Source organism: Nostocoides sp. HKS02, assembly GCF_009707485.1.
Lineage (GTDB): Bacteria > Actinomycetota > Actinomycetes > Actinomycetales > Dermatophilaceae > Pedococcus.
The window spans coordinates 1,252,660-1,482,690 of the sequence record NZ_CP046121.1 but is presented as its reverse complement, the minus strand read 5'-3'; the positions used below and the strand labels follow the sequence as shown (position 1 = coordinate 1,482,690).

Genomic DNA, 230,031 nt, shown 5'->3' with positions numbered 1-230,031 from the left:
TCGTGGTCGGCGAAGAAGTCGGCCAGCTGGCGCAGGAAGCGCTCGCGTGAGCGGTCTTCGACCAGCCCGGCGGCGCGGACGCGGTCACCCAGGCCGGCATGGAAGCGCACCGCCCGGTCGAGCTGGGAGCGGTCGAGGCCCTCCGCGTCCTGCGAGGTGCCCGCGGCCCAGCGCGCCAACAGCGGCAGCGGGTTGACGGGGTACGGCGGGTCGACGCGGCGCACCTCGTGGCCCGCGCCCTCGAGCAGCCGCACGGCTCGCACGACCGCTCGCACGTGCTCGAGCTGCGGACGCGCTCCGAGGATGGGCGCGCGCGTCGAGGCGGCGATGCGCAGCGGGAGGTCAGGTTCACGGACCTCGGCGAGACCGGGCTGGGCCGCCATCACCGAGAGCATCAGGGCGGCGTCGGCGACGGTCGTCGCGAGCGGTCCGTTCTCGGCCATGCCGTACCAGTCGTTCGGGCCGAGCTGGGCCGGCACGAGACCACTCCCGGGCTTGATGCCGACCAGACCGCAGCTCGCGGCGGGGATGCGGATCGAGCCCATCCCGTCGGCGGCGTGGGCCACCGGGACCATGCCCGACGACACCGCGGCGGCGGAACCACCGGACGAGCCACCGGGGGTGCGCGCGGGGGCCCATGGGTTGCGGGTGATGCCGAAGGCCGAGTCGGTCGCGCCGAACACGCACAGCTCAGGCACCCGGGTCGTGCCCACGACGACCGCTCCTGCCGCGCGCAGCCGGGCCACCACCGGGTGGTCGATCTGCTGTGGGCCGTCCGGGGTCGCGGTCGACCCGTTTCGCAGCGGCTCGCCCTCGACGGCCACGTTGTCCTTGACCGCGATCGGCACGCCGGCCAGGGGGAGTCGTGCGAGGTCGGACCGCTGCGCGAGCGCCTCGGCCTCCGCGAGAGCCCGCTCGCCGCGCACCACCTGGAAGGCCCCAAGTCGACCGTCTCGCTCCGAGATCCGCGCCAAGGCAGCCGCCACGACATCCGCAGCGGACATGGCGCCACTGCGGACTCCGGCAGCGATCTGCGTCGCGGACAGCGGAGCGCTCACGGCTACGACAGGACGGTGTAGGTCACGACGAGGTGGACCGAACCGAGGTCGTAGTCGTACTCGTTCATGGAGTTCACGCCCGGCTCGTTGGGCACGTAGATCGTGCCCTCGACCTCGTGACTGGAGCTGACCAGCCCGGTCGCCGAGACGGGGCCGAGCGTGCGCCACGCGTTGGTCGTCCCGGTGAGCAGCTCGGTCGTGAACTGGTACTCCTGAGTGCCCCACCGCGTGAAGCCGACGCCCAAGACCGAGGGCGCCAGCGAGTTGCCGTAGGCGTCCACCCGGAGGGAGGTGTAGCCGATCGCCGACGGCAGCGTGAACGAGTACACCGCGGCGGCGACCTGGCCACCGTTGGTGCTGGGGTCGCACACGTTGCTGAGCCACACGCCGTTGGGCGCGAAGTCGGACACCGTCGGGTCTGCGCCGGCACACGAGAGGTCGGTGCCGCCGGCCGAGGTGAACTGGGCTCCGGACCGGGTCAGGGTCGCCGTCTTCGTCAGCAGCCGCCTCGAGCTGGTCCACACCGAGTACCGCGCGCTGCCCCGACGGTTGCCCGCGGGGTCCTGGGCGGTGAGCGTCCAGTAGTACGTGCTGGCCGGCACGAGAGCGCCTGCGCTGTTGCGACCGTTCCAGGCGATCGACGTCCGGCCGGCCGGGAGGTTGGCCGAGAACGCCCGGACGAGCGCACCCGAGCTGGTCCGGACCGTCATCGTCACCGTGGCCCGCTCGCTCAAGGTCAACGACGGGGCGAAGGAGTCCCGGTAGTGGTCGGGGTAGGGGTAGAACCCGCTCCCGCTGCCGCTGATCGAGGACATCGTCGGAGCGATCTGGTCGACCACGACGGTGGCGAGGATGCTGCCCCAGAGGGTCATCGAGGGGGTGGCGCGGCTCGTGATGATCCCGAGCCGGTACGTGCCGCTGGGGGCCCGGGCGCCGGTGTTCAGGACCCCGTTCCAGGTCGCGCTGTGGGTGCCGGCGAGCTGCGTGCCCAGGGCCACGGGTCCCCGGACGACAGCGCCGGCGGCGTTGAACACAGCGAACCGAACGACCTCGGTGTCGGGGAGGATGTAGGTCGCCTTCGACGAGTCCAGCCGGCCATCCCCGTTGGGGCTGAACAGGTTCGGCCAGACGCTGGAGAAGCGCGGGTGCAGCGACAGCGCCCTGAACGTCACGGGGCTCGACACGGGGCCGTTGCAGCTACCGGTCGCGGAACAGCTCACGACGGTGAGCGTGTGGGTGCCGTCGCTCAGCGCGCTCATCGAGGACGCCAGGGTGTAGGGAGCGGCGTAGTCCAGGCCGCGCCGCACACCGTCGACGAGGAAGGCGACAGCGCCGCCGGGGGCGGAGGCGGTGAAGGTGGCGTTGCCGGTCAGCAGCTGCGAGGGGGTCGGGGAGGTGACCTGCGGCGCCTCGTTGGCCACCGTGACGCTGGCCTGGGCGACAGCGGTGTTGCACAGGGCGCCGAGGCTGCAGTCGTAGGCGGTGATCGTGTGCGGCCCGTTCGGGACGCCGTAGGTCGACCACGACACGCCGGCGGTGCCTCCGACCACCCGTTGGGGGAGGCTCCCGAGGGGACCGCCGTCGACGGCGAAGTTCAGCTCGGGGGCGGTCGAGGACGCCGACAGCGAGACAACACCCGCGACGGTGGCTCCGTCAGCAGGAGCGGTCAACGTGGGCACGCTGTCGGGCCGGAGCGCGTCCTGCGCGGCGCGGAAGTCGACCTGACCGGCGCCGAGGCCGAGTCCGGCATACCCGTGGGCCGAGCGCACGATCGCCGCGCGGACGTCTGCCGCGTTCACCGCTGGCCGCATCGACCACAACAGCGCGGCCTCGGCCGCGACGAGTGGGCTGGAGAACGACGTGCCGTCGGCGACGTCGTAGTTCGGCTGGAAGTCGATGGTGCCCGAGGTCGGCGTCGTGCTGTGGATGCCGGTGCCCGGGGCGCCGACGGTGACCCAGCTGCCGTACTCGGAGAAGGGGGCACGGTGCCCGGCGGCATCCGTGGCGCCCACGGCGACCACCTGCGGGTATGCCGCGGGGTAGCTCGGCGTGGTCGTCGCGTCGTTGCCGGCGGCGGCCACGACGAGGACACCCTTGCCCTGCGCGTACGCGACGGCGTCGCTCTCGAGCTGGGTGGGGGTGTCGCTGCCGAGGCTGAGGTTGATCACCTTGGCACCGTGGTCGGCTGCCCAGTCGATACCGGCGGCCTCGGCATCCGACCAGATCTGGCCGGTGGAGTCGGCGACCTTGACCGCCATGACGCTCGCACCCATGGCGGCGCCGGCCACGCCGATGCCGTTGTTGCCGGTCGCGGCGGCCACGCCGGCGACGAACGTCCCGTGCCCCACGGTGTCGGTGACATCTGTTCCGCTGTCCACGGCGTTGTAGGTGTCGCTGATGCGCCCGACGAGGTCTGGGTGCGACACGTCGACCCCACTGTCGACCACCGCGATCTTCACCGTTGCATCACCCTGGTGGACGTCCCATGCCGCGGGGGCCGAGATCGCGTCAAGGTAGGGCGCCGTCGTGGAGTAGTACTCGTCGTTGGGGACGAAGCTGAGCGTCTTGCGCACCACGACGTCGACTCGCGCCACGTCGGAGCGCTGCCTCAGCTGGGCGGCGATCTGGTCGGCCTGCCCTTGGGGGACGGCGATGGAGACCGTTCCGAGCTGCCGCAGCACCCGGCGCTGCTGCGCGCCCTGCGCCTTCGCCGCGCGGGCGACGTCGGCGAGCCTGGTCGACACGTTCGCACCGCCACGCACCTTGACCGCCAGCACGACCTTGCCCGACTCGCGCTGCACCGCGAGGGTGCGCAGCGCATGCGACGCCTTGGGGTCGGCCGAGGCGGGCTTCTTCGCAACGTTCGATCGCAGCTGCTCGAGGCGGGCCTGCTTGCCTCCGGTCGAGCTGTCGGCAGCGCCCGCCGCAACCGCGATGGACGCTGACGGGACGAGCAGCCCCAGGACGACGGCAGCACAGACCACCGAACGACGACGGACCAAGTGCATGGAACCCCCTCGACAGTCCGCCAGGCCTCACGGTGAGGGCCTGGGCGGAACGACTTCCCGCCGCACAGTCAGCGACGCGTACATGTTCTACCGCCTCAGACCCCCTATGGCCGGGATGTCACGAATTTCGGCCATTTCGGACGATGTGACCAGCCCGCGCAGGCCGGCGGTGCCCAGCGGCGGGGTGCTGGTCGCAGGCGCGAGCCGCGGGGTCTAGCCGCGGGGGAGCAGCGACGGGCGCACGACCCGCACCGAGAAGGCCGTCAGCCCGACTCTGAGCGAGGCCGTCCGGGCCAGGTGACGGCAGACGAGCATCGTCGCGACAGCCGGCACGGCGCCGGAGACGAACAACCCCATCCGTGCGCCGAGGTGCTCGGCCAGCAGCCCCACCACCGGACCGCCGAGCGCACCGCTACCGATGAAGACGAGCATGTAGAGCCCCACCACGCGACCACGCAGGTGGTCAGCAGCCGCCAGCTGGACGAGGGACTGCGCCGAGGTGAGGAAGGCGAGGTTGGCCGCCCCCACGGCAGCGAGCAGCAGGACGAACGCGGGCTGGTCGGGGGCCGCGGCGGCGAGCACGAGCGCCGTCGCGAGAGCCCAGGCCGCGAACCCGACCGTGCGCAACCGCAGTGGCCTGGTGCGCCGTGCGGTCGTCATCGCACCGACCAGCGCGCCCGTGGCCACGATGCCGTTGAGCACGCCCAGCCCGGTTGCGCCGGAGTGGAACTCGTTCTTGGCGAAGGCGGCGAGGGTCACCGGCAGGCTGATGGTGAAGAAGCCGAACGCCCCGACCATGACCACCGGCCACAGCACCGTAGGCGTGTGGAGCGCGTACGACAGCCCTTCGCGTATGCCGGGTGCAGCCGGCGCGGGCTCCTCGCCCGCGGCGACCGGCGCGACCGATGGCGTGACCCGGTCCGCGCCGCGCATCAGGAGGAGTGCCACGACCGGTCCGACGAACGTGATCGCGTTGACGGCGAAGGCATAGCCGGCTCCGACGGCGCCCATGAGAACGCCACCGACTACCGGCCCGACCATGGCGCCGAGCTGGAACGTGCACGAGACGAGGCTGATCGCGTTGGGCAGGTGGGCGTGGTCGACGACCTCGGACACGAAGGACTGCCGGACGGGATTGTCGACTGCTGTGACGACGCCGAGCACCAGAGCGAGTGCGAAGACGTGCCAGACCGCGACGTGACCAGACAGGGCAAGCCCGGCGAGGGTGGCTGCCGTGGCGGCCATCGACAGCTGCGTGGTCAGCAGGATGCGGCGCTTGGGGGAAGCGGTCGGCCAGCAGGCCGCCGTGCAGACCGAAGAGCAGGGTCGGCAGGAACTGGCAGGCCGTCACGGCGCCGACAGCCACCGGGCTGTCGGTGATGGTGAGAACGAGCCAGTCCTGCGCGACCCGTTGGATCCACCCGCCGGTGCCCGAGAGGAGCAGGCCGCTGAGCAGGAGCCGGAAGTTGCGGTTGGACAGTGCGGGGAAGTTGCGTGAAAGGACTGCGGTGGCAAGGGAGTCGGAGAGGGGGACTGAAGTGTCGGCGGGAAGGCCCATGTGTCGTCCTGGACGAGGTTCGGTGCGGTTCTGGTTGCGTACCGGTCCAGTCTGGGGGCTTCGCGGAGTGCACGCCCTATTGTTGGCGAGAATGAGTGGTATAAGTGTTATTGCGTTAGATGATGAGTGCCCGCCAGTAGTGTCGTCCGAGGAGCCCCGTCGTGTACGAACCCGAGCTGCTGCGCACGTTCCTTGCCGTCGCGCAGTCGCTCAGCTTCACCCGGGCGGCGCAGTCCCTCGGTCTCCGCCAACCCACGGTTAGCCAACACGTCCGGCGCCTGGAGGACGCGGTGGGGCGGCCCCTGTTCCTGCGCGACACGCGTCGCGTCGCGCTCACGTCGGACGGCGAGGCGATGGCCGGGTTCGCCCGCGACATCCTGGCCGCGCAGGAGCGAGCGGTCGGGTACTTCACCGGGTCGCACCTGGCCGGTCGGCTGCGTTTCGGGGTCACCGACGACCTCGCCCTGACCCCGTTGCCGCGCATCCTGCGCGACTTCCGTCAGCTCTACCCGCGGATCGACCTCGAGCTCGCCGTCCTGCAGAACGACAGCCTCCTGCGCCGGATCGAGTCCGGTCACCTGGACGTGGCATTCGTCAAGCGCAGTGCGGGCACCCCGACCCTCGCCAAGGGCCAGCTCGTTCGCCGCGACCAGCTCGTGTGGGTGGCCGTGGACAGCCTGCGGCTCGATCCTGAGCAGCCGGTTCCGCTCGTCGTCTACCAAGCACCGAGTCTCAGCCGCGCGGTCAGCGTCCAGGCCCTGGAGAAGCAGGGCAGGCGCAGCCGCATCACCTGCACCGTGCGCGGGGTCAACGGTGTCCTGGCGGCGGTCCGGGCCGGGCTCGGAATCACCGTCATGGCAAGGACCCTCATGCCGTCGGACCTCGTCGAGCTGCCGACGTCGAGCGGTCTACCGAAGCTCCCGCACCTGGACCTCGTGCTCCTGACCAACCGTCAGGCGCCGGCCGAGGCGGCCGCGGCGCTCACCTCGGCGATCCTCGCGAGCGGAGCACCGCTCAAGCCGGTCTCGCACGGCTGAACCGCGACCCCACGGCGTGCGTGCCACGCCGCGCCGCGCCACGTGGTCCTCAGCGGACGCCGAACAAGCCGGGTGGTGGCGCCCCACGGCACCGTGATGCGCTTGGCGGCAAGGAAGGCGCCGGTGCCCGTTCCCGGGAAGACGTAGTCCAGGTTCGCCGAGGTCCGCGCGATGAGGTCCGCGCGACCGTCGCCGGTGAGGTCGCCGGTGGAGAAGACCGTGTTGTAGGCCTGCCAACCCCCGGAGACGAGCTTGCCCGGCCGGTAACCGCTCGCCGTGCCCGTCGTGTTTCCGGTCCCGGCGTAGAGGTAGAGCGCGCCGGATGCGGTCCGGGCGAGCAGGTCGGGCCGCCCGTCGCCGGTGACGTCTCCTGGCGTGATCACCTGGGTGAGCAGCTGCCAACCGGTGGCGATCCGTCGGGGAGCCCCGAGGAAGCCGCCCGTGCCGTTACCCGCCAGCAGCCACAGCTCCCCGTTCGCCTTGCGGGCCAGGAGGTCTGGCTTCTTGTCACCGTTCATGTCGCCCGGGCCGAGGAGATCGATGTACCCCGTCAGGCCCTGCGCGATGAGGGTGCCAGCACCGAGGAAGCCGCCCTTGCCGTTGCCCTTGTACAGGTAGAGCTTGCCGGTGCCGGTCAGTGCGAGCACGTCGGACCACCGGTCGCCGTTCCAGTCGCCGGGGGAGACGACCTGGGTGAAACCGTTCCAGCCGGAGCTGATCTTGACCGGAGCGCCGACCGTCCCGACCGCGGTCGGGTAGTAGTACAGGTCGCCCGTGCCGGTGCGGCCCATGACGTCACCGCGCCCGTCGGCGTTGAACCCGGGGATCGGTGGCAGGGGTGCGCTGGGCACCTGGGTGTAGGGCAGGCCGGAAAGGGCCTTCCAGTCGTTCGCGGCGACGCGCCCGGTCTGGGTGAGCTTGGCCGCCTTCTGGAAGCTCGTCACAGCTGTGGCCGTCAGGGCGCCGAAGTCGCCGTCCGCGGGTCCGACGCTGTAGCCGCGGCGGTTCAGCTCCAGCTGCAGGTCGCGCACGGGCCAGCCCGTGGATCCCGATGCGAGCGTGAGCGAGCCGTAGGCGGCATACAGGTTGGCGGTCTGGACGGGGATCGGACCACTCGTCGTCGAGTAGGTCGCGTAGAGCGCGGCCTTCTGCCTGATGGTGTCCATGAGCGGATAGAGATACTTGCCCGGGCAGAGCGTGTAGGAGGTGTTCTGGTGGGCGTTGATGGCGGGGAGCGTGACGCTGACGCCCGCCGCGTACTTGGTGCCGGCTCCACCCTGTGAGGTCAGCCGAGCGGTGCCGAGCGGGTTGACGCCGTACTGGGAGAGCTTCCAGCCGGCGACCTTGGCCAGCGAGTCGACCATGGCGTCGGGCGCGGTGGTGGTCTCGTAGTTGCCCATCGCTGCGATTCCCATGGTGTCGGTGTTGAACCCCATGGCGTGGGCGCCGCGGACCGGCAGTGTGATGGAGCCCGCGCGCCCCTCGTAGACGCGTCCCCACTTGTCGACGAGGAAGTTGTAGGCGATGTCGGCCCACCCGAGCCCGAGCGTGTCGTAGGCGTAGATGCCGCGCACCTGGGCAGCGGCGGTGGCCTGGGTGTAGTCGTTCGTCCCCGCGGTGTGGTGGATCACGATCGACTTGATGGTCGTGCTCAGCGTCTCGGCGTGGCGCAGGCTCTCGTCGGCTCCCCCACTGGGCGCGGGTGATGATCGTGGGCTGCAGGGCCGCCGCGGAGGCCGAGCCCGCGGGAGTCGACGGGGTGAGGCTGTCGTCGGCGGGCGAGCTGCCCGGGTCGATGGTCGTCACCTTCAGGTCGGGCAGGCTCTGGCCGTCCGGGGTGTCCACGCGCACCTGGACGCTCGTGGCGCCGTCGGTGACGAGGGGAGTGGTGCCGACGCGGGCGTTGGTGGATTCGCCGGTGGTCGAGTCGGGCCCGTCGTCAGGGATCGCCAGCGTCTCCCATCCGCTCCAGCCGGCGGCCTCCTTGACCCGCATCCGTACGAGCACGTCAGTGGCCTTGACGCCGGCGCTGCGTGCCCAGGACACCCCCGCCACCGTGAAGCGCTTCTCAGGGCGCTCACCGGTGAGGACGGACACCTTCAAGGTCTTCGCGACTGCCGCGGTGGCCCGCTGTGCGCCGGCGTTCGGCGGCGCGACGGCGGCGGCGGCAGCCGCGGCACTCTGCGCGGCCGGGGTGGTGGCCGCCGAGACCGGGTCGATGCCCCCGATCCGGGAGCTCACGACCGACGGGGCGACCGGGCGGGGTTTGGCACTCGCCGCGAACGACACCGTGGGGAGCGCGACGAAGGCTGGCGTGAGGGCGATGGCGAGGGCAGCAGAGATCAGGCGCACGATGAGTCCGGAGGGTCAGCAGGGGTAGATGTGACGACAGTGAAGAATGGCATCCGTTGGGTGCGATGTCCTATCCGTGCGTCGTTTTATGACCGTTCGGACGACCTGCCTCCGGCGTGTCGCGTGGCACACGCCGGGTGTGATGCAGGGTGTGCCGCGCGGCGGCATGCACGGCGGGAGGCACAACCGACGTGAACCCGAGGTGAACACTGGGTGGTGCCCGTGACCTCGACAGGCCCCGTCGAGTTGTCCCCGGCATGGAGATCACCCGCAGACAGCTCATCGCAGGCACCGGTGTGGCGGTCGGGGCCTCGGCCCTCGGCGTGCCAGCGCTGTCAGCCGACGCCGCCACCGCCGTGTCCAGCACCGCCAGCAGGTCCAGCGCGGTCCTGCCCCCACCGCAGCAGTCCGGCATCGAGCACATCGTCGTGGTGATGATGGAGAACCGGTCGTTCGACCACTACCTCGGCTGGTTGCCCGGGGCCCGTGGCCGACAGGGCGGACTGAGCTACGTCGACCGGTACGGCGTGGCCCACCAGACCCACCACCTCGTCGACTACCAGGGTTGCGCACACCCGGACCCCGACCACTCGTTCGAGGGCGGGCGCGTGGAGTACAACGGGGGCAAGTGCGACGGCTGGCTCAAGGCGGGCGACAACGACACCTTCGCAATCGGCTACTACACCGACGCCGACCTCGCCTTCTACGGCAAGGCTGCTCGCGACTGGACCGTCTGCGACAACTACTTCTCCGCCATCCTCGCCGAGACCTACCCGAACCGGTTCTACCAGCACGCGGCCCAGACCGACCGCCTCCACAACTCGACGACCACGGCGACGATGCCGACGATCTGGGACCGCCTGAAGGACGCCGGCGTGTCCGGGACGTACTACTACTACGACACGCCCTTCACGGCGCTGTGGGGCCAGAAGTACCTGGACATCTCCAAGCCCTATTCGTCCTTCCTCGCCGACGCGGCCGCGGGCACCCTCCCGGCCGTCTCCTTCGTCGACCCCAAGTTCCTCGACGAGGGCACCGGTTCGAGCGCGGACGACCATCCCCACGCCGACATCCGGGCAGGTCAGTACTTCCTGAGCCAGGTGTACGACGCGGTCACCAGGGGACCGGGCTGGGAGTCGACCGCGCTGGTCATCAACTACGACGAGTGGGGCGGGTTCTTCGACCACGTGCCCCCGACGACGGCTCCCGACGCGCACCCGGAATGGGGCATGCGCGGGTTCCGCGTCCCCTGCCTGATGATCTCGCCGCGAGCGCGTCGGGGGTATGTCGCCCACGACGTCTACGACCACACCTCGGTGCTGAAGATGATCGAGTGGCGCTGGGGGCTCGCGCCGTTGACCCCGCGGGATGCCGCGGCCAACAACCTGGCCGAGGTCCTCGACTTCTCGACCGCCCCGCAGACCACGGTTCCGCAGTATGCCGTGGCGCCTTTCACCGGAACCCCCTGCGCACCAGGCAGTTTCACCGACTACTCCGACTGGCGGGCTCTCAAGGACCTCGCCGTGGCCAATGGATGGAGCCTCCCGTGAACGTTTCCCTTCGCACTCCTGGGTCGAGCCCCCGAGGGTCCCGTCGTCGCCGGGCACGGGGCGTCGCGCTGTCCGCGATGGCTCTGACGGCAGCGTTCGCCGCGACGGCTGGTCTGCTCGCTGGCGCCCAGCCGACGTCCGCCCAGCCCACGTCCGCCCAGCCGCGGGCAGCCCGCACCGTGAGCCGGCCGGCATACCTTCCGGCGACCAAGCACGTCTTCGTCATCAACCTCGAGAACAAGGGCTTCGACGAGACGTGGGGCCCGGCCTCCCAGGCGCCGTACCTGTCCACCACGCTGCGGGCGCAAGGAAACCTGTTGTCCCAGTACTACGGCACCGCCCACAACAGCCTGCCGAACTACATCGCGCAGATCAGTGGTCAGGGTCCCAACCCGCAGACGCAGGGTGACTGCCAGGCGTTCAGCAACTTCGCCGGCAGTGGCACCGCGAGCCCCGGCCAGGCAGTCGGTGACGGGTGCGTGTACCCCGCCTCGGTCCCGACGCTGCCCGGCCAGCTGGAGAAGGCCGGGCTCACCTGGCGCGGCTACATGGAGGACATGGGCTCCCCGTGCCGCCACCCCGCCCTGAACGCCCAGGACGACACCCAGAAGGCGCGGGTCGGGGACCAGTACGCGACCCGGCACAACCCCTTCATGTACTTCCACGCGATCATCGACTCCCCGACGTGTGCGGCGAACGACGTCGACCTGACCCAGCTGCACACCGACCTCGCCTCCGTCGGCACGACCCGCAACCTGACCTACATCACCCCGAACCTCTGCCACGACGGGCATGACTCGCCGTGCGTCGACGGCTCGGCCGGCGGTCTCGCCGCCGCGGACGCCTGGCTGCGCACCTATGCCCCTCTGATCACCAGCTCGCCAGCGTTCACCCGCGACGGTGTCCTCATCATCACCTTCGACGAGTCCGACGGCCCCCAGACCGACGCCACGGCCTGCTGCGGCGAGGGGCCCGGCCCCAACAGTCCGCTCCCGGGGATCAGCGGCCTGGGAGGTGGGCGCGTCGGCGCCCTCGTGATCTCGCCCTTCGTCCGGCCGGACACCTTCAGCAGCACGCCCTACAACCACTACTCGCTGCTGGCCAGCATCGAGGACCTGTTCGGGCTCGAGCACCTCGGCTACGCGTCGCAGGCCGGCCTCAACCGCTTTGGCCTGGACGTCTACAACAGGTAGGTCACCGAGACCAGGCGCGCGCCTCGAGTGGTTGCAGAGTGCTGGCCAGGGTCCCCAGGGCCCGGGCGGCAGTGAGCCGGTTCGCGAGGTCCCCGGCGCGCGCCGCGACCGCCACCGAGTGCGCGCGCTGTGCGCCCGCCTCGGTGACGGCCGATGAGGGCCTCACCCAAGGGTCGAGCCGAGCGCGCCCCTGCTGGAGGTCGGCCAGGCACCAAAGACAGAACAGGCGGCCATCGCGGCCAGCTCCGACCCGCTCACCGATCGCGAGCACCTCGCCGCAGTCGCAGCGCCCATCGCGCAGGAGGCCGACCAGGTGCGGCAGATCCCTGAGGGGCGGCCTGGCCGCGCTGGTCGCGCTGGTCGTGCCGATCGCTCTGGGCGGGCTGGTCCGGCTGGTCACGGAAACGAACGCTATGGGCCGGAACGCCCCGCCACCGGCCAACCGTCGTCGCGTGGCCTGTTCGACCGATGCAGGTTCGGGCGTGCGGACGAGGTGCGCCGGCCGCGCTCCTCACGCGGGGCGGGCCGGCGCAGGGGGGAGAGTCACCCCGAAGCCGGCCACCGCCAGCCTGAGCAACACCTGGCCCGGGGCGAGGAGATCGGCGATCCGAGCGGCGCTGAGCACCTCCAGCTCCGCCAGCCGCTCGGCATACGCCAGCGGGCCGATGCGGCGCGCGACCTGGAGCTCGCCGGTGTTGTGCCACACCTTCTGTCGGGCCTCGCGCAGGAACCTCCTCGAGCTGAGTCGGTTCAGGGGCTGGAGGAGGCGGTCGAGCACCGATCGGGGAGTCACCGATGCCAGCTCGCCGTCCTCGGCTGCCACCCGACCGGCCAACACCGCGTCGATCCGTTCGTGGTCGCGACGGCGTCGAGCGAGCAGGACCGGATCGTCGAACTCCGCGTCGGTGATGACGTCGAGCAGTGCTTGGGGCAGGTCGTAGTTAACGTGCGCGTTGATCCCCACGAGCACATGGCGCAACGCCGGCAGCTCCGGTGGGGCGTCGAACGCCAGCTGCCAAGGCCGCGGTACCTGGGGACTTGCCCCGAGGTGGAGGTCGAGCGCGGCGAGGTAACGACCCGCAAAGGCGACATCCCAGCGCTCGACCCAGACGGGGTCCTCGAAGGCGGCCGCCTCGACCGCCGCGCCCACCGCGGCGGTGGTTCGGCGGTAGGTCTGCAGAAACACCTGGTCGACGGCCCGATCGGGTGGAAGGACGGCGAGCCGCTGGTCCATCGCCGCCAGCACCGCCCCGATCGAGTCCACTGGCGACGCGTCAGGACCGGACACGGCAACTCCTCTTCACGCTGGTCCGTGCACGACTATTCTCGGACCACAGTCGAAAGGCAAGGTTCGCCCATGCCAGCTCGTCGTGGTCCGAGGACGTTCGACCCGGTTGCACTGGGGCGCGTCGAGACCGAGGCATGGGCGTCCTACTACCGGCACGAGTGGCTTCGGGCGCTGCGCGCGTTCCTCGGTATGGTCCGTGCAGGGTTCTCGCTCAACCCGGTGCTGACGGTCGTCGCCTCGTGGCACGTCCTGCGGGCCAACCAGGCCTGGGCACCGTTCCCCGACAACGACCCACAGGCCGCGCGCGCGGCCATGCGCCGGTTCTACGCGCTCGTCGCGCGGCACACGGACCTCGACCTCGATCCCGTTCGCGCCAGCGAGCTCGAAGTGGCGTGGTGGCACGCGCACCGAGCCCATCAGCACGACCCGTCGGTGCCGGCGTCAGACGTCGTGGGCGCCGTGGCCGACCTGTACAGCTACGTCTACACCGTGCCGGAGGAGCGGGTCGTCGATGCGGCAACCCTGCGCGTCCGGGCGATGGACCTGTCGGACGCCTGGGTTCGGGCCGGAGCAGATCGCGCCCACCCGCTGCTCGCGGAGGAACGACGGGTGCTCGTGGCCTCGTACGCCGCGCTCCTCGACGCGGTGTCGCGGGCGTCGGCATGACCGGGGATCGGCCCGTGGTGCGGGACGACCGGGTGCTGCGTTCCACCCGGCTGCTGTCGCTGTTCATCGCACCCTTTCTCCTGGTCGCGTTCGTCATCCTCTACGGCTTCCCCGGTGACACCCGCCGGCTGTGGGCGTGGCCGATCCGGCCCACGATGACGGCGATGGTGCTGGCCGCGGCATACCTCGGCGGGTGCTACTTCTTCGTCCGGGTCCTGACCGAACGGCGTTGGGCCGCAGTCAAGTTCGGGCTCGTGGCCGTCGTGGTGTTCTCCTCGTCGCTCGGGGTGGTCACCGTCGTCCACTGGGACCGGTTCACGCACGGGAGCCTCGCGTTCTGGCTCTGGGCCGGCCTGTACTTCACCGCGCCGTTCCTGGTCGCCGCCGCCTGGGTGGCCAACCGTCGGTATGCCGCGCCGGCGTCCGCCGACGAACCCCGGCTCGGAGCCGTGGCCACGTCGGTTGTCGCCGCGTTCGGGGTCCTCGCGCTGGTCACCGGGCTCACCATGGTGCTCGCGCCGTCCGTGGTGCTCCCGGTGTGGCCGTGGACGCTCACCGCGCTCACCTGCCGGGTGGTCGGGGCCGTCCTCTGTCTGGGGTGTGCCGGCCTCGGGGTGCTCGTCGACGCGCGGTGGACCGCGTTGCGGCTCATGGTGCAGGTCGAGGTCGTGATGGTCGTCCTGATCCTCGTGGCGGCGGCTCGCGCCCACGCGGAGTTCGACCCCGGCCGCGTCCTGACCTGGCTCATGCTGGTCGGCTTCGCGGGCCTGCTGGCGGGGGCGGGCGCCCTGTGGCTGGCTCACGAACGACGCTCGCACCGGGGCTGGGGATAACTTCGAAGGCTTGGCGGCCCGCTGGGCCACGATGCCAGGCATGAGCTACCACGACCTTCCCGAGGACATCCGCACCATCGCCCTCACCGACCCGCTCGTCCAGGCCGATGTCATCGACCTCATCCTCGGCCTCGAGGTCCGCCACGGAGGAGGGGTGGCGCTGATGGTGTGTGACAGCCTCGACCGAGGAATCCAGCCGGTCGTCGTCGACGACATTCCCGACACCGCCGACGTGAGCGGCTTTCGGGCCCTGCTCGACCTCCTGCTGCCGGTCGTGGGGGAGGCGGGCGGATCGGTGCTGATCGGGCGCGGGCGCCGCCGCAGCCTCGTCCCCACCGACCGCGACCGCGCCTGGCACCAGTGCGCGATCGAGGCGTGTCGGCGCCACCGCGTGCGCCTGCTCGGCTTCCACCTCGCGACGCCTCAGGGCGTCGAGGCGTTGCCGGACGTGGTCAGCGAGGCATCGTGACCCGGCGACTCAGTACTCGTGACTCGCGATCTCCTGGAGGCGGTCCCACTCCGCGTCGATGGTGAGCTCGCGGCCGATGTCGAGCATCGCCGCGCGGAACAGCGCGCCCGAGCTGATGAAAACCGGGTGCACGTGCCCGAACACCTCGAGGGTCACCGTGCCGTACAACCGCGCCCAGGCACGCTCGAACATCCAGATCATCCCCGGGGTCACCAACCCCGCGGCGCCCACCCCGGGCTCGATCTGGGAGCGCAGGGCTGCCAGCACTTCGGGGTCGAGGTCGGCGTCGTCTGGCACGGGGAACCGGTAGCGCTCCCACAGCCGGCCGAAGATCTCGCCGAAGAAGGCCCCGAACAGGTCGACTCCGGTCTCGCTGGGCAGGCACCCGTCCAGCGAGGTGATCGGCACCTGGGTGGATATGCCGGCGGAGTCGTCGCCGGACGTGCTGGTCGGGCCGGGTGACGCGGCCGAGGCGAAGACCAGCTGGAACTCCTCACGGTGCGTCATGGCCCAGCCGCGAAACGCCGCGGCCGAGGCGACGATCTGCGCGGCCGGGTCGTCGGGCGCCTGGGCGTCGCGCGCGAGCGTCATCGAGTCCACGACGTCCTCGAAGACCGACCGGGCGACCAGGGCCATCAGCTCGGCGTGGCTGTCGACGTACCGGTAGAGCGCCGGCGGGGTGAGGCCCATCGCCGTCGCGACCGCCCGGATCGACACGTCCTCGCCGTCCCGAAGCAAGCGACGAGACACCTCGACGATCTCGTCGTAGGTGGCTTGGCGCTGGCGTTCGCGCCGGGTGGGCGTGGCTGTCATGGCGCTCCTGTCGGGCTTGTCGGGCCGGCTTGTCTCAACGGCTTATCTCGCCGGCTTGTCTCAACGGTTCGTCCCACGAGTTAAGCATGAACCCTTGACAACTTAGTTTACATCCATCACGGTTATCGATGTAAACATTCGTGATTGAGCGTAGCGCGGCGAGGCTGGGTCGACGAGCGCACCGTGGAAGGGACGTGGTGGGCATGCACGCATGGGGAAGCTTCGTGGCGCGGCGGTCGTGGGCCGTGCTGGTGGCGGGCATCGTGGTCGTCCTGGCCGCGGCGGCATACGGCCTGGGGGTGTTCGGGCAGCTGTCCAACGGAGGGTTCGACGACCCGGCCACCGACTCGGCGAAGGAGCTCGCGCTCGAGCAGCACACCTTCCCGGGCCGCGACGCCGACCTCGTCGTCATCTACTCGAGCAGGACCTCGCGGGTGACCGACGCACCCTTCCGCTCGGCAGTCCAGAGCACGCTGGCGGCGCTGCCGAAGGCGGATGTCGCCCACGTCGTGTCGTACTACGACACCCCGGCGCCCAGCCTGGTCAGCAGCGACGGGCGCGCCACCCGGGTCGTCATCACCTTGGCCGGCGCCACCCAGAACGCCAAGAGCGACGACTGGGATGCCGTCAAGGACCACCTCGCCGCGCCGGGCGTGACGACGAACATCGGCGGGCGGTGGGCCGTCTTCGGCGACGTCAACACCCAGGTCGCCAAGGACATCTCGCGAGCGGAGTCCCTGTCGCTGCCCATCGTCTTCCTGCTGAGCCTGGTCATCTTCGGCAGCCTCGTGTCGGCGCTGATGCCCACCCTCGTCGGAGGGATCGCGGTGATGGGCGCCTTCGCGGTGGTGCGCCTCATCACCGGGGTGACCGAGGTGTCGGTCTTCTCCATCAACGTCATCACCCTGCTCGGCATGGGTCTGGCGATCGACTACGCGCTGTTCGTCGTCAGTCGCTTCCGAGAGGAGCTGGCCCACGAGCCCGATGCCTCCCGGGCCAGCGTCGACCGCGCGCTCGCCCGGACCATGGCCAGCGCCGGTCGCACCGTGCTCTTCTCCGGGCTGATCGTCGCGGCCTCCCTGGCGTCGCTGCTGCTCTTCCCGCAGAACTTCCTGCGCTCCATGGGCTACGGGGGGATGGCCGCGGTCCTGGTGGCGATGGCGGCGGCACTCACCGTGCTCCCGGCCGTCCTCGGCGTGCTGGGGCCGCGCATCGAGTTCGGCCGGATGCCGTGGCGCCGCGGGGCGCGGGCCCGCACCGCTGACGCGCGCATCCCGGACGCGCTCCACGGGACCGACCAGGAAGTCGTGCACGGGGCCTGGGCGCGCGTGGCGCACAGCGTCATGAGGCGACCCGTGGCCTATCTCGTGGCCATCGTGCTCACGTTGCTCGCCGTGGCCAGCCCGTTCGCCGGCGCGCGGTGGGGCAGCGTCGACGAGCGGGTGCTCCCCGCGAGCTCGCCCAGCCGCGTTGCCGCCGACCTACAGGCGCACCTGTTCGGCGGCGAGACGGCGTCGGCCCAGATCATGGTGCGCGGTGGCGACGACGCGGGTGTCCGGGCCTACGTCGGCCGGCTCGCCGCGCTCGAGGGCATGAGCTCGGTCAGCCCGGCCGCGACCTCGGGTGCGGGAACCGACCGGCTGACGCTCGTCGAGGCCACCTGGCGGGGCAACTCCCAGACTCCGGCGAGCCAGGACCTCCTGCGGCGCGTGCGGGCCGTGAACCCCGGCAGCGGCGCGACCGCGCTCGTCGGCGGCCCCACCGCCGATGCCGTCGACCTCATCAGCTCGATCGGCAGCCGCCTGCCGTGGATGGCCCTCACGGTGGCCGCGGTCATGCTCGTGCTGCTCTTCGTGGCGTTCGGTTCGGTGGTGCTGCCGCTCAAGGCGATCGTGATCAACGCCGTGTCGATCGGCGCCAGCTTCGGCGTGGTCACGTGGATCTTCCAGGAGGGCCACCTCGCGAACGTTCTCGGGTTCACGTCCCCGGGATACCTCGACGTCACCCAGCCCATCCTCATGCTCGCGATCCTCTTCGGGCTCTCCATGGACTACGAGGTGTTCCTGTTGAGTCGGGTCCGCGAGGAGTGGGACCGCACCGCGGACAACACGCGGTCGGTGGCCGTCGGCATCCAGCGCTCGGGTCGGATCATCACGAGCGCGGCACTCCTGCTCGCCGTGGTCATCGGTGGTTTCGCCACCAGCGGCATCGTCTTCCTCAAGATGATCGGCGTGGGCATGCTCGTCGCGGTGCTGCTCGACGCGACCGTCGTCCGGGCGCTGCTGGTGCCCGCGACGATGCGCCTGCTCGGCCGCGCCAACTGGTACGCGCCGGGGCCCCTGCGCCGGTGGTGGGAACGGCACGGCCACCGCGAGCAGTCGGCCGGTCCGGCACCGGCGTCCTCCTCGGCGTCAGGGCCTGGGTCGGGCACTGCGACAGCCCAGCCACCGAGCCTGCTGGGCACTCGCTGACCTCGTCGCTACCGACATCCTCCGTGGGCTCTCGAAGGCAAACGCGCTGGTCAGCGTCGCGCACCGGGTCCTGACAGGGCCGAACGGGGGAGGGACGCGGTGACCACGACGGCGATACTGGAAGGGTGCTGGGGACGGACTTTGCTCGCACCCTGCGCGCGGCGCAGGGTGGCGACAGCGCTGCCTTCCTGCGGCTGTGGCGGGACGGCAACGTGGTGGTCGTGCGCTACCTGAGGGTTGTCGGGGCGCCGGATCCGTATGCCGCCGCGCGCGACGGGTGGCTCACCGTGGTCCGCGGGTTGCGCACGTTCCGCGGTGACGAGACCGCGTGGCGGGTCTGGATCCTCGCGTGCGCTCGCCTGAGTGCCGGTGGACGCACGGCGCACCGCGGCTGGCCGGCGACCGCGCTGTCGACAGTGCCGGGGACGGCGCATGGGCGCACGCCGACCGGCGATGCACCGGGGACCGGCGAACCCGCCGACGACGTCGAACCGCTCGTCAACCGAGGGGTCAACGACACCATCGCCGCGATCAGCGAGCTGCCGCTGGGTCAGGGCGAGATCCTCATGCTCCGACTCGTCGGTGAGCTCCCGGTCGCCGCCGTGGCTGACGTCGTCGGCACGGACGTCGTCGCCGTGCACCGGTCGGAGGACAAGGCCATCGAACGTCTGGGCGCCGAGCGGGAGCTGATCGCCTGGTCCCTCGCGGCTCCGCCGCTCGCGCTCGAGCTGGGTGGGGAGCGGGCCGCCGTCAGCGCCTTCCGCAGCCTGCCCCGGCGCAGTCCACAGGCCGCTGGGACCACGCGCGTCATCGCCGTGGGCTCGGTACGCGGAACGGCCCCGCAGACCGCGCTCGGGCGCTCGCGCACTGCGCTGGTCGGCATCGCCGCCCTGTCGGCCACGATGATGTCGCTGGGTGGACTGAGCGCCGCCGCCTACATGGGTGCGTTGCCCGACAGCATCCAGCAGGTCATGCACCAGGTGATCGGGGCACCCGCCCCCGGGGCGACCACCCGGGGCGGATCCGTCGCCTCGGGCTCGCCCACGGGATCGCTGGCCACCACGAACGCGGCGGTCGGGCTGTGTCGGGCCTGGACGGCCGACCAGGCCAAGGGCGTCCCTCGCGCGAAGTCCGCGGCCTTCGGCAAGCTCGCCGACGCAGCCGGCGGATCGGCGATGGTCGACACCTACTGCCAGTTCGCCACCAAGGGACAGCCGTCGTCAGCGACTGCGATCCCGCACCCGGACCGCACCGTCCCGGGCTCGCCCACGCACCCGGTCAAGACCAAGACGTCCAAGCCGACCCGGGCCGCCACGGGGCGACCCAGCACCAAGCCCCCGCACAGCCCGAGCACCCGGACCAGCACCCGGAACGGTGGGCCCGGAACTGTCGGCAGCCCGGGCGGTCGAACCCCGACCCCGAAGGCCAAGGCTCCCGTGGCCACCTCGACCCTCAGCACGCCGAAGGCCGCCGCGGGCAAGGCCGCGGGCGCGGTCACGAGCAGGGCCACGAGCAGCGCGACCAGCAAGGCGACGAGCAAGGCCGCGGTGGGAAGCCAGGCCTCCGGCTCGTCCCGCGGTCGCTAGCCCGTGCGGTGTCCGGTGTCGCCGGTGCCGCTGGTGCCGCCCCAGGGTCGCCCTCGGCTCGCGCTCGCGTAGGCTTCCGGCCGTGCTCTACCCCCTGACCGCAGCGGTGTTCGTGCTGGCCGTGATCCTCACCGTGGTCGCGGGCTGGTATGCCGCGCGGAGCCGGCTCGTCGACGACCGCTTGCTGCTGGTCGCCGCGCTCCTCGAGGTAGGCCTGCTGGTCCAGCTCGTCGTGGCCATGGTTCACCTCGGCCGCGTCCCGGGCGACTCCGCCGAGCGGGCCACCTTCGCGGCATACGCGATCACGCTGCCGTTGGTGCCGCCGGCGGCGACGTTCCCTCGCGCTCAAGGAGAAGACCCGCTGGTCCATGGGCGTCGTCGCGGTCGGGGCCTTCGCGGCCGCGGTGATGACGGCGCGCCTGCACCAGATCTGGAGTGCCCGTGGCTGACGACGACACCGCGACGACGTCCACCCGCTCGGGCCCCGGGGTGGTGCTGGTCGCGCTCTACGGGTTGCTCGCCCTCGCCGCGACCGGACGCTCGATCCTGCAGATCACCGAGTACTTCGACCGGGCGCGGCTCGCGTACCTGCTGTCCGCGCTGGCTGCCGTGATCTACGTGGTGGCGACGGTCGCCCTGGCGCGCGGTGACCGCACCTCGTGGCGCGTCGCGCTCGTGGCCATCTCGACCGAGCTCGTCGGCGTCCTCACCGTCGGGCTCGCGTCATACCTCGCGCCCAGCGCGTTCCCCGACAAGACGGTGTGGTCGCACTTCGGTTCCGGCTACGGCTTCGTGCCGCTGGTGCTGCCGGTGCTGGGCCTGCTCTGGCTGCGCCGGGTGAACCAGCGCTCGGTCACACAGCTTCCAGGAGGAACACCGGGATCAGCCGGTCGGTCTTGACCTGGTAGTCGGCGTAGGGCGGGAACGCGGCGACGCAGCGCTCCCACCACTGCTCGCGCTCCTCGCCCGAGATCTCGCGGGCCCGGACGGTCCAGGTGCGCTCGCCGTCCTGGAGGTCGAGGACCGGGTTCTTGCGCACGTTCGCGTACCACTGGGGGTGCTCCGGAGCGCCACCCTTGCTCGCCACCGCGGCATACACCCCGTCGTGCTCGACCCGCATGAGCGGCACCTTGCGCACCTTGCCCGAGACGCCGAGCATCGTGAGGAGCACGACCTGTCGGTCCTGGACCGACACCGAGTGGGTCGTGCCAGTCGCCTCGATCTTCTCGACCTGGTCGCGGACCCAACCGCTGGTACTGGGAGCGTATTCGCCGGTAATCGTCATAAACACCCCAACACCGGCACCCGCGCAGATATGCCCCCGTCCGCGATGAGAGATGGGTATGCCGGATCGGACCGTCCGCGACGTAACCTGCCGACAGGTCATGAGTGCCAGCGCGAAGCCCCGGCTCGCTGGCCGGCAACCCTCCAACCGCGGTGGGGTGCCCCGGGTGAGGACCTGGCGACCGGTGCCGCACCCGCGGACCAGTCGCAAGCGCGGGCGGCTCACCACGTGTCCCCGCAGCCAGGCCGCCCGCCTCGGCGCGAGCGGTTCGACGACACGAGAGGTCACGACCATGAGCGACACCCCCAGCTGGTCCTTCGAGACCCGCCAGATCCATGTCGGACAGGAGCCGGACGCGGCCACCGGCGCGCGCGCCCTGCCGATCTACCAGACCACCTCCTACGCCTTCAGGGACACCGAGCACGCCGCGAACCTGTTTGCCCTCAAGGAGTTCGGCAACATCTACACCCGGATCATGAACCCGACGCAGGATGCCGTCGAGCAGCGCGTTGCCTCGCTCGAGGGCGGGGTCGGTGCCCTCCTCGTGGCGTCGGGTCAGGCTGCCGAGACGCTGGCGATCCTCAACATCGCCGAGGCGGGCGACCACCTCGTGGCCAGCCCGAGTCTCTATGGCGGCACCTTCAACCTGCTCAAGCACACCCTGCCGAAGTTCGGGATCGAGGTGACCTTCGTCGAGGACGCCAACGACCTTGCTTCGTGGCGGGCCGCGGTCCGGCCCAACACCAAGCTCTTCTTCGGGGAGACCATCTCGAACCCGAAGTCGGAGGTCCTCGACATCGAGGGGGTTGCGGCGGTGGCGCACGAGGCCGGCGTCCCGCTGGTTGTCGACAACACCATCGCCACGCCCTACCTCATCCGCCCGCTCGAGTGGGGCGCGGACGTCGTCGTCCACTCGGCGACGAAATACCTTGGTGGACATGGCACGTCGATCGCCGGGGTGATCGTCGACGGCGGCACCTTCGACTTCGCCGCCGACCCGGAGAAGTTCCCGAACTACAACACTCCGGAGGAGAGCTACCACGGGCTCGTGTTCGCGCGCGACCTCGGCGTGGGCAGCCCGCTCGGCGCCAACCTCGCGTTCATCCTCAAGGCGCGGGTGCAGCTGCTGCGCGACCTCGGGCCTGCGATCGCGCCGTTCAACGCGTTCCCTCATCGCACAGGGCATCGAGACCCTGAGCCTGCGGATCGAGCGGCACCTGGAGAACACGCACCAGGTGGCGGCCTACCTCCAGGGCCGTGAGGAGGTGGAGCGGGTCGTGTGGGCATCGCTGCCGGACCACGAGTCGTTCGCGAAGGCGCAGAAGTACACGCCGCGGGGCGCGGGAGCGGTGCTCGCGTTCGAGATCCGGGGGAGGGGTGCCGGCCGGTCGCCGGTTCGTCGAGGCGCTCACCCTGCACAGCCATGTGGCGAACATCGGCGACGTGCGGTCCCTCGCCATCCACCCCGCCTCCACCACCCACTCGCAGGGTCCGGACGCCGACCGCCTCGCCGCGGGTGTCACGCCCGGGCTGGTGCGTCTTGCGGTCGGCATCGAGCACATCGACGACATCCTCGCCGACCTCGACCAGGGCTTCACCGCCGCGAAGGGCGCCTGAGGGCAGCGCACCCCGGCGCACCCTGGCGCACCCCGGCGCACCCCGGCGCACCCCGGCGCGGCGAACGTATGCTGCGGGCATGTCCTCCGCCGGTTCCCCACAGCCCTCGGCTGCCCGGAACCGGCGCAGGCCGCCGCGCCGGGGACGGGGTGCGGCAGCCCCGGGGCGCGCACCGCGCCCGGTCATCGCGCTACCCGATCTGCGATACCCCGAGGAGCTTCCGGTCGTCGCCCGCAAGGACGACATCGCCGCAGCGATCCGGGACCACCAGGTGGTCATCGTCGCGGGGGAGACGGGCTCGGGAAAGACCACCCAGCTGCCGAAGATCTGCCTGGAGGTCGGCCGCGGTCGCGAGGGCCTGATCGGCCACACCCAGCCGCGCCGGATCGCCGCGCGGTCGGTCGCCGAGCGGATTGCCGAGGAGCTGCAGGTCGAGCTGGGCGGGGTCATCGGCTACCAGGTGCGGTTCGCCGACGAGTCGAGCGATCGCACCCTCGTCAAGGTGATGACCGACGGCATCCTGCTCGCCGAGATGCAGCGGGACCGGATGCTGCGCAAGTACGACACGATCATCATCGACGAGGCGCACGAGCGGTCGCTCAACATCGACTTCATCCTCGGCTACCTCAAACAGCTGCTGCCGCAACGCCCCGACCTCAAGGTCGTCATCACCTCGGCCACCATCGACCCGGAGCGGTTCGCCCGTCACTTCGCAGGCACCGATGGCACGCCCGCGCCGATCATCGAGGTCTCGGGCCGCACCTATCCCGTCGAGGTGCGCTACCGACCACTGGTCGACCCCGACCGTCCGGAGGGTCGAGGGAGCCCAGGCCGCAGGCGGGGAGGAACGCGACCAGGTGACCGGTGTCTGCGAGGCCGTCGAGGAGCTGTGGACCGAGCGCGGCGCCGACGGGTCAGGGCACGACATCCTGGTCTTCCTCTCCGGTGAGCGGGAGATCCGCGATACGGCCGAGGCGCTCCAGGCCCTGGACCTGCCGCAGACCGAGGTGCTGCCGCTGTACGCGCGGCTCTCCGCGGCCGAACAGCACCGCGTCTTCGGGCGGGCCACCGGGCGACGGATCATCCTGTCCACCAACGTCGCCGAGACGTCGCTGACGGTGCCGGGGATCCGCTACGTCGTCGACGCAGGCACTGCCCGGATCTCCCGCTACAGCCAGCGCACCAAGGTGCAGCGGCTGCCGATCGAGCCGGTCTCGCAGGCCAGCGCCAACCAGCGTGCGGGCCGCTGTGGTCGGCTCGCCGACGGCATCTGCATCAGGCTCTACTCCCAGGAGGACTTCGAGTCCCGACCGGAGTTCACCGAACCCGAGATCCAGCGCACGAGCCTGGCGTCGGTCATCCTCCAGATGACCGCACTCGGGCTCGGCGACGTCGGGGCCTTTCCGTTCGTCGACCCGCCGGACGCGCGTCAGGTGGCCGACGGCGTGCGGCTCCTGGAGGAGCTGGAGGCGTTCGACAGCGACCGCAGGCTCACGGCATACGGGAAGTCGCTGGCCAGGCTCCCGCTGGACCCACGCCTCGGGCGGATGCTCATCGAGGCGGGCCGGCTGGGCTGCACTCGCGAGGTGCTCGTCATCGTCGCCGCCCTGTCGATGCAGGATCCACGTGAGCGGCCGGCGGACAAGCAGACCCAGGCCGACCAGTCGCACGCACGGTTCCGCGACGAGCACTCCGACTTCATCTCGCTGCTCAACCTCTGGGCGTACCTCAAGGACCAGCAGAAGGCGCTGTCGCACAGCGCGTTTCGTCGAATGTGCCGCGCCGAGTACCTGCACTACCTGCGGGTGCGCGAATGGCAGGACCTGCACAGCCAGACGCGAAAGGCGTGCGAGCAGCTCGGGATCGACCCCAGGCAGAGCACCGCCGCCCCGGGTGAACCGCCGGTCGCGGACGTCGTCCACCAGGCCCTGCTCGCCGGCCTGCTGTCGCACATCGGGCTGCGCGACGAGGCCAAGCGGGACTACCTGGGCGCGCGCGGTGCGCGGTTCGGCATCTCGCCCGGGTCCACGCTGTTCCGGCGGCAGCCCACGTGGGTGATGTCGGCCGAGCTCGTCGAGACCACTCGGCTGTGGGCGCGCACCAACGCGCGCATCGACCCCGTCTGGGCCGAGCGACTCGCGTCGCACCTCGTCAAGCGCACCTACTCCGAGCCGCGCTGGTCGCGCAAGCAGGGGGCGGTCGTCGCCACCGAGCGCGTCACGCTCTATGGCGTGCCGCTCGTGGCCGCCCGCACCGTCCAGTACTCGCGGGTGAACCCGGAGGAGGCCCGCGACCTGTTCATCCGGCACGCGTTGGTCGAGGGTGACTGGGACACGCACCACGAGTTCTTCGCCGCGAACCAAGCTCTGCTGCAGCGGCTTTCGGAGCTTGAGGAGCGTGCGCGTCGGCGCGACATCCTCGTCGACGACGAGGACCTCATCGCGTTCTACGACGCGAGGATCCCGGCGGAGGTGGTGTCGCAGCGACATTTCGACCGGTGGTGGAAGGCCGCCCGTCGTGAGTCGCCCGGGCTGCTGACCTTCACCGAGGAGCTCTTGACCCGGGACAGCGCGCAGGACGTGTCCGCGACGGACTACCCCAAGGTCTGGCACCAGGGCGGGCTCGAGCTGCCGGTGACCTACCAGTTCGAGCCCGGAGCCGCGGCGGACGGTGTCACGGTGCACATCCCGGTTCAGGTGCTCAACCAGGTGACCGATGACGGGTTCGACTGGCAGGTGCCGGGGCTGCGCGAGGACCTCGCGACGGCGCTGTTGCGATCGCTGCCGAAGGCCACGCGGGTGCACTTCGTCCCGGCGCCCGACCACGCCGCACGAGCCCTGGCCGACGCCCAGCCCGGGGCTGGGCGCAAGCTCGCCGACGAGCTGGCCCGTGTCCTGCGGGCGCGCACCGGGGTCCAGGTGCCGCCGGACCAGTTCGGTGCCGACCGCGTCCCGGACCACCTGCGCATCACCTTCGCCGTCGAGGACGGCAGCGGCCAGGTCCTCGCCAGCGGCAAGGACCTCGGCTCACTGCAGGGCGCGCTCGCGGGACAGGTGCAACGCCGGATGTCGAGGGCCGGAGCATCGATCGAGCGAAAGGGGCTGCGGCAGTGGGACTTCGGCGTGCTGCCCGAGACCTTCGAGTCGCAGTCCGGCGGCCAGACTGTCCACGGCTTCCCGGCCCTGGTCGACCGGGGCGACTCGGTCGACCTCGTCGTCATGGCGGGGGAGCGCGAGGCGCACGCCGCGACGGCGCTGGGGGTTCGCAGGCTGCTGCTGCTCACGACCACCGCGCCGTGGAAACGCGTGCTCGCCCGCCTGACCAATGCCCAGAAGCTCGCGCTAGGGTCCAACCCGCACGGCTCGGTGCCGGCCCTGCTCGAGGACACCCTCGCGGCTGCCGTCGACTCCATCGTGGCCGAGCGGGCAGGTGGGGTGGTGCGGGATGCCCAGGCGTTCGAGGAGCTGCAGACGGCGGTGCGGACGCATGTCGCCACCCGAGTCCTCGCCGTGCTCGACGACGTCGAGCCGGTGCTGTCGGCGGCTCGCGAGGTGAGTGCCGCCCTGGACCGGCTGACGAGCCCCGCCGCGGCGCCGCTGGTGGCCGACGTGCGCGCCCAGCTGGAGAGCCTGGTGTATGCCGGCTTCGTCGCCGACACCGGCGCCGACCATCTCGTGCACCTGCGGCGCTACCTGCGCGCGATGCTCCAACGTCTCGACAAGGCCACCTCCTCACCGTCAGCCCTGGCTCGTGACGCGGTCAGCCAGGAGGTCGTCGACCGTGTCGAGATCGCCTATGCGGACCTGCTGGCCTCGCTGTCCCGGGTCGAGCGGCGATCGGCGTCCGTGCGAGCGGTCGGCTGGATGGTCGAGGAGCTGCGGGTGAGCCTGTTCGCGAACGGGCTCGGCACGGCATACCCGGTTTCGGAGAAGCGCATCCGCGCCGCGATCGCCGCCCTCACCTGACGACTTATTGCCCTGAATCCACCGTCCCGGCGCCCAAAGGGCGCCGTTCCAGTGGATTCAGGGCAATAAGTCGGAGGGACCGGGGGTGAGGCAGGGTCAGGCCAGGTGCACGTTCTCGTGGCCGTCGGTCGAGAGGGCCTCGTGCTTGACCGTGAGGAACAGGAACGTGATCAGCGAGCCGACCAGGATCATGCCTGCACCCACGAGGTAGGCGTGCGCCGAGCCGAAGGTCTGGGCCTGCAAGGCGATCTGGTGCTTGGCGCCCGGCAGCTGGGCAGGGGTGAGCCCGCCAGCAGCGACCTTGGCCTGGAGGGCTGCTCCGAGCTCGGCGCCGCGGTCCTTGGCCGCGTTGGCGAACACGGTGCTCAGTGTCGCCAGACCGAGGGCGCCGCCGACCTGCTGCATGGTGTTGAGCACGGCCGAGGCCACGCCCGAGTCCTCCTGCGCCACGCCGGCCACGGCGGTCAGCGTCATCGGGACGAAGGTCAGTCCCATGCCGAAGGCGAGGGTGACGACCCAACGGAGCAGCCCGGTGGCGTACGAGCTGTCGACGGTGAGTCGTGAGAAGCCGAACATGCCGACCGCCGCGAGGAAGGCGCCCGTGCCGGAGATCCAGCGCGGGTCGACGCGGGAGATGAGTGTCGACGCGATCTGGGCGGCGACGACGATGCCGACGCTGAAGGGGAGGAAGGCGAAGCCGGACTTCAGCGGCGAGTACCCCAGCACCTGCTGGATGTAGAAGCCGAGGAAGTAGAACATCGCGAACATCGCTGCGCCCACGATGAGCATGACGACGAACGAGGTGCCACGGGTGCGGTCGGCCAGGATGCGAATCGGCATGAGCGCGTGGGGAGAGCGGGCCTCCACCACGAGGGAAGGCGGCGAGCATGAGGACGCCGGCGGTCAGGGTCGTCACCGTGGTCGCGGACGTCCACGAGTGGCTCGCGGCGTTCGTGAGGCCGTAGACGAGGGAGACCAGGCCCGCCGACCCGAGGATGGCGCCGGGCACGTCGACGCGCCCCTGCCCGCGCTCGGACTCCTTGAGGAACCGGGGTGCCAGCACGGCGACGAGGATGCCGATCGGCACGTTGATGAACATCGTCCAGCGCCAGTTCACCTCGGTGAGGGCGCCTCCGAGGATCAGGCCCACGGCGGCGCCGGCGCCGGACATGGCGGCATACACGCCCATGGCGCGGTTGCGTGCGGGGCCGGCGGGGAAGGTCGTGGTGATCAGCGCGAGCGCGGTGGGGGAGGCCAGGGCCGCGCCGATCCCCTGCAGGGCGCGCGCCCCGAGCAGCATCCCCTCGCTCTGGGCCAGACCGCCGAGCAACGAGGCCCCGGCGAAGAGCAGGACACCGGTGAGGAAGACCTTGCGCCGACCGAAGAGGTCACCGAGTCGGCCTCCGAGCAGGAGCAGTCCGCCGAAGGCCAGCGTGTATGCCGTGACGACCCAGGAGAGGTTCTCCTGCGTGAAGCCCAGGTCGGTCATGATGTGCGGCATCGCGATGTTCACGATGGTGCCGTCCAGGACGACCATGAGCTGCGCCGCGCTGATGATGGTGAGGGCGATGCCCAGGCGCTGGGGGCGACCGCTCAGGGCGGGCGGCGCAGCTGGGGTCGAGACAGGCTCGACCACGGTGGGTGAAGACATGAGGGAGTCCTTCGCGGGTGCGGTGGCAGGTGAGAGTGACGTGCTGAGGTGCTGCTGCTGAGGTGCTGGTGGATCGGGATCAGCCGCGCGGCACCGTTGCGGCGCAGGCTGGGAGGACGACGCTGTCCACGAGGGTGACGAGGCGTTCTCGAGAGGGGTGGGAACCGGTCAACATCGCCTCGTGGATGCTGATGGCTGGCAGGAGGCTCCCCAGGAGCTGCAGGTCGGCATCGGGGCCGATCTCGCCGCGACGTTGGGCCGCCTCGAAGACGCGCCGAGAGATCGCCATCTTCGGGCCGATCAGTCGGTTCGTGATCGCGTTATGCAGTTCCGGGTCCCGGTGCAACGCGTTGAGGAGCGAGGCGAAGACCCCGATCAGGCGGTCATCGGACAGGCCCCCCTTGGCGCAGGCTTGGGCGATGAGGTCGCCCCGCAGGGACCCGGTGTCCGGGTACCGGTCGGCCTCGACGCCGAGCATGAGCTGCAGGGCGTCAACCACGAGGTCGACCTTGCCGGGCCAGCGGCGGTAGAGCGTCGCCTTGGAGGCCTTGGCGCTCGCCGCGACCGCGTCGAAGGTCAGGCGGTCGTACCCGAGCTCGACGAGCGACCCCAGTGCAGCCTCGAGGATCTCGCGTTCGCGCTCGCCCTCGACCCGGGGCCGGGTGCGTGCCGGCTCCACGGTGGGTGCCGGGGTTCGAGCGGGGGTCACGACATTCTCCTTGGATGGAACGAAACAGTTTCGTTTCATCGAACGATAGACGCATCGCGCCCCCATCGCAAACCCGAGGTGGAATCCCGTGACAGTCTTGGACGTTGCATCGGAGGAATGGCCGCAAGCCACGTCCTGACCACCGCTTTCCGACCGCTGGAGTCATCGTGCAGAACCCCGCTGAGCTCTACCACTTCGAGACCGACACCGACCCGCAAGAGCTGCGGGCGACGGTGATGCTCGTCGCCCTCGGCGGGTTCATGGACGCCGGGCACACGCAGCGGATCCTCACCGAGCACCTGCTGGCCACCGGGGAGTCGACCGTGGTCGCGTCGTTCGATGCCGACCAGCTGATCGACTACCGCAGCCGGCGCCCCCTCATGGTCTTCGACACCAACCGCTGGACCAGCTACGAGGACCCGTGCCTGGCGCTGCACCGGCTCGTCGACCGCGACGGTACCCCGTACTTCCTGCTGGCCGGTCCGGAACCCGACTTCCAGTGGGAGCGCATGTCCGAGGCGGTGCGCCAGCTCGTGAGCCTGCTCGGGGTCAACCTCGTGGTGAGCGCCCACGGCATCCCGATGGCGGTGCCGCACACGCGGCCTCTGGGCCTGACCGCGCACGCGACCGACCCCCGGCTGATCCCGGTGCAGGACAACCCGTTCGGTCGGGTCGAGGTGCCGGGCAGCCTGTCGTCACTACTCGAGCTGCGGCTCGGCGAGAGCGGTCACGACGCACTCGGGTTCGCGATCCACGTGCCGCACTACCTCGCTCAGGCCGAGTTCGCCGACGGGGCAGTGAGCGCGCTCAACGCGATCACTGCGGCCACCGGTCTCAACCTGCCCATCGACGACCTCGTGGCCCAGGCGGGACTCAACCGTGCCGAGATCGCTCGCGAGATCGAGGGCTCGGAGGAGGTCTCGCAGGTCATCGCCGCGCTCGAGCGCCAGTACGACACGTTCATCGAGGGTCGTCAGAAGCCGAGCCTGCTCGCCACCGACGTGAGCGAGCTGCCGTCGGCAGACGAGATCGGCGCTGAGTTCGAGCAGTTCCTGCGCGAGGTCAACGACGACGGCCAGTCCGGCGGCCCGACGAGCTGACCGCGCGTCGACCTCCCCGAGGTCCTGTCAGGCCGCGCCTCCAGACTCGGCGTCAGACCTTGGCGTGCTTGGCGCGGGCGAAGCTGTACAGCCCGTAGGCGGCGAAGCCCAGCGCCATCGCCGTGAGCAGCACGGGCCCGAACGGCTGGTTGCGCAACGAGCGCAACGCCCCGTCGAGGCCGGTGGCCTGCGCGGCTTGCTGGTGCAGGCCCGCGCCGGCGAAGAGGACGCCGACGATGACCAACGCGGCGCCTTTGGCGATGTAGCCGACGCGGCCGGCCCGGGTCGACCAGAGGCCCGGGTGGTCTTCCAGGTCCTGGAGGAACTTGCGCTTCCAGCCCTTGTGCACGTGGTAGATCCCGACGGCGATGATGGCCAGCCCGATGAGCACCACGAGAATGCGGCCGCCGGGCTCCTGGAGCAGCTTGGCGGTGAAGTCCACCGTCTGGGTCTTGCTGTTGGTCTGCTTGCCCCGGGCGAAGCTGAACGCGGACCAGGCGAGGGCGAGGTACACGACCGCCTTGCCGCCGGACTTGAGTCGGTGCGCCCAGAGGTCCTTGTCGGTGCCGGCTCGGGCCACGAGGGCGTCGGCCACCTGCCACAGCGCGAGGCCGAGGAACCCGACCACACCCACCCACAGCAGAAGCTTGCCCAGGCCGTTCTGCGCGAGCGAGCTCAGTGCCCCGCTCTGGTCGGCGTTCTTGCCACTGCTGCCGAACGCGACCTGCAGGGCGATCCACCCGATGAGCAGGTGGAGCAGGCCGCTCACGGCATAGCCCACGCGCGCGGCCGCCTCGAGCGCTGGGTGGTCTGAGGCCCGCGAGGCGGCTCGGGTGACGTCATGAGTGTTCACGTGCTCACCTAACCACGCGCGGTCAGTCCTTGGCGTCGGACCAGCGCTCGACGACGGACGCGTCGGCGACGAACCGCACCTGGGTGCTGCCGGTCCACCGGCGCGCGCTGTCGTCGAGCGCCACCATGAGGCGGCGGCGCACCTCGTGGGCGTGCTCGGCCGGCACGTGCACGAGCAGCTCGTCGTGCAGGCACAGCACGATCTGGGCGCCGAGGTCGCGCGTCGTGGCCCGCACCGTGGCGGCCCAGGCCTTGAACAGCTCGGCTGCCGAACCCTGGATCACCGCGTTGCGGGCGAACCGCCCGCGGGCCGCGTCGTATGCCGCGGTGCCCTCGACGGGCACGTCGGCCAGGATCGCGTCGAGGGGGATGAGCCGCCCACCGAAGGTGCGCAGGGGCTCGCGCCGCAGGCCCGCGGCATACGCCCGGTCGAGGTAGGCCATGGCGACGGGGTAGGCGCGCTCGAGCCCCTTGAGCGCCTCGCCCGCGGCACCGCTGCGCTGGCCGTACATCGCCGCCAGCACCGCGACCTTGGCGACGGAGCGCTCGACGCCGAGCCGACTCGCGACCGGGGCGTAGAGGTCGTCGGCCCGGGTGGCCGCCGCAAAGGTCTCGTCGCCCGACACCGCGGCCAGGACCCGTGGCTCGATCTGGCCGAGGTCGGCCCGCACGAAGAGGTGGCCCGGGTGGGCGGCCACCGCGGGGCGCAGCCCGGTGGGCAGGTTGTGCAGGCCGTTCTGCGCGGTCATCCGCCCGGCTGCGCCGTCGCAGGCGGTCCAGCCGCCGCGCAGCCGGTCGTCGGGGCCGACGTGGGCGTCGAGCCAGGGATAGCCGTACGTGGTCGCGATCCGCTCGGCCTTGCGCCACTCCAGCAATGCCTTCACGAGCGGGTGGGTGTCGCGGAAGGGCTCGAGCACCCACTTGCGGGTGTTGGGGACGACCACTCCGACCGAGGCCAGGAGATCCTTGACCTGCAACGGGTTTCGCAGGTCCGTGTGCTCGTGGCCGGGTGCGTGCCTGAGCACGAGGGCATCGCGCTGGGCGCGGGTCTCGCGGGCCTGCGCCTCGGTGTCGGGGCGAGGTCCGGCCCACTCGCCGATGAGCCTGGTGGCCACGGCGCGGTCGATGGGCAGACCGTCGCGGGTCAGCTCGACACAGAGGTACGCCGCCGCGGACTCGGAGTGGGCGGCGCCGACGCTGCGTGGGCTGACCTCGGCGAGGAGGGCCGACTGGCGTGCGGCGCAGTCGAGCGCCGCTTGGCCCCAGGCGACCAGTGAGGTGTCGTCGGGGCGCCACTGCGCGGCCCCGGCGTCGGGCCGCAGGTAGCCGTCGGACCGCACCACGGCGGTGTCCTGGGGTTCCATGGAGGAGAAGTCGAACAGGTCGCCGCGAGCCGGCACCGGGAGCCGGGTGCGGTCGAGCCCGTGGGCGGTCGCCCAGGCGGACTGGGGCGTCGCGTCCCAGCCACCGACGAGGAGCCGATGCGCCTCGGCGATGTCCCAGCACCGCGAGATCGGCAGCCTCGCCGCCACGAGCGGTGCCGCATCGACGGTGGCCGCCCACCACGCCCACCGCACCGGCCCCGCGCCGTCGAGCTCGGCGGCTCGGGCGGCGATCGCCTCGGCCGGACCGATGGCAGTGACGTCGGCACCCACGATCGCAGCGCGACCGTCGGGCGCGGTCACGAACGCGAGATCGGCAGCCATGGCCGGGCCATCCTGTCACCCACCCCCGACGGACCCTCGCGACGCCGTCGTGGCGCGGGTCAGATGTGGGCCTTGAGGGCCGTCTGCCGCTTGATCCGACTGAGCATCCCGACCATGCCCCGCAGCCGCAGGGGAGAGACGGCCTCCGCGAGTGAGAAGCGGTACGGCGCGTCATCGGGGACGGCGAGCACCTCGTCGACGGTGAGGCCGTCGAGCCCCTCCTTGAGGATGCCGGCGAACCCTCGGGTCGTCGGTGCCTCCGGCGGGGCCGAGAAGTACACGTGCACCTGGCGCGAGCCGGCGGCGGAGGGCCTTCCACCGTCCGCCGCGTCGTCCGCCACCTCGTCCGTCACGTCGTCCGCCACCTCGACGACGAGGAACAGCGGTGACTGGCACTCGTGCACCTGCTCCATCGACTCCAGCGAGCCGGCATACCGCTCGGGGAGGTCGGGGAGCCCCTCACTGAACTCCAGGAGCAGCTCGAGCCGTTGGGGCGCAGCGAGATCGGCGAAGTCGTCGGCGATCTCCTGGAGCGCCGGGGGGAGCGGGATCGGCGTGCTCACTTCTCCACCGGCACGCGCACGGCGTTGCCCCACTCCGTCCAGGACCCGTCGTAGTTGCGGACGTTCTCGAAGCCCAGCAGGTGGGTGAGGACGAACCAGGTGTGGGAGGAGCGCTCGCCGATGCGGCAGTACGCCACCGTCGCTTCGGCGGGGTCGAGCCCCTGCTCCTCCTGGTAGATCGCCTCGAGGTCGGCGCGCGACTTGAAGGTGCCGTCCTCGTTGGCGGCGCGCGCCCACGGCACCGATTTGGCGCCGGGGATGTGCCCACCACGCATCGCGCCCTCCTGCGGGTAGTCGGGCATGTGGAGCAGCTCACCGGAGAACTCTCCGGGCGACCGCACATCGACCAGGGGGCCGCCGAGATGGGCCAGGACGTCGTCCTTGAACGCCCGGATCGGCGCGTCGTCGCGCTCCACGACCGGGTATGCCGCGCCGCTCGCGGTGCCCAGCGCAGGCATGTCCTTGGTGAGCTCGCGACCCTCGGCGATCCACTTGGCGCGCCCGCCGTCGAGCAGCCGGACGTCCTCGTGGCCGAAGAGCGTCATGACCCAGAGGGCGTAGGCGGCCCACCAGTTGTTCTTGTCGCCGTAGATGACCACGGTGGTGTCACGGTCGATGCCACGCTCGGACATGACCTTGGCGAACTGCTCGCCGTCGACGTAGTCGCGCACGACCGGGTCGTTGAGGTCCTGGTGCCAGTCGAGCTTGAGCGCGCCAGGGATATGGCCGGTGTCGTAGAGCAGGACGTCCTCGTCGGACTCGAGCACGACGATCCGGTCGGCGGAGCTGGAGCCGACGGTGCCGGCGGCAAGCTGCTCGGCGAGCCAGTCGGTGCTGACCAGGCGCTCGGGGTGGGCGTACGCGGCGAAGGTGGACTCAGCATTCTCGGGCATGACCCAAGGCTAAACCTGCTGGTCAGAACCGCTCGTGGCAGGATGGCCCGACACCACCCCGACACTACCTAGGAGGGTCCGTGGGCTTTCTCGGACTGGGCAAGGACGACACCGACCAGGCCGCCGCGCAGGCCACCCCCGGCGGGTCGGCACTCGAGCGCGCCCGCGCGGACCAGGCCGACTCAGGTCTGTTCTCGGGGACGGTGACGGGGCTGGTCGAGAACCTCCTCGACGTCGGGATCGACGGCAAGGGCCCGTTCGACTCCGCCCAGAAGGTCGCCGACGTGAAGCGGGCCGAGAAGCCGGACGCCGAGGAGGCCGTCGACGCGGTGATCCGCACCCACCTGCGGCTCGCAGCCGCTGGTGGCTTCGTGACCGGGCTCGGCGGGTTCATCACGCTGCCGGTCGCCCTGCCCGTCAACGTGCTGGAGTTCTACGTCGTGGCGACCCGGATGGTCGCCGCTGTCGCCACACTGCGCGGCTACGACATCAAGCGGCCGGAGATCAGGTCGGCCGTACTCCTCACGCTGGTGGGAGCCGACGCCGACGACCTGCTCAAGAAGGCGGGTGTCATGGCGACCGGCAGGCTGTCCAACCTGGCGGCCCAGCGCCTGCCCGGTCCGGCGCTGATGGTGGTCAACAAGGCCGTGGGCTTCCGGTTGCTCGCGACCGCCGGCAAGAAGACGCTGACCCGGTTCGGCAAGGGCGTTCCGGTGATCGGTGGCGTGCTCGGGGCCGGACTGGACGGCTACCTGCTCAAGCGGATCGCCGACCACGCTCGTCACGAGTTCCCGCCGAAGGTCGCCGGCTTGTAACGGGGTGGGCGACCTTCGGGAATCACGGAGGCGACGGCGTCGTTGGAACCGTGTTCGGGCCACCCCACGGCGCCCGTGACAGCAAGGAGCAGGACCATGCCCCACCGTCGTTCCACCACCCGTCTGGGTGCCGTGCGCACCCTCGCCGCCGCCGTGCGTGCGGCCACCCGCCCGGGTTCGCCGTCCGTGGCGGACCGGGTCACCAGCCTCCCGCGCTTGGTCCGGGCCACGTTCAGCGGTGAGTATGCCGGCACCTCCCGCCGACGCCTCCTGCTCCTGCTGGGCGCCGTCGCCTACGTCATCTCGCCCGTGGACCTCATCCCCGAGGCGTTCCTGCCGCTCGTCGGCCTGGCCGACGACGCGGTGGTGCTGTCCTGGATCGCGGCGAGCGTGATCACCGAGACCGAGGCCTTCCTCGGCTGGGAGCGCGCATCCTCGGTCGCCCAGACGGTGCCAGGAGAGGTGGTCCGGTGACGGTGACGCCCCCTCGTCATTCGCGGGGCTGACGACCCCCGCGTCCACACCCGGTTCGACAGCTCCCGGTCGTCCACGGCTCAGCGGGCCGCGGCTCGTCCACCGGGGCGTGCCGGTCGAGGGTGGGCGGATGACAGCGATCCGGCTCCGCGGTCCGGGCGACGTGCTCGCCTCCATTCCCTACCAGCTCGGGTACCACCCGAGCGACAGTGTCGTGGTGCTCGGCCTGCACGACGGGGCGGTCGAGCTGGTGGAGCGGCTCGACCTGCCCGAGCCCGCTGGGGTGGTCGATGCGGCAGCAGCCCTCGTCGGCCCGCTCGTGCGTGAGCGGATCGAGGCCGTCCTGCTCGCGGGGTTCGAGTCGAGCGCGGAGCTGGCCGCCCCCATGCTCGATGCCCTGGTCGGCCCGTTGTGCGAGGCCGAGATCGCGGTGCTCGAGCGCCTGGTGGTCCGGGACGGCCGATGGTTCAGCCTCGACTGCACCCAAGGCTGTTGCCCACCCGAGGGTCAGCCCCTGCCCGAGCCTGCCAGCACCCCGGCGGTGGCCGACTTCGTCGGTCAGGGGGTGTCGCCGCTGCCGGACCGGGCGCAGGTTGCGGCAACGGTCCGCGCCGATCCGGCGGTCAGTGACCTCGTGGCCATCGAGCTGGCCAAGGACGAAGCGCCGGGCCGCCCGGCCGCCGCGCGCCGGATGGCGTGGCTCTCCCTGTGGGCAGTGGTCTGTCGGAGCGACCCCGACCGCTTCCTTCCCGAGGAGCTGTCCGCTCCCGACGTGGCCGAGCTCGTCCACAGCCTGCGGGACATCGAGCTGCGCGATGCCCTGATCGCCTGGCTGTGCCCCGGCTCGCTGCCCCTCGAGGCGCTGCCCGACGACCTGGTCGACGCGGTGGGCTCAGCGCTCTCGCCGCGGTCCCCGGCGAGCTCGGGGACCTTGGCCGCTGCGGCCGCCCGGGTGCTGCGTGGTCGACTCGAGTGGCTCGCCCGGGCGGTGCCCGACCCCGATGCGGCGCCCGTGTTGACCATGCTCGCCACCGTCGCCTGGCACCTCGGCGACGGCACGGTCGCGCGGGTGGCGCTCGACCGTGCGCTCGAGCACGCCCCTGACTACCGGCTGGCCCAGCTGATCGCGCGGTTGATCGACCTCGGCATCCGCCCAGGGGTGGCCGCGCGGTCGACGGCGACTCGGCGCGGCGTCACCGTCCAGTCTCCGGACGCCGCGAGATGACGACGGGGCTGGCTCGTATGATGCAGGTCAGGTCATGAGTTCCAGCGTCAAGCCCCGGCTCGCTGGGCGGCAACCCTCCTCGCGGTGGGGTGCCCCGGGTGATGACCGGGCCGAGCTGGGCACCGTGGATCCAGTCGGCAAGCGCGAAGGCCCCAGGAGTTCCGGACATGACCACCACCTCCCGTCCACCGACGACGTCGCACGCCTGGCGTGACGGCGACCCCGCGGGCAACCGGCAGTTCGTCGAGCTCGGTGCAGTGGAGCTCGAGCGCGGCGGGGTCCTGCCCGGGGTCCGGGTGGCGTACGAGAGCTGGGGGCAGCTCAATGCCGCTGGTGACAACGCGATTCTGGTCGAGCACGCGCTCACCGGTGACAGCCACGTGGTCGGCGAGGCCGGGCCCGGGCATCCGACCCCAGGGTGGTGGGACGGCCTGATCGGGCCCGGTCGACCGCTCGACACGACGCGGTTCTTCGTGGTTGCCGCCAACGTCCTCGGCGGGTGTCAGGGGACCACTGGCCCCGCCTCCGCGGCGCCCGACGGCGTGCCCTGGGGGAGCCGGTTCCCGTTCGTCACGGTGCGCGACCAGGTGCAGACCGAAGCGCTCCTGGCGGACGCCCTCGGCATCGCGCGTTGGCGCCTGGTGCTCGGCGGCTCGATGGGTGGCATGCGCGTCCTCGAGTGGGCGGTGACCCATCCCGAGCGGGTGGCGACGGCCATCGTGCTCGCCAGCACGGCATACGCCACCGCCGAGCAGATCGCCTGGTGCCAGGCCCAGCTGTTGGCGATCCGCTCCGACGCGCAGTTCCGTGGGGGCGACTACTACGACGCGCCGGCCGGGCCGGAGGCTGGTTTGGGCATCGCCCGACGCATCGCGCACATCACCTACCGCAGCGAGCTGGAGCTGCACGAGCGGTTCGGTCGCGCGCCGCAGGGCATCGAGGACCCCCTCGGCGGGCACGGTCGGTATGCCGTCGAGTCCTACCTCGATCACCACGCCGGCAAGCTGGGCGGCCGGTTCGACGCGAACTCCTACGTGGTCCTCACCGAGGCGATGAACTCGCACGACGTGGCCCGCGGGCGCGGCGGGATCGCGAGCGCGTTGGCCAAGGTCACCGCCGAGCTCGTGGTCGTGGCCGTCGACTCCGACCGGCTCTATCCGCCGCGGCTGTCCGACGAGATCGTGGCGGCCGTTCCCGGGGCGCAGCTGCACACCGTGCACTCCGTCTACGGGCACGACGGCTTCCTGATCGAGCTGGAGCAGGTCGGCGCGATCGTCGCCGGAGTGCTCGGCACACCTGCCTGACCTCGGCTTTTCCGGTAGCGTCAGGCTCGCGGCCGCCGCCGCACCGGTCGACGAACAAGGAGGTTCCCGTGGCCATCGTTGTGGGCTATGTCCCGACGAAGGAAGGGCGAGCTGCTCTGCGCCGTGCGGCAGACGAGGCGCTGCTGCGCAAGTCCAAGCTCATCGTCATCAACTCCCAGCGCGGGGGACGCGAGTTCGACGGTGACGAGGCGAACCGGTTCGAGGCCGAGCTGTCCCGGATCCAGAGCGAGCTCGACGAAGAGGGCCTCGAGCACGAGGTCCGTCAGCTGGTGCGCGGCAACGAGCCCGCCGAGGACCTCATCGCGGTCGCCGAGGAGGAGAACGCCGACTTCATCGTCATCGGGCTTCGTCGTCGTACCCCGGTCGGCAAGCTGATTCTCGGCAGCAACGCCCAGCGCATCCTGTTGGACGCCTCCTGCCCCGTCCTGGCTGTCAAGGCGGAGGGCTGAGTACCACGGCTCCGCACTCTGCATGGCCCCATCACCGCTGGCCTGCGGGGCTCATCGGCACGGGACCGGCGTCGAAACGGCAGCCGATGCGGGTTCTCGGGGCATCTCGTTTTACAATGTCTGTCACGAGGTCCCAAAGGGCGCCTCGCCCCACTGCCCTCGTGAATACTTCCGCCCCCGCTGGTGTTGTCATAGGCATCCCCTCCGCATGCCCATGACGGCATGTGCTGTGCCGCGAGTCCGCGACGAAAGGTCATCCGTGTCGCCCGTGTCAAAGAAGGCTGCGAGCCCCCAGGGGGCGGCCTCATCGTCGCTCCCGCAGGAGTTCAGCCACCCCGCCCTGCAGAAGCTGCTGAAGCAAGGCCGGACCAATGGTTCGGTCGACAGTGCCTCATTGAGGTCTGCGCTCGAGGGTGCCGAGGTCGCGCCCAAGCGGATGAAGGCAGTCCTGCGCTCGCTCGACGAGCAGGGCATCACGGTCACCCTCGACGCGGTCACGGCCACCCGCGCGGTCGCCGCCACGGCGACCCGCAAGACCGCGACCGCCTCGGCCAAGAAGGCTGCGCCGAAGACGGCGACCAAGGCCGCCGCCAAGCCTGCGGCCAAGGCGACGAGCGCAGCGGCAGCCAAGACCGCCACGGCCAGCCCGTCGGCGACGAAGACGGCCACGAAGACCGTCGCAAAGAAGGCCGCGACCACCAAGACCGCGGCCAGTGCCGCGGCTGGCGCGTCCGGTGGGGCCCCCGCCAAAAAGGCGACTGCCAAGGCCACCACCAAGAAGGCCGCCGCCTCCAGCGATGGCGCCAGCGCCGCCACCCCGGCTGAGGACGAGGCGGTCGAGACCGAGCCGGCTGACGTGGTCGAGGCCGAGCTCGAAGAGGTCGACGTCGAGAGCAGCGAGGCCGAGGACAAGAAGCCCGACGAGGACGAGGACGAGGGCTCCGGCTTCGTTCTGCGCGATGACGACGAGGAGGACGCCCCGGTCCAGCAGGTCGTCACCGCGGGCGCCACCGCCGACCCGGTCAAGGACTACCTCAAGCAGATCGGCAAGGTCGCCCTCCTCAATGCCGAGCAGGAGGTCGAGCTCGCCAAGCGGATCGAGGCCGGCCTGTTCGCCGAGGAGCGTCTCAACTCCGGCGACAAGATCGACATGAAGCTCAAGCGCGAGCTCTGGTGGATCGCCCAGGACGGCAAGAAGGCCAAGAACCACCTGCTCGAGGCCAACCTGCGCCTCGTCGTGTCACTGGCCAAGCGCTACACCGGTCGCGGCATGCTCTTCCTCGACCTCATCCAGGAGGGCAACCTCGGCCTGATCCGGGCGGTCGAGAAGTTCGACTACACCAAGGGCTACAAGTTCTCGACGTATGCCACGTGGTGGATCCGTCAGGCGATCACCCGGGCCATGGCCGACCAGGCCCGCACGATCCGCATCCCGGTGCACATGGTCGAGGTCATCAACAAGCTGGCCCGTGTGCAGCGCCAGATGCTCCAGGACCTTGGGCGCGAGCCCACCCCGGAGGAGCTCGCCAAGGAGCTCGACATGACCCCGGAGAAGGTCGTCGAGGTCCAGAAGTACGGTCGCGAGCCGATCTCCCTGCACACCCCGCTCGGCGAGGACGGCGACAGCGAGTTCGGCGACCTCATCGAGGACTCCGAGGCGGTCGTGCCGGCCGATGCCGTGAGCTTCACGCTCCTGCAGGAGCAGCTGCACTCCGTGCTCGACACGCTTTCCGAGCGAGAGGCCGGCGTCGTGTCCATGCGCTTCGGGCTCACCGACGGTCAGCCGAAGACGCTCGACGAGATCGGCAAGGTCTACGGCGTGACCCGCGAGCGGATCCGCCAGATCGAGTCCAAGACGATGAGCAAGCTGCGCCACCCGTCCCGCTCTCAGGTGCTGCGCGACTACCTCGACTGAGGTACCTCGTCCGAGGTACCTCGTCTGAGCTGATGTACCTCGTGCTGATGTACCTCGTCTGAGCGTCCTGGACTGCGGTCGCTCAGGCGCGGGACCTGGCCGTCCTCACCTGAGCGGTCGCGGCCTTGCCAGCCGCCTTGGCCTTGGCGGCCTTGGCCTTGGCCTTGGCGGCGGCGGCCTTCTGAGCGTGGGCACGAGCAGCCGCCAGGGTCTTCGCGGCGGGCTGAGCGGTCTTGGACCGGCCCTTGGCCAGCCCAGTGGTGTGCTTGAGATGTCGCTTTCCGGACGCGTGGGCGGTGCCGGTGCCGGCAACCACGCCGGATGGGGTGACGGTGCCCGGGCTCGGCGGCTTCGGGATCGAGGTCGGCGAACTGCCGCCGAGTGCGCTCGGCGTGGTCACTGGTGACCCCGACGGCGAGACGGTCAGCACGGCCGGCGCCACCACGAGCTGCGTCGAGGTTCCGAAGCCGATCGTCGCGGCGGAGACGACGACACCGTCACCACTGGGGGATGCGCTCACGGGCGTCGCGAGCCCGACCTGACCCTGCGAGCCCTGCTGGCCCGGCTGCCCCGACTGCCCCGACTGCCCCGACTGCCCGGTAGACGGTGGGGGCGTGGTCAGGGGGGTCGTTCCGGGACCGCCGGCAGATGGGGAGGGCACCCCGCCGGGGCGAATCGGGCCATGCGAGGCCACGACGGCGCCGTTGCCCCCGTCGCCGAAGAGGCCGTGGATGGCCGCGGGGATGACGCCGATCATGGCCGCGGCTGCCGCGACACCGCCCACGCCAAGGGTCCAGACAGCCGCGCCGACACCGACCCGAGCCCATCGGGGAGACATCGCGGCGATGGCACCTCCGGCCGGCACCACCGCGGCAGCCTGCGTAGGGGAGTGCCAGGTGAGCAGGTTGACGACCGTGGCCGTGCCCGCCGACGCGGCAGTGGCCAGCTCGGGGGCGGGATCGGCGACGGCCGATAGTGGCGACTGGGACTGTGCTGCGAACAGCGGCAAAATCGCGGGCAGGTCGTCCACCTCGGCGCTGCTGCCGCGTGCCTGCATCGCCGCGACGAGGCTCTCGAGCGGCATGGCGAGCCGGTCCTCGCCGGCTCGCACGAGCGCGAGCACGTCGGTCGGCTCGTGACCGGTGATCCGGGCGATCGAGTCCTTTCCGAGCCCGGCGGTCAAACCCATCGCGAGCACCTCGGCCACGGCCGGCTCACACGTCCGCAGAACGGCCACCGCAGCGTCGACCGGGTCATCGACCGGGTCGACGGCCGGGTCGTCGGCCGCGTCCGACCCGGGAGAGGTCGCGGTACGAGCAGCGCCGACGCTGCCCAGCGCTGGCGTGGCGTCGGCGCCCACGGCCGCCGACGCGAGCGCGCTCTGTCGCGCCGTGCTGACCGCGAGCTCGAGCCAGTCGTCGTCATCGTCGGCGACACAAACCGCCATGCGGTCGAGCAGCGTGGGCCAGGTCGAGCGGGCCAACGCGGCCGGATCGGCGTCGGAGACCACGCGCAGGTAGCGCACCAGGACCGGGTTGGTCAGGGCGTACAGGCAGGCGAAGCACTCCTCATCGCCACCTTGGGCGCCGAGGAGGAGTGTGGTCATTTCGCCCGGCACATCCCCTATTGTCACGCGGCGAGCGTACCTCTGCCTCCTCTGTTCGGGGGATGGTCCGAGGATTTGGGGGCCTGGTCATCGGCCCCCAACAGCGGGCTCGGCAGTCGGGGTCATGCCGTGAGGTACTCGCTGAGGGTGACGGTCCGCAGGCCGCGCTCGAGCAGGCGCGGCAGTCCGAGGGCATATCCCGGCCCCGTCTGGTGGGTCGGCCGGTTCAGGTGGCTGATGACGATCTCCCCACCCCTCGCCCTGTGCAGCGCCGTCGCCACCTGTGGCGCGGTGAATGTCGCGCCTCCGTCGCCGTTGACCGTGAAGCTGACCACCCGTTCGCCCAGCTCGCCCGCGATCCGGACGGCGACGTCATCGCAGCACGCGGTGCCCGAACGGAAGAACCGCGGTGGGTGGCCGAGCAGGCCGGTGAGGATCTCGTGGTTGCCGGCGACCTCGTCGTAGGCCTCCGCCACTGACCGGGTGCCCTTCTCGCCGTAGGCGGACCGCCCGGTCACCGACAGGGGCCGATGTCGGGTGCCGTGGTTGCCGATCTCGAAGAGGGGGTCGTGGGCCAGCTCATCCGCCACCGCGGGGTTCGCCGCGATCCACCGCGCGTTCAGGAAGAGCGTCGCCCGAGCCTCGTACCGGCGCAGCAGGCCGATGAGAGCCCGGTCGTAGCCGCAGCCCGCACTTCGCGGGGTGGGGCCGCCGCAGGCGTCGAAGGTCAGGGCCACGACCGGGTCCGAGGTCCCCAGGGACGTGATGGTGCCCGCCGCATCGGGTCCCCAGCTCGTCGGGACCATTCGGTCGTACGTGTGGATCACCTCGGCCCGCGTCAGTCCGGCCGTCGCGCGGGCTGTCAAAGGGGCCGTCAAGGGGGCACCCGATGCCATCCGCACCGGGCCGGCGTCGGTCGGGGCGGCCGCCGCGGTGACGCCGACGGGGTGAGGCGATGGTGCGGCGCAGGACGACACGAGCCCGGCCGTGACAGCGGCCCCCCACGTGAGCACGGAACGCCGGGTGACCTCGGACATGCAGTGAGTCTGCGGCCCCACGGGCCCCTTCGTGGTGGCCGCGCGGGGCAACGGCGCTCAGGAGTCCTTCAGGTTTCGACCGGGCCCCAAGCGACCGGGCCCGACGCGATCAGCGGCGGCTGTCGCTGCGCCAGCTGCTCAGGCGCTCCCACGGCATACGGATCACCCTGGCGAAGCGGTCCCGACGCTCCTGCCACTCGGTGAGGCCGTCGGTGGGCCACAGAGCCGCCCGCAACCGGTCCTTGCGGCGACGCACCCCCGACACCGCCTTCATCACCTCGTGGGTGTCGGCGCGGATGTCCGTGATCGTGGTGCCGGGCGGGGCGTACCGGGAGCGCTCGACGCCGTCGACGACGCGCTGCAGCGCCTGGGACTCCGCACCCTCGAGGTAGGCCTCGTGCCGGTAGTAGCGGCCGACCTGGCGCGGCGTGCTTCCCCGGGGCGGGACCACGCCGAGGTCGCCGATCCGCTCGACCATCGCCTGCCACTCGACCTCGACCCGGCTGGCTTCGTCGGTGGCGTGCCGGAGCCGGCGCCGGAGCCGGCTGCGCGCCGCGAGGGGTACCGCCAGCGCCCCGAGCAGGCCGACCAGGAGGGCGATGAGCAGCCCCGCCACTCCCGTTCCTGCCCACGGTCCGAGCCATCCGGCGAGTCCGCTCGCGCTGCTGCCGGTCGTGCTGTCCACGGTGCCCAGCTCGCCGCGGTTGCTCGGCCCCGTCGGCTTCGCGGTCGACCCGCCGCCGGCGGTCGCGGTGGACGACGGCGTCGGCGCGCCGGGGAGGGTCGGGGGCAGGGAGTAAGCCGGGGCGACGGTGCTCTGGCTGCTCGCCGGCGTCGGCTCGAACCGGAGCCAGCCCACACCCTCGAAGTAGAGCTCCGGCCACGCGTGCGCATCCGAGGCCCGGACGGTGTAGGTGCCCTGGCTGAGGGCGCCCGGCAGGAAGCCGATCGCCATGCGGGCTGGGATCCCGCTCTCGCGGGCCATCATCACCATGGCTGTGGCGAACTGCACGCAGTAGCCGACCTTGGTCTGCAGGAACAGCGAGATGGGGTCGGGGTGCTCGACCTGACCCTTGGCGTTGCGGAACGACTGCGGCAGCTTGAGGGAGTAGGCGAAGCCGCCATCGGTGCGCAGGTACCTCTGGATCGCCCGGGCCGCGTCGATGCGGGACGCCGACGCAGGGACGAGCTGGTCGACCAGGCGGCCCACCAGACGCTCGGAGGCGGGGTCGACCGCGAGGTCGCTCCCGGCTCGGGACTGCGGTGCGATCCGGGGCTGGTCGAGCGTGGCCTCGGACGGGTGCAGGGACAGGTAGCTGAAGGAGTAGGACGTCGCCGAGCGGGCCACCTCCACGACCGAGGTGGTGCGGTCCACGCCCCAGGCGACCCCATCGAGATCGGCGGCGACCAGCGGGGTCGGTGCCGCGACCTGCGGTGCCTCGATGCGGGAGTCCTCGACCGCGATGCGATAGGTCTCGCGGGGCACCGCCGGGTCGAGCTCGGGCGGCGGCGTCACGGTGGTGCGGCTGTCGAACCGGACTCGGGCGCGTTCGGGTGTCCAGGTGCCGTTGGCGTAGGTGGACAGGACACCCACGCGCAGCGGCGCCGTCGAGGCGGCATTCGAGGTGTACGACAGCACCGGCGCCTTCGACGGGTCGGCCAGGCTCTTGGCGAGGTCGAGCGTGGACGTCAGCCCGATCCGGCCGTCACTGAAACCCGTGGCATTCACCGACCGGCCGAGTCCGTCGATGAGGTAACGCGTGGGGAAGTGCGGGATGACCACTGGCAGTACGACGGCGGTGAGCAGGCCGGCCACGGCAAGGGTGCGGCCGACCGCGGCATACCCGTAGGTGCCGTCGGTGTCGTCGGAACGGCGACGGCCGGCCGTGCTGAGGGGCACCGTCGTGCTCCACCGGCGCAGTGACGCGACACCCTGTCTACCGAGCAGGAGCAGCCACACGCCGCCCGCCGCGAGAAAGTAGATGGGGTGGAGCGACTCGCCGCTGTTCGAGGCGGAGATGAGGAACGCCGTGAGCAGGGGGAGGCCTGCCATGGCGGGGGAGCGACGCATCACCGCGAGGTGGTCGACGAGGATGCCGGCGAGCCCGATGGCGAGCCCGACCCCGAGGATGATGCCTCGCGTCGTCGGCGCCGGGGCGGCAAAGTTCTGGATGGTCTCGCGCGCGTCGACGAGCAGGTTGTTGAACGCGAACACCAGGTCCATGGTGGGCAGCCCGTGCCACAGGTGACCGCGGCCGTGCATCCAGCTCGTCGCGAGCACGACGCCCACCGCCTGGGCCAGCGCCACGACCACGGCACTCCCGGTGACCAGTCGGGCCAGCATGCCGACCACGGCGACGACCGCGATGACGGCGATCGTCGGACGGATCCACGTCGACGGGGTGAACAGCGTGGTCAGCGGCCAGGCGACGACGGCAGTCGCGGCCGCCGCGAGGAGTGACTCGGGGACGCGGGCCCTGCTCACCGTGCACCCACCTCGAGGCCTGCCCTGCTGCCGCTGCCGGACAGGGCGGTCCAGACCGTGGCGAAGTCGTCGTGCGACCCCACGACGGTCACGCCCCACCCCGCGCCCCTCAGGACCGGCACGCAGGCGAGCTCGTCGGTATGCCGCGCGACCCGGCGGCGCGCCACGCTGAACCCGTCGGGGTCGAGGACCACGGCGAGCGCGGTGCCTCCGGGCTGGCGCAGCGACGCGACGCGGCGGGCCAGCTCCTCGTCGAGCTCGGTGACCAACGCCAGCACGAGGCCGCCCGAGGACGTCACCGGGTGGGCGGCCTGCAGGACGTCGGCGAACTGGTCGTCCGAGCCGGTCTCGGCCATGGCGAGGACGTCGAGCAGGGGGTCGAGCTCCATCGCCGTGGCGGCCCGGCTGTCGTCGGCGGTGTCGTCGCTCACGAGGTGCACGGCATACCCCTGCTCGAGCAGGTGCGCCGCCACGGACGCGCACGCGGTCACGGCCCACTCGAAGGAGCCGGAGCTGCCGGTGCCGTGGTGACCGCGGGCCCGGGAGTCCAGGACGATCGCGGCCCGGCGCCGTGCCGGGCGGTCCTCCTGGCGCACCATGAGCGCACCCGTCTTGGCGGTCGCCGGCCAGTGGATGCGCCGCAGGTCGTCACCATCGCGGTACGCCCGGATCGAGACGTCGTCCTCACCGTGCAGGGCGACCATGTGCGGGACGGCGCCCTCGGCTCCGACCCCGCTGCCCGGCGGACGGGCGCCGCCGAGCGGCAGGATGCGGGGCAGCACGAGTACGTCGCTGGTGCCCGAGATCGCCGCGACCCGGGTACTGAGGCCGAACGGGTCCCGCAGGCGCACGCCCAGCGGCCCGAGCCGGTGCCGGCCCCGCACGTGCGATCGCACGGTGTAGTGCACCTCCTGCCGGTCGCCGCGGCGCAGGCGGGGCACCACAAACCGAGGACGGTCGCCCAGGGCGTAGTCGAGCTGCTCCTCGGCCATGAGCAGGGGGCTTGCGGCCCCGCCGGCGTTCTCGATGCCCACGGTGACGACACAGGGTTCGTCGACCTGGACGCGCCCCGGGACGGCTGTGCGCTCCAGGGAGAAGCGCAGGTCGTGGCGGCGCATGAGCACTCCGCTGAGCAGGGGCAGGGCGACCAGGAGCACACCGATCCGGACGAGGTCGGTGAACCCCAGCCCGACCCCGCACAGCACCAGCGTGATGCCCGCGGCGACGAACGCCCGGCCGCGGGTGGTGAGGAGGTCGCGAAGCCTGCGCACGGTGCCCCTCAGCGGCGGCCGGAGGCCGGGACCGGGACCCGTCTCAGGAGGTCCTGCAGCACCTCGCCCGTGCTGCGCCTCGCCAGCTGGGTCTCGCCGGTGGGGATCATGCGGTGGGCCAGGACCGGCAGGACGATCGCCTGGACATCGTCCGGCAGGACGTGGTCGCGTCCCTCGAGGGCGGCGTGGGCGCGGGCAGCCCTGAGCATGTGGAGCGTCGCCCGCGGCGAGGCGCCGAGGCGCAGGGCGGTGCTCGCGCGGGTGGCGCCGGACAGGTCGACGACGTACTGCTTGATCGCGTCGCTGGTGAACACTGACCGGACCGCCCGGACCATGGCCGTGACCGTGGCCGCGTCGGTCACGGGGGAGAGGGTCTCGAGCGGGGACACCTGTCCGTGCGAGTCGAGCATCGCGACCTCGGCCCGCGCGGAGGGGTATCCGAGGGAGATGCGCGCCATGAACCGGTCGCGCTGGGCCTCGGGCAGGGGGTAGGTGCCCTCCATCTCGATGGGGTTCTGCGTGGCCATGACGATGAACGGCTTGGGCAGGTCGTAGGTCTGGCCGTCGACGGTGACCTGACCCTCCTCCATGGACTCCAACAGGGCGGACTGGGTCTTGGGCGAGGCCCGGTTGATCTCGTCACCCACGACGACGTTGGCGAAGATCGCGCCCGGCCGGAACTCGAAGTCGCGCACGTCCTGGTTGAACACGCTCACACCGGTGATGTCGCTCGGCAGCAGGTCGGGCGTGAACTGCACGCGCCGCACCGAGCAGTCGATCGAGCGCGCCAAGGTCTTGGCGAGCATCGTCTTGCCGACCCCTGGGACGTCCTCGAGGAGCAGGTGGCCCTCGGCGAGCAGCACGGTGATGGCGGTGTGGACGACGTCGGGCTTGCCCTCGATGACGGAGTTCATGGCGCGCGCGAGCCGCCCGGCGACCTCGGTGACCTGTCCGAGCGACGCGGGGGAGCCGGCCGGCAGCGACAGCAGGCTGTCCGCCTTGGACGGGGGTGTGACGCTGGGCCGCGGCGACCGCCGGGGATCCTGACGGTGGTCAGGGGTGAACTGGTCGTTCGAGAACTGGTCGTTCGAGAACTGGTCCTTCGTGAACTGGTCGCTGCCGAGCTGTTCGCCGGCCTCTTCGCCATGCCTTTCGTGCACCGGTTGTCCTTCCTTCGGCCCCGCGCGCTCAACCCGGGTCCCCGGTCCGGGGTGGGTGGGTGATTGATCTTCCCCCACTTCGCACCACCAGAACAGAGGAATGGCCGGGGTCGTGACCTGCCCGGGGATCCGGCCGGTGGCACCCGGGGCCCCCGGCCCGCGCCGGAGGCCCCGGTGGCGCGGCGTGAAGGCCCTCGGCGCGACCCGGCGGCGCTCGCGCCCCACTTTCCACCACGGCCATGACCTGCGACGACGACCAGTCCGGGCGCAGATATCTGCCGAAAGTGGTGTCATCGGGGATGACGGTGGAGTAAAGTGGGGAAAACCAGAGGGCCGTGGGGTCCGCAGGCAGTCGCAGGGGAGGTGGGCAGCGCATGTTTCTCGGTACGCACAGCCCCCGCCTCGACGACAAGGGCCGCCTGTTCCTGCCCGCCAAGTTCCGGGAGCGGATGGCCGACGGCCTGGTCGTGACCCGCGGCCAGGAGCGGTGCCTCTACGTCTTCCCGATCGACGAGTTCCTCTCGGTGACCAAGCAGATGCAGGCCGCGCCGACGACGAGCAAGGCCGTGCGCGACTTCACCCGTGTGTTCCTCTCCGGCGCCTCCGACGAGGTTCCCGACAAGCAGGGCCGCGTCACCATCCCGGCGAACCTCCGGGCGTATGCCGGACTGACCCGTGAGTGCACCGTGATCGGCGCCGGCTCGCGGGTGGAGGTCTGGGACACCGACGCGTGGAACGCCTACCTCGAGTCCACCGAACAGGGCTTCGCCGACCAGTCCGAGGAGGTCATCCCCGGGCTCCTCTGACGCTGCCCCTGCCGCCAGGCCTCCAGCTGCTTCGCATCCCGAGACGACTTCCCCCGTCCCGGGCGGCATCCCTGGAGCGGATGGAGACCTGACCGCAGGAGCGAGTCCCAGAGCGACGGACGACCAGCACCACCCCGCACGACCAGCACCACCCCGCACGACCAGCACCACCCCGCACCACCGAGCAGCAGGAGAGCAGCATGAGCGCACGAGGAATGGCCGCCGAGCGGCACATTCCGGTGTTGCGCGACCGCATCGTCGAGCTCCTCGCGCCAGCGCTCGAGGCTCCGGGCGCGGTCTACGTCGACGGCACGCTGGGGATGGGCGGTCACGCCGAAGCCATTCTCGAGCGGTGCCCGCAGGCCCGGCTCGTGGGCATCGACCGCGACCACGAAGCGTTGGCGCTCGCCACCGAGCGCCTCGCGCCGTATGCCGCCCGCACCAGCTTCGTGCACGCCGTCTACGACGAGGTCCCGCAGGTCCTCGCGGGGCTGGGCCTGGACCGGATGGATGCCGGGCTGTTCGACCTCGGGGTCTCCTCCCTGCAGCTGGACGAGGCCGCTCGCGGCTTCTCCTACAGCCAGGACGCGCCGCTCGACATGCGCATGGACCAGAGTGCCGGGCTCACCGCCGCCGAGGTGCTCAACACCTACGAGGCGGCCGAGCTCGAGCGCGTGCTGCGCGAGTACGGCGAGGAGCGGTTCGCCCGCAAGATCGCCGGTGCCATCATCCGCGAGCGCGCCGATGCGCCGTTCACGACGTCGGCCCGGCTCGTGGACCTGCTCAAGCGCGTGGTTCCTGGGGCGTCACAGAAGAGCGGTGGCCACCCCGGCAAACGCACCTTCCAGGCGCTGCGCATCGAGGTCAACGCCGAGCTGTCGGTGTGGGCCCGGGCCCTGCCACGCGCGATCGACGTCCTCGCCGTGGGCGGACGGGTCGCCGTCCTCTCCTACCACTCCCTCGAGGACCGCATCACCAAGCGGGCCTTCGCCGAGGGATCCCACAGCCGCGCCCCCGAGGGGCTCCCGGTGGAGCTGCCCGAACACGCGGCATACCTCCGGCTGCTCACCCGGGGCGCCGAGGAGGCCAGCCCGCAGGAGCAGGCCACCAACCCCCGATCCGCCTCGGTGCGCCTGCGGGCCGCCGAGCGCACCCGACTCACGCCATCCACGAAGGGACCGCACCGATGAGCCAGCAGACTGCGACGGCGAGGGTCGCATCTCGGGCCCCCCAGAGGCGCCAGGCGGCGCCGCCCCAGCCGCTGCGCGTCGTGCCGGCCGCGATGGGTCAGCCGGGCAACGGCGTGTTCGCCGCGATCTGCATGGTGATGATGGTCGCCGGGCTCGTGTCGCTGCTCATGCTCAACACCGCGATGGCCGAGGGCTCGTTCACGCTCAACCGGCTGCAGAAGACCTCCGGCGAGCTGGCCGACACCCAGGACGCGCTCACCCAGGCGATCGACGCCCAGCGGAGCCCGGCGAACCTCGCCTCGCGGGCCCGCCGGCTCGGCATGGTGCCGGCCGACTCGGCCGCGTTCCTGCGGCTGTCGGACGGCAAGATCCTCGGCGTGGCGTCGCCGGCGAAGCAGGCGCCCGCCTTTACCGTGGTGACGGCTCCGCAAGCGACGGCGAAGACGCCGAGCACCCAGGTCCACACGCCCGGCGTCGCGGCGGGCGCAGCCCAGGGCCCGACGACGACCGTCACCACGAAGGGGGACGTGACGACGACGACGATGGTGGTCACCAAGCCTGACGGCTCCGTCGTCACGACCGTCACCAGTGTCAACGCCCGGACCAAGACGACCACCAGTACGACGACCACGCGGACGACCGCCACACGCACGGCTCCCGGACCCGGCAAGACCCCGGCGCCCAGCCACAGCACCGCCACCCCGGCACACTGACCGACCCGCACTGACCGACCGCCCCGCCCCAGACACGAGGTACCCGTGACGCAGACCCGAGGCCCACGCCCCGGTGCGCAGCCGCCGCGCGCCGCGGGCGCGTCAGTGAAGGGTCGCACCGGCGCCCCACGCACCCGCGCTGCCGCTCCACCGAAGGCAGCAGCCGGCGGGCCTCGTCGCCCCACCACCCCGCGCCCCACCACCCCGCGCCCCACCACCCCGGGGCCCACCCGCGGCACCAGCCCGGGTCGAGCGCCGCGGCCCCCTCACGGCGGCCCTGCGGGGCGACCGCCCGGATCACCGCCGCGCGGACCCCGGGGGCGGCAGGTCCGCCTCGACGGCGCCAACCCCCGTCGCCGGATGCGCACCATGACGATCGTGGTGCTGTTCGTCTTCAGCATCTTCGCCGCCCAGCTCCTTCGCCTGCAGGGTTTCGACGCCTCGGCGGTCTCGGCCGACGCCCTGTCCCAGCGGACCGCGACGGTCGCGCTGCCGGCCCTGCGCGGGGCGATCCTCGACCGCAAGGGCACCGTGCTGGCCTCGAGCATCGAGCGTCGCACCGTGACGGTCGACCAGACCGCGGTGCCGTCCTACATCGCGACGGTGAACGGGGTGCGCACCAAGGTCGGTGTCGCGGGCGCGGCCAAGGCCCTCGCGCCCCTGCTCGGCATCCCCGCCGACCAGCTCGTCAAGGAGCTCACCGGTCCGGCGAAGTACCGCGTCCTGCAGAAGAACGTCACCCCGCTGAACTGGCGCAAGATCAACGAGCTGGGCATCAACGGCATCTACTCCGAGGCCACCTCGGACCGCACCTATCCGACCTCGACCGCTGCTGCCTCGCTGGTCGGCTTCCTGCGCGCGGACGGCTCACCCGGTGGTGGGCTCGAGGTGCTGATGGACAACACCCTGCGAGGCAAGTCCGGCATGACGGTCTACGAGCAGTCCCAGGACGGCCGGCCGATTCCCAACGCGAGGTCCGAGACCGTGGCACCGGTACCCGGCCGCGACGTCCGCCTGACGATCGACTCGGACCTGCAGTGGTTCGCCCAGAACGCCGTGGCGCAGAAGGTCATCGAGACCGGCGCGCTGTCGGGCACGGTCGTCGTCGAGCAGGTCAAGACCGGGCAGCTGCTGGCGGTCGCGTCCTACCCGACGTTCGACCCCAACCAGCCGGGCCAGGCCAGCGACAACTGGACCAACAAGGCCTTCAGTGATGTCTACGAGCCGGGTTCGACGGGCAAGGTGATGACCGCCTCCGCAGCCATCGAGGAGGGCGTCATCACGCCGTCGACGGTGGTCGAGGTGCCCAACCAGATCTACCGCGCTGACAACCGTCGCTTCAAGGACAGCCACGACCACCCGACCGAGTACCTCACCTTCGCCGGGGTCCTGGCCCAGTCGAGCAACATCGGGACGATCCTCGCGGGCGAGAAGGTCAAGCCCGAGACGATGTACAGCTACTTCCGCAAGTTCGGCCTCGGCCAGACCTCGGGCATGAACTTCCCGGGCGAGGGCCAGGGGCTGCTCGCCAACGTCAAGGACTGGAACGGCTCGCAGCGCTACACGATGCTGTTCGGCCAGGGGCTGTCGGTCAACGCGCTCCAGGCCGCCGGCGTCTTCCAGACCATCGCCAACAACGGCGTCCGCATGCCTCCTCGGATCGTGGCGGCCACCGGCGACGGCCACGGGGGGTTCACCGCGGCGCCGGCGCCCGCTCCGGTCGACGTCGTCTCGGCGTCCACCGCCAAGCAGGTCCGCGACATGCTCGAGGGCGTGGTGAGCAAGGACGGGACCGCACCCGAGGCCAAGATCCCGGGCTACCGCGTGGCGGGCAAGACCGGCACCGCGGACCGCTACGACGCGAAGGTCGGTGGGTACTCGGGCAAGACGGCGAGCTTCATCGGCTTCGCCCCTGCCGACGACCCCCAGATCGTCGTCGCCGTGACGCTCCAGCGGCCGGTCAAGGGGTACTTCGGTGGGGTGGTCGCGGCGCCGGTCTTCCGGGATGTCATGACCTATGCGCTGCAGGAGCTGCAGATCCCGCCGACCGGCACGACCGCACCGGTGGTGAAGCTCAAGGCGGACTCCGTCCCCTCGCCGACCGACCCCACGGTGGTCCGTGACCGGCAGTCGGTCGCATCCCGTCCCGGCGGCTGAGGGTAGTCTCGCGTTCCGTGTCTTCCCCCCGCCCTGCCCACCTCCGTGCGACCGATCTCGCCGCCGTGGCGACCCTCGTGGATGGGGTCCTCGAGGGCGAGCCGGTGCCCGTGAGCGGGGTGAGCCTCAGCTCCCAGGACATCGCGCCCGGCGACCTGTACGCCGCCCTCCCGGGCGCCAACGCCCACGGGGCGTCGTATGCCGCCGCGGCGGCACAGGCGGGTGCGGTGGCCGTGCTCACCGACGCCGCTGGCGCGCAGATCCTCGAGGAGGCCGTTCCCCACCTGCCGCGGGTAGTGGTCGCGGACCCCCGCTCGGTGGCCGGCACGGTGGCCTCGATGGTCTACGGCACCGCCGACCTGGACCTGACGATGTACGGCGTCACGGGTACGAACGGCAAGACGACGACGGCATACCTCATCAACTCGGCCCTGGAGGCCCTCCACCACACGACGGGCCTGATCGGCACGGTCGAGACGCGGATCGGGCAGGACCGGATCAAGAGCGTCCGCACGACGCCCGAGGCGCCCGTCCTGCACGCGCTGCTCGCCGTGATGGCCGAGCGCGGCGTCGACTCCTGTGTCATGGAGGTCTCCAGCCATGCGCTGAGCCAGCACCGGGTGGACGGGGTTCGCTACGACGTGGCGCTCTTCACCAACCTGTCCCAGGACCACCTGGACTTCCACGCCACGATGCGCGACTACTTCGAGGCGAAGGCGTCGCTGTTCACGCCGCAACGGTCCCGCCGGGGGATCGTCTGCGTGGACGACGACTGGGGCCAGGAGCTCGCACACACTGCCAGCGTTCCGGTGACCACCCTCAGCTCGGTGGCGGGCGTCGACGCCGACTGGCGGCTGGAGGCGGGTGACGAACCGGCCGACTTCACGCTCACCGGCCCGGACGCGACCCTGCGGCTCCGTTCGGCCCTTCCCGGCGACTTCAACCGGGTCAACACCGCGATGGCGGCCCTGGCGCTCATGGCCGCCGGCATCCCGGCCGCCGATGCGGAGCGAGCCCTCTGGCAGGACCCGCACGTGCCGGGCCGCATGGAGCGCGTCGAGGTTGACGCACCGGAAGGACTCGGGCTGCCCCTCGTCGTGGTCGACTACGCGCACACGCCGGATGCCGTGGGTGCCGCGCTGCGGGCACTGCGCCCGGTCACCCGTGGCCGGCTCGTCGTCGTGTTAGGTGCTGGCGGTGACCGCGACCGCGGCAAGCGGTTCGCCATGGGTCGCGCCGCAGCCGAGCAGGCCGACCTCGTGTTCGTCACCGATGACAACCCCCGGACCGAGGACCCCGCGGTGATACGCGCCGCCGTCCTCGAAGGGGCCACCGCGGCCGGCTCGGCTGCGGTGCTGCACGACGTGGCTGGTCGCCAGCAGGCGATCGCCGCCGGGGTGCGGGCGGCGTTCGAGGCAGGACCGGGCAGTGTCGTCGCCGTCGTGGGCAAAGGGCACGAGACCGGCCAGGAGATCGGCGGCACCGTGCACCCGTTCGATGACGTCGCCGAGGTGAAGTCGACCCTGCGCGAGCTGGTCACGGCCGCTGGAGGTCGCGCGTGATTCCCTTGTCGCTCAAGGAGATTGCCGCGATCGTCTCGGGGCGTCTCCATGGCATCGATGACGAGGCCGCCAGTCGACTGGTCATCGACGGGCCGGTGGTGACGGACTCTCGTGAGGCAGGTGCCGGTGGCCTGTACGTCGCGCGGGTGGGCGAGTCCCTGGACGGACACCAGTTCATCGACGCAGCGCGCGACCTCGGCGCCGTGGCCGCGATGACGACCCGCGACGTCGACGGCGTTCCGTGCGTCGTCGTCGACGACATCCAGGCGGGTCTCGCGACCCTCGCGCGCGCGGTCGTCGACCGCCACCCCGACCTGGTGGTGATCGGGATCACCGGGTCGTCGGGCAAGACCTCCACCAAGGACCTCCTCGCCACCGTGCTGTCCACAGCCGCGCCGACGGTGGCTCCGGTGGGATCGCTCAACTCCGAGGTCGGCGTCCCGCTCACCGTCTTCCGGGTGACGCCGCAGACCCGCTTCCTCGTCGTCGAGATGGGTGCCCGCGGAATCGGGCACATCGCGTACCTCGCCTCGATCGCCCCACCCTCGATCGGCATCGAGCTCAACGTCGGCACAGCGCACGTGGGGGAGTTCGGCTCCAGGGAGGCCATCGGCGTCGCCAAGGCAGAGCTCGTCGCCGCCCTGCCCGAGCAGGGTCTGGCGATCCTCAACGGCGACGACCCGGTCGTGCGGTCCATGGCGGCCCGCACCCGCGCGAGGGTGCAGCTGGTGGGCACCGGCGTCGAGGCCGACGTCCGGGCAACCGACATCGACCTCGACGCGGCGGGCCGACCGCGCTTCACCGTCCACACCCCTGCCGGGACGGCCTCGGTGTCGTTGCCCCTGCACGGCGAGCACCACGTCGGCAACGCCCTCGCGGTCATCGCGGCTGCGCTGGCGTGTGGGCTGCCGCTCGCCGACATCGTCGCCTCGCTCTCCACGGCGGTCCCGGTGTCCCGCTGGCGGATGGAGGTCACCGAGCGACCCGACGGTGTCACGGTGGTCAACGACGCCTACAACGCCAACCCCGACTCGATGCGCGCGGCCCTCAAGGCCCTGGTGGCGATGGGCCACGGCCGGCGTACGTGGGCCGTCCTCGGGTCGATGCTCGAGCTCGGCGAGGACTCCACGGCCGAGCACGACGCCGTCGGGCGGCTGGCCGTGCGGCTCAACATCTCGCGCCTCGTAGTGGTCGGTGAGATCGCCCGACCGATGGCCAGCGGCGCCCAGCACGAGGGGTCCTGGGGCGACGAAGCCGTGTGGGTGCCGGATGCCGATGCGGCGCAGCGGCTGCTGGAGCAAGAACTTCGTCCGGGGGACGTCGTGTTGTTCAAGTCCAGTCGGGACGCGGGACTACGGTGGCTCGGAGACAAGCTGGTCGACAGAGATGAGGGCACGACGTGAAGGCGGTGCTGCTGGCGGCCGTCATCTCCCTCGTGGGCGCGCTGTTCGGAACTCCCATGTTCATCAAGTTCCTCGTCCGACGCGGCTACGGCCAGTTCATCCGCGACGACGGACCGACCTCGCACCACACCAAGCGCGGCACGCCGACCATGGGCGGGGCGGTGATCATCGGCTCCAGCCTCGCGGCATACATCCTTGCCCACGCGCTCACGACGACCCGGCCCACGTGGAGCGGCATGCTCGTGCTGTTGCTCATGAGCGGCCTCGGACTGGTCGGCTTCCTCGACGACTACATCAAGATCACCAAGCAGCGCAGCCTCGGACTGCGCTCCGGCGAGAAGCTCGCCGGTCAGACGCTGGTCGCCGTGGTCTTCGCGATCCTCGCCCTGCAGTTCCCGAGTGCCAAGCACCGCACGCCCGCCTCGATGCACATCTCGTTCGTCCGCGACACCCCCGTGAACCTCGCGTTCGCGGGTGGGCTGATCGGACTGGTCCTGTTCGTGATCTGGGCCAACATCATGATCGCCGGCACGTCCAACGGCGTGAACCTCACCGACGGCCTCGACGGCCTCGCGACGGGTGCCTCGGTGATGGTCTTCGCGGCGTACGTGCTCATCGGCATCTGGCAGGGCAACCAGAACTGCCAGACGACGCCGGGCCTGAAGTGTTACGAGGTCAGGGACTCCAGGGACCTCGCGGTCGTCGCCGCCGCGGCGATGGGCGCGTGCTTCGGGTTCCTCTGGTGGAACGCCTCGCCGGCCAAGATCTTCATGGGTGACACGGGTTCCCTTGCCCTCGGCGGCGCGCTAGCGGGTCTGGCGATCACGACGCGCACCGAGCTGCTCGTCGTCATCCTGGGTGGCCTGTTCGTCACCATCACGTTGTCGGTCATCATCCAGGTCGGCTCGTTCAAGCTCACCGGTAAACGGGTGTTCCGGATGGCGCCGCTGCAGCACCACTTCGAGCTGCTCGGGTGGAACGAGGTCACGATCGTCATCAGGTTCTGGATCATCGCGGGGCTGTTCGTGGCCCTGGGGCTGGGCCTGTTCTACGCCGAGTGGGTTGTGGGAGCGCAATGAGTGGTGCACCGGGCAGCGGTTCGGTGGGTGGACGGCTCGACGGACTGACCAATGGCGCCGCGGACTGGAGCGACCTGCGGGTCGTCGTCGCCGGGCTCGGGGTGAGCGGCTTCGCGGCCGCTGACGCGCTGCACGAACGCGGTGCCCGCGTCATCGCTGTGGACGGTGCGGACCTGGCCACTGGCGGCGCACTGGCCGAGCGAGCGCGCATCCTCGACATCCTCGGGGTGGACGTCCGGGTCGGCCCGGAGCACGTCGGCAGTCTGCCAGCGGACGCGACCGCCGACCTCGTCGTCACCTCTCCGGGGTGGCGCCCCGACCAGCCGCTGCTCGTGGCTGCCGCGCAGGCCGGCATACCGGTCTGGGGCGAGGTCGAGCTCGCGTGGCGCATGCGCGCAGCGGTCGGGCCCGCGCCGTGGCTGACCATCACCGGCACCAACGGCAAGACCACCACCGTCACGATGCTCGCCTCGATGCTCCGCGCCGCGGGGCTGCGCGCCACCGCGGCAGGCAACGTCGGCACCCCGATCCTCGAGGCGGTCCTGCACCCCGAGCCCTATGACGTGATCGCCGTCGAGCTGTCGAGCTTCCAGCTGCACTGGTCGCAGTCGCTCGCGCCCTACGCGTCGGCCTGCCTCAACGTCGCTCCGGACCACCTGGACTGGCACGGTTCGGCAGAGGAGTACGCCCGGGCCAAGGGCAAGGTCTACGCCAACACGCGGGTCGCGTGCGTCTACAACGTCGAGGACCCGGCCACCGAGCGTCTCGTCATGGACGCCGAGGTCCAGGAGGGATGCCGCGCGGTCGGGTTCACCCTCGGCACGCCGGGGCTCTCGATGCTCGGGGTGGTCGACGACATCCTGGCCGACCGCGCGTTCGTCGAGCAGCGCCAGACCTCCGCGGCCGAGCTGGCCACCCTGGCCGACGTCCAGGGCTCACTCCCGACGCTCGCACCCCACCAGGTGGCGAACGCCCTGGCCGCCGCGGCGCTGGCCCGCGCGTACGGCGTACCACCGCTGGCGGTCCGCGACGGGTTGCGGGCCTTCGTGCCGGAGCCGCACCGCATCGCGGATGCCGGAGAGGTCGACGGCGTGCGCTACGTCGACGACTCCAAGGCCACCAACCCGCACGCGGCGGCCGCGTCGCTGGCCGCCTTCGAGCACGTCGTCTGGGTTGCCGGCGGCCTGCTCAAGGGCGCCGAGGTCGACGACCTGGTCCGCGACGCCGCCACCAGACTGCGCGGCGTCGTCCTCATCGGCGCCGACCGGGCGCAGATCGCCGACGCACTGGCCCGACACGCGCCGGATGTGCCGGTCGTGGACGTGTCCAGCACGGACACTGGAGCCATGGACCTCGTCGTCGCCCACGCGGCCCGGCTCGCCGAGCCCGGCGACGTCGTGCTGCTTGCGCCCGCGGCGGCCTCCATGGACATGTTTCCGAACTACGGTGCCCGGGGCGACGCCTTCGCCGAGGCGGTCGCTCGCCGCGCCGGGTCCTCCAGGGAGTAACGGTGAGCAGTACCACGGCCGCGTCGCCGACGGCGCGGACCTCGTCGCGCGCCGACGGCACGACCAAGGAGAGCGGGTCGGTCGGGGGCGTGCTGCGACGGCTCGACTCCCCGGTCACGAGCTACTACGTGTTGCTGTCGGTCACCGTGGTCCTGGTCGTCATCGGGCTGATCATGGTCCTGTCGGCGTCCTCGGTGATGTCGCTCATCCAGACCAACAACGCCACGCCGTACGTCTACTTCCAGAAGCAGCTGCAGTTCGCGCTGCTCGGCGGGGTCGCCATGGCCGTCGCCGCCCACGTGCCCGTCCGCCGGTGGAAGTCCATGTCGATGCTGATCCTCGGCGCGTCCATGGTCCTCCAGCTGCTCGTCTTCACCCCGCTCGGCGTGAGTGTCAACGGCAACCGCAACTGGCTGGCGGTCGGGCCGGTCACGATCCAGCCGTCGGAGTTCGCCAAGCTCGGCCTGGTGCTGGTCGGCGCCACCGTGCTGTCCGCGCGGCGTCGCCGGCTGGGCCAGCTGCGCCACGTCGTGGTGCCGTTCCTGTTCCCCATCACCCTGGGCGCCGTCGGCCTGGTGCTGGTCGGCAAGGACCTCGGCACCGTGATGATCCTGGGAGCCATCGTGGCCGCGGTGCTGTTCGGCTCGGGTGTCCCGGTGCGCTGGTTCGCCTGGGGTGGCGCCGCGTTCTCCGCCATGGCGGTCACGATGATCGTCACGAGCTCGAACCGACTCCAGCGCTTCGACGTCTGGCTCGGCAAGGACACCAACCCCTATGGCGCTGCGCGGCAGCCGATCCACGGCCGCTACGCCCTGGCCGACGGCAGCTGGTGGGGCGTCGGGCTCGGCGCGAGCCGCGAGAAGTGGCAGTGGCTGCCCGAGGCCCACAACGACTTCATCTTCGCGATCATCGGCGAAGAGCTCGGCCTGCCGGGCACGCTGGTGCTGCTCGGGTTGTTCTGCGCGCTGGCCCTGGTCTGCTACCGCATCGTCTCGCGCACCGACGACATGTTCATCAGGATCGCCACAGCGGGCGTCATGGCCTGGATCATCTTCCAGGCGGTCATCAACATCGGCGCCGTCGTCGGACTGCTGCCCGTGATCGGAGTGCCGCTGCCCCTCGTCTCCTATGGTGGCTCGTCGCTGACTACCACGATGCTGGCCCTGGGGATGCTGCTGTCCTTTGCCAGAGCCGAGCCGGGATGCTCCGAGATCCTCGCCGCCAAGCCGTCGGTGGTCCGGCGCTCGCTCGCGGTGCTCCCGTCCCGACCCAGGCTCCGGCGATGACGGGGCAGCGGCCCCGGTCGGTGCTGTTGGCCGGCGGGGGAACCGCCGGCCACGTCTCGCCCCTGTTGGCCCTGGCCGACTGCCTGCGTCGTCGTGACCCCGACATCGCCGTCGCCGCCCTCGGCACCCAGGCGGGGCTGGAGAGCCGGCTGGTTCCCGAGCGCGGCTACGAGCTGATCACCATCCCGAAGGTGCCGCTGCCCCGCAAGCCCTCCTCCGACCTGCTGCGGCTGCCCGGCAGCCTCCGCGCGGCGGTCGCTGCCGCTGAGCGCGCCATCGACTCATCGGGTGCCGAGGTCGTCGTGGGGTTCGGTGGCTACGTCTCGACGCCGGCCTACCTGGCCGCGCGACGCCGCCACGTCCCGATGGTCGTGCACGAGCAGAACGCTCGCGCGGGAGTGGCCAACCGGGTGGGTGCGCGGCTGACCCACCACGTGGCCACGACCTTTCCCAGCACCCGGTTGCCGCACGCGCGCCTGATCGGGATGCCGCTGCGCCACGAGATCGCCCGGCTCGACCGGGCCGCCAGCAGGAGCGCGGCGCTGCAGCACTTCGGCCTCGAGGACCACCGGCCCACCCTCCTCGTCACCGGTGGCTCGCTCGGGGCCCAACGGCTCAACTCCGCCTTCCAGTCGCGGGTCGCGGCGCTGCGCTCCGCCGGGGTGCAGGTGCTCCACCTCACCGGGGCGGGCAAGGCGTTCGAGGTCGAGCCCGCGCCGTCGGGAGCCGCGTACGTCGTCGCGGCCTACACCGACCGCATGGACCTCGCCTACGCGGTGGCCGACCTCGCGGTGGCGCGCGCCGGCGCCAACACCGTGTGCGAGCTGACCGCCGTCGGGCTGCCCGCCGTCTACGTTCCGCTCCCCATCGGCAACGGCGAGCAGCGGTTCAACGCCGCGGATGTCGTGGCCGCGGGTGGGGGACTGCTCGTCGAGGACACTGCACTCACCGGCGAGTGGATCGACGAGGCCCTGCTGCCGCTGCTCGCCGACGCCCCGCGCTTGGAGCGCATGGCCTCGTCCGCGGCCGGGGTGGGGGAGCGCGACGCGGATGAGAAACTGGCCGACATGGTGACTGCAGCCTTCGTGGAATCTGTTGCGGAGCAACGATGAACGGCGAGAACCCGCGCTTCGACTTCGCCGCCCCGGTGCCTCCGCTCGAGGAGCTCGGGGCGATCCACTTCATCGCCATCGGCGGTTCCGGGATGTCCGGCGTCGCGCGGATCATGCTCGCTCGCGGCTGTCGCGTCAGCGGTTCGGACGCCAAGCAGTCGCCGGTCCTGGCCGCCCTCGAGGCCGAGGGGGCCGAGGTCCACGTCGGTCACGACGCGGCATACCTCGACGGCATCGACACCGTGGTCATCTCCTCCGCGATCCGGGAGGGCAACCTCGAGCTCGCGGCGGCGCGCGAGCGGGGCCTGCGGGTGCTGCACCGGGCCCAGGCGCTCGCCAGCACGATGGCCGGCTCGCGGCGGGTCGCGGTGGCGGGGGCGAACGGCAAGACGACGACCACCTCGATGCTCACCGTCGCGTTGCAGCACTGCGGGATCGACCCTTCCTTCGCCGCCGGGGGCGAGCTGGCCAAGCACGGCACCAACGCGCACTGGGGGACCGGCGACGTCTTCGTGGCCGAGGCCGACGAGAGCGACGGGTCGTTCCTGGTCTACCGCCCCCAGGTCGCCGTGGTGACCAACGTCCAGCCCGACCACCTCGACTTCTACGGCACGTTCGCCCGCGTCGAGGAGGCGTATGCCGCGTTCGTGGCCTCCATCGAGCCGGGCGGCCTGCTCGTCGCGTGCCATGACGACGACGGCTCCCGCAGGCTCGCCGAGACGGCCCGCGCAGGCGGCACCCGGGTGCTGACCTACGGCTGGTCGCCCGAGGCTGACGTCCGGCTGAGCGGGGTGGCCTTTCGGGGCCTGACCAGCCACACGACGCTCACCGGTCCCGACGGGGCGACCCACACGCTGCGGATCAACATCCCCGGACGGCACAACCTGCTCAACGCCGCAGCCGCCTACACCACCGCCGTCGAGGGACTGGGTCAGGATCCCCGCCGCGTCCTCGACGGGCTGTTCGGCTTCACCGGCACCCGCCGCCGGTTCGAGCCCAAGGGCGCCGTAGCCGGAGTGTCCGTCGTCGACGACTACGCCCACAACCCCGGCAAGGTCGCGGCCGTGGTGGGCACCGGCGCTGACCTGGTCCAGGCCGGTGGGGTCGGCGGCCGGCTGCTCGTGGTCTTCCAGCCGCACCTGTACTCGCGTACGCGGGACTTCGCGGCCGAGTTCGCGGCGGCCCTGGTTCCCGCCGACTCGGTGGTGCTCATGGAGATCTACGGCGCCCGCGAGGACCCCGTCCCCGGCATCTCCTCGCAGCTGGTCGCCGACGCCCTGCTCCAGCAGCGCCCGGACGCCGACGTCGAGGTCATCTCGTCGTGGTCTGCCGTGGCCCAGGCGGTCGCCGACCGGGCGCGCGAGGGCGACCTGGTCCTCACGGTCGGCGCGGGTGACGTCACCATGATCGGCCCGGAGATCCTGCGCGCCCTGGGCGAGCGGTGACCTGCCCGTGAGCCGCCCGACCCGAGGCACCGGACTCGCCTCGTCACACGCCAGGTTCCAGCGGCGTGCCCAGGACGTGCGACGCCGACCCTGGCGACTCGCGGCGTATGCCGCCGTGGTCCTCGCCGTCGTCGCACTGCTCGTGTGGGCGGTGGGGTTCAGCCCGCTGTTCGCGGTGCGGTCGGTCGAGGTCGTCGGGGTCCCGCCGGCGCAGGTCCCGGCCATCCGCAGCCTGGCCGAGGTGCCCCAGGGGCAGCCTCTGGCGCGGGTGGATCGCAAGGCGGTGGCGGGGCGCGTGGCGCAGCTCGCCACCCTGGCCGATGTCTCGATCGAGCTCTCCTGGCCCAGCACCCTGGTGATCCACGCCAGCCCGCGGGTGCCCTTCCTCGTCGTGAAGAACCCTCAAGGTCAACTACAGGTTGTGGATGCGAGCGGGCTGGCCTACGCCCACGTCGACGCCGCGCCCAAGGGGGTGCCGGTGGTCAACGCCGCAAGCCAGGCCGCGCTGTCGCGCGACGCGCTGGCGGCGGCGGTCAGCGTGGTCCGCGTCCTACCGGACCACCTCCAGCGACAGGTGACGCGGGTGGTCGTCAGCAGCGCCGACCTCGTCACCCTCACCCTGGGGCGCACCCAGGTGGTCTGGGGCGGCATCGACCAGCCGGAGCGCAAGCTGACCATCATGACCGCCCTGCTGACCGGCGCCCCGCGGGTCATCGACGTCAGCGCACCGGACACCCCGGTGACCCGCTGAGCGGGTCCTCCAGCCAATCCCGCAGACCGCTCTGGCCCCCCACCCGAATGGGGCTGGTGTGACGGATGGGACTATTGTGAGAGCGCCATCCGGAATGGTCTCGGGAATTGCCGTCATCGGCCGAATCCGTGCTGCGACACGCGGCCGAATCGTTTGCCTGCACCCCTGTCTCCGCATACCGTCGGCGGCACCGGAGATTGACATAAGTCTAACTCTCAACTTCACGTTGAGGCACCGTATCGCACTCGAGCACCACATCAGGAGAGGCCCACGCCCGTGGCAGCACCACAGAACTACCTGGCCGTCATCAAGGTCGTCGGCATCGGCGGCGGCGGCGTCAACGCCATCAACCGCATGATCGAGGTCGGTCTCAAGGGCGTCGAGTTCATCGCGATCAACACCGATGCGCAGGCGCTGCTCATGAGCGATGCCGACGTGAAGCTCGACGTCGGCCGTGAGCTGACCCGAGGACTCGGTGCGGGCGCCGACCCTGAGGTCGGCAAGAAGGCTGCCGAGGACCATGCGGAGGAGATCGAGGAGGTCCTCAAGGGGGCCGACATGGTCTTCGTGACGGCCGGCGAGGGCGGCGGCACCGGCACCGGCGGCGCACCCGTCGTCGCGAAGATCGCTCGCGGCTTGGGCGCCCTGACCATCGGCGTGGTGACCCGGCCGTTCACGTTCGAGGGTCGTCGCCGCGCCAACCAGGCCGAGGCGGGCATCAGCAACCTCCGCGAGGAGGTCGACACCCTGATCGTCATCCCGAACGACCGGCTGCTGTCGATCAGCGACCGCGCGGTCAGCATGCTCGACGCGTTCCGGTCGGCCGACCAGGTGCTCCTCTCCGGTGTCCAGGGCATCACCGACCTCATCACCACGCCTGGTCTGATCAACCTCGACTTCGCCGACGTCAAGTCGGTGATGCAGGGCGCGGGCTCGGCCCTGATGGGCATCGGGTCCTCCCGTGGTGACGACCGCGCCGTGCAGGCCGCCGAGCTGGCCATCTCCAGCCCGCTGCTCGAGGCCAGCATCGACGGCGCCCACGGCGTGCTCCTGTCGATCCAGGGCGGCAGCGACCTCGGGCTGTTCGAGATCAACGAGGCGGCCCGGCTGGTGCAGGAAGCGGCCCATCCGGAGGCCAACATCATCTTCGGGGCGGTCATCGACGACGCCCTCGGCGACGAGGTCCGCGTGACGGTGATCGCAGCCGGGTTCGACGGCGGGGCGCCGCTGAAGCGCGAGAACGACCGCGCCATCGGCCAGATCCAGGGCTCCTCGCGACCTGCCCAGCACGCCGCGCCGGCGCCGTCGGCCACCCAGCCCGCCCCCGCGCACACGGTTCCGGCCCAGTCGTCGAACAACCACACCCCGGTGGCCCCGGTCGAGCCGCAGCGCACGGAGCCGTCCGTGGCCCCGGTGCGCGAGCCGGTGGGCTCCGAGGCGGCCGTCGGCCGCGACGGGGCCGGGCGTCCGCCGCGCACCGTGACGTTCGACGAGAGCGACGACCTGGACGTCCCCGACTTCCTCAAGTAGAGCGCCCGGCCGCCCTCCGGCGTTGGCGCGCGCGCCGGTCCCGTTCGTGGAACCGGGGTGTCGTAGGTTGGTCGCGTGTTCTTCTGGCGCGATCAGTCCGGCCCGGTGACGTGGGCCTTCACCGCCCGTGAGGGCGGTTCGAGCTCTGCGCCGTTCGACAGCCTCAACCTCGGCGGCCACGTCGGCGATGCCTCGCAGGCGGTGGAGTCGAACCGGGCGGCTCTCGCGAAATCCGTTGGGGTGCCTCGCGATCGACTCCTGTTCATGAGGCAGTGCCATGGCAACGAGGTGCGCGCGGTGGACGGGCCCTGGGGTCGCGAGGGCGGCCCGTCGGTGGACGGTCTGGTGACGGCCACCCCCGGGGTGGCCCTGGCGGCCCTGGTCGCCGACTGCACCCCGGTGCTGCTCGCGGACGCTCAGGCCGGCGTCGTCGCGGCGGTGCACGCGGGGCGGCCCGGCATGATGGCAGGCATCGTCCACGTCGCCGTCGCCCGCATGCGCGAGCTGGGCGCCCGCAACGTCACGGCGGTCGTCGGCCCCTCGGTGTGCGGTCGCTGCTACGAGGTCCCAGCCGACTTGCGCGCCGAAGCGGCAGCCGTCGTTCCGGAGTCCGCCACCGTGTCGTGGACCGGCACGCCGGCCATCGACGTCGCGGCGGGTGTCGTCGCCCAGCTGCATGCGAATGCCGTTGCGGTGCAGTGGGTGCCGGGCTGCACCCGCGAGGACCCCCGCCTGTTCTCCTACCGGCGCGACGGGCTCACGGGCCGGTTCGCCGGGGTCGTGGTGCTCGCTCCATGAACGACCCGGTGACCCACGATGACCTGGTGACCCACGATGACCCGGTGGCCACCCGACGTGTCGAGCTCGGGGAGCGGCTGTCGGCGGTGCGGGCGCGGATCGTCCGCGCATGCGAGACCGTCGACCGGGACCCCGCCGAGGTGACCCTGATCGCCGTCACCAAGTTCTTCCCGGCCAGCGACATCGACCTGCTGGTCGAGCTCGGCGTCACGGCGATCGGCGAGAACCGCGACCAGGAGGCTTCGGCGAAGCTGGGTTCGGTGAGCCGCCGCGAGGAGCTCACCGTGCATTTCATCGGCCAGCTCCAGACCAACAAGGCGGCCTCCGTCGTGCGGTATGCCGACGTCGTCCAGTCCGTCGACCGACCCAAGCTCGTGGCAGCCCTGGATCGTGCGGCGGCCGCTCATGGCGTCCGCCCCTCGGTCCTGGTCCAGGTCTCGCTCGACCCGGACGGCCTCGGCAGGGGAGGGGCCCGCCCCGAGCAGGCCCGGGCGCTGGCTGACGAGGTCCGCGGCTGCGACCACCTGCAGCTGCGTGGCGTCATGGGCGTCGCGCCCCTCGGCGCCGATCCCGGCCAGGCCTTTGCGAAGCTGCGCGAGGTGGCTCACGGCATACGGGCGGGGCACGAGGGGGCGACGTGGATCTCGGCCGGAATGAGCGCGGACCTCGAGGCCGCGGTCGCCCACGGAGCGACACACCTGCGTGTCGGGAGCGCAATCCTCGGATCTCGGCAGTCACACCGGTAACTTCAGTCGCGAAGACGACCGCCGCATGGAACCAAGGGAGCTCTCAATGGCTGGGGCGCTGCGCAAGACGATGGTGTACCTCGGGCTCGCCGAGGACGACGAGCGCTATGACGGGTACGACTCCTACGACTACGAGGAGCCCGTGCGTCACGAGACGCCTGCAGAGCGGTCGGCAGCGGTGACCCCCCCTTCCCCAGCGGACCTCCGTGGCCCGCGTGGTCCGTGACGTCGAAGTGGGTGCGCTCAACCGCATCACGACGATCCACCCGCGGACGTACAACGAGGCCAAGAACATCGGTGAGAGCTTCCGTGAGGGCACGCCGGTCATCATGAACCTGTCCGACATGGACGACTCCGACGCCAAGCGGCTGGTCGACTTCGCCGCGGGGCTGGTCTTCGGCCTCCACGGGTCCATCGAGCGGGTGACGTCCAAGGTCTTCCTGCTCTCGCCGGCCCACGTCGAGGTCGCCACCGAGGACAGCGCTGCGCCGCCGACCGCGCGCGGCCTGTTCAACCAGAGCTGATCCCAGAGCTGACCCAGAGTGACCCGGGGCTGACCCGGGCGCCCACTGTCCAGCCACCCATGGCAGGGTGACCCCATGCTCGTTCCCGGCCCCATCGGCAGTGTGCTGCGCTTCGCGCTGTTCCTGTTCTTCGTGGTGTTGCTCGGTCGCCTCGTCCTGGACTGGGTGCAGGCGTTCGCGCGCGACTGGCGCCCTCGCGGAGTCCTCCTGCTCGTGGCCGAGGTCGTCTACACCATCACCGACCCGCCCCTGAAGGCGGTCCGCAAGCTGATCCCACCGGTGACCATCGGGAGCCTTCGGCTGGACGTCGCGTTCCTCGTGCTCATGCTCGGGACCACTCTCGCCATGAGCATCGTCTGACCGTTCGCGGCAACCGACCCGCCCGATCATCTAGGCTGGCCCGTGACCCTGAGTCTGCGATGCTTGACCTGCACTGCTCATGCCAGCCAACCGAGGTGACTACATGACGCTCACGCCTGAGGACGTCCTCAACAAGAACTTCACGCCTACCCAGTTCCGGCGTGGCTACGACGAGCGGGAGGTCGACGACTTCCTCGACGAGGTCGTGGCCGAGATGCGCCGGATCGTCAAGGACTCTGACGACCTGCGTGAGCAGCTCAACGAGTGCCGGTCGAGCAAGGGCATGGCCCCGGTGGCCAAGCCGGATGCCGCCACGCAGGCCCGCAAGGCCGCTGAGGCGAAGGCTGCCGAGGAGGCCGAGGCCAAGGCAGGGCGCGAGAGCAGCGACCGCATCGCCGCCGTGCAGGCCAAGGCAGCAGAGGCCGAGAAGGCCGCACAGGACCGCATCGCTGCCGCGACCGCGAAGGCGCAGGAGGCCGAGAAGGTCGCACAGGCGCGCATCGCCGAGGCCGAGAAGGCCGCCCAGGACAAGATCTCCGGCGTGCACAGCGGCGCCGACGCGCAGGTCTCCGAGGCCGCGAAGGCAGCCGAAGCCCGCGCCCAGGAGGCCGAGAAGCGCGCCCAGGAGGCCGAGGAGCGCCTCAGGGCAGCCGAGCAGCAGCTGCAGCAGGCCCGTGCCCAGGCCGAGGCGGCCCAGCGCAATGCCACCGCTCAGGCCGAAGCCCCCACCGTGGCCCTCGGCGCGGCCGCGGCCGGTGGCGGCGCCAGTGCCGCAGCACTACTCGAAATGGCCCAGCGCCTGCACGACGAGCATGTCGGCCAGGGCGAGTCGACGCGTGACCGGCTCATCGCCGAGGCCCAGGCCCAGCACGACCAGCTGGTCGGCGAGGGCCAGAGCCGCCACGACGAGCTCCTGTCCACCGCCCAGGCCCGCCACGACGAGCTCGTCGCCACCGGCCAGGCCCGCCACGACGACCTCGTCCAGGACGCCACGACCAAGCACGAGCAGCTCATCACCGAGGCCCGCGAGCGGTCCACGGGCATGGTGCACGAGGCCCAGCAGAAGAAGGCGCAGATCCTCGAGGAGCTCGGCCGTGAGCGGAGCCTCCTGGAGAAGAAGATCGATGAGCTGCGCACCTTCGAGCGGGACTACCGCGCGCGCCTCAAGAACTTCATCGAGGAGCAGCTGGCCGACCTCGGTCACACCGGTCTGGAGCCGGGCGACGGCCACGACGAGGGCCAGGGCGAGAACGAGCCCCAGCACGCCGAGGCTGAGTCCCACTAGCACTCCACGAGGCCACGAAGAGGGCGCCCACCGCACCACGCGGAGGGCGCCCTCTTCGCGCGCTGGGAGATGGGTGGGAACTCTCAGCGTTTTGCCGTTGAGTACGGGGCGCTGAGCGCTTATCCTCGCGGCACCTGATGGCGCTCTGCCGGAGCGCCCTGCGACCGAGGGGCCTGGCAGACCATGGCACAGAAGGCGAAAGCCTCAACGACGTCCGCACCGGCCACCAAGGCTGCCACCCGCACCACCGTGGCACCGGCGAGAACGGCGACGAAGAGCGCCCCCAAGACGGCGACCAAGACCAAGACCGCGACCAAGACGGCGACCAAGACGGTGGCCAAGACGGTGACCAGGACGGTGGCCAAGCCCGCGAGCAAGAGCCCGGTGGCGAAGAAGGCCGCGCCCGCCACCAAGACCGCCACCAAGACCGCCACGAAGACCACGACGACCAAGGCCGCCCCCGCCACCAAGATCGCCACGACCAAGAGGGCGGCGAAGACCGCCACCACGACGGTCACCAAGACGGCCACCAAGACCGCGCCGACCAAGACGACGACCAAGACGGCGGCGAAGACCGCCCCTAAGACCGCCACGAAGACCGCCACGAAGCGGGCCGGCAGTGCCGCCGCGAAGAAGGTCGCCCCGCGCGCCCTGGCCGTCCGCGCCGACGAGTCCCCCTGGACCGCCAAGGAGCTACGCGAGGTCCGCACCGAGATCGAGGCGGACGTGGCCCATCTGCGTCAGGAGATCAGCGTGGCCGAGGCCGACCTCGTCGGGCTGATGCGTGACGCGGGCGATGGCGCAGGGGACGACCAGGCCGATGCCGGCGCCAAGACGTTCGAGCGCGAGCAGGAGATCTCGTTGGCCAACAACGCCCGCGAGATGCTCGAGCAGAACCTCCACGCCCTCGAGCGCCTCGACAACGGCACCTACGGGATCTGCGAGTCCTGTGGGAACCCGATTGGCAAACTTCGCCTTCAGGCCGCTCCTCGTGCGACCCTATGCGTGACATGCAAGACGAAGCAGGAGCGCCGCTGATCGCGGCCGACGAATCCAGCGGGGTGCCGGACACGGCCCCCGACCCCCACTCCACCCGCCCCCCGCGCCAGCGGACGCTGTTCGTCCTCATGGGCGTCACCGCCGTGGTCGCGTATGCCGCGGACCAGGTCTCCAAGGTCGTGGCCCTCGACCGGCTGACGCCGGGGGAGCCCGTGGCGGTGGTCGGCGACCTCATCAGGCTGAACCTCATCCGCAATGCCGGAGCGGCCTTCTCCATCGGCAACGGGGCGACGTGGGTGATGACGCTCATCGCCTGTGGGGTGCTGGTGTTCATCCTGCGCACGGCCCGACGGATCGGCAGCGCGGCCTGGGCGTGGGCGCTCGGCCTGCTGCTCGGTGGTTCCCTGGGCAACCTCACCGACCGGATGGTCCGGCCGCCCGGTCCCGGACGCGGTCACGTGGTGGACTTCATCGACTACTTCGGCCTGTTCATCGGCAACGTGGCCGACATCGCCATCGTCGGGGCGGCTGCCTTCATCGCGGTCCTGGCGTGGCGCGGGATCGGCGTGGACGGCATACGCGCCCACCATGGCCGTCACGAGGCTGGGCTCGCGCGGACCACCACCCACGACTCGGTCGACGACGACGGGGCCGCGCATGTCTGACGCGCGCACGCTCTTCGTCCCCGACGGGCTCGAAGGCGAACGACTCGATGCCGCACTGGCGCGCCTCTTCGGGGTCTCGCGCACCAAGGCGGCCGACCTGGCCTCGGCAGGAGACGTCCAGGTCAACCACAAGCCGGCCGGCAAGTCCGACCGCGTCAGCGCGGGTGACCTGTTGGAGGTCCTGCTTCCCGCGGTGAACCAGAGCCCGACCCTCGCGGTGATCGCCGAGCCCGTCCCGGGCATGACGATCATCCACGACGACGACGACCTCGTCGTGGTCGACAAGCCGGTCGGCGTCGCGGCGCACGCGAGCGTCGGCTGGACCGGGCCGACCGTCCTGGGCGGGCTCGCAGCGGCGGGGTACCGCATCGCCACCAGCGGGGCCAGCGAGCGCCAGGGCATCGTCTCGCGACTGGACGTCGGCACCTCCGGCCTGATGGTCGTGGCGAAGTCCGAGTACGCGTACAGCGTCCTCAAGCAGGCCTTCCGGTCGCGCTCGGTCGACAAGACCTACCACGCCCTCGTCCAGGGGCTGCCCGACCCGGTGGTGGGCACCATCGACGCCCCGATCGGCCGGCACCCGAACCATGACTACAAGTTCGCCGTCATGGACAAGGGCAAGCCGAGCGTGACCCACTACGAGGTCATCGAGGCCTTCCGGGCTGCATCCCTGCTGGACATCCACCTCGAGACCGGCCGGACCCACCAGATCCGCGTCCACTTCAGCGCGCTGCACCATCCGTGTGCGGGCGACCTCACCTACGGTGCCGACCCGACCCTGGCGGCGCGCCTGGGCCTGGAGCGCCAATGGCTCCATGCGGTCGGCCTCGGGTTCGAGCACCCGGGAACGGGCAGGCACGTCACCTTCGAGAGCCCGTACCCGGCCGACCTCCAGCGGGCGCTCGAGCTGCTCTGAGGGGCGGTTGACGATCAGCTGAGGGTCACGGCGGACATCCGCCGCGACACGAGGCCGACATGAGGCCGACACGCCGAGGGGCAGTCGGTGGCGCGGCTTAGACTCGTCCCGATGTCCTCCCAGCCCGCCTCCCGATCAGGTTCGAGCACCGCTTCTGGATCGAAGTCAGACTCGTTCGTCCATCTTCACGTGCACACCGAGTACTCCATGCTCGATGGCGCGGCGCGGATCGGCGACCTGTTCACCCGGGCCGCGGAGATGGGGATGCCGGCCCTCGCGACGACCGACCACGGGTACGTCTTCGGTGCCTACGAGTTCTGGAAGAAGGCCCAGGGCACCGGAGTCAAGCCCATCATCGGCGTCGAGGCCTACGTCACCCCGGGCACGCACCGCACCGACAAGACGCGGGTGAAGTGGGGCGAGGACCACCAGTCCGGTGACGACGTCTCGGGCTCGGGCGCCTACACCCACATGACGCTGCTGGCCAAGAACAACAACGGCCTGCACAACCTCTTCCGGCTCGACTCGCTGGCCAGCCTCGACCAGGTCTACGCCAAGTGGCCCCGCATGGACCGCGAGCTGCTCAGCCAGTACGGCCAGGGTCTGATCGCGACCACGGGCTGTCCGTCCGGTGAGGTGCAGACCCGTCTGCGGCTCGGCCAGTACCGCGAGGCGCTCCAGGCGGCCAGTGACTTCCGGGACATCTTCGGCGCCGAGAACTACTTCGCCGAGCTCATGGACCACGGTCTGTCCATCGAGCGCCGCGTGCAGAAGGACCTGCTGCGCCTGGCCCGCGAGCTGGGACTGCCCCTCGTCGCCACGAACGACCTGCACTACACCAGCCCAGAGGACGCCAAGGCGCACTCCGCGCTGCTGTGCGTGCAGTCGGGCTCGACGCTGATGGACCCGGGCCGGTTCAAGTTCGACGCCGACGACTTCTACCTCAAGAGCCCGGCCGAGATGCGCCACACGTGGCGCGAGCTGCCCGAGGCCTGTGACAACACCCTGCTCATCGCCGAGATGTGCGACATCTCGTTCACCGAGGGTGAGGGGCGGTTCATGCCGCGCTTCCCGTGCCCGCCGGGAGAGAACGAAGAGTCCTGGTTCATCAAGGAGGTCCAGCAGGGCCTGGTCGAGAGGTTCCCCGGCGGCGTCCCCGACTACGCCACCAAGCAGGCCGCCTTCGAGACCGAGGTCATCGTCTCCAAGGGGTATGCCGGGTACTTCCTCGTCGTCGCCGACTTCATCAACTGGGCCAAGGCCAACGGCATCCGGGTGGGTCCCGGTCGTGGCTCGGGGGCGGGCTCGATGTGCGCCTACGCCATGAAGATCACCGACCTCGACCCGATCCCGCACGGGCTGATCTTCGAGCGGTTCCTCAACCCCGAGCGCATGTCGATGCCCGACTTCGACGTCGACTTCGACGAGCGCCGCCGCGGTGAGGTCATCAAGTACGTCACCGAGAAGTACGGCGCCGACCGCGTCGCCCAGATCGTCACCTACGGCACGATCAAGGCCAAGCAGGCGGTCAAGGACGCCGCCCGCGTCATGGGGCACCCGTTCAACGTGGGCGAGCAGCTGACCAAGGCGATGCCGCCGGACGTCATGGGCAAGGGCGTGCCGCTGTCCGAGATCTACAACAAGGACCACAAGCGCTACAACGAGGGCGGCGACTTCCGGGCGCTGGTCGAGACCGAGCCGCACTTCAAGGAGATCGTCGACACCGCGCTCGGGCTCGAGGGGCTCAAGCGCCAGTGGGGCGTGCACGCCGCCGGCGTCATCATGAGCAGCGAGCCGCTGATCGACGTCATCCCGATCATGCGGCGGCTCCAGGACGGCCAGGTCATCACGCAGTTCGACTACCCGAGCTGTGAGTCGCTCGGGCTGGTCAAGATGGACTTCCTCGGCCTGCGCAACCTCACCATCCTCGATGACGCCATCGACAACGTGTCGGCCAACCGCGGTGAGGACATCGACCTCGACGCCCTGTCCAAGGACATGACCGACCAGGCGACCTACGACCTGCTCTCGCGCGGTGACACGCTCGGCGTCTTCCAGCTCGACGGCGGTGGCATGCGCACGCTGCTCAAGCTGATGCAGCCCGACAACTTCGAGGACATCTCCGCGGCGCTCGCGCTCTACCGGCCCGGTCCCATGGGCGTCAACGCCCACACCAACTTCGCGCTCCGCAAGAACGGCAAGCAGGCGCTCACGCCGCTCGACCCGCAGCTCGAGGGCAAGCTCCAGCAGGAGATGATCGACGCCCTCCTGCCCATCCTGGGGACCACCTACGGCCTGGTCATCTACCAGGAGCAGGTCATGGAGATCGCCCAGAAGCTCGCGGGCTACACCCTGGGCAGCGCCGACCTCCTGCGCCGGGCCATGGGCAAGAAGAAGAAGGAGGTGCTCGACGCCGAGTACGTCCCGTTCTCCGAGGGCATGAAGGCCAAGGGCTTCAACGAGGCCTCGATCGCGGCCCTGTGGGGTGTGCTGGTCCCGTTCTCGGACTACGCGTTCAACAAGGCCCACACCGCGGCATACGGGCTGGTGTCGTACTGGACCGGGTACCTCAAGGCCAACTACCCCGCCGAGTACATGGCCGCGCTGCTCACCAGCGTCGGTGACGACAAGGACAAGTCCGCGCTCTACCTCGGCGAGTGCCGGCGCATGGGCATCAAGGTCCTGCCGCCCGACGTCAACGACTCGGTCGGCCGGTTCGCCGCCGTCGGCACCGACATCCGCTTCGGGCTGCAGGCCATCCGCAACGTCGGGCACAACGTGGTCGAGGCCGTCATCGCCGCGCGCGAGGAGAAGGGGCGGTTCACCTCCTTCAAGGACTTCCTGTCCAAGTGCCCGGCAGTCGTGTGCAACAAGCGCACGATCGAGTCCCTGATCAAGGCCGGGGCGTTCGACGGCCTCCAGGAGTCGCGCCAGGGGCTGTACCGCGTCCACGAGGACTACATCGACAACTTCATCGACATCAAGCGCCAGGAGGCCATCGGCCAGGACTCGCTGTTCTCCGGCTTCGGGTTCGGCGACGGCGACGGTGCGGGGGAGTCGGTCGACTTCTCGGTGCTCCCGCCCATCCCGGGCGTCGAGTGGGACAAGAAGACCCTGCTCGGGTTCGAGCGCGAGATGCTCGGGCTCTACGTCTCCGATCACCCGCTGTTCGGCATCGAGCACGTGCTGAGCTCCCACGCCGACACCTCGATCGCCAGCCTCATGGGCGAGGACGGCAAGCCCGAGGGGGCCAACGTCACGATCGCCGGGCTCATCACGGGCCTGCAGGTCAAGCGCACCAAGAAGGGCGACCTGTGGGCGATCGTGACGGTCGAGGACCTCGAGGGTGCCATCGAGTGCCTGTTCTTCCCCTCCGCCTACATGACCGTCTCGACGATGCTCACCCACGATGCCGTCGTCGTGGTGAAGGGCCGGGTCAACCGCCGTGACGAGACGCCGACGATCTACGCCTCCGAGCTCACCCTGCCCGACATCTCCGAGGGTCCGCGGGGGCCGGTCGTGGTGACCATCGACACCAACCGGGCGACCACGGGCAAGATCGAGGAGCTCAAGTCGGTGCTCGCCTCGCATCCGGGTTCCACCGAGGTGCACGTGCGACTGAGCCAACCGGGGCGGTCGGTCCTGATGCGGCTCGAGGACTCCTACCGCGTGTCGGCCACCGAGTCCCTCTTCGGCGACCTCAAGGTCATTCTCGGAGCCCGCTGCCTGGCTGGGTGAGCCCGCGTCTGGCGCTCCGGCTCGGACGGGGCGTCGCATAGGGTGCGCAGGTGAGCACTCCTGCGGCCGATCCACGCACACCTTGGAAATCCCGGACACCCCTGGCGCCTCCGCGGGCGACCCGCAAGGAGACCACGCGGTTGCACCACGGTGACACCTTCGTCGACCCCTACGAGTGGTTGCGGGACAAGGACGACCCGGCAGTGATCGCCCACCTTGAGGCCGAGAACGCGTATGCCGAGGCGGTCACCGCCGACCTCGAGCCGCTGCGCCAGGAGATCTTCGAGGAGATCCGGGCCCGGACGCAGCAGACCGATCTGTCCGTGCCGGTCGCCAGCGGTCCGTGGTGGTACTACTCACGCAGCCAGGAGGGCCAGCAGTACGGCATCGAGTGCCGGGTCCGCAAGGTCGAGGGTCAGCCCCGCCCGATGCCCGAGCCCTCCGACCCCGTGGCGGGTGAGGAGGTCCTGCTCGACGCCAACCTCGAGGCCCAGGGCCACGAGTTCTTCTCCCTCGGGGCGCTCACGGTCAGCCCCGACCACACCCTGCTCGCCTATGCCGTCGACACCGAGGGCGACGAGCGGTTCGCCTTGCGGGTCAAGGACCTTCGCTCGGGCGCGGTCATCGACGATGCTGTGCAGGAGATCGGCTACGGCTGCGTGTTCTCCCTCGACGGGCGGTACCTCTTCTACACCCGGGTCGACGAGACCTGGCGCCCGCACCAGGTGTGGCGCCACGAGGTCGGCACGGCGAGCGAGGCCGACGTGCTCGTCCTCGAGGAGTCGGACGAGCGCTTCTGGATGGGGGTCGGCGCCTCCCGCGACGACCGGTGGATCCTGGTCGGCCTGGGGTCCAAGACGACCTCCGAGATCCGGATCCTCGACGCCGCCGAACCGCTCGGTGAGCTCCGCGTCGTGGCGCCCCGCCGTGAGGGCGTCGAGTACGACGTCGAGGTCGCCGGCGACCGGCTCCTCATCGTGCACAACGCCGACCACCTCGACTCCGACCTCGCCTGGGCGCCCCTCGACGCGACGACCCACGAGCAGTGGCAGCCGTTACTGAGTAGTGCCGAGGGCGAACGGTTCCAGGGCGTGGACGCGTTCGACGACGTCGCCGTGCTGTCGCTGCGCAAGGACGGGCTGACCGCCTTGCGGGTGCTGGAGCGCGACACGACCTCGCCCACCGGGTTCGGGGCCGTGCACGACCTCGCCTTCGACGAACCGGTCTACCAGGTGTCCCTGGGCGACAACCCGGAGACGCGGACCAGCACGCTGCAGGTGGTCTACGAGTCGATGGTGACTCCGCGGACCGTGCTCGACTACGACTTCGCCACCCGCAGGTCCACGCTGCTCAAGCGGCAGCCGGTCCTGGGCGGCTACGACCCGGCCGCCTTCGAGCAACGCCGCGAGTGGGCGACAGCGGCCGACGGGACCCGGGTGCCGATCTCACTCGTCTACCCGGTGGGCACGCAGCCGGACGGTTCCCACCCGGGGTTGCTCACGGCATACGGGTCGTATGAGCTGTCCACCGACCCCCACTTCTCGGTGGCGCGGCTGTCGCTGCTCCAGCGCGGGTTCGTCTATGCCGTGGCACACGTGCGCGGCGGTGGTGAGCTGGGCCGGGCGTGGTACGACCACGGCAAGCTCCAGCACAAGATGAACACCTTCACGGACTTCGTGGCCTGTGCCGACCACCTGGTGGAGCGCGGCTGGGTCGCGGCGGATCGCCTGGCCGCGGAGGGCGGTTCGGCCGGTGGTCTGCTCATCGGCGCGGCGGTCAACCTGGCGCCGCACCGGTTCCGAGTCGTGCACGCCGCGGTGCCGTTCGTCGACGCCCTGACCACGATCCTCGACCCGACGCTGCCGCTCACCGTCGTGGAGTGGGAGGAGTGGGGCAACCCGCTGGCCGACCCGGACGTGTACGCGTACATGAAGTCCTACTCGCCGTACGAGAACGTCCGGGACGGCGCGGTCTACCCCTCGGTGCTGGCGACGACCTCGCTCAACGACACCCGGGTCTACTTCACCGAGCCCGCGAAGTGGGTGGCGCGGCTTCGGGAGGCGACAGCCGGCGACCCGGCGGAGCGACCGATCCTGCTCCGCACCGAGATGGTCGCCGGGCACGGTGGCAAGAGTGGCCGGTATGACGCGTGGCGCCAGGTGGCGTGGGAGTGGGCCTTCCTCGTGAGCGAGGTCAGCCCCGAGGCCGCGGCCGTCGCGATGGGACGAGATCACCCGAAATAGTTGCCGGTGATCCCGCCGCGTGGAACGCCGCGGCCATACCCTTTCGGGGGAGGGAGGGCGCTCACGGTGGCATACGGCAGGGCATCCGATGCGCGGCACCTCGCGGACAAGTGGGACTGGGCGTCCACCCCACTTGGTCCTCGCGACCAGTGGCCGACCCAGCTCAGCCATGCGTGGGAGCTCGCGCTCGACTGCCGGCTACCCATCGCGCTGCTCTGCGGCGAGGACTTCACCATGCTCTACAACGCAGCCTTCGCCGAGCTGCTGGGCAGCAAGCACCCGCGGGCGTTCGCCCAGCCCGCCAGCAAGGTCGTGGCCGAGGTGTGGGACCACCCCGACGTCGGCTCGCTGTTCGACGCGGTGCTGAACCGGCGTGAGTCCTTCCTCGAGGAGAGCACCGAGCTGTCGCTGCGCCGGGGCCTCGACCGCAGCGCGGATCTGGCCGATGTCGGGTACTTCCTGCGCTCGGGGTCGCCGGTGCTGGACGACGACGGCACGGTCGTCGCCGTCCTCCACGTGGTGATCGAGACCACGGCCGCGATCGGGCGGGCGCAGGCCATCGCGCAGCTGGCGACGCTCCTTGCGGTGGCCGTCACCGTCGACGACGTCTGCAAGGTGGTGTTGCGGCAGTCGATGGTCGCCCTCGACGCCATCGTGGCCACCATCTGCCTGCCGTCGCCCGGGCCGGGAAGGTGGCGGATGGCGCGCCGACACCGGATCGAGGAGCTCTCGCCCGACGAGGAGCGGCTGCCCCTGATCTGGTCGGAGCTGAGCGAGGACCTGGCGCCGTTCGTCGCCCAGGTCGTCGCCGAGGGCCGACCCCACCTGTCCGGGAACGGCGAGCTGGTGGGACTGCCGCTGCGGGCTGGTTCCGCCCAGGCCGTGCTCGTCGTCTCGCGTGAGGCGGCGCCCATCCCGGCCGACGTGGCCACCATGGTCAGCGCCCTGTCCGAGCTCGTGGCTGAGGCTCTGAGCCGCGCCGTCGTCTACGACGCCGAGCGCACGACCGCCGAGCTGCTGCAACGGACACTGCTGCCCCCCAACCTTCCGCAGTCCGATGCCATCAGCGTCGCCGCCCGCTACGAACCCGTCTCCCTCGGCGCGGTCGCTGGCGGCGACTTCTACGACTCGTTCTTCCTCCGCGATGGTCGGCTCGCGGTCCTCATCGGTGATGTCGTCGGGAGGGGGGGTGATGGCCGCCACAGTCATGGGTCAAGTGCGCGCGGCGGCGCGGGGAGCGGCGCTCATCTCGAGCGATGCCAGCGCGGTCATGGCGGCCCTCGATCGGGTCGTGCGGGATCTCGACGCCTTGTGGCCGGCTTCGATGCCGCTGGGCAGCAATCGGGCCCGGCCGGGACTGGCGTTCGGTGGAGAGCTGTTCGTCACCATGCTCTACGGCATCGTCGACCCCGACAGCGGCGAGGTGTCACTGGCCAGCGCCGGCCATCCGCTGCCGGCGCTCCTCTTCGGCCACGAAGCGCGCAGCCAGGGCGCACGGCGCGCGACGTTTGTCGGCATGCAGGTCGGCCCCCCGCTCGGCATCGGGGGCGAGCGGCCCGTCCACCGGCTGCGGCTCGGGGTGGGCGACATGCTGTTGGCCTTCACCGACGGCTTGATCGAGCGACGCGGAGAGGCCCTCGACCGCGGGGAGCAGCGGCTGCTCGAGGCGATCGACGCCCTGCCGCCGGGGAGCCCCCGCACGGTGGCGCAACGGGTGATGGACTCGATGATGACGGGCTACGGCCAGGAGGACGACTGCGCCGTGCTCGCGGTGGGCCGCTCGCCGGACGGGCACCGCCGCGCCGCCATCGTCGTGCCACCGATGCCCGAGTCGGTGAAGGCCGCGCGCGACTGGGCCCGCCAGTACCTCGACGACTGGGGGGTGACGGAGCCAGACCAGCACACGATCGTGACGGGGATCTCGGAGCTGATCACCAATGCCGTCCTGCACGCTGGTACGGAGTCGCACCTCACGATCGACCTCGACTCCGGGGTGCTCGCCGTGACCGTCGCCGACAGCGGCAACCGGGGGGAGCCGCTGCTCACGGGCGCCGACGCCATGGCGGTTCGTGGTCGCGGCCTGTCGCTGGTTCGGGCGATCGCCGACTCGTTCGGGGCCCATCGGACCTCGGCGGGCACCACGGTCTGGTTCGAGATCGCGGTCGAGCTCAGGACTGCGCGGTTGTGAGCGGATGACGACGGGTCTGGGGTGCGTAGGCGAGGGCGCCGACCTGGTCCGATCTGCCCGGATGGCACCGTTTGCGTCGTCAGCCGAACGGACGGGCCGACTCCGTCAAAGGGTGACTGGGCGCCGCGCGGCGTGGCGGCCGGGGACGGCGTGCAGCATGCTTCATCCTGCAGCCAGACACCGACGCACGGCAGGGGAGGTCATGAGGGTGGACGTGTGGGATCGCCTTCTCGAGCGCATCGCTCCGATGATGGAGGAAGACGTCTCGGTTCTCGACCGACTTGACGGTGTCGGTGTCGGCGTCGGTGTCCAGAGCGGTCGCGCGGTCGGCGCCGCGGGCGGCGACCGTCCGGCATACCGGGTGGGGCCGGAGGGCGGTGGCGTCCGGCTACTTGCTCAGGCCCGCCACCAGGTTGATGGTCGCGGCGATGACGACGACGCCGAACAGGTATGACAGCAACGCGTGCCGCAGGACGGTGGCGCGGATCTCCTTGGTCCTGATCTCGGTGTCCGAGACCTGGAACGTCATCCCGATCGTGAAGGCGAAGTACGCGAAGTCGCGGTAGCGCGGCGGGTCGTCCTCGTTGAAGTCGATGCCGCCCTTCGGCGTGGTGTAGTACAACCGGGCGTACCGGGTCGTGAACGTCGTGTGCACGGCAGCCCAGGCGAAGGCCACGCCGAGGACGCTGACTCCCGCTTGCATGTCCTTGCCGCCCCCCGCGCTCGAGCCGCCCAGCAGCAGGAGGCCGACCGCGCCCAGGCTGACGACTGCGGCGGCGAGGATGATGAGGTCGGTGGCCGCTCGGCCCGGGTCCTCCTGCACGGCATGCCTGGCGGTCGCGGCGGGATTCATCGGCCACACGGTGACCCACGTCCAGACGACGAAGACAGCCGCGGCGCTCACCCACCCGAGGAGCAGCCCGTACTGCCAGGTCATCGGAAACGACAAGGCCACGCCGACAACCAGACCGGCCACTGCGGCGACGGCGAGCCGTACCCAGGTCGGACCACCCGCGCCTGCTGCAGACGCGAGCATCGAGGTGGAGGTGGAGTGGTTCGCGGGGGCCGGCTCCTGGGTCAGATCGGGCACGTCGTCAACGCTAGTCCCATGGGGCTGAGTTGGGGCTGTGGACGCGCTCGGGCTCGACCAGCTCCCTCGTCGCTGCCCGCTCAGGTATCGGCGGGTCGCGCGGCCAGGCGTCGGCAGGCAGAGCCGCGCAAGGGTCCACCCAGGGCCGCGCTGACCCAGCAGATGTCCAGCAGGCCGGCCGAGAGCGGGAGCACGCTGAAGGCCAACGCGGCCTTCCCGGCTGGGCTGGCCCAGAGCGCCAGACCGACCCCGGCCCAGAGCACCCCGGCCACGACGCGGAACCTTCGTCCGGCCGATGTCTCGATCCAGCGACCGAAGACCGATCGGTTGAACCTCGTCGCGAGGTCTCGCCCGCGGTCCTGACGGAGGGTGGGGCTGTGCGTGGATGTGGGCTTCATGGTTCCTCCCTTGTCGAGTCATCCCATGGTCGACGCGCGGGTGCGGTCAGGCATGGGGCATCTGCCCCATCAACAACCCCCGGGTCGCTCCGGTGCGACCCCCGAAGAGGTCCAGCAAGCGGGCGGCGCGCCGCGGAAAGAGGTCAACTGCCCCGCAGGCTGCTACCGTCATTCCGGTTGCCGTTCCAAGTCCACGCAGTTTCGGGCTCGGCACGACGCAGTCGCTACGCGAAGGTTCGCGTGCCGCGCGTCGTGACCATCGGCGGCCTGAGGTCTCCACACGGGAGACCTCGCTAACAAGAAGAGGCAACACCAGTGGCAACAGGCACCGTGAAGTGGTTCAACAGCGAAAAGGGCTTCGGCTTCATCGAGCAGGACGGTGGCGGCGCTGACGTCTTCGTGCACTACTCGGCCATCGAGAGCGGCGGCGGCTACCGCGAGCTGCAGGAAGGCCAGAAGGTCGAGTTCGACGTCACGCAGGGCCCGAAGGGTCCTCAGGCGGAGAAGGTCAAGGGCATCTGACCCAGACAGCATCCGGGACTTGGGTCCCAAGCGAGTCCCCCGACCGACCGGTCGGGGGATTTCGCATTCTCGACGCCGATAGGGTGTGACCCTGTGTCTACTGATCGGGATCATCGCCAGGGCTGGATGGTGTTGGCGCTCGGCGCTCTCGGGGTCGTCTTCGGTGATATCGGCACCAGCCCGCTGTACGCGATCCAGACCGTCTTCGCGATCGACGGCGGGATCGTCAAGTCGACGCCGAGCGACGTCTACGGCGTCATCTCGCTCGTCTTCTGGTCCATCCTGGTCGTCGTCTCGGCCAAGTACGTCGTGTTCATCCTGCGCGCCGACAACGATGGCGAGGGCGGGGTCATGGCACTCGCCGCGCTGGCCCGGCGGACGGTGCGTCCGGAAGGCAAGCGGTTCGCCCTGGTGATGATCCTGGGGGTCATCGGTGCCTCGCTGTTCTACGGCGACAGCGTCATTACGCCGGCCATCTCGGTCATGTCGGCGATCGAGGGCCTCGCGGTGCCCGCGCCCGGCCTGTCGCACCTGGAGGTACCCCTCGGGGCGGCCATCATCACCGTCCTGTTCGTCGTGCAGCGCTACGGAACCCACATCGTGGGCCGCTTCTTCGGCCCGATCATGGTCCTGTGGTTCGGCGTCCTAGCGGTGACCGGGGTGGTGCAGATCGCTCACGATCCCGCGATCCTGCGCAGCCTGTCGCCGAGCTACGCAGTGCTGTTCGTCGTCGACCACCCCTTCATCGCGTTCGTGGCGATGGGCGCGATCGTCCTCGCGATCACCGGTGCCGAGGCGTTGTATGCCGACATGGGCCACTTCGGCCGGGCGCCGATCCGCCGTGCGTGGTTCGGGCTCGTGTTCCCCGCCCTGACCCTCAACTACCTGGGGCAGGGTGCGCTCATCCTCGAGAAGCCGGCCTCGATCGCCAACCCGTTCTTCCTCCTTGCTCCCAGCTGGATGCAGCTGCCGCTGGTCGTGCTCGCGACCGCGGCCACCGTCATCGCCTCCCAGGCCGTCATCTCGGGTGCCTTCTCGGTCTCGAGGCAGGCCGAGCGGCTCGGCTACCTGCCGAGGCTGACGGTGCGCCACACCTCCCAGCAGGAGGGCGGCCAGATCTACGTGCCCGCCGTCAACTGGTCGCTGTATGCCGGCGTGCTCCTCCTGCTGGTCCTCTTCCAGTCCTCTGGCAAGCTCGCCACGGCATACGGGCTTGCCGTCACCGGCACCTTCCTGCTCACCACCACGCTGTTCCTCATCTACGCCGAGTCCGCCTGGGAGTGGTCGCGCGCCAAGCTGGTCGCCGTCGGGCTGCCGCTCGGCCTGCTCGAGCTCATCTACTTCGCCGCCAACCTCACGAAGGTGACGCACGGCGGCTGGTTGCCCCTGCTCATCGCCGCCACCATCGGCACGCTCATGCTCACCTGGCAGCGCGGCCGCATCCTGGTCACGGAGCGACGCACCAACCTCGAGGGTCAGCTCACCGACTTCATCGCAGCCCTCGACGGGAGCGAGGTGAGCGTGGTGCCGGGCACGGCCATCTTCGTGCACCCGCCGGACCAGACGACGCCGCTCGCGCTGCGTGAGAACGTGGCGGCCAACCACGTGATCCACGCCCGGGTCGTCATCGTCTCGACCCAGTCGGAGAACGTGCCGCACGTCCCTGAGGGCGAGCGCTGCACCGTCGAGCCGCTGACCAGCCCCCTGGGCGCCATCAGCCGGGTGCGGTTGAGCTTTGGCTTCCAGGACGACCAGGACGTGCCCGCAGCCCTGCGCATCGCGCAGGATCAGGGACTCGAGGTCGACCTCGACGAGGCCTTCTACTTCCTGTCCCGGATCAGCGTGTTGCGCGGGACCGTGGCGGGGATGCCCACCTGGCGCAAACGGCTGTTCATCGGACTGGCCCACAACGCAGCCAACCCGAGCCAGTACTTCAGCCTGCCCGAGCACCGCACCGTCGTGATGGGCGCCCAGGTCGTCCTCTGACCGTGCACGGTTCGGGTTGTGGTCTCGGTCGCGGGCCCAGCCCCCACACCGACCTCCAGGCCACGCGGCTACCCTCCTTCGTGTGGCGTGTCGACGAGGTCAGCAGCGTCGGCGCGACCCTAGGATGCACGCAATCCCCGCTCCCGTTCTCGAGGTGGAGCGCCCCACAGAGGCTCGCGAACTATGACGGTGCTTGCAGGAGTGAGCGTCACAGTCGTCGCCTGGCTGATCCTCACCGTGCTCGGTGTGCTCGTGGCCGCCTGCTGGGGCCTACGGCCACGAAACGCCGTGCTTGCGGCGATGCCCATCAGCTTCGGTCTTCTCGCTGCTGCGGCTGCGGTCATCCCCTGGCGACTCCTGCCGATCTGCGGGTCCTTTGTCGCCGCGGGGGTCGCAGGCATCGTCGTGCGTACGGTCCGCGCGTCGCGAGGCTCACGAGCCCCCGGCCGTTCACGATCCGGAGTGCCATCGGCCCGGCGGCCCGGCGTGGCGTCCGCCCTTGGGGCTTGGCGTCGCGAGCCCCCGGTGCTCGAGATCGGTGCTCTGCTGCTCACCATGGTGCTGTCGACCGTGACCGTCATGTGGGCATGTCATGGGGACCTCGGCGTCGTCTCCCAGACGATCGACGCGATGTTCCACGTGAACGGGATCGAGGCGGCCTTCGTCAACGAGCGCGTCGCCCCGCAGAGCTTTGCCACCTTCACCGGGGTGCCCGTCGCCGTCGCCGGTTACCCGACGGGCTTCGCTGCCGTGGCCGTGTTCCTCATGCAGGCGACCGGCGTGCACGCCGTGGCGGCCTCGAACATCGCTGCCACCCTGATCGCCGGGGCGCTGTGGCCCAGCGCGATCCTCGTGCTGGTGCGCCAGGTGTTTGCGACGCAGCGGGTGACCACCCTGGCGGCCGCCGCACTCACCCAGGCCTTCTGGGGCTTTCCCTGGGACCCGCTCGGCTGGGGTGTGCTGTGGCCCACCGCCGGGGCCCTGGCGTTCGCGCCCCTGCTCTTCGCCGGAGTCCTCGGCATGCTGCAGCTTCCGACCGAACAGTCCCTCGGTCGACGGTGGCACGGGACCGTCCTGCTCGTCCTGTCCGCAGTGGCGCTGGTGCTCTTCCATCCCCGCGAGCTCATCGTCATCATCCCCGAGCTCACCCTCCTCAGCGCCTTCCTGTTCGCCAGGCACGCCCTCTGGCGTGCGCACCCGGCATACCTCCGGGCGCTGAGCGCAATCGCATGCCTCGGCGCCCTGTGCGTCACGCCGGCCCTGTGGTTCGGCCCCTGGACGAACGCCAAGTTCGTCACCGTGCACTGGCAGATCACCGAGACCACGGCTGAAAGCGTGAACGGCTACCTGCTCAACGGGCCGTCCCACACCACTCCTGGCCTGGTCGTCGCGGCACTTGTCCTCGTCGGCCTCGCGATGTCGTGTCGTCGCTGGCGAACGCTCTGGATTCCGCTCGTCTACCTGGTCGCCGTCGCGATCGATGTCGTCACGGCGACGAGCCGCAATCCCGACCTCCGGCAGATCACGCGACTCTGGTACGGCGACCGCAACCGGACGGCGGGCGTCGTCCCGATCGCGGGCGTACTGCTGGGAGTCATGGGTGCCACCCTCGTGTGGTCGATCGTTGCTCACCACCTCGAGCGGATGTTCGGTGGCGGAAGGCACGTCGACCGCGTCGCACGACGGACCAGGAGGGACGTGGTGCTGGCGGCCTGCGCCGCGATCGTGGCGGTGTTCGTCATCAACCTCCCCGCTCACGTCAGCTATCTGGAGCGCACCCTTGCCGGCGGATCGACGAACCCCGCGTACAGCCTGGTGAGTCCGGATCAGGTCAAGCTCTACGAGCACCTGCCCGAGGTCGTCGCCCCCGACGAGTACATCCTCAACGACCCCCGCGACGGCTCGGCGCTGCTCTACGCGTACTCCGGGCGCAAGCCGGTGTACATGACGTCCGTCTACCTGACGGGGACACCCAACGCGGCCTACCTGTCGGCGCACCTCGTCTTCGACCGGAACCACACTCGGATCTGCGCGGTCGTCAAGAAGGCTCACATCGGGTGGATCCTCAACGTGCGACCGGTGTCGCTGAATCCGCCGGTTGGACGTCGGTCAGCGACGGGAATGCTGATCCCGCCGGGCTTCTGGCTGACCACGCCCGTGGCCTCGGCAGGCTCGACGAAGCTTTACAAGATCACTGGCTGTCACTGAGGACCCGGCCGTGGTCGGGAGGGGAGACAGCACGAGGGTGGCCGGACGAGACCGACCACCCTCATGCTCCGCCTCTGGTCGGGGCCGCGCGGGTGGACCACCCCGGCGCGAACCCCTGACCTGCGGTTGGTCCTACAGGTCGTAGTACATCTCAAACTCGTGCGGGTGGGGGCGGAACCGGATCGGGTCGACCTCGTTCTTGCGCTTCCACTCGACCCAGGTCTCGATGAGGTCCTTGGTGAACACGTCACCCTCGAGGAGGAACTCGTGGTCGGCCTCCAGGGCGTCGAGCACCTCGGGCAGCGAGCCGGGCACCTGCTGGATCTGCTCGTGCTCCTCGGGCGGGAGCTCGTAGAGGTCCTTGTCCACCGGCTCCGGGGGCTCGATGCGGTTCTTGATGCCGTCGAGGCCGGCCATGAGCATCGCGGAGAACGCGAGGTAGGGGTTGGCCGACGGGTCGGGCACGCGGAACTCGATGCGCTTGGCCTTGGGGGAGTCACCCGTGATCGGGATGCGCACGCAGGCGGAGCGGTTGCGCGCGGAGTAGACCAGGTTGACCGGCGCCTCGTAGCCCGGGACGAGCCGGTGGTAGGAGTTGACCGTCGGGTTGGTGAACGCCAACACGGCGGGCGCGTGCTTGAGCAGCCCACCGATGTACCAGCGGGCGAGGTCGGACAGGCCGCCGTAACCGCGCTCGTCATAGAACAGCGGCTCGCCGTCCTTCCACAGCGACTGGTGGGAGTGCATGCCCGAGCCGTTGTCACCGAAGAGCGGCTTCGGCATGAAGGTGACCGTCTTGTCGCCGTGCCACGCCACGTTCTTGACGATGTACTTGAACTTCAGCACGTCGTCGGCGGCCTGCTTCAGCGTGTTGAAGCGATAGTTGATCTCCTGCTGGCCCGCGGTGCCGACCTCGTGGTGGGCGCGCTCGACCGTGAGACCGGCGGCCTCGAGGGCCAGGGACATCTCGTCGCGCATGTCCGCGTAGTGGTCGACCGGCGGCACCGGGAAGTAGCCGCCCTTGTAGCGGGTCTTGTAGCCCTTGTTGCCGCCCTCCTCGACCCGACCGGTGTTCCACGCCGCCTCGACGGAGTCGATGAAGTAGTAGCCGGCGTTCTGCTTCGTCTCGAAGCGCACGTCGTCGAAGATGTAGAACTCGGCCTCGGCGCCGAAGTACGCGGTGTCAGCGATCCCGGTCGACTTGAGGTAGGCCTCGGCCTTGGCCGCGATGTTGCGCGGGTCTCGCGAGTACTCCTCGCCCGTGAACGGGTCGACGATGGAGAAGTTGAGGATGAGCGTCTTTTCCTTGCGGAACGGGTCGAGGTAGGCCGTCGTCGGGTCCGGGATGAGCTTCATGTCGGACTCGTGGATCGCCTGGAAGCCGCGGATCGAGGATCCGTCGAACATCTGGCCTTCCTTGAAGAAGTCCGCCGTCACGCTCTGTGCGGGCACATTGAAGTGCTGCATCACGCCGGGCAGGTCGCAGAACCTCACGTCGACGAACTTGACGTCCTCGTCCTTGATGAACTTCAGGACCTCGTCAGCATTGCTGAACAAACCAACCTCCTGGTGGTGGGTCGGGCACACGAAAGCCCGGGGTGTCAGCAACGACCCTAACGGGTGGGGATTTCTCGCCCATGACCCGAATGTTTCGCCGGTGTTACGCCGTGGGAGGCTGGTCAGGTGATTGACCGCAAGGACGTCGGCTCATGGCTCGAGGGGCCGGGTTCGCGCACCGGTGCGCCCACGGCATACCCCGGCGAGCGTCTCGGTATGCCGCGCGACGGCGCCGGTTCGATGGGCCGGTTCGGCCGACGGCTGGTCGCCGCCCTCGTGGACTGGACCCTCTGTCAGCTGGTCGCGTTCGGCGTGTTCGGTGTCCCGTTCGGCCAGGCCGGCCCCCACTCGTTCACACCGCTGGCGATCTTCGCGGTCGAGAACCTCGTCCTCCTGAGCACGCTGGGCTCCACCATCGGCCACCGGGTGGTGGGCCTGCGGGTGCTGTCGCGAGACGGTCACCCGGCGCGGTCGTTCCAGGTGCTGGTGCGCACGGTGCTGCTGTGCCTGTTCCTGCCGGCCATGTTCTGGGACGGCGACGGTCGCGGTCTGCACGACAAGGCGGCCGGCACCCTCATCGTCCGGACCTGACCACCTCGCGGATCCGGTTCGTCGCGTCGGCGAGGATGTCGACGATCTCGCGGGTCTGGGCCGGGGTGATCCCGTGGCGCTTCCACGCCGTGCGCGCCTCCTGCCGCAGCTGCTGCACGGCGTCCTCGACCTCGCGGACCGCGTGGGGGTCCCCGTCGCCCCACCCGTCGAACCCGCCCACGGGAGTAGCGGTCCGTCGCGCCTCCTGGGCGGCCGCCTTGAGCTCGGCCCGCAGGTCGCTGGTCTGCCCGCGCACCCGTGAGCGCACCTGCTCGGCGAGCTCGCGGACCGACAGGTCGAGGTCGGCCTCGAGGTTCGACAGGTCGTCGCGGCGGGCCCGCACCTCGGCGCGCCCCGCGTCGGTGATCCGGTAGATCGCCTTGCGGCCCTCCTCGGATCGCTCGACCAGCCCCTCTTCCTCCAGCTTGGCGAGCCGGGGGTACACCGTGCCGGCGCTGGGGGAGTAGAGGCCGTTGAACCGGTGCTCAAGGTCCTGGATCACCTCATAGCCGTGCCTGGGCCCGTCGTCGAGGAGGGCGAGCAGGTAGAGCCGGAGCTGGCCGTGGGCGAACACCGGGCTCATGCCGAAGCCCCCGATGCCGCCCCGGCGGTCCCGTGAGCGGCCTTGAGGACGACCACGTTGCCCGACACCGCGTTGGCCTTGAGTCGCAGGCTGCCGTCGCCGTCGGTGAGGCGGTTGACCGTCCGACGAGCGTGCTTGTCGATCGTGCGACCGTCGATGACGACCTGGCCGGAGGCGGTGTTGACGGTCACGTCGTAGCCGTCGTGCGGGGCGCGCACGGTCACGTCACCCGAGACCGAGTTGGAGGTGATCCTCGCCGCCGAGTTGGTGAGGTCGAGGGTGATGTCGCCGCTGACCGTGTTGATGCTCACCTCGGGTGTCTGGCTGGCCTGGGCGGTGACCGCTCCTGACACCGAGTGCACCGTGAACGACCCGCGCACGTTGCCGCACTCGACGTCGCCGCTGACGGTGTTGACGTCGACCGGGCCGGTGACGTCGTCGATGGTCATCGCACCGGACACGGTGTTGGCCCGCGCACCGGCGCGCATCCCGGCGAGCAGCCCGCTGGCGCTCACGGTGCTGACCGACGTCCGGGCGTCCTCCGGGATCGAGATGCTGATGAAGGCCTTGTTGCGCTCGAGCCCGTCGAAGGCGTGGCGGACCTTGTCGATGATGCTCGACGAGCTCACGCCGTGGGTCACCTTGAGGGTCGAGCCGTCCCACTTGACCGTCAGGGGGGACCCCTCCACCCGCGAGACCTCCACGCGGGCGGTCGGGGAGTCGGCGTGGGTCACCACGTCCACCCGTCCACCGACGATGGCCACGCTGAGCTGCCGCACCCGCTCGCCGTCGTCCCCGATGTCGAGCACCCGGGGGGTGTCGATCGACCATTCCTCGCTCATGAGCTGTTTCCCTTCTCGCGCTATATCGCGTTGTCGAAACTCACGTTATATCGCGTATGCCCCCGAGGCAAGCCCCCGACGCAAGCCCCGAGGCAGGCAGAATGCCGACGTGAGCAGCCGCATCGCCCTCTGCACCTGGTCCAACCCCGCGTGCACCGACCCCGAGCCACCGCAGCTCGCCGCGACCCTGCGTGCCCGGGGGCCACGAGGCCGAGGTCGTGGTGTGGCATTCGGCCGCAGCCTGGGAGTCCTACGATCTGGTGCTGACACGCGACTCGTCGAGGCGGGCGACGTCATCGTCCAGCCCCGCGCCCCGAGCGTGCGGCAGGGCGAGACCTCGCTGTTCTTCTTCGCGGGCGACTTCTCGCACGCCGTGCGCACAGACCCCAGGACGGCGACTACCGCGTCCAGGCGCTCCACGGTGGTTCGGAGGAGCTCCATGTCCCGACGGACGCGGAGCTCGAGGTGGCACGCGCAGCCATGGCCCTGGCGCCCGGCTCGCACGACCGGTTCGCCGGCATCGTGGAGCGGTACCTCGCCTGAGCCGGCTGCGCGACAGCCGGGCTTCAGCGGGTTCAGCGCCCGCGCATCGCCTTGCGGTCGACCCGGGCTCGCAGCGGGTCCATGCCCGCAGGGATCGGGGGGCGCAGGCCGCCGAGCGACTTGAGGCGCTTGTTGACGGCCGAGACCTCTTCCTTGGTCAGCACAGGCTTCATCCGCGTCAGCTTGGTGCTGAGCTTGCGCACCGGCACCTGGTCGGCACCATCACCGACGACGACCGCCACCACGGGCACCCCGGGAGCGACCCGCTCGATCTTCCTGCGCTCGGTGGCCAGGAGCTTGCCGCGCCGGGCGTCCGGCCCCTCGCCGATGAGGACCACCCCAGGGCGACCGACCGCGCGGTAGACGAACGCGGCCCCGACCATGTCCTCGGGCCGTGCGCCGCGGGCGCCGTCGACGGCGACCGGCTGCTGGTCGAAGTACCAGCCACGGCGCAGCGAGCCGAGCGCGGCTCCGGCGGCCCCGGGCTGGCCCTCGAGCGACCGGTAGGCCGCCCGCTCAGCCCTGCGGCTGAGGACGAGCAGCGCGGCGAGGAACGCCAGCGGGATGCTGAGGACCAGGGCGTAGAGCCAGTGCCCGACAACGACGCCGACGCCGACGCACACCACGATGACCCCGAGTGCGGCCAGCAGCATCCACCACGGGATCGTGCGGTCCACCTGTCGAGCTGCGGTGTACACCTGGCGGACCTGGGCGACACGCCCCTGCTTCGAGGGCGTGTCTGACTGCTGCGAATCCTTGCGGGCCATAGGGGTCAGGATACGGGTCGTCAGGCAGGTGCACCCAACGCGGCCGGACGCCGCGCGGCGAGGAGCGAAGCGGCCTCCTGGCGGGCGGGGTCGCCCGCTGCGGCCGCGAGGTGCTCGAGGTGCTGGGGGATGGGGCGGCCCCATTTGGCCATGGCGGTCGCCCAGAGCCGGCCGGCGCGGTAGGACGAGCGGACCAGCGGTCCGGCCATGACGCCCTTGAAGCCCAGCTCCTGGGCCACGTCGCTCCAGTGCACGAACTCCTCCGGCTTGACCCACCGGTCGATCGGGTGGTGGAGCTTGGAGGGGCGGAGGTACTGGGTGATGGTGAGGATGTCGCAGCCCGCGTCGTGCAGGTCGCGGATCGCCTGCTCGACCTCGTGGTCCTCCTCGCCCATGCCCAGGATGAGGTTGGACTTGGTCACGAGCTCGGCCTCGCGCGCCATCGACAGCACCCGCAGGGACTTGTCGTAGGTGAAGGCCGGCCGGATCTGCTTGAAGATGCGCGGCACGGTCTCGAGGTTGTGGGCGAAGACCTCGGGACGGGCGTCGAACACCTGACCGACGAGCTCGGGCTTCGCGCCGAAGTCGGGGGGCAGGATCTCGACCCCGGTGGTGGGGTTCTTGGCGTGGATCTGGCGGATCGTCTCGGCATACAGCCAGGCCGCGCCATCGGGCTGGTCGTCGCGGGCCACTCCTGTGACCGTGGAGTACCGCAGCCCCATCTGGGCGACCGACTCGGCCACCCGGCGCGGCTCGTCGACGTCGAGCTCGAGCGGTCGACCGGTGGCGATGTCACAGAAGTCGCAGCGCCGCGTGCAGATGTCGCCGCCGATGAGGAAGGTCGCCTCGCGGTCCTCCCAGCACTCGAAGATGTTCGGGCAGCCGGCTTCCTGGCACACCGTGTGCAGGCCCTCGGTCTTCACCATCGAGTGCAGCTTGGTGTACTCGGGGCCCATCTTGGCGGTGGTCCGGATCCATTCCGGCTTGCGCTCGATGGGGGTCTCGGCGTTGCGCGCCTCGACGCGCAGCAGACGGCGGCCCTCGGGTGCGATGGTCACGAAGCTCCCTTGCCTTCCTCAGTGCGGCCGAGCGGGGTATGCCGCGGGGCACAGGTCCGCCCGGAGGTGACCGGGCGTCCTCCAAGGGTACGCCCGGTGCGGCCATGGTCCCGAAGGGCTAGCCCCGGGGCGGTGGCGCGAGGACGTCGGCGAGGTGCTTCTCGGCATACGGAAGCACGTCCTGGACCGTCACCACTCGACCAGCCTCGCGACTGATCGAGCTCACCCCGGCGTCGTCGATGCCGCAGGCGACGATGTTGTCGGCCCACGACAGGTCGGCATCGCAGTTGAGCGCGAAGCCGTGCATGGTGACCTGGCGGCTCACCCTGACCCCGATGGCGCCGAGCTTGCGGTCGGGTCGACCGCCGGGCTGGTCGTCGGCCGGCACCCAGACGCCGCTGCGTCCCTCGACCCTGGTCGTCTCGACGTCGAACTCACGGCACACCCGGATCATCACCTCTTCGAGGCGACGGACGTGGGCCACGACGTCGATGGGCACGCCGTGGAGCCGGACGATCGGGTAGCCGACGAGCTGGCCGGGACCGTGCCAGGTGATGAGCCCGCCCCGGTCGACGTCGACGACAGGCGTGCCGTCGAAGGGGCGCTGGTGCGGCTCGGTGCGCTTGCCCGCGGTGTAGACGGGCGAGTGCTCGAGCAGCAGCACGGTGTCCTCGGCGCCCGCGACCACACCGGCGTGGATCTCGCGCTGGTGGTCCCACGCCGACTGGTAGTCGACGAAGTCCGGGGCGAAGCCGAGGTGCTCGAAACGCATGGCGCCCAGCGTACGCCGCGCCCACGGGCGGTCCGGCCCAGGCCTGTGGACAACCGGCTGGGCTCCGCGAGCGCAGTGGGCATAGTGGCTGACATGGGGAGGGACATGGGGAGGGACATGGTGATGGACATCGTGATGGGCCTGGGGGACCGACCAGAGGTTCCGGGCTACCGCCTGCTGCACGTCCTCGGGGTCGGTGGTGCAGGCACGGTGTGGGCGGCAGAGCGCGTCCACGACGGGGTGCCGGTGGCGGTCAAGGTGGTCCAGGTGGGCGGTGTGGCTGCGGCCGACCAGGCGGCTCGCGAGCTGGCCGTCTTGAGCCGGGTCGCCGTCGAGGGCCTGGTCGCGTTCCACGAGGCACGTGCGCTCGAGACCGACCCGCCGCAGCTCGCGATCGTGCTCGACCGTGCCACCGGGGGGCTCGCTCCACGGCGCGGTCACGGCCCGAGGTCACCTCAGCGTGGGTGAGTCCGTGACCGTGCTGGCCCCCGTGGCGCAGACGCTGGCGGGGCTGCACGCGGTCGGGGTCGTCCACGGCGACGTGTCACCGGGCAACGTCCTGCTCGAGCGCAACGGTCGCCCGCTCGTCGCCGACCTGGGGGTGGCGCGGCTCATCGGCCACGGCCCCGAGGACCGTTACGGCACACCGGGATTCGTCGCTCCGGAGGTCGCCGCCGGCGCTGAGCCCACGAGCGCGTCGGACGTGTATGCCGCGGGCGCGCTGGCCTGGTGGTGCGTCACCGGGCAGCCGCCCGGGCCCGTGGCGCTGCGCGCCCCGCTCGGGGAGCTGGCGCCCGGGCTGCCCGACGCGTGGCAGTCGGTGACCCATCGGGCCCTCGCTGGCGACCCGGCGCTACGGCCGACAGCCACCGAGCTGGCGGTGGCGTACTTCGACTCCGCTCCGTGCGAGCCGCTGCGGCTCGTGGTGGGCACCGACGAGACCTCCTTGCTCACCCAGCGGCTGCGCGACGTGCGGCCGGCGGCCCCACCGGCGACGACGCCAGCCGATCACGGACGCAGGAGCGCATCCCGTGCGCCGGGTCGGGTGCGGGGGAGCACGCCAAGGCACCGACATCGTCCGCGCTCTCGTCCCGGGCGCCGACGAGCACTGCCGGGCTGGCTGGTGGGGTCGGCGGTCGTCGTGGTCGTCGTGGTCGGTGGGGCAGCCGGTGTCGTGGCGTTCGGCGGCCTGGGCGGGCTCGGCGGGCTGGGCGGTCCTGGCGGTCTTGGAACGCCAGGAGCCACCGCTCACGTCGGGAGCGCGGTCACTGCGGTCACCGCGGCGAGGCCCACCGACCTGGCCTCGGATCGACTGGCGGCGCGGCGCGACCCGCGGGGGCTCCTGCAGGCACTGGCGGATCGACGCGCGGCTGCCCTGAACGGCGCTCGCGACACCGACCTCGCCGGCCTCGCGGACCTCGATGTCGCGGGTTCACCGGCGCAGGCTGCCGACCTGGCCCTGGTTGACGCGGTCCGGGCACGGCACCAGTCCTACCGCGGCGTGCGCCTGCGGGTCGGCAGCGCACACGCGCTCGCCACGGTCCCCGGCGCCCGGGCGACCATCGATGCGGTGGTGGACACGTCGGCATACGCGGTCGTGGACCCGGCAGGGGTGGCGCGGCCGGTCGCGGCGGCCCGGGGGGCGCCGATGCGGTTCTCGCTGCGGTGGGTGGACGGCGGGTGGAGGGTCGAGGAGGTCGCACCGGTCCCCGACGGTCCCCACTGAGGCGGTCAGCCGGGCTGGCCGCTACCGAGCACCTGGTCCAGCGCCGACCCGAGGTCGGTGTTCCGGTGGACGAAGCCCGCGGCGGTGAGCCGGCTGGGCAGGGCGCGCTTGCTCGTGAGAACTTCCTCCGAGAACCCGCCGAGCACCAGCTTGATGCCGAAGGCGGGCGCGGGGAGCACGGCTGGCCGGTGGAGCCGGTGACCCAGCGCGCGGGCGAGGTCGACCTGCCGGTCGGGGGAGTGCCCGACGAGGTTGACCGGGCCGGTGAGGTCAGGACGGTCGACGAGGAACGCCAAGCCAGCGACCGCGTCGCTCAAGGTGATCCATGGCCACCACTGCCGACCGCTGCCGAGGGGACCGTTGATGCCGAGACGGGCCAGCGGGAGCATCCGCGCCATCGCCCCGCCGGAAGCGGCCAGGACGATCCCCGTGCGCGAGTGGGCGACCGACAGCCCGGCCTCACGCGCGGGGTCGGCGGCCGCCTCCCAGGCGCGCACCACCTCGCTGAGGAACCCGTCGCCGGGCCCGGACTCCTCGGTGAGCACCTCGTCGCCGCGGTCGCCGTAGAAGCCGACGGCGGATCCGCACACGAGCCGGACCCCGTCACCGAGCCGGGCGAGTGCCTCGGCCAGGGTGGCGGTGCCGTCGACCCGCGAGGCGAGGATCTGCTGCTGGTAGGCGGGGGTCCACCGCTGGTCGCCGACGCCGGCGCCGGCCAGGTGGACCACGGCGTCGACGCCGCGCAGCGCCTCCGGATCGAGGTGGCGGGCGGACGGGTCCCACTGCACCTCGTGCGGCCCGGCCGCCGGGCGGCGCACCAGGCGGACGACCTGGTCACCGCGCTCGCGCAGGAACCTCGACAGCGCGCCGCCGATCAGACCGGATGACCCGGTGACGGCGACGCGCTGCGACATGGTGGGAGTTCCTGCGATGGGGGTTGCGACCGGGGCTCAGAGGCCGAGGTCGGACTCGAAGTTGCCCTCCTCGAGCCGCGTCTTCATCGTGGTCAGGAAGCGCGCGGCGTCGGCGCCGTCGACGACCCGGTGGTCGTAGGACAGCGCGAGGTAGACCATCGAGCGGATGGCGATCGTCTCGCCTCCGTCACCGTCGGTGACGACCACGGGCCGCTTGACGACGGCGCCGGTGCCGAGGATCGCGACGTTCGGCTGGTTGATGATCGGCGTGTCGAAGAGGGCGCCGCGGCTGCCGGTGTTGGTCAGCGTGAAGGTGCCCCCGCCGAGCTCGTCGGGCGTGATCTTGTTGCCCCGCGTGCGTTCGGCGAGGTCGGCGATCTTGCGGGCCAGCCCGGCGATGTTGAGGTCACCGGCGTCCTTGATGACCGGGACCAGCAGGCCGCGCTCGGTGTCGACGGCCACGCCGAGGTTCTCCGACCCGTGGTAGGTGATCTGGTCACCCTCGACGCTCGCGTTGACGGTCGGGTGGGCCTTCAGCGCTTCGACCGAGGCCAGGGCGAAGAACGGCAGGAAGCTGAGCTTGGTGCCTTCGCGGCGCTCGAACTCGCCCTTGGCCCGACCGCGCAGACGCGCGATCTTGGTGACGTCGACCTCGACCACGGTCGTGAGCTGGGCCGAGACCTGCAGCGACTCCACCATGCGCTTGGCGATGGTCTGACGCAGTCGCGACATCTTCTCGGTCGTGCCGCGCTTGGGCGACTCGGCGACCTGACGGGGCGCGGCCGTGGCGGCGGCGGGGGCCTGGGACGGGGCGGGTGCGGGCTTGGCTGCGGCCTCCTGCGCCTCCTGAGCGGCCTGGGCTGCCTTCGCGGCGTCGAGCACGTCCTGCTTGCGGATGCGGCCGCCGATGCCGGTGCCCTGGAGCGAGCCGAGGTCGACGTTGTTGTCGGCGGCGAGCTTGCGGACCAACGGCGTGACGTATGCCGAGGCGTCCGCGGACTCCTCGCTGCCCTGGGCTGCGTGGGCGGGAGCCTGGGACGGCGCTGGCGCCGCCGCGGGGGCGGGGGCGGGGGCCTGCGGTGCCACCTGCTCCGGCTCAGCCTGCTCCGGCTCAGCCTGCTGGGCCTCTGGTGCGGCCTGCTCCGGCTCGGCCTGCTGGGCCTGTGGTGCGGCCTGCTCCGGCTCAGGCTGTTGGGCGGCGGGAGCCTGCCCACCGCCCGAGCCGCCGATGATGGCCAGCGCGCCGCCCACGGGCACGGTGTCGTCCTCGGACACGAGGATCGTGGTGAGCACGCCGGCGACCGGCGAGGGGATCTCGGTGTCGACCTTGTCGGTCGAGACCTCGAGCAGGGGCTCGTCGACCTCGACGGTGTCGCCCTCGGCCTTGAGCCAGCGGGTGACCGTGCCCTCGGTGACGGACTCGCCGAGCGCCGGCATCGTCACCGTCTCACCTGCCCCGGACGCGCCGTCAGTGCTGGTGGACTGCTCGGGCTCGGAGTTCTGCTGCTGCGGCTCCTGGTCGGTGGACGGCTCCTGCGGCGCGGGCGCGGCCTGCGCGGAGGTGTCCCTCGGCCTGCGGCGCAGACGGCTCGGAGCTGCCCTGCGCACCATCGTCAGAAGAACCCTGACCGTCGCCGATCACGGCGAGGTCGGCGCCCACGGCGACGGTGTCGTCCTCTCCGGCGAGGATCTCCTGGAGCACTCCGGCCACCGGCGACGGGATCTCGGTGTCGACCTTGTCGGTGGAGACCTCGAGCAGCGGCTCGTCCACCTCGACGGTGTCGCCGACGTTCTTCAACCAGCGCGTCACGGTGCCTTCGGTGACCGACTCACCCAGGGCCGGCATGGTCACGCGTTCAGACATCTGCTCGTTCTCCTCTTAGTTGTGTGCGTGGAGCGGCTTGCCGGCCAGGGCCAGGTGCGCCTCTCCGAGCGACTCGTTCTGGGTGGGGTGGGCGTGGATCAGGGCTGCCACATCGGAAGGCAGGGCCTCCCAGTTGTAGATCAGCTGGGCCTCACCCACCTGCTCGCCCATCCGGGCTCCGATCATGTGGACGCCGACGACCGGGCCGTCCTTCTCACGGACCAGCTTGACGAAGCCCTGGGTCTGGAGGATCTGGGACTTGCCGTTGCCGCCGAGGTTGTACTCGTAGGTGTCGACCTCGCCGAACTTCTCGGTGGCCTGGGCCTCGGTGAGCCCGACCGAGGCGATCTCGGGGTCGCAGTAGGTGACCCGAGGTATGCCCGACTCCTCGATCACCGCGGGCGCGAGGCCAGCGATCTCCTCGGCGACGAAGATGCCCTGGGCGAAGCCGCGGTGGGCCAGCTGCAAGCCCGGGACGATGTCACCCACGGCGTAGACGCCCTCGACGCCGGTCCGCAGCCGCTCGTCCGTGACGACGAACCCACGCTCGAGCGTGACGCCTGCCTCGGCATACCCCAGGCCCTCGGTGACCGGGCCACGGCCCACGGCCACGAGGAGCAGGTCTGCCTCGACCGACTCACCGCCCTCGAGCGAGACGCTCACGGTGTCGCCGCTCTGCGTGGCACCGGTGAACCTGACGCCGGTCTTGACCGTGATCTTGCGCTTGCGGAACGCGCGCTCCAGCTGCTTGGAGACGGCCTCGTCCTCGGCTGCGACCAGCCGCGGCAACGCCTCGACGACGGTGACCTCGGAGCCGAACGAGCGGAACACCGACGCGAACTCGACGCCGATGACGCCGCCCCCGAGCACGACGACCCGGGGCGGCACGAAGTCGATCGACAAGGCCTGCTCGCTGGTCATGATCCGGCCGCCGATGTCCAGGCCCGGCAGGGACTTGGCGTAGGAGCCGGTGGCGAGCACGACGTGGCGGCCGGTGATCCGGCGCCCGTCGACCTCGACGGTGGAGCGGTCGACCAGGCGCCCGGCGCCCTCGACGAGCTCGATCTGATGGGCTTTGGCCAAGCCTTGGAGACCCTTGTAGAGCCGCGCGACGACGCCGTCCTTGTAGGCGTTCACCCCCGACATGTCGACCGACTCGAAGGTCGACTTCACGCCGAAGCGCTCGCCCTCGCGGGCGGTGTCGGCGACCTCGGCCGCGTGCAGCAGGGCCTTCGTCGGGATGCACCCGGCGTGCAGGCAGGTGCCTCCGAGCTTGTTCTTCTCCACGAGGGCGACGCGCAGGCCGAGCTCGGCCGCGCGGAACGCGCAGGCGTAGCCGCCGCTGCCCCCGCCGAGGATCACTACGTCGAAGGTGGTGCTCTCGGCCTCAGCCGACATCCTGGTCGCTCCCTTGCGTCGTTCGCATCAGACGGGTCAGGTCGCGGACCACTGACGGCCAGGTCATGACCGGGTCGTGCGCGACACAGTGCATCTTGTCACTGATTGGCGCGGCAGGCGCAAGCAGGTCTCACTTGCGATGGGGCGTCCGCGAAAGGTGGTCGAAAGGTCACGGCTCCGACAGCCGCGACCCGTATCGTGGGCCTCATGGTGTGGTGGCGCAGGGGCCGGGGCTCGCAACGCAGGGGTCCCTCGGACGGCCCGAACATGGCGGTTGACCAGCAGGCGGTCAAGCGCCATCTCGCCGACTTCGCGGCGAGCCGTCGCGGCGTCGAGGCCTACGTCGAGCCGCCCACCAACGTCACCGCCACCACCCTCATCCTCATCGCCCACGACGGCGAGTGGACCCGCAGAGCGGCAGGCACCCGGCAGGCGGCCTTCGACCTGGCCTCGAGCCTCGGCATCCCGGTCTACGACGTGCTGCACACGGGCTACCCGCAGCGGATGCGGGAGTGGAACTCGCGGCAGCGCAAGCGCGACTGACCGCGCGGGCGGCGCTCCGCGAACGCAGCACCTCGCGGACGCGGCGCGCGCGGGGCACAGCAGTTGGTGCGCTCGTCGGTGCAGTGCGAAGGTGTACCCGACGGTCACCCGTCACCCCCACGAGCAGGAGGCACCATGTCCGGCAGCGGCAAGTCGCACCAGGGTCCGAGCGAGGACGTCAAGCGGAAGTTCCGCGAAGCCCTGGACAAGAAGCGGGCCCACGCCGGCAAGGACGTCTCCGACGACCACGAGCACGGCAAGGTCGACCACGCCCAGGGTGCGGCGACCAACGCGACGCAGCAGATGTTCCGTCGCAAGAGCGGCGGCTGACGAGCCCCGAGGCCCCCGCGCCGTGCTCCCGCAGGAGGCGCGGCGCTGCGCGTCGCGAAGGTATGCCGGTCAGCCGGCGTAGCCCTCGACGAGCGTGAGCAGCGTGGCGACCCCGAAGCCGGTGGCCCCCTTGGGGGTGTAGCCCCACGCCGACCCCTCGTTGAACGACGGCCCGGCGATGTCGATGTGGGCCCAGGGCGTGCCCTCCGTGACGAACTCCTTGAGGAAGAGCCCGGCGGTGAGCATGCCTCCCCAGCGCTCGCCCTTGTGGGCGAGGTCGGCCACGGTGGAGTCGAGCTGGCTGCGCAGGTCGGCGGGCAGGGGCATCGGCCAGGCGGCCTCACCCGAGGTGTCAGCCGCGGCCCGCACCCGGTCGCGGAACGGGTCGTCATTGGCCATGATGCCGGCGACCCGCCCACCGAGCGCCACCATCTGCGCACCGGTGAGGGTGGCGATGTCGACGATGGCGTCGGGCCCCGCCTCACCGGCGAGGGCGATGCCGTCGCCGAGAACCATGCGCCCCTCGGCATCGGTGTCGAGGATCTCGACGGTGGTGCCGTTGCGCATCGTCACGACGTCGCTCGGGCGCTGGGCTGCCCCGCCGGGCATGTTCTCGGCCAGGCAGAGGTAGCCGGTCACCTTGACCGGGAGCCCGAGCTCGGCAGCGGCGAAGACCGTGGCTGCCACCGCGGCGGCACCGGCCATGTCGGACTTCATCGTCAGCATCGAGGCCGGGGGCTTGATGCACAGGCCGCCGGAGTCGAACGTGATGCCCTTGCCGACCAGCGCGACCGAGCTCTTTGCCTTGGCCGGGGCCCAGGTGAGGGTCACCAGCCGCGGCGGGTTGATCGACCCTTGGCCGACGCCCACGATGCCGCCGAACCCGCCCTTGACGAGGGCCTTCTCGTCGAGCACGGTGACCGTCACCTTGCCGCTGACGGACCCGGCGCGGGTCCTGACCGAGTCGGCGAAGGACTGGGGGAAGAGCAGGTTGGGGGGCATGTTCACGAGGTCGCGGGCATAGGCCTTGGCCTCGGCGAGGACCACAGCGCGGGCTGCGACTGCCTTGGCGTCCTTGCTGCGGGCCGAGGACGTGACGACGGTGACCTTCTCCACGCCGACGGCGGGCTTCGCCGCCGGGCCGCGCACGCCGGCATACCGGTAGGCGCCCAGGGTGGCGCCCTCGGCGACGGCCGCGACGGAGCCGACGTCCCCGGCGGGCAGGGCGACGGCGACGGTGGTCGCCGCCTTGAGGGAGCGGATCGCCGCGCCGGCAGCCCGACGCAGCACCTCGGGCTCGAACGACGTGGTGCGCGCCGTCGCGGAGCCGAGCCCCGCGAGCACGACGAGCCCCGCCTTGACACCGGGCACCGCTGCGACCGTGTGCACCTCTTCCGCGGCGCCGGAAGCGCCGTGGGCCTTGAGCGAGGTGGCCAGGTGGGCGGCGGCCCCCCGCGGGAGGCCGTGCCCCGCCGCCAGGGTCGCGGAGCCGTCGACCTGGACGGTCGCGAGGACCACGGCGTCGGCCGTGAGGTCGTGGGCGGGGCGGTCGGAGAGGCTGACGGTGGTCACGGGCTCGTCCTTAGGGAGGGGGTCTTGCGCTGGTGGACCGCAGGATATCCGTGCGAGTGCGGTGGGTGGGTGAGGGGGCGGTAGCGTTCGCGCCATGAGCGACGAGGCCCTCAAGACGTCCCCCCTGCACGACCGGCACGTGGCGCTGGGCGCCAAGATGGCGAACTTCGGTGGCTGGGAGATGCCCATCGAGTACCCCGGCGGTGGGGTGGTGCGCGAACACACGGCGGTGCGCTCCTCGGTCGGGGTGTTCGACGTGTCGCACCTGGGCAAGGCGCGGGTCTCGGGGCCCGGCGCCCGGGCGTTCGTCAACGCCTGCCTGGCCAACGACCTGGGTCGCATCCATGAGGGCAAAGCGCAGTACACGCTGTGCTGCAACGAATCCGGCGGGGTGGTCGACGACCTGATCGCCTACCTGCGCAGCGACGAGGACATCTTCCTCATCCCCAACGCCGCCAACACCGCAGCCGTCGTGGAGCTCCTCGCGGCCGCGGCACCGCAGGGCATCACGGTGGAGAACCTCCACGAGCAGTACGGCGTGATCGCCGTCCAGGGCACCCACTCCGACGAGGTGCTCGATGCTCTCGGACTGCCCACCGGCCACGAGTACATGTCGTTCGTCGAGACCGACTGGCACGGCCACCCGGTCATCGTGTGCCGCACCGGCTACACGGGCGAGCGCGGCTACGAGCTGGTCCCCGCGTGGGGGGTCGCCGCTGAGCTGTGGGACGCGCTGATCGAGGCCGCCGCGCCGTTCGAGGGGCTGCCCTGCGGCCTCGGCGCGCGGGACACCTTGCGCACCGAGATGGGGTACGCGCTGCACGGCAACGAGTTGTCCACCTCGATCACGCCGGTGCAGGCGCGGGTCGGCTGGGCGGTCGGCTGGAAGAAGGACACGTTCTGGGGCAAGGACGCGCTCGTCGCCGAGAAGGCGGCCGGGCCGAAGCGACTCGCCTGGGGCCTGCTGGCCACCGGCCGCGGGATCCCGCGCGCGCACTGCGAGGTCAGCGTCGACGGCCAGGTCGTCGGCGAGGTGACCTCCGGGACGTTCAGCCCCACCCTGCGCCAGGGCATTGCGCTGGCGCTGCTCGCCCCGTCGGTGACCGAAGGTGACGACGTGGTGGTGGACGTGCGCGGCCGCGAGGTCACCGCCCGGGTCGTGAAGCCACCGTTCGTGCAGGTCGACGTCCGCGAGGGCTGAGCGTCCGGGCGCGCCCGACCGAACGACACGGACCGAAGGGAGCTGGGTATGCCGGACCATCACTACCGCGCGCAGGTGCAGTGGTCGGGGTCCACGGCCAGCGGTTACGCGCACTACCCGCGTGCCCACACGGCATACCTGCCACCGGCCACGGAGGGGCTCGACGTCAGCGCCGACCCGCACTTTCGGGGCGACCCCGACCTGCCGAACCCCGAGCAGCTGCTCGTGCTGTCGGCGAGCTCCTGCCAGCTGTTGTCCTTCCTCGCGGTGGCGGCCCGCCGTGGTGTGGACGTCGTGGGCTACGAGGACGAGGCGACCGGCGAGATGCCGTCGAGCGCGGTCCCGCAGCGGGTCACGCGGATCACCCTGCGCCCCACGGTGTCCGTCGCTGGGGACGTCGACGAGCAGACCGTGCGCAGGCTGCTCGACGAGGCGCACGAGGAGTGCTACATCGCGAACTCGCTGACCTCGGAGCTGGTCCTCGAACCCACCGTCCGGCACGTCTGACGGCCCGGCCCCGGCCCGGTCGGCGGTGACGGCTGTTGCCTGTCGGTGCCGCCGCGTAGCGTCGCGGCATGAGGTTCGGGTTCGTCGTCCCGTTCGCCGACCCGGTCGAGTTCGCCGAGCTGGCCGCGCTGGGCGAGGGGTGCGGCTGGGACGGCATCTTCACGTGGGAGGCCCTCTGGGGTGTGGACGCGTGGGTGACGTTGGGGGCCGCGGCGATGGTCACCTCGCGCCTGCGACTCGGCACCCTCCTGACCCCCGCCGGCCGGCACCGGCCGTGGGACCTCGCCTCCAGCGTCGGCAGCGTCGACCGCCTCAGCGCTGGCCGGGCAATCATGTCCGTGGGCCTGGGCGCGCTGCACGAGGGGTGGCTGGCCTTCGAGGCCGACGAGGGCCGCCGGGTGCGAGCCGAGCGGCTCGACGAGTGCCTGGCGGTCTACGCCGGGCTGATGCACGGCCAGCCGTTCACGTTCGAGGGGCGGCACTACTCGGCCCGACCCACCGACTTCATGCTTCCCCCACCACCCGTGCACCAGCCCCACCCGCCGGTCTGGGTGGTGGGTGCCCATCTCGTGGGCAGACAGCGGCAACCGTCCCTCGAGCGGGCGGCGCGGTGGGACGGCCTGCTGCCGACCGTCGTCGAGGCCGAGCCGGTCGCCGGACGCCCGAGCTACGACCTCGCGTCGTTCGCCGAGGTGGTCCGCGTGGTCCGGGGACTGCGCGACGACCTCGGCCTGCCCTGGGACGGCTACGACCGGGTCGTCGAGGCGGACAGCTCCGGTGAGTTCGTGCAGCTCGAGGGGCGCCCCGCCGACTGGGAGGAGGCCGGCGCGACGTGGTGGGTCGAGAGCTGGTGGAGCATCGAGTCCGGGCCGGCGGGCCGCGCCGAGGTGCGTCGACGAGTGGCGGCCGGGCCGCCCCAGAGCTAGGGCTGTGGTGGCGCGAACGCCACCGGCGCCTCGAACCTCGCCTGCCGCACACTGCGGCGCAGGGCCCGCAGCAACGGCGGCGCCGCCACCCACGTCAGCCCTGCCGTGAGGACCCCGCGAGGCAGGTCCCACGCGAGCGAGGTCGCGACGTAGAACACCGCGTAGTGGTGCAGGTTCGCGGTGGCTCCCGCGCCGGGGGCGAAACCCGCCCCGGACGGCGCACTCGAGCCGAGGAACGGCCAGAACCACAGGTTCATGACCGCGCCGTAGGCCAGGCCCGCCACCAACCCGTATGCCGTGAGCAGCCAGCGTTCGCCCCTCGAGACGACACGGGGCAGCAGACCGGCCCCCATCGCCACCCACCCGCAGCTGAGCATCTGGAACGGCGTCCACGGCCCGACGCCGGCGGTGAGGAACGCCGAGGTGAGCAACGCGAGGGCTCCCAACAGGAACGCCTTGGTCGGGCCGAGGACGCGCCCGGCGATCACGAGGAGGAAGAACATCGGCTCCAGCCCGGCGGTTCCGGCCGAGAGCACGCGCAGGGCGCCGCCGGCGGCAGCGAGCACGCCGAGCACCGCCACCGTCTTGGCGTCCATGCCCCCTGAACCGAGCTCGGCGAGCAGGACCAGCGCGAGCAGGGCCATCAGCGCGACGAAGACCAGCGAGGCATCACTGCCGTGCCCGAGCTGGTCGAGCTCGGACCCTGACCCGGCGAGGAAGGGCCAGCCGAACGCCACGACGCCGACCACCATGACCAGCGCCATGGCCAGCCCGGCACGCCAGCGGCCACCAGTCACGACGCCTCGCCCAGGGCCGCGACGACGTCGTCGACCGTGAGGAAGGGCAGCGGGTGCAGGATCTTGGCGACCTGCGGCGCGAACGCCGGTGATCCCGCGAGAACCGCTGTCGCCGGCCCGTCGGCCACGACCTCGCCCTCGGCGACGATCACGACCCGCGTCGCGACCTCGGCAGCGAGCTCGACGTCGTGGGTGGCCAGGACCACGGCGTGGCCCTGGGCGGCCAGCTCGGCGAGCACCTGGACGAGCCGTCGCTTCGCGGCATAGTCCAAGCCTCGGGTCGGCTCGTCCAGCAGGACCAGGGGCGGCGCGGACGCGAGGATCACGGCCAGGGCGAGCGAGACGCGCTGCCCCTCGGAGAGGTCGCGCGGGTGCTGGTCGCGGCCCGTCAGCGGCGCGATCCGGTCGAGCACCGCGGACGTGGACCCCGCCGGGAGCCCGAAGTCGCGGTCGGCCGCCGCGAGCTCGTCGGCCACCGACTCGGCATACAGGATCAGGGACGGGTCCTGCGGCACCAGACCGGCGCGGCGGACGATCTGCGACGGGGCGCTGCGTGCCGGGTCGAGGTCGCCGAGGCGGACCCGCCCTGAGGTGGGCTGGAGCTGCCCCACGAGGCTGCTGAGGAGCGTGGACTTGCCAGCGCCGTTGCGGCCCATGAGGGCGACGACCTCGGTCGGCCGGACGCTGAGGTCGACCTGGCGCAGCGCCACGACGGCACCGCGGCGGACGCTCACCCGCTCGAGCGTGGCGACCGGGGCAGCCGGCAGGTGACTGCGCCCGATGACCGGCGCCGGCGCGGGCAGCGACCCGCGCAGCTCGCGCGCTCGTCGACGGGCATCGCGGACCGAGAGCGGGAGGGGGTTCCACTCGAGGGCACGCCCCAGCGCGATGACGGGTGGGAACACGGGGGAGTGGACCATCGCCTCCGCGGGGTCGAGCAGCCCGCTCACCCGCCCGGACTCGAGCAGCACCACTCGGTCGGCGTGGTGGATGACGCGCTCGAGCCGGTGCTCGGCCACGACGACGGTGATGCCGAGGTCGTGCACGAGCCGGTGCAGGGTGGCGAGGACGTCCTCGGCCGCGACCGGGTCCAGCGCCGAGGTCGGCTCGTCGAGCACGAGGATCCGGGGGCCCGCCGCGAGGACCGCGCCGATGGCGACCCGCTGCTGCTGGCCGCCGGACAGGTCCGCCAGCGGGCGGTGCCGGACGTCGGCCAGCCCCATCAGGTCGAGGGTCTCCTCGACGCGCCGGCGCATCGCCGTGGCGTCGACCCCCATGGCCTCCATGCCGTAGGCGACCTCCTCCTCGACGGTGTCGGTGACGAACGAGGACACCGGGTCCTGTGCGACGAACCCGACGAGGTCGGCGAGGTCGCGCGGGCGGTGGACCCGGGTGTCACGGCCGTCGACCAGGACCCGACCCCGCAGCGTGCCCCCGGAGAAGTGGGGCACGAGGCCGTTGATGCACCGCAGCAGCGTCGACTTGCCCGACCCGGTCGGACCGACCACGAGCACGAGCTCACCCTCGGGAACGCTGAAGGTCGCGCCGCTGAAGGCGACCCGCTCGAGTGGCGTGCCGGCGGTGCCGTCGGACTCCACGGCATACGCGACTGCGACGTCCTGGAAGTCGATCACGCGGCCGCCCTCGCCGTCTTGAGGCCGGCCAGCAGCGGTGGCACCGGCGCGGCGACGGACGCCACCGCGGCAACGAGGACAGCCCCGACCAGCCCGACGGGAACGGCAGGCAGGACGGCTGGGACCTGTTGCGGCACCACGCCATCCCAGCCCTGGATGCTGCCGACCATGAGCACCGCGGCCGGGACCAGACCGCTCAGGGCGACCACGCACTCGGGTAGCCCCCACGGGTCGCGGCGGTAGCGGGTCCGGGGGTCACGACGGGCACCCACGAGCAGCGCCGCCGCCGCGCATCCCACGCCACCGAGCAGGGTCGGCAGGCCCAGCGCCACGGGGCTGGTCGCGTCGAGCATGCCGTAGAGGCCGAGCACCACGCCCAGCAGCCCGACGATGGTGAGGGCGCCGCCGAGCCGGGCCGAGCGGGGTGTCCGCCGCACGGCGCGGCCGTACCCCCGGGACTCCATCGAGGCAGCCAGGCTGAGCGACCGCTCGAGAGCCCCGACGAGGACCGGGACCGCCAGCCTCGCGATCTCGCGCACGCCGCGGCCGGTGTGGCCGCGCAGGCGCCTGGCTGAGCGCACCCGACGGGCGTCCTCGACCAGCTGCGGGGCGAAGGTCAGGGCCACGACGACGGCCGTCCCCACCTCGTAGAGCGTGGCCGGCACGTACCGGAGCAGCCGCCTCGGGCTGGCCAGCGCATTGGTCGCGCCGAGGCAGGCCAGGATCGCGGCCAGGCGCAAGCCGTCGTATGCCGCGGCCAGGATGCCTTCGGCGGTGACCGGGCCCCCGAGCCGCAACCCACCCGACCACGCAGGCAGCGGGAGTTGGGGAAGGCGCACCAGGACGGTGCTCCCGGTGACCCCGCCACCGAGGAGCGCCACCATGACGACCCGCAACCCGATCGCGAACACCCCGATGAGCAGGAAGGGCACGAAGGCGTTCGAGGACCCCACCTCGCGTCGCTCGAGGACGACCCACCCGGCGACGGCGACCACGAGGACGAGCAGGAACGGGTTGGTCGTGCGTGACGCCGCTACGGCAAGACCCGCACCCCAGACCCACCAGGCGGCCGGGTGCAGCAGCCTGGGTAGCGAGGGGGAGAGGGTCATCGACGCGGCATCGGTGGTCGTCGCGTCAGAGCTCGTGTCGGCCGGTCGCACCCAGCCGGCGCCTGAGCATGACCGCACCAAGGGCGAGCAGGGCCAGGACGAACACGCCGATCCCCGTGAGTCGGTGCCCGTTCGCGGGGGACGAGACCGGCTTGGCCGCGGCCTTGGGGGCCAAGGTGACCGCCGTGTCCGGCGCGGCCGCTGCGGCGGAGATGGTCTTCACCGGGCCGCCACAGCCGGTGGCGGGGTGGTTGTCCAGAGCGCAGACCAGACCCTTGTCGGAGCGCACCGTGGCGACCGCCGCCAGGACCTCGGCACCGGTGGCGGCCGTCGGAACCAGCGCGCACTTGGCTACGGGGGCGGGCGGCTGGGAGCCGTCCTCCTGGTCGGCCACCCGGCCGTAGTCGATGACCACGGCCACCCGCTTCTTGCCGGTCTGCGCCTTGGTGTCGCCGCACACCGCGCTGAACGTGGCCCGGACCCGCGGCGCCCGCGTGTCGGTGTCACTGGCAACGGCGAAGCGCCAGCCCTCGACCGCGCCTTCGGCGGGCGTGAGCTGGTCGGGGCCCTTGGGCGCGAACTGCCAGGACGAGCCGTTCAGCTGGAAGTACCCCCAGAAGCGGTATGCCGCGGCATCCGCCGAGCCGGCGGGCAGGACGAGCGCAGCCCCGACGGCGGCGATGAGCGTCAACAGGACCAGGGATGGTCGCAAGCTGGTGCGCGACATTGAAGTTCCTCCTCGCGACCGGCGAGAAGACGCACCCGCTGTGCTCGGGATCGTCTGTGACTCCGGTCCGCATTCCACGACGGACAGTGTTGGAGTCGAAGGGTCACGGCTGGTTTTCCGGCTCGCCACCGCACCTCGTGACGAGGGCGGCAGCTCACGGTTGCGGGACAGCGCCGGAATGGGACCGGCTTACCCAGGACGTGGCTGAATCGACGAACGAACAGTCCCACCCGCCGCGCCGGGTGTCAAAGCTGCGCCTAGAGTGGCCGCCATGGCCGACGCATGGACCTGGACCTACCTCGACGCCGAGGGCCGCGAGCTGAGCGGTGACGACCTGGCGACCACGGCGTTTCCGTCGCAGTCCGATGCCGAGAACTGGTTCGGTGAGTCGTGGCACGAGCTCGCTGGCGCGGGAGTCGACGCGGTGACGCTGCACCGTGACGGGGCTGTGGTCTACGGGCCGATGAGCCTGCGCGCGGCCGAGTAGATCCGCGGCGCTACGCCGGCCGCTGGCCGCGCGCGACCAGCGGGCGAGGCATCCGCGAGCGGCGCAGCTGGAAGGTGCGCATCACGGCATACATCGCAAGGCCACGGCCGACCTCGTCCGCACCGAACTTCGCCACGAGCCGCGCCTTGAGCCGCCGCCACATGAGGAAGCCGTCGATGGCCGCCGCGAACAGCACGAGGTAGACCGCGATCGACACGATGGCGAACACGAGGGGCACGCGCACGAACGACAGCGCGAGCACCACGAGCATCACCGGGAGCATGAACTCGCCCACGTTCCAGCGGGCGTCGACGTAGTCGCGGATGTAGCGGCGCACCGGACCCTTGTCACGCGCCGGCAGGTGGGCCTCGTCACCGGTGACCATCGCCTGCCGCTGGCGCAGCTGCGCCTCGCGCCGCTTGGTGCGGTCGACGTCGCGGGCCGCCTTGCGGTCGGTCTCGACGAGCGGACGCTTGCGAGCGGCCTCCTGGTCGCGCCGCTTGGGCGTGGGCCGGTTCTTGGCACCCTCGCGCTCCGGCCGCTGGGCCGCCTCGGCCTGCTGGTCGTTCAGGGTCTTGCTGCGTCCAAACACAGGCCCACTGTATGCCGTGCGCTCCGGGGGTCGTGCCCCGGCTGGACCCACCTGCCCCGGAATCGCGCCGATGGCGGGCGTTAGGCTCACCCCTCGTGACCGACGACATTCTCACGACCGACCAGATCTCCGCCCTCAAGACCACCGTGGCCGGCCTCATGCCGGGAGTGCGCAGGGACCTCGAAGCACTCACCCGCATCCCCAGCGTCTCCCTGGACGCGTTCGACCAGGCCCAGGTCGAGGCCAGCGCCGAGGCCACCGCCGCGCTGCTGCGTGCCGAGGGCCTCGAGGTCGAGATCGTCCGCGAGGGCGGCCGGCCCGCCGTGATCGGCCACATCGACGGCCCCGCGGGCGCGCCGACGGTCATGCTCTACGCCCACCACGACGTCCAGCCGCCCGGGAACGACGCCGACTGGGACAGCCCCGCGTTCGAGCCCACCGAGCGCGACGGGCGGCTCTACGGCCGCGGTGCCGCCGACGACAAGGCGGGAATCATGGCTCACCTCGCGGCCCTGCGGGCGCACAGCGGCGCCCTGCCGGTCGGCGTCACCGTCTTCGTCGAGGGTGAGGAGGAGATCGGCTCCGACTCGTTGTCGACGATCCTCGAGCGCCAGGGCGACAAGCTGCGCGCCGACGCGATCGTCCTGGCCGACTCGACCAACTGGGCGCTCGGTGAGCCTGCCCTCACGACGACGCTGCGCGGCCTGATCCGCGTGGTGGTCACCGTCACCACCCTCGACCACGGGATCCACTCGGGCATGTTCGGCGGCGCGGTGCCCGATGCCCTGACCGCGCTCGTACGGCTGCTCGCCACCCTGCACGACGACGCGGGCGACGTGGCCGTCGCGGGGCTCAAGTCCGGCAAGGCCAGCGACCTCGACTTCGACGAGGACCGCCTGCGCGAGGAGTCCGGGCTGCTCGACGGCGTCGAGGTGATCGGCACCGGCTCGCTGCTCGACCGCCTCTGGGCGAAGCCGACCGCCACCGTCATCGGCCTCGACGCCCCCTCGGTCGCGAAGTCCTCCAACACCCTCGTGCCGACCGCCAGCGCGAAGGTCTCCATCCGACTGGCTCCGGACGAGGTGCCCCTCGAGGCGTATGCCGCGGTGCAGCGACACCTTGCGGACCACACCCCGTGGGGAGCCAGGGTCGAGGTCCACCTCGACGACCAGGGCGCGGGCTTCGACGCCAACGCCAACGGTCCCGTCTACGACCAGGCCCGCGCGGCGTTCACCGACGCGTGGGGCGTCGAGCCGGTCGATATCGGCGTCGGCGGTTCCATCCCGTTCGTCGCGTCCTTCGCCGAGAGGTTCCCCGACGCCGCGATCCTCGTCACGGGGGTCGAGGACCCCGACACCCGGGCTCACGGCGCCAACGAGTCACTCCACCTCGGCGAGTTCGAGAAGGTGTGCGTAGCCGAGGCGGTGCTGCTGGCCCGGCTCGGCGCGATGCCTGCTGAGGAGCACCAGCCGTGAGCGAGACCGGACCCACCACGCCAGCACGCCAGTTCGACGTCATCGTCTACGGCGCCACCGGTTTCGTCGGGCGCCTGATCGCCCGCTACCTCGCGGAGCGCGCGCCACAGGGCACGCGCATCGCCCTCGCCGGTCGCTCGCAGGACCGGCTGGAGCGGGTGCGCGACGGGCTGCCCGCGACGGCACGCTCGTGGCCGCTGGTGGTGGCCGAGGCTGACGACCGCGAGGCGCTTCGCGCGATGGCCGCCTCGACGACGGTCGTCGCCACCACCGTCGGGCCCTACCTCAAGTACGGCCTGCCCCTCGCCCGCGCCTGCGCCGAGTCTGGCACGCACTACGCCGACCTCACCGGCGAGGTGCTGTTCGTGCGCCGCGTCGTCGACGAGGACGACGCGCTGGCCCGCGAGAGCGGCGCCCGCATCGTCACCGCGTGCGGCTACGACTCGGTGCCCTCCGACCTCGGGGTCCTCCTGCTGCACGAGCGCGCCGAGCACGACGGCGCCGGGCCGCTGCTCGACACGACGCTCCTGGCGCGGGCCAAGGGTGGCCTGTCCGGCGGGACCATCGACTCCTCACGCACCCAGATCGACGAGGTCAGCGCTGACCGCGCACTGGTCAAGGTGGTGTTCGACCCCTACGCGCTCAGCCCCGACCGGGCCGCCGAGCCCGACCTCGGCCCCGAGCGGGACCCGAGCACGGTGTTCGTCGATGCCGAGACCGGCCAGTGGGTCGGCCCGTTCGTCATGGCGGCGTTCAACACCCGAATCGTCAGGCGCAGCAACGCCCTTCGTGGGCATGACTACGGGCGCCGGTTCCGCTATCGCGAGCTGAGTGCGTTCGGGCGTGGGTTCAAGGGACGTCGTCGGGCCATGCTCGTCACCGGCGTCCTCGGCCTGTCGCTCAAGGCACTGGCCACCCCGCGGCTGCGGCCTTGGTTCGACAAGGTGGCTCCCAAGCCGGGCGAGGGCCCCGGTGCGCAGTCACGTGAGTCGGGCTGGTTCCGCATGGAGCTGCGGGCCATCACCGAGAGCGGGCGTCGCTACCTCGCCGTCGTCGGCGCCCAGGGCGACCCCGGGTATGCCGCGACGGCAGTCATGCTCGGTGAGTCGGCGCTCTGCCTGGCTCTCGACGGCGACCGCCTGCCGCCCGTCGCGGGCGTCCTCACGCCGTCCACCGCCATGGGCGACCTGTTGGTGCAGCGGCTGCGCGCGCAGGGATTCACGATGACGGTCGAGGAGATCTGAGGGCCGTCGCCCCGTCACCCCGTCGCGCCGTCAGTCGCGCTGGGTCTCGCCCGGCAGCGCGAGCATCTGGTCGAGCGCGACCCTGGCGTAGTGCGCGACCTCGTCGTCGACCCGGATGGCGTTGACCACCCGACCGGCGACGAGCGACTCGAGCGCCCACACCAGGTGGGGCAGGTCGATGCGGTTCATCGTCGAGCAGTAGCAGACGTTCTTCTCGAGGAACGAGACCTGCTGCTCGGGGAACTGCGCGGCGAGCCGGCGCACGAGGTTGAGCTCGGTGCCCACGACCCACTTGGTGCCGGCCGGCGCGGCCGCGATGGTCTGGATGATCTTCTCGGTCGAGCCGACCTCGTCGGCCGCCTCGACGACCTCGTGCTGGCACTCGGGGTGCACGATCACCTTGACGTCGGGGATCTCGCGCCGGGCCTGCTCGACCGCCTCGAGGCTGAACCGACCGTGGACGGAGCAGTGGCCGCGCCACAGGATCATCGTGGCGTCCTGGAGCTGCTGGCGGGTCAGGCCGCCCATCGGCTTGTGGGGGTCGAACACGACGCACCCGTCGAGCGACCCGCCGAGGTCGCGGACGAAGGTGTTGCGCCCCAGGTGCTGGTCGGGCAGGAAGAGCACCTTGCCGCCCGGGCCCTTCTGCTCGAGGGCCCACGAGAGCGCCGTCCTGGCGTTGGAGGACGTGCAGATCGTGCCGCCGTGCCGGCCGGTGAACGCCTTGATGGCAGCGGAGGAGTTCATGTACGTCACCGGCACGGTGAGCTCAGCCACGCCGGCATCGGCAAGGTCGTCCCAGGCGTCCTCGACCTGGCGGATCGCGGCCATGTCGGCCATCGAGCAGCCCGCCGCGAGGTCGGGCAGGATCACCGTCTGCGCGTCGCTGGTGAGGATGTCGGCCGACTCGGCCATGAAGTGCACCCCGCAGAACACGATGTACGGGGCGTCCGGACGTGCGGCCGCCTCCTTCGCGAGCTTGAACGAGTCGCCGGTGACGTCGGCGAACTCGATCACCTCGTCGCGCTGGTAGTGGTGCCCCAGGACGAAGACGGAGTCGCCGAGCGCCGCCTTGGCGGCCCGGGCGCGTTCGACCAGACCGGGGTCCGAGGGCGCGGGCAGGTCGCCGGGACACTCGACGCCGCGCTCGGTGTGCAGGTCGGTGCCCCGACCGAGCACGAGCAGGGGGAGCGGGGTGCTGGGCGCGTGCGTCGAGGTGCTCACAGCCCTGATCGTATGCCGCGTCGACCCGGCCTAGTCTCGAGGGCATGGACGACGACGCCGCCCTCGATGCCCTGCGCACTGCCACCGAGCTCATGGTCGAGGTGGTCGGCCGCGCCAGCCGTACCGACGCGGCGGTGCCGGCCTGCCCGGGCTGGGACCTCACCACCCTGGTGGATCACCTGGGTCGGGTCCATCTCTGGGCCGAGCACGCGGCGCGCACCGGAGCGCCGCCGCATCCCTACCCCTCCCGGGACCTCGCGCAGCCCCTGGCCGACTGGTATGCCGGGTGTGCGCGCACACTCACGACCAGCCTTGCCACCCTGCCGCCGGACCAGCCCGCCTGGAGCTTCTCGCCGGTCTCGGCGCACCACCGGGCCGGGTTCTGGCGTCGGCGGCAGTTCCATGAGACCACCGTCCACCGGGTCGACGCACTGCAGGCCCTCGGCAGCGTGCCGGTGGGCCCCGTGGTCGACGCCGTGCCGGGACTGACTGCCGAGCAGGCGGCGGACGGCGTGGCGGAGGTCTTCGAGGTGATGGCTCCGCGCACCCTCGTGCGCCTGCGTGACCGGCCGGCGACGGAGCTCGTTCCGGCCACCCGACCCATCGGGCTGTCCTGCACGGACAGCGCTGCCGCCTGGACGGTGCAGCTGGTCGATGGTGCGGTGACCGTCGTGTCGGGCGTGACGCCCGCCGCGGTCGCGCAGGTCAGCGGTCCGGCCGTTCAGCTCTACCTCGCCCTGTGGGGTCGCGCCGACCGCCACAGCCTTGCCGTCAGCGGCGACGAGGCCGCCGGGCGCGCCCTACTGGGCGCCCCGCTGGTGCCGTAGCCGGCTCAGAGGGGGTGGATCTTGGTGCTGTTGCGGGCCACGCTGACCAGGCTCTGGCCGAACTTCACTTCCATCCGGTCACCGGTGATCCGGACGACCGAGCCGAGGCCGTGCCGGTCGTGGGTGACCCGGTCGTTCACCTCGAACGGGTGCACCTCGGGGGTCGGCTGGGCCCGGAAGGGGCTGTTGGGCAGGTGCGGCTTGTTGGCGGGGGAACGGGGGCGCATACCCCCAGTGTGGACCTCTTTCGCCGGGACGGCTGCCACCAGGGGCCTGACCAGCACCGTCGTGGCGTGCCGACCGCCCTCGACTGCGCGTCGACCGGCCCCTTAACCAGCCCTCGACCAGCCCTCGACCAGCCCTCAACCAGCCCTGCGCGTCGCGCCCTGACAGGATGAGCCCGTGCACGTCGTGATCGCCCCGGACTGCTTCACCGGCACCCTCACCGCCCACCAGGCCGCCGAGGCGATTGCCGCAGGCTGGCGGCAGAGCGCGCCGCGTGACCTGCTGACCCTGGTCCCGCTCTCGGACGGCGGCCCGGGATTCCTCGACGTGCTCACCGGAGCGCTGCCCCAGGCGCAGACCCTGGCCGCGACGGTCGCCGACCCGCTTGGTCGGGAGGTGCCCGCGGCGCTCGCCGTGGTCGACCGCGATGGCCACCGCACGGCATACGTCGAGTCGGCCCAGGCGGCGGGGCTGCACCTGCTCGACGCCGACGAGCGCAACCCTGCCGTGACGAGCACCTGGGGGGTCGGGCAGCTGCTCGAGGTGGCCCTCGCCGAGGGCGCCACGCGGATCGTGGTCGGGTTGGGCGGCAGCGCCACGAACGACGGGGGGCGCCGGCCTGCTGGCCGCCCTCGGTGTCGGCTCGCCCGACGACCTCGCGCGTGGTGGCCTCGCCCTCGCCGAGCTGGCCGATGACGCCCTCGCTGGCCTCACGCAGGTGCGCGAGCGCTTCCGGGGGGTCGACCTGGTGCTCGCCAGTGATGTCGAGTCGCCGCTGCTGGGCCTGCAGGGTGCGAGCGCCGTCTTCAGCCCCCAGAAGGGCGCCTCGCCCCAGCTGGCCCAGGAGCTCGAGGGCGCGCTCGGCCGGTATGCCGAGGTGGTGCGTCGCACCCTGCCCGAGACCACCGACCTGCTCACCGGCAAGGCGCGCCGCCTCGACAAGGAGCCGGGGGCCGGTGCGGCGGGCGGGCTCGGGTACGCCCTGTACCTGCTCGGGGCCACCCGGGTGAGCGGCGTGAGCGAGGTACTCGAGGCGGTCGGGTTCCGTGAGCTCGCCGCCGCTGCCGACCTCGTCGTCACGGGTGAGGGGCGCTTCGACTGGCAGAGCCTGCAGGGCAAGGTCGTCGCCGGCGTCGCCGCGGTGTCCCTCGAGACCGCGACGCCGAGCGTGGTCATCGCCGGGCAGACCCTGGTGGGCCGCCGCGAGGCGATGACCTTGGGGCTGTCCGGGAGCTACGCCGTGGCGCAGACCCAGGCGCAGGTCGAGGCAGCCATGGCAGACCCCGTCGGCACCCTCACGGCCCGTGCGGCGCGGGTCGCGGCCACCTGGTCCCCCTCGCGGTAGCCACGACGTACAGTGGTGGATGCGGGGGAACATTTCCCGCGAACCGTGGGTTGGTCTTGATGGCCCCCTCCACCGACATGAAGGACGCATCAGCATGAGTGTTCAGGACCAGACCGCTCCGGCGACCGAGACGGCTGCCGACGCACCGACCGAGACCTCGCACGGCGTGCTCCTGACGGATGTCGCCGCCACCAAGGTCAAGTCCCTGCTCGAGCAGGAGGGTCGCGACGACCTGCGCCTGCGCGTCGGCGTGCAGCCCGGTGGCTGCTCCGGCCTCATCTACCAGCTCTACTTCGACGAGCGCACCCTCGACGGTGACCTCGTGCGTGACTTCGACGGTGTCGAGGTCGTCGTCGACCGCATGAGCGCTCCCTACCTCGAGGGCGCGAGCATCGACTTCGCCGACACCATCGAGAAGCAGGGCTTCACGATCGACAACCCCAACGCGGGCAGCTCCTGCGCCTGCGGCGACTCCTTCAGCTGAGCGCACCGGAAGCGGGGTCCCACCAGGTGGTGGGGCCCCGCTTCCGTGCGCCGGCATGCCCGACGACGGCGCCGCGCTCAGCGGTACTCGGGGTTCGGGTAGTCGAACCGCGCCCCCGCGTCCCACTCGGTCCGCTGGTTGCCACCGACCGGAAAGCCGCCTGAGTCGCGCAGCAGCCGGGCCAGGTGCATCAGGTTCCAGGTCATGAACGTCGTGTTGCGCTGGGTGAACTCGTTCTCCGGCCCGCCGCTGCCGGGGTCGAGGTAGGACGGCCCCGGCCCCGCCTCGCCGATCCACCCCGCGTCCGCGCCCGGCGGGATGCTGAAGCCGATGTGCTGGAGGCTGTAGAGGATGTTCGAGGAGCAGTGCTTGATGCCGTCCTCGTTGCCGGTGATGATCGCCCCGCCGACCTTGCCGTAGTACACGTACTGACCGCTGGCATTGGTCATCGACGACCCGGCATACAGCCGCTCGATGATCCGCTTGGTGACGCTCGAGTTGTCACCGAGCCAGATCGGGCCGGCGATGACGAGGATGTCGCTGTCGAGGAGCCGGGCGAACAAGCGTCGGCCACTCGTCCCGCTCCCAGCCGTGCTCGGTCATGTCGAGGTAGACCCCGGTCGCGATGTCGTGGTCGACGGCGCGGAGGACTTCGACCTCGACGCCGTGCTTGGCCATGATGGCGGCGCTGATGTCGATGAGTCCCTGGGTGTTGCTCACCTCAGGGGACCGCTTGAGGGTGCAGTTGACGAAGGTGGCACGCAGGCCGGCGAAGTCGAACTCGCGGATGGCTGACTCGGTCATGGGCCGAGCCTCCCCGACCTGGCCAACCTCGGCAACGTCAAGGGGTATGGCGTGGGCCGCAGGCGGACTACGTCAGGAGCCGTAGGGGCCCAGACCCTCCAGCAGCGAGGAGGCGTCGTCGGGCACGGCAATGGCCTGTCCGTGCAGCGGCCACGGCCGGGGCTCGTGGACCTCGAGGTGCACGGCGAGGCAGTCCGCCACGAGCTCGGCGATGCTGCCGGTGTCGAGTCCGTCGCGGGTGCTGGGGAACACGTCGGGACCGTCGTGCAGGGGGGTGATGGTCATGGGGCCCACGGTAGGCAGTGCGACGGCCGCGACACGCCGGTACCGGGGCGTAACACCCGTCGGTAACCGGCCGTCCTGCCGCAGGCCCGCGGACCGGGTAGGTTTCGTGCGTGCAGATCGCCATCACCGGTTCCATCGCCACCGACCACCTCATGACCTTCAAGGGCAGGTTCCGCGACTCCCTCGTCGTGGAGCAGCTCGACAAGGTCTCGCTGTCCTTCCTGGCCGACGACCTCGAGGTGCGTCGTGGGGGAGTGGCGGCCAACATCGCGTTCGGCATGGCCGGTCTCGGCCAGCACCCGATCCTCGTGGGCGCGGTGGGCGAGGACTTCGCCGACTACCGCAGCTGGCTGGAGCGCCACGGCGTCGACTGCACCTCGGTGCACGTGTCGGACTCCAAGCACACCGCCCGCTTCGTCTGCACCACCGACGAGGACATGGCCCAGATCGCCACCTTCTACGCCGGGGCGATGAGCGAGGCCCGGGGGATCGAGCTCGGGCCCATCGCGCAGCGGGTCGGCGGGCTCGACCTGGTCCTGGTCGGTGCGAACGACCCCGAGGCGATGCTGCGCCACACCCGTGAGTGCCGCTCGCGGGGAATCCCCTTCGCCGCCGACCCGAGCCAGCAGCTCGCGTTCGCCGACGGCGACACGATCCGCCAGCTCATCGACGGGGCCGACTACCTGCTCACCAACGAGTACGAGGCGGCGCTGACCGAGAAGAAGACCGGGTGGGGGGCCGAGGAGATCGCTGACAGGGTGACCACCCGGGTCATCACCAAGGGGCGGGACGGCGTCGTCATCGAGCGGCGTGGCGAGGCCCCCATCGAGGTCGGCGTCGCCCGCGAGGTCCGTCGTGCCGACCCGACCGGGGTCGGCGACGCCTTCCGGGCCGGCTTCCTCACCGGGCTCGCCGCCGACCTCGGGCTGCGCCACGCCGCCGAGCTCGGCTCGATGCTGGCGACCTACGTGATCGAGACCGTGGGCACGCAGGAGTACACCCTCGGCAAGGAGAGCTTCCTGCGCCGCCTGGCAGAGGCCTACGGCCAAGAGTCCGCCGACGCCATCGCCCCCCACATCACCTGCGTCGCGCCGTAGCCCGTCAGGTCAATCTCGTGATCGAGCCGGTCGAGCCGCTGCCCACCTCCTGGGAGTTCGACCTCACCTCGCTCCCGGACGGCGAGGACCTCGTGGGCGTGGGCGGTGACCTGCGTGCCGGGACGCTGCTCGCGGCATACCGCAGTGGGGTGTTTCCCATGGGCCTCGGCGACCACGGCAGCCGACCGATCGGCTGGTGGTCGCCTGACCCGCGCGGGGTCCTCCTGCCGGGGGGCGTGCACGCGAGCCGCTCGCTGCGCAGGTCGTTGCGCCATTTCGAGATCCGGGTCGACACCGCCTTTCGTGAGGTGGTCGCAGCGTGCGCCGACCCCAGCCGCGACGGCCGCTGGATCACCGAGGAGATCGCCGACGCCTACGGCGAGATGCATGCGTTGGGCTGGGCGCACAGCATCGAGACCTGGCTGGACGGTGAGCTCGTGGGCGGTCTCTACGGCATCTGCGTCGGCGGACTGTTCGCCGGGGAGTCGATGTTCCACCGGGTGAAGGACGCGTCCAAGGCGGCGGTCGTCGCGATGGCGGGCTACGTCTTCGCCGACGGGGACCCCAGGCGCATCGTCGACGTGCAGTGGGCCACCGACCACCTGCGCAGCCTCGGGGTCGTCACGATCCCGCGGGCCGACTACCTGGGCCGCCTCAGCGTTGCGGTGGGGCTTGCGCCGCCGACGTTCGACGCCCAGGCTCCGAGCCGCTGACGGTGCTGTCGGTGTTATCGGTCTGGTCGGTCTGGTTGGTCCGGGCCACCCGAACGCGGTATGCCGTGTGCTCGCCTCCTGTGCCGCGCGGCTGCGACCCGAGGTAGTCCTGTCCGCGCAACCGACACCACGCCGGGATGTCGGCGCGCGCGGCTGGGTCGGTGGCGAGAACCTCGATGACCGCGCCCGAAACGGCGTCGCGCGCACTCTGGGCCAGCCGGATCACCGGCAGGGGGCAGCGCAGCCCGCGGGCATCGACGACGACATCAGGGCCGACCTCAGGGCCGACCTCGGGGGAGGCGTCGAAGGCGCTCACAGGTGACGTGCTCCGAGCTCGCCCCGAACCTCGGCGACCACGGTCGGGATCGCCTGGACGAGCCGTTCGACGGACTGGGCGCGGTCGGGTGCCACCGCCGCGAGGGGGAGCGTCACCCGCAGGTTGCCGTGGGTGAGGGCGCCCATTGCCGCGAGCACGTGGCTGGGCTCGAGCGTGCTGCTCGTGCACGCCGATCCCGACGCCACGGCGATCCCGAGCCGGTCGAGCGCGCGCACCAAGGCCTCGCCGTCGGCATACAACGCCGAGAAGGTGAGCACGTGGGGGAGCCGGTGCACCGGGTCCCCGACGACCTCGACGTCGGGCACCCGGGCCGCGGCGGCCCTGAGGTGATCGACGAGCGCGAAGGCCTCGGCGGCATCCGCCTCACGCACGGCCTCGGTCTGCTGCCACGCCTCCGCCGCCGCGAGGGCGAGCGGGAGCCACGGGGTGTGCCTGGTCGGACCCGTGAGCGCTTCGTCGGGGTCGGTGGCGCCGGGCAGCGCCCAGCGGGTCCGCTCCGGGAGCACCACGAGCCCCACCCCTCCGGGGCCGCCCCACGATCGCGCATCCCCGACGAGGACGTCGTAGGTGGACGGGGGTGCCAGGCGCCCGAGCGATGCCTGGGCGTCGACGACGAGGGGCACCGACGCCGATCTCGCGGCGGCCCAGGCGTCCCCCAGCGGCTGGAGCGTGCCGACCTCGCCGTTGGCGTGCTGGACCGCCGCAGCCACGATGCCGGGTCGGCGCACTGCGGCGCCGAACGCCTCTAGCGACAGCCGTCCCTGGGCGTCGACCGGGACCTCGACCAAGGGGGCCGAGTCGGGGTCGCGGGCGGCGCGGTCGCGACCGGGGACGAGGACGGCGGAGTGCTCGACTGCGGACGCCACGAGCCCGGCGCCCCGTCGCCGGCCGGCGTGGAGCAGGCCGTCCACGGCGCAGCGCAGCGCTGTTGGCCCGTCTGCGGCGAAGCCGACCTCGGAGGGCCGGACGCCCAGGCCTGCGGCCAGCACCTCGCGGCTCTGGTCGAGCAGGCGACGGGCCGTCCTCGCCTCGCTGTAGAGCCGACGCGGGTCGGCCCAGCCGGCGTCGAGCGCGGCGAGCAGCGTCTCTCGCGCGCGGGCGTGGATCGGACCGCTCGCAGCGTCGAGAAGGGCTCTCGGGGAAGCGGGTTCGGCCACACCACGACGTTAGCCCCACCCTGACCGGACGCAGGGGTGGGGCTGGAGTAGGGTTTGGCGCGATGGCCCATCACAGCTTCGAAGAAGGTGCACCGTTGCGTCAGCACGACGTCTCTGCGCCGCGCCCCCAGCGGCGGCGGACCCTCTCCAGGTCGACGATCACGGCATCCGTTGCCGGGCTCTGCGCGCTTGCCCTCTCGGGCTGTGCCGGTAGCGCGAACGACGGCTTCCTGCCCAAGGCCGCCACCCAGAACGGCGTCCACGTCACCAACCTCTGGGTTGGCTCGTGGATCGCGGCGCTGTCGGTCGGTGTCCTCGTCTGGGGCCTGATCCTGTGGTGCGTCGTGGCCTACCGGCGCCGCCCCGACGACACCGAGCTGCCCGTCCAGCTGCGCTACAACGTGCCGATGGAGATCCTCTACACCGTCGTCCCGGTGTTCATGATCGCCGTGCTCTTCTACTACACCGCCCGCGATGAGGCGACGCTGCTCGACACGTCCAAGCACCCCGACGTCGTCGTCAACGTCGTCGGCAAGAAGTGGAGCTGGGACTTCAACTACGTCAACGAGCAGACCTACGAGGCCGGCACCATGGCCGAGCTGACCGGCAAGCCCGGCGCGGAGCAGTCGCTGCCGACTCTCTACCTGCCGGTCAACAAGCGGGTCGAGTTCGTGCTCACCTCCCGTGACGTGATCCACTCCTTCTGGGTCCCGGCCTTCCTCCAGAAGCTCGACATGATCCCGGGCCGGGTCAACAAGTTCCAGGTCGTGCCGACCGAGATCGGCGAGTTCAAGGGCAAGTGCGCCGAGCTGTGCGGCGCCTACCACTCGCAGATGCTGTTCAACGTCAAGGTCGTGAGCGACAGCGACTACCAGCAGCACCTCGCCGACCTCAAGGCCCAGGGCAACACCGGCCAGCTCGACAACACCCTGAACCCGGAGAAGGTCATGAACCAGGACCAGAGCAAGATCCCGAGCGCAGGGGGCAACTGATGGCCGCCGTCACCGACAGCACATCGACGTACCTGCGTTCGACCGACGCCCGAGCCACCAGGCGCCTCACCAAGGGCCAGACCGTCGTCAAGTGGATCACCACCACCGACCACAAGGTCATCGGCAACCTCTACTTCATCACCTCGTTCGCGTTCTTCCTGTTCGGCGGTGTCCTGGCCCTGCTGATCCGGGCCGAGCTGTTCCAGCCGGGGCTGCAGGTCGTCGACAACCCCGAGCAGTTCAACCAGCTGTTCACCATGCACGGCACGATCATGCTGCTGCTGTTCGCGACGCCGCTGTTCGCCGGGTTCGCCAACGCGCTCATGCCGATCCAGATCGGTGCGCCGGACGTCGCGTTCCCGCGGCTGAACATGTTGGCGTACTGGCTCTACCTGTTCGGTGGCCTCATCGCCTCGGCTGGCTTCCTCACGCCTTCGGGTGCGGCTTCGTTCGGCTGGTTCGCCTATGCACCACTGTCCGACGCCAGCAACAAGCCCCGGCGTCGGTGGTGACCTGTGGGTCTTCGGCCTGGCCCTCGGTGGCTTCGGCACCATCCTCGGTGCGGTCAACTTCATCACCACGATCATCTGCATGCGAGCCCCGGGCATGACCATGTTCCGGATGCCGATCTTCACCTGGACCATCCTCGTCACGAGCCTGCTCGTCCTGATGGCCTTCCCCGTCCTCGCCTCCGCGCTGCTGGCGCTGGGAGCCGACCGCAAGTTCGGTGCCCACGTCTTCAACGCGGAGAACGGCGGGCCCATGCTCTGGCAACACCTGTTCTGGTTCTTCGGCCACCCCGAGGTCTACATCATCGCGTTGCCGTTCTTCGGCATCATCTCCGAGATCCTGCCGGTGTTCTCGCGCAAGCCGATCTTCGGCTACAAGACGCTCGTCTTCGCGACGATCGGGATCGCCGCCCTGTCCGTGACGGTGTGGGCCCACCACATGTACGCGACCGGCCAGGTGCTCCTGCCGTTCTTCGCCGTGATGACCATGCTCATCGCCGTGCCCACGGGGGTGAAGTTCTTCAACTGGATCGGCACCATGTGGGGCGGCAAGCTGTCCTTCGAGACGCCGATGCTGTGGGCGATCGGCTTCCTCGTCACCTTCCTGTTCGGCGGCCTGACCGGCATCATCCTGTCCAGCCCCGCCCTCGACTTCCACCTCTCCGACAGCTACTTCGTGGTGGCGCACTTCCACTACGTGGTCTTCGGCACCGTGGTCTTCGCGATGTTCGCGGGCTTCTACTTCTGGTGGCCCAAGTTCACCGGCCGGATGCTCGACGAGACGCTCGGCAAGGTCCACTTCTGGATGCTGTTCATCGGCTTCCACACGACCTTCCTCATCCAGCACGTCCTGGGCATCGAGGGTATGCCGCGTCGTTACGCCGACTACCTCCCCGAGGACGGCTTCACCTGGCAGAACCAGGTGTCGACGGCGGGCGCCTTCCTGCTGGCGGCCTCGACCCTGCCGTTCCTCTACAACGTCTGGAAGACCTGGCGCACCGCGCCGTTGGTCGAGACCGACGACCCGTGGGGCTACGGCGCCTCGCTGGAGTGGGCCACCTCGTGCCCGCCGCCGCGGCACAACTTCGACTCCATCCCGCGGATCCGCTCCGAGCGTCCGGCGTTCGACCTGCACCACCCCGAGGCTGGGCAGCTGGCCGGCCTGATGGCCGACCCCGACACACTGACCCGGATCATCGGGCCCGCCCAGACCGGTGAGGGCCCCCACCCGCACCACACCGGCGACTTCGACGCACCCGACCAGCACGGTCGGTACCACGAGGAGCGCGACTGACGATGAAGATCGAGTACAAGCTCTTCCTCATCCTGGCCATGTTCTTCGCCCCGTTGGGCGTCATCTACGGCTACTTCACGCACTGGCGCGAGCCCGTGGGGCCCGCTGGGCTGTTCCTGTCCTCGGGCCTGGGCCTGATGATCGCCTTCTACCTCGGCGTGACCGGTCGCCGGCTTCCGGAACGCCCGGAGGACAACCCTGCCGGTGAGATCGCCGAGCAAGAGGGCGAGTACGGCTTCTTCAGCCCGCACTCGTGGTGGCCGCTCCCGCTGGCCGCGGCCGCCGCCGTGTGCTTCCTCGGGCTGGCGGTGGGCTGGTGGCTGTTCATCATCGGTGCCACCTTCGGCGTCGTCGCTCTCGTGGGCTGGACCTTCGAGTACTTCAAGGGCCCCCACGCCGTCTGAGCACCGTCGTTGCATCGTGCACGACCCACGCCCGGTCCAGATCCTCTCCTGACAGCAGGTAGACTGGCGCGGGGTTGGCCCCCCAGGTGCCCCCGGACTCCGCGGACGGGCCTGGTCGGGGCGCTCGAAGCGCGCCGTTCGACGCGCTTGGGACGCACAGCACAGGAGCAACACGTGGTGGGAACGACACGACGGCCGCGCGCGATCGCGGCCGCCCTGACGATGCTGGCTGTGGCGACCTTCGCCGCGGCGTGTCAGGGCAGTGCGGCCAGCCCCTCTGGGGGTCAGGCCGGCGGATCCGCCTCGAGCTCGTCCTCCAGCGCGCCCTCGGTGACGCCGACCCCGGCCGAGCTGAGCGTCACGCCCGCCGACAAGGCCACCGACGTGCTGCCGAGCAGCCCGGTGACGGTGAAGGCCTCCACGGGCACCCTCAACCAGGTCGTCGTCGCCGACGCGAGTGGCAAGCAGCTCAAGGGGGCAACCGACGCCACGGGCACCTGGACCTCCAGCGGCCTGCTCGCGCCCAACACGGCATACACCATCACGACGAAGGCCACCGGCCCCGACGGCACCACGTCGACCATCACGAGCTCGTTCACGACGCTCAAGCCCAAGGTCACCGCGACCTACGGCATCCTCTACGCCGGTGCGACCGTCGGCGTCGGCATGCCGGCCAGCATCCAGTTCGACACCGCCGTCGCCACCAAGGCCATGCGCGCCCAGATCGAGAAGCTCGTCAAGGTCACCACAGCCCCGGCCCAGAAGGGCGCTTGGGGCTGGCTCGACAGTCGGCAGCTGATGTGGCGCCCGGCGACCTACTGGCAGCCCGGCACCAAGGTCACCATCACCGCGCCGCTCACCGGCGTCCAGACGGGGGCCGACAAGTGGATCGCCAACGACGACAGCGCCAGCTTCACCGTCGGTTCGGCTATGGTCAGCACGGTCAACATCAAGACCCACGAGATGACCGTCACGCGGGGGGGGCCAGGTCATCCGGACCATCCCCGTGAGCACCGGGCGCCCCGGCCCGCTCACGGAGACGCGGTACGGCACCAAGGTCATCATCCGCAAGGAGGGCCAGGTCACCATGGACTCCACGACCATTGGCATCCCCAAGGGCAACCCGAACTACTACAAGATCGACACCAAGTTCAACCTGCGCCTCACCTGGACCGGCGAGTACATCCACTCCGCCCCGTGGTCGGTCAGCAGCCAGGGCAACTCCAACGTGTCGCACGGCTGCACCAACATGTCGCCGGCGAACGCCCAGTGGATGTTCGACAACTCCAAGGTCGGCGACGTCGTGGTGTTCACCGGCTCGAACCGCCCGTTCCTGCCGACCGAGGGCATCGGCGTGTGGCAGTACTCCTTCGCGGGGTGGCAGAAGCAGAGCGCGCTGGTCTAGCTCGTCCGGTTGGAACCCACGACTGCTAGTCCCAGCCCAGGTCGTGCAGCCGTGCGTCGTCGATGCCGAAGTGGTGGGCGATCTCGTGAACCACGGTCACGGCGATCTCTTCGAGCAGCTCCGCACGGTCGCGGCACATCCGCGTCAGCGGTCCGCTGAAGATCGTGATCCGGTCGGGGAGTGACCCGGCCCACCCGTCACCGCGCTCGGTGAGCGGCGTGCCCTCGTAGACGCCGAGCAGGTCGGGCTCCTGCGGGGGTGGCTCGGCGGCGATGAGGAAGACCACGTTGTCCAGCAGGTCCATCAGCTCGGCAGGCACGGCATCGAGCGCGTCGCCGACCGCGTCCTGGAACTCCCGGGCGTCCATCTCGACCACAGCCCCAGCCTCTCACCACCGACGTGCCCCGAACGTGGGTATGCCGCCCGCTCGGGGAGCGGACGGCATACCAGGACGTGCGTGGAGCCGCTCGGGTCAGTGCCGGTCGGTGGGCTCTAGCTCGTGTTGGGTGTCCTGAGCGAGCTGCGCCCCCTGGCCGTTGCCGGACTCGATCGCCTCGTGACCGTGGCCGTCGTGGTGGGCCGCCGCGAGCTCGGCGGGAGTCGCCGGCTCGATGCGGTCATTGAAGTAGAACCGCGACAGCCGGGCCCGAGCCTTCTCCTTGCGGGCCGTGGGGGACGCCACCCCGTTGGAGTCGGCCCCCGCCTGCAGCTCGAGGGGCCGCTGCACCTCGTGCTGCACGAGGTTCCAGCGGGTGTAGACGTCGAGCGGCTCGTGGTGCTCGAAGAAGCGTCCGTCGGCCGTGCGGATGATCCGCCCGGTCTCGCGGCCGTGCAGGACCAGGTCGCGGTCACGGCGTTGCAGGGACAGACAGATCCGCTTGGTCACCCAGTACGCGACCGGGGGAGCGATGAAGAACGCGGCCCGCAGGGCGTGGGTGATGTCGTTGATCGACAGGTGGAGCTTGATCGCCATCAGGTCGTTGCCGGCCGCGAACATGAGCACGCCGTACATCGTCAGCGCGCCCATGCCCAGCCCCGTGCGGGTCGGGTTGTTGCGCGGGCGGTCGAGCAGGTGGTGCTCCCGGGTGTCGCCGGTGACCCACCGCTCGAGGAACGGGTAGGACGCCAGCAGGCCGTACATGACCGGGATCAGCAGGATGGCGCCGATCATGACGTTGAAGGAGAAGGTGAAGCCGAAGGCCGTGAACTCCAGCCAGCCGGGCAAGAGTCGTAGGGCGCCGTCGGCGAAGCCCATGTACCAGTCGGGTTGGGCGCCAGCCGTCACTGGTGAGGGGTCGTAGGGGCCGTACGCCCAGATCGGGTTGATCGTCACCAGTGCCGACATCAGCGCGATGACGCCGAACACGATGAAGAAGAAGCCACCGGCCTTGGCCGCGTAGACGGGCATCACGGGGTAGCCGACGACGTTGTCGTTGGTCTTGCCGGGCCCGGGGTACTGGGTGTGCTTGTGCACGAACACCAGGCCGATGTGGGCGGTGAAGAGGCCCACGAGGATCGCCGGGAGCAGCAGGATGTGCACCGAGTACAGGCGGGGAATGATGGCCTCGCCCGGGAAGGGCCCGTCGAAGACGAAGTACGACAGGTACGAACCGAGCACCGGCACGGAGCGCATGAAGCCCTCGGCGGCCCGCAGACCGGTGCCGGAGAGCAGGTCGTCAGGCAGGGAGTAGCCGGCGAAGCCCTCGACGAGCGCGAGCATCGACAGGATCGAGCCGATGACCCAGTTGATCTCGCGCGGCTTGCGGAAGGCGCCGGTGAAGAAGACGCGCAGCATGTGCACCGACAGCGCCACGATGAACATCAGCGCAGCCCAGTGGTGGATCTGGCGGATCAGCAGGCCACCGCGGATGTCGAACGAGATGTCGACCGTCGAGCGGTAGGCCTCGGACATGCTCACGCCACGCAGGGGCAGGAACGAGCCGTCGTAGATGACCTGGCTGCCGCTGGGCACGAACCAGAACGTCAGGAACGTGCCCGAGAGCAGGCAGATGATCATCGAGTACATCGCGACTTCGCCGAGCATGAAGGACCAGTGGTCGGGGAAGACCTTCTTCATGAGGTAGCCCACCGGCTTGGCGGCGCCGGTGCGGTCGTCCAGCCAGCCGGCGACGCCGCCGATCGCCTTGGCGCCCTGACCCGGGGGTGCCTTGACCGGCGGGTCGTCCGTGCGCAGACGGTCGACCGGGTCGCGGTGGTTGACGGTGTCGGCGGTGCTCATGGGTGTCATCCTCGCTCGAAGAAGCTCGGGCCGACGGCCTCGTGGAACGGAGCGTCGGCGACGAGGTAGCCCTCGGAGTCAACGGTGATCTGCAGCTGGGGGAGCGGCCGCTTGGCCGGCCCGAAGATCACCTTGCAGTCCTGCGTGACGTCGAACGTCGACTGGTGGCACGGGCAGAGCAGGTGGTGGGTCTGCTGCTCGTAGAGCCCGACCGGGCAACCGACGTGGGTGCAGATCTTGGAGTAGGCGACGATGCCCTCGTGGCCCCAGTTGAGCTCCTTGGGCACCTTGATGTCGTCGGGGTTGAGGCGCATGAGCAGCACGGCTGCCTTGGCCTTGTCCTCGAGGACGTGCTGGGAGTCCTTGATGGACTCGGGGAGCACGTGGTAGACCGACCCGATCGTCACCTGGTCGGCGCGGATCGGCGTCCGCTCGGGGTCGCGGACGAGCCGGTCGCCCTTCTTCCAGATCGTCGTCGACAGGCCGTTCTTCGGCAGCGGGCCGAGACCGCCGACCAGCGGCAGCAGCAGGGGGAGGGCGAAGAGCCCCAGCGCTCCACCGAGGGAGTACTTGATGAGGGGACGGCGGCTGATCTGCGCGGCCTCGCCACCCTCCATGAGGTTGTCGACCACTCGCTGGCGGTCGGCGTCGGAGGCCCGCTGGGGGTGACGCTCCTCGACCATCTCGGTGTCGGGCATGAGGGTCTTGGCCCAGTGCACGGCGCCGACGCCGATGCCGAGGAGGGCCACGGCCAGGCAGACCCCGAGGACGACGTTGTAGACGTTCGCCTTGCCGATGCCCGGGATGAACGCCGCCTGCTCGGGGCTGATGGCGAAGTAGGCGACCACGAAGACGATGGTGGCCAGACTCGAGAGGCCGAAGAGGGTCGCCACCTGCTTCTCGGCGCGCCGAGCGGCGGCCTCGTCGAGGTCGGCCATGCGCGGGACGTGGGGCGGCAGACCGGGGTTTGCAAACCGGCTGTCGTAGCGCTCGGGCAGGCCGCCCGACCCCTCGATGTGGCCCTGGTCGAGCCGGACCGCGGTGGCGCCGTACCCGTCGCCGTGTTCACTCATCGGTTGATCCTGTCGTGACGTCATCAGGCGGCCTTCTTACCGAGCCACACCGCAAAGGCGATCATCATGCCGAGGCCGAAGACCCAGGCGAACAGCCCCTCGGACACCGGGCCCAAGTTGCCGAGGTTCATTCCCCCGACATTCTCCTCCTGGTCGACCGAGTGGAGGTAGGCGATGATGTCGTTCTTCGCCTGGGGAGAGATGTTGTCGTCGTTGAAGACCGGCATCGACTGCGGCCCGCTGACCATCGCCTCGTAGATGTGCTTGCCGGTGACGTTGCGCAGGCTCGGGGCGTACTTGCCGCGAGTGAGCGCGCCGCCGGAGCCGGCGAAGTTGTGGCACATGGCGCAGTTGACCCGGAACAAGCTCGCCACCCATGGCGACGTTGCCGCCCTGGCCGGTGGAGTACTGCGCGTCGGGAACCGCGGGGCCGGGCGCCAGCGAGGCGACGTATGCCGCGAGCGCGGAGATCTCGTCCTGGCTGAAGCGCACCTTGTCCTTGGGTGCCTGGACATCGGGCTTGGCCAGCGGCATACGCCCGGTGCCCACCTGGAAGTCGACGGAGGCGGCACCGACGCCCGCCAGGCTGGGAGCGGCCTTGGTGCCCTGAGCCTGCAGCCCGTGGCACGTCGCGCAGTTGGCGAGGAAGAGCTTCTTGCCCTGGTTGACCTGGTCGGCGCCGGCGGTGGAGGCCGCGGCGGGCTTGGGGGCGAACACCGAGTAGGCGACACCGGTCACGATGAGCCCCAGCAGAAGAAGCAGGGCGATCGCGGCCGGGTGTCGGCGGCGGGCAGCCAAGGCGTTCACGGTGCGGTCCTGTCGGTCGTTACGGGCAGGGCGGGAGCGGCGGGAGCGGTGGCAGCGGCGGGCGTCGGCATCGGTCGGCTCACTTGAGCAGGTAGATCGTCGCGAACAGCGCGATCCACACGACGTCGACGAAGTGCCAGTAGTACGAGGTCACGACGGCGCCCGCAGCCTGGGCGTGGCTGTAGTGCCGAGTCGTGAAGGTGCGCCCGATGATCAGCAGGAAGGCGAGCAGCCCACCGGTGACGTGCAGGGCGTGGAACCCGGTGGTGAGGTAGAACACCGAGCCGTAGGCGTTCTGCGAGAGCGTGATGTTCTCGTGCGTGAGGTTGGCGTACTCGAGCACCTGCCCCGACACGAAGATCGCCCCGAAGATGTAGGTGAGGACGTACCACTCGCGCATGCCCCAGCCCTTCGGGGAGCGCAGGCTGGCCGTGCCACGGTGCGGCTTGCCGTGCTCGGCCGCGTGGACGCCCAGCTGGCACCACACCGAGGAGATCACGAGGATCAGGGTGTTGACCGCGGCATACGGCACGTTGAGGACGCTGGTCTCCTTGGCCCACAGCTGGGGCTCGACGGAGCGGATCGTGAAGTACATCGCGAACAGGCCCGCGAAGAACATCAGCTCACTGGCGAGCCACACGATGGTCCCGACCGACACCATGTTCGGCCGGGAGACCGGACCGTGGCCCGGGATGCTGGCCGCTGAGCGCGGAGAGTCTGAGGTCACTGCGGATGCTGTCGCCACGGCGCCATTATTGCCACATTCGCGCGGCGGCACACCGTCGACCCCCCGTTGGGCCCACCGGTGTGCGGAATCCCACCGTGTCGAGCGGCTGACGGCCCGGCAGCCGACGGGACCTGCGGGTCCGACGAGCCGCACCGGTAGCATCTGCGCCATGACCGCTTCGCACGCGACCGCCACCGAGGGTGCCTCCGCCGGATCGACCCCGGGGCGCCAGATCTCGGTGCTCCTGTACAGCGACGACCGCACCACGCGGGACGCGGTGCGCGTCACCGTCGGGCGTCGACCGGCGCGCGACGTCGAGGTGGCTTCCTGGCGGGAGTGCGCCACTGCCGCCGCCGTGATCGAGGCCGTCGAGGCCGGGTCGTTCGACCTGCTCATCCTCGACGGTGAGGCAGCCCCCGTGGGTGGTCTCGGCCTCTGCCGCCAGCTCAAGAGCGAGATCTTCGAGTGCCCGCCGGTGCTCGTGCTCACCGGCCGCCCGCAGGACGGCTGGCTCGCGACCTGGTCCCTGGCTGACCTGGCCGTGCCCCACCCGCTCGACCCGATCGCCTTGGCCGGTGCCGTGGCGGAGCTGGGTCGCCGCGGGCGCCACGCCGCGTCCTGACCATGACCGGCGACCAGGCGGGCCCCCTGCCCACGTGGCCCGACCTGCTGACCGTGCTCCTGCGTCGTGACGACCTCAGCACCGAGCAGGCGGCGTGGGCCATGCAGGAAGTCATGTCGGGTGAGGCGACACCGGTCCAGCTGGCCGGGTTCCTCGTCGCGCTGCGGGCGAAGGGCGAGAGCGTCGACGAGCTGCGCGGCCTCGCGGACGTGATGCTGGCCCACTCGAACCGCATCGAGGTCCCCGGGCCCAGCCTCGACATCGTGGGCACGGGCGGCGACCGCGCCCACACCGTCAACATCTCCACGATGGCGGCTGTCGTGATCGCCGCGTGCGGGATCAAGGTCGTCAAGCACGGCAACCGGGCCGCCTCGTCGAGCTCGGGGTCGGCCGACGTCCTCGAGGCCCTGGGCGTCAACCTCGGCCTGAGCCCCCAGCGGGTGGCCGAGGTCGCGCACGAGGCCGGCATCACCTTCTGCTTCGCCCAGGCGTTCCACCCGGCGATGCGCCACGCCGCCGCCGCGCGCGGTGGCCTGGGCGTCGGAACCACCTTCAACGCCCTGGGTCCCCTGACCAACCCCGCCCAGCCGACGTATGCCGCGGTCGGCGTCGCCGACGCCCGGATGGCTCCGCTGATGGCTGGCGTGTTCGCCGGGCGCGGGAAGGATGCCGCGGTCTTTCGTGGTGACGACGGCCTCGACGAGCTCACGCTGAGCACCACCTCGTCGGTGTGGTGGGTGCGCGATGGTGTCGTCACCCGGCGCACTGTCGACCCGCGCGAGGTCGGCCTCGACTACCAGCCCATCGAGGCCCTGCGCGGAGCCGACGCAGCCCACAACGCCCAGGTGGCCCGTCTGGTCTTTGCCGGCGAGCGCGGCGCCGCGCGCGATGCCGTCGTCCTCAACGCCGGCATCGCCCTCGCACTGGCGTCCCCCGACCGTGGCTCCGCGCACGGTGACTTCGTCGACGGCATCCGGGCCGGCATGGACCGTGCCGAGACGGCCATCGACTCCGGCGCCGCGACGGCGGCACTCGCGGGCTGGGCCGAGGCGACCCAACGGGCTTAGGCGACCTGTCCGGCCACCCGCAGGATCGCGGCCACCGACTGGTCGATGTCCTGCGCAGTCGTCGACCAGTTGGACACCGACACCCGCATGAGGCGCCGACCGCGCCAGGTGGTCCCGCCGAGCCAGCAGGTGCCCTCGCGCTGGACCGCCTCGACCACCCGGTCCGTGCGCGCGTCGTCGCCGAAGCCGATCAGCACCTGGTTGAGCACCACGTCGTTGACGACCTCGGCACCGCCCGCCTCCAGGCCGTCGGCGCACCGCCGCGCCAGGGTGCAGCACCGGTCGACCAGGTCGGCCACCCCGTCCCGACCGAGCTCGCGCAGGGCCGCCCACACCGCGAACCCCCTGGCGCGCCGCGAGGACTCCATGACGAGGTCGCCGAGCGCTGGGGTGGGACCGCCCTGTCCGGTGAGGTAGGCCGCGCTGTAGGACAGGGCAGCGGCATGGACCTGCGGGCGTGAGCAGATGGCGAACCCGCAGTCATAGGGCACGTTGAGCCACTTGTGCGCGTCGCACGACCACGAGTCGGCCTGCTCGACCCCCGCGGTCAGGTGGGCCGTCGTGGGTGACGCCGCGGCCCACAGCCCGAACGCCCCGTCGACGTGCACCCAGGCACCATGACGCCGAGCGACGGCACACCCGGCCGTCAGGTCGTCGCACGCACCGGTGTTGACGTTGCCCGACTGGAGGCACACGATCGTCGGGCCGGGCGCCTGCCGACCCAGGACCCGCTCCAGATCGGCCACGTCGATGGCGCCGTTCGCCGTGGCCTGCACCTGCTCCACGGCCGCCGTCCCGAACCCGAGCAACCGCAGGGACCGGTCGATGGTGGCGTGCCGCTCGGTGCTGGCGACCAGGCGGACCCGGGGTGCGCCGACCAGGCCGTCGCGTTCGACATCCCATCCGACCTGCGCCAGCACGTGGTGGCGAGCGGCGGCCAGGGCCGCGGTGTTCGCCCCTTGGGCGCCGGTGACGAAGCCCACGGAGGACCCGGGCGGCAGTCCCAGCACGTCGAGGAGCCAGCCGGCGGCGATGCGTTCGGCAGCGGCCGCCGCGGGAGAGAGCACGGCGTTGAACGCGCACTGGTCCCACGCCACTGCCACCAGGTCTGCGGCGCTCGCCGCGGGCAGGGCGCCGCCGATGACGAAGCCGAAGAAGCGGGGCCCGGGCGTCGCCACGAGGCCGCGGGCAAAGCCTCGGGTCAGCTCCTCGAGCACCTGGGTGGCGGGCATCGGGGCGGTACGCAACGGTTCGCCGAGTTCCGCCACGAGCTGGTCGGCCGTGACGGCGGCGCCGACCGGTCGGTCGGGCAGGGACGCCCGGTGAGCGGCGGCCACCTCGGCGGCCCGATGGAACAGCTGGCTGAGGTCGTCCATGTCGCGACGCTACGCGGCGCGTCCACCCCGGCGCTCCACCACCTGTCGGACCGCCCGCCGGTCAGCCAGACGAGTCGGGCAGACGGGTCAGGCGGGCTGGGTCGGTCAGTCGCCGTCGAGCCCGAGGCTGAAGGCCGCCTCGAGGTCGTGGCTGGAATAGGTGCGGAAGGCGATGTGGGTGTTGGTGCCGAGCACGCCCTGGACCTTGTTGAGCCGGTCGGCGATCACGTCGTTGAGCTGCTCGTGCTCCCGGACCCGGATCATGGCGATCAGGTCGGCGTCGCCGGCCACGGAGTAGACCTCGGTGACCCCGTCGAGCTCGGCGATGGCCTGGGCCACCTCGGGGATGCGGTCGACTTCGGCGTTGATGAGGACGATGGCGGTGATCACCAGGTCAATCTATCGGCCGAGCCGGGCGTCGGGGCTAGGACGCGGCCACGAAGCCGGCGACCTGGTGGCGGGCGACCACCTGGGGCTCGAGCTGCATGCGGGCCCCGCCGGCGCCACCGACAGGGCAGGTCCACTCGCCCTGGAGGTCGACGATGCGCACGCCTGGCTGCTCGAGCCACCGCAGGATCTTCTCGGTCTCTTCAGGGGTGGCCGCAGGTGAGGGCCACGGCGCCGGGAGCACGACCTCTGCGCTGTCGCACAGCGCCCGGACGTACGGCATGGGGTCGGCGCCGCGCGGCGACACGGTGCTGGCGGCCAGCCGGCCGTGGCGGACACAGACGATCTCCCAGCCACCGGTAGCGGCCGGCTTGGCGGCGACGATCTCGGGGCTGGCGGCCAGGGGGGCGATGCGCTGGGCCCTCGCCATGCCGCGCACGAGCGCCAGCAGACGGTCCCGCAGCGCCCCGGCATCTTCGAAGCGCTCCTGGTCGGACAGCGAGGACATCTTGGTGCGCAGGGCCGTCACCACACCCCGAGAGTCGCCGGACAGGGCGACGACGGCGTCGTGGACGATCGCGGAGTACTCGTCGACGGACTGGGCGCCGGTGCACGGTGCTCCGCACCGGCCCATGTCGGCCAAGGCGCAGGCCCCCACCCGCCGGGCGGGAGAGAGGCGTTGGACGCACTGACGCAAGGGGATGACCTCGTGGACCGCTGCCACGGCGTCCTCGGCACTGGCGTGGCTGCCGAACGGCCCGATGTAGCTGGCGCCGTCGCTGCGGACCTCGCGGACGATCGACAGCCGGGGAAAGGCCTCGACCGTGAGCTTGACCCAGGTGGCACGCTCGGGGCTCTTCGAGCGGCGGTTGTAGCGCGGCTTGTGCTCGGCGATCAGGCGCAGCTCGCGCACCTCGGCCTCGAGGGTGGTCGCGCAGACCACGGGCGTGACGCTCGCGGCGAGACGCACCATCTCGGCCATGCGGGTGCGCTGCTCGGAGGCGGTGAAGTAGGTGCGCACCCGGGCGCGGATGTTGATCGAGGTGCCGACGTAGAGGACCCTGCCGTCGCCGTCCTTGAAGAGGTAGACCCCGGGCTCACTCGGCAGGCCGTCGGCGAGCCAGCGTTTGCGCCGCTGGGCGGGGCTGACCCTCGAGGTGTAGCTCGAGAGCTCCTCGAGGGTCTGCACGCCGAGACTGCCGACCCGGCCGATCAGGGCGTGGAGGACGTCGACGGTGGCCCGGGCGTCGTGCAGGGCCCGGTGGTCAGGGGTGGTCGTCGAGCTGAACAGCGCCGCGAGGGTCGACAGCTTGTGGTTGCGGGCCTCGTCGCGAGGGACGAGCGCCCGAGCCAGGTGGACCGTGTCGAGGACGGTGAACCTCGGCCACTCAAGACCTTGGGCGGCCGATGCGGCCTTGAGGAAGCCGATGTCGAAGCCGGCGTTGTGGGCGACGAGGACCGACCCCTGGGCGAACTCCAGGAACGCGGGAAGGGCGGCCTCGATGCGCGGCGCCCGGGCCACCATCGCCGTCGTGATGCCCGTGAGCGCCTGGATGAACGCGGGGATCGGCACGTGGGGGTTGACCAGGGTCTGGAACTCACCGAGCAGCTCGCCACCGCGCACCTTGACCGCGCCGATCTCGGTGATCGCCGAGTCGGCCGGGCTGCCCCCCGTGGTCTCGAGGTCGACGACGACGAAGGTGACCTCGGCCAGCGCGGTGCCGAGGTCGTCGAAGGTGCCCTGCACCATCGTGTCGCCGGCCATCTGCATGTCCCCGACCGTAGGCCGGGGGTGTGACAGGAGTGCGCAGGCGCACCGTGGCGAGGGGCTGTCGGTGGCCTCTCATAGCGTCGTGCACTACGACGTCAGGGAAGAGAGGTGATCGCGATGATCATCGACTGCCACAGCTGTCCCGTGCGCGACCTGCACTGCGACGACTGCATGGTCACGGCGCTGCTGGCGCCGCAGGCCGCCGAGCTGCCGCTGGACGCGGCCGAGCGTGCCGCCGTGGACCGGTTCGTCGGTGCCGGCCTGGTCAGCCGCGAGGCGGCCGCCACGGTCGCGGCCCGGCGCGAGCCCTGGGCCAGGCACGTCCGCGCGGTCGGCTGAGTCGGGTTGCCTACGATGGACCGGTGAACACCGGCGGCCGGGTCCTCGTCATCGCAGGTCTGGTTGCCAGCCTGGGGCTGGGGGCGTGCTCGAGTGCGCCGTCCCGTCCCGCCGGTCCCGCGGTCACCTCGCGGACCACCCAGCAGAACGCGCCGCAGCCCTCCGACACCCGCGAGGAGGCGCTGGCGGCCGTGCTCACCGCCCGCGCCCAGGCCATCCGCACCCATGACCGTGCCGCCTTCCTGGCCACACTCGACAACCCGGGGTCCGGATTCGGGCTGCGGCAGCTCACCGTCTTCGACGACCTCGCGCAGCTGCCTCTCGCCACCTTCTCCTACGGCACCCCTGAACCGGCGCCGCCGCTCGGGGCGGATCGTGTCGCCCAGGTCGGCCCCGACGCCTGGGTGTCCCGGATCGCCGGCAGGTACACCATCGCCGGTTTCGACACCGCTCCCCGCGAGTTCGAGTCCTACTTCACCGTGGTCCGACGCTCGGATGGCTGGAAGCTCGCCGACGACACCGACGGCGGCACGCAGCCGCAGCTGTGGGACCTGCCCGACTTCACCGTCGTGAAGAGCCCCACCACCCTCGTCATCGGGTCCGGACCAGCGAGCCGGTTGCGCCCGTACCTCGCGCTCGGCGATCGCGCTGTGCCTCGGGTCACGCGAGTCTGGACGGTGCCGTGGAAACAACGGCTCGTGCTCGTCGTGCCCGCCACGGCCGCCCAGATGGCCGAGCAGCTGGGCCAGGACCCGGGCGCGGTCGACCAGGTCGCCGCAGTCACCGACGGACCCTTCGACTCGACGGGTCGCGCCGGGGCCGACCGGGTGGTCATCAACCCGAAGGCCTTCGCCAACCTGCAGGCCCGTGGCCAACAGGTCGTCGTCACGCACGAGGCCACCCACGTCGCCATCCGGTCCACCACCGACCGGCCAGTGCCGCTGTGGCTCTCCGAGGGGATGGCCGACTTCGTGGGCTACCGCGACGTCGGCGTGAGCAAGCAGCTGATCGCCGCCGCGCTCCTCGACCGGGTCAGGGCGGGCAAGGGCCCGACGGCGCTGCCGTCCGCGGCTGACTTCGACCCGTCCCGCAGCACCATCGCGCCGAGCTACAACGCGGCGTGGCTGGCGATCAACCGCATCGTCGAGCGGTTCGGCATACCCGCGCTGGTCCGCTTCTACCGCACGGCCGCGACGTCGCCCGACCCCAACGCCGCCCCCGGCGACGCCGACGCCAACACGCAGGCGGCCTTCCGGTCCGTGCTGCACACGTCGCAGGCGGCCTTCACCACGGACTGGCTCGGCTACCTCAGGTCGCTGGCCGCATAGTGAGCGACAACACGACGAGCGCGCCGACGAGCCAGAACTGGTTGTAGAACGCCTGCTTGTTCACGAGGTTCGCGACCAGGAGCATGAGCGCGAGCCACCGCACCACCTCGGCGAGCGGGGGCTGGCGCCGGTGCACGGTCCAGCAGATGGCGCCCAGCGCACCGAGCACCACCAGCCCGGTGACGTAGAACGGCAACGTGACTCCGAAGGTGTTGAGCGCCAACAGGTAGAGGGTGTTGGCGAACTTGATCGGGTGGAACGACACGAGCAGCGTGATGGTGTCGTGGACGAAGTCCGGCGGGCTGGCGATCACCCAGGGGGCGATGAGCACCCCGGTCAGCGCGCCGGTCGCGAGCGTGCGACGCCACCCGAACGGCCGCCACAGCAGCAGGATGGGCAGGAGCACGGCGAAGTGCTGCTTGCTGGCACAGGCGAGCGCGAGGGGGAGCACGGCCCACCACGGCTTGCCTCGCTGGACGAGCACCGCCCACCACACCATCGCCGCGAACAGCAGCGGCTCGGTCCACGCCTGGTCGAGCTGGGTGAGGGTGCCCGGGGCGAAGAGCAGCAGCGCTGTGCCTGCCGCGGCCGTCCACGGCCAGGTCGCGGCGGGGGCGGGGGACCCGTCCCGCCTCGGTGCGGAGCGGGCCAGCAGCCAGACCCCGGCGACGCCGATGATCATCCAGCCGGCCAGCGCCCAGCGCACGTCGCCGAGCAGCCAGCGCCCGGGGGCGAGCAGCACCGCCGTCCAGGGCAGGTAGGTGAACGCGTCCTTGATGCCGGGCGACCCGACCCAGGTCATCGCGTAGAAGTTCTCGCCGCGAGCCATGCCATCGGACGCCTGCTGCAGGGTGACCCAGACGTCGATGCGCGGATGCGGCGAGGAGATGATCGCCGTCGCCGCGCATGCGGCATACGCCAGCACGGCTGCGACGCCGGCCGCGAGGTGCACGGCGTGGGCGCGCGGGCCGCAGGCGGTGAGCAGGGCGGCGCAGAGCAGTGGTCCGGCGACGAGGATCGTCGTGGCCACGGCCAGGCCTGTGGGAGCCAGGTAGCTGAACAGCGGCACCGTCAGGGTCGCGAGCGCGGACCCGGCCAGCATCAGCGCGACCGCGGAGCGGGTGACCTGCACCCGCCACCCCAGCCACTGCCAGAGCGCGAGGGCCACCGTGGCCGCGGTGAGGGCGACCACGATCGGGACGCGGTAGCGCACGACACTCCACTGCAGGACGGTGAAGAACACCAGCCAGGCCACCGCGAAGGCGATGGCTGCAACGGCGGTGCCCCTGGCGCTCGGTGTCGTGGCGTCCGGCGTCGGCGCGGCGTCCGGTGTCGTCGCGCTCGCCGATGACGGGCGCGAAAACGGGCGGCGGGTGCCTGCGGGCATGCCTAGACCGTAGAGGTCACTCCTTGGCGCCCGAGTACAGGGCCTCCACCTGGTCGCTGAAGTCCTTCATGACGATGTTCCGCTTGAGCTTCAGGCTCGGCGTGAGGTAGCCGTTCTCCTCGGTGAAGTCGCCCTCGAGGACGGCGAACTTGCGGATCGCCTCGGCCTTGGAGACGGCCTTGTTGGCGTCGTCGACCGCGCGCTGGAGCTCGGCGAGGACGGTCTCGTCGGTGCGCGCCTGCTCGAAGGTGACCTCGGGGATGCCGTTGTTCTTGGCCCACCCGGGGTACATCTCCTCGTCGAGGGTGATCAGGGCGGCGATGAACGGCTTCTGGTCGCCGACCACGATGCACTGGGACACCAGCGGGTGGGCGCGCAGGCGGTCCTCGAGCACGGCCGGGGCGACGTTCTTGCCGCCGGCGGTGACGAGCAGCTCCTTCTTGCGGCCGGTGATCTTGAGGTAGCCGTCCTCGTCGAGCTCGCCGATGTCACCGGTGTGGAACCAGCCGTCCACCATGGCTCCGGCGGTCGCCTCGGCGTTGTTGTGGTAGCTCGCGAAGACGTTGTTGCCCTTGATGAGGATCTCGCCGTCGTCGGCGATGCGGATGCCGACGCCCGGCAGGGGAGCCCCGACGGTGCCGATCTTGACGCGGTCGGGGACGTTGACCGTGGCTGGGGCGGTGGTCTCGGTGAGGCCGTAGCCCTCGAGGACCGTCACCCCGATGCCGCGGAAGAAGTGCCCGAGCCGGGTGCCGAGCGGCGCCCCGCCCGAGACGGCGTAGAGGACCTGGCCACCCATCGCCGCGCGCAGCTTGCTGTAGACGAGCTTGTCGAACACCGTATGCCGGACCTTGAGCCCGAGTGCGGCGCCGCCGGTGTCCTGGGCGGTGGACCAAGCGATGGCCGTGGCGGCGGCGGCGGCGAAGATCTTGCCCTTGCCGTCGGCGGTCGCCTTGGCCTCGGCGGAGTTGTAGATCTTCTCGAAGACGCGGGGCACCGAGAGGATGAACGTCGGTTTGAAGTCGCCGAAGTCGGCGAGGAGGTTCTTGATGTCGGCGCTGTGGCCCATCTTGGCCTCGCCCGCCACGCAGAGGACCTGGATGAACCGGGCGAACACGTGGGCGAGCGGCAGGAACAGCAGCGTGGACGAGCCCTCGGCCTTGACGACCGACTCGAGCTTGGCCAGCGCGTTGTCGGCCAGGGCCAGGAAGTTGTCGTGGGTCAGCAGGACGCCCTTGGGGCGGCCGGTCGTGCCCGAGGTGTAGATGATCGTGGCTGTCGAGGCCCGGTTGACCCCTCGGGTCGCCGCCGCGAGGTCCTCGTCGGACACCCCCGCACCAGCGGCCTTGAGCTCGTCGATCGAGCCGCCGTCGACCTGCCAGACGTGGTGCAGGTCGGGCAGCTGGGCGCGGCTCTCGTCGAGTGCTGCCAGGTGGGCGGGGGTCTCGAGCATGATGCCCCGCGCCCCCGAGTCGGCCAGGATCCAGCTCACCTGCTCGGCGGAGGACGTCTCATAGATCGGGACGGTCACCGCTCCCGCGGTCCAGATCGCGAAGTCGGTGAGGGTCCACTCGTAGCGCGTCTTGCACATGATGGCGACGCGGTCGCCGGGGACGATGCCCGCCGCGATGAAGCCCCTCGCCAGGGCCCGCACGTCCTCGTTGAACTGACCGGCGGTGACGTCGACCCACTGGCCACCCTCCTTGCGCGAGAACGCGATGGCGCCGGGATTCGTGGCCGCGTTGCGGGCGGGCAGGTCAGCCAGGCTGCCTTCGGTCGTCGGCGCGACGAGTGGGGGTGCGACGTGTTCCTGCACAGAGTCTCCTTTGACGTACGCGGGTGCCTCGGGCAGATCCTACCGAGGAGTATCTTGACCCGGCGAGGACGCGTCGTAACTCACATGCGGCTCGCGCCACGTCGAAACGATCGAGGAACGCCAGATGTCACGGATGCGGGTGGACGTGGTGGACGACACCTTCATCCGGGCGGCGCCCGCGGTGATCCGCGAGCAGTTCGCCGACACCCGGTGGCTTGCCCAGGTCTGGCCGCACCTGGAGCTGGCGGTGGTGCGCGACCGGGGCGTCAAGGGCGTCCGCTGGGCCGTGACGGGACAGGTCGACGGTGAGCTCGAGGTCTGGATCGAGCCGTTTCGCGACGGCGCGATCGTCCACCAGTACGTCCGCGGCACCCGGGGTGCGCGCGCACCCCGCGACGTGGGCACCCGGCATACGTTGCGGTGGAAGCGGGCGGTGCACGGACTGAAGGACCGACTGGAAGCCGGTCGTCCGTGAAAGGCCCGGGGTTGTAGCCTTCCGCGCATGGCCGACCGCACCGAGTCCAGTATCGACATCGCCGCTGCACCGGGCGAGGTCCTGGACGTCATCGCCGACTTCGACAGCTACCCGCAGTGGGCCACCGAGGTGACGAAGGTGCAGGTCCTCACCGAGGAGGGCGACGGCTGGGCCGACCAGGTGCAGTTCACCCTCGACGCCGGGGCCATCAAGGACACGTACACCCTCGACTACGACTGGGACGTCCACGAGGACGGCACCGGGGTGGTGTCGTGGAGCCTCGTGGAGGCGACCGTCCTGAAGTCGATGAACGGCTCCTACACCCTCGCCGCCAAGGGCGCGGACGCGACGACCGTGACCTACCGCCTCGCGGTCGACGTCAAGATCCCCATGCTGGGCATGGTCAAGCGCAAGGCCGAGAAGGTCATCATCGACACGGCCCTGAAGTCGCTCAAGAAGCGCGTCGAGGGTTAGGCCGCGGCTCCCGGGTCGGCCCACCCCATGCGCGTCATCCTGTTCACCGGCAAGGGCGGAGTCGGCAAGACGACCACGGCTGCCGCGACGGCCGTTCGCGCGGCGCGCTCTGGCGTGACGACCCTCGTCATGTCCACCGACGCCGCCCACTCGCTCGGCGACGCCCTCGACGTCGACCTCGGTGGTCCCGCAGCGGGCACGCCCGTCGAGGTCGAGCCGCACCTGTCCGCTCTCCAGGTCAGCCCGCCCCACCTGCTGGGTGACTCCTGGCGCGTCGTGCAGGACTACCTGCTCTCTGCCCTCGGCACCTTGGGCATCGACACGGTGGTCGCCGAGGAGCTCACCCGGCTGCCCGGCGCCGAGGAGGTCGCGGCGCTGCTCGAGCTGCGCTCACAGGTCGAGTCCGGGCGGTGGGAGCTCGTGGTCGTCGACTGCGCGCCGACCGCCGAGACCCTGCGGCTGCTCGCCCTGCCCGAGGCGCTCGCCTGGCACCTCGAGCGCCTACTGCCGGCGCAGCGTGGGCTGCTCCGCACGCTGCGGCCCGCTGCCGTCGCCGCAGCGGGGGTGCCGCTGCCGGACCCCGCGGTCATCGACGCCGTCACCGGCTGGCACCGCCAGATGCGCGAGGTCCACCGCCTGCTCACCGGCGACCAGACCTCGGTGCGCCTCGTCCTCACCCCCGAGCGGGTGGTGATTGCCGAGTCGCGCCGCACCTGGACGTCCCTGTCGCTCTACGGCTTCGTCGTCGACGCGGTGATCGTCAACCGGGTCTTTCCGGAGGCCGCGCCGGGCCGGGGGCGCGATCCGTGGCGCAGCGCGTGGAACGCCGCCCAGCAGACGGGGTTGGTCGAGGTGCGCGAGTCGTTCGCCGGGCTGCCCATCGTGGTGACGCCCTACCTGCCCACGGAGCCGATCGGGGTGGCCGCCCTGGCCGAGCTCGCGGCCGCACAGGACGGCCTGGCGGAACCTGGTGGCGGTGGCGCTGGTGGGGGTGACGACCTGTTGGCGCCGGTCACCCATCGGGGCCTCACGGTCGAGCGCACCGAGGAGGGCTTCCGGCTGACCCTGCCCCTGCCGCTCGCCCACGCAGCCGACATCGGCCTGAAGCGCCGCGACGACGAGCTGCTCGTCGCGGTGGGTGAGCACCGCCGGGTGCTCACGTTGCCGGCGGCTCTGCAACGATGCGTGGTCGAGGGTGCCTCCGTGCGCGATGGACTGCTGCGGGTGCGATTCGTCCCCGACGAGGAGGTCTGGCCGCGTGGTTGAGCACGAACGTCCCCCAGTGGGGTCTGTCGCCGAGGAGGTCGCGCGCCTGCTCGAGGCCGTCGGTGGCTGGGCGAGCACCGCCCAGGCCACGTATGCCGCGCGGCCCGGTCCCGAGTCCGGTCCCGAGCCCGGTCCCGAGTCCGGTCCCGAGTCGGAGACCCACACCGACCCCCAGGCGAACAGCGCGCGGTGCTCCTCGTGCGGGGCGGCGAACGGCATCGGCCAAGCCGTCGTGTGCCAGCTCTGCCCCGTGTGCCAGGGAATCGGCCTGCTGCGTTCGGTGCGGCCCGAGACGGTCGACCGGCTCGCAGACCTCGCCGGGGTGGTGGCCACGACCCTGCGCGACCTCGCCACCCACCACCGGGAGACCCGCGACGGCGGACCTGACGCCCGACCCGGCGCGAGCCGGGTCCAGGACATCCGCATCGAGGACGACGACGAGCCTGACCAGCAGGGCCAGCACGCCCAGTCGGACCGACGAGGGAGCGCGGCGCCATGAGCGTGACGATCGGCGTGGACATCGGCGGCACGAAGATCGCCGGCGGCGTCGTGTCGGCGACGGGCGAGATCCTTGCCCGGGCGCGCCGCGACACTCCTGCCCAGGACCCCGACCAGATCGCGCACGACGTGGCCGCGCTGGTGGGCGAGCTCCAGGTCGGTCGCGACGACGTCCGCGCGGTCGGTGTCGCCTGTGCCGGCTTCGTCGACCGGATCGGGTCGACGGTCCTGTTCGCGCCCAACCTCGCCTGGCGCGACGAGCCGCTGAAGCGGCGGCTCGAGGCGCTCGTGGACCTGCCGGTCATCATCGAGAACGACGCCAACGCCGCAGCGTGGGGCGAGTTCCGCTTCGGCGCGGCCACCGAGGCCGACGACATGGTCCTCATCACCGTCGGCACGGGGATCGGTGGTGGGGTCGTGATCGACTCCCGGCTCCTGCGCGGCGCCTACGGCATCGGCGGCGAGCTCGGCCACATGCGGGTCGTGCCCGACGGCATCCGCTGCGGCTGCGGCAACCGGGGCTGCTGGGAGGTCTATGCCTCGGGCAACGCCCTGCTTCGTGAGGCTCGTGAGCTCGTGGCCTCGGGCGCCCTGCACGGCGCCGCGATCGCGGAGTCGTGCGGCGGGGACCTCGACGACCTCCAGGGTCATCACGTCACCACGGTGGCGCAGGCCGGGGACCCCGCAGCGGTCGAGCTGCTCGCCGACCTCGGGCGCTGGGTGGGAGAAGGCGCGGCCTCGGTCGCGGCGATCCTCGACCCCGAGCTGATCGTCATCGGCGGCGGGGTCGTCGCGGCGGGCGACCTGCTGCTCGAGCCGACCCGCGCGGCATACGGTCGCCAGCTCACGGGGCGTGGCCACCGCCCGGTCGCCGAGATCGTGCCTGCCTCCCTCGGCAACGACGCCGGGATGATCGGGGCCGCAGCCCTCGCCGCCGAGAGCGTGGGGTCATGACCGAGGCGCTCGCGGTCGGCATCGACATCGGTGGCACCAAGGTGGCTGGGGGGCTCGTGGACGCCACCGGGGTCGTCGTGGCGCGGGCCCGGCGCGACACGCCCCACCGGTCGAAGAGCCCCGACGTCGTCGAGGACACCATCGTCGAGGTGGTCAGCGAGCTGCTCGCAGGCACGCAGCGCGAGGTCGTGGCCGTCGGTATCGGGGCGGCTGGCTTCGTGGCCGCTGACCGCGCCACCGTCGTGTTCGCCCCCCACCTGTCCTGGCGGGACGAGCCGCTCGAGGCCAACCTGCAGCGGCGTGTGCCGGTCCCGATCTCGGTCGACAACGACGCCAACGCCGCGGCCTGGGCGGAGTGGCGGTTCGGTGCGGCGCGGGGGGAGTCGCACATGGTGATGGTCAACCTCGGCACCGGGATCGGTGGCGCGATGGTGCTCGACGGCCAGATCATGCGCGGCCGGTTCGGCATCGCGGGGGAGTTCGGGCACATGCAGGTCGTCCCCGGCGGCCAGCGCTGCGAGTGCGGCAACAAGGGCTGCTGGGAGCAGTACGCGTCAGGCAATGCCCTGGTGCGGGAGGCGCGCTCCCTGATGACGGCGGGCAGCCCCATGGCGACGGACCTGCTGGACCGTGTCGACGGTGAGCCGTCGGCCCTGACGGGGCCGATGATCACCGAGGCGGCGCGCGAGGGTGATCCGACGGCGACCGAGCTGCTGGGCGAGATCGGCCAGTGGCTCGGGGTGGGCATCGCCAACCTGGCCGCGGCCTTCGACCCGGGACTGTTCGTCATCGGCGGCGGCGTCAGCGCGGCCGGCGACCTGTTGCTCGAGCCTGCGCGCACGACCTTCCGGCGCCAGCTCACGGGGCGCGGCTACCGGCCCGAGGCAGCGATCGTCGGTGCCGCCCTCGGCAACGAGGCTGGGCTGATCGGGGCGGCGGACCTCGCGCGCAGCGACGCGCTCGCGCGGGCGCAGTCCGGGCAGGCATGAGCCCAGGAGCCTCTGGGGGCTCGTTGCGGGTTGCGTCCTACAACCTCAAGGACCTGGCCCTCGACCGAGCCGCGGCGGCACGGGTGGTGCGCCAGATCGACCCCGACGTCCTGTGCCTGCAGGAGGTGCCGCGACGCCTGTTCTCGACGTGGCGGGTGTCGTCCTTCGCCGCCGAGTGCGGCATGTCCTGGTCGGGTCGGCACCGCGGCAGCGGTGGCACGACGATCTTCACCTCGCCCCGTGTGCACGTCGCCCAGTCCCAGCACGTGCGCCTGGCCGTGCCCGCGATGCGGCGCACCCGGGGGTATGCCGTGACGCTGGTCGGGCCGGCGGGTCACCAGCCCCTCGTGGTCGCCTCGATCCACCTGGGCCTGGACCCAGCAGAACGCGAGCGGCACGCCGGGCAGATCCTCGCCGCGGTGGCCTCCGGTGGGCCGGTGGTCCTGGCCGGAGACGTCAACGAAGTGGAGACGGGCCGGGCCTGGGCCTCGATCGCCTCGGCGCTCGTGCCTGTCTCGCCACCGGCCCCGACCTTCCCGGCGGACTCACCCCAGAGCCGCCTCGACGTCGTCTTCGCGTCGCCGACGCTCACGGTCCTGCCGCACCGGGAAGTCACGCTGGACGTCCGCGACCTGGTCGCCGCCAGCGACCACCGGCCCGTCTGGGTGGACCTCTGCGTCGGAGCGGACAGCGTCCTCGCAGCGGACCGCGGGGCCTGAGGGCCTAGAGGCGAGCGCCGTTGTCGGGGTCGTCCTCGTCGCGCGACTGGGGCTGGCGCAGCACGAGCAGCACGAAGCCGCCGACCGTCAGGCCCAGGGCGGCCATGGTCCACCACGAGCTGACGTCGGGGCGGAACAGCACCAGCCAGAGCAGCAGCAGTGGCCCGGCAACCAGGCCCACGACGATGCCCCAGAACTGCAGGTCCTCCTGCGGGGGAAGGGGTGCGGTCGGCCCGGGCTCGAAGTGGGCGTCCTCGTCGTCGTCGTCGGACAGCTCGAGCGGGTCGGGTTCCTCGTCGGCGACGGGATCGGGCTCGGCACCGCGCCACACGACGAAGGGTCGGGTGGGTGGCGGGTTGGTCGGGTTCGGCGCGGGGGGCGGCGGGGGGTGGCCGACGAGTGGGTCGGGCGGATCGGGCAGGGACTCGACGTCGTCCCAGTGCGCGACGATGTCCGCGAACTGCGCGTCCACGTCCTTGTCGCCCATGGCTCCCCTCGGTGTCTGGTGGCCTGCGCCCGGGCGGTCTGCTAGCTGAGCCGCTCGATGAACGTGGCCGACTCGTCAAAGATACGCGGGGCGTCGTTGTCGAGGGTAGCGACGTGGTAGCTGTCGTGGAGCAGGATCTCGGTGGAGTCCTCGCTGGAGATCCGCGCCAGCACCAGCTCCGAGCTCGAGGCAGGCACGACGTGGTCCTGCAGCGAGTGCAGGAGCAGCACCGGCTGGGTCACCTGCGGCAGGTCGCGGATGACGTTGCGCCAGGCCACGAGCTGGGAGTGCCCGGCTCGCAGCGGCGTGCGGCTGTAGGCGAGCTCGGTGACCCCTTCCTTCTTGATGTCGTTGCCGATCGCCTCCAGGCTTCCGACCGCGTGCTTGAGGACGGGCAGCAGGCGCACCCGCCAGTCGTCGAACTTCACCGCCGGGTTGACCAGCACCAGGCCGGTCACGCGCGGGCCGTGCTCCTGCGCGAGTGCGAGTGCGAGCGCCCCACCCATCGACAGGCCGCCGACGAAGACGCGCTCACTGCGTTCGTGGAGCTCGCGGAAGGCTCGGTCCGCCTCGGCGTACCAGTCCTCCCACCGGGTGCGGTTCATCTCCTGCCACGTGGTGCCGTGGCCGGGAAGCCGGGGCACCCGCACGGTGTAGCCGCGATCCGCGAGGTACTCGCCCCACGGGCGCAGGCTCTGCGGGGTGCTGGTGAAACCGTGGACGAGCAGGACAGCGGTGTCCGACCCGTCGTGGAGGTACGGCTCGGCGCCGGGAAGCACGGACAACGGTTGCTCCTGGTGAGGTGGACTCGGGTGGGGTGGAGGCGGGTGGGCGGACGAGCGAGCGGCGCGTCGAGGGTGCCGACGCTGGCGCATCCTCGCATGGGGCGGCCAGCCCGTCGAGAGTGCCGTAGAGTTCCACGCGTCACAGGGAGGTGGGCTGGTGTTCTACTGGGTGCTCAAGACGGTCGTTCTGGGCCCGATCCTCAGGCTGCTGTTTCGGCCGTGGGTCGAGGGGGGAGGAGAACATCCCGGACGAGGGGGCAGCGATCTTCGCGAGCAACCACCTGTCGTTCTCGGACTCGATCTTCCTGCCGCTGGCGGTGCCGCGGCGTATGACGTTCCTCGCGAAGTCGGACTACTTCACCGGTCGCGGGCTCAAGGGTCGTCTCACCGCGGCGTTCTTCCGGGGCGTGGGCCAGCTGCCGATCGACCGGTCCGGCGGCCGAGCCGGTGAAGCCGCGCTGCGCTCGGGCCTTCGGGTCCTGCGCCGTGGCGAGCTGCTGGGCATCTACCCCGAGGGCACCCGGTCGCCCGATGGCCGGCTGTACCGCGGGCGGACGGGGGTCGCCCGGATGGCCCTCGAGGGTGGGGTGAAGGTGCTGCCGGTCGCGATGATCGGCACCGACAAGGCCCAGCCGACCGGCAAGAAGATCCCCAAGCTGATGCGCATCGGGATCAAGATCGGCAAGCCCCTGGACTTCTCCCGGTACGACGGCATGGAGGACGACCGGTTCGTCCTGCGCTCGATCACCGACGAGATCATGTACGAGCTCATGCTGCTGTCGGGGCAGGAGTACGTCGACATGTACGCGACGTCCATGAAGGACCGCATCCTCGCCGCGGCGAAGACCAAGGCCCGCGAGCTGCAGGAGGCGGCCCTGCCGGGCACCGCCGCCAAGGAGCTCGAAGAGGCTCTGGATGCCGGCGACGAGCCGTCCGCCCGCGGCCGGAAGGCCGTCGACGACGCTGCCTCCGACATCGACGAGACGACCGGCGACACCACCGACGAGACGACCGACCAGACGACCGACCAGCAGACGGACCCGACTGCCGAGACCGCCGCCGAGCTGGGAGGCGACGCGCTGCCGGGTCGTCGGGCGGCCAGCTGAGCTGACCCGTACGCGACTGCCCGACCAGATCTGCCCACCGGAGCCGCAAGGCTGCTGACCGGCATCCGGGCCGTGGCGTCGTCGGGTGGGAGCGGCACCTATCCTGATGCGGTGAGCACCACGCACCATGACGCCCTCGCCAGCTTGGCCGCTGGCGCTGCCCTCCCGGCCGCTCAGCAGCCGCAATGGCCGGATGCCGCCCGCCTCGAGAGCGCCGTCGCCGAGCTCGCGACCTATCCGCCGTTGGTGTTCGCCGGTGAGTGCGACGTCCTCAAGTCCCGCATGGCGGCCGCCGCCCGCGGCGAGGCGTTCGTCCTGCAGGGCGGCGACTGTGCCGAGACGTTCGCCGCCGCGACGGCGGACAACATCCGCGACCGGGTCAAGACCATCCTCCAGATGGCGGCGGTGCTGACCTATGGCGCCTCGGTGCCGGTGGTCAAGGTCGGCCGCATGGCCGGCCAGTACGCCAAGCCCCGCAGCTCGGGGGACGAGACGCGCGAGGGCGTGAGCCTGCCGGCATACCGCGGCGACATGGTCAACGACTTCGACTTCACGCCGCAGTCCCGCACGCCCGACCCGCAGCGGCTCGTCCGCGCCTACCACGCAAGCGCGGCCACGCTGAACCTCGTGCGCGCGTTCACCCACGGCGGGTTCGCCGACCTGCGGCATGTCCACGACTGGAACAAGGGCTTCGTCGCGAACGCCGCGAACAGCCGCTACGAGCGCCTCGCCAAGGACATCGACAAGGCGATGAAGTTCATGCTCGCCTGCGGGGCAGACTTCGAGGCCATGAAGAGCACGGAGTTCTTCTCGGCCCACGAGGCGCTGCTGCTCGACTACGAACGCCCGCTGACCCGCGTCGACAGCCGCACCGGTGAGCTCTACGACACCAGCGGCCACTTCATCTGGGTCGGCGAGCGCACCCGCGACATCGACGGCGCCCACATCGACTTCGTCTCCAAGGTCCTCAACCCGATCGGGATCAAGCTGTCGGCCAAGGCGGAGGTCGACGACGTCCTGCGCCTCATCGACAAGGTCGACCCCGACCGCGAGCCCGGCCGTCTCACGTTCATCACCCGCATGGGCGCCAAGACAGTCCGCGAGGCGCTGCCCGGCCTCGTCGACAAGATCACGGCCTCCGGTGCCCAGGTCACCTGGATCTGCGACCCGATGCACGGCAACACCTTCGAGTCCGAGAGCGGCTACAAGACCAGGGACTTCGAGGACGTGGTCGAGGAGGTGCGGGGCTTCTTCGAGGTGCACCAGGCGCTGGGCACCATCCCCGGCGGCATCCACGTCGAGCTGACGGGCAACGACGTCACCGAGTGCATCGGCGGCGCCGAGAAGATCCTCGACGCCGACCTGAACAAGCGCTACGAGACGGTCTGCGACCCGCGCCTCAACCACCAGCAGAGCCTCGAGCTGGCTTTCCTGGTGGCCGAGATGCTGGCCACGGACTGACGTATGCCGCCCACCTCCTAGGCTGGCGGCATGTCTGCTGCGCCCCTCGTCGACCTCCTGTCCGACACCCTGACCCAGCCCACGGAGGCCATGCGTCGCGCCATGGCGTCGGCCCCGGTCGGCGACGACGTGTTCGGCGAGGACCCGACGGTCCGACGGCTCGAGGAGCGGGTCGCGGACCTGCTCGGCCACGAGGACGCCCTGTTCGCACCCACCGGGTCGATGGCCAACCAGCTGTGCCTGCGCCTGCACGTCGGCCACGGCGAGGAGCTCATCGCCGACTCCCTGGCGCACGTGCTCCGAGCCGAGATGGGCGCGGCCGCCGTGCTGTCCGGGATCTCCTCGAGGTCCTGGGTCGCCGACCACGGTCTGCTCGATGCCGCGCAGCCGCTCGGGCTGATGATCCCCGACGGTGGCACGTACCAGGTCAACACGCGGCTCGTGGTCGTCGAGAACACCCACAACTTCGGCGGCGGCACCGTCCAGCCGCTCGAGCAGATCGAGCGACTGCGAGCCGGGACCCGGGACCGGGGCGTCGCGATGCACCTCGACGGCGCCCGCCTCTGGAACGCGCACGTCGCCACGGGCGTGCCACTCGACACCTACGGCCGGCTGTTCGACACCGTGAGCGTCTGTCTCTCCAAGGGGCTCGGCGCGCCCGTCGGCTCGGTCATCGCAGGCTCGGCCGACCGCATGGCGCAGGCACGAATCTGGCGCAAGCGGTTCGGTGGCGGGATGCGACAGGTCGGAATCCTGGCCGCGGCCGGCCTGCACGCCCTCGACCACCACGTCGAGCGACTCGCCGACGACCACGCGAGGGCCCGGCGGTTCGCCGAGGCTGCCGCCAAGGCCGTGCCGTCGTCGGTCGACCCGGACCGGGTGCAGACGAACATCGTCATCCTCGACGTTGCCGCCGCCGGGTGGTCGGCCACCGAGTTCGTCGCGGAGGCGGGCCGACGCGGCATACGCCTGTATCCCGTGAGCGCCACCGGCGTGCGGCTCGTGTGGCACCTCGACGTCGACGATCAGGGCACGGACTGTGCCGTGGACACGCTGGTTCCGTTGCTGGAGAACGGTCCTCAGACTTCGTGATGGAGCAGCTCGGCCGGACGGTCCTGTTCCGCCGAAGCGCCTGAGCGACGGCCCAGCAGCTCGACCACGTACATCGCCGTCAGCACGAGCGCGCCGCCGACGACCATGCGTGCGGTCAGCGACTCGCCCCCGAACAGCACGGCGAAGAACGCCGCGAACACCGGCTCCATCGTCATGACGATGGCCGCCCGGGTCGCCGGCAGGTGCGACTGCGCCCAGGTCTGGGCCCACAACGCCACGGCGCCCGCCATGAGGGCCATGTACAGCAGCGAGGCCCACTGTCCGCCGGTGGATGGCAGGGTGATTCCGCCGGGGATGGCCGCGACAGCGGTCACTGCCGTGATGACGAACGCCTGGACCGTGGCGAGCCCGTTCGCCGACGCGGCGGTGGAGTAGCGCCCCAGCCCGATGATGTGCAGGGCGTAGAGCCCAGCGGCGACCAGGGTCAGCGCCTCGCCGATTCCGATGGACAGCCCGCGCAGGGACAGCACCGCGAGCCCCGTGGTCGCCAGGCCCACGGCGAGCCAGGTGGTGAAGGGGACGCGGTCGCGCAGCAGCACGGCGCCGAGCACCGGCGTGAGCACGACGTACGTTCCCGTCACGAAGCCGGAGACTGATGCGTTGGTGTGCTCGAGCCCGATCGTCTGCAGGAGCTGGGCGAGCCCGTAGAGCACCCCGAGGCCGACACCGACGACCACCTCGCGACGGGTCAGGGCGAGCGTCTGGCGCCGGAACACCATGGCCATGACGACCGCCGCGATGGCGAACCTGACGGCGAGGAAGTCGGCCGACGGCACGTGCGCGACGAGGTCACGGATGAGGAAGAACGTGGACCCCCACACCGCGGTGACCGACACCAGGAGCAGCGTGGCCAGTCGGCTGGCGGGAAGGGGCGAGCGCACGCAGCCAAGGGTGGCAGAAGGCCCACGCCTGTATGCCGCCGGGTGGCGCCCGTCAGACGATCACCATGGTGACCTTGGAACCCTTCGGAGCCTGGCTGCCCGCGGCTGGCGTCGTGTGGTGGACGGTGCCGAACAGGCCCCCGAGGATGGCCTGCCGCTCGACGACGAACCCGGCCGCCTCGAGGATCTTCTGGGCGACATCGGCCTGCTTGCCCGTGACGTCGGGGACCTGGACCATGACCGGACCCTTGGACACGACGATCGTCACCTGGTCACCGGTGTAGAGGTTGCCGCCGGACGGGGACTGGCGGATCACGTCGCCCTTGGGGACGGTGTCGTTGTTCTCCTGCTGGGTGGCGTCGACCTTGAGGCCGGCCTTGGTCAGGGCGTCCACCGCCTGCGCGGCGGGCTTGCCGGTGAAGTCGGTCACGGGGATCGGCTGGCGACCCTTGCTCACGACGATGGTGACCGGGTCGCCGCGCTTGAGCAGGGTCCCCGTCGGCGGGTTGACGCTGATGACCAGGCCCTGGGCGACCGTCTCGCTGTACGCCTCGGTTGCCGTGCCCAGCGTGAGCTTGGTCGCGGTGATCTGGTCGGTGGCCTCCGCCTTGGACTTGCCGACCAGGTCGGGCACGGCGTAGCGCTCGGGGCCCTTGGACACGGTGACGTCGACGGTGCTGCCCCGGCGGACCTGTGTGCCTGCACCGGGGTCGGTGGCCACGACCTGCCCCTTGGGCACCGCCTCCTGGAACGACTCGACCTTGACCGGGTCGAGATGACTGGCCTCGAGCATGGACTGGGCCTTGGCGTACGTGAGGCCGACGGTCCTCGGCACGACGGTGGGTGACCCGGGCCCGGCCAGGAACCACCACGCGGACACCCCTGCCACGACCGCGACGGCGAGCGCCACCCACAGCCAGCGCCACGGCGCAGTGCGCCAGTCGAAACCGGCGGCACCCTCGCGGTCGTCGCCATCGCGGTGACGGCCGGGGGAGTCGTGGGCGTGCGGTCGATGGGGAGGGCCACCGGAGGCAGGCTGCGCGCTCGTTCGCCCGTCGATCCGACCGGCAGCGCGCTGGTGCGGTCGACGGCGACGGTGCTCACGCCGCCATCCGGAGTGGCCGGACCCTCGGGGCGGCGGTCCAGCTCGGTCGCCGTGAGCATGGCGCGCGAGCGGCGCACCTCGGCGAGGAAGTCGCCGGCATCGGTGGGACGGTGGTCGGGGTCCCGGGCTGTCGCCAGCGCGACGAGGGCATCGAGCTCGGTGGGGACCGAGGTGACCCGGGAGGAGGGCGCCGGCACCGAGCCGTGGACGTGCTGGTACGCGATGTGGATGGGCGTCTCGCCGGTGAACGCCTTCGACCCGGTGAGCATCTCGAAGAGGATGAGGCCGGCGGCATACACGTCGCTGCGGGCGTCGGCGATGCCGCGCTCGACCTGCTCGGGGGACAGGTAGGCGACGGTGCCGAGCAGGACCCCGGTCTGGGACGCCGTGGTCTGGGTCGTCACTGCACGGGCGAGCCCGAAGTCGGCGACCTTCACCGTGCCGTCGTCCTCGCGCAGGATGATGTTCTCGGGCTTGACGTCGCGGTGGATGATGCCCGCGCGATGGGCAGCCGAGAGGGCCTGGAGCACCGGACCCATGATGTCGAGGGCGGCCCGGGGGGTGAGGGGTCCCTCGGCGCGCATCACCTCGCGCAGCGTCTGACCGGGCACGTACTCCATGGCGAGGAACATGTGTCCCTCGTCCTCGCCCTGGTCGAACACGGAGACGACGTTCGGGTGGGACAGCCGCGCAGCCGATCGGGCCTCACGCCGGAAACGGCTGACGAACGCGTCGTCCTGGGCCAGGTCGCGCCGCAGGATCTTGAGCGCGACATCACGGTCGAGCCGGGTGTCGAGGGCGAGGTAGACCGAGGCCATTCCACCGTCGGCGATGTGCGACTGGACGCGGTAGCGCCCGTCGAACACACGGCCGAGCAAGGACTCGGTCACACCGGAAGACACTCGCAAAGTGTAGGAGGTGTCAGGGGGCAAACGACGCAGGCGGGCCCGCTGGGCACCCGCGGAGCACCCGTCGAGCGCGCACGAAGGGCCGATCCAGCCCGAAACGGCGGCTACAGGTGCGCCCGGTGCGCTTTCACGGAGGCGACGTACGCCTTGGTGTCGGCATACATGCCGTTCTTCTCGACCGAGTACAGGCCCTGGTAGTACCCCGCGATCGCCGCGTCGAGGTTCGGGGCGGACCTGGTCAGGCTGCGCAGGATGACCACGCCGGCGGTGATGTTGTCCTGCGTGTTGAGCAGGTTGAGCTGGCGTCCGGCCAGGTCCGAGGCCCAGCGCCCTGACGACGGCACGACCTGCATGACCCCGATGGCGTTGGCCACCGAGACCTGTCGCTGGTTCCAGCCCGATTCCTGCCAGCCGATCGCGAGGGCCAGGCGAGGGTCGACGCCGTGGCGTCGGGCGGTGGCGACGATCATCGCGCGGGTGGCCGAGCGAGTCGGGACCGAGCGGGCCGCGAGCGCCCGTCGGTTGGCCGTGGCCGCGTTGACGATGGTGGCCGGGTAGGTGCGGCCAGCGAAGGTGTTCGCGCTCGAGGTGCGGGGCTTGGCCTTGACCGGGAGCTTGACCTTCTGCCCGATCCGAAGGACCGAGCGGGCCGACAGGTGGTTGGTCTTGAGCAGGGTCGCGAGGCTGATCCCGTGGTGAGAGGCGATCGCGCTCAGCGTGTCGCCCGAGCGAACGGTGTACGCGGTCGTCGCCGGCGGCGCCGCCTTCGCCGCGGGGTGAGCGGTGCCTCGGACCTTGATGGCCTGGCCCGGGTGGATGACGCTGCGCGGGGTCAGTCGGTTGAGCGAGTAGAGCGTGCCGAGCGGGGTCTTGGTGCGCGCGGCGATGGCGCCCAGGGTGTCGCCGCCCCGAACCCGGTAGGTCACCGTCGACATCGCGCGGGCATGCGGGGCCGTCGCGCGGCGGTGCGCAGCCGCAGCGGGACGGCTCGCGGTGGTGCCGGGAATCCGGAGCTTCTGCCCGATGTGGAGCAGCGACCGGGTGGACAGCCGGTTGGCCTTGAGCAGCGACGCGATGGTGACGCCCCGGTGCGCGGCGATGGCGCTCAGGGTGTCTCCGCTGCGCACCACGTAGGTCGCGCGCCGCATGGCGGCGGCTCGTGCGGCAGCTCGCGCAGCGGCGGCAGCCTTCGCCCGGGCGGCTTCGGCGCGGGCCTGGGCGGCCGACTTGGGCACCCAGAGGTGCTCACCGATCCCCAGCCGGTTGCCGCCGTCCCGCAGGCCGTTGCGGCTCGCGAGGACGCCCGTGGTGGTGCCCGTGCGGGTCGCGATCGCCTCGAGGGTGTCCCCGCGGCGGATCGTCGCGACAACCCAGCCGTATGGCGCGGGGTGGGCCTTCAGGACGACGGACGCGGGGTGCGAGGGGAGCTGGAGCGCCGCGGCTGAGGGGAGCGCTGCAAGGGCGATCGCCGGAGACATCGGGGGCTGCCTTTCGGAAGGTGCTGCGGGTGCGGGGTGGGCCTGGGGTGCGGGGTGGGCCGAAAACGTGCGCCGGAAGTGAGTGGTGGCGTCTGGAGTGAGCGGTGGGGCGAATGTGACTTTTGTGAAAGGTACACCACCAATCGAGGCTCATATTGACTTACATCGATGTAATTTGCTTTGCGGGTGATGGCTGGCAGGCTGGGCAGGTGACCGAGATCCCCGCCGACGGCGTGAAGACCCCCGACCCTGATGAGCCGTCCCTGGAGGCACTGGTGGGCCGATGGCTCACCATCCCCGACGTCGCCGAGCGGTTGGCGCTGCCGCTGTCGGCCGTGCGCCGCCTCATCGACGACCGCGAGCTGCTGGCCTGGCGGGTCGGCGAGCGCCGGATCCTGTCGGTGCCCGAGCTGTTCCTCCACGAGGCGGTGATGCGCCACCTGCCCGGCACCTTCACGGTGCTCGCCGACGGAGGCATGGGCGACGAGGAGCTGCTGCGCTGGCTGTTCACCCCGGATTCGACCCTGCCCGCGGGGGACTGCCCGGTCGAGGCACTCGCAGCGGGGTTCAAGACCGAGGTTCGGCGGCGGGCCATGGAGACCGCCTGGTAGCACGCCCTGCGGGCGTCAGTGGGCGCGCGCGGTGGAGCTGTCGATGAGGGCGTCGAGCACGTCGAGCGCCTCGGCAGTGAGCCCCATGGTCGACTTCAGGGCCATCCGTGCCGTGTCGGCCAGGCGCGTGATCTCGGCCTCGACCGCGTCGACGGCGCCGCTGGCGGCGATCGCGTCGCGGAGGTCTTCCACGTCGTTGGCCTGCAGCCCCGGGTCGCCCAGGCGACGCTCGATGAGCGCGCGGCCGGCGTGGTCGGCCCCGGCGAGCGCGTGCGCGACCAGCACGGTGCGCTTGCCTTCGCGCAGGTCGTCGCCGGCCGGCTTGCCCGTGGCGGCGGGGTCGCCGAACACCCCGAGCAGGTCGTCGCGCAGCTGGAACGCCTGGCCGAGGTCGAGGCCGTAGCGCGAGAGCGCCGCGACGTCCTCGGCGCAGGCGCCCCCGGCGGTCGCCCCGACCAGGAGCGGGTGCTCGACGGTGTACTTCGCGCTCTTGAACCGGATGACCCGCTCGGCCCGCTCGATCTGCTCGTGGGTCGAGACGCCCTCCCACGACCGCGCCGACTCGACGACGTCGAGGAACTGCCCGCCCATGAGCTGGGTGCGCATGACGTCGAACACGGCCCGACCACGCGCGAGGTGCTCGGGCACGAGCCCCGACGTCGAGTACAGCTCTTCGGTCCAGTTGAGGCACAGGTTGCCCGCGAGGATGGCGCCGGCCACGCCGAACCGTCGGGCGTCGCCCGCCCACTCCTCGCGCTCGTGGCGGGCCGCGATCGAGCGGTGCGCCGCCGGCATACCCCGGCGGGTGTCGCTGTCGTCCATGACGTCGTCGTGGATCAACGCGGCCGCCTGGAAGAACTCCATCGCCGTCGCCACCCGCACGACCGCCTCGGAGTCAGGCTGGCCCGTGGCGCGGTAGCCCCAGTAGACGAACGCCGCACGCAGCCGCTTGCCGCCGGTGAGCAGACGCGCCACTGCCCCGAGGAGCTCCTGGGCGTCGGGGCCCACCTCGCCGAGCACGTCGCCCTGCCGCACGAGGAAGTCGTCGACGCAGCGCTGCACGCGCTCGCGCAGGTGCGCGGCGTCGAGCGGGCTGTCCACCACGCGCTCCTCCAGAGTCTCGGGCCACCAGAAGCCTCGGCCAACGTCGAGCCGGCGCAGGCCCGCGCTGTCTCACCGATTGCTGGGTCGAGCCTACGGTGTGCGCGCTCGACTAGTCTCACCGCCATGGCACTGGGCCAACCCTCGAGACTGGCGCGACCGGAGCGGCTCACCCGCTCCATCCCCGGCATGCTCTCGGCGCCCAGCCCGTCGATCAGCTTCGAGTTCTTCCCGCCGAAGGACGACGCGAGCGAGGCGCTGCTCTGGGACGCGATCCGCCGCCTCGAGTCGGTGCGCCCCGACTTCGTCTCGGTGACCTACGGCGCCGGTGGCACGAGCCAGGACCGCACCGTGCGGGTCACCGAGCGGATCGCCCGCGAGACCACCCTCACCCCGTTGGCACACCTGACCTGCGTGAACGCCTCGGTCGCCGCCCTGCGTCAGGTGGTGGGGCTGTATGCCGCGAGTGGCGTCCGCAACATCCTCGCCTTGCGCGGCGATCCTCCGGGCGACGTCGGCGGAGCGTGGGTGGCTCACCCGGAGGGCCTCAACCACGCGGAGGACCTCGTGCGGCTGGTGCGCGGCCTGGGGGAGTTCACCGTCGGCGTCGCGGCCTTCCCGGACGTGCACCCCGAGTCGGCCGGTTTCGAGGACGACGTCGAGGTGCTCGTCCGCAAGGCGGATGCCGGAGCAAGCTTCGCGATCACCCAGATGGTCTTCGACGCCGAGACCTACCTGCGGCTGCGCGACGCGGTCGCCGCGCGCCGCGACCTGCCGATCACCCCGGGCCTGATGCCCGTGACGAACGTCAAGCAGATCGCACGGATGTCCCAGCTCATGGGCACGCCGCTGCCCGATGCCGTGCTGCGCCGGCTCGAGGCCGTGGCCGAGGACCCGGCTGCGACCCGCGAGGTGGGCGTGCAGATCGCCACCGAGCTCGCGGAGCGGATGCTCGGTGAGGGTGCGCCGGGCTTGCACTTCATCACCATGAACCGCTCGACCGCAACGCTCGAGGTCTACCGCAACCTCAGCCTCTAGCCGAGGTTCACCCGCGAGTCGGGCTGGGTTTGGTCGAGCGGGCGCAGCTCGCCCACCAGCGGCACCACGTCGGCAACGGAGTCCACCACGCGCGTGGGCTGGTACGGAAAGCGCTCGACATGGTCGGGTTTGGTCGACCCGGTGAGCACCAGGATGGTGCGCAGACCGGCCTCCAGGCCGCTGATGACGTCGGTGTCCATCCGGTCACCCACCATCACCGTCGACTCGGAGTGCGCGTCGATGCGGTTGAGCGCGCTGCGCATCATCAGCGGGTTGGGCTTGCCGATGTAGTACGGCGCGCGGCCGGTCGCTGCCGAGATCAGCGCCGCGACCGACCCGGTGGCGGGCAGCGTGCCCTGCTTGCTCGGGCCGCTGACGTCAGGGTTGGTGGCGATGAACCGCGCGCCTGCCTCGATGAGCCGGATCGCGGTCGTGATCGCCTCGAACGAGTAGGTCCGGGTCTCGCCGAGGACGACGTAGTCCGGCGACCGGTCGGTCATGGTGTAGCCGACCTCGTAGAGCGCCGTCGTCAGTCCGGCCTCACCGACCACGAACGCGCTGCCGCCGGGCCGCTGGTCGTCGAGGAACTGGGCCGTGGCGAGGGCAGAGGTCCACAGGGCGCTCTCGGGCACGTCGATCCCGCTGGACAGCAGGCGTGCGCGCAGGTCACGCGGGGTGAAGATCGAGTTGTTGGTGAGGACGAGGAACCGGCGCCCGTGCTCGGTCAGCGCCGCGATGAAGTCAGCCGCGCCGGGGATCGCATGCTCCTCGTGCACGAGGACGCCGTCCATGTCGGTGAGCCAGCACTCGACAGGCTTGGGAGAGGTCATGGACCCATTCTGCCCAGCAGATCTCGTCAGTTTGGCGGAGCACCGCCGGCTGGACGCGGAGCAGGCTTGGCCTGTCACCAGGAGGTGTTCCCATGTCCCTAGCCACCAGTGCTGTCTCGACCTTGCTGCCCGTCGCGGACACCGGCCGCGCCAAGGCGTTCTACGACAAGCTGGACCTGCCGTTCCTCGGTACGAATGACGAGGGCAGCCTCATGTACCAGCTCAGCGGCGGGGCCATGCTGATGCTCCTGCCGCGCGAAGCAGGCACCCAGAATCCCAGCACCGCCCTGACCTGGGAGGTGTCCGACCTGCGCGCGGAGATCGCCGATCTGGAGGGTCGCGGCGTCGCCTTCGAGGACTACGACATGCCCGGGTTGACGACGGTCGACCACATCGCCGAGCAGGGCGGCACCAAGGCAGCCTGGTTCCTCGACCCGGACGGCAACGTCCTGTGCCTGCACGAGGGGGGCATGACCGCCACGTGAGGGTCGCCCTGTAAGCCCCCGTATGCCGCGGGCGCGGCATACGGGGGCCTCGGCGGCTCACTGCTCAGCCGGCGGCCACCGCGACCTGCGCCCAGGTCTCACCGCGGTCGGTGCTCTTCCAGAACGTGGGCGAGGGGTCGGCGGAGATGGCGTAGAACGTCGGGCCCCCCGGCGCGCCGACCCACGCCCAGCCGTGGTCGGGGGTCGGCGGCGCGGTGCGGGGCGTGTGCCACGTCGCACCGCCGTCGCTGCTGACAGCCATCGAGCCGTGCACGTCGGGCGAGCCGCCGGACACTGCCAGCAAGGCGCTCCCGTCGGCTGCGGCGAACGATGTCGAGCCGGCGTGGACCAGGATGAGCGCGTCAGTGCTCACGACCCGCCACGCGGCAGCAGCGTCGCCGGTGGCCTGCACCTCGTAACCGAGGTGACTCATGGCGGCCCCGGTGACGCAGAGGGCGAACAGCGTGGTCCCGGCCGCGGGGGTGACCACCTGGGGGGCCGACGAGTCGTTCGCGCAGCGGGCCGGCCCCGCGGGGTGCAGGCCGTCCGCGCGCAGGACCATCGCCTCGGCGACGGTGCCGGAAGTCTCGTTGGTGACCACGGGCGAGAGGTACGCGTCGCCGCCGTGCCACGAGATGGGGGCGCCCAGGACCGTCCCGGCGACGATGGTGCCCACCGCATCGGTGGCCGCCGACGCCGTGACCGGGGCGCGCAGGACCTGGATCCCACCGCTGCACGTGCCCTGCGAGCAGCGGTCGGCCGTGGTGAGCACGACGTCCTTGCCGTTCGTCTCGAGGTCGAGGACCGTCCCGGAACCGTGCGCATACGACTGCCAGGTGGCGCCCCCGTCGGACGTGCGCATGGCCCCGCCGCCGAACACCCACCCGATCGAGGAGCTCGCGAAGCGCACCTGGCTCAGGGCTGCCGGCCCGGGCACGGGTGTTCCGGCCTGCGTGCCCGCTGTGGCGTTCGCGGTCGCGTTGCTGGGGAAGGTGTGCACGAGCCGCCACGACCTGCCGTTGTCGGCCGAGACCGCCAGCATCGGGCAGGAGGCGCCCCCGCTGCACGCGGCGGTGCCGAGGGCGTAGAGGTGGTGGGCATCGCCGGTCGACAGGGACTGCACGCGGAAGGTGCTCGGCATTGGCGTGCCGACCGAGCCGCTCGAGGTCGACGGCGTCGGCTGCGAGCTGCGCGAGGGGTGCGGGGTCGGCGACGGGGCCTGCGTCGACGGGGACGTCACCGGCGGGCTGGTGTCTGCTGGTGTGACCGGGCCGAGGCGACCGGAGAGCCCCCACACCCCGGCGGCGACGAGGGCGGCGGCAGCGGCAGCCCAGGCCGTGGTGCTGCGCATCCGCCGCATCCGTTCGCGGCGCGCGCGGACCAGGATGCCGTCCCACTGGGCGTCCCCGGCTTCGAGCGCGCGGGTCGCACGGCGTTCGTGCGTGAAGAAGGCGTCCACCGGGTCGAAGCCGGGGTCGGGTCCTGGATCGGAGATGGTCCTGTGGTCGCTCATCGCACATCCTCCAGCAGTGCCGCCATGCGGCGTCGCGCGTCGAAGAGATCTCGTTTCACGGTGCCCTCTGACTTCCCCAGGCGGGCCGCCACGACGGCGACCGGGAGGTCGGCGTAGTAGTAGAGCAGGACGGCCTCGCGCAGGCTGTCCGGCAGGGAGAGGACCACCTGGCGCACCGTCAGCCGGGTGGCGGTGTCGCTGCGGTGCTCGGCCGCCTCCCGGTCCGCGGTGGGATCCTGCCCCTGGTCGTGGCTGAAGCGGCGGTAGGCGACCCGCTCGCGACTGGTGCGCCGCCAGTGGTCGCGGACGAGGTTGGCCGTCACGGCATACAGCCAGGCGCGGGGCTCCTCAACGGTGTCGAACGTCCGCAGCAGCCGGACGAACGCCTCGGTCGCGACGTCGTGCGCCAGGTCGTCGTCGTCGAGGAGGCGGGCTGCCCAGCCGGCCAGCGGCCCGTAGTGGGCGTCGAAGAGCGACCGCACCGCCGCATGCGCGTCCGGCGAGGCGGCCTGGGGCGGGAAACCGCCGTCCCGAGCAACCATGCTCGCTGTCCTTCCGGCTTTCGCCACGTCCCTGAGACGCCGCTTCAACCCCCGTGGTTGGTATCCAACCCCCTGCGCGGCCCGCGCACCCCGGAAATCGGGGCGCACGGGCGTGTCGGGGTCGCCGGACACCCAACCTGCCGATGCGTCCGGGCGTCACAGAGTGGAAGGACCGAACCCGCTCGCTGGAGGCAGCCATGGACGCTCTTCGCAAGTCTCTTCGCACCGGGGCAGTTCTCACCGTGCTCGCGACGAGCGTCCCGTTCCTCGGCGCCGACCTGGCACCGGTCGGGGCTGCGTCGCTGGCCGCGACGACCGTCGTCGTCACCCCGGCCACGATGGCGCGGGCGGCCTTCGACCGGATGACGTTCGCGCAACGCATCGGCCAGCTCTTCATGGTGGGCGGCCCGGTCACCGGCCTCGGCTCGTCCACCGTGTCCGCCATCTCGCGGTACCACGTCGGCAACCTCATCCTCACCGGGCGCACCACGGCGGGCGCGCCTCCGGTTCGGGCCCTGACGAGCAGCGCGGACGCCCTGACGACCGCTGCCGCCACCGCCGCGGTCCCGTTGTTCATCGCCACGGACCAGGAGGGCGGGTACGTCCAGGTGCTCCAGGGGCCGGGCTTCTCGAGGATGCCGACGGCACTGGTCCAGGGCGGGTGGCCGGACGCCACGCTGACCTCGTATGCCGCGGCCTGGGGTCGCCAGGTGGCGCGCGCCGGGGTCGACGTCAACCTCGCGCCGGTCATGGACACGGTCTCCGCGAGCAGCGCGTCGAACAACGCGCCGATCGGCCGGTACAGCCGCGAGTACGGCTACACGCCGACTGTTGTCGCCGACAAGGGAACAGCCTTCCTCAAGGGGATGCGCTCGGCCGGTCTGGCCGTCACCGCGAAGCACTTCCCCGGACTGGGGCGGGTCACGGGCAACACCGACGTCACCGCTGGGGTCACCGACACCGTGACCACCTCCACCTCCGCGGACCTCGTGCCGTTCCGGGCCGCGGTCGCCTCGGGCGCCGGTCTGCTCATGGTGTCGTCGGCGATCTACAGCCGCATCGACCCCCGCCAACCGGCCGTCTTCTCCCACGCGGTGATCACGGGGATGATCCGCCAGGGCCTGCGTTTCGGCGGCGTCGTCGTCAGCGACGACCTCGGGAACGCCGCCCAGGTGCGGGCCTGGTCGCCGGGCGCGCGAGCGGTGAACTTCATCAGCGCCGGGGGTGACCTCGTCCTGACCGTCAACCCTCAGGTCATCCCCGCGATGGTCGCCGCGGTGGCTGCTCGCGCGTCGACCAACAGCGCCTTCCGGGCCCAGGTCAACGCCGCCGTCCTGCGGGTGCTCGTGCTCAAGGCCACCGAAGGGCTGCTGGCGCCACGGCTCGCGGTCACCGGAGTGCTCAACGCCACCACCGTCGTGGCCCTGCAGCGCTGGCTCTCGGTGACCCGGACGGGTCGACTGGACACCGTGACGGTGCGTGCCCTGCAACAGCGCATCGGAACGATCGCGGACGGCCTGTGGGGGCCGGCGTCCACGGCGGCACTGCAGTCCTACCTCGGGACGTACCGCGACGGCGCCCGCACGTGGAACACCCGGATCGTCAGCCTGCTGCAGCGGTACCTCAACACCCAGCTGTGACGGGAGCCCACTTCGCGGTCAGCAGACCTCGATGGCGGTGCTGTGGGGCCCGGTGATCCTGAGCAGCTCCTCGTAGGTGGTCCGGAACACGGTGTGGCTGTGGCCGGCGGCCGCCCACACGTAGGGATACCGGCTGAGCGAGACGTCGACGACCGTGGGCACGGCGTGGAGGTGTCCGACGGGCGCCACACCGCCGATGGCGAAACCGGTCTGGGCTCGGACGAAGTCGGCGTCCGCGCGGTCGATGCGCTCGACTCCGTCGAGCAGCTCGGCCACCTTCACGAGGTCGACCTTGTGGGCTCCCGAGGTGAGGACCAGGAGGGGCCCGACCGTGCCGTCCTCGGCGTGGGCACGGAACACCAAGGAGTTCGCGATCTCGGCGGGCGTGATGCCCAGCGCGGCCGCGGCGGCCGATGCCGTGCGCACGGCATCGGGCAGGGTGATGACCTCCGGGGTGATGTGGTGGACAGCGAGCGCCGCGAGGACGCGCTGGACGCCGGGGTGGGCGCCGAGGTCGGGCGCGCCCGGGGAGGTGGCTGCGCCGGACTGCGACATGGACGAATGCTAGGCGGGCCGGTGGGCGGCGGACCAGAGGGATTGCGGGCTGTCGGCGCCGGGGTATACCTTCTTCTCATCGAACACCTGTTCGAATGACGGGTCCTCGACGGAACCCGCCGTGCGGCTCTGGCCCTGTGATCAGGCGCCTCGACCCCGCCCGTTCGCAGGGCCAGAGCGCACACCCCACCCCACTCCCACCCTCCGAAGGAGTCGCTCGTGGACCGCCGGTACGAAGAACCCATCGACGTCCGCGACGCGGCCCACGAGGACGCGCCGGCATCCTCCGACGGTGATCCTGGGCGCCGTCCGGACGCCTTCGTGTGGCGCGGCAGGCTCTACGTCGTCCGAGCGATCCTCGACCAGTGGAACGAGCACCGGCCGTGGTGGCGCGACGCGCGCGGGGGGCACGAGGTCGTCGCAGGCGCCCGTGAACGCCGGGTCTGGCGAGTCGAGGCCAGCCCCGGCCGCCTCGGCGGCGCGCAGGTCTACGACCTCGCTGCGACACTCCCTGGCTCGCCGGGGGCCGGTGCCCAGGCCAACCAGTGGCAGCTCCTTCGGGTCGCGGACTGAGGCGCCGCGATGACCAGCACCCTGGACCTGCTCGACCGGTCGCGCCATTCCCTGCTGCTGGCGTGCCAGAGCACCGACACGACGACCCGCCACCAGCATGCCCGCCTGGCCGCGCTGCGAGCCGCGGCGTCGATGCTCGCCGCCCGACGTGACGCCCGTCGCCTCCGCGGCCCCGGGGCGTCCGACGGCGCAGACGGACCAGACGGACCCGACCGTCCTGACGACTCCGACCGGGCGGGGCCGCACAGCCTGTGGGCCCTGTTGCCCCGGTTGGCCCCAGAGCTCGCCGAGTGGGCCACCTTCTTCGAGGTGGTCACCGCCGATCGCCGGCCGCAGGGCCAGGTGACCGCCCGTGAGGCCGACGACCTCCTGCGCCAGGCCGAGCTGTTCCTCGACCTCGTGTGCCACAGCCTCGGCGTGCCCGCGAACAACCACGGGCCGATCGACCTCCTCGTGCCGACCATCCCGTGCGCTCTGCCCAGCGCCGTCGGCTCCGGCCGTTAGGGTGGCAGTCGACCCGCCCACCCTGCAGCGCTACCCCGGAGGAGACCTCGTGGCCGAAGAGCAGTGGCGCGCCCGACGCGGCGGCGTCGAGACCGCACTGCGGACCTCGGCGGTCTGGGTCGCAGTCCGTGAGCTCATCGAGACACAGCAGTCCGAGCTCGGCCGCCCGTTGCGGGTGCTCGACCTCGGTGGCGGCACCGGCGGCTTGGCCGTCCCGCTGGCCGAGCTGGGGCACGAGATCACCGTGGTCGATCCCAGCCCCGATGCCCTTGCCTCACTGTCGCGCCGCAGCGCCGAGCGCGGGGTCGGCGCCGCGGTCACCGCAGTCCAAGGCGACGCCGACTCGCTCGTCGACCTCGCCGGCGACCGGCCGTTCGACCTGGTCTGCTGCCACGGAACCCTCGAGGTCGTCGACGACCCGGCCGCCACCGTGGGCGCGCTGGCCGCGGTTCTCGCACCGGGGGGCCACCTCAGCCTGGTGGCTGCCCAGCGCCTGGCCGTCGTGCTCGCTCGGGTCCTCGCCGGCCAGTTCGCCCAGGCCCACACGGCGCTGGTCAGCGCCGACGGCCGTTGGGGGAGCGCCGACCCCCTCCCACGCCGCTTCGACGCCCCAGCCCTGGTCGCGATGGTGGAGGCCGCCGGGCTCCGGGTTCTCGACGTGCACGGGGTGCGGTTGTTCAGCGACCTCGTGCCGTCGGCCCTGCTCGACACCGAGATCGACCGCACCGCCCTGCTCGAGCTCGAGCACGCCGCCAGCCGACACCCCGAGTTCGGCTTCCTCGGCCAGCTCGGGGCTGCGGTGCACATCCTCGCCAAGCGCTGAGGCGAGCCGTGAGCCGGCGCCAGTTCGCGCTCCCACAGCGCACCGCCCAGCAGCCACCGGACGACACGGGCTGCACCATCCTGCACGTCGACATGGACGCCTTCTATGCCTCGGCCTCCCTCCTGCGCCGCCCCGAGCTGGTCGGCACCCCGGTGATCATCGGTGGTGGGGGCAACCGCGGGGTGGTGCTGTCCGCCACCTACGAGGCCCGCGCGTTCGGGGTTGCCTCGGCGATGCCGATGTCCCGCGCGCGACGGCTCTGCCCCCAAGCCACGGTGATCGCGCCGGACCACGCCCTGTACAGCCAGATCTCGGCGGGCGTGATGGCCACCTTTGCGACGATCACGCCCGTGGTCGAGCCGTTGTCCCTGGACGAGGCCTTCCTCGACGTGGCCGGGTCCACGCGCCGGCTCGGCAACCCCGCCCGCATCGGCCAGCTCCTGCGCGACACCATCCACGAGGAGCAGGGCATCACCTGCTCGGTCGGCGTGGCCCCGACCAAGTTCGTCGCCAAGCTCGCCTCCGGTCTGGCCAAGCCGGATGGCATGGTGGTCGTGCCGCGTGAGGAGGTCCTTGGCTTCGTCCAGCAGCTACCCGTCGGCGCGCTGTGGGGAGTGGGGGACCGCACCGAGGAGACCCTCGTGCGCCTGGGCCTGCACACCGTCGCCGACATCGCCCACACCCCGCTCGACACCCTTCGGCAGGCCCTGGGTGACAGCGCCGGCCCGCACCTGTACGACCTCGCCTGGGGGCGTGACCCGCGACCGGTCGAGCCCCAGCGTCGCGAGCGCAGCATCGGGTCCGACGAGACGTTCGAGGTCGACGTCGACGACCCGGCATACATCCACCGCCAGCTGCTCAAGCTCAGCGACCGCACGGCTGCGCGGGTGCGGTCCGCGGCCATGGTGGGACGCACCGTCTCGATCAAGGTGCGGTTCGCCGACTTCACGACCGTCACCAGGAGCAAGACCCTGCGCGACCCCACGGACGTGAGCCGCGAGATCTACGACACGGCCAAGGCGCTGTTCGATGCCCTCGCCCTGCACCAGGCCCGCATCCGGCTCGTCGGCGTCCGGATGGAGGGACTCGTCGAGGCGCAGGGAGCACCGATCCAGGGGTTGCTCGACGAGCCCGACCACGGGTGGCGCGAGGCCGATCGCGCCGTCGACCGGGCCAGTGCGCGGTTCGGCGTCGGCAGCGTGCGTCCCGCCAGCCTCATCCGTGACACCGATCGCGCGCGGGCGACACCGCAGGACCGGCGCGGCAGGTCACAGCCCTCCACACCCGACCCGAACGGCTAGTGCATCACCGCCCGGCGACATATCCTGAAGGTGCCATCGCAAGGCGCTGACCGGCCGCAACGCACGCAACAACGGCAATGCAACTGGGCGGGGCGCTCGAGCGTTGGTCCAGGTGCACGCCGAAAGCCAGGAGGTCATCGTGCCGCTCTCAGAGCATGAACAGCAGTTGCTCGAACAGATGGAGCAGGCGCTGTATGCCGAGGACCCCAAGTTCGCGTCGCAGATGCAGGGCGCGGGCGCCAAGGCGGCGGCACGACGTCGCATCGCGGTCGGGGTCGTCGGCGTGCTCGTTGGCCTCACCCTGGTGCTCGTCGGGGTCAACACGACCATGTGGCTCGGCGCTGCTGGTTTCGCGGTCATGGTCGCCTCGGTCGCCTTCGCACTCACCCCGCCCCGGCGACGCACCCCGCTCGGCACGGTCCAGCCCGACGGCTCCGTGCGTCGGCCGGCCGCGACCACCCGCAAGACCTCGAAGCAGTCGGGCTCGTTCATGCACCGCCTCGAGGAGCGCTGGGACCGTCGGCGCGACGAGTACTGACCCGCACCGAGTCCCCACACAGCGAGTACCGACCCACGCCGAGTCTCCACACAGCTCAGCTCAGCGGCTCAGCAGCACTCCCACGACCCAGGTCGTGGCGATGGCCAGGCCGGCGAGCAGCTCGATCCCCATCGACGTGAACACCGCGCGCAGCGCGCTCTTGGTCGAGGACCAGGCCGTGCCGCGGTCGCGTGAGTGGGCCAGCTCGACGAGGTAGATCCCGAGGATGAACCCCACCGGGCCGCCGACGACGGGGATCACGAAGAACCCGACGATCCCGAGCAGCATCGACAGCAGCAGGGTGGAGCGGTGCACGCCGGCCTCGCGCAACCGTCGTTCGGGCACGGCATACCGCAGCGCGAACCCGGCCACCCACAGCACGGCAGCCACGGCGAACACCACCCACGCCACAGTGGTGCCGGTGTCGAGCGCCCAGACCAGGACCGCCGCCAGCACGAGGAGCAGCCCGGGCAGCACCGGAACGACGATCCCCACCATCCCGATCACGATCAGGACAGCGGGGACCCAGGTGGATGCGTCCACGGGCGTCAGGGCGCCAGCAGCGCCTCTCAGCGTTCGTCGACGGGGGCGACGGCGGGCGTCTCGTGCAACCGCTCGCTCTCGTCCTGGATCTCGGCGTGTTCGCGGAGCTTGGCCAGGTGTTCACGTCCGTGGTGGGCGCAGAACAACAGTTCGCCCCCCGCGTGCAGGCGGGCGCGAACGTAAGCCTGGGCGCCGCAGCGGTCGCAGCGGTCAGCCGCGGTCAAAGTGGGTGCCAGTGCAGTGGTCACGTCAGCCTTCCTTCGTTCTCGTGTCTCTGATGAGACGTCCATCTCCGGTCCGAGGTTGGCATCCCGGTCCGGCGCCGGTGATAACAGTCAAGCACGGTCAGTTCTTCCCGCCGTGCATTGGCCCGGGATGTGGGTCATGTCATGTCGCATCGGGTGATTCGGAGGTCAGGCGTCCGGTGGATGGGCCACAGACCGACCCCAGCGTATGCGGCGCACCTGTGAGCCCCCGCCACCGGCGCCCATGCGCCCGGGTCCCGCGTGCCTGCGAGGGCCTGTCACGGCGTCGGGATAACCTGCGGGGACCGGCCGGGGACGGGTCTCCAGCCGCCGCAGATCACCAGAAGGGAAGGCCGTGGCTGAAGCCACCACCGCGAAGAAGGCCGCGACGACCAAGTCGTCCTCGGACTACAGCGCTCACCACCTGCAGGTCCTCGAGGGGCTGGAGGCCGTCCGCAAGCGGCCCGGCATGTACATCGGGTCGACCGACGGACGTGGCCTCATGCACTGCCTGTGGGAGATCATCGACAACGCCGTCGACGAGGCCCTGGCCGGTCACGGCGAGCGGATCGACATCGTGCTGCACCGCGACGGCTCCGTGGAGGTGCGTGACAACGCCCGCGGCATCCCGGTCGACATCGAGCCGCGCACCGGTCTGACGGGGGTCGAGGTCGTCTTCACCAAGCTGCATGCGGGCGGCAAGTTCGGCGGCGGCTCCTACACCGCTTCTGGCGGCCTGCACGGGGTGGGGGCGTCCGTTGTCAACGCCCTGTCCTCGCGGCTCGACGTCGAGGTCGACCGCGGCGGCAAGACGTACGCCATGAGCTTCCGCCGCGGCGAGCCGGGGTACTTCCCCGACGTCGCGAGCGCTGAGAAGGATCCCGAGCACGAGTTCACGCCCTACGAGCGCACCAGCGAGCTGGCCGTCATCGGCACGACGAAGCGGGGCGTGACCGGCACGCGCATCCGCTACTGGGCCGACCGGCAGATCTTCCTCAAGGACGCCACCTTCGACTACGAGCAGCTCGTCGCCCGCGCCCGCCAGACCTCGTTCCTCGTGCCGGGCCTGACCTTGGTGATCCGCGACGAGCGCGGCCTGCCGGGCACCCCGGGCGAGAGCGGCCCCCACGAAGAGACCTTCGTCCACGACGGGGGCATCTCCGAGTTCGCCGAGTTCCTCGCCCCCGACGCCGCGGTCACCGAGGTCTGGCGGCTGCAGGGCACGGGCACGTTCACCGAGACGGTGCCGGTGCTCGACTCCGCGGGCCACCTCTCGCCGGCCGATGTCGAGCGCGAGTGCGAGGTCGACATCGCGGTCCGCTGGGGCACCGGGTACGACGCGAGGGTCAGCTCGTTCGTCAACATCATCGCCACCCCCAAGGGCGGCACCCACATGGCGGGCTTCGAGCAGGCTCTGCTCAAGGTGTTCCGCAAGCAGCTCGAGGTCAACAGCCGCCGCCTCAAGGTGGGCAACGACAAGGCCGAGAAGGACGACGTCATGGCCGGCCTGACCGCCGTCGTGACCGTCCGTCTGGCCGAGCCGCAGTTCGAGGGCCAGACCAAGGAGGTCCTCGGCACCAACGCGGTCCGCGCCATCGTCGCCAAGGTGGTCGAGCAGGAGCTCACCGCGCGCCTGAACTCCGTGAAGCGTGGCGACAAGGCCCAGGCCGCGCTGCTGCTCGAGAAGGTCGTCTCCGAGATGAAGTCGCGGATCAGCGCGCGGCTGCACAAGGAGACCCAGCGTCGCAAGAACGCCCTGGAGACCTCCTCGCTGCCGGCCAAGCTCGCGGACTGTCGCTCGACGGACGTCGCCAAGTCCGAGCTGTTCATCGTCGAGGGTGACAGTGCCCTGGGCACCGCGAAGCTGGCGCGCTCGAGCGACTTCCAGGCCCTGCTGCCGATCCGCGGCAAGATCCTCAACGTCCAGAAAGCCTCGGTGTCCGACATGCTCAAGAATGCCGAGTGTGCCGCGATCATCCAGGTGGTCGGGGCGGGCTCCGGGCGCTCGTTCGACCTCGACGCGGCCCGCTACGGCAAGGTCGTCATCATGACCGACGCCGATGTTGACGGCGCGCACATCCGCACCCTCCTGCTCACGCTCTTCTTCCGGTACATGCGTCCCCTGGTCGAGGCAGGCCGGGTGTATGCCGCGGTCCCGCCGCTGCACCGCATCGAGGTCGTCAATGCGGGCGCAAAGAAGAACGACCTGATCTACACCTACTCCGAGAAGGAGATGCGCACGACCCTGGCCTCGCTCGACAAGCGGGGCAAGAACGTCAAGCAGCCGCTGCAGCGCTACAAGGGCCTCGGTGAGATGGATGCCGACCAGCTGGCCGAGACGACGATGGACCCACGCCTGCGCACCCTGCGCCGGGTGACGCTGCGCGACGCCGAGATGGCCGAGCGGGTGTTCGAGCTGCTCATGGGCAACGACGTGGGGCCCCGCAAGGACTTCATCGTCGAGTCGGCCGCCGAGCTCGACCGCGAGCGCATCGACGCCTGAGGCGCCTGACTCGCCGGCGTTCGGTGCTCAGCCCTCAGCCGCGCTGGCCTCAGCCTTTGACGTATGCCGCGAGGTGCTGCCCGGTGAGGGTGCTCCGGTCGGCGACGAGCTCGGCCGGGGTGCCCTCGAAGACGACTCGGCCACCGTCGTGTCCGGCCCCCGGGCCGAGGTCGATGATCCAGTCGGCGTGCGCCATGACGGCCTGGTGGTGCTCAATGACGATGACGGACTTGCCGGAGTCGACGAGCCGGTCGAGCAGGCCGAGCAGCTGCTCGACATCGGCGAGGTGCAGGCCCGTGGTCGGCTCGTCGAGGACGTAGACGCCGCCGGTCTCGCCCAGGTGGGTGGCCAGCTTGAGCCGCTGGCGCTCACCGCCGGAGAGGGTGGTGAGGGGCTGGCCGAGGCGCAGGTAGCCGAGGCCAACATCGGCCAGGTGGGTGAGGAGGGTGTGCGCGGCCGGCGTCCTCGCCTCACCGGCGCCGAAGAACTCGCGCGCCTCATCCACCGACATGGCGAGCACCTCGCTGATGTCCTTGCCGCCGAAGGTGTACTCGAGCACCTCGGCCAGGAACCGCTTGCCGTCGCACTCCTCGCAGACCGTGGCGACGCCGGCCATCATGGCCAGGTCCGTGTAGATGACGCCCGCACCGTTGCAGGCAGGGCAAGCACCTTCGGAGTTCGCGCTGAACAACGCGGGCTTCACGCCGTTGGCCTTCGCGAAGGCCTTGCGGATCGGGTCGAGCAGTCCGGTGTACGTCGCCGGGTTACTGCGTCGTGAGCCCTTGATCCCGGCCTGGTCGACCGAGACCACGCCGTCGCGGCCCGACACCGAGCCGTGGATCAGCGAGCTCTTGCCCGAGCCGGCCACCCCGGTCACCACGACCAGGACCCCAAGTGGCAGGTCGACATCGACCTCGCGCAGGTTGTGCGTGCTGGCGCCGCGTACCTCGAGCACGCCCGTGGGCGTGCGCGTGGCTGGCTTCAGGGCGGCACGGTCGTCGAGGTGTCGACCCGTGACCGTGCCACTGGCGCGCAGGCCCGCGACGGTGCCCTCGAACATCACCTCGCCGCCCGCGCTACCGGCCCCGGGACCGAGGTCGACGACGTGCTCGGCGATCGCGATCGCCTCGGGCTTGTGCTCGACGACTAGCACGGTGTTGCCCTTGTCGCGCAGCTGGAGCAGCAGCACGTTCATGCGCTCGATGTCGTGCGGGTGCAGCCCGATCGTCGGCTCGTCGAAGACGTACGTGACGTCCGTCAGCGAGGACCCGAGGTGACGGATCATCTTGGTGCGCTGGGCCTCTCCGCCGGAGAGCGTTCCCGACGACCGGTCGAGCGAGAGGTATCCGAGTCCGATCTCGGCGAACGAGTCGAGGAGGTGTCGCAGCCCGGTCACCAAGGGCGCCACCGTGGGCTCGTCCAGGTCGCGGACCCATCCGGCGAGGTCGCTGATCTGCATGGCGCACAGATCGGCGATGTTGAGCCCCTTGATCTTGGAGGATCGAGCGCCGTCGTTGAGCCGGGTCCCGTCGCAGTCGGGGCAGGTTGTGAAGGTGATCGCCCGCTCCACGAAGGCTCGGATGTGGGGCTGCATCGCCTCGCGGTCCTTGGCCAGCATGGATTTCTGGATCTTCGGGATGAGGCCCTCGTAGGTGAGGTTGATGCCCTCGACCTTGATCTTGGTCGGCTCGCGGTAGAGCAGGTCGTGCAGCTCCTTCTTGGTGTACTTGCGGATCGGCTTGTCCATGTCGAAGAAGCCGGAGCCGCTGAAGATGCGGCCGAACCAGCCGTCCATGCTGTACCCGGGGATGGTCAGCGCTCCCTCGCGCAGCGACAGGCTGTCGTCGTAGAGCGCCGACAGGTCGAAGTCGGTGACCGAGCCGCGGCCCTCGCAGCGCGAACACATCCCGCCGGTGATGCTGAAGCTGCGACGCTCCTTCGTGGTCCGTCCGGCGCGCTCCATGCTGACTGCGCCCGACCCGCTGATCGACGCGACGTTGAACGAGAACGCCTGGGCGGAGCCGATGTGCGGCTGCCCGAGCCGGCTGAACAGGATGCGCAGCATCGCGTTGGCGTCGGTCGCGGTGCCGACCGTGGACCGCGGGTCGCTGCCCAACCGCTGCTGGTCGACGATGATCGCGGTGGTCAGCCCTTCGAGCACGTCCACATCCGGGCGCGCGAGCGTCGGCATGAAGCCCTGCACGAAAGCGCTGTAGGTCTCGTTGATCATCCGCTGCGACTCCGCGGCGATGGTGCTGAACACGAGCGAGCTCTTGCCCGACCCGGAGACGCCCGTGAAGACCGTCAGCCGACGCTTGGGGATCTCGAGGCTGATGTCCTTGAGGTTGTTGACACGGGCGCCGTGCACCCGGATCAGGTCATGGCTGTCCGCTTGGTGCTGGGCAGGCGAATGCGCCTCGGCCACGGTCACTCCTGAGGTCGTCGGGCTGGGGGTGCTCGGGTGCAACCCTAGATCGCAGGGGCGGGTGTGCGGGTCGGCTTGGCCGCGGTGGTGCGGGATGGCGCGGCGGTCGAGCCGCGCACGACGAGCTCGACCGGGTGGAGCTCGTCGTGGTCCTTGCTCGCGCTCCGGCCGTGGAGCGTGTCGAGCATGAGGGCGCCAGCCCGTCGACCCTGCAGCTCGACGTCCTGGCGCACGGTGGTGAGGTCGAAGGTCTCGGAGTGGATGTGGTCGTCGATGCCGATGACGGAGAGGTCTCGAGGCACCTCGAGACCGAGGTGGCGCGCCGCGCTGAGCACCCCGAACGCGATCTCGTCGGAGGCGGCGACCACGGCCGTGGGCCGCTCGGCTGCGGCCAGCATGGGCCGCGAGAGGAGCGCTGCGTCGTGCGCGGTCCAGTCGCACTCGAGGATCCACTCCGGGGGACAGTGCAGGTCGTACTGCCGCAAGACCTGCCCAAACGCCTCGCGGCGGTCCAGCGGTGTCTGCAGGTGCGTCACGGACGCCGGCACCGTGCCGGCATACCCGATGCGGGTGTGGCCCAGCTCGATCACGTGGCGCGTCGCGAGCGCCATCGCCTGCCGGTCGTCGATGCGGACCGAGGGCCACCCCGGTTGGCGGTTCCCCACCGTGACCACGGGTATGCCGAGCCGGTCCAGGATGGCCCGCTCGCCCGCCTCGGGAGGAATGTTGAGGATGATGACGCCATCGGCGCGCTTCCAGAGCATGTTCTGGGTGATGCGCAGCCGGGTGTCGAAGGTGTGGCCCTCGAGGTCGACCAGCAGGACATGGTGGCCGTCCTCGCGCAGGGCCTTCTCGATGCCGCTAACGACGGTCGCGAAGAACCACCGGTTGAAGTACGGCACCACGACCGCCACTCCACGCGTGCGCCCGGAGACCAGGCTGGTCGCGGCGGGGGAGGCGACGTAGTGCAGCTCCGCCGCGACCTCCAGAACGCGGTCACGGGTCCGAGGACTGACCCGGTCGACGCCACGCAAGGCGCGCGAGACGGTCGCGACGGAGACCCCCGCCACTCTCGCAACATCACTGATGGTGCTCATGTCCACCTCTTTGTGGCCGGCATGGGGGGCCCGTCTAGGTGCCGGTGTTGCGCCGCGCTCGCAAGATCAACCAGAGCAACGCCAGGAGCACCGCGAGGAGCACGGCGGATCCACCCGCCGACTCCCCGCGGACCTCCAGCACGACCGTTTGGATGACGGCCATGAACGCGAAGAACCCGATGAGGCCGAGCAGCACCTCCAGTCGTTGGGCCTTGGCCCGCGGACCGCCGGTGCCGCTCCCAGGGTTGAAAAGTCCCATAGGAGTCAGGGTTGGCCGGCTGGCCTAGCCCTTGACACCCCCCGCAGTGAGGCCCGAGACGATCGCGCGCTGGAAGACCAGCACCATGATGATCAGCGGCACGGTGACGATCGTTCCGGCCGCCATGACGGCGGTGTAGGGCTCCTGGTGCGGCTGGGCACCCGTGAACTGGGCGATCGCGACGGTGACCGTCTGGGTCTGCGGCGTGGAGAACTGCTGGGCCAGAAGGTACTCGTTCCAGCTGGCGATGAACGCGAGGATCGCGGTCGTGAACAGGCCGGGAGCAGCCAGTGGCAGCATGATCTTGCGGAACGCCTGGCCCGGCGTGCAGCCGTCGATCCGCGCCGACTCCTCGAGCTCCCACGGCATCTCGGCCAGGAAGGCCGTGAGCGTGTAGATCGTCAGCGGGAGAGCGAACGAGATGTCCGGGATGATCAGCGCCTGGTAGTTCGCGCCACTCATCCACCCGAAGTCGGTGAACATCTGGAACAGCGGCGAGACCAGCGCGACGCCCGGGAACATCGAGGCGCCCAGGATCACTCCGAGCACGGCGTACTTGGCCGGGAAGTCCAGCCGGGCCAGCGCGTAGGACGCGAAGACGCCCACGAGCATGGCGACGACGGTGACGGCGATGCCGATGATCAGCGAGTGCACGAGGGCGGCGCCGAAGTGGTTGCCTCGGTCGGTCGAGAACGCGGTCCGGAAGTTGTCGAGCGTCACGTGGGTGGGCCACGCCGAGTTGTCGAATGTGTAGCCGACGTCGCGGAAGGCCGTGACGACCATCCAGTAGAACGGCGAGAGGCCCCAGATCACGAGCACGGCCAAGCCGATGTACATCCGGATCTTGGCGTTCCGGTTGCTCTTGAAGTGGATTTCCTGCGCCTCGGTCCGGCCACTGGCAGGAGGGGCGGTCGTGGTGGTGGTAGTGGTGGTCATCTCAGGCTCCCGGGGTGGTGGCGTTCGCGGCGACCGGGTTGACGGGTGCGGTGGGGGCGGCCTTCTCGCTCTTGGGCGGTCGCTTGATCACGTCGGCGCCGCCGAACTGGATGAAGAGGAAGGCGGCGAAGGCGATGAGCAGGAAGACGATCGTCGACAGTGCGGACGCGCCGTGGAAGCCTTCGTTCTTCTGCTTGATCACCAGCATGGACAGCGACGTCGTCCCGCCCGCGCCTCCGGTGAGAATCGCCGGGAGGTCGTAGATGCGGAGCACGTCGAGGGTGCGGAAGAGCACGGCCACCATGAGCGGTGTCTTGACCAACGGGAGCGTGATCTTCGTGAAGGTCTGCCACTTGGAGGCACCGTCGATCTGGGCTGCCTCGTAGACGTCACCGGGGATGAGCTGGAGGCCGGCGAGGATGAGCAGCGCCATGAACGGCGTCGTCTTCCAGACGTCCGCGATGATGATGGCGAACTTCGCGGCCCACGGGTCACTGGTCCACAGCTGCGGACTGATCCCGAAGATGCCGATGAGGTGGTTGATGATGCCGTCGTAGGCGAACATGAAATAGAAGAGCTTCGCCGTCACGGCCGTGGGGATCGCCCAGGGCACGAGGATGGCGGCCCGGACGAGGCCGCGGCCCTTGAAGTCGCGGTTCATGATCATGGCGAACCAGATGCCGAGCAGGACCTCGATGACCACGCTGACGACGGTGAAGAAGAGGGTCACCCGCAGGGCGTCGTAGAACTGGGCGCCGATGGTGCCGGGCGGGCAGCTGACATTTCCACACCGTTGCAGGAGCCAGTGGGTGTAGTTCGATACTCCGGCGCTCCCGCCCTCGACGAACAACCCGGTGGCCGGGTCCAGGCCGGCGTCCTTCTGGAAGGACAGCTGGATGGCTTTCAGTAGGGGATAGATGATGATCACGGCGAGGAAGATGATCGTCGGCGTGACCAGCAGCAGCCCGCGACGTCCTTGGCCCGCGTTGAGTCCCTTGCTCTTCTTGGCCGGCTTGTTCTCGACCGGCTGTGATGTCCTGTCCGCAACTGCGCTCATGCCTGCTCCTTGACCGGAAGGATGCGCCCCTGAGGTCGATCGGGTTGGTGGTGGTCAGCCCTGCGTCTTACGGGTCGTGCAACGCCGTGGGGGTGACCCGTGGGCCACCCCCACAGCGCTTGGACTGAAGCGGTCGAGGTCAGCCCCCGGCCGCCGCCGCCATGGCCGCCTGCATGTCCTTCACTGCCTGCTGGGCGGTCTTCTGCCCCTGGATGGCTGCGAAGGCGTTCTCCTGGATGGCCGTGGTGATCCCGGGGTAGAACGGCGTGACCGGGCGGGACACGGCGTTCTCGATCGAGGTCTTCAGGACCGGCAGGTAGGGGTACTTGGCGACCAGGGCCGGGTCGGTGTAGATCGACTCGAGGACTGGTGCCAGGGAGCCCTTCTCCATGTTCGTCTTCTGCTCGTCAGGGCTGGTGACGAACTTGAGGAAGTCCAGCGCGGTCGCCTTGTTCTTGGAGTACGCGCTGATCGCGACCATGTGGCCGCCCAGGGTCGAGGTGCCCGGTCCGCTCACGCCGGGGAGCGGCGCGACGGCGAACTTGCCCTTGACCTTGGACGAGGCGTCGGTGCTGGCCAGGTTGTAGACGTAGGGCCAGTTGCGCAGGAACAGCAGCTTCCCGCTCTCGAACGCTGCCCGGCTCTCTTCCTCCTGGTAGGTGATCGCCTGCTTGGGAATGTCACCGCTCTTGTAGTGGTCGGCGAGCGCCTGCAGTCCCTTGGCGGCCTCGGGGGAGTCCGCGGTCGGCTTGCCCTGGGCATCCACCATCTTGGCGCCGTACGCGTTCATCCACTCGGTGGCGTTACAGGTCAGGCCCTCGTACTTGGCGAACTGTCCCGCGAAGCAGTCGATGCCGGCCTTCTTGGCGATGGAGCACATCGACCACATCTCGTCGATGGTCTTCGGCGGAGTCTTCACCAGGTCCGTGCGGTAGTAGAGCATCGCGCCGTCAGAGGACGACGGGGCCGCATACAGCGTGTTGTTGTAGGTCGCCGCCTTGATGGTCGGCGCGAGGAAACCGTTGGTCGGCAGGGCCATCGCGCCCTTGAGCGGCGTGAGCCAGCCCTTGGCGGCGAACTCGGCCGTCCACACGACGTCGACCGAGAACACGTCGTAGCTGGGGTCCTTGGCCTGCATGTGCTGCACGAGGTCGTCGTGCTGCTGGTCCGCCTTGTCGGACTGCTCCTTGATGGTCACCTTCTCGGTGGGGTGGGCAGCGTTCCAGCGTGCGGCCTGGGGGGCCAGCACGTTCGCGTTGTCCTTGCCGCTGACGAAGGTGATGGGTCCGCGGCCGGACGCGCCGCCGCCGGAACTACTACTGCTGCTGCCGCCACCGCCGCAGCCCGCGGCGACGAGCGCCACGGACACAGCTCCAGCCATCACGGTGAGGGTGCGGCGCTTGTGCAATCGGAGGGCCATACGCCCGCCTCCATTTCTCGCTAGTGCTGAGGCGGACGTGCCTCAGCGCTGAGGTGAACCGTCCTCATGTAAACGTTTACGCTCGTCCGCCGCAATCCGAACTCGGACCCACATCGGTAACGATTGGATAACTGGGGCCCGGGTCTCGCGCCGATGGTCCGAACTGTCCGGGTTCGTCAGACGCTGACAAGCTCGCAGTGCAGGACATGCCAGACCGCGACCGGTACGGGCGCCTTGCCACACGACTCGCTGAGCGGTCCGCGGGAGCTCTGCATGCAGCCCACCCGCCACGCGCGGCCGTCACGGTGGGTGACGAGGAAGTCGACGTGCTCGCCATGGTGGAGGTGGTCGCCGCCGTCGCCGCCGTCGCCGTCGGCGCCAGCGAGCCCCGCTGCACCGATCGCGTCGGTGCTCAGTAGCGCCGTCGTGAGGGCGGTCAGCGAGCGTTCGTCGACCACGTGGCGGACGTGCGCCTCGGCGGCCTGGGCCCCGGGCTCGAGCGTGCTGCGGCCGCGGTCGTGACGAGGGCCGCTCACCCCGGCCGGCAGCGTGCCGGTTTCGGCCGCCGCGAGGATCTCGGCGCACAGTGGCGCCGCCAGTCGCGCGAAGGTCGCACCGTGGGGGAGCAGGACGCCGGTCGGTGCGAACCGGTGGCCGCCGGTGTGGGAGGCCTCCCAGACGCGGCCTGGCACCAGCGCTGCGGCGTCGAGGGCGACGGGTCGGCCCCGGACCGCGCAGCACACGTCGCGTCGTCCGTTGGTGCAGACGAGCAGGACCGGCGCGGCCGGAGCCAGGCCGGGCAGCGAGGCGGTGACGGCTGCGCGATCGCCGCGGGCCAAGGCGTCGAGGTCGACCTCGAGCAGGGTGGCCGGGTCGTCCAGTCGAACCTCGAGCAGCCAGGGATCCACACCCGCCCAGGCGAGGTATGCCGCGTGGCCGCCTGGGTGGTGCTCGTCGGCGTGGCGCCCGGGCCGGCGCAGCAGGGTCAGCCGGCCGCCGCGTGCCGCACATGCCTCGGACAGCGAACTGCCCACTGCCACAGGTAGATGCGATTGGGTCGCTGCATCGCGCCCCCATGGCCCGGGCTGTTCTAGCGCCACGAAGAAGTGAGCCCGGGCGGCCGTGCCGTAGGCGCTGATGTCCTCGGCGTCGAACCGCACCGAGCACGCCTCCGGTGACGGCAGCCCGTGGCCGGTCACTGCTGGGTCACCGAGGCGGGCCTGCGACGCGGGCGATGGGGCTACGGGCCGCAACGCCAGAGCCGTCGCGTCGACCGGTCGCCTCGGGCAGCTCGACGGCCACCCCGTTGCCCCCGGCGGCCCGCGCAGGGGTCGCCCCGGCCCAGGCCAGCACGAGGGTGTCCTCGCCCCGGAGGAAGCGGTGGCACCGCACCCCACCGGTGGCGCGGCCCTTGGCCGGATACTCGGCATACGGCGTGACCTTGAGCGAACCGGGCTCGGTGCCCGGCAACGCTCCCGATGACCCGCTGGAGGTGACGACGACGGCGTCGGCGTCCGGGTCGACCGCGCCGAAGAAGACTGCCCGCTGGCCCGCCGCGACCTTGATGCCGGCCATGCCGCCCGCGGCCCTGCCTTGCGGTCGCACGATGGCGGCGCCGAACCGCAGGAGCTGGGCGTCGGAGGTGATGAAGACGAGATCCTCTGTGCCAGTGCGCAGTTCGGCTGCACCCACGACCTCGTCGCCGTCCTTGAGACCGATCAGCTCGAAGTCGTTGCGGCCGGGGTAGTCGGTCGTGACGCGCTTGACCACACCCTGTGCGGTGCCGAGCGCGATGCCGGGGGAGTCAGCCGCGAGAGAGACGATCGTGAGGGGCTCCTCCCCACGCGGGAGGTCGACATAGGCCGCCAGCGGCGCGCCGCCGGACAGGCTCGGTGCGCCGTTGGTGGGCGGCAGCATCGGCAGCTCGAGGGCCGACAGGCGCAACAACCGACCGCGCGAGGTGACCAGCCCCACCTCGCCGCGGGCCGTCGTGCGGACCGCACCGATGATCGCGTCGTGGCGGCTGCGGGCCCCGTCGGCGGGGATCGGTTCGTCGGAGGTGGTGCGCGCCATGAGTCCGGTCGAGGACAACAGGACCCAGCACGGGTCGTCGGCCACCTCGAGCGGGGTGCTCGTCGTCGCGGGGACCCCCGGGGACTCGAGCAGCACGGTGCGGCGGGGGGTGCCGTGCGACTTCGCCACGTCGGCGAGCTCGGTGGAGACGGTCTTGTGGAGCAGCCTCTCGTCGCCGAGGATCGCCTCGAGCTCCTCGATCTGGCGCTCCAGCTCGGACTTCTCGCTCTCGAGCTCGACCCGGCTGAACTTCGTGAGCCGGCGCAGCTGCAGGTCGAGGATGTAGGTCGCCTGGGCGTCGCTGAGGTCGAAGACGTCGATGAGGCGCGCCTTGGCGACCCCGGCGTCGTCGGACGTGCGGATCACCTGGATCACCTCGTCGATGTCGACGATGGCGATGAGCAGCCCCTCGACGAGGTGGAGGCGGTCCTTGCGCTTGCCCAGGCGGTACTCGGTGCGGCGGCGCACGACCTCGATCCGGAAGTCGATGTAGACCTTGAGGAGGTCCTTGAGCCCCAGGGTGCGCGGCTGGCCGTCGACGAGCGCGACGTTGTTGATGTGGAACGCGTCCTCCATCGGGGTCAGCTTGTAGAGCTGCTCGAGGACCGCGTCAGGGTTGAAGCCGTTCTTGACCTCGATGACCAGCCGCAGGCCGTGCTTGCGGTCGGTGAGGTCTTTGACGTCCGAGATGCCCTGGAGCTTCTTGGACTGGACCGCGTCCTTGATCTTCTCGATGACCTTCTCGGGGCCGACGAGGTAGGGCAGCTCGGTGACGACGATGCCCTGTCGGCGCGCCGTGACCTTCTCGATCCGCGAGGTCGCGCGGGTGCGGAAGCTGCCCTTGCCGGTGAGGTAGGCGTCGCGGATGCCCTCGAGCCCCACGACCCGCCCGCCCTGGGGCAGGTCCGGGCCGGGGACGAACTTCATGAGGTCGTCGAGGGAGCAGGTCGGGTTGGCCATGAGGTGGCGCGCGGCGCCGATGACCTCGACGAGGTTGTGGGGCGGCATGTTCGTCGCGAAGCCGACGGCGATTCCACTGACCCCGTTGACGAGCAGGTTCGGGAACGCCGCAGGCATGACTCCGGGCTGGGTGAGCTGGTCGTCGTAGTTGGGGACGAAGTCGACGGTGTCCTCGTCGAGGCCCGCGGTCATGAGCAGGGCGGCGGCGCCGGGCCGGGCCTCGGTGTACCGCGACGCGGCCGGCCCGTCGTCGAGCGAGCCGAAGTTGCCGTGGCCGTCGACGAGGGGAAGCCGCATCGTGAATGGCTGGGCCATCCGGACCAGGGCGTCGTAGATCGCGCTGTCGCCGTGGGGGTGGTACTTGCCCATCACGTCGCCCACGACGCGCGAGGACTTCACGTGGCCGCGGTCGGGTCGCAGACCCATCTCGCTCATCGAGTAGAGAATTCGCCGCTGCACGGGCTTGAGGCCGTCCCGGGCGTCGGGCAGCGCCCGGGAGTGGATGACGGACACGGCGTACTCGAGGTACGCCCCCTGCATCTCGTCCTCGACGTCGATGTCGACGATGCGCTCGACGAAGTCGCTGTCGTCAGCCGGTGGGGTGAGCGTCTTGCGGGCCATGCGTGGGGGTCACTCCTGGTCGGGGCCGTGGGAACGCCCCATCCTCTCCCACGGCTCTGGGGCGGTCTCGCCCGACTCGCCGTAGGCGCCCCAGTGCACGACGTCGGCGTGGTTCCGCCGCCCCCGCCGCAGGCTGGGGGAGACAGTGCGTTCCCGTTCGAAGCCGAGCGCCACGACCCCGACCAGGCGCCGGTTGGCCGGGATGCCGTGGGCCTGCCGGACCGCCTCGTGCCGGGTCGGGGGCACGCCGAAGAACAGGGCGCCGAGGCCTTCGTCCACAGCGCTCAGGAGCATGAGCAGGGCCGCCATCCCGGTATCCACGTCCCAGTACGGCACCGGCCAGCGCCGCGGGTCGCGGTCGGTCCAGCCCTTGTCCGGCTCGGCATAGCGGTCGAGGTACGTCTCGGGGTCCGACAGGCACAGCACGAGCACGGGTGCTGCCGAGACGCCACGCAGCCAGGCGTCCTCGGGTCGTCCGGGATCTGCGCTGGCCGCCCAGAACCGGCTGCGCGACGGCTCGTCCGCGAGCACGACGAAGTCCCAACCCTGGCTGAAACCCGCGCTGGGGGCCCGCTGGGCGGCATACAGGACCTGCTCGAGGGTGCCGCGAGGCACCGGTCGGTCGGGGTCGAACCGGCGCACCATGCGCCGCCGCCGCACCACCTCACGAAACTCCATGGGCCCATCCTCGGCCATCTTCCCGACACCGGACACCGGCGCGTCGCCGACCGCGGGCATGACATTCTTGGGCCATGACCGAGGCCGTCCGTCCTCCTGGCTACCCGGCCCACTGGGAGGCGGACGTCGTCCTCCGCGACGGCTCGGTCGCGCACCTGCGACCCATCACGCCGGCCGACGCCGAGGCGGTGCACCGCTTCCACGCCGGCCAGTCCGAAGAGTCCATCTACATGCGCTTCTTCGCTCCGCTCCGGCAGCTGAGCGAGCGGGACGTCACCCGGTTCACCCACGTCGACTACCACGACCGGGTCGCCCTGGTCGCCACGGTCCGGGGCGACATCATCGGCATCGGCCGCTACGACCGGATCACTCCGACCAGCGCCGAGGTGGCCTTCAACATCTCAGACGCCTACCAGGGCAAGGGGATTGGCTCGGTCCTGCTGGAGCACCTGGCAGTCATCGCCTGGGAGGCCGGCGTCACCGAGTTCACGGCCGAGGTCCTGCCCCAGAACCGGAAGATGATCTCGGTGTTCTCCGACGCGGGTTACGAGGTCGACCGGCACTTCGCCGACGGCGTGGTCTCGCTGCGGTTCCGGATCCAGCCGACGGAACGCTCCGAAGCCGTGCGGCTCTCCCGCGAGCACCGGGCCGAGTCCGTGAGCATGCACTCCGTGCTGTTCCCGGACTCCATCGCCGTGGTGGGCGCGAGTCGGCACCAGGGCTCCATCGGCCACCACATCCTGGCCAACATCCAGGCCTCCGGGTTCCACGGCGCGGTGCACGCGGTGAACCGCGAGGCGATGGAGGTCCTGGGCCTGCACTCCTACGCGCGGGTGAGCGAGATCCCCGACGAGGTCGACCTCGCCGTGGTCGCGGTGCCCGCCGAGGAGGTCCTCGAGGTCGTCGCGGACTGTGCCGAGGCCGGGGTCAAGACCCTGCTGGTGGTGAGCGCCGGGTTCGCCGAGTCCGGCCCCGAGGGAGAGGAGCGGCAGCACGGGCTCCTCACCGCGGCGCGCGAGGCGGGCATGCGGGTCCTCGGGCCCAACTCGTTCGGCGTGATCAACAACCATCCCTCGGTCCGGCTCAACGCCTCGCTGGCCCCGGAGCTGCCGCCACCGGGGCGGTTGGGGTTGTTCGCCCAGAGTGGTGCCCTCGGCATCGCCGTGCTCGCCTCGGCCGCCCGTCGGGGCCTCGGGATCTCCGTCTTCGCCTCGGCCGGCAACCGCGTCGACGTCTCCGGCAACGACTTCATGCAGTACTGGATCGACGACGGCGACACCGATGTCGTGGGGCTGTACCTGGAGTCGATGGGCAACCCCCGCAAGTTCTCCCGGATCGCCCGCCGCCTCGCCTCGACCAAGCCCGTGATCGTGGTGAAGTCGGGGGTGTCGTCCTACGGTGTGCCGCCAGGGCACCGGGCCCGCCCGACGCGCGTGCGGCCCGAGGCGTTCGACGCGATGCTGCGCCAGGCGGGCGTGATCCGCGTCGAGAACGTCCACCAGATGTTCGACGTGGCGCAGCTGCTGGCCTACCAGAACCTGCCGACCGGCAACCGCGTCGCCATCGTCGGCAACTCCGACGCACTCGGCGCCCTCACGGCAGAGGCCTGCGTCAGCTGGGGGCTCCAGGTCGCCCACGGGCCCGTCTCGCTGCACAGCGACGCGCGCGGCGAGCAGTTCACCGAGGCGCTGTCGGCTGCCTTCGCCGACCCCGAGGTCGACAGTGTCCTCACCTGTTTCATCCCGCCGCTCGTCACCCTCGACGAGGACGTCGCGACTGCGGTGAGAGATGCCGCCGTGGCGGGCCAAAAGCCCTGTCTCGCAACCTTCCTCGGCATGCGGGGGGTCGTCGAGCGCTTGTCCGAGACGGGCGAGGACGGCCAGAAGCTCGTCGTGCCGGCCTACTCCATGCCCGAGGACGCGGTGCGCGCGCTCGCCGCCGCGACGCGGTATGCCGAGTGGCGGGCTCGCGACCGCGGCATACCGGTGGTCCCGCTCGGCATCGACCGCGACGCCGCCGAGCGCCTCGTCGAGCGGGTGCTGGCGCAGTCGCCGGAGGGCCGGCGGCTCGAGCAGCCGGAGGTCGCCGAGCTGCTCGACGCGTACGGCATCCATGTCTGGGGCAGCGTGCCGGTCCGCACCGCCGAGGAGGCGGTGGCCGCGGCCGAGCTCGTCGGCTACCCGGTCGTGCTCAAGTCGGTGGCCCCCCTGATGCGTCACCAGCCCGGCCTGAGCGGCATCCGCGTCGACCTCGGCTCCGAGGCGCGACTGCGCGAGGCGTACTCCGCGCTCAACGACCGGCTCGCCCCGCTCTCGGCCAACACCTTCGTCGTGCAGCGGATGGCGAATCCGGGCGTCTCCTGCGTCGTGCGCTCCGACGAGGATCCCCTGTTCGGGCCGGTCGTCTCGTTCAGCATCGCCGGTCCACCGACGGACCTGCTCGGCGACATCGGCCACCGCATCCCGCCGTTGACCGATGTGGACGTCTCCGACCTGATCTCCTCGGTCCGGGCCGCGCCGATGCTGCACGGTCACCGGGGCGCCGCTCCGGTGCACCGGGCAGCCCTGGCCGACCTCATCGCCCGGGTCTCCGTGCTCGCCGACAACCTGCCGGAAGTGGCCAGCCTCGTGCTCAACCCGGTGAACGCCCACCCCGGTGGCGTGGATGTGCTCGGCGCCGAGGCCGTCGTGGCTCCGACACCCCGTCGCAAGGACCCGGGCAGGCGCTCGCTCACCTAGCGCCAGGGTGCTGGCCCGGCGGTCCTGGACCACCTAGGGCAAGATGGACCCATGGGTTCCGCCTCCTCCGCCAGCGCAGCCACGCCGCTGGCACCACTGCCTGACGACCTCACCCGCGCCATCGAGAGCGCGGGCTACTACCCGGCGCTCGTGGGCGACGTCGTGCAGGCCGCGCTGGCGGGCGAGCCGGTCGTCTCGCACCTGGTCCACCAGGAGACGACGTTCGACCACGACGCGGTGCGTCGCCACATCACCGTGCTGGCCCTGACGAGCTCGAGGCTGGTCATCGCCCACGCCGACGACCACACCGACGAGCGGCCCGAGCACGAGGACCTGGCCACCGCCACCACCGAGAGCGTGCCGCTCAGTGCCGTGCGGGGGGTCATGCTCACGCACGTCGTCACCAACCCCCAGGACTACCGCCCCGGCTCGCTCGGGCGCGAGATCACCCTGACGCTCGGGTGGGGTGCGGTCAGCCGGGTCGACCTCGTCCCGGCTTCGTGTGCCGATCCCGACTGCGATGCCGACCACGGCTACGAGGGCAGCATCGCCTCCGACGACATCTCGTTGCGCATCAGTGCCGATGCCGAGGGTGCCGACGCCCTCCAGCAGGCGCTCAGCTTCGCTCGCGAGCTGTCGGCCAGCATCGGCCGCTAGGAGCCACGCCCACCCATGCCGTACGACGGCTTGATGCCACCGCGCTACGACGCAGCAGGGCTGGCAGCCGTCCTGCCGGCCATCGCGGGCAGCCTCGGGGTGGACCGATATGCCGCCGATGACGGGCTGACCGTGGCGCCGGCCCGACGGGCAGTCGTGGTCCTCGTCGACGGCCTGGGCTATGAGCTGATCCGCCGGCGCGGCGGCCACGCACCCTTCCTGCGTTCGCTGCTGCCCGCGGCATACCGGCTGGCGGCCGGGTTCCCGTCGACCACGGCCACGTCGATGGGCACCTTCGGCACCGGGCTCCCGCCGGGGGCCCACGGGCTGTTGGGCTACGAGGTGCTCGTGCCGGGCGAGGACCGGCTCGTCAACGAGCTCTCGTGGGAGGACGGGCCGGACCCGCTCACGTGGCAGCCTCGGCCGACCGTGTTCGAGGCGGCCGATGCCGACGGCGTGGCCGTGACGCGGGTCGGGCCGGCGTTCTTCGACGGGTCGGGGCTCACCCAGGCAGCGCTACGCGGCGGACGGTTTCGGGCGGCTGACACCCTCGCGGCGCGCGTGGACGCCTCGCTGGCCGCTGTTCGTGCCGACCGGCGGGCCCTGGTCTACCTGTACTGGGGCGACCTCGACAAGGTCGGGCACGTCCACGGGTGCCAGTCGTGGGAGTGGGGCGACCAGCTCGAAGCGATCGATGCCGAGCTCGCCCGCCTCGTGCGGTCGGTGCCCTCTGACACCGCCGTCTACATCACCGCCGACCACGGGATGATCGATGCGCCGCACGCCCTGCGGATCGACCTCGCGCACGACCCCGAGCTGGCTGCTGGCATCCGCCACGTCGGGGGCGAGGCCCGCGCGCCCCAGCTCTACTGCGAGCCGGGCGCTGCCGAGGACGTCGGCCAGACGTGGCGGGCCCGGGTCGGTGAGCGGGCCTGGCTGCGGACGCGCGACGAAGCGGTCGCCGAGGGCTGGTTCGGTCCGGTGACACCCGTGAACCTGCCGCGCATCGGCGACCTGGTCGTCGCCATGCGTGACAACTTCGCCATCGTCGACTCGCGGCGCGCCCGACCCCAGCTGCTGGCCCTGGTCGGGTTGCACGGGTCGCTCACCGCCGACGAGTCGGCCGTGCCCCTGTTCCAGGTGGCCGCACGGGACAGCGCGTGAGCACCGGCGCGCACCGGCCACCGCCTAGGGTGTCCTCTCGTGGCTGAGCTCGTTTTCTTCTCCGGCACCATGGACTCTGGCAAGTCAACGCTGGCGCTCCAGATGGACCACAACCACCGGGCCCGGGGTCGGGCGGGGCTGATCTACACCAAGATGGACCGCGCCGGCAGCGACGTCCTGTCCTCGCGTCTGGGCCTGGCGACACCGGCGCGCGAGGTCACCGACGACCTGGACTTCTGGGATGCCGTCGTCGAGCACGCGACGACCGGCCACCGGATCGACTACCTCATCTGCGACGAGGTGCAGTTCTACACACCCGCTCAGGTGGAGCAGCTCGCCAAGCTCGTCGACGAGATGGGGGTCGACGTCTTCTCCTTCGGGATCACGGCCGACTTCCGTACCCAGCTGTTCCCCGGGTCGCGGCGCATGATCGAGCTCGCCGACCGGGTGCAGGTCCTCCAGGTCGAGGCGCTGTGCTGGTGTGGCCGGCGCGCCACCCACAACGCGCGGGTGGTCGACGGCGCAATGGTCGTCGAGGGCGAGCAGGTCGTCGTCGGCGACACGGTGGCCGGCTCGGCGACGCTCGTGGAGTACGAGGTGCTGTGCCGACGCCACTTCATGCGGCGGATGAACTCCGCCGCCGCCCGCACGGCCGCCGCGTCACCCGATGTCCTGCCGTTCGACCTGGACGTCTGTCCGGTCCCGCAGCAGTAGCGCCGCTCAGCTCTGCGGCTTGGCCCCGAACATCACGTCGTCCCAGCTGGGCACGCCCTTGCGGGCGGCCTTCTTCACCGCGCGCTTCTCGGGCACCGTCCTCCGCTCCGGCTCGTCGTCGGCAGTGGAGTCCCGCGCGGGCAGGACGTCGTCGCCGACCGAGGATGCCGGCGCCGAGAAGGGTGGTTCGGGCGTCGGCGGGGCGCTCTCGGTGGGACGGTCGGCCGCGTCGTGGAGCGTGTCGTCGAGCGTGTCAGCGTCACCCGACTCGCCATCCAGGGGGATGTATGCCGCGGGCAGCGGGCGGTGGCGGCATCGACTCCGGGTCGTAGGCGAGGTCCTCCAGGGGCAGGGCGTCCTCGCGGGGCGCCTCGTCGAGCGGCGTCTGCGACGCAGAGCCCTTGCGACGGCGTGGGCGTCCCCGGTGCGAGGCGCGCTCGCGCATCGCCATCATGAGGTCGAGCGGCTCCTCGGTGCGCAGGGCCGGGGGAGTGCGGCGGGTCGTTCCCGCGACCCCGCCCTCAGCCTCGACGTCGAAGACGGTGGTCGAGCGCACGGGCGAGGAGACCAGGTGCGGGGCCGGCAGTGGGGAACCGGCCGCCGCCGAGTCCTCCTCGCTGAGCCAGCGCGCCTCGTCGTCGGCTGCGGCGACAGTTCGGCTCGGCACGTCGAAGCTCCAGCGTGCCTGGCGCTCGCGACCGCCCGCGGGGAAGGTGACGATGACGGTCCAGTCGCCGGCTTCGCCTCGAGCCGAGTCCCACTCGGCGAGCGCGGGGTCCACGCCCCGACCGGAGAGCCGCTGGCTGACGCGGGCGGACAGCGTCGGCGCACTCGCACCCGCACCGCTGCGCGCCCGCAGGCGCACACCACGGGCCAGGCCCGCGACGTGCTCGCGTTCGGCGAGGATGGGCCCTTCGTACCGTCGGACCTTCTCCACCGTCCAGCCGGCGCGTTCGGCCACCTCGTCGGCCGACAGGCCGGCCCGGATGAGGGCCTGGACCTCGCGCGGGCGCATTCCACCGTCGATCTCGATCTGGAGCTGGCCGAGGCGGGGCCGGTCGCGCCGGGCCGCCGCTCGCAGTGGCTCGTCGAGAAGGATCCGGAAGCGCTCGCCCTCGGAATCGGACAGCAGCAAGTGCTGGCCGTCCTCATGAACACCGATCAGTCGCAGATCGCGCATTGCCTTCTCCCGTATCGCCACGTCGCCTTGACTCTGCCATCTCGGACCTCGCCGCGAAAGCGACCACGCCGCGACGGTAGTTTTGACCTCGCGATGATCACCTACGACGCGAACCTCCAGCTGGCCCTCGACCTGGTCGGTGTCTTCGCGTTTGCCCTGTCCGGTGGGCTCGTCGCGGTGAAGAAGCGACTCGACCTCTTCGGCGTCCTGGTTCTGTCCGGCGCGGCCGCGCTCGGCGGAGGCGTGATGCGCGACCTGCTCATCGGCCACTTCCCGCCGGTCGGCATCTCCGACTGGCGGCTGGTGTGCTCGGCCCTGGTCGCCGGCTTGGTCACCTTCGTGTACCACCCGGCGGTGGCGCGGATCTCTCGGGTCGTGCGGGTGCTCGACGCTGCCGGCCTCGCGGTCTTCGCGATCGGTGGCTCCCTCAAGGCCCTGGGCGCCGGCATGGGCCCGCTCGCCTCGGTCATCATCGGGGGAGTCACCGCCGTCGGCGGTGGGATCGTCCGCGACGTGCTCGCGGGCCAGGTCCCCGAGGTGCTGCGCCGTGAGATGTACGCCTTGCCGGCCCTGCTCGGCGCCACTCTCATCGTCCTCGCCCACCGCTTCGACCACGACACCCCGCCGGTCCTGTGGGGCTGCGTGGCCCTGGTCTTCGCCCTGCGCATGGTGGCCGTCGTGCTCGACGTCCACGCTCCCAAGCCCCTCCGAACCGGAGAAGTGTCATGAAAGCAGCCCGCACGTGAGCGACGCCGACAACCACCCACTCGAGCCCTACGACGGCATCCTGCTGTTGTCCTTCGGGGGACCCGAGAAGCCCGAGGACGTCCTGCCGTTCCTGCGCACCGTGACGGCGGGCAAGGGCATCCCGGACGAGCGCCTCGAGGAGGTCGGGCAGCACTACTACGGGTTCGGCGGCCGCAGCCCGATCAACGACCAGAACCGGGCGCTCCTGGCTGCCCTGCGCGCCGAGCTCGACCGGCGCGGCATCGCCACCCCGCTGGTCTGGGGAAACCGCAACTTCACCCCCTTCACCGTCGAAGCGCTGACCGACGCCGCCGAGCGGGGTATGTCCCGGCTGGTCACGGTGGTCACCAGCGCCTACTCGTCGTACTCCTCGTGCCGCCAGTACCGCGAGGACCTCGCGCGCGCCCAGCAGGAGGCGGCCGAGGCGGGGCACGAGATCGCCGTCGACAAGGTGCGCCCGTACGCCAACCACCCCGGCTTCTCGCGAGCCAACTCCCGCCTGGTCACCGAAGCGGTCCGTGGGCTGCTGCGCGATGGGGTCGACCCGACCGGCATACGCCTGCTGTTCGTCACCCACTCGATCCCGACCGCCATGGACGACACCTCCGGGCCTGGCGACGAGGACGGCAACGCCTACGGGCGCCAGCACCTGACCCTCGGGGCTGCCATCACCGACGAGGTCAACGCGACCCTCGACACCGACCTCGAGGGTGGGCTGGCGTTCTGCTCGCGATCCGGGCCGCCGAGCCAGCCATGGCTCGAGCCCGACGTCAACGACCGCCTCGCCGAGCTCGCCGCCGAGGGTGCGAGCACCGTGGTCGTCGCACCCATCGGCTTCGTCTCCGACCACATGGAGGTCGTCTACGACCTCGACACCGAGGCAGCGGCGACGGCGCAGCGACTCGGGCTGCGGCTGGTCCGGGTGCCCACCGTGGGCACCGACCCCGAGTTCGTCTCGGGGCTGGTCGACCTCATCGAGGAGCGCGCCGCCGAGGCCCGGGGTGAGGACCCAGCGCGGCCGGCCTGGCCCGGCAGGGCGGCGATGCCGTCCGTCTGCGCCCCGGGGTGCTGTCCGAACCTGCGCCAGGCGCGGCCCGCCCTCTGCGGACGGGACTGACGTGGACGCCCTCTCTGCCGACCTGCCGCTTCCGGCGCCCGACGATCTCGTGGGGCTCGAGCAGCTCGCGCTCGAGCTGGCCCTCGAGGCGGGTCGGCTCATCGTCGACGAGCGTCCAGCAGACCTGGGCGTCTCCCACACCAAGTCCACGGCCACCGACGTCGTCACGGTGATGGACCAGCGCGCCCAGGACCTCCTGCGCACCCGGCTCCAGGCGGCGCGACCCCATGACGGGTTCCTCGGCGAGGAGGAGGGCGGCACGTCCACGCGGTCCGAGATCACCTGGGTGGTCGACCCCATCGACGGCACCGTCAACTACCTCTATGGAATCCCGTCGTATGCCGTGTCCGTCGCCGCCGTCGTGGGCGACCCGTCCCAGCCGGGCGCCTGGCGCCCGGTGGCCGGAGCCGTCGTCAACCCGGTGACGGCGCAGGCCTTCCACGCGCGGCTCGGCGGTGGCGCGTGGCTGCGCGTGGGGGACGGCCCCGACACACAGCTCGCCCTCGCAGACCCGCCGCAGCTGAGCCAGGCGCTCGCCGGAACCGGGTTCGGTTACGATGCCCGGCGTCGGGCCTGGCAGACCCGGGTGCTCGCCGGGGTGATCACCCAGGTCCGGGACGTGCGCCGGATCGGCAGCGCGGCCCTCGACATCTGCGCCGTGGCCGCGGGCACGCTCGACTGCTACTTCGAACGGGGGCTCAACCCGTGGGACCTCGCCGCGGCCTGGCTGGTCCTGACCGAGGCGGGAGGACGCTTCACCGGTCTGGCCGGCGGGCCGCCGGACACCGCCATGGTGGTGGGCGCCGCACCGACCCTGCACGTGGCGCTGGAGGCCGTGGTCCGGGCGGCCGCAGAGGCGGCCGGCGACGAGCAGGACGGGGTGGGTCAGGCCGCGCTGTAGCGCGCGAGGTCGGGGACCCGGAGACCGTGCTCGGTCGCCAGACGAGCCAAGCCCTCCAGCTCGGCTTCGCGGACGGAGACGAGGTAGTCGTCGCCCGCCTCCTGCGCGCTGCGCAGGGACTGGACAGCGCGTGCGGCGCGCTGGCTGATCTCAGCGTGGAACTCGGTCATCATGCACCCCTCTCGGTGTGCCGCCGCGGTGGCGACACGTGTCGGGTTGGGTCGGGCCGGAGGTAGGACTCTACGGGTGCGGGCGTCTCCGGAGGGAATTGGGGCGACCGATTTTGGTGAATCTTGGGTGAACCCAGACGCTTCCAAGGCCCTGCTCACGCCGTTTCTGGACCGGATGATGACTCCAGCCTCTCGATAGGGCACAATCCCCGCCTGCGGTGGGCACAAAACCACGGCGATCTGCGTTACACGGGCGACTGTTCATCCCGCATCGGGGATGGACGGACTTTGTGAGAGAGAAACAGGGAGAGCGACAGCAACCATGGCGACTGACTACGACGCGCCGCGCAAGACCGATGACGAGCTGTCCGAGGACTCGATCGAGGAGTTGAAGTCCCGTCGCGTCGACAAGAGCGCCTCCAGCGTGGACGTCGACGAGACCGAGCAGGCCGAGGGCTTCGAGCTGCCAGGTGCCGACCTGTCCGGTGAGGAGCTCTCCGTGCGGGTGCTGCCCCGCCAGGCCGACGAGTTCACCTGCTCGCGCTGCTTCCTCGTCCACCACCGCAGCCAGCTGGCCAAGGAGGTCAACGGGCAGATGGTGTGCCGGGAGTGCGCAGCCTGACGGCTGTGAGCACCGTTCTCGAGCCGGAGTCACGCGAGATAGGGTCAGTCCACGTGACTGGCCCTGTTCGCGTTCCCGTGCCGCTGCGCCGGCTCGACCCCGACCTGCCCGCCCCGGCATACGCCCACCCCGGCGACGCCGGCGCGGACCTGTGTGCGGCAGCCGAGGTCACCTTGGCGCCGGGGGAGCGGGCGCTCGTACCGACCGGTGTGGCCGTGGCCCTGCCCATCGGGTATGCCGGGCTGGTGCACCCCCGCTCGGGGCTCGCTGCCCGGCACGGCATCACCATCGTCAACGCCCCCGGCACCATCGACGCCGGCTACCGCGGCGAGATCCTCGTCAACCTCGTCAACCTCGACCCGCGCGAGGCGTTCACCGTCCGCCGCGGGGACCGGATCGCCCAGCTCGTCGTCCAGCAGGTGGCGACGGTCGACTTCGTCGAGGTCGATTCGCTCGACGACACCTCGCGGGGGGACACTGGTCACGGCGCGAGTGGCGGTTTCGGCGAGCGCATCCAGACAGTGAAGGACTGACCCAGCAGTGAGCATCTTCCGACGACGCAAGGGCACCACCGACGCGATCGAGGACCCCACCACGGGCGTCACGAGCGCCGCCGACGGCTCGGCAGCCGAGCTGGAGACCCCGCAGGTCGCAGGCACCGCCCCGGCCGCGGTGGAGCCGACTGGCTCGGGGCCGTTCGATGCCGCCGAGGTCGAGTCCAGCGACGACGGCCGGCTCGACCTCGGTGCCTTGCGCATCCGTGGCGTGGCCGGCATGGAGCTGCGGCTCGAGGTCGACGAGGAGGGGCAGCAGGTCGTGGGCGCCACCGCCGTGATCGGTGACTCGGCCGTGCAGCTGCAGGCCTTCGCCGCGCCGCGGACCGCAGGTGTCTGGGACGAGATCCGCGAGGAGATCGCCCAGTCGATCGTCAGCCAGGGCGGCACCGCCGACGACGTCCGCGGCGAGCTGGGTCGCGAGCTGCGCACGCGCATGCCCTCTGCCGGGCCCGATGGCCGCACCGTCTACGCCCCCGCGCGCTTCGTCGGCGTCGACGGGCCCCGGTGGTTCCTGCGGGCGGTCTTCTCCGGCCGCGCCGCGATCGAGGACGAGGCCGCCGCGCCGCTCATGGAGGTCGTCCGCGACACCGTCGTGGTGCGCGGCGACGCAGCGATGGCGCCGCGCGAGATGCTCCCGCTGCGCCTGCCCGAGGAGACTGTCGCCCCCGGCGAGCTCGCGGGCACCGAGGATGTCGACGGCCAGCCGCGCCGAGCCGACGACCTCAAGCCGTTCGAGCGCGGTCCCGAGATCACCGAAGTCAGGTAACCACCATGGCTGTTCACGCCTCGAGCGACACCAAGCACCGCAACCCCTTGGCCCGGCTGGGCGAGCGGCTGACGAAGTCCGTCACCCAGCTCGAGGCCGACGAGCTCCAGGAGGACTCGGTCCGCATGGGGTGTACCCGCATGTGCGACCTCGAGGACCGCCAGGAGGCCACCGTCTCCGGCACCGTCCGCGCCGTCACCCTCCGACCCCGGGTCAACGTGCCCGCGCTCGTCGTCGACCTCTACGACGGCAGCCGCACCATCAACCTGGTCTGGCTGGGGCGGCGCACCATAGGCGGGGTCGAGCCGGGCACCTACCTGCGCGCGACCGGTCGGGTCACCTACACCCGCGGCATCCCCACCATCTTCAACCCGGCATACGAGATCGTCCCGATCCGTGCCCACTGACCCCGCGTCGGGCGCCGGGCCCACCGTCGAGGCGGTGATCCGGCACCGGCTCTCGGCCGCGCTGGGCGGCTGGCGCGGCTCGCTCGAGGCGGCGCTGCCCACGCTCGCCTTCGTGGTCGTCTGGACCTGGCGTCACCAGGCCGTCCCGGCCCTGCTCGCCGCGGGGGCCATCACCGTCGTCCTGGCCGTCGTGCGGGTCGCGCAGCGCCAGAGCCTGCAGTTCGTGCTGTCCGCTGCCCTGGCCACCGGGGTTGCCGCGTTCTTCGTCCTGCGCAGCGGACGCGCTGAGGACGCCTTCCTCCCCAGCCTGCTCAAGAGCACGGCGTTCGGGGCGGGCGCGCTGCTCTCGGTGGTCCTGCGCTGGCCAGTGATGGGGTTCATGGTCTCGGCCGGCGACCCGCACATGGCCGAGGACCCGTTCGGCTGGCGCCGCGACTCGGGCATGGTGCGGGTGTGCCAGCGACTCACCATGGTCCTCGTGGGCTTGTATGCCGTCCGGCTTGCCGTGATGCTCCCGCTCTACCTCGCCAGCAAGGTGGCCTGGCTCGGGGTCGCCAGCGTGGTCCTGGGCTGGCCGCTGTGGCTGGCGGCGGTGGGCGTCATGGGGTCGATCCTCGTGCGGGGCAGCACGCCGCTGGAGACGGCGACACCGGGGCAGGGCGCAGTGACGCAGGGGGAGCCCGGTCACTCCTCGCCGCGCGGCACCCGCTGACCTGGGCTGAGCATCGACTCGAGCTCGTCCTCGAACTCGGGCGTCGAGATGAACAGCAGCTCGTCGTGGGGCTCGAGCGAGTCGTCGCGGCTGGGCGCGATCGGGTGGTCCTCGCGGATGATGCCGACCAGCACGGTCTCGCCGGGGAAGTCGACGTCGCCGACCCGCTTGCCGGCATAGGGGCTGTCGGCCGGCAAGGTGAGCTCGACCATGGTGGCCTTGCCCTGCTGGAACTGGAAGATCCGGACGAGGTCGCCGACGCTGACGGCCTCCTCGACGAGGGCCGTCATCAGGCGGGGCGTGGACACGGCGACGTCGACCCCCCAGGCCTCGTCGAACATCCACTCGTTCTTCGGGTTGTTGACGCGGGCGACGGTGCGCGGCACGCCGAACTCGGTCTTGGCGAGCAGTGACACGACGAGGTTGACCTTGTCGTCACCGGTGGCGGCGACGACGACGTCGCAGTCGGCCAGCCCGGCCTCGTGGAGCGCGGTGATCTCGCAGGCGTCTGCGAGCAACCAGCTGGCCTCGGGGATCTTGCTGGTCTGGAGGTCCTTGCGCTCCTTGTCCATGAGCAGCACCTGGTGGCCGTTGTGCAGCAGCTCGCGGGCGATGGAGCGCCCAACGCTGCCAGCACCGGCGATGACGACGCGCATGTGTGTGTCCTTCGTCCTCAGGAGTCGGTCGTGCTGGGTGGGGCGTCGAGGATGCGCTCGACCCCGGCCAGCTCGGTGGCCAGCGTGGTGAGGTGCAGCAGGTCGCCCTCCTGGAAGACGGCGTCCGGGCCCGGCAGGATGCCCGACCCGAGGCGGGTCAGGTAGGCCGTGCGCGCGCCGGTGGCGGCCTCCAGGGCGGTGAGCCGGTGCCCGACCCAGCCGGGGTGCACGGTGACCTCGGCCACCACGACGTTGCCGGACGGGTCGACGAGCTCGGGGACGTGGCCCTGGGGCAGCAGCCGGCGGAGCATCTGGTCGGCGGTCCACTTCACCGTGGCGACGGTGGGTATGCCGAGGCGCTGGTAGACCTCGGCCCGGCCGGGGTCGTAGATGCGCGCCACGACGTGCTCGACCCCGAAGGTCTCGCGCGCCACTCGGGCGGCCAGGATGTTGGAGTTGTCGCCGCTCGAGACCGCGGCGAACGCGTAGGCCTTGTCGATGCCAGCCTCGATGAGGGTGTCCCGGTCGAAACCGACCCCGGTGACGCGCCGACCCTCGAAGGCCGACCCCAGTCGGCGGAAGGCCGACTCCTCCTGGTCGATGACCGCGACGTCGTGGCCCCCGCTCTCGAGGCTCACGGCCAGGGACGAGCCGACTCGGCCGCAGCCCATGATGACGAAATGCACGACGCCGACGGTACACCGGCGGCCCCACGCCAGCGCGGGGTGTCGCGCAGTGCCTTCGCCAGCCGCCTAGAGTGTTGGCCGTGCCATCCTCTGGACGCGTCCTCAAGCGCGTACTTCTCGGCCGCGCCATGCGCAGCGACCGCCTCGGCGAGACGCTCTTGCCCAAGAAGCTCGCCCTGCCCATCTTTGCCAGCGACGCCCTGTCGTCCGTGGCCTACGCCCCTGACGAGATCTTCCTGACGCTCGGGCTGGCTGGCGGACTGCTGGCCCTGACCCACTCGTGGCAGATCGGGCTGTGCGTCGTGTTCGTCATGCTCGTGGTGGTCGCGTCCTACCGCCAGAACGTGCACGCGTACCCCTCCGGTGGCGGCGACTACGAGGTGGCCAATACCAACCTGGGCCCCAAGGCGGGCCTCACGGTGGCAGCCGCCCTGCTGGTGGACTACGTCCTCACCGTTGCCGTCTCGATCTCCTCGGGCGTCCAGAACGCCGCGGCGGCGCTGCCCGTGCTTCGTGGCCACGAGGTCGTCGTGGCCGTTGCCTTGGTGGTCGTGCTCACGGCGATGAACCTGCGTGGGGTCCGCGAGTCCGGCATGGCCTTCGCGTTCCCTGTCTACCTCTTCATGGCCAGCGTCATCGGTATGGGTCTGGTCGGGCTGGTGCGCGAGCTCTCGGGCACCCTGCCGCACGCCGAGAGCGCCTCCCTGACGCTGGCCCCGGAGAAGGGGTTCAGCTCGCTCGGGCAGTTCGCGATGCTCTTCCTGCTCCTGCGCGCCTTCTCCTCGGGCTGTGCCGCACTCACCGGGGTGGAGGCCATCTCCAACGGCGTGCCGGCCTTCAAGAAGCCGAAGAGCCAGAACGCCGCCACGACGCTGCTCCTCATGGGCGTGATCGCCGTCGTAATGCTCATGTCGATGCTGACCCTGGCCAAGTGGACCGGCATCAAGTACGCCGAGAACCCCGCGACCCAGCTGCTGCGCAACGGCAAGCCCGTCGGCTCCGGCTACGTCCAGGACACGATCATGGGCCAGGTGGCCAAGGCCGTCTTCCATGGGTTCCAGCCCGGCGTGATCCTCGTGTCCATCGTCGCCGGCCTGATCCTCATCCTGGCGGCCAACACGGCCTTCAACGGCTTCCCGGTGCTGGGCTCGATCCTGGCCAAGGACGGCTACCTGCCGCGCCAGCTGCACACCCGCGGCGACCGGCTGGCATTCTCCAACGGCATCCTCATCCTCGCGGGGGCCGCCGGGTTCCTCATCGTGCTCTACAACGCTGAGGTCACCAAGCTGATCCAGCTCTACATCGTCGGCGTGTTCGTGTCGTTCACGCTCAGCCAGACCGGCATGATCCGGCACTGGAACCGGCACCTGCGTCTCGAGCGTGACGCCGCGGTCCGTGCCCGGATGATGCGCAGCCGGGTGATCAACGCCATCGGCGCCACCATGTCGGGGCTCGTGCTCGTGGTCGTGCTGCTGACCAAGTTCGTCCACGGAGCCGGCTACGCCATCGCCGCGATGGTGGTGCTGTTCTTCATCATGCTGCGCATCCACAAGCACTACGAGCGCGTCCGTGACGAGCTGCGGGTGAGCGAGGACGATGTCGACGCCCAGATGCTGCCGAGTCGGGTCCACGCGATCGTGCTGGTCTCCAAGATCCACAAGCCGACGCTGCGGGCGCTCGCGTACGCCCGCGCCACCCGGCCGTCGAAGCTCGAGGCGATCACGGTCAACGTCGAACCCGACGAGACCAAGGCGCTCCAGGACGAGTGGGACCGGCGCGACATCCCCGTGCCGCTCAAGGCGCTCGACTCCCCGTACCGCGAGATCACCCGCCCCGTCGTCGAGTACGTCAAGTCCTTGCGCTCTGGGCACCCCCGTGACGTGGTCGTCGTCTACATCCCCGAGTACGTGCTGGGCAAGTGGTACGAGCAGGTGCTGCACAACCAGAGTGCCTTGCGGCTCAAGGGCCGGCTGCTGTTCACCCCGGGTGTGATGGTGGCGAGCGTGCCATGGCAGCTGGCCTCCTCCGAGGGCCAGGAGGAGCGTTTCGACGGCCCCACGGCCGGTTCGGTCCGCCTTGGCCAGTGACGACCCGGTGACGGCCGACCTGGCCGTCGGAGACCTCGTCGAGGTCGAGGTCGGCCCCGTGGCCCACGGCGGCTTCTGCGTCGCACGACACGAGGGCCGGGTCGTCTTCGTCCGGCACGCCCTGCCCGGTGAGCAGGTCCGCGCCCAGGTGACCGAGGCCCGTGGAGGCCAGCGGTTCGTCCGGGCCGACTGCGTCGAGGTCCTCACCGCGAGTCCCCGCCGCGTGCCGGCACCGTGTCCGTATGCCGGTCCCGGCCTGTGTGGCGGCTGCGACTGGCAGCACGCGGACCTGACCTACCAGCGCGACCTCAAGGCCGCGGTCGTCCGTGAGCAGTTCAGCCGGCTGGCCGGGATGGAGGTCGACGTGGTCGTCGAACCCGTTCCCGGTGACGTCGACGGCCTGGGCTGGCGCACCCGGGTCGAGTTCGCCGTGGACCCCTCGGGCCGAGCGGGCCTGCGTGAGCACCGGTCGCACGCCGTCGTGCCCATCGACACCTGCCTCATCGCCGACCCGAGGGTCCTCGACACGGGGGTCCTGCGTGCCGACTGGCAGGGGCACGAGGGGGTCGACGTCGTCGTGCCCTCGATCGGAGCTCCGGTCACGGTGGGCCTCCCAGCGCAGGGCGACGACATCCCCGTCGTGGTGGAACGCGTTGCCGGGAAACGGTTCTCCGCGGACTTCGAGGTGTCCGCGCGGGGCTTCTGGCAGGTGCACCCGGGGGCGGCAGCGACGTTCGTCGACGTCGTCCTCGAGCTCCTCGCACCGCACCCGGGTGAGACCGCCCTCGACCTGTATGCCGGTGTCGGCCTCTTCGCGACCGCGCTCGCCACCGCGGTGGGCGACGGTGGTCGGGTCGTTGCCGTGGAGTCCGACCCCGAGGCGGTCGCGTCCGCGGCAGCCAACCTCGCGGCATACCCCTCGGTCGTGGCGGTGCGCGGCCGCGTGGACGACGCCTTCGGCGTGCCTCGGGCGAGCCGGTCGGGGCCCGCGCCCCGCCGCACCCAGCGGCCGCGCAAGCTGCGCCGTCACCCGTTGCTGCCCCTGACCGCCGACGTGGTCGTCCTCGACCCCCCGCGGACCGGTGCCGGTCGAGCAGTGGTCGACCAGCTCGCGCAGCTGGCACCCCGGGCGATCGCCTACGTCGCCTGCGACCCGGCCGCGCTCGCCCGGGACACGGCATACCTTCGCGACCACGGCTACCACCTGCGCGAGCTGCGCGCCTTCGACGCCTTCCCCATGACGCACCACCTCGAGTGCATCGCCCTGTTCGCGCCGGGGGAAGCTCGGGCGAGCGCACCGGTGACCTAGGCTCGGTGGGTGACCGAACGCGCCCCAGAGCCCACGCCATTCACCCACCGGGTCGAGGTCCATTTCTACGAGGTGGACCAGGTGGGGGTGGTGTTCAACGCGTGGTACCTCGCATGGTGCGACGACGCCCGTCTCGCGTACTGCGCCTCGCGAGGGTTCGGGATCGAGGACGCGAAGGCGGCCGACGCCATGCCCCTCGTGCGTCACGCCGACATCGAGTGGCTCGCCAGCCTGGCTGCCGGCGACCACGCCGAGATCCTGGTCCGGCCGGTGCGGGTGGGTACGACCTCGTTCACCCTGCGGCACGAGATCCACCGTGAGGGGGACGGCGAGCTGTGCGCAGTCCTGACCATCACGTATGTCGCGGCAGGGCTCACGGAGCGCACCAAACGTGAGCTCCCGCTTTCGTTGCGCGCGGCGTTGGAGCAGGATCAGAGCCACGGCTCACTCACCGTGGTATCTTGATGTCAAGATAAATCGAGCACGACGACGCAGTCGACCCCGAGCATCGAAGGAGCCAGCCAGTGGCCAGCACGAACAGCTTCAACGCCCACGGTGAACTGAAGGTCGGTGACAACTCCTACGAGGTCTACCGGCTCGCCGCGGTCGAGGGCAGTGAGACCCTCCCGTACAGCTTGAAGGTGCTGCTGGAGAACCTCCTGCGCACCGAGGACGGCGCGAACATCACCGCTGACCACATCCGCGCCCTCGGCGCCTGGGACGAGACCGCCGACCCCGACACGGAGATCCAGTTCACCCCGGCCCGCGTCCTCATGCAGGACTTCACCGGCGTGCCCTGCATCGTCGACCTCGCCACCATGCGCGAGGCCGTGGCCGACCTCGGCGGCGACCCGGCCAAGATCAACCCCCTCAGCCCTGCCGAGATGGTCATCGACCACTCGGTCATCATCGACGTCTTCGGCCGCGCCGACGCCTTCGAGCGCAACGTCGAGATCGAGTACCAGCGCAACGGTGAGCGCTACCAGTTCCTGCGTTGGGGTCAGACGGCGTTCGAGGACTTCAAGGTCGTGCCCCCGGGCACCGGCATCGTCCACCAGGTCAACATCGAGCACCTCGCGCGCACCGTCATGGTCCGCGACGGGGTGGCCTACCCCGACACCTGTGTCGGCACCGACTCCCACACCACCATGGTCAACGGCCTGGGTGTGCTCGGCTGGGGCGTCGGCGGCATCGAGGCCGAGGCGGCCATGCTCGGCCAGCCCGTCTCGATGCTCATCCCGCGCGTCGTCGGCTTCAAGCTCTCCGGGTCGATCCCGGCCGGGGCGACCGCGACCGACGTGGTGCTGACCATCACCGAGCAGCTACGCGCGCACGGCGTCGTGGGCAAGTTCGTCGAGTTCTACGGCGAGGGCGTCTCCGCGGTGCCGCTGGCCAACCGCGCCACGATCGGCAACATGAGCCCGGAGTTCGGCTCGACCTGCGCGATCTTCCCGATCGACGACGTCACCCTGGAGTACCTGCGCCTCACCGGTCGCTCCGAGGAGTCGGTCGCGCTCGTGGAGGCGTACGCCAAGGAGCAGGGCATGTGGCTGCACGCCGGGCCCGACCAGCCCGAGGCGCGCTACTCCGAGCGGCTCGAGCTCGACCTGTCCACCGTCGTACCGTCGATCGCCGGGCCCAAGCGGCCGCAGGACCGGATCGCGCTCACCGACGCCAAGGACTCCTTCCGGAAGGTGCTGCCGACCTACGTCGCCCACCACGAGGGTGACGCCGGCGTGGCGTCCTCCTTCCCGGCGAGCGACCCCTCGCCGCAGGGGAGCACCGACGGCACCAACGGCGGCGACAAGCCGGCCTCCGAAGGCAACGGTGAGGGTCGTCCGTCGAAGAAGGTCACCGTGCGGACCGCCGAGGGCGCCTCCTTCGAGATCGACCACGGCATCGTGTCGATCGCCTCGATCACCAGCTGCACCAACACGTCCAACCCGTCGGTCATGATGGCCGCCGCGATGCTGGCCAAGAACGCGGTCGACCGCGGTCTCACCGTGGCCCCGTGGGTCAAGACGTCGATGGCGCCGGGCTCCAAGGTCGTCTCCGACTACTACGAGAAGGCCGGCATGTGGCCCTACCTCGAGAAGCTCGGGTTCCACCTGGTCGGCTACGGCTGCACCACGTGCATCGGCAACTCCGGTCCGTTGTCGGACGAGATCTCCGCGGCCATCAACGAGAACGACCTCGCCGTCGTCTCGGTCCTGTCCGGCAACCGCAACTTCGAGGGACGCATCAACCCCGACGTGAAGATGAACTACCTCGCGTCGCCGCCGCTGGTCATTGCGTACGCCCTGGCCGGGACGATGGACTTCGACTTCGACTCCGAGCCGCTGGGTCAGGACACCGACGGCAACGACGTCTTCCTCAAGGACCTGTGGCCCGCTCCGGCCGACGTCGAGCGGACCATCGCGGAGAGTATCAACAAGGAGATGTTCACCAGCGACTACGCCGACGTGTTCGCCGGCGACGAGCGGTGGCGCTCCCTGCCCACCCCCGAGGGCAAGACCTTCGACTGGGCGCCAGACTCGACGTACGTCCGCAAGCCCCCGTACTTCGACGGCATGACCATGGAGACCACACCCGTCTCGGACATCACCGACGCGCGGGTGCTGGCGAAGCTGGGTGACTCGGTCACGACCGACCACATCAGCCCGGCCGGGTCGATCAAGGCCGACAGCCCCGCCGGCACGTACCTCGCCGAGCACGGCGTGGACCGCAAGGACTTCAACTCCTACGGCTCACGGCGAGGCAACCACGAGGTCATGATCCGCGGGACGTTCGCCAACATCCGGCTCAAGAACCTCCTGCTCGACGGCGTCGAGGGCGGCTTCACCCGCCTGTTCTTGAAGGGCGATGGCGTCGCTGATGGCGAGCAGACGACCATCTACGACGCGTCGGCGGCCTACCAGGCGGCTGGGGTGCCGTTGGTGATCCTCGCAGGTAAGGAGTACGGCTCAGGGTCGTCGCGCGACTGGGCTGCAAAGGGCACCCGGCTGCTCGGCGTCAAGGCGGTCATCGCCGAGAGCTACGAGCGTATCCACCGCTCGAATCTCATTGGCATGGGCGTGATTCCGCTGCAGTACCCCGCCGGCGAGTCAGCCGACTCGCTGGGCCTCGACGGCACCGAGACGTTCTCGATCACGGGCATCACTGCGCTGAACGACGGGGACAGCCCGCGCACCGTCACGGTGCGTGCCCAGAAGGACGGCGGCGAGCCCGTCGAGTTCGAGGCCGTCGTCCGGATCGACACCCCCGGTGAGGCCGACTACTACCGCAACGGCGGCATCCTGCAGTACGTGCTGCGCTCCCTCGTCACCAGCTGACGCTGCCCTCCGGGGCGGTCCGTGCCACCGCCACCCAGAGCTCGGCAGGCCTCTGGCCTGCGACTTTGCCGAGCTCTGGGTTGCGGTGTGCACGTGTCCGTGTTCAACTCGAAGCAGTTGAAAGCAAGTGCGCCTTGAGCTGGGGAGTTCGGGGATCCACATGCCAGGGATCGGCTCGCGGTTGAGCCTTCTGCGGCTTGCGCTCTGCGCGGGATTCCTGTGTGTTGTCTGGGTGCTGTTCGGTGCGGCTGACGCCCGAGCTGACGAAGCCCCGGTCCAGGGCCCCCTTCGGGCGACCGCGACCCACTCCGCTCGGGAGCGTCTGACCCCGGTGCAGCCCAAGATGGGTATGCCGGCCGGTCGCCGGCCCCAGCACCGGGTCACCGCTGCGGTCGTTCAGACCGTGCGGCCGGTCACCGGTGCCGTTCGCGCCGTCGTGACCTCGGTGGCCGCCAGCCCCGCCACCGCCGCACGATCGGCTTTGCCGGCCGTCCCCACACTGCCGGCTCTGCCTGCCGCCCCCACACTGCCGGCTCTGGCCGCCCTGTCCACCGTGCCGCTGGGCGTGGAGCTGCCGGCTGTCCCAACCCTCGCGGCCGAGGCTCGCGGCATGCTTGAGGGCGGCGCCCCCGGTGTGGTTGCCGCGACTCAGGTCGAGGCGGCTGAGACCGGCGCCACGCAGGCCGTCGGGGTGACGACTGCTCCAGGGCTGCCACACGCAGGTGGCGCGACCTCCGCTGCCACCACCGCGTCGCAGCCTCGGGCGACGACCGAGCCCGATGGTGTCCCGGCCCGTGGCGGGGGAGATGGCTTTGGCGTGCCGTGGGGCCTGATGACGACCCCATCTCCGGTTGCTGGCGGGAGTGGCTCTGCGGCAACGGACTTGGCGCTGACGGACCGCGCCCACATCCTGCCTCACCCGGCATACGCCCGGTGTGGCGAGCACACCCCGGGCGCACGCAGCGCGATTGCCCAGGAGCCCGGCCACCGACCTGGCTGATGCGAGCTCTGGCGCCGAACTCTGCGCCATGAGCGACAGCCGCCAGCAGGCGGACACCACGCATCACAGGAAGGGAACAACCATGCACGCATACATGCGTAGGGGCCTTGAAGTGGCTCTCATGGTCGGCGGCGGAATCCTGTTCTTCGCAGGGCACGCGTCGGCTGACGAAGGTACGACGGGCACGCAGAGCGCGCTCGGAGGCAACCAGGTCGCCACCGCGCCAGCGGCGCCGGTGACCGCCGGCGGTAACTCGGTGGCTGTGCTCGGCAACGCGTCGAGCAGTGGTTCCTCGGCGGGCTCTTCGGGCTCGTCGGCGGCGGCTGCTCCGGCGAGCTCGCCCGGGTCGACGACTTCGGGTTCGGGTTCGGCGGGTGGTGGCAACCAGGTCACCTCACCCACCGCACCGCCGTCCACGGTGACGGGCAACTCGGTGGCTGTGCTCGGCAACTCGTCGAGCACTGGTTCATCGACTGGATCGGCCCCTTCGGGCTCTTCAGCGGCGACTGCTCCGCCGAGCTCGCCCGGGTCGACGACTTCGGGTTCGGGTTCGGCGGGTGGTGGCAACCAGGTCACCTCACCCACCGCACCGCCGTCCACGGTGACGGGCAACTCGGTGGCCGTGCTGGGTGACTCGTCGAGCAGCGGTCCCTCGGCTGGATCGGCCCCTTCGGGCTCCTCGCCGGCTGCTCCGGCGAGCTCGTCGGGGTCGACGACTTCGGGTTCGGGTTCGGCGGGTGGTGGCAACCAGGTCACCTCACCCACCGCACCGCCGTCCACGGTGACGGGCAACTCGGTGGCTGTGCTGGGTGACTCGTCGAGCACTGGTTCCTCGGCGGGCTCTTCGGGCTCGTCGGCGGCGGCTGCTCCGGCGAGCTCGTCGGGGTCGACGACTTCGGGTTCGGGTTCGGCGGGTGGTGGCAACCAGGTCACTGGGCCGGCGAGCGCGCCGGTCACCGTAGGTGGCAACGCGATCGCCGTGGCGGGAAACAGCACGAGCACACCTCCCGGTCCTGCCGGTACTGGCTCGTCGAGCACTGACGGTGCTTCGGTCGGTAGCGCCAGCTCGTCGGCGGCGGATACCGCAGGTGACGGGCAGACCACTGGGCAGGCCGCCTCGGCGGTGCCTGCCCTGGCCGCAGCAAGCGCTGTTGCTCAGGGTGCCGCCCAGGCGAGCGCCTTGGCCATGACGGGGGAGACCCCTGGATGCTGGTGATGCTGGCCGCCTTGTGCCTCTTCCTCGGCATCCGGATCACGGCCGCCGCTGGGCGGGTGCCTGTCATGGGGTGAGCGGTAGGCGTCCCGCCACGGCGGTCCCGACCTCGTGGGACTGGCCACCGCCAGGCCTAGGACGACCTCGGCGAGCACCTGACCAGTGCAGACTGGCTCAGGTGCTCGCCGACCTCGGCGCGTGCCGGCCGTCAGAGGCCGGAATGCTGTTGGTGTGCACGCGGGCCGACCACGCTCACGAGACGATGGGAGCCGCCGGTGACCAACTCGACGAAGGGCCCTGACGTGACTGCCGAGGAACCCCGCACCAGCGAGCGTCAGGAGGGCGTGTTGCGTCAGCCGTGGCTGCACGACCTGGCGATCACCGTCCACGGCAATGCCACCCAGCTCTCCTCGCCCCAAGGCGACATCGAGCCCGGCACCGCTCAGGGCGTCTTCCTCGACGATGCCAGGGTGCTCGACCGTCTGGTGCTCCGGGTCGGTGGCGAGCCGGCGAGCCCCGTCGCGTCATCTGCTCGGGGCGAGCGGGCCGAGTTCTTCGGGGCGGCCCGAGGCCTGGGCAACTCCGGCTCGGATCCCACCGTCGAGGTGCACCGCACCAGGACGCTCGGCGACGCGACGATGGTCGAGAACATCACCGTGACGTCCCGGGCGTCCGACGAGGTCCGGGCCACCCTCGAGGTCGAGCTCGGTGCCGACGGTGCGCCGATCGCCTGGGTGAAGTCGGGGCGGGTGCGCGGCGATGTCCTCACGCCAACCCGCGTCGGCGACGTGGTCCACCTGGTCACCCTCCGACACGACGTCGAGGTCGGCTTCGAGCCGCCCGCCGACGCGATCACGACCTCCACGGACCACGCGGTCGCCACCCGTAGCGTCGTCGTGGCTCCCGGCGCGAGCGTGAGCTGGCGCCTCAGGGTCACTGCCACCCGCCGTGAGGTCTCGCGCTTCGACGCCGACCCCGGCGCCGACGCCGTCTCGTGGCAAGCCGTGGACGTCACGGCCGATGACCCCGGCTCGCGCCGCTGGTCTCCCACTCCCTCGACGACCTCCGCCAGCTGTTGCTGCGCGATCCGCTCGACCCTTCGGACGTCTTCGCCGCAGCGGGATCCCCTTGGTACCTCACCCTCTTCGGTCGTGACTCGATCTGGACGGCCCGGATGATGCTGCCGTTCGGCACCGAGCTCGCCGCGGGCACGCTTCGTGCCCTCGCGCGCCGCCAGGGCACCCGGGACGACCCCGACCGGGCCGAGCAGCCCGGCAAGATTCCCCACGAGGTGCGGCGCACGGCATACGGCAGCCCTGGTGAGCACCTCGAGCTCCCGCCGCTCTACTACGGCACGGTCGACGCGACGGCGCTGTGGGTCTGCCTGCTCGTGGATGCCTGGCGGTGGGGGTTGGCGCAGGACCAGGTGCGCTCGCTGCTGCCGCACCTGCGCGCCGCCCTGGGCTGGATCACCGGGCCCGGGCAGCCAGACGCCGACGGCCTGCTCAAGTACCTCGACACGACCGGCCACGGCCTGGCCAACCAGGGCTGGAAGGACTCGGTCGACTCCATGCGGTTCCGGGACGGCCGGGTGGCCGAGGCTCCCATCGCGCTCATCGAAGCGCAGGCGTATGCCGTGGAGGCGCTCACCGGCGCGGCGGACCTGCTCGACGCCCTGGGTGAGCCGGGGGGTGAGGCCGCACGCCTGACTGGCAGCGGGCTGCGCGAGCGGATCCACGCCGCGTACTGGGTCGAGGGTGATGCAGGGCGCTACCTCGCCATGGCGCTGGACGGTCACGGCGCGCCCGTCGACGGACTGGGCTCCAACATGGGTCACGTCCTCGGCACGGGGGTGCTCGACGCCGCTCAGGCCGAGTCCGTCGCGGCGCAGCTGACCGGGCCGGAGCTGCTCGACGCCTTCGGCGTCCGCACGTTCGGCAGCGGCAACGGGGGCTTCAACCCGATCGGCTACCACACGGGGTCGGTGTGGACCCATGACACGGCGATCGCGGCGCTGGGGCTGGCCCGCGAGGGGCTCGCCGACCCCGCCTCCCGGATCCTTCGCGCCCTGGTCGCTGCGGGCGACGCCTTCGACTACCGCTGGCCCGAGCTGTACTCGGGACAGCCCATGATGGGTCGGCCTGCGCCCTATCCCGCGGCGTGTCGGCCCCAGGCGTGGTCGGCGGCGTCCGCGGGGGCGTTGTTGGCGGTCGCCCTGGGGTTGCGCGCCGACCTGCCCCGCGGGCTCCTCGAGGTGCGCCCGATCCGGCCCGCGCCGTTCGGTGCCCTGAGCGTGAGCGGCCTGCGGGTCGCCGGAGCCGAGGTCAGGGTGCAGGTCGACGCTGCTGGTGAGGTGACCCTCTCGGGAGTGCCGGACGGGGTCCAGGTCAGCCACAGCGCATAGACTCAGGCGGTTGTCTGGCAGACACCAGCTGAAAGGACGGCTCCGCGTGGGAGTGCTCGAGACGATCAAGGGCCCCGCCGACCTCAAGGCGCTCACGCCTGCCCAGATCCCGGCGCTGGCCCGGGAGATCCGCGACTTCCTCGTCGAGTCGGTGAGCAAGACCGGCGGCCACCTCGGGCCGAACCTCGGCGTGGTCGAGCTGACCATCGCGCTGCACCGGGTCTTCGACAGCCCTCGCGACACCATCGTCTTCGACACCGGCCACCAGTCGTACGTGCACAAGCTCCTCACCGGTCGCCATGACTTCAGCAAGCTCAAGAAGCAGGGCGGCCTCTCGGGGTATCCGAGCCGGGCCGAGTCCGAGCACGACGTCGTCGAGAACTCCCACGCCTCGACCTCGTTGTCCTGGGCCGATGGCATCGCCAAAGCCCGGCGGCTTCGCGGTGAACGCGGCCGCCACACCGTGGCCGTGATCGGCGACGGGGCCCTCACCGGCGGCATGGCCTGGGAGGCCATCAACAACATCGCTGCCGACAAGGACCTCGCGCTGACCATCGTCGTCAACGACAACGAGCGGTCCTACGCCCCGACCATCGGCGGTCTCGCCGACCACCTGGCCACGTTGCGCACCACGCGTGGCTACGAGCGCTTCCTCGACTGGGGCAAGAACACCCTGTCCCGGACGCCCGTCGTCGGCGGCGCGATGTACGAGACGCTCCACGGCATGAAGAAGGGGCTCAAGGACATCGTCGCGCCCCAGGGGATGTTCGAGGACCTCGGCCTGAAGTACCTCGGCCCGGTCGACGGCCACGACGAGGCAGCGGTGGAGTCCGCGCTGCGCCGTGCCAAGGCCTTTGGTGGTCCCGTACTCGTCCACGTCATCACGGAGAAGGGGCGTGGTTACGATCCGGCCCGCCGTGACGAGGGCGACCAGTGGCACGCCATCGGCAAGTTCAACCCGGAGACCGGGCTGCCGTTCGAGGTCAGCGGCCGGATCTGGACCGACGAGTTCAACGACGAGATGGTCGCCATCGGCGCCGAGCGCGAGGACGTCGTCGCGTTGACGGCGGCGATGCTCATCCCCGTCGGGCTCGACGGCTTCGCCGCGGCCTACCCCGAGCGCGTGTTCGACGTGGGCATCGCCGAGCAGCACGCCGTCACCATGGCCAGTGGCCTCGCGTTCGCAGGGCTGCACCCGGTCGTCGCGGTGTATGCGACTTTCCTCAACCGCGCATTCGACCAGCTGCTCATGGATGCCGCCCTCCACAAGGCCGGCGTGACTTTCGTCCTCGACCGGGCCGGGGTGACCGGCAGCGACGGGCCGTCCCACAACGGCATGTGGGACATGACGCTGGCCTCGGTGGTGCCCGGGCTGCGCCTCGCGGCGCCCCGTGACGGTGACCAGGTCAAGGCGCAGCTGCGTGAGGCGCTCGACGTGGCCGACGCCCCCACGGTCGTCCGTTTCCCCAAGGGCGACGTCGGGCCGGCGGTTCCGGCGGTGCGTCGACACGGCTCGGTCGACGTGCTCCACGAGGCTGCTGCCGAGTCCTGCGATCTGCTGCTGGTCGGCGTCGGCGCGTTTGCGTCGATGGCTGTCGAAGTCGCCGAAAAGCTCGAGGCACAAGGGCATTCGGTGTGTGCCGTCGATCCGCGCTGGGTGCTGCCAGTCAGTGACGACCTCGTCGACCTGGCCCGTTCAGCACGAGCTGTTGCCGTGGTCGAGGACAACCTCGTGAGCGGTGGCGTCGGTGCGGCGGTGACCCTCGCCCTGCGTGAGGCGAGCGTGCAGATCCCGGTGCACCTGCACGGCATACCCAAGCGGTTCCTCGACCACGCCTCGCGCGGTCAGGTACTCGACGAGCTGGGGCTCACGGCCGACGCCGTGGCGACCTCCCTGGCGACCCGGCTGCACTGACCCCGACCTCCCCCGCGACTTATTGCCCTGAATCCACCAGATTCGCCGGTTCAGGGCCGGCAAACGGTGGATTGAGGGCAATAAGTCGGGGGAGTGGTGGGGGAGCGGGGGGCGTCAGGCGGGCACGCTGGCGACTCCAGGCGGCAGGAAGCGGTGGCCGGTCACCCTCTCGCTCACGCCTTCGCGGTCGAGCAGCGGCGTGAGACCGCCGTTCCAGAACTGGAACCCGGCGCCCGTGATCATGGCGAGGTCGAGGTCCATCGGGGCCTGGACCACGCCTTCGTCGAGCATCCGGCGCGACTCGTCGGCCAGCACGCCGAGGACGCGCTCGCGAACCTCGTCGGTGGTCAGCACCACGGGGTCCGCCGGCTTGTCGAACAGCGCCTCGACCTCGGGGTCGACGACGGGCTTGCCCTCGGGCCAGATGTAGATGGCCGGCTTCTTGGCCTCGACAACCTTGCGGAGGTTCTCCGAGACGTAGAAGCGGTCGGGGAACGCCTTGGCGAGGGTCTCGTTGTTGTGCAGCGCGATGGCGGGCCCCACGAGGCCGAGCAGGACGAACGGCGGCATGGGCGCCAGGCCCGCGAATGCCTTGTCAGCCACCTCGATCGGGGTTCCCTCGTCGACGACCCGGGCGACCTCGCCCATGAAGCGGCCCAGGAGGCGGTTGACGATGAACGAAGGGCTGTCCTTGACGAGGATCGTGGTCTTCTTCAGGGACTTGCCCGTGGCGAACGCGGTGGCGAGGGTGGCGTCGTCGGTCTGCTCGCCCTTGATGATCTCGAGCAGCGGCATCACGGCGACCGGGTTGAAGAAGTGGAAGCCGACGACCCGCTCGGGGTGCGCCAGGTCCGCCGCCATCTGCGTGATCGACAGCGACGAGGTGTTGGTCGCGAGCACGCACTCGGGCGACACGATGGCCTCGACCTCCGCCCACACCTGCTTCTTGACCGACATCTCCTCGAAGACGGCTTCGATGACGAAGTCCGCATCCGCGAAGCCGTCCTTCGACGTCGCCCCGGTCAGCAGGCCCTTGAGGCGGTTGGCCTTGTCCGGGCTGATCCGCTTCTTGGCGAGCAGCTTGTCGACCTCGCCGTGGACGTAGCCCACGCCCTTGGCGACCCGGTCCTCGTCGAGGTCGGTCATGACGACGGGAACCTCGAGGCGCTGGGCGAACAAGCAGCGCGAGCTGGCTGGCCATGAGCCCGGCGCCCACGATCCCGACCTTGGTGACCTTGCGGGCCAGGGACTTGTCGGGGGCTCCGGCGGGCCGCTTGGCGCGGCGCTGGACGAGGTCGAACGAGTACAGCCCGGCGCGGAGCTCGTCGCCCATGACGAGGTCGGCCAGCGCCTCGTCCTCGGCGCGGAACGCCTCGTCACGGGTGGCGGTCCGAGCTCCGCGCACCAGGTCGAGCGCGCGGTACGGCCCGGGGGCCTTGCCGCCCGTCTTCAGGTCGACGAGGGCCTTGGCAGCCTTCAGCGGGCCCTCCCAGTCGGCCTCCTCGCGTGAGACCTCGGGCCGCTGGACGCTGGCCTCGCCCGTGAGGACGCGTGCCGCCCACAGCAGCGACTCCTCGAGGAAGTCGGCCGGCTCGAACATCACGTCGGCGATGCCGAGCTCGAAGGCCTGGGGTCCCTTGAGCATCCGGTTCATGTTCATCGGGTTGTCGATGATCACCTTGAGCGCGTTCGCGGGTCCGATGAGGTTGGGCAGCAGGTAGCAGCCGCCCCAGCCGGGGACGAGGCCGAGGAAGGTCTCGGGCAGGGCCAGCGCTGGCACACCCGCCGAGATCGAGCGGTAGTCCGTCGAGAGCGCGATCTCGACCCCGCCGCCCATGGCCGCACCGTTGACGAACGCGAAGGTCGGGACCGGGAGGTCCATGATCGCCCCGAAGGCCGTGTGGCCGGCGCGCGCGACCTCGAGCGCCGTGGCCCGGTCGCTCGCCTGGGCCACGGCCTTGAGGTCAGCGCCCACCGCGAAGATGAACGGCTTGCCGGTGATGCCCACGGCCTGGATCTCGCCAGCCTCGGCACGCGCCCGCAGGCCCTCGACGACGGTGGTGAGGCCCGCGATGGTCTGCGGCCCGAAGGTGTTCGGCTTGGTGTGGTCAAACCCGTTGTCGAGCGTGATCAGCGCCAGGACACCAGCGTCACCAGGCAGCGTGACGTCGCGCACCGGCGTATGGGTCACGACCTCCTCGAACGTGGGGGTGGTCTGCTCGCTCATGCCGAAACCTCCGTGCCGTTGTCAGCCCCGAAGTCGTTGTCAGCCCCGAAGTCAGGGTGGTGGGGGTTCTCCCAGATGACGGCGCCGCCCATGCCGATGCCGATGCACATGGCGGTCATGCCGTAGCGGACCTCGGGGTGCTCCTCGAACTGCCGGGCCAGCTGCGTCATCAGGCGCACGCCGGAGGAGGCGAGGGGGTGTCCGGTGGCGATGGCGCCCCCGTACTGGTTGACGCGCGGATCGTCGTCCGCGATGCCGAAGTGCTCGAGGAACGCGAGGACCTGCACCGCGAACGCCTCGTTGAGCTCGAACAGGCCGATGTCGTCGATGGACAGACCGGCCTTGGCGAGCGCCTTCTCCGCCGCGGGCACCGGGCCGATGCCCATGACCTCTGGCTCGACCCCGACGAACGCGAAGTCGACCAGGCGCATGCGCACCGGCAGCCCGAGCTCGGCGGCGGCCTCCGCCGAGGCGAGGATGCAGGCGGTCGCCCCGTCGTTGAGGCCTGCCGAGTTGCCGGCGCTGACGTTGCCGTGCGGGCGGAAGGGAGTCTTCAGCGCGCCCAGGTCCGCCAGGGTCGTGCCCGGGCGGGGTGGCTCGTCCTGGGTGGCCAGGCCGAACCCCTGCTCCTGGTGGCGAGTCGCCACCGGCACGAGGTCGGGCTGGATCTGGTTGTTCGCATAGGCCTTCGCGAGCTTGTCCTGCGAGCCCACGGCATACGCGTCGCTGCGCGCCTTGGTGAGCGTCGGGTAGCGGTCGTGGAGGTTCTCCGCGGTCGAGCCCATGACCAGGGCGGAGGGGTCGACGAGCTTCTCGGCGACGATCCGCGGGTTGGGGTCGACGCCCTCACCCATGGGGTGGCGGCCCATGTGCTCGACGCCCCCGGCAATCGCCACGTCGATGGACCCGAAGGCGATCGACGAGGCGGTGGTGGTCACGGCAGTCATCGCACCCGCGCACATGCGGTCGATGGAGTATCCGGGGGTCGTCTTCGGCAGGCCGGACAGGAGGGCAGCCATGCGGCCGAGCGTCAGGCCCTGGTCGCCGATCTGGGTGGTCGCGGCGATGGCGACCTCCTCGACGCGCTCCGGGGGCAGCTCGGGGTGACGGCGCATCAGCTCACGGATGCATTTGATGACGAGGTCGTCGGCGCGGGTCTGGGCGTACATGCCCTTCTCCCCGGCCTTGCCGAACGGCGTGCGAACACCGTCGACGAACACGACCTCACGCAGAGTGCGGGGCACGGAGGGCCTCCCTTGACGTGGTGCTTGGGGTGACACCGGGTATGCCGGTGCGTACGGACCGATGCTACTTCTCGGTAACAACCGGGTCACCCGTGGTCGCGCGTGAGAGCCGTCACGCCGCAGGCGTCAGGCGTCGGGGTGTTCTCGGAACGCCGCCTCGATCATCGGCGCGACGATCTGCGTCTGCCAAGGCCGCGCCCCGAGCTCGGCCAGGGCCTGGGTGAAGGCCTCGGCGGTCGGGGGCTGGGGCGGTGACCAGATGACGCGTCTCAGCGGATCGGGGGATAGGACGTTCTCGACGGGGACCGCTCGCTCGTGGGCGAAGGCCGTCAGGGCGGTGCGAGTCGCGGCGAGGCGGGCCGCGGCCAGCGGATCACGCTCGGGCCAGGCTCGCTGCGGCGGGGGCCCGTCGGATCGCAGGGTCATCGGGGGCAGCTCGGAGTCGGGCAGCTCGCGAGCCCGCCGCACGGCCTCGAGCCACTGCCGCTGGTAGCGCCGGACCGACCGGTGACCGTCGGGCAGCTGGGCGGCCGAGGTGGGTGCGGCCATCGCGATCTCGATCAGGACCGCGTCGGGCAGGACCCGGCCGGGTGAGGTGTCGCGGTCCTGGGCGATGAGGTCGCGGGTCTCCCACAGCTCGCGGACGACCGCCGCGGCACGCCGCTGGCGCACCCGGTGCATGCCGCTGGTGCGTCGCCAGGGGTCGATCTTGACCGGCGGTCCGGTGAAGGTCAGGAGCGCCTCGAACTCCTGACGCGCCCACTCGGCCTTGTCCTGCATGGCCAGGTCGACGCCCATGAGGTTGCGCAGGTCGATGAGCACCTCGACGTCGAGAGCGGCGTACCGCAGCCACGGTTCCGGCAACGGACGGGTGGACCAGTCGACCGCCGAATGCTCCTTGGCCAGCGTGAGCTGGAGGTAGTGCTCGACGACCGCCGCCAGACCGACTCGCGGCAGCCCGAGCAGCCGCCCGGCGAGCTCGGTGTCGAACAAGCTGGCGCGGGGTCAGGCCCACCTCGGCCAGGCACGGCAGGTCCTGGGTCGCCGCGTGCAGGATCCACTCGGCGTTGCCGATCGCGTCGTTGAGCGGGGTGAGGTCCGGGCAGGCGATGGGGTCGATGAGCCACGTGCCCGAGCCCTCGCGGCGCACCTGCACGAGGTACGCCCGCTGGCCGTAGCGGTAGCCACTCGCACGCTCTGCGTCGAGCGCGACAGGGCCCTCACCTGCGGCGATGGCGCGCGCGGCGGCGTCGAGCCCGCGTTCGCTGTCGACCACCGGTGGGACACCCTCGGCGGGCATGTCGAGCGGCGTGAGGGGCAGGACCGGCTCGACGGAGAGCTCGGCCGCGGTCTGGGCGCCATCCCCGTCGGCGGCTGCGGTGTCGGTCTCGGTCACCCAGCCAACCTATCGGGCCAGCCGTTTCAGCGGCGCGGGCCGGGCAGCGCGATGACGCCTTCGGGCAGCGGGGGGAGCCCCGCGATGGTGCACAGCAGCTCGGACCAGGCGATGAGGTGGGCCCCGACGTTTCCGCTGACGGGAGTCCACGACGCGCGCACCTCCATCTCGACGCTGGCGGGTCGGTCGGCCAGGCCCGCGAAGCTCTCGGAGACGACCCGGGTGACGGTGCCGGCCTCGGCGGTGAAGCCGAGGTGGTGGGACTCCAGGGCGTCCGTCAGCCACGACCAGCCCACCGCACCGAGCATCGGGTCGTTGGCCAGCTCGGGCTCGAGCTCGGCGCGAGCGAACGTCACCGCGCGCCACGCTCCGTCCCACGGGTCGGGCACCGACGGGTCGTGCAGGAGGACGAACCGGCCGGACGCGAGCTCGTCCTCGTCGGCGTGCGCGCCGACGACCTCGGCGGTGAGCGCCACGGCATACGGCGCGATGCGTTGCGGAGCAGGCACCTCGGTGAGACGGATCTCCGGGCGCAACCGCGCTGCGCGCAGGTCGCTCAGCGCCTGCGTGAACTCGGGGGAGTGGTCTCCAGGGACCGTTCGGCTGCCCACCATCAGAGCGTATGCCGCGAGGGGCACCTCCCACGGGCAATGCGCGCCTCGCGGGGTGTCGGAGTGTCGCGGCGCGACAGGTAGCGTGCGGGCATGCTCTCGCTGCTCGCCCTCGCCTCGAGCGCGTGTTGGGGCACCTCGGACTTCTTCGCCGGCTTGCGGGCACGGACCATGCCGGCCGCGGCAGTCGTCGCCTGGTCGCAGGGCATGGCCCTGGTCCTGTTGACGGTCGTGCTCAGCGTGACGGGCTTCGGCGGCCCGACCGGATGGATGGTGTGGGCGGTCGCGGCCGGCGTGGCGGGGTCGGGCGCGTTGGTCTGCTTCTATGCCGCCCTGTCGACCGGGACGATGGGCGTGGTCGCGCCGGTTGCCTCGCTCGGCGTGGTGGTGCCGGTCCTGCTCGGCATCCTCACCGGCGACCAGCCGCCAGTCCTCGCGTGGGTCGGCATGGTTGTCGCGATCGTCGGCGTCGCCCTGGCCTCCGGACCGGAGCTGAGTGGTGGGGTCTCGCCCCGCCCGCTCGCCCTGGCCTGCGTGGCGGCGGTCGGGTTCGGACTGGCGCTCTTCTGCCTCGACCGCGGCGCGCGGGTCTCCCTCCTGCACACCCTCTGGGGGATGCGCGCCACCTCGGTCAGCCTCTTCCTGGTCGCGGGGGTCGTCCTGCGCCGGGCAGGTGGGGTGCGCGCCGCAGACCTGCCGGCACTCGGCCTGATCGGCGCCGGTGACCTCGTCGCGAACGGCCTGTTCGCCTATGCGAGCTCGCACGGCGTGGTGAGCATCGCGAGCGTGCTCGGTTCGCTGTACCCGGTCGTCACCGTGCTGCTCGCGCGCGTCCTGCTCCAGGAGCGGCTGCGTCCCGTGCAGGGCGTCGGCGTGGGGATCAGCGTCGCCGGGGTCGTCGTGCTCGCCCTCGCGCGGCCCTGACGGCTGGGCGCGGAGACGCCACCTAGACTCCTGCGGTGACCTCCGAACGCGCCACCCCGCAGGACTCCGCGCTCGTCCGGGCTGCCACCCAGCAGCCCGTCCCGCACACTCCGGTGTGGTTCATGCGCCAGGCCGGGCGGTCGCTGCCGGAGTACCGCGCCGTGCGCGAGGGCATCGGCATGCTCGACTCGTGCCGCCGACCCGACCTCGTCACCGAGATCACGCTGCAGCCGGTGCGCCGGCACGGGGTCGACGCCGCCATCTTCTTCTCCGACATCGTGGTGCCTCTGGCCGCGGTCGGCGTGGACCTCGACATCGTCGCCGGGGTCGGGCCCGTCGTGGCCAAGCCGATCCGCAGCCGGGCCGACCTCGACCGGCTGCCGGCGTTGACTCCCGAGCACGTGCCGTTCATCACCGAGGCAGTGCGGCTGCTGGTCGCCGAGCTCGGCGCGACGCCCCTCATCGGGTTCGCGGGGGCGCCGTTCACCTTGGCGAGCTACCTCGTGGAGGGCGGCCCCAGCAAGAACCACGAGCACACCAAGGCCCTGATGTACGGCGACCCCCAGCTGTGGCACGACCTCTGCGCGCGACTTGCCCAGATCTCCGGTGCGTTCCTCGACGTGCAGGCCGCCGCCGGGGCTTCAGCGGTGCAGCTGTTCGACTCCTGGGTGGGTGCCCTGCCGCGGGCCGACTACGAGCGGTTCGTGCAACCGCACTCGGCCGCCGCGCTCGCGATGGTGGCTGCGCGCGGCATACCCAGGATCCACTTCGGGGTCGGCACCGGTGAGCTGCTTGCGGCCATGGGCGCCGCTGGCGCCGACGTCGTCGGGGTCGACTACCGCGTATCGCTCACCGATGCGCTCGCCCGCCTGGACGGTTCGTATGCCGTGCAGGGCAACCTCGATCCTGCGCTCCTCTTCGCGCCGTGGGAGGCGCTGGAGGCCAAGGTGCGCGACATCGTCGAGGAGGGCAAGGCGGCTCCCGGGCACATCTTCAACCTGGGCCACGGCGTGCTCCCCGACACCGACCCCGATGTCCTGACCCGAGTCGTGGAGCTGGTGCACGAGGTCAGCCAGCGCTGACCACGGGGGGCGCAGCACCGAGCCGGCGCCGACGGACGTACCACCAGACCGGCAGGCCCAGCAGTGCTGCCACCACGGCGAACGGCAGCACGGCGCCGAGCACGGTCAGCACCACGCTCACCGAGGCCGTGAACGCCTTCCAGCCGCCCTTGAGTCCCGCGAGGAACCCGGTGGCGGTGGCGGGCGGGGCGATGACCGCGGCCACGGTGGTCAGGCTGACCTGCACCGGGGAGCGGGCCACGCTGCCCTTGAGGGAGGCCAGCTGCGCCTCGAGCGCCTCGAGGTCGGACTCGCGCCGGGTCAGCTCGGCCTCGAGGGTCACGATCTGGGTGAGGTCCTTGGCGCTCCTGAGGAACCCGCGCACCCGCTCGACGCTGACCCGCATCGTGTCGAGCCGGGACTGGGTGTCGACGATCTGGGACCCGACGTTCTCGCTGGAGCTCGTGGAGCGGATGACGGTGCCGACCGACCCGAGATCGGCGATGACTGCGTCGAGCTGGTCGGACGGCACGGAGATCGTGATCTCGGCATAGGTCGTCGCGCTCACCTTGGAGGAGTCTGCGAGGGGGACGGGTCCGTCGGCGGTGCCGATGTTCTCGTCGAGGATGATGCCGTCGGCTGCTGCCGAGGTGGCGCGGACCCGGGCGACTGCCTGGCCGATGTTCTTGACCTGCAGGGCAATCGTCGCGCGGCGGGCGAGCGCGTCCTGGCCAGCCTGCAGGGCGGCGGGGTCGACACCGGTGCCCGTGCTGGGGGACTTGCCGTTCGGTGCGGGGGCGCCGATGGCGGTGCCGCCCACGGACTGGCCGCGGGAGTCCTGCACGCCGCCGGCAGGGGCGATGGCGCTGCTCGCCGAGCTGGAGCCGCTACTGCCGGCGCTACACGCGGCGAGCGCGAACGCGGCGACGACGCCGATGCCGATAGCCGGGAGAGTGGTGCGATGACGATCACGGAACATGGCGACCCCCTGGTCGGTCGTGTCGAGGCGGTGGATCCGGAACACGAGTTCGACTGCGCTCCGGACCTGCTCGTTCCACCCCGGTGGTGACGAAACCGTCACGATCTTGAAAGGGTGGGCCCATGACCGGGTCACGCATCGTCGTCGTCGGCGGTGGCATCGCCGGCCTCGCCGCGGCGTGGGAGGCCGTGCGCGCCATGCCCGACGCAGTCGTCACCGTGGTCGACGCCGCCGACCGCCCGGGCGGCAAGCTGCGCCGCGAGCCCGTGGCGGGCGTGGCGGTCGACGTGGGCGCGGAGTCGATCCTGGCCCGCCGACCCGAGGGGCTCGCCCTCATGTCCGAGCTCGACCTCGCTGCCGAGGTCGTCCACCCTGCGACCACGTCGGCCGCGGTCTGGTCCCGGGGCGACCTGCACCCCCTGCCGCGAGGCACGCTCATGGGCATCCCGTCGCCCGCGTCCTCCGCGCGCGGCATCCTGTCGGCCGACGAGGTGGCCCGAGCCGAGCACGAACGCCCTTGGGAGGGTGGCGAGTTCGACGACGTGTCGGTCGGCGACTACGTCGCGGCGCGGCTGGGTGAGGCGGTGGTGGACCGGCTCGTCGAGCCTCTGCTCGGTGGGGTGTATGCCGGTCAGGCGCGTTCCCTGTCGCTGCGCGCCTGCCTGCCCGGGGTCTTCGCAGCGGTCAGTCGGGGGGAGTCCCTCACGGACGCGGCACGCGCTGCCTCAGCCGCCCCGGAGGCGCAGGCGGTGTCGGCGGTGGCACCGACGGGGGCCGCCGCTCCGGTCTTCGCCGGACTCGACGGCGGGGTCGGCCGCCTGGCCGAGGTGCTCGTCGAACAGCTCCGTGTGCGCGGCGTGACGATCCGCAGCGGAACGATCGTCCGCGAGCTGCACCGCGAGCCCGTGACCGGTGACGGGGGATGGTCGGTCGTGGTCGGGTCTCGTGCCCAGCCCGAGCGCATCCCCGCGGACGCGGTGGTCCTTGCCGTGCCGTCGACCCCCACCTCCCGCCTGCTGGCGCCGCACGCACCCGTGGCCGCCCGCGAGCTGGCGGCGATCGAGTACGCATCGATGGCCATCGTGACGCTCGCGGTGGACTCCACCCGGCGGCGCGGGGCGGCGCACCCGCCGTTGACCGGCTCCGGCTTCCTCGTGCCCGCGGTCGAGGGGCGCACCATCAAGGCCAGCACCTTCACCTCCTCGAAGTGGGCGTGGGCGGCCGGCGCAGCGCAGGACCTGTCGTTCCTGCGCGCCTCGGTCGGTCGACATGGCGAGACCACCGACCTGCAGCGGCCCGATACGGAGCTTGTGGCCATCGCGGTCGCCGAGGTGAGTGAGGCCCTGGGCCACCAGCTGCCGCCGGTCGTCGACACCCAGGTGCAGCGGTGGGGCGGTGCCCTCCCGCAGTACGCGGTGGGACACCTGGACCGGGTGTCCCGCATCCGGGCGGCGACCCGCTCCCTCGCCGGGCTGGCGCTGGCCGGCGCGGCATACGACGGGGTGGGGGTGCCCGCGTGCATCGCCAGCGGACGAGCGGCCGCGCAGTCGGTGGTGACCCACCTGCGCTCCGATGGCGGTGGCGCGGGACACTAGGGCCATGACTGGCAAGCCTTCACCCTCCCGGATCCGCGAGATCAACGACTCCATCCGTTACGCGATGTGGTCGGTGTTCGCCGTGACGGCACCACTGGGCGACAACCGCGAGGTCATGGCCAAGGAGGTCGAGGACCTCTTCGCCCGGCTCGAGTCAGAGGGCGTCGTCACGCGAGGGGTCTACGACATCGGCGGGCTGCGCGCCGACGCCGACTTCATGGTCTGGTGGCACGCCGAGCGGATCGAGGACGTCCAGGGGGCCTACCGTGCGCTGTTGCGGACCGAGCTCGGACAGCTCCTCGAGCCGACCTGGTCTGCGGCCGCCCTGCACCGCCCGGCCGAGTTCAACAAGAGCCACATCCCCGCGTTCCTCGCAGACGAGCACCCCAAGGACTTCATCTGCGTGTACCCGTTCGTGCGGTCCTACGAGTGGTACCTGCTCGACGACAAGGAGCGCCGCGACATGCTGCGCGAGCACGGTCAGCAGGCCCGCGAGTACCCCGACGTCCGGGCCAACACCATCGCGTCCTTCGCGTTGAACGACTACGAGTGGGTGCTGGCGTTCGAGGCCGACGAGCTGCACCGCATCGTCGACCTCATGCGCGAGCTGCGGGCCTCGCGCGCTCGCATGCACGTGCGCGAAGAGGTCCCGTTCCACACCGGCCGCCGCGTCGAGGTCGCCGACCTGCTCGCCTCGTTGCGCTGAGGTCGCCGCCGTGACCGCCTTCACCCCCAGCGGCCTGGTCACGCAGTGGGTGGTGTCCCCGTTCGGCACCGTGCTCGCGGTGGTCGCCTCGGTGGCCTACGCGGCGATCCTGGTCGGCCTGCACCGCCGCGGTGACGCGGTGCCGGTGCTCCGGCCGATCACCTTCTACCTCGTGGGCATCGGTTCGCTGGTGCTGGCCACGGACGGCGGCCTGGCGGCGTTCCGCGACACGTCGTTCGTCGCGGCTGCGGCCCAGTCGGCGGTGCTCGCCGCGATCACCCCCGTCGGGATCGCGCTGGGCGACCCGCTGGCGCTGGCGCGTCGGGCGCTCGGCGAACGCCGCGCGACGGTCCTGGACCGGGTCGTCACCGGCCGCACCGCCCGCATCGTGATGTTCCCGCTGCTCGCCTCCGTGGTGGCCACCGGCCTGCATCTCGCCCTGTTCGTCACCCCGTGGCTCGCCGCCTCGGTCGCGCATCCGTGGGTCCGCGAGCTGACGTATGCCGTGCTGCTCGGCAGCGGCCTGCTGTTCGTTTTGCCGCTGCTCGCCGACGAGCTCGTGCCAGCGTGGTGCACCGCCGGCGTGCGGGTGCTCATCGCCTTCGGCGACGGCCTGCTCGATGCCGTGCCGGGAGTCGTCGTGATGGCGTCGCCGGCGCTGCTCGGCACACCCGTCGCCGCCTATCTCGCCGCGCGGGACCCGCTGTGGGAGCAGCGGCTGGGCGGCGGTGCGATGTTCGGCGTGGCCGAGGTGGTCGGGCTGCCGCTGCTCGCCGCGACGATCCTCGTGTGGGTGCGCTCCGATGCGCGCGAGGCCGCTCTCGTCGACGCCCGGCTCGACCGTGAGGAGGCGCAGCGGCTGGCGGCGCAAGCCCGGCTGGCGCCGGGGGCCGGTCAGGACCGGCCGGACACCACGGTCGAGGTCCCACCCGGCTCAGCCGAGGGGCTGCGTGACCGGCCCTGGTGGGAGACCGACCCGCGCTTCACCCGCCGTGCACCCTGACCATGGGTACGCGCTGGCGGTCCAGGCGTCGGGCCGAGCGCGATCGGACCGACTCAGGCCTGAGCGGGGCGCAGGGTCATCGAGATCGAGTTGATGCAGTACCGCTGGTCCGTCGGCGTGCCGTAGCCCTCGCCCTCGAAGACGTGCCCGAGGTGGCTCCCACAGGTGGCGCACCGCACCTCGACCCGCTTCATCCCCATCGCCGTGTCCTCGATGTACTCCACGCGGTCGCCCGCCAGGGGTGCGTAGAACGACGGCCAGCCGCAGTGGCTGTCGAACTTGGTCTGCGACGTGAACAGCTCGGCCCCGCAGGCCCGACAGGCGTAGACGCCCTCGGTCTTGGTGTCGGTGTACTCCCCGACGTAGGGCCGCTCGGTGCCCGCTTGCCGGAGCACCTGGTAGGCGGCCGGGCCGAGCTCGGCGCGCCACTCCTCCTCGGTCTTGCTCACGGCATACGACTTGTCTGTGCTCTCCATGTCCAGCACAACACCACAGGCCGAGCATTGGTTCCCGGCTAGGCTGCCGGGCATGGCGGCGAAGGCGACTGAGCTGGAAGTTCCGGGTGGCCCGCAGGGGGCCCGGTTGGTACGGATCTCCAGCCCTGAGCGGCTGATCTGGCCGGACGAGGGCATCACCAAGCTCGAGCTCGCCGAGTACGCGGTGGCGGTTTCCGACGGCTATCTGCGTGCCCTGGGCAACCGGCCGGTGACCCTCCAGCGCTTCCCGGACGGCATCACGGGCGAGGAGTTCTGGACCAAGAACCCGCCCAAGGGGATCCCCGACTTCATCACCCCCGTGATGTGCACCTACCCCTCCGGACGCAAGCACCTCCAGGTCGTCGTCGACGAACCTGCTGCGGTCGTCTGGGCGGTCCAGATGAACACGGTGACCTTCCACCCGTGGCCGGTCCGGACGACCAACGTCGACAACCCCGACGAGCTGCGGATCGACCTCGACCCGCAGCCGGGGCGCACCTACGCAGATGCCGTCGAGGCTGCCCTCGTCCTGCGGGAGGTGTTGGCCGAGCTCGGACTCACCGGGTGGGCCAAGACCTCGGGCAACCGCGGCGTGCACGTCTTCGTCCGCGTCGCGCCCACCCACGAGTTCCTCGACGTGCGGCACGGGGTCATCGGCATCGCCCGTGAGCTCGAGCGTCGGCTGCCCGACCTCGTGACGACCTCCTGGTGGAAGGAGGAGCGGGGCGAGCGCGTCTTCGTCGACTTCAACCAGGCCTGCCGCGACCGGACCATCGCGTCGGCCTACAGCCCCCGTCCCCTGCCCGGGGCGCCGGTGAGTATGCCGGTCGGCTGGGGTGCGCTGCGGGGCGTCGTCCCCGGTGACTTCACGGTGCGGACCGTTCCGGGGATCCTGGCGGCCGACGGTGACGCGTGGCTGGGCATGGACGATGCCGTCGGCGACGTCTCGGCCGCGATCGCCCTGTGGGACAAGGATGTCCACGAGCGTGGCCTGGGTGAGCTGAACTTCCCGCCGGACTACCCCAAGATGCCCGGGGAGCCCCCGAGGGTCCAGCCGAGCAAGCGCCGCAAGGACCGGGCCGACGAGGAGTACCTGGGGCCCAAGGCCGACCGCGACGCAGCGTGGGGCCTGGCCGTGATCCCACCGGTGGCGCCGATGCTGGCCAAGCCGGTGAAGGGGATTCCCCGGGGCGACTACCTCTACGAGCCCAAGTGGGACGGCTTCCGCTCGGTGATCTTCCGATCCGGGGACCGGGTCGAGATCGGCAGCCGCAACGAGAAGCCGATGACGCGCTACTTCCCCGAGATCGTCGAGGCGGCGCTCGCCAACCTGCCCGAGAAGTGTGTCGTCGACGGCGAGATCGTGCTCATCGCCGAGTCCGGTGACCGGCTCGACTTCGACGCCCTCCAACAACGGATCCACCCAGCGGCCAGTCGGGTCACGAAGCTGTCGACCCTGACGCCGGCGAGCTTCGTGGCGTTCGACCTGCTCGCACTCGGCGACGACGACCTCACCCAGCGGCCCCTCGAGGAGCGACGCGCGCTGCTGGAGAAGGCCCTGGCCAGCGCCCAGCCGCCGGTGCACCTGACTCGGGCCACCCGTGACCCGGACGTCGCCCAGGAGTGGTTCCACCAGTTCGAGGGCGCCGGACTCGACGGAGTGATCGCCAAGCCCCTCGACGGCACCTACCAGCCGGACAAGCGGGTGATGATCAAGATCAAGCACGAGCGCACCGCGGACTGCGTGGTTGCGGGCTACCGCACCCACAAGAGCGGTGACGACCTGGTCGGGTCCCTGCTGCTGGGGCTCTACACGGACGAGGGCTCGCTCATGAGTGTCGGGGTCATCGGGGCCTTCCCCATGGCCAGGCGCAAGGAGCTCTTCGACGAGCTGCAGCCGCTCGTCACGACCTTCGACGACCACCCCTGGGCCTGGGCCAAGGAGGAGATGGGTACGCGGACCCCGACCAGTGGAGCCACGAGCCGGTGGAACGCCAGCAAGGACCTCTCGTTCACCCCGCTGCGTCCTGAGCGCGTCGTCGAAGTGCGGTACGACCACATGGAGGGCCTGCGGTTCCGGCACACGGCGCAGTTCGCCAGGTGGCGCCCGGACCGTGAGCCGCATTCGTGCACGTATGAGCAGCTCGAGGAGCCCGTGAGCTTCGACCTCGCCGACGTGCTGGGGGAGCGGTAGGCGTGGCGGATCGCGGTGCGGTGGCACGCAAGGCGGCGCTGGGGGCCGCCGTGGCGGGTGGTTCGGTGGCTGCGGCGGGCGCCCTGACCTCGGTGGGAGCCGCGGCCTACTTCGCGCGAAAAGCGCTCACGCCCGACCGCCAGCGGCCCGACGACACCCAGATCCTCGCGGTCGGCGACACCACGGTGACCCTGGACATCACCCCCGAGACCGTCATGCCGGGACGGTACGGGCTCTGGCTAGACTCCTCACGAGGGCACGTGCGGCTCGGCGACGTCGTCGCGCTCGACCATGAGCGCGGGACCGTCCGCCGCCAGGTCCTCGGCGTGGACTACGGGCTCCTCGCTCCGGGGTTCGCCCGGTGGAACCAGTACTTCTTCGTCGGCCCTCCCGACCGCGCCCTCGGGGTTCCCACCGAGTACGTCGACGTGCCCACCGAGCTGGGCACCATGCCTGCCTGGGTGATCCGGGCGGAGCGTGAGTCGAACCGTTGGGCGGTCCTCGTGCACGGGCGCGGCGCTCGACGTGACGAGGGGCTGCGAGCCGTGAAGCCGCTGCGTGACAACGGGATCAACGTCATCATCCCGAGCTACCGCAACGACCTCGGCGCCCGGAGCGGACCCGACGGGCGTTACAACCTCGGCCTGTCGGAATGGCGTGACATCGAGGACGCCGGGCTTGCCGCGGTGCAGCGGGGCGCGCGCGAGCTGATCCTCGTGGGGTGGTCGATGGGCGGCGCCATCGTCCTGCAGACGCTGAGCCGGTCGTGGCTCGCCGACCACGTGTCCAGAGTCGTGCTCGACGGTCCGGTGATCGACTGGGGCGACGTGCTGGCGCACCACGCGCGGGCCCACAAGGTGCCGGCCCCGATCGGCGGCCTCAGCCGCGCCCTCATGGGGCGCCGGTCGGCGCGCCGGCTCGTCGGCGTGCACAGCCCCGTCGACGTCGCGAAGACCAACTGGGTGCAGCGAGCGGCCGAGCTGCGTCACCCGATGCTGGTGATCCACTCGGTCGACGACGAGTTCGTGCCGGTCGGACCCTCGCTCGAGCTGGCCGCAGTGCGGCCGGACCTCGTGACCATGGAGCCGTGGGACACCGCCCGGCACACCAAGGAGTGGAACGTCGACCCCGATCGCTGGGAACGGTGCGTCGCGGAGTTCGTCAGCGGGTGATGCGCCACCGGCCGAGCAGGGTGCCGCCCTCCTCGAGCAGGAGCATGGGCGCGAGGTGCGCCTCGCGCGGCGACCCGCTGAGGATGCTCGGGTGCTCCCCGCCCACGAGCAGCGGGGACCAGGTGAGGTCGAGCTCGTCGACAACGCCAGCGGCCAGCAGGCTGGCGAACAGGCTCGGCCCCCCTTCGCAGAGGATCTGGCGAAATCCCTTGTCCTCCAGCATGTGCCGCATCGTGAGGAGATCGACGGTGTCGGTCCCCGAGGTGAGGACGAACTCCTCTCCGATGAGGTCGCGGGCCTCGTCGAGGGCTCGCGGATCGGCCTTCTCCCGGCTCACGAGCAGCACCGACCCGACCGGGCCGCCTCCGACGCTGGCGGGGAGGCGTCCCGAGTTGCTCACGACGACCAGCCGCGGGGCGCTCGGATCCTCGGACTGCAGCGAGGAGTAGCCCTCGGCGCGAACGGTTCCCGCGCCGACGAGGACGACATCGCTCACCCGGCGCAACACGTCGAACACGGCGTGGTCGGGCGGCGTGTTGATGCTGCCGGATCGCTGGTCTGCGCCAGCGGCGGCGCCGTCGAGGGTGGACACGAAGTTCACCCGCAACCAGCGGCGAGCGGGCGCGGCATACAGGCCGGGAAGGTCCTCCGCGGTCACCGTGCCGCCGGGGGTGCGGGAGCCGGAGGGGTCGAGCAGCAGGCGCATGACGGGAGTCTGCCACTCACTAGGCTGCCTGCGTGCCCGGCTCCCTGCTCGACCGTTCCCCACAGCTCGACCGGGGGCGCCTCGTGCGCGAGCTGGTGCCGCCTGCCCGGTTCGATGCCGAGCGCTTCTCGACCTACCGCCCAGACCCGGACGAACCGAGCCAGGCGGCGGCCGTCGAACGGCTGGAGGCGTATGCCGCGGGGCTCGCCGAGAGCGCGGGCCGAGGGTGGTTCGGCCGGCGGAAGAAGGTGGATGCGGGCCGCGGGATCTACCTCGACGGCGGGTTCGGCGTCGGCAAGACGCACCTGCTCGCGTCGCTGTGGCACGAGGCCACGGGCGAGAAGGCGTTCGGCACGTTCGTCGAGTACACCAACCTGGTCGGGGCGCTCGGGTTCCAGCCGACCGTGGAGGCGCTCCGCGGGCACCGGCTGGTCTGCATCGACGAGTTCGAGCTCGACGACCCCGGCGACACCGTCCTCATGGCGACCCTGCTGGCGCGCCTCGCCGAGGCCGGGGTGAGCCTGGCGGCCACCTCGAACACCCTGCCCGACGCCCTCGGCGAGGGCCGGTTCGCGGCGGAGGACTTCCTGCGGGAGATCCAGGCGCTGTCGGCCCGGTTCGACGTCGTCACCGTGGGTGGGCCCGACTACCGCCACCGCGAGATGGTCGACAGCCCGGAACCGCTCAGCGAGGCCGAGGTCGCGTCGCAGGTCGACCGGGACGGCGGTCTGCTCGACCACTTCGTCGACGTCACGCGCCACCTCGCGACGGTGCACCCGAGCCGGTACCGCGCCATGCTCGACGGCGTGACGGCGGTCGGGTGGACCCACGTGCGGCCGGTGACCGACCAGGCCGTCGCGCTCCGGCTCGTCGTGCTCGCGGACCGGCTGTACGACGCCGACATCCCGGTCTACGCGAACGGCCAACCGCTGGGCGAGGTGTTCGCACCGGAGATGCTCACCGGCGGCTACCGCAAGAAGTACTACCGCGCCATCTCGCGGCTCACTGCGCTCGCGCGCGCTGACCTGCGATGACAGGATGCGCAGATGGGGAAGAAGCCGAACAAGGCCAAGAAGGCGACGAAGAACTCGAAGTCGACCAGTGCCAAGGCCACGACGCTGGCACCGATCAGCTTCACCGACGCGTTGCGGGTGAACGAGGGTTTCCTGCTGTCGGAGTGTGACCCGCGCTCGACGCCCGCCTTTGCGGGCGACAAGGCGGCCGGCGCGAAGGCCCTCGAAGCCCGCGCGGGCGAGATCGGTGAGTTCCAGGAGCGGTTGTACGGCGAGTCCAAGGTCGACGGCCAGCGCTCGCTCCTGCTCGTGGTGCAGGGCATGGACACCTCGGGCAAGGGCGGCATCATGCGCCACGTCGTGGGGCAGATGGACCCCCAGGGCGTGAAGTACACGGCGTTCAAGGCGCCCAGCGCGGAGGAACGCGCCCATCCGTTCCTGTGGCGGATCCGCAACGCGCTGCCGCACCCCGGGCAGATCGGGGTGTTCGACCGCTCGCACTACGAGGACGTCCTCGTCGTCCGGGTGCACGACCTCGTGCCCAAGGCCACCTGGTCGCGTCGCTACGCCCAGATCAACGACTTCGAGGCCAAGGCGGTCGAGGCCGGGACGACCGTCGTCAAGGTCATGCTCCACATCTCGTCCGACGAGCAGAAGTCGCGGCTGACCCGGCGCCTCGAGCGGATCGACAAGCAGTGGAAGTACAACCCCGGAGACGTCGACGAACGACTGCTGTGGCCGATGTACCAGGAGGCGTACCAGGCTGTCCTGGACCGGACGTCGACGGATGCAGCCCCGTGGTACGTCGTGCCGGCGAACCGGAAGTGGTACGCCCGGCTCGCGGTGCAGAGCCTGGTCCTCGAGTGCCTCGAGGCGATGGACCCGCAGTGGCCGAAGGTCGACTACGACGTCGAGGCCGAGAAGGCCCGCCTCGCCGCCACCTGACCCCTCAGGGTCAGCCCGCGAAGGCGCGGTCCACGATGCCTCGTGCGGTCGCGACGGCCAGCGGCGCGTCGAGAGTGCCGAAGGTCGTGCCGTGGGCGCCTCCCAATCGGCTGGCGCTGAAGGCGTCAGCCACCTCGGTCGGGGCGTACTGCGCGAGCAGTGAGGCCTGCAGCGTGACTGCCAGCTGCTCGACGACGCGGCGGGCCCCGGACTGGGCGCCCGGCTGGGCGGCATACGCGATCACCTCGGGGAGCCCGGCGATCGCCTGGTCGAGGGCGGGGTGCTGCCCACGACCCTTGCCCACCTCGGCGAGGAAGGCCTCGACGGAGGCCGGCTCGCGGGTCACGGCGCGCAGCACGTCGAGGGCGTTGACGTTCCCCGAGCCCTCCCAGATGGAGTTCAGCGGGGCCTCGCGGTAGAGGCGGGCGAGACCGTTCTCCTCGACGTACCCGTTACCCCCCAGGCACTCCAGCGCCTCGGCGACCATGGGGGAGGTGCGCTTGCAGACCCAGTACTTGCCCACCGCGACGCCGAGGCGCGACAGGGCGGTGTCGCCCTCGTCCACGGCGTGCGCGAGACGGAGCGCGAGGGTCGTGGCGGCCTCGACCTCGAGCGCCAGGTCGGCGAGGACGTTCTGCATGAGGGGCTGGTCGACCAGGAGGGCACCGAAGGCGGAGCGGTGCCGGGCGTGGTGGACCGCGCGAACCAGAGCGGCGCGCATGGTCGAGGCGGAGCCGAGGATGCAGTCGAGACGGGTAGCGGCCACCATGTCGAGGATGGTGCGGATGCCGCGCCCCTCGTCGCCGACCCGGACCCCCCACGTGCCGTCGAACTCCACCTCGGAGGACGCATTGGAGCGGTTGCCGAGCTTGTCCTTGAGTCGCTGCAGCGCGAAGGCGTTGCGGGTGCCGTCGTCGAGGGCGCGAGGCACGAGGAAGCAGCCCACCCCGGCGTCGGTCTGCGCGAGCACGAGGAAGGCGTCGCTCATCGGCGCCGAGCAGAACCACTTGTGCCCCGTGAGCCGGTAGGTCTCGCCGCCCTCCAGCGGACCACCCGGGGTCGCGACGGCGACGGTCGAGTTGGCGCGGACGTCGGAGCCGCCCTGCTTCTCGGTCATGCCCATGCCTGCGATCGCGCCGCGCTTGTCGGCGAGCGCGCGGACGCCGAAGTCGTAGGACCGCGACGCAAGCGCCGGCACCCAGCGCTGCGCGAGGGCCGGGTTGGCGGCGAGGGCCGGCGCCGCGGCATACGTCATCGAGATGGGGCAGAGGTGTCCCTGCTCGTTCTCGGACCACGCGATGAACCCGGCCGCGCGGCGGACGTGCGCCGCGCTCGCGGCAGGCTGGGTCCACGGCTCGGCCGTGAGACCGGCGCCGACGGCGACCTGCATCAGGGAGTGCCAGGCGGGGTGGAACTCGACCTCGTCGAGGCGTTCGCCGGTGGGGGAGTGGGTGCGTAGGACGGGCTCGTTCTCGTTCGCCTGGACCGCCCAGGTGCGCGCCTCGACCGAGCCGGCCCGTGCGCCGAGCGCGCTGATCTCCGCGTATGCCGCGGGGTCGGCCCAGCGGCGCAGACCCTCGTGGAGCGCGGGTTGGCTCTCGAGCGTGTTGTAGTCGGGGAGCGGGGGCACCTGGTTGGTCACGGCGTGGGTGGGCACGGCCCCCACTATGCCGGGATACCGTGGCGGTGTGAGTGTCAGGGGTCGAGTGCGTCGCGAGCTGGTTCGCGTCCCCGGCGCTCTGCCGGTGGCCCGGCTCACGCTCGAGACGATCCGGGTGTGCCTGCGCTACCGCGTGACCGGCCTGGCGTCCGAGGCGGGCTTCTTCATGCTGCTGTCGCTTCCTCCCCTGGTGCTCGGGCTGTTCGGTGGTGTGGGTTACCTCGGCAAGCTGCTCGGGCAGGACATCGTGCAGCAGCTGGTCGACGGCATCAGGACGTTCTCCGAGCGCTACGTCCTCGAGGGGGTGGTCACCGAGACGATCGTCCCGACCGTCACAGCGGTGCTGAAGGACGGCCGGTTCGACCTCATCTCGGTGGGGTTCCTGCTCTCGATCTGGTCGGGGTCGCGTGCGCTCAACGTCTTCGTCGACACCATCTCGATCATGTACGGGCAGTCCGGCGTGCGCGGGATCGTCCGGACCCGGGCGCTGTCGCTGACGCTGTACTTCCTGTCGCTCCTCGTGGGGATCGTCGTGATCCCGCTCGTCGTCATCGGCCCTGAGTGGCTCGGCCAGCTGCTGCCGCGTGAGCTGCACGTCCTCACGTACCTCTACTGGCCCGTGGTCACGGTCCTGGCGGTGGCGAGCGTGGCGACGCTGTTCCACATCTCGACGCCGCGGCGCACTCCCTGGCTGCGCGATGTGCCCGGGGGTGTCCTCACGCTGGTCATCTGGGTGCTGGCGTCCTTTGTGTTGCGGAGCACCATCACCGCCTCCGTGCGGGACGGCACCTCGATCTACGGACCGCTGTCGACCCCGATCGTGCTGCTCATCTGGCTGTATGCGCTGGCCATCGCCGTGCTCATCGGCGCGGCCCTGAACGCCGCGATCCGGACGCTGTGGCCGGTCGAGGAACGGCCCTCCCTGCGCGCGCAGTCGGTCACCTGGCTCAAGGGACGGTGGGCTGCCCGGCGGGCCCGTGGTCGTGGCGAGCGGGGGTCCGAGCCGACGCCCGATCGCGGTCTGGAGGCGCTGGAGGGCGACCTCGCGGCATCGGTGAGCGAGCTCCGTGACGAGGCTCGCAAGCCCCTGACGCCCATGCCGGACGGGGCTGACCGGACCGGTCTGGGGAGCCAATTTGAAGACGACGCGCAAGATCGGATACTGTCTGTCCGCACGCGCAGCGGGTGAAAATCCCGTTCGACACCAATAGCGCGGGTAATGCGGATGTAGCTCAGTTGGTAGAGCGCAACCTTGCCAAGGTTGAGGTCGCCGGTTCGAGCCCGGTCATCCGCTCGGAGGGTTTGACCGCCTTCACGGTGGAGTGGCCGAGAGGCGAGGCAGCGGCCTGCAAAGCCGCGTACACGGGTTCAAATCCCGTCTCCACCTCGACACGGGACCCACCGTGAGACTCGAATTTCTGAGTCAAACCCAGCACCACCCAGGGCGATTGGCGCAGTGGTAGCGCGCTTCCTTGACACGGAAGAGGTCACTGGTTCAAACCCAGTATCGCCCACCAGTACGAAACGGCCCCTGAACTGCGGAGACGCAAGTAAGGGGCCGTTTCGTTGGGGTTCGAGCATGGCCCGTGAGTGACCTAGTGAGTGACTACGGCTGCGCGTTTGGCCGGAGGCGCGGTCCGCTGGCGTCCGTGGTTGTGCGCAGGCGTCCCCGCTACCCGGTGTCACTTCTCATGCAGGGAAGCAGTCAGGTGAGGGAGCAGATGTCCTTGACTTTGGACCCCTTGCCCCGCCAGTCGAGGGTTCGCGAAGTCATGGCGCACGCCGACTCGACCTCGCCGTGACCGAGGCTTCGCGTGCCGCCCTGGACCGGCGAACCTGGGTAGGTTCGCGGCAGCCGACTGCTGGTGTCCGCGAGGCAACGGTCCTGCCGGGCCACGGCCGCAGCCGTCTGGGGATCTACACCTCGTCATGATGGGTCATCGGCCGCACCTAAAGCGGCATGTGGGCGCACTTGGCTAGGAGGCGTGTGCGCCTGATTTCAACGCCGCGAGAGCATCAGGCAGCGCGTAGACGGTACTGACGGTGCTCAGCCGGATATCGAGGTCTGGCCTGATACTGGTCTTCTCGAGACCCCAGACCTTCGTGCCCCTGCGCCGGACCCAGCTCATGGCCCGATTCGCCCAACGCTCGTACTCCTGCGAGATGGCGGCAATGGAGTCGGCCTGCGAACCGATCTCGCTCGACTGGATCTCCTCCGCCGTCGACAGACCCGGTCGCCAGAAAAGGACCGGCGATGCGTTGGAGTCGACCAGGCGTTCAGTTGATGCTGGGCGCAGGCGCTCCCAGTTCAGGCGGTTGAAGAGTCCAGACTTCGTCGAGGTCGCCATCGCTTCGCTGTCAGGGTCAATGAGCACGGGGTCGCCGAGCTTGCGATGGACCAACATGACCGTTCCAAGGGTGATCGCTCTGGTCCGCGCCAGGCGCAAGGGCGGGGATGTGACCACGGGCCAGGGTTGGAGCGTGACCTCCGTCGGCTCGCCG

At 71.1% G+C, this 230,031-nt stretch carries 202 protein-coding genes, 3 tRNA genes, 14 pseudogenes and 3 riboswitches (2 of these 222 cut by a window edge); of the genes and pseudogenes, 125 read left to right on the top strand and 94 right to left on the bottom strand.

Annotation, left to right across the window (positions count from 1 at the left end):
* The 4 genes and pseudogenes from GKE56_RS07040 to GKE56_RS18190 form a co-directional block, all read right to left on the bottom strand.
* Nucleotides 1-1,058 carry the 5' portion of an amidase gene (locus tag GKE56_RS07040; RefSeq protein WP_230209251.1) on the bottom strand. 292 nt of this gene lie to the left of the window's left edge, so 1,058 of the gene's 1,350 nt are visible here — the first part of the coding sequence; its start codon is at nt 1,056-1,058; the stop codon falls past the left edge of the window.
* Between the two features lie 2 nt (nt 1,059-1,060).
* A complete protein-coding gene (locus GKE56_RS07035) occupies nt 1,061-4,066 on the bottom strand; it encodes a S8 family serine peptidase (RefSeq protein ID WP_154683932.1) in 3,006 nt (1,001 codons plus the stop codon).
* Between the two features lie 213 nt (nt 4,067-4,279).
* Nucleotides 4,280-5,311 carry an MFS transporter gene (locus tag GKE56_RS07030; RefSeq protein ID WP_154683931.1) on the bottom strand — a complete coding sequence of 344 codons (1,032 nt, stop codon included), beginning with the start codon at nt 5,309-5,311 and terminating at the stop codon, nt 4,280-4,282.
* Between the two features lie 97 nt (nt 5,312-5,408).
* Nucleotides 5,409-5,624, bottom strand: a pseudogene (locus GKE56_RS18190) (hypothetical protein); the annotation flags it as partial.
* 161 nt (nt 5,625-5,785) lie between these two features.
* Between GKE56_RS18190 and GKE56_RS07020 the strand changes: the two are divergent.
* A complete protein-coding gene (locus tag GKE56_RS07020) occupies nt 5,786-6,661 on the top strand; it encodes a LysR substrate-binding domain-containing protein (RefSeq protein ID WP_154683930.1) in 876 nt (291 codons plus the stop codon).
* On the opposite strand, the gene GKE56_RS07015 is transcribed toward GKE56_RS07020, so the two are convergent.
* Nucleotides 6,577-8,304, bottom strand: coding sequence for an FG-GAP-like repeat-containing protein (locus GKE56_RS07015; RefSeq protein ID WP_370518490.1), 1,728 nt, complete (start codon nt 8,302-8,304; stop codon nt 6,577-6,579). The two genes, GKE56_RS07020 and GKE56_RS07015, sit on opposite strands and share 85 nt — an antisense overlap.
* A 68-nt stretch (nt 8,305-8,372) precedes the next feature.
* On the opposite strand from GKE56_RS07015, the gene GKE56_RS07010 reads away from it, so the two are divergent.
* The 3 genes from GKE56_RS07010 to GKE56_RS07000 all read left to right on the top strand — a co-directional run bounded on the left by GKE56_RS07010 (nt 8,373) and on the right by GKE56_RS07000 (nt 11,756).
* On the top strand, nt 8,373-9,041 hold the full coding sequence (locus tag GKE56_RS07010) for a hypothetical protein (protein ID WP_154683928.1): 669 nt from the start codon (nt 8,373-8,375) through the stop codon (nt 9,039-9,041).
* 229 nt (nt 9,042-9,270) lie between these two features.
* Nucleotides 9,271-10,563, top strand: a complete 1,293-nt coding sequence (locus tag GKE56_RS07005; protein WP_154683927.1) for an alkaline phosphatase family protein — start codon at nt 9,271-9,273, stop codon at nt 10,561-10,563.
* A gap of 77 nt (nt 10,564-10,640) precedes the next feature.
* Complete coding sequence (locus GKE56_RS07000; RefSeq protein ID WP_154683926.1) at nt 10,641-11,756, top strand: alkaline phosphatase family protein; 1,116 nt, start codon at nt 10,641-10,643, stop codon at nt 11,754-11,756.
* 1 nt (nt 11,757) lies between these two features.
* On the opposite strand, the gene GKE56_RS06995 is transcribed toward GKE56_RS07000, so the two are convergent.
* On the bottom strand, nt 11,758-12,156 hold the full coding sequence (locus tag GKE56_RS06995; RefSeq protein ID WP_154683925.1) for a hypothetical protein: 399 nt from the start codon (nt 12,154-12,156) through the stop codon (nt 11,758-11,760).
* Between the two features lie 111 nt (nt 12,157-12,267).
* A complete protein-coding gene (locus tag GKE56_RS06990) occupies nt 12,268-13,044 on the bottom strand; it encodes a DUF5995 family protein (RefSeq protein WP_230209250.1) in 777 nt (258 codons plus the stop codon).
* 69 nt (nt 13,045-13,113) lie between these two features.
* Here GKE56_RS06990 and GKE56_RS06985 point away from each other — a divergent pair, with 69 nt between their 5' ends.
* From GKE56_RS06985 to GKE56_RS06975, 3 genes are read left to right on the top strand one after another with little or no spacing between them, the layout of a single operon-like run.
* On the top strand, nt 13,114-13,710 hold the full coding sequence (locus GKE56_RS06985) for a hypothetical protein (RefSeq protein ID WP_154683924.1): 597 nt from the start codon (nt 13,114-13,116) through the stop codon (nt 13,708-13,710).
* Nucleotides 13,707-14,543 (top strand): hypothetical protein, encoded by an 837-nt coding sequence (locus GKE56_RS06980; RefSeq protein WP_154683923.1) that lies wholly within the window; start codon nt 13,707-13,709, stop codon nt 14,541-14,543. Before GKE56_RS06985 ends, GKE56_RS06980 begins: the two co-directional genes overlap by 4 nt.
* Nucleotides 14,544-14,583: 40 nt before the next feature.
* Complete coding sequence (locus tag GKE56_RS06975) at nt 14,584-15,012, top strand: hypothetical protein (protein WP_154683922.1); 429 nt, start codon at nt 14,584-14,586, stop codon at nt 15,010-15,012.
* A gap of 9 nt (nt 15,013-15,021) precedes the next feature.
* Here the strand turns inward: GKE56_RS06975 and GKE56_RS06970 are convergent, their stop codons facing one another.
* Nucleotides 15,022-15,825: a TetR/AcrR family transcriptional regulator gene (locus GKE56_RS06970; protein ID WP_154683921.1), complete on the bottom strand. Its 804-nt coding sequence runs from the start codon at nt 15,823-15,825 to the stop codon at nt 15,022-15,024.
* Between the two features lie 203 nt (nt 15,826-16,028).
* On the opposite strand from GKE56_RS06970, the gene GKE56_RS06965 reads away from it, so the two are divergent.
* Together GKE56_RS06965 and GKE56_RS06960 are read left to right on the top strand one after the other, a co-directional pair.
* Nucleotides 16,029-18,296 (top strand): efflux RND transporter permease subunit, encoded by a 2,268-nt coding sequence (locus GKE56_RS06965; protein WP_154683920.1) that lies wholly within the window; start codon nt 16,029-16,031, stop codon nt 18,294-18,296.
* Nucleotides 18,297-18,421: 125 nt separating this feature from the next.
* Entirely contained in the window at nt 18,422-19,882 is a 1,461-nt protein-coding gene (locus GKE56_RS06960) for a hypothetical protein (protein ID WP_154683919.1), read from the top strand.
* 87 nt (nt 19,883-19,969) lie between these two features.
* On the opposite strand, the gene GKE56_RS06955 is transcribed toward GKE56_RS06960, so the two are convergent.
* Complete coding sequence (locus GKE56_RS06955) at nt 19,970-20,122, bottom strand: hypothetical protein (RefSeq protein ID WP_154683918.1); 153 nt, start codon at nt 20,120-20,122, stop codon at nt 19,970-19,972.
* A 201-nt stretch (nt 20,123-20,323) separates the two neighbouring features.
* Between GKE56_RS06955 and GKE56_RS06950 the strand changes: the two genes are divergently transcribed.
* Nucleotides 20,324-20,782 carry a hypothetical protein gene (locus GKE56_RS06950; RefSeq protein ID WP_154683917.1) on the top strand — a complete coding sequence of 153 codons (459 nt, stop codon included), beginning with the start codon at nt 20,324-20,326 and terminating at the stop codon, nt 20,780-20,782.
* Here GKE56_RS06950 and GKE56_RS06945 read toward each other — a convergent pair.
* The gene (locus GKE56_RS06945; RefSeq protein ID WP_195908269.1) at nt 20,736-21,167 is read right to left on the bottom strand and encodes a nitroreductase family deazaflavin-dependent oxidoreductase; all 432 of its coding nucleotides are present in this window, start codon (nt 21,165-21,167) and stop codon (nt 20,736-20,738) included. The two genes, GKE56_RS06950 and GKE56_RS06945, sit on opposite strands and share 47 nt — an antisense overlap.
* Nucleotides 21,168-21,263: 96 nt before the next feature.
* Nucleotides 21,264-21,386, top strand: a riboswitch (SAM riboswitch).
* 73 nt (nt 21,387-21,459) lie between these two features.
* On the opposite strand from GKE56_RS06945, the pseudogene GKE56_RS06940 reads away from it, so the two are divergent.
* Nucleotides 21,460-22,784: pseudogene (locus GKE56_RS06940) on the top strand (bifunctional o-acetylhomoserine/o-acetylserine sulfhydrylase).
* A 79-nt stretch (nt 22,785-22,863) separates the two neighbouring features.
* A pseudogene (gene hrpA, locus GKE56_RS06935) lies at nt 22,864-26,749 on the top strand (ATP-dependent RNA helicase HrpA).
* A gap of 96 nt (nt 26,750-26,845) precedes the next feature.
* Here hrpA and GKE56_RS17300 read toward each other — a convergent pair.
* The 3 genes and pseudogenes from GKE56_RS17300 to GKE56_RS06925 form a co-directional block, all read right to left on the bottom strand.
* The gene (locus GKE56_RS17300; RefSeq protein ID WP_230209249.1) at nt 26,846-27,589 is read right to left on the bottom strand and encodes an MFS transporter; all 744 of its coding nucleotides are present in this window, start codon (nt 27,587-27,589) and stop codon (nt 26,846-26,848) included.
* A 208-nt stretch (nt 27,590-27,797) separates the two neighbouring features.
* Nucleotides 27,798-28,250 (bottom strand): annotated as a pseudogene (locus tag GKE56_RS17295) (MFS transporter); the annotation flags it as partial.
* A gap of 229 nt (nt 28,251-28,479) precedes the next feature.
* Nucleotides 28,480-29,109, bottom strand: a complete 630-nt coding sequence (locus GKE56_RS06925) for a TetR-like C-terminal domain-containing protein (RefSeq protein WP_230209248.1) — start codon at nt 29,107-29,109, stop codon at nt 28,480-28,482.
* 167 nt (nt 29,110-29,276) lie between these two features.
* Here GKE56_RS06925 and GKE56_RS06920 point away from each other — a divergent pair, with 167 nt between their 5' ends.
* Nucleotides 29,277-30,209 (top strand): PAC2 family protein, encoded by a 933-nt coding sequence (locus tag GKE56_RS06920; RefSeq protein ID WP_154683914.1) that lies wholly within the window; start codon nt 29,277-29,279, stop codon nt 30,207-30,209.
* Between the two features lie 52 nt (nt 30,210-30,261).
* On the opposite strand, the gene GKE56_RS06915 is transcribed toward GKE56_RS06920, so the two are convergent.
* Genes GKE56_RS06915 through GKE56_RS06900 form a run of 4 tightly spaced genes read right to left on the bottom strand, consistent with a single transcriptional unit; the run spans nt 30,262 to nt 34,223 of the window.
* Nucleotides 30,262-31,062, bottom strand: a complete 801-nt coding sequence (locus GKE56_RS06915; RefSeq protein WP_154683913.1) for a DUF1206 domain-containing protein — start codon at nt 31,060-31,062, stop codon at nt 30,262-30,264.
* A gap of 22 nt (nt 31,063-31,084) precedes the next feature.
* Nucleotides 31,085-32,767, bottom strand: a complete 1,683-nt coding sequence (locus GKE56_RS06910; protein ID WP_154683912.1) for a DNA polymerase — start codon at nt 32,765-32,767, stop codon at nt 31,085-31,087.
* 59 nt (nt 32,768-32,826) lie between these two features.
* A complete protein-coding gene (locus GKE56_RS06905; protein WP_154683911.1) occupies nt 32,827-33,330 on the bottom strand; it encodes a SufE family protein in 504 nt (167 codons plus the stop codon).
* Nucleotides 33,327-34,223, bottom strand: a complete 897-nt coding sequence (locus GKE56_RS06900) for a sulfurtransferase (protein ID WP_154683910.1) — start codon at nt 34,221-34,223, stop codon at nt 33,327-33,329. The genes GKE56_RS06905 and GKE56_RS06900 overlap by 4 nt, the downstream gene beginning before the upstream one ends.
* Nucleotides 34,224-34,303: 80 nt before the next feature.
* Here GKE56_RS06900 and GKE56_RS06895 point away from each other — a divergent pair, with 80 nt between their 5' ends.
* The 6 genes from GKE56_RS06895 to GKE56_RS06870 all read left to right on the top strand — a co-directional run bounded on the left by GKE56_RS06895 (nt 34,304) and on the right by GKE56_RS06870 (nt 40,426).
* On the top strand, nt 34,304-35,038 hold the full coding sequence (locus tag GKE56_RS06895; protein WP_154683909.1) for an EcsC family protein: 735 nt from the start codon (nt 34,304-34,306) through the stop codon (nt 35,036-35,038).
* A gap of 96 nt (nt 35,039-35,134) precedes the next feature.
* Nucleotides 35,135-35,512, top strand: a complete 378-nt coding sequence (locus tag GKE56_RS06890) for a YkvA family protein (RefSeq protein WP_154683908.1) — start codon at nt 35,135-35,137, stop codon at nt 35,510-35,512.
* Nucleotides 35,513-35,642: 130 nt separating this feature from the next.
* On the top strand, nt 35,643-36,737 hold the full coding sequence (locus GKE56_RS06885; RefSeq protein WP_154683907.1) for a DUF4192 domain-containing protein: 1,095 nt from the start codon (nt 35,643-35,645) through the stop codon (nt 36,735-36,737).
* 30 nt (nt 36,738-36,767) lie between these two features.
* A riboswitch (SAM riboswitch) is annotated at nt 36,768-36,887 on the top strand.
* Between the two features lie 17 nt (nt 36,888-36,904).
* Nucleotides 36,905-38,041, top strand: a complete 1,137-nt coding sequence (locus tag GKE56_RS06880; RefSeq protein ID WP_154683906.1) for a homoserine O-acetyltransferase — start codon at nt 36,905-36,907, stop codon at nt 38,039-38,041.
* A gap of 68 nt (nt 38,042-38,109) precedes the next feature.
* Nucleotides 38,110-38,511 carry a universal stress protein gene (locus tag GKE56_RS06875; RefSeq protein ID WP_154683905.1) on the top strand — a complete coding sequence of 134 codons (402 nt, stop codon included), beginning with the start codon at nt 38,110-38,112 and terminating at the stop codon, nt 38,509-38,511.
* A 214-nt stretch (nt 38,512-38,725) separates the two neighbouring features.
* Complete coding sequence (locus GKE56_RS06870) at nt 38,726-40,426, top strand: RNA polymerase sigma factor (protein ID WP_154685672.1); 1,701 nt, start codon at nt 38,726-38,728, stop codon at nt 40,424-40,426.
* Between the two features lie 82 nt (nt 40,427-40,508).
* On the opposite strand, the gene GKE56_RS06865 is transcribed toward GKE56_RS06870, so the two are convergent.
* From GKE56_RS06865 to GKE56_RS06845, 5 genes are all read right to left on the bottom strand, one after another.
* Complete coding sequence (locus GKE56_RS06865) at nt 40,509-42,032, bottom strand: hypothetical protein (protein WP_154683904.1); 1,524 nt, start codon at nt 42,030-42,032, stop codon at nt 40,509-40,511.
* Between the two features lie 122 nt (nt 42,033-42,154).
* Nucleotides 42,155-43,069: a polysaccharide deacetylase family protein gene (locus GKE56_RS06860; protein ID WP_154683903.1), complete on the bottom strand. Its 915-nt coding sequence runs from the start codon at nt 43,067-43,069 to the stop codon at nt 42,155-42,157.
* Between the two features lie 109 nt (nt 43,070-43,178).
* On the bottom strand, nt 43,179-45,554 hold the full coding sequence (locus tag GKE56_RS06855; protein WP_154683902.1) for a DUF3488 and transglutaminase-like domain-containing protein: 2,376 nt from the start codon (nt 45,552-45,554) through the stop codon (nt 43,179-43,181).
* Nucleotides 45,551-46,825: a DUF58 domain-containing protein gene (locus GKE56_RS06850; protein WP_154683901.1), complete on the bottom strand. Its 1,275-nt coding sequence runs from the start codon at nt 46,823-46,825 to the stop codon at nt 45,551-45,553. The genes GKE56_RS06855 and GKE56_RS06850 overlap by 4 nt, the downstream gene beginning before the upstream one ends.
* 8 nt (nt 46,826-46,833) lie before the next feature.
* Nucleotides 46,834-47,814 carry an AAA family ATPase gene (locus GKE56_RS06845; RefSeq protein WP_230209296.1) on the bottom strand — a complete coding sequence of 327 codons (981 nt, stop codon included), beginning with the start codon at nt 47,812-47,814 and terminating at the stop codon, nt 46,834-46,836.
* A gap of 545 nt (nt 47,815-48,359) precedes the next feature.
* Between GKE56_RS06845 and mraZ the strand changes: the two genes are divergently transcribed.
* The 23 genes and pseudogenes from mraZ (at nt 48,360) to GKE56_RS06730 (ending at nt 76,801) form a co-directional block, all read left to right on the top strand.
* Nucleotides 48,360-48,791 (top strand): division/cell wall cluster transcriptional repressor MraZ, encoded by a 432-nt coding sequence (gene mraZ / locus GKE56_RS06840; protein ID WP_154683900.1) that lies wholly within the window; start codon nt 48,360-48,362, stop codon nt 48,789-48,791.
* Between the two features lie 200 nt (nt 48,792-48,991).
* On the top strand, nt 48,992-49,981 hold the full coding sequence (gene rsmH, locus GKE56_RS06835) for a 16S rRNA (cytosine(1402)-N(4))-methyltransferase RsmH (protein ID WP_154683899.1): 990 nt from the start codon (nt 48,992-48,994) through the stop codon (nt 49,979-49,981).
* Nucleotides 49,978-50,694 carry a hypothetical protein gene (locus GKE56_RS06830; RefSeq protein ID WP_154683898.1) on the top strand — a complete coding sequence of 239 codons (717 nt, stop codon included), beginning with the start codon at nt 49,978-49,980 and terminating at the stop codon, nt 50,692-50,694. The genes rsmH and GKE56_RS06830 overlap by 4 nt, the downstream gene beginning before the upstream one ends.
* Before the next feature lie 369 nt (nt 50,695-51,063).
* Nucleotides 51,064-52,851, top strand: coding sequence for a penicillin-binding protein 2 (locus GKE56_RS06825; protein ID WP_230209247.1), 1,788 nt, complete (start codon nt 51,064-51,066; stop codon nt 52,849-52,851).
* Between the two features lie 17 nt (nt 52,852-52,868).
* Entirely contained in the window at nt 52,869-54,413 is a 1,545-nt protein-coding gene (locus tag GKE56_RS06820) for a UDP-N-acetylmuramoyl-L-alanyl-D-glutamate--2,6-diaminopimelate ligase (RefSeq protein ID WP_154683896.1), read from the top strand.
* Nucleotides 54,410-55,816 carry a UDP-N-acetylmuramoyl-tripeptide--D-alanyl-D-alanine ligase gene (murF, locus tag GKE56_RS06815; RefSeq protein WP_154683895.1) on the top strand — a complete coding sequence of 469 codons (1,407 nt, stop codon included), beginning with the start codon at nt 54,410-54,412 and terminating at the stop codon, nt 55,814-55,816. Before GKE56_RS06820 ends, murF begins: the two co-directional genes overlap by 4 nt.
* The gene (gene mraY, locus GKE56_RS06810; RefSeq protein ID WP_154683894.1) at nt 55,813-56,895 is read left to right on the top strand and encodes a phospho-N-acetylmuramoyl-pentapeptide-transferase; all 1,083 of its coding nucleotides are present in this window, start codon (nt 55,813-55,815) and stop codon (nt 56,893-56,895) included. The genes murF and mraY overlap by 4 nt, the downstream gene beginning before the upstream one ends.
* A complete protein-coding gene (murD, locus tag GKE56_RS06805; RefSeq protein WP_154683893.1) occupies nt 56,892-58,403 on the top strand; it encodes a UDP-N-acetylmuramoyl-L-alanine--D-glutamate ligase in 1,512 nt (503 codons plus the stop codon). The genes mraY and murD overlap by 4 nt, the downstream gene beginning before the upstream one ends.
* A 2-nt stretch (nt 58,404-58,405) precedes the next feature.
* Complete coding sequence (gene ftsW / locus GKE56_RS06800) at nt 58,406-59,689, top strand: putative lipid II flippase FtsW (RefSeq protein ID WP_154683892.1); 1,284 nt, start codon at nt 58,406-58,408, stop codon at nt 59,687-59,689.
* Nucleotides 59,686-60,801 (top strand): undecaprenyldiphospho-muramoylpentapeptide beta-N-acetylglucosaminyltransferase, encoded by a 1,116-nt coding sequence (gene murG / locus GKE56_RS06795; RefSeq protein ID WP_154683891.1) that lies wholly within the window; start codon nt 59,686-59,688, stop codon nt 60,799-60,801. The genes ftsW and murG overlap by 4 nt, the downstream gene beginning before the upstream one ends.
* Nucleotides 60,798-62,246 (top strand): UDP-N-acetylmuramate--L-alanine ligase, encoded by a 1,449-nt coding sequence (gene murC, locus GKE56_RS06790; protein WP_154683890.1) that lies wholly within the window; start codon nt 60,798-60,800, stop codon nt 62,244-62,246. Before murG ends, murC begins: the two co-directional genes overlap by 4 nt.
* Nucleotides 62,247-62,253: 7 nt before the next feature.
* Nucleotides 62,254-62,997 carry a cell division protein FtsQ/DivIB gene (locus GKE56_RS06785; protein WP_154683889.1) on the top strand — a complete coding sequence of 248 codons (744 nt, stop codon included), beginning with the start codon at nt 62,254-62,256 and terminating at the stop codon, nt 62,995-62,997.
* 276 nt (nt 62,998-63,273) lie between these two features.
* Complete coding sequence (gene ftsZ, locus GKE56_RS06780) at nt 63,274-64,527, top strand: cell division protein FtsZ (RefSeq protein WP_154683888.1); 1,254 nt, start codon at nt 63,274-63,276, stop codon at nt 64,525-64,527.
* Nucleotides 64,528-64,602: 75 nt separating this feature from the next.
* Complete coding sequence (gene pgeF / locus GKE56_RS06775) at nt 64,603-65,325, top strand: peptidoglycan editing factor PgeF (protein WP_154683887.1); 723 nt, start codon at nt 64,603-64,605, stop codon at nt 65,323-65,325.
* 26 nt (nt 65,326-65,351) lie between these two features.
* Nucleotides 65,352-66,071, top strand: a complete 720-nt coding sequence (locus GKE56_RS06770; protein WP_230209246.1) for a YggS family pyridoxal phosphate-dependent enzyme — start codon at nt 65,352-65,354, stop codon at nt 66,069-66,071.
* Nucleotides 66,072-66,117: 46 nt separating this feature from the next.
* Nucleotides 66,118-66,595: pseudogene (locus tag GKE56_RS17920) on the top strand (cell division protein SepF).
* 75 nt (nt 66,596-66,670) lie between these two features.
* Complete coding sequence (locus GKE56_RS06760; RefSeq protein ID WP_154683885.1) at nt 66,671-66,955, top strand: YggT family protein; 285 nt, start codon at nt 66,671-66,673, stop codon at nt 66,953-66,955.
* 103 nt (nt 66,956-67,058) lie between these two features.
* Nucleotides 67,059-68,240: a DivIVA domain-containing protein gene (locus GKE56_RS06755; protein WP_154683884.1), complete on the top strand. Its 1,182-nt coding sequence runs from the start codon at nt 67,059-67,061 to the stop codon at nt 68,238-68,240.
* A gap of 249 nt (nt 68,241-68,489) precedes the next feature.
* Entirely contained in the window at nt 68,490-69,278 is a 789-nt protein-coding gene (locus GKE56_RS06750; protein ID WP_230209244.1) for a TraR/DksA C4-type zinc finger protein, read from the top strand.
* Nucleotides 69,251-69,904, top strand: coding sequence for a signal peptidase II (gene lspA, locus GKE56_RS06745; RefSeq protein ID WP_154683882.1), 654 nt, complete (start codon nt 69,251-69,253; stop codon nt 69,902-69,904). The genes GKE56_RS06750 and lspA overlap by 28 nt, the downstream gene beginning before the upstream one ends.
* Nucleotides 69,897-70,820 carry an RluA family pseudouridine synthase gene (locus GKE56_RS06740; RefSeq protein WP_154683881.1) on the top strand — a complete coding sequence of 308 codons (924 nt, stop codon included), beginning with the start codon at nt 69,897-69,899 and terminating at the stop codon, nt 70,818-70,820. The genes lspA and GKE56_RS06740 overlap by 8 nt, the downstream gene beginning before the upstream one ends.
* A gap of 111 nt (nt 70,821-70,931) precedes the next feature.
* Entirely contained in the window at nt 70,932-74,558 is a 3,627-nt protein-coding gene (dnaE, locus tag GKE56_RS06735; protein WP_154683880.1) for a DNA polymerase III subunit alpha, read from the top strand.
* 50 nt (nt 74,559-74,608) lie between these two features.
* A complete protein-coding gene (locus tag GKE56_RS06730) occupies nt 74,609-76,801 on the top strand; it encodes a S9 family peptidase (protein WP_154683879.1) in 2,193 nt (730 codons plus the stop codon).
* A gap of 198 nt (nt 76,802-76,999) precedes the next feature.
* Here the strand turns inward: GKE56_RS06730 and GKE56_RS06725 are convergent, their stop codons facing one another.
* Nucleotides 77,000-78,010 carry a hypothetical protein gene (locus GKE56_RS06725; RefSeq protein WP_195908268.1) on the bottom strand — a complete coding sequence of 337 codons (1,011 nt, stop codon included), beginning with the start codon at nt 78,008-78,010 and terminating at the stop codon, nt 77,000-77,002.
* Between GKE56_RS06725 and GKE56_RS06720 the strand changes: the two genes are divergently transcribed.
* Nucleotides 77,994-78,989, top strand: a complete 996-nt coding sequence (locus GKE56_RS06720) for an ATP-binding SpoIIE family protein phosphatase (protein ID WP_195908267.1) — start codon at nt 77,994-77,996, stop codon at nt 78,987-78,989. The genes GKE56_RS06725 and GKE56_RS06720 overlap by 17 nt on opposite strands.
* 388 nt (nt 78,990-79,377) lie before the next feature.
* Here the strand turns inward: GKE56_RS06720 and GKE56_RS06715 are convergent, their stop codons facing one another.
* Nucleotides 79,378-80,079: a DUF1345 domain-containing protein gene (locus GKE56_RS06715; RefSeq protein ID WP_230209243.1), complete on the bottom strand. Its 702-nt coding sequence runs from the start codon at nt 80,077-80,079 to the stop codon at nt 79,378-79,380.
* An 80-nt stretch (nt 80,080-80,159) separates the two neighbouring features.
* A complete protein-coding gene (locus tag GKE56_RS06710) occupies nt 80,160-80,477 on the bottom strand; it encodes a hypothetical protein (RefSeq protein ID WP_154683876.1) in 318 nt (105 codons plus the stop codon).
* A gap of 315 nt (nt 80,478-80,792) precedes the next feature.
* Here GKE56_RS06710 and GKE56_RS06705 point away from each other — a divergent pair, with 315 nt between their 5' ends.
* The 3 genes from GKE56_RS06705 (at nt 80,793) to GKE56_RS06695 (ending at nt 85,193) form a co-directional block, all read left to right on the top strand.
* The gene (locus GKE56_RS06705) at nt 80,793-80,999 is read left to right on the top strand and encodes a cold-shock protein (RefSeq protein ID WP_154683875.1); all 207 of its coding nucleotides are present in this window, start codon (nt 80,793-80,795) and stop codon (nt 80,997-80,999) included.
* 93 nt (nt 81,000-81,092) lie between these two features.
* Nucleotides 81,093-82,985: a potassium transporter Kup gene (locus tag GKE56_RS06700; RefSeq protein WP_230209242.1), complete on the top strand. Its 1,893-nt coding sequence runs from the start codon at nt 81,093-81,095 to the stop codon at nt 82,983-82,985.
* Nucleotides 82,986-83,186: 201 nt separating this feature from the next.
* Nucleotides 83,187-85,193 carry a DUF6541 family protein gene (locus tag GKE56_RS06695; protein WP_154683874.1) on the top strand — a complete coding sequence of 669 codons (2,007 nt, stop codon included), beginning with the start codon at nt 83,187-83,189 and terminating at the stop codon, nt 85,191-85,193.
* A gap of 132 nt (nt 85,194-85,325) precedes the next feature.
* On the opposite strand, the gene glnA is transcribed toward GKE56_RS06695, so the two are convergent.
* Nucleotides 85,326-86,750 (bottom strand): type I glutamate--ammonia ligase, encoded by a 1,425-nt coding sequence (gene glnA / locus GKE56_RS06690; RefSeq protein WP_154683873.1) that lies wholly within the window; start codon nt 86,748-86,750, stop codon nt 85,326-85,328.
* Nucleotides 86,751-86,876: 126 nt separating this feature from the next.
* Between glnA and GKE56_RS06685 the strand changes: the two genes are divergently transcribed.
* Entirely contained in the window at nt 86,877-87,341 is a 465-nt protein-coding gene (locus GKE56_RS06685) for an RDD family protein (RefSeq protein WP_154683872.1), read from the top strand.
* Here GKE56_RS06685 and GKE56_RS06680 read toward each other — a convergent pair.
* From GKE56_RS06680 to lipB, 5 genes are all read right to left on the bottom strand, one after another.
* Nucleotides 87,325-87,924, bottom strand: a complete 600-nt coding sequence (locus tag GKE56_RS06680) for a PadR family transcriptional regulator (RefSeq protein WP_154683871.1) — start codon at nt 87,922-87,924, stop codon at nt 87,325-87,327. The genes GKE56_RS06685 and GKE56_RS06680 overlap by 17 nt on opposite strands.
* Entirely contained in the window at nt 87,921-88,766 is an 846-nt protein-coding gene (locus GKE56_RS06675) for a DUF4097 family beta strand repeat-containing protein (protein WP_154683870.1), read from the bottom strand. The genes GKE56_RS06680 and GKE56_RS06675 overlap by 4 nt, the downstream gene beginning before the upstream one ends.
* Nucleotides 88,767-89,341: 575 nt before the next feature.
* Entirely contained in the window at nt 89,342-90,076 is a 735-nt protein-coding gene (locus tag GKE56_RS06670; protein ID WP_154683869.1) for a DUF4191 family protein, read from the bottom strand.
* Between the two features lie 20 nt (nt 90,077-90,096).
* Nucleotides 90,097-91,134 carry a lipoyl synthase gene (lipA, locus tag GKE56_RS06665; RefSeq protein WP_154683868.1) on the bottom strand — a complete coding sequence of 346 codons (1,038 nt, stop codon included), beginning with the start codon at nt 91,132-91,134 and terminating at the stop codon, nt 90,097-90,099.
* 118 nt (nt 91,135-91,252) lie between these two features.
* A complete protein-coding gene (gene lipB, locus GKE56_RS06660) occupies nt 91,253-91,906 on the bottom strand; it encodes a lipoyl(octanoyl) transferase LipB (RefSeq protein WP_154683867.1) in 654 nt (217 codons plus the stop codon).
* A 123-nt stretch (nt 91,907-92,029) separates the two neighbouring features.
* On the opposite strand from lipB, the gene GKE56_RS06655 reads away from it, so the two are divergent.
* Together GKE56_RS06655 and GKE56_RS06650 are read left to right on the top strand one after the other, a co-directional pair.
* Complete coding sequence (locus GKE56_RS06655; RefSeq protein WP_154683866.1) at nt 92,030-92,374, top strand: hypothetical protein; 345 nt, start codon at nt 92,030-92,032, stop codon at nt 92,372-92,374.
* A complete protein-coding gene (locus tag GKE56_RS06650; protein ID WP_230209241.1) occupies nt 92,367-93,632 on the top strand; it encodes a serine/threonine-protein kinase in 1,266 nt (421 codons plus the stop codon). The genes GKE56_RS06655 and GKE56_RS06650 overlap by 8 nt, the downstream gene beginning before the upstream one ends.
* A 5-nt stretch (nt 93,633-93,637) precedes the next feature.
* On the opposite strand, the gene GKE56_RS06645 is transcribed toward GKE56_RS06650, so the two are convergent.
* The 3 genes and pseudogenes from GKE56_RS06645 to lpdA all read right to left on the bottom strand — a co-directional run bounded on the left by GKE56_RS06645 (nt 93,638) and on the right by lpdA (nt 97,808).
* Entirely contained in the window at nt 93,638-94,546 is a 909-nt protein-coding gene (locus GKE56_RS06645) for a TIGR01777 family oxidoreductase (protein WP_154683864.1), read from the bottom strand.
* Between the two features lie 36 nt (nt 94,547-94,582).
* A pseudogene (sucB, locus tag GKE56_RS06640) lies at nt 94,583-96,410 on the bottom strand (2-oxoglutarate dehydrogenase, E2 component, dihydrolipoamide succinyltransferase).
* 15 nt (nt 96,411-96,425) lie between these two features.
* A complete protein-coding gene (gene lpdA, locus GKE56_RS06635) occupies nt 96,426-97,808 on the bottom strand; it encodes a dihydrolipoyl dehydrogenase (protein ID WP_154683863.1) in 1,383 nt (460 codons plus the stop codon).
* 267 nt (nt 97,809-98,075) lie between these two features.
* Here lpdA and GKE56_RS06630 point away from each other — a divergent pair, with 267 nt between their 5' ends.
* Together GKE56_RS06630 and GKE56_RS06625 are read left to right on the top strand one after the other, a co-directional pair.
* Complete coding sequence (locus GKE56_RS06630) at nt 98,076-98,351, top strand: hypothetical protein (RefSeq protein WP_230209240.1); 276 nt, start codon at nt 98,076-98,078, stop codon at nt 98,349-98,351.
* 135 nt (nt 98,352-98,486) lie between these two features.
* Nucleotides 98,487-98,681, top strand: coding sequence for a DUF5302 domain-containing protein (locus tag GKE56_RS06625; RefSeq protein ID WP_154683861.1), 195 nt, complete (start codon nt 98,487-98,489; stop codon nt 98,679-98,681).
* Between the two features lie 69 nt (nt 98,682-98,750).
* Here GKE56_RS06625 and GKE56_RS06620 read toward each other — a convergent pair whose 3' ends face one another.
* The gene (locus GKE56_RS06620; RefSeq protein WP_154683860.1) at nt 98,751-100,253 is read right to left on the bottom strand and encodes a leucyl aminopeptidase; all 1,503 of its coding nucleotides are present in this window, start codon (nt 100,251-100,253) and stop codon (nt 98,751-98,753) included.
* Nucleotides 100,254-100,347: 94 nt separating this feature from the next.
* Here GKE56_RS06620 and gcvT point away from each other — a divergent pair, with 94 nt between their 5' ends.
* The 3 genes from gcvT (at nt 100,348) to GKE56_RS06605 (ending at nt 102,887) form a co-directional block, all read left to right on the top strand.
* Nucleotides 100,348-101,454 carry a glycine cleavage system aminomethyltransferase GcvT gene (gene gcvT, locus GKE56_RS06615; RefSeq protein ID WP_154683859.1) on the top strand — a complete coding sequence of 369 codons (1,107 nt, stop codon included), beginning with the start codon at nt 100,348-100,350 and terminating at the stop codon, nt 101,452-101,454.
* Nucleotides 101,455-101,502: 48 nt separating this feature from the next.
* Nucleotides 101,503-101,961 (top strand): OsmC family protein, encoded by a 459-nt coding sequence (locus GKE56_RS06610; protein ID WP_154683858.1) that lies wholly within the window; start codon nt 101,503-101,505, stop codon nt 101,959-101,961.
* 68 nt (nt 101,962-102,029) lie between these two features.
* The gene (locus GKE56_RS06605; protein ID WP_154683857.1) at nt 102,030-102,887 is read left to right on the top strand and encodes an LLM class flavin-dependent oxidoreductase; all 858 of its coding nucleotides are present in this window, start codon (nt 102,030-102,032) and stop codon (nt 102,885-102,887) included.
* On the opposite strand, the gene GKE56_RS06600 is transcribed toward GKE56_RS06605, so the two are convergent.
* The 4 genes from GKE56_RS06600 to GKE56_RS06585 are packed head-to-tail and all read right to left on the bottom strand — an operon-like array spanning nt 102,884 to nt 107,154.
* Nucleotides 102,884-103,684: an ECF transporter S component gene (locus GKE56_RS06600; RefSeq protein ID WP_230209239.1), complete on the bottom strand. Its 801-nt coding sequence runs from the start codon at nt 103,682-103,684 to the stop codon at nt 102,884-102,886. The two genes, GKE56_RS06605 and GKE56_RS06600, sit on opposite strands and share 4 nt — an antisense overlap.
* Complete coding sequence (locus tag GKE56_RS06595) at nt 103,681-105,318, bottom strand: ABC transporter ATP-binding protein (RefSeq protein WP_230209238.1); 1,638 nt, start codon at nt 105,316-105,318, stop codon at nt 103,681-103,683. Before GKE56_RS06595 ends, GKE56_RS06600 begins: the two co-directional genes overlap by 4 nt.
* Nucleotides 105,315-106,427: an energy-coupling factor transporter transmembrane component T gene (locus GKE56_RS06590; RefSeq protein WP_154683856.1), complete on the bottom strand. Its 1,113-nt coding sequence runs from the start codon at nt 106,425-106,427 to the stop codon at nt 105,315-105,317. The genes GKE56_RS06595 and GKE56_RS06590 overlap by 4 nt, the downstream gene beginning before the upstream one ends.
* Nucleotides 106,428-106,452: 25 nt before the next feature.
* On the bottom strand, nt 106,453-107,154 hold the full coding sequence (locus GKE56_RS06585) for an SCO2322 family protein (protein WP_154683855.1): 702 nt from the start codon (nt 107,152-107,154) through the stop codon (nt 106,453-106,455).
* A gap of 89 nt (nt 107,155-107,243) precedes the next feature.
* A riboswitch (cobalamin riboswitch) is annotated at nt 107,244-107,407 on the bottom strand.
* Between the two features lie 18 nt (nt 107,408-107,425).
* Between GKE56_RS06585 and GKE56_RS06580 the strand changes: the two genes are divergently transcribed.
* Nucleotides 107,426-107,641 (top strand): hypothetical protein, encoded by a 216-nt coding sequence (locus tag GKE56_RS06580; protein ID WP_154683854.1) that lies wholly within the window; start codon nt 107,426-107,428, stop codon nt 107,639-107,641.
* Nucleotides 107,642-107,651: 10 nt separating this feature from the next.
* Here GKE56_RS06580 and GKE56_RS06575 read toward each other — a convergent pair whose 3' ends face one another.
* Entirely contained in the window at nt 107,652-108,233 is a 582-nt protein-coding gene (locus GKE56_RS06575; protein ID WP_154683853.1) for a DUF3043 domain-containing protein, read from the bottom strand.
* Between the two features lie 95 nt (nt 108,234-108,328).
* Between GKE56_RS06575 and GKE56_RS06570 the strand changes: the two genes are divergently transcribed.
* Nucleotides 108,329-109,708 (top strand): dipeptidase, encoded by a 1,380-nt coding sequence (locus GKE56_RS06570; RefSeq protein ID WP_230209237.1) that lies wholly within the window; start codon nt 108,329-108,331, stop codon nt 109,706-109,708.
* Nucleotides 109,705-110,952 (top strand): trans-acting enoyl reductase family protein, encoded by a 1,248-nt coding sequence (locus GKE56_RS06565; RefSeq protein ID WP_154683851.1) that lies wholly within the window; start codon nt 109,705-109,707, stop codon nt 110,950-110,952. Before GKE56_RS06570 ends, GKE56_RS06565 begins: the two co-directional genes overlap by 4 nt.
* Nucleotides 110,953-110,982: 30 nt before the next feature.
* On the opposite strand, the gene nadA is transcribed toward GKE56_RS06565, so the two are convergent.
* A complete protein-coding gene (gene nadA, locus GKE56_RS06560) occupies nt 110,983-112,176 on the bottom strand; it encodes a quinolinate synthase NadA (RefSeq protein WP_154683850.1) in 1,194 nt (397 codons plus the stop codon).
* 44 nt (nt 112,177-112,220) lie between these two features.
* On the opposite strand from nadA, the gene GKE56_RS06555 reads away from it, so the two are divergent.
* The gene (locus GKE56_RS06555) at nt 112,221-113,003 is read left to right on the top strand and encodes a maleylpyruvate isomerase N-terminal domain-containing protein (protein ID WP_154683849.1); all 783 of its coding nucleotides are present in this window, start codon (nt 112,221-112,223) and stop codon (nt 113,001-113,003) included.
* A gap of 5 nt (nt 113,004-113,008) precedes the next feature.
* Here GKE56_RS06555 and GKE56_RS06550 read toward each other — a convergent pair whose 3' ends face one another.
* Nucleotides 113,009-113,230 (bottom strand): hypothetical protein, encoded by a 222-nt coding sequence (locus GKE56_RS06550; RefSeq protein ID WP_154683848.1) that lies wholly within the window; start codon nt 113,228-113,230, stop codon nt 113,009-113,011.
* A gap of 175 nt (nt 113,231-113,405) precedes the next feature.
* Here GKE56_RS06550 and GKE56_RS18185 point away from each other — a divergent pair, with 175 nt between their 5' ends.
* From GKE56_RS18185 to erpA, 3 genes are all read left to right on the top strand, one after another.
* Nucleotides 113,406-113,924, top strand: a complete 519-nt coding sequence (locus tag GKE56_RS18185) for a glycerate kinase (RefSeq protein ID WP_370518471.1) — start codon at nt 113,406-113,408, stop codon at nt 113,922-113,924.
* Nucleotides 113,848-114,573, top strand: a complete 726-nt coding sequence (locus GKE56_RS18180) for a glycerate kinase (RefSeq protein WP_370518489.1) — start codon at nt 113,848-113,850, stop codon at nt 114,571-114,573. The genes GKE56_RS18185 and GKE56_RS18180 overlap by 77 nt, the downstream gene beginning before the upstream one ends.
* Nucleotides 114,574-114,667: 94 nt before the next feature.
* A complete protein-coding gene (gene erpA, locus GKE56_RS06540) occupies nt 114,668-115,057 on the top strand; it encodes an iron-sulfur cluster insertion protein ErpA (protein ID WP_195908265.1) in 390 nt (129 codons plus the stop codon).
* Between the two features lie 77 nt (nt 115,058-115,134).
* Here erpA and GKE56_RS06535 read toward each other — a convergent pair.
* Nucleotides 115,135-115,861 (bottom strand): annotated as a pseudogene (locus GKE56_RS06535) (flavodoxin family protein).
* Between the two features lie 72 nt (nt 115,862-115,933).
* Nucleotides 115,934-116,146 (bottom strand): hypothetical protein, encoded by a 213-nt coding sequence (locus tag GKE56_RS06530; protein ID WP_154683847.1) that lies wholly within the window; start codon nt 116,144-116,146, stop codon nt 115,934-115,936.
* Between the two features lie 110 nt (nt 116,147-116,256).
* Between GKE56_RS06530 and GKE56_RS06525 the strand changes: the two genes are divergently transcribed.
* Together GKE56_RS06525 and aat are read left to right on the top strand one after the other, a co-directional pair.
* The gene (locus tag GKE56_RS06525) at nt 116,257-117,243 is read left to right on the top strand and encodes a carbohydrate kinase family protein (RefSeq protein WP_154683846.1); all 987 of its coding nucleotides are present in this window, start codon (nt 116,257-116,259) and stop codon (nt 117,241-117,243) included.
* A 17-nt stretch (nt 117,244-117,260) separates the two neighbouring features.
* Nucleotides 117,261-117,956, top strand: coding sequence for a leucyl/phenylalanyl-tRNA--protein transferase (aat, locus tag GKE56_RS06520; protein WP_370518470.1), 696 nt, complete (start codon nt 117,261-117,263; stop codon nt 117,954-117,956).
* On the opposite strand, the gene GKE56_RS17280 is transcribed toward aat, so the two are convergent.
* Together GKE56_RS17280 and GKE56_RS06510 are read right to left on the bottom strand one after the other, a co-directional pair.
* Nucleotides 117,898-118,272, bottom strand: coding sequence for a sulfurtransferase TusA family protein (locus GKE56_RS17280; protein ID WP_154683845.1), 375 nt, complete (start codon nt 118,270-118,272; stop codon nt 117,898-117,900). The two genes, aat and GKE56_RS17280, sit on opposite strands and share 59 nt — an antisense overlap.
* Nucleotides 118,269-119,450, bottom strand: coding sequence for an aminotransferase class V-fold PLP-dependent enzyme (locus tag GKE56_RS06510; protein WP_154683844.1), 1,182 nt, complete (start codon nt 119,448-119,450; stop codon nt 118,269-118,271). Before GKE56_RS06510 ends, GKE56_RS17280 begins: the two co-directional genes overlap by 4 nt.
* Before the next feature lie 95 nt (nt 119,451-119,545).
* On the opposite strand from GKE56_RS06510, the gene coxB reads away from it, so the two are divergent.
* The 4 genes and pseudogenes from coxB to GKE56_RS18175 all read left to right on the top strand — a co-directional run.
* On the top strand, nt 119,546-120,442 hold the full coding sequence (coxB, locus tag GKE56_RS06505) for a cytochrome c oxidase subunit II (RefSeq protein ID WP_230209236.1): 897 nt from the start codon (nt 119,546-119,548) through the stop codon (nt 120,440-120,442).
* A pseudogene (ctaD, locus tag GKE56_RS06500) lies at nt 120,442-122,245 on the top strand (cytochrome c oxidase subunit I). The gene coxB and the pseudogene ctaD overlap by 1 nt, the downstream one beginning before the upstream one ends.
* 2 nt (nt 122,246-122,247) lie before the next feature.
* Nucleotides 122,248-122,649 carry a cytochrome c oxidase subunit 4 gene (locus GKE56_RS06495; protein WP_154683842.1) on the top strand — a complete coding sequence of 134 codons (402 nt, stop codon included), beginning with the start codon at nt 122,248-122,250 and terminating at the stop codon, nt 122,647-122,649.
* 222 nt (nt 122,650-122,871) lie between these two features.
* Nucleotides 122,872-123,459, top strand: a pseudogene (locus tag GKE56_RS18175) (Ig-like domain-containing protein); the annotation flags it as partial.
* A 5-nt stretch (nt 123,460-123,464) separates the two neighbouring features.
* Here the strand turns inward: GKE56_RS18175 and GKE56_RS17270 are convergent.
* On the bottom strand, nt 123,465-123,623 hold the full coding sequence (locus GKE56_RS17270) for a hypothetical protein (protein ID WP_154683840.1): 159 nt from the start codon (nt 123,621-123,623) through the stop codon (nt 123,465-123,467).
* A 32-nt stretch (nt 123,624-123,655) separates the two neighbouring features.
* Here GKE56_RS17270 and GKE56_RS06480 point away from each other — a divergent pair, with 32 nt between their 5' ends.
* On the top strand, nt 123,656-124,054 hold the full coding sequence (locus tag GKE56_RS06480; RefSeq protein ID WP_195908264.1) for a L,D-transpeptidase: 399 nt from the start codon (nt 123,656-123,658) through the stop codon (nt 124,052-124,054).
* A gap of 25 nt (nt 124,055-124,079) precedes the next feature.
* On the opposite strand, the gene GKE56_RS06475 is transcribed toward GKE56_RS06480, so the two are convergent.
* The 5 genes and pseudogenes from GKE56_RS06475 to GKE56_RS06455 all read right to left on the bottom strand — a co-directional run bounded on the left by GKE56_RS06475 (nt 124,080) and on the right by GKE56_RS06455 (nt 128,834).
* Nucleotides 124,080-124,421, bottom strand: coding sequence for a metallopeptidase family protein (locus GKE56_RS06475; protein WP_154685664.1), 342 nt, complete (start codon nt 124,419-124,421; stop codon nt 124,080-124,082).
* 105 nt (nt 124,422-124,526) lie between these two features.
* Entirely contained in the window at nt 124,527-126,293 is a 1,767-nt protein-coding gene (locus tag GKE56_RS06470; protein WP_154683838.1) for a ubiquinol-cytochrome c reductase cytochrome b subunit, read from the bottom strand.
* 5 nt (nt 126,294-126,298) lie between these two features.
* Nucleotides 126,299-127,366: a ubiquinol-cytochrome c reductase iron-sulfur subunit gene (locus tag GKE56_RS06465; RefSeq protein WP_154683837.1), complete on the bottom strand. Its 1,068-nt coding sequence runs from the start codon at nt 127,364-127,366 to the stop codon at nt 126,299-126,301.
* A gap of 23 nt (nt 127,367-127,389) precedes the next feature.
* Nucleotides 127,390-128,173, bottom strand: a pseudogene (locus tag GKE56_RS06460) (c-type cytochrome).
* A gap of 79 nt (nt 128,174-128,252) precedes the next feature.
* A complete protein-coding gene (locus tag GKE56_RS06455; RefSeq protein ID WP_154685663.1) occupies nt 128,253-128,834 on the bottom strand; it encodes a heme-copper oxidase subunit III in 582 nt (193 codons plus the stop codon).
* A 235-nt stretch (nt 128,835-129,069) separates the two neighbouring features.
* Between GKE56_RS06455 and GKE56_RS06450 the strand changes: the two genes are divergently transcribed.
* Nucleotides 129,070-129,522 carry a response regulator transcription factor gene (locus tag GKE56_RS06450; protein ID WP_154683836.1) on the top strand — a complete coding sequence of 151 codons (453 nt, stop codon included), beginning with the start codon at nt 129,070-129,072 and terminating at the stop codon, nt 129,520-129,522.
* Nucleotides 129,523-129,524: 2 nt separating this feature from the next.
* Complete coding sequence (gene trpD, locus GKE56_RS06445; RefSeq protein WP_154683835.1) at nt 129,525-130,589, top strand: anthranilate phosphoribosyltransferase; 1,065 nt, start codon at nt 129,525-129,527, stop codon at nt 130,587-130,589.
* Here the strand turns inward: trpD and GKE56_RS06440 are convergent.
* The 3 genes from GKE56_RS06440 to GKE56_RS06430 form a co-directional block, all read right to left on the bottom strand.
* Nucleotides 130,586-131,965: an aminotransferase class V-fold PLP-dependent enzyme gene (locus GKE56_RS06440; protein WP_154683834.1), complete on the bottom strand. Its 1,380-nt coding sequence runs from the start codon at nt 131,963-131,965 to the stop codon at nt 130,586-130,588. The two genes, trpD and GKE56_RS06440, sit on opposite strands and share 4 nt — an antisense overlap.
* Nucleotides 131,966-132,070: 105 nt before the next feature.
* Entirely contained in the window at nt 132,071-132,355 is a 285-nt protein-coding gene (locus tag GKE56_RS06435; RefSeq protein WP_154683833.1) for an Lrp/AsnC family transcriptional regulator, read from the bottom strand.
* A gap of 34 nt (nt 132,356-132,389) precedes the next feature.
* A complete protein-coding gene (locus GKE56_RS06430) occupies nt 132,390-134,123 on the bottom strand; it encodes a DEDD exonuclease domain-containing protein (RefSeq protein ID WP_230209235.1) in 1,734 nt (577 codons plus the stop codon).
* A 108-nt stretch (nt 134,124-134,231) separates the two neighbouring features.
* Here GKE56_RS06430 and GKE56_RS06425 point away from each other — a divergent pair, with 108 nt between their 5' ends.
* Both GKE56_RS06425 and GKE56_RS06420 read left to right on the top strand, forming a co-directional pair.
* Nucleotides 134,232-134,462 (top strand): hypothetical protein, encoded by a 231-nt coding sequence (locus tag GKE56_RS06425; protein WP_370518469.1) that lies wholly within the window; start codon nt 134,232-134,234, stop codon nt 134,460-134,462.
* 23 nt (nt 134,463-134,485) lie between these two features.
* Nucleotides 134,486-135,790: a hypothetical protein gene (locus GKE56_RS06420; RefSeq protein WP_154683832.1), complete on the top strand. Its 1,305-nt coding sequence runs from the start codon at nt 134,486-134,488 to the stop codon at nt 135,788-135,790.
* On the opposite strand, the gene GKE56_RS06415 is transcribed toward GKE56_RS06420, so the two are convergent.
* Together GKE56_RS06415 and GKE56_RS06410 are read right to left on the bottom strand one after the other, a co-directional pair.
* Entirely contained in the window at nt 135,771-137,177 is a 1,407-nt protein-coding gene (locus GKE56_RS06415) for a glycosyltransferase family 87 protein (protein WP_154683831.1), read from the bottom strand. The two genes, GKE56_RS06420 and GKE56_RS06415, sit on opposite strands and share 20 nt — an antisense overlap.
* A gap of 16 nt (nt 137,178-137,193) precedes the next feature.
* Nucleotides 137,194-138,993, bottom strand: a complete 1,800-nt coding sequence (locus tag GKE56_RS06410) for a long-chain fatty acid--CoA ligase (protein ID WP_154683830.1) — start codon at nt 138,991-138,993, stop codon at nt 137,194-137,196.
* A 124-nt stretch (nt 138,994-139,117) separates the two neighbouring features.
* Here GKE56_RS06410 and GKE56_RS06405 point away from each other — a divergent pair, with 124 nt between their 5' ends.
* From GKE56_RS06405 to GKE56_RS06375, 7 genes are read left to right on the top strand one after another with little or no spacing between them, the layout of a single operon-like run.
* Entirely contained in the window at nt 139,118-139,468 is a 351-nt protein-coding gene (locus GKE56_RS06405) for a polyketide cyclase / dehydrase and lipid transport (protein ID WP_154683829.1), read from the top strand.
* 27 nt (nt 139,469-139,495) lie between these two features.
* Nucleotides 139,496-139,942 carry an SRPBCC family protein gene (locus GKE56_RS06400; protein ID WP_154683828.1) on the top strand — a complete coding sequence of 149 codons (447 nt, stop codon included), beginning with the start codon at nt 139,496-139,498 and terminating at the stop codon, nt 139,940-139,942.
* A gap of 27 nt (nt 139,943-139,969) precedes the next feature.
* Entirely contained in the window at nt 139,970-141,208 is a 1,239-nt protein-coding gene (locus GKE56_RS06395) for an ArsA family ATPase (protein WP_154683827.1), read from the top strand.
* Complete coding sequence (locus GKE56_RS06390) at nt 141,201-141,707, top strand: hypothetical protein (RefSeq protein ID WP_154683826.1); 507 nt, start codon at nt 141,201-141,203, stop codon at nt 141,705-141,707. Before GKE56_RS06395 ends, GKE56_RS06390 begins: the two co-directional genes overlap by 8 nt.
* A complete protein-coding gene (locus GKE56_RS06385; protein WP_154683825.1) occupies nt 141,704-142,660 on the top strand; it encodes an ROK family glucokinase in 957 nt (318 codons plus the stop codon). Before GKE56_RS06390 ends, GKE56_RS06385 begins: the two co-directional genes overlap by 4 nt.
* Nucleotides 142,657-143,649 (top strand): ROK family glucokinase, encoded by a 993-nt coding sequence (locus GKE56_RS06380; protein WP_154683824.1) that lies wholly within the window; start codon nt 142,657-142,659, stop codon nt 143,647-143,649. The genes GKE56_RS06385 and GKE56_RS06380 overlap by 4 nt, the downstream gene beginning before the upstream one ends.
* On the top strand, nt 143,646-144,368 hold the full coding sequence (locus GKE56_RS06375; protein WP_154683823.1) for an endonuclease/exonuclease/phosphatase family protein: 723 nt from the start codon (nt 143,646-143,648) through the stop codon (nt 144,366-144,368). Before GKE56_RS06380 ends, GKE56_RS06375 begins: the two co-directional genes overlap by 4 nt.
* Nucleotides 144,369-144,372: 4 nt before the next feature.
* On the opposite strand, the gene GKE56_RS06370 is transcribed toward GKE56_RS06375, so the two are convergent.
* Entirely contained in the window at nt 144,373-144,855 is a 483-nt protein-coding gene (locus tag GKE56_RS06370; RefSeq protein ID WP_154683822.1) for a hypothetical protein, read from the bottom strand.
* 41 nt (nt 144,856-144,896) lie between these two features.
* A complete protein-coding gene (locus tag GKE56_RS06365; protein WP_230209295.1) occupies nt 144,897-145,634 on the bottom strand; it encodes a carboxylesterase in 738 nt (245 codons plus the stop codon).
* 163 nt (nt 145,635-145,797) lie between these two features.
* On the opposite strand from GKE56_RS06365, the pseudogene GKE56_RS06360 reads away from it, so the two are divergent.
* From GKE56_RS06360 to GKE56_RS06350, 3 genes and pseudogenes are all read left to right on the top strand, one after another.
* Nucleotides 145,798-146,746: pseudogene (locus GKE56_RS06360) on the top strand (lysophospholipid acyltransferase family protein).
* Nucleotides 146,747-146,857: 111 nt separating this feature from the next.
* Complete coding sequence (locus GKE56_RS06355) at nt 146,858-148,207, top strand: class II 3-deoxy-7-phosphoheptulonate synthase (protein ID WP_154683820.1); 1,350 nt, start codon at nt 146,858-146,860, stop codon at nt 148,205-148,207.
* Nucleotides 148,208-148,237: 30 nt separating this feature from the next.
* Nucleotides 148,238-149,299, top strand: coding sequence for a low specificity L-threonine aldolase (locus tag GKE56_RS06350; RefSeq protein ID WP_154683819.1), 1,062 nt, complete (start codon nt 148,238-148,240; stop codon nt 149,297-149,299).
* Here the strand turns inward: GKE56_RS06350 and GKE56_RS06345 are convergent.
* From GKE56_RS06345 to GKE56_RS06330, 4 genes and pseudogenes are all read right to left on the bottom strand, one after another.
* Nucleotides 149,287-150,201, bottom strand: coding sequence for a DMT family transporter (locus GKE56_RS06345; protein ID WP_154683818.1), 915 nt, complete (start codon nt 150,199-150,201; stop codon nt 149,287-149,289). The genes GKE56_RS06350 and GKE56_RS06345 overlap by 13 nt on opposite strands.
* Nucleotides 150,202-150,253: 52 nt before the next feature.
* Nucleotides 150,254-151,111 carry a Stk1 family PASTA domain-containing Ser/Thr kinase gene (locus tag GKE56_RS17915; protein ID WP_304650415.1) on the bottom strand — a complete coding sequence of 286 codons (858 nt, stop codon included), beginning with the start codon at nt 151,109-151,111 and terminating at the stop codon, nt 150,254-150,256.
* Nucleotides 151,112-151,467: 356 nt separating this feature from the next.
* Nucleotides 151,468-152,124, bottom strand: a pseudogene (locus GKE56_RS17910) (protein kinase); the annotation flags it as partial.
* A gap of 194 nt (nt 152,125-152,318) precedes the next feature.
* Nucleotides 152,319-153,692, bottom strand: coding sequence for a lytic transglycosylase domain-containing protein (locus tag GKE56_RS06330; RefSeq protein WP_154683816.1), 1,374 nt, complete (start codon nt 153,690-153,692; stop codon nt 152,319-152,321).
* 209 nt (nt 153,693-153,901) lie between these two features.
* Between GKE56_RS06330 and GKE56_RS06325 the strand changes: the two genes are divergently transcribed.
* Nucleotides 153,902-154,303: an Rv2175c family DNA-binding protein gene (locus GKE56_RS06325; protein WP_154683815.1), complete on the top strand. Its 402-nt coding sequence runs from the start codon at nt 153,902-153,904 to the stop codon at nt 154,301-154,303.
* 15 nt (nt 154,304-154,318) lie between these two features.
* On the opposite strand, the gene GKE56_RS06320 is transcribed toward GKE56_RS06325, so the two are convergent.
* A complete protein-coding gene (locus GKE56_RS06320) occupies nt 154,319-155,404 on the bottom strand; it encodes a polyprenyl synthetase family protein (protein WP_154683814.1) in 1,086 nt (361 codons plus the stop codon).
* A 126-nt stretch (nt 155,405-155,530) separates the two neighbouring features.
* Between GKE56_RS06320 and metF the strand changes: the two genes are divergently transcribed.
* A complete protein-coding gene (gene metF / locus GKE56_RS06315) occupies nt 155,531-156,442 on the top strand; it encodes a methylenetetrahydrofolate reductase [NAD(P)H] (RefSeq protein WP_154683813.1) in 912 nt (303 codons plus the stop codon).
* On the opposite strand, the gene GKE56_RS06310 is transcribed toward metF, so the two are convergent.
* Nucleotides 156,439-157,272, bottom strand: a complete 834-nt coding sequence (locus GKE56_RS06310; protein ID WP_154683812.1) for an HAD-IIA family hydrolase — start codon at nt 157,270-157,272, stop codon at nt 156,439-156,441. The genes metF and GKE56_RS06310 overlap by 4 nt on opposite strands.
* Before the next feature lie 92 nt (nt 157,273-157,364).
* Here GKE56_RS06310 and GKE56_RS06305 point away from each other — a divergent pair, with 92 nt between their 5' ends.
* On the top strand, nt 157,365-157,757 hold the full coding sequence (locus tag GKE56_RS06305; RefSeq protein WP_154683811.1) for a VOC family protein: 393 nt from the start codon (nt 157,365-157,367) through the stop codon (nt 157,755-157,757).
* 64 nt (nt 157,758-157,821) lie between these two features.
* Here GKE56_RS06305 and GKE56_RS06300 read toward each other — a convergent pair whose 3' ends face one another.
* On the bottom strand, nt 157,822-159,270 hold the full coding sequence (locus tag GKE56_RS06300) for a hypothetical protein (RefSeq protein ID WP_154683810.1): 1,449 nt from the start codon (nt 159,268-159,270) through the stop codon (nt 157,822-157,824).
* Nucleotides 159,267-159,812 carry an RNA polymerase sigma factor gene (locus GKE56_RS06295; RefSeq protein WP_154683809.1) on the bottom strand — a complete coding sequence of 182 codons (546 nt, stop codon included), beginning with the start codon at nt 159,810-159,812 and terminating at the stop codon, nt 159,267-159,269. The genes GKE56_RS06300 and GKE56_RS06295 overlap by 4 nt, the downstream gene beginning before the upstream one ends.
* A 197-nt stretch (nt 159,813-160,009) precedes the next feature.
* Here GKE56_RS06295 and GKE56_RS06290 point away from each other — a divergent pair, with 197 nt between their 5' ends.
* Nucleotides 160,010-161,452, top strand: coding sequence for a glycoside hydrolase family 3 N-terminal domain-containing protein (locus GKE56_RS06290; protein WP_230209234.1), 1,443 nt, complete (start codon nt 160,010-160,012; stop codon nt 161,450-161,452).
* A gap of 18 nt (nt 161,453-161,470) precedes the next feature.
* On the opposite strand, the gene GKE56_RS06285 is transcribed toward GKE56_RS06290, so the two are convergent.
* Nucleotides 161,471-162,007: a YbaK/EbsC family protein gene (locus GKE56_RS06285; protein ID WP_154683808.1), complete on the bottom strand. Its 537-nt coding sequence runs from the start codon at nt 162,005-162,007 to the stop codon at nt 161,471-161,473.
* A gap of 219 nt (nt 162,008-162,226) precedes the next feature.
* Here GKE56_RS06285 and GKE56_RS06280 point away from each other — a divergent pair, with 219 nt between their 5' ends.
* The 5 genes from GKE56_RS06280 to GKE56_RS06260 all read left to right on the top strand — a co-directional run bounded on the left by GKE56_RS06280 (nt 162,227) and on the right by GKE56_RS06260 (nt 165,746).
* Nucleotides 162,227-162,580, top strand: coding sequence for a DUF6504 family protein (locus GKE56_RS06280; RefSeq protein WP_230209233.1), 354 nt, complete (start codon nt 162,227-162,229; stop codon nt 162,578-162,580).
* Between the two features lie 9 nt (nt 162,581-162,589).
* Nucleotides 162,590-163,084, top strand: a complete 495-nt coding sequence (locus GKE56_RS06275) for an SAV_6107 family HEPN domain-containing protein (protein WP_195908263.1) — start codon at nt 162,590-162,592, stop codon at nt 163,082-163,084.
* 1 nt (nt 163,085) lies between these two features.
* Nucleotides 163,086-163,907: a methyltransferase domain-containing protein gene (locus GKE56_RS06270; RefSeq protein ID WP_230209232.1), complete on the top strand. Its 822-nt coding sequence runs from the start codon at nt 163,086-163,088 to the stop codon at nt 163,905-163,907.
* A gap of 8 nt (nt 163,908-163,915) precedes the next feature.
* A complete protein-coding gene (gene dinB, locus GKE56_RS06265) occupies nt 163,916-165,208 on the top strand; it encodes a DNA polymerase IV (RefSeq protein ID WP_154683807.1) in 1,293 nt (430 codons plus the stop codon).
* 166 nt (nt 165,209-165,374) lie between these two features.
* Nucleotides 165,375-165,746: a DUF3040 domain-containing protein gene (locus GKE56_RS06260; protein ID WP_230209231.1), complete on the top strand. Its 372-nt coding sequence runs from the start codon at nt 165,375-165,377 to the stop codon at nt 165,744-165,746.
* Nucleotides 165,747-165,806: 60 nt separating this feature from the next.
* Here the strand turns inward: GKE56_RS06260 and GKE56_RS06255 are convergent, their stop codons facing one another.
* Nucleotides 165,807-166,289 carry a DUF456 domain-containing protein gene (locus tag GKE56_RS06255; protein ID WP_230209230.1) on the bottom strand — a complete coding sequence of 161 codons (483 nt, stop codon included), beginning with the start codon at nt 166,287-166,289 and terminating at the stop codon, nt 165,807-165,809.
* A 26-nt stretch (nt 166,290-166,315) separates the two neighbouring features.
* Nucleotides 166,316-166,537, bottom strand: coding sequence for a hypothetical protein (locus GKE56_RS06250; protein WP_154683805.1), 222 nt, complete (start codon nt 166,535-166,537; stop codon nt 166,316-166,318).
* A 352-nt stretch (nt 166,538-166,889) separates the two neighbouring features.
* On the opposite strand from GKE56_RS06250, the gene GKE56_RS06245 reads away from it, so the two are divergent.
* Nucleotides 166,890-169,037, top strand: coding sequence for a type IIA DNA topoisomerase subunit B (locus GKE56_RS06245; protein ID WP_154683804.1), 2,148 nt, complete (start codon nt 166,890-166,892; stop codon nt 169,035-169,037).
* Nucleotides 169,038-169,086: 49 nt separating this feature from the next.
* Here GKE56_RS06245 and GKE56_RS06240 read toward each other — a convergent pair whose 3' ends face one another.
* The 9 genes from GKE56_RS06240 to GKE56_RS06200 form a co-directional block, all read right to left on the bottom strand.
* Nucleotides 169,087-171,462: an ATP-binding cassette domain-containing protein gene (locus GKE56_RS06240; RefSeq protein WP_370518467.1), complete on the bottom strand. Its 2,376-nt coding sequence runs from the start codon at nt 171,460-171,462 to the stop codon at nt 169,087-169,089.
* A 44-nt stretch (nt 171,463-171,506) separates the two neighbouring features.
* Entirely contained in the window at nt 171,507-172,559 is a 1,053-nt protein-coding gene (locus GKE56_RS06235; protein ID WP_154683802.1) for a LacI family DNA-binding transcriptional regulator, read from the bottom strand.
* Between the two features lie 34 nt (nt 172,560-172,593).
* A complete protein-coding gene (locus tag GKE56_RS06230; RefSeq protein ID WP_154683801.1) occupies nt 172,594-172,818 on the bottom strand; it encodes a hypothetical protein in 225 nt (74 codons plus the stop codon).
* A 24-nt stretch (nt 172,819-172,842) separates the two neighbouring features.
* Nucleotides 172,843-173,754 carry a carbohydrate ABC transporter permease gene (locus GKE56_RS06225; protein ID WP_154683800.1) on the bottom strand — a complete coding sequence of 304 codons (912 nt, stop codon included), beginning with the start codon at nt 173,752-173,754 and terminating at the stop codon, nt 172,843-172,845.
* A 1-nt stretch (nt 173,755) separates the two neighbouring features.
* On the bottom strand, nt 173,756-174,811 hold the full coding sequence (locus tag GKE56_RS06220; protein ID WP_154683799.1) for a carbohydrate ABC transporter permease: 1,056 nt from the start codon (nt 174,809-174,811) through the stop codon (nt 173,756-173,758).
* A 139-nt stretch (nt 174,812-174,950) separates the two neighbouring features.
* Entirely contained in the window at nt 174,951-176,219 is a 1,269-nt protein-coding gene (locus GKE56_RS06215) for an ABC transporter substrate-binding protein (RefSeq protein ID WP_370518488.1), read from the bottom strand.
* A gap of 188 nt (nt 176,220-176,407) precedes the next feature.
* Nucleotides 176,408-177,271 (bottom strand): sucrase ferredoxin, encoded by an 864-nt coding sequence (locus tag GKE56_RS06210; RefSeq protein WP_195908262.1) that lies wholly within the window; start codon nt 177,269-177,271, stop codon nt 176,408-176,410.
* A 166-nt stretch (nt 177,272-177,437) separates the two neighbouring features.
* Nucleotides 177,438-179,885, bottom strand: coding sequence for a DNA topoisomerase (ATP-hydrolyzing) subunit A (locus GKE56_RS06205; RefSeq protein WP_154683796.1), 2,448 nt, complete (start codon nt 179,883-179,885; stop codon nt 177,438-177,440).
* A 9-nt stretch (nt 179,886-179,894) separates the two neighbouring features.
* Nucleotides 179,895-180,563, bottom strand: a complete 669-nt coding sequence (locus tag GKE56_RS06200) for a nitroreductase family protein (protein WP_154683795.1) — start codon at nt 180,561-180,563, stop codon at nt 179,895-179,897.
* 74 nt (nt 180,564-180,637) lie between these two features.
* On the opposite strand from GKE56_RS06200, the gene GKE56_RS06195 reads away from it, so the two are divergent.
* The 4 genes from GKE56_RS06195 to GKE56_RS06180 are packed head-to-tail and all read left to right on the top strand — an operon-like array spanning nt 180,638 to nt 185,836.
* Nucleotides 180,638-183,301 (top strand): bifunctional GNAT family N-acetyltransferase/acetate--CoA ligase family protein, encoded by a 2,664-nt coding sequence (locus GKE56_RS06195; protein ID WP_154683794.1) that lies wholly within the window; start codon nt 180,638-180,640, stop codon nt 183,299-183,301.
* Nucleotides 183,302-183,352: 51 nt separating this feature from the next.
* Nucleotides 183,353-183,958 carry a DUF5998 family protein gene (locus GKE56_RS06190; protein ID WP_154683793.1) on the top strand — a complete coding sequence of 202 codons (606 nt, stop codon included), beginning with the start codon at nt 183,353-183,355 and terminating at the stop codon, nt 183,956-183,958.
* 33 nt (nt 183,959-183,991) lie between these two features.
* A complete protein-coding gene (locus GKE56_RS06185) occupies nt 183,992-185,122 on the top strand; it encodes an alkaline phosphatase family protein (RefSeq protein WP_230209229.1) in 1,131 nt (376 codons plus the stop codon).
* A gap of 39 nt (nt 185,123-185,161) precedes the next feature.
* Nucleotides 185,162-185,836 (top strand): thymidine kinase, encoded by a 675-nt coding sequence (locus GKE56_RS06180; RefSeq protein ID WP_154683791.1) that lies wholly within the window; start codon nt 185,162-185,164, stop codon nt 185,834-185,836.
* A gap of 259 nt (nt 185,837-186,095) precedes the next feature.
* On the opposite strand, the gene sepH is transcribed toward GKE56_RS06180, so the two are convergent.
* Nucleotides 186,096-187,016: a septation protein SepH gene (sepH, locus tag GKE56_RS06175; RefSeq protein WP_154683790.1), complete on the bottom strand. Its 921-nt coding sequence runs from the start codon at nt 187,014-187,016 to the stop codon at nt 186,096-186,098.
* A gap of 93 nt (nt 187,017-187,109) precedes the next feature.
* Here sepH and GKE56_RS06170 point away from each other — a divergent pair, with 93 nt between their 5' ends.
* The 3 genes from GKE56_RS06170 to GKE56_RS06160 are packed head-to-tail and all read left to right on the top strand — an operon-like array spanning nt 187,110 to nt 189,781.
* Nucleotides 187,110-187,745 (top strand): trimeric intracellular cation channel family protein, encoded by a 636-nt coding sequence (locus GKE56_RS06170; protein WP_154683789.1) that lies wholly within the window; start codon nt 187,110-187,112, stop codon nt 187,743-187,745.
* Nucleotides 187,746-187,758: 13 nt separating this feature from the next.
* Complete coding sequence (locus GKE56_RS06165) at nt 187,759-188,880, top strand: ferrochelatase (protein ID WP_154683788.1); 1,122 nt, start codon at nt 187,759-187,761, stop codon at nt 188,878-188,880.
* A 1-nt stretch (nt 188,881) separates the two neighbouring features.
* Nucleotides 188,882-189,781, top strand: coding sequence for an inositol monophosphatase family protein (locus GKE56_RS06160; protein WP_154683787.1), 900 nt, complete (start codon nt 188,882-188,884; stop codon nt 189,779-189,781).
* Here the strand turns inward: GKE56_RS06160 and GKE56_RS06155 are convergent.
* The gene (locus GKE56_RS06155; RefSeq protein WP_154683786.1) at nt 189,766-189,951 is read right to left on the bottom strand and encodes a hypothetical protein; all 186 of its coding nucleotides are present in this window, start codon (nt 189,949-189,951) and stop codon (nt 189,766-189,768) included. The two genes, GKE56_RS06160 and GKE56_RS06155, sit on opposite strands and share 16 nt — an antisense overlap.
* Nucleotides 189,952-190,273: 322 nt before the next feature.
* On the opposite strand from GKE56_RS06155, the gene GKE56_RS06150 reads away from it, so the two are divergent.
* Genes GKE56_RS06150 through GKE56_RS06130 form a run of 5 tightly spaced genes read left to right on the top strand, consistent with a single transcriptional unit; the run spans nt 190,274 to nt 193,015 of the window.
* Nucleotides 190,274-190,573, top strand: a complete 300-nt coding sequence (locus GKE56_RS06150) for a DUF4193 domain-containing protein (protein ID WP_154683785.1) — start codon at nt 190,274-190,276, stop codon at nt 190,571-190,573.
* Between the two features lie 53 nt (nt 190,574-190,626).
* The gene (gene dut / locus GKE56_RS06145) at nt 190,627-191,106 is read left to right on the top strand and encodes a dUTP diphosphatase (RefSeq protein ID WP_154683784.1); all 480 of its coding nucleotides are present in this window, start codon (nt 190,627-190,629) and stop codon (nt 191,104-191,106) included.
* Between the two features lie 7 nt (nt 191,107-191,113).
* Nucleotides 191,114-191,896, top strand: a complete 783-nt coding sequence (locus GKE56_RS06140) for a DUF3710 domain-containing protein (RefSeq protein ID WP_154683783.1) — start codon at nt 191,114-191,116, stop codon at nt 191,894-191,896.
* A gap of 5 nt (nt 191,897-191,901) precedes the next feature.
* Nucleotides 191,902-192,303: an OB-fold nucleic acid binding domain-containing protein gene (locus tag GKE56_RS06135; protein WP_154683782.1), complete on the top strand. Its 402-nt coding sequence runs from the start codon at nt 191,902-191,904 to the stop codon at nt 192,301-192,303.
* Nucleotides 192,293-193,015 carry a DUF3159 domain-containing protein gene (locus GKE56_RS06130; RefSeq protein WP_154683781.1) on the top strand — a complete coding sequence of 241 codons (723 nt, stop codon included), beginning with the start codon at nt 192,293-192,295 and terminating at the stop codon, nt 193,013-193,015. The genes GKE56_RS06135 and GKE56_RS06130 overlap by 11 nt, the downstream gene beginning before the upstream one ends.
* Here the strand turns inward: GKE56_RS06130 and GKE56_RS06125 are convergent.
* Both GKE56_RS06125 and GKE56_RS06120 read right to left on the bottom strand, forming a co-directional pair.
* Nucleotides 192,988-193,671: a TrkA family potassium uptake protein gene (locus tag GKE56_RS06125; protein WP_154683780.1), complete on the bottom strand. Its 684-nt coding sequence runs from the start codon at nt 193,669-193,671 to the stop codon at nt 192,988-192,990. The two genes, GKE56_RS06130 and GKE56_RS06125, sit on opposite strands and share 28 nt — an antisense overlap.
* A 17-nt stretch (nt 193,672-193,688) precedes the next feature.
* On the bottom strand, nt 193,689-194,357 hold the full coding sequence (locus GKE56_RS06120) for a TrkA family potassium uptake protein (protein ID WP_154683779.1): 669 nt from the start codon (nt 194,355-194,357) through the stop codon (nt 193,689-193,691).
* Nucleotides 194,358-194,485: 128 nt separating this feature from the next.
* On the opposite strand from GKE56_RS06120, the gene GKE56_RS06115 reads away from it, so the two are divergent.
* The 5 genes from GKE56_RS06115 (at nt 194,486) to GKE56_RS06095 (ending at nt 202,085) form a co-directional block, all read left to right on the top strand.
* Nucleotides 194,486-196,444 (top strand): APC family permease, encoded by a 1,959-nt coding sequence (locus GKE56_RS06115; RefSeq protein ID WP_154685655.1) that lies wholly within the window; start codon nt 194,486-194,488, stop codon nt 196,442-196,444.
* A gap of 7 nt (nt 196,445-196,451) precedes the next feature.
* A complete protein-coding gene (locus tag GKE56_RS06110; protein ID WP_154683778.1) occupies nt 196,452-197,753 on the top strand; it encodes a class I SAM-dependent RNA methyltransferase in 1,302 nt (433 codons plus the stop codon).
* 9 nt (nt 197,754-197,762) lie between these two features.
* The gene (locus tag GKE56_RS06105) at nt 197,763-198,218 is read left to right on the top strand and encodes a thioesterase family protein (RefSeq protein WP_154683777.1); all 456 of its coding nucleotides are present in this window, start codon (nt 197,763-197,765) and stop codon (nt 198,216-198,218) included.
* A gap of 59 nt (nt 198,219-198,277) precedes the next feature.
* Nucleotides 198,278-201,085 carry an aconitate hydratase AcnA gene (gene acnA, locus GKE56_RS06100; RefSeq protein ID WP_154683776.1) on the top strand — a complete coding sequence of 936 codons (2,808 nt, stop codon included), beginning with the start codon at nt 198,278-198,280 and terminating at the stop codon, nt 201,083-201,085.
* A gap of 181 nt (nt 201,086-201,266) precedes the next feature.
* On the top strand, nt 201,267-202,085 hold the full coding sequence (locus GKE56_RS06095; RefSeq protein WP_154683775.1) for a hypothetical protein: 819 nt from the start codon (nt 201,267-201,269) through the stop codon (nt 202,083-202,085).
* Between the two features lie 63 nt (nt 202,086-202,148).
* On the opposite strand, the gene GKE56_RS06090 is transcribed toward GKE56_RS06095, so the two are convergent.
* Nucleotides 202,149-203,081, bottom strand: coding sequence for a hypothetical protein (locus GKE56_RS06090; protein WP_154683774.1), 933 nt, complete (start codon nt 203,079-203,081; stop codon nt 202,149-202,151).
* A gap of 492 nt (nt 203,082-203,573) precedes the next feature.
* Between GKE56_RS06090 and GKE56_RS06085 the strand changes: the two genes are divergently transcribed.
* Genes GKE56_RS06085 through dxs form a run of 3 tightly spaced genes read left to right on the top strand, consistent with a single transcriptional unit; the run spans nt 203,574 to nt 207,617 of the window.
* A complete protein-coding gene (locus GKE56_RS06085; protein WP_195908261.1) occupies nt 203,574-204,476 on the top strand; it encodes a glycogen debranching N-terminal domain-containing protein in 903 nt (300 codons plus the stop codon).
* The gene (locus GKE56_RS06080; protein ID WP_195908260.1) at nt 204,374-205,702 is read left to right on the top strand and encodes an amylo-alpha-1,6-glucosidase; all 1,329 of its coding nucleotides are present in this window, start codon (nt 204,374-204,376) and stop codon (nt 205,700-205,702) included. The genes GKE56_RS06085 and GKE56_RS06080 overlap by 103 nt, the downstream gene beginning before the upstream one ends.
* A gap of 46 nt (nt 205,703-205,748) precedes the next feature.
* Nucleotides 205,749-207,617, top strand: a complete 1,869-nt coding sequence (gene dxs, locus GKE56_RS06075) for a 1-deoxy-D-xylulose-5-phosphate synthase (RefSeq protein WP_154685654.1) — start codon at nt 205,749-205,751, stop codon at nt 207,615-207,617.
* Between the two features lie 114 nt (nt 207,618-207,731).
* On the opposite strand, the pseudogene GKE56_RS06070 reads toward dxs, so the two are convergent.
* The 5 genes and pseudogenes from GKE56_RS06070 to GKE56_RS06055 form a co-directional block, all read right to left on the bottom strand.
* Nucleotides 207,732-209,844, bottom strand: a pseudogene (locus GKE56_RS06070) (3-hydroxyacyl-CoA dehydrogenase NAD-binding domain-containing protein).
* Complete coding sequence (locus GKE56_RS06065; protein WP_154683771.1) at nt 209,841-211,088, bottom strand: thiolase family protein; 1,248 nt, start codon at nt 211,086-211,088, stop codon at nt 209,841-209,843. Before GKE56_RS06065 ends, GKE56_RS06070 begins: the two are co-directional and overlap by 4 nt.
* Nucleotides 211,089-211,214: 126 nt before the next feature.
* The gene (locus tag GKE56_RS06060; RefSeq protein WP_370518465.1) at nt 211,215-212,081 is read right to left on the bottom strand and encodes an HRDC domain-containing protein; all 867 of its coding nucleotides are present in this window, start codon (nt 212,079-212,081) and stop codon (nt 211,215-211,217) included.
* Nucleotides 212,082-212,145: 64 nt separating this feature from the next.
* Nucleotides 212,146-212,388, bottom strand: a pseudogene (locus tag GKE56_RS18170) (ribonuclease D); the annotation flags it as partial.
* A gap of 122 nt (nt 212,389-212,510) precedes the next feature.
* Nucleotides 212,511-213,098: a DUF3000 domain-containing protein gene (locus GKE56_RS06055; RefSeq protein ID WP_195908259.1), complete on the bottom strand. Its 588-nt coding sequence runs from the start codon at nt 213,096-213,098 to the stop codon at nt 212,511-212,513.
* A gap of 90 nt (nt 213,099-213,188) precedes the next feature.
* Between GKE56_RS06055 and GKE56_RS06050 the strand changes: the two genes are divergently transcribed.
* Nucleotides 213,189-214,019 carry a DMT family transporter gene (locus GKE56_RS06050; protein ID WP_154683769.1) on the top strand — a complete coding sequence of 277 codons (831 nt, stop codon included), beginning with the start codon at nt 213,189-213,191 and terminating at the stop codon, nt 214,017-214,019.
* Between the two features lie 35 nt (nt 214,020-214,054).
* On the top strand, nt 214,055-215,101 hold the full coding sequence (gene hemE / locus GKE56_RS06045) for a uroporphyrinogen decarboxylase (RefSeq protein WP_154683768.1): 1,047 nt from the start codon (nt 214,055-214,057) through the stop codon (nt 215,099-215,101).
* On the opposite strand, the gene GKE56_RS06040 is transcribed toward hemE, so the two are convergent.
* Nucleotides 215,088-216,104 (bottom strand): DUF4349 domain-containing protein, encoded by a 1,017-nt coding sequence (locus GKE56_RS06040; protein ID WP_154683767.1) that lies wholly within the window; start codon nt 216,102-216,104, stop codon nt 215,088-215,090. The genes hemE and GKE56_RS06040 overlap by 14 nt on opposite strands.
* Before the next feature lie 77 nt (nt 216,105-216,181).
* On the opposite strand from GKE56_RS06040, the gene hemG reads away from it, so the two are divergent.
* Genes hemG through GKE56_RS06025 form a run of 3 tightly spaced genes read left to right on the top strand, consistent with a single transcriptional unit; the run spans nt 216,182 to nt 219,363 of the window.
* Nucleotides 216,182-217,654: a protoporphyrinogen oxidase gene (gene hemG / locus GKE56_RS06035; RefSeq protein ID WP_154683766.1), complete on the top strand. Its 1,473-nt coding sequence runs from the start codon at nt 216,182-216,184 to the stop codon at nt 217,652-217,654.
* Nucleotides 217,655-217,658: 4 nt separating this feature from the next.
* The gene (gene hemQ, locus GKE56_RS06030) at nt 217,659-218,360 is read left to right on the top strand and encodes a hydrogen peroxide-dependent heme synthase (protein ID WP_154683765.1); all 702 of its coding nucleotides are present in this window, start codon (nt 217,659-217,661) and stop codon (nt 218,358-218,360) included.
* Between the two features lie 10 nt (nt 218,361-218,370).
* A complete protein-coding gene (locus GKE56_RS06025; RefSeq protein ID WP_154683764.1) occupies nt 218,371-219,363 on the top strand; it encodes a cytochrome c oxidase assembly protein in 993 nt (330 codons plus the stop codon).
* Nucleotides 219,364-219,416: 53 nt separating this feature from the next.
* Here the strand turns inward: GKE56_RS06025 and msrB are convergent, their stop codons facing one another.
* Complete coding sequence (msrB, locus tag GKE56_RS06020; protein ID WP_154683763.1) at nt 219,417-219,839, bottom strand: peptide-methionine (R)-S-oxide reductase MsrB; 423 nt, start codon at nt 219,837-219,839, stop codon at nt 219,417-219,419.
* A gap of 52 nt (nt 219,840-219,891) precedes the next feature.
* On the opposite strand from msrB, the gene GKE56_RS06015 reads away from it, so the two are divergent.
* On the top strand, nt 219,892-222,033 hold the full coding sequence (locus GKE56_RS06015) for an ATP-dependent DNA ligase (protein ID WP_154683762.1): 2,142 nt from the start codon (nt 219,892-219,894) through the stop codon (nt 222,031-222,033).
* A gap of 2 nt (nt 222,034-222,035) precedes the next feature.
* Nucleotides 222,036-223,205, top strand: coding sequence for a S9 family peptidase (locus tag GKE56_RS06010; protein WP_230209228.1), 1,170 nt, complete (start codon nt 222,036-222,038; stop codon nt 223,203-223,205).
* Here GKE56_RS06010 and GKE56_RS06005 read toward each other — a convergent pair.
* Nucleotides 223,195-223,911: a dihydrofolate reductase family protein gene (locus tag GKE56_RS06005; protein ID WP_154683761.1), complete on the bottom strand. Its 717-nt coding sequence runs from the start codon at nt 223,909-223,911 to the stop codon at nt 223,195-223,197. The genes GKE56_RS06010 and GKE56_RS06005 overlap by 11 nt on opposite strands.
* Nucleotides 223,912-223,943: 32 nt before the next feature.
* Between GKE56_RS06005 and zapE the strand changes: the two genes are divergently transcribed.
* Both zapE and GKE56_RS05995 read left to right on the top strand, forming a co-directional pair.
* Nucleotides 223,944-224,945 carry a cell division protein ZapE gene (zapE, locus tag GKE56_RS06000; RefSeq protein WP_154683760.1) on the top strand — a complete coding sequence of 334 codons (1,002 nt, stop codon included), beginning with the start codon at nt 223,944-223,946 and terminating at the stop codon, nt 224,943-224,945.
* Nucleotides 224,946-224,957: 12 nt separating this feature from the next.
* On the top strand, nt 224,958-225,869 hold the full coding sequence (locus GKE56_RS05995) for a PPK2 family polyphosphate kinase (RefSeq protein ID WP_154683759.1): 912 nt from the start codon (nt 224,958-224,960) through the stop codon (nt 225,867-225,869).
* A gap of 10 nt (nt 225,870-225,879) precedes the next feature.
* Here the strand turns inward: GKE56_RS05995 and GKE56_RS05990 are convergent, their stop codons facing one another.
* Nucleotides 225,880-227,526, bottom strand: a complete 1,647-nt coding sequence (locus GKE56_RS05990; RefSeq protein WP_230209227.1) for an acyl-CoA dehydrogenase family protein — start codon at nt 227,524-227,526, stop codon at nt 225,880-225,882.
* A gap of 31 nt (nt 227,527-227,557) precedes the next feature.
* Here GKE56_RS05990 and GKE56_RS05985 point away from each other — a divergent pair, with 31 nt between their 5' ends.
* The 4 genes from GKE56_RS05985 to GKE56_RS05970 all read left to right on the top strand — a co-directional run bounded on the left by GKE56_RS05985 (nt 227,558) and on the right by GKE56_RS05970 (nt 229,046).
* Nucleotides 227,558-228,718, top strand: coding sequence for a YihY/virulence factor BrkB family protein (locus tag GKE56_RS05985; protein ID WP_230209226.1), 1,161 nt, complete (start codon nt 227,558-227,560; stop codon nt 228,716-228,718).
* Between the two features lie 32 nt (nt 228,719-228,750).
* Nucleotides 228,751-228,823: transfer RNA gene (locus tag GKE56_RS05980), tRNA-Gly, on the top strand.
* A 22-nt stretch (nt 228,824-228,845) separates the two neighbouring features.
* Nucleotides 228,846-228,916: transfer RNA gene (locus tag GKE56_RS05975), tRNA-Cys, on the top strand.
* 55 nt (nt 228,917-228,971) lie between these two features.
* Nucleotides 228,972-229,046, top strand: a tRNA-Val gene (locus GKE56_RS05970).
* Between the two features lie 459 nt (nt 229,047-229,505).
* Here GKE56_RS05970 and GKE56_RS05965 read toward each other — a convergent pair.
* Nucleotides 229,506-230,031, bottom strand: the 3' portion of a protein-coding gene (locus GKE56_RS05965; RefSeq protein ID WP_154683757.1) for a hypothetical protein. 62 nt of this gene lie beyond the right edge of the window; 526 of the gene's 588 nt are visible here — the last part of the coding sequence; its start codon lies beyond the right edge, outside the window; its stop codon occupies nt 229,506-229,508.

Bases quoted from the DNA above. Each gene is read 5' to 3' on its own strand.
- GKE56_RS06680 (WP_154683871.1), bottom strand. From the start codon at position 87,924: ATGAGCCCGGTGTTCGCCCACGGCCAGCTCCGGCTCTACCTGCTCGCC.
- GKE56_RS06975 (WP_154683922.1), top strand. From the start codon at position 14,584: ATGAGCTACCACGACCTTCCCGAGGACATCCGCACCATCGCCCTCACC.
- GKE56_RS06370 (WP_154683822.1), bottom strand. From the start codon at position 144,855: ATGGGCGACAAGGACGTGGACGCGCAGTTCGCGGACATCGTCGCGCAC.
- GKE56_RS06900 (WP_154683910.1), bottom strand. From the start codon at position 34,223: ATGCCCGAGAATGCTGAGTCCACCTTCGCCGCGTACGCCCACCCCGAG.
- GKE56_RS06495 (WP_154683842.1), top strand. From the start codon at position 122,248: ATGAAGATCGAGTACAAGCTCTTCCTCATCCTGGCCATGTTCTTCGCC.
- GKE56_RS06050 (WP_154683769.1), top strand. From the start codon at position 213,189: ATGCTCTCGCTGCTCGCCCTCGCCTCGAGCGCGTGTTGGGGCACCTCG.
- GKE56_RS06970 (WP_154683921.1), bottom strand. From the start codon at position 15,825: ATGACAGCCACGCCCACCCGGCGCGAACGCCAGCGCCAAGCCACCTAC.
- GKE56_RS05995 (WP_154683759.1), top strand. From the start codon at position 224,958: ATGGGGAAGAAGCCGAACAAGGCCAAGAAGGCGACGAAGAACTCGAAG.
- GKE56_RS06955 (WP_154683918.1), bottom strand. From the start codon at position 20,122: ATGGCCACGACGAGCTGGACCAGCAGGCCTACCTCGAGGAGCGCGGCG.
- GKE56_RS06675 (WP_154683870.1), bottom strand. From the start codon at position 88,766: ATGAGCGAGGAATGGTCGATCGACACCCCCCGGGTGCTCGACATCGGG.
- lspA (WP_154683882.1), top strand. From the start codon at position 69,251: ATGCAAGACGAAGCAGGAGCGCCGCTGATCGCGGCCGACGAATCCAGC.
- GKE56_RS06455 (WP_154685663.1), bottom strand. From the start codon at position 128,834: ATGGTGTCGGTCGGGACCATCGTGTGGCTCGCCAGTGAGCTGATGTTC.
- GKE56_RS06630 (WP_230209240.1), top strand. From the start codon at position 98,076: ATGGCGGTTGACCAGCAGGCGGTCAAGCGCCATCTCGCCGACTTCGCG.
- GKE56_RS06550 (WP_154683848.1), bottom strand. From the start codon at position 113,230: ATGCGCCCCCGTTCCCCCGCCAACAAGCCGCACCTGCCCAACAGCCCC.
- mraZ (WP_154683900.1), top strand. From the start codon at position 48,360: ATGTTTCTCGGTACGCACAGCCCCCGCCTCGACGACAAGGGCCGCCTG.
- GKE56_RS06725 (WP_195908268.1), bottom strand. From the start codon at position 78,010: ATGACTGTGGCGGCCATCACCCCCCCTCCCGACGACATCACCGATGAG.
- rsmH (WP_154683899.1), top strand. From the start codon at position 48,992: ATGAGCGCACGAGGAATGGCCGCCGAGCGGCACATTCCGGTGTTGCGC.
- GKE56_RS06190 (WP_154683793.1), top strand. From the start codon at position 183,353: ATGGGTTCCGCCTCCTCCGCCAGCGCAGCCACGCCGCTGGCACCACTG.
- gcvT (WP_154683859.1), top strand. From the start codon at position 100,348: ATGAGCGACGAGGCCCTCAAGACGTCCCCCCTGCACGACCGGCACGTG.
- lpdA (WP_154683863.1), bottom strand. From the start codon at position 97,808: ATGTCGGCTGAGGCCGAGAGCACCACCTTCGACGTAGTGATCCTCGGC.
- GKE56_RS06625 (WP_154683861.1), top strand. From the start codon at position 98,487: ATGTCCGGCAGCGGCAAGTCGCACCAGGGTCCGAGCGAGGACGTCAAG.
- GKE56_RS06645 (WP_154683864.1), bottom strand. From the start codon at position 94,546: ATGTCGCAGCGCGTCGCCGTCACCGGGTCATCCGGTCTGATCGGCGGC.
- murD (WP_154683893.1), top strand. From the start codon at position 56,892: ATGAGTGGTGCACCGGGCAGCGGTTCGGTGGGTGGACGGCTCGACGGA.
- GKE56_RS06440 (WP_154683834.1), bottom strand. From the start codon at position 131,965: ATGGACGACCTCAGCCAGCTGTTCCATCGGGCCGCCGAGGTGGCCGCC.
- GKE56_RS07005 (WP_154683927.1), top strand. From the start codon at position 9,271: ATGGAGATCACCCGCAGACAGCTCATCGCAGGCACCGGTGTGGCGGTC.
- GKE56_RS06005 (WP_154683761.1), bottom strand. From the start codon at position 223,911: ATGCGCCTGCTGCTCGACCCCTCCGGCTCCCGCACCCCCGGCGGCACG.
- GKE56_RS06885 (WP_154683907.1), top strand. From the start codon at position 35,643: ATGACAGCGATCCGGCTCCGCGGTCCGGGCGACGTGCTCGCCTCCATT.
- GKE56_RS06580 (WP_154683854.1), top strand. From the start codon at position 107,426: ATGGCCGACGCATGGACCTGGACCTACCTCGACGCCGAGGGCCGCGAG.
- GKE56_RS17300 (WP_230209249.1), bottom strand. From the start codon at position 27,589: ATGCCGATTCGCATCCTGGCCGACCGCACCCGTGGCACCTCGTTCGTC.
- GKE56_RS06405 (WP_154683829.1), top strand. From the start codon at position 139,118: ATGTCACGGATGCGGGTGGACGTGGTGGACGACACCTTCATCCGGGCG.
- GKE56_RS06590 (WP_154683856.1), bottom strand. From the start codon at position 106,427: ATGACCCTCTCCCCCTCGCTACCCAGGCTGCTGCACCCGGCCGCCTGG.
- GKE56_RS06945 (WP_195908269.1), bottom strand. From the start codon at position 21,167: ATGACGATTACCGGCGAATACGCTCCCAGTACCAGCGGTTGGGTCCGC.
- GKE56_RS06720 (WP_195908267.1), top strand. From the start codon at position 77,994: ATGGCCGCCACAGTCATGGGTCAAGTGCGCGCGGCGGCGCGGGGAGCG.
- GKE56_RS06585 (WP_154683855.1), bottom strand. From the start codon at position 107,154: ATGTCGCGCACCAGCTTGCGACCATCCCTGGTCCTGTTGACGCTCATC.
- GKE56_RS06170 (WP_154683789.1), top strand. From the start codon at position 187,110: ATGATCACCTACGACGCGAACCTCCAGCTGGCCCTCGACCTGGTCGGT.
- GKE56_RS06200 (WP_154683795.1), bottom strand. From the start codon at position 180,563: ATGGAGTTTCGTGAGGTGGTGCGGCGGCGGCGCATGGTGCGCCGGTTC.
- GKE56_RS06605 (WP_154683857.1), top strand. From the start codon at position 102,030: ATGAGGTTCGGGTTCGTCGTCCCGTTCGCCGACCCGGTCGAGTTCGCC.
- GKE56_RS06135 (WP_154683782.1), top strand. From the start codon at position 191,902: ATGGCTGTTCACGCCTCGAGCGACACCAAGCACCGCAACCCCTTGGCC.
- msrB (WP_154683763.1), bottom strand. From the start codon at position 219,839: ATGGAGAGCACAGACAAGTCGTATGCCGTGAGCAAGACCGAGGAGGAG.
- murG (WP_154683891.1), top strand. From the start codon at position 59,686: ATGACGGGGCAGCGGCCCCGGTCGGTGCTGTTGGCCGGCGGGGGAACC.
- GKE56_RS06305 (WP_154683811.1), top strand. From the start codon at position 157,365: ATGTCCCTAGCCACCAGTGCTGTCTCGACCTTGCTGCCCGTCGCGGAC.
- GKE56_RS06205 (WP_154683796.1), bottom strand. From the start codon at position 179,885: ATGGCCCGCAAGACGCTCACCCCACCGGCTGACGACAGCGACTTCGTC.
- GKE56_RS06125 (WP_154683780.1), bottom strand. From the start codon at position 193,671: ATGCGCGTCGTCATCGCCGGTGCTGGCAGCGTTGGGCGCTCCATCGCC.
- GKE56_RS06655 (WP_154683866.1), top strand. From the start codon at position 92,030: ATGGACATCGTGATGGGCCTGGGGGACCGACCAGAGGTTCCGGGCTAC.
- GKE56_RS06385 (WP_154683825.1), top strand. From the start codon at position 141,704: ATGAGCGTGACGATCGGCGTGGACATCGGCGGCACGAAGATCGCCGGC.
- hemG (WP_154683766.1), top strand. From the start codon at position 216,182: ATGACCGGGTCACGCATCGTCGTCGTCGGCGGTGGCATCGCCGGCCTC.
- GKE56_RS06235 (WP_154683802.1), bottom strand. From the start codon at position 172,559: ATGAGCACCATCAGTGATGTTGCGAGAGTGGCGGGGGTCTCCGTCGCG.
- GKE56_RS06380 (WP_154683824.1), top strand. From the start codon at position 142,657: ATGACCGAGGCGCTCGCGGTCGGCATCGACATCGGTGGCACCAAGGTG.
- GKE56_RS06450 (WP_154683836.1), top strand. From the start codon at position 129,070: ATGACCGCTTCGCACGCGACCGCCACCGAGGGTGCCTCCGCCGGATCG.
- GKE56_RS06865 (WP_154683904.1), bottom strand. From the start codon at position 42,032: ATGACCACACTCCTCCTCGGCGCCCAAGGTGGCGATGAGGAGTGCTTC.
- erpA (WP_195908265.1), top strand. From the start codon at position 114,668: ATGAGTGTTCAGGACCAGACCGCTCCGGCGACCGAGACGGCTGCCGAC.
- GKE56_RS06825 (WP_230209247.1), top strand. From the start codon at position 51,064: ATGACGATCGTGGTGCTGTTCGTCTTCAGCATCTTCGCCGCCCAGCTC.
- GKE56_RS06470 (WP_154683838.1), bottom strand. From the start codon at position 126,293: ATGAGCACCGCCGACACCGTCAACCACCGCGACCCGGTCGACCGTCTG.
- GKE56_RS06375 (WP_154683823.1), top strand. From the start codon at position 143,646: ATGAGCCCAGGAGCCTCTGGGGGCTCGTTGCGGGTTGCGTCCTACAAC.
- GKE56_RS06300 (WP_154683810.1), bottom strand. From the start codon at position 159,270: ATGAGCGACCACAGGACCATCTCCGATCCAGGACCCGACCCCGGCTTC.
- GKE56_RS06275 (WP_195908263.1), top strand. From the start codon at position 162,590: ATGACCAGCACCCTGGACCTGCTCGACCGGTCGCGCCATTCCCTGCTG.
- metF (WP_154683813.1), top strand. From the start codon at position 155,531: ATGGCACTGGGCCAACCCTCGAGACTGGCGCGACCGGAGCGGCTCACC.
- GKE56_RS06980 (WP_154683923.1), top strand. From the start codon at position 13,707: ATGACCGGGGATCGGCCCGTGGTGCGGGACGACCGGGTGCTGCGTTCC.
- GKE56_RS06115 (WP_154685655.1), top strand. From the start codon at position 194,486: ATGCGCAGCGACCGCCTCGGCGAGACGCTCTTGCCCAAGAAGCTCGCC.
- GKE56_RS06230 (WP_154683801.1), bottom strand. From the start codon at position 172,818: ATGGGACTTTTCAACCCTGGGAGCGGCACCGGCGGTCCGCGGGCCAAG.
- GKE56_RS06295 (WP_154683809.1), bottom strand. From the start codon at position 159,812: ATGGTTGCTCGGGACGGCGGTTTCCCGCCCCAGGCCGCCTCGCCGGAC.
- GKE56_RS06740 (WP_154683881.1), top strand. From the start codon at position 69,897: ATGTCTGACGCGCGCACGCTCTTCGTCCCCGACGGGCTCGAAGGCGAA.
- GKE56_RS06220 (WP_154683799.1), bottom strand. From the start codon at position 174,811: ATGAGCGCAGTTGCGGACAGGACATCACAGCCGGTCGAGAACAAGCCG.
- GKE56_RS06475 (WP_154685664.1), bottom strand. From the start codon at position 124,421: ATGGACGCCCGGGAGTTCCAGGACGCGGTCGGCGACGCGCTCGATGCC.
- dnaE (WP_154683880.1), top strand. From the start codon at position 70,932: ATGTCCTCCCAGCCCGCCTCCCGATCAGGTTCGAGCACCGCTTCTGGA.
- GKE56_RS06350 (WP_154683819.1), top strand. From the start codon at position 148,238: ATGTCTGCTGCGCCCCTCGTCGACCTCCTGTCCGACACCCTGACCCAG.
- GKE56_RS06860 (WP_154683903.1), bottom strand. From the start codon at position 43,069: ATGTCCGAGGTCACCCGGCGTTCCGTGCTCACGTGGGGGGCCGCTGTC.
- sepH (WP_154683790.1), bottom strand. From the start codon at position 187,016: ATGCGCGATCTGCGACTGATCGGTGTTCATGAGGACGGCCAGCACTTG.
- lipB (WP_154683867.1), bottom strand. From the start codon at position 91,906: ATGCGTTTCGAGCACCTCGGCTTCGCCCCGGACTTCGTCGACTACCAG.
- GKE56_RS06755 (WP_154683884.1), top strand. From the start codon at position 67,059: ATGACGCTCACGCCTGAGGACGTCCTCAACAAGAACTTCACGCCTACC.
- GKE56_RS06330 (WP_154683816.1), bottom strand. From the start codon at position 153,692: ATGTCTCCGGCGATCGCCCTTGCAGCGCTCCCCTCAGCCGCGGCGCTC.
- GKE56_RS06610 (WP_154683858.1), top strand. From the start codon at position 101,503: ATGCCGGACCATCACTACCGCGCGCAGGTGCAGTGGTCGGGGTCCACG.
- GKE56_RS07035 (WP_154683932.1), bottom strand. From the start codon at position 4,066: ATGCACTTGGTCCGTCGTCGTTCGGTGGTCTGTGCTGCCGTCGTCCTG.
- GKE56_RS06290 (WP_230209234.1), top strand. From the start codon at position 160,010: ATGGACGCTCTTCGCAAGTCTCTTCGCACCGGGGCAGTTCTCACCGTG.
- GKE56_RS06155 (WP_154683786.1), bottom strand. From the start codon at position 189,951: ATGACCGAGTTCCACGCTGAGATCAGCCAGCGCGCCGCACGCGCTGTC.
- GKE56_RS07030 (WP_154683931.1), bottom strand. From the start codon at position 5,311: ATGGCCGCCACGGCAGCCACCCTCGCCGGGCTTGCCCTGTCTGGTCAC.
- murC (WP_154683890.1), top strand. From the start codon at position 60,798: ATGAACGGCGAGAACCCGCGCTTCGACTTCGCCGCCCCGGTGCCTCCG.
- hemQ (WP_154683765.1), top strand. From the start codon at position 217,659: ATGACTGGCAAGCCTTCACCCTCCCGGATCCGCGAGATCAACGACTCC.
- GKE56_RS06015 (WP_154683762.1), top strand. From the start codon at position 219,892: ATGGCGGCGAAGGCGACTGAGCTGGAAGTTCCGGGTGGCCCGCAGGGG.
- GKE56_RS06285 (WP_154683808.1), bottom strand. From the start codon at position 162,007: ATGTCGCAGTCCGGCGCAGCCACCTCCCCGGGCGCGCCCGACCTCGGC.
- trpD (WP_154683835.1), top strand. From the start codon at position 129,525: ATGACCGGCGACCAGGCGGGCCCCCTGCCCACGTGGCCCGACCTGCTG.
- GKE56_RS06880 (WP_154683906.1), top strand. From the start codon at position 36,905: ATGACCACCACCTCCCGTCCACCGACGACGTCGCACGCCTGGCGTGAC.
- GKE56_RS06150 (WP_154683785.1), top strand. From the start codon at position 190,274: ATGGCGACTGACTACGACGCGCCGCGCAAGACCGATGACGAGCTGTCC.
- GKE56_RS06195 (WP_154683794.1), top strand. From the start codon at position 180,638: ATGACCGAGGCCGTCCGTCCTCCTGGCTACCCGGCCCACTGGGAGGCG.
- GKE56_RS06430 (WP_230209235.1), bottom strand. From the start codon at position 134,123: ATGCAGATGGCCGGCGACACGATGGTGCAGGGCACCTTCGACGACCTC.
- GKE56_RS06310 (WP_154683812.1), bottom strand. From the start codon at position 157,272: ATGACCTCTCCCAAGCCTGTCGAGTGCTGGCTCACCGACATGGACGGC.
- GKE56_RS06465 (WP_154683837.1), bottom strand. From the start codon at position 127,366: ATGAGTGAACACGGCGACGGGTACGGCGCCACCGCGGTCCGGCTCGAC.
- GKE56_RS06530 (WP_154683847.1), bottom strand. From the start codon at position 116,146: ATGACCATCACCCCCCTGCACGACGGTCCCGACGTGTTCCCCAGCACC.
- GKE56_RS06870 (WP_154685672.1), top strand. From the start codon at position 38,726: ATGACGGCATGTGCTGTGCCGCGAGTCCGCGACGAAAGGTCATCCGTG.
- GKE56_RS06415 (WP_154683831.1), bottom strand. From the start codon at position 137,177: ATGCCCGCAGGCACCCGCCGCCCGTTTTCGCGCCCGTCATCGGCGAGC.
- GKE56_RS06225 (WP_154683800.1), bottom strand. From the start codon at position 173,754: ATGACCACCACTACCACCACCACGACCGCCCCTCCTGCCAGTGGCCGG.
- GKE56_RS06400 (WP_154683828.1), top strand. From the start codon at position 139,496: ATGGCCGACCGCACCGAGTCCAGTATCGACATCGCCGCTGCACCGGGC.
- GKE56_RS06055 (WP_195908259.1), bottom strand. From the start codon at position 213,098: ATGGTGGGCAGCCGAACGGTCCCTGGAGACCACTCCCCCGAGTTCACG.
- GKE56_RS06985 (WP_154683924.1), top strand. From the start codon at position 13,114: ATGCCAGCTCGTCGTGGTCCGAGGACGTTCGACCCGGTTGCACTGGGG.
- GKE56_RS06185 (WP_230209229.1), top strand. From the start codon at position 183,992: ATGCCACCGCGCTACGACGCAGCAGGGCTGGCAGCCGTCCTGCCGGCC.
- GKE56_RS06555 (WP_154683849.1), top strand. From the start codon at position 112,221: ATGGACGACGACGCCGCCCTCGATGCCCTGCGCACTGCCACCGAGCTC.
- GKE56_RS06830 (WP_154683898.1), top strand. From the start codon at position 49,978: ATGAGCCAGCAGACTGCGACGGCGAGGGTCGCATCTCGGGCCCCCCAG.
- GKE56_RS07000 (WP_154683926.1), top strand. From the start codon at position 10,641: ATGGCTCTGACGGCAGCGTTCGCCGCGACGGCTGGTCTGCTCGCTGGC.
- GKE56_RS06965 (WP_154683920.1), top strand. From the start codon at position 16,029: ATGCACGCATGGGGAAGCTTCGTGGCGCGGCGGTCGTGGGCCGTGCTG.
- GKE56_RS06710 (WP_154683876.1), bottom strand. From the start codon at position 80,477: ATGAAGCCCACATCCACGCACAGCCCCACCCTCCGTCAGGACCGCGGG.
- GKE56_RS06760 (WP_154683885.1), top strand. From the start codon at position 66,671: ATGCTCGTTCCCGGCCCCATCGGCAGTGTGCTGCGCTTCGCGCTGTTC.
- GKE56_RS06910 (WP_154683912.1), bottom strand. From the start codon at position 32,767: ATGGCTGCCGATCTCGCGTTCGTGACCGCGCCCGACGGTCGCGCTGCG.
- GKE56_RS06395 (WP_154683827.1), top strand. From the start codon at position 139,970: ATGCGCGTCATCCTGTTCACCGGCAAGGGCGGAGTCGGCAAGACGACC.
- GKE56_RS06670 (WP_154683869.1), bottom strand. From the start codon at position 90,076: ATGGCCCGCAAGGATTCGCAGCAGTCAGACACGCCCTCGAAGCAGGGG.
- GKE56_RS06890 (WP_154683908.1), top strand. From the start codon at position 35,135: ATGCCCCACCGTCGTTCCACCACCCGTCTGGGTGCCGTGCGCACCCTC.